The organism is Colwellia maritima (assembly GCF_022669015.1).
Lineage (GTDB): Bacteria > Pseudomonadota > Gammaproteobacteria > Enterobacterales > Alteromonadaceae > Colwellia > Colwellia maritima.
This window is the reverse complement of the sequence record NZ_JAKKSL010000006.1, coordinates 1-230,686: the sequence shown is the minus strand read 5'-3', so window position 1 is coordinate 230,686 and position 230,686 is coordinate 1. Positions and strand designations below refer to the sequence as shown.

Below are 230,686 nucleotides of genomic sequence, written 5' to 3'. Positions count from 1 at the left end.
TTTATCGCAGGAAAATGGAGTAGTCCACAATTAACGAATATCATTCGTATATTTGCTAAAGCTCAACAACAAACAGATGCTTTAGAAGCGAATAAGTCTTGGATAAATAGGGTTAAAAACACCCTGAGTCATTGGCAAAATCGAAATACGCAATCAGGCTCTAAACGTAATATTTTAGCGCATTATGATTTGGGAAATGAATTATACACGCGTTTTTTAGACCCCAAGATGATGTACTCATCTGCCATTTACCCAAATGAAAATAGTTCACTAGAACAAGCCCAAACACATAAACTTCATACTATTTGTGAGCGTTTATCACTGCAAAGTTCAGATCATTTATTAGAAATAGGCACAGGTTGGGGTGGTTTAGCCATTTATGCCGCGCAACATTATGGCTGTAAAGTCACAACCACAACCATATCTGACGCCCAAGATGAATACGCCCAAAATCGCATTAACGAGCTAGGCTTAAATAAACAAATTACCTTACTCAAAAAAGACTACCGCGATTTAACCGGTAGTTTTGATAAAGTGGTATCAATAGAAATGATTGAAGCCGTTGGTTATCAATTTTTGCCTAGCTTCTTTAAACAATGTAACGATCGTTTAAAGTCTGGCGGAAAATTATTGATTCAATCCATTACCATTGCGGATCAACGATTTGAATATTACAAAAATAATGTCGACTTCATTCAAAAATACATTTTCCCTGGCGGCTTTTTACCTTCAGTTAATGTATTAAGTGAGCATATTACTAAACACAGCAATATGGTGGTTGAAAGCCTTGACGATATTGGCCTTGATTATGCCAAAACATTAAATGATTGGCGCAAAAACTTCTTATCGGCTTGGTCTGAACTAACTACATTAGGTTACGATGATACCTTTAAACGTTTATGGCTATATTATTTTTCATACTGCGAAGGGGCATTTTTAGAGCGTTCTACTAGCACAGTTCACCTTGTTGCTCGAAAATAAAACAGGTATTGATTCAAAAAAGGTTTTTCATTGTCAGGTTTGTTGAAAATGGTTACTGTGTTGTAGTTATTTTCAATAAACCTGATTTATGCTTTGCATAACAAAATGAGAGATCAATGTCTTACGTACTTTTAATACTGACTGCTTTATTCTGGGCCGGAAATTTTGTTTTAGGACGAGCCATGCATTTAGTGTTACCTCCCATTTTAATGGCGGAGCTTCGTTGGACATTAGCATTACTCTTATTGTTGCCTTTTTTAATTCCAAGGTTTATTAAAAACAAAACGGTAATATTAACTCATTGGAAAATATTAACGCTCTTGTCCCTGTTGAGTGTTGCCACTTTAATACTTTTATTTACATTGGCTTAACTAGTACTAACGCATCGAATGCGACTATATTACAATCCGTAATCCCCATATTTATACTAATTTTATCTGCTTTATGGTTGAAAGAACGTGTTTCTGCTCAACAATGGTTAGGTGTCGCAATTTCACTCACGGGCGTGTTAATGCTGATTACTCAGGGAAAATTAGATCATTTACTGTCTTTGGTTTTCAACATCGGTGATATCTACGTATTAGTTGGGGTACTTTGTTGGGCTACTTACTCGATAATATTGCGCTGGCGCCCACCCGAATTAGATGGTTTTACCTTTTTTGGCGTAACAGTATTACTTGGCGCGTTTATATTACTGCCTTTTGCCGGCGTTGAGTGGTATCTTGCTGATGATATCGTATGGCAGAGTAAAATCGCCTATACCATTGTGTATATGGCTATTTTCCCTTCTATTTTAGCCTATATTTTTTGGAACAAGGGTGTTGCAGATATAGGTGCAGTGAAAACAGGATTATTTATTCATTTTATGCCACTGTTTGGCGTTATATTATCGTCGATATTTCTTAATGAGCCGATTTATCAATTTCACATTATTGGTATTGTATTGATACTCTCAGGCGTTTATTTAGTGGTTAAGGCTAAGTTGGCTTGAATAAACACGATATATTCAATAATAATGTAGTCTGAAAGCTTTGAGCAGCTTGTGAAAGGTTTTTCAGCTTAAAACGATTCTAGAAATTTAAAAAATTGCGGAGCTTGAATAGTTTCAGTAGAATCAATTTATGCCTACAGTATTAAGAATTGGTCCCTTTCGTTTCTTCTTTTACAGTAATGAAAATGGTGAACCTGCGCACATCCACATACAGCGAGAAAATATGCTCGCTAAATTTTGGTTAAAACCGATAGCGTTAGCCACTCAACTCGGTTTTCCCCAAAAGAATTACGTAAACTTCAGTAATTAGTTGTTGAAAATAAAGAAGCATTTTTGGAGGCTTAGAATGAACACTTTAGCGATTGAATTACACCCACAAGCTCAGACTATCAAATGTACTGATTCTGATTTAATTGTTGAGCTACTTGACGGCCGTACAATTTCAGCACCATTAGTATGGTTTCCACGATTATCACAAGCAACCCCCGAGCAACTTGCTAATTGGGAATTGCTCGGTGATGGTGAAGGAGTTTACTGGCCAGAAATTGATGAAGACTTAAGTGTTGCAGGTTTGTTGGCGGGAACACACTAAGCTATCAATTACAACGTTGCTTAATAAAAAATTAGATACTACTCGCCCTCGCCAACTTTCAAATAACAGAGAGCACCTTTCTAATTTGGTAACGGTTTTGTTTTATAACTTTATTACAAGTCGTTTTGGGGTGTAATAAACTACCAAAATGGTGTTCAATAAGCTGTTATATTTGAAGGAGTACTCATGGAATCAATTTATGTTCCTGTACAGGTATACAATGGATTAGATAAAAAAAAGCAAGAACAATACCTACGCAAACTCTATTTAGCGAACAAAATAGAAAACTATCTTAACCGCGCCTAGAACAACATCATAAAGGTTCCCTAGTAATAATGTTTCAAGAGGTTGCTACTGATATTAATGAACCACTTGAAGATATTCGCAAAATAGGGACGGCAATTCAGGGTAGTTCCAACGGAGTAACTTTGTGTAAATAAAATCTAAGGGATCGCAATCAAAGGGGTCGTAGTCGCTGATTTAGGAATGATGGTAAACTGACCCGATAATCATTTTGATAGTAATAGCATTAAACTATTAGGGTTTTATATTTTAGTCAATTTTGTACAAACATTACTCGTACAGATAGGGTACATTAGTATCAAATAAACAATGGGTTTTGGTATGTCTGCTACAAAAGAGCAAGCTAAATATAAAATACATCAAGAGCTTGGTGGTATTGAAATGGTTGAAGCTAATTTTCATCGCCATAACTTTTCAAAACATAGCCATGAAACTTATACTATCAATATCATTGAATCAGGCTGTCAGCGCTTTCTTAGCGCAGGGCAAAACTTTGTTGCGCCTGAGCACAGTATTATTTTTGTTAATGCTGATGAAGTCCATACGGGTGAATCAGGCACTCAACATGGTTGGTCATACCGTGGTATTTCCCCCACTGAGCAGCAATTTCATCAATTAGCTAGTGATATTGGTTTTGCGCATGGTTTTGCGCCATTTTTTCCTGATGCGGTGGTAGCAGACAAGCAAATGGCGGGAGAGTTAAAAGTTTTATTTAATACACTTTCTTTTTCTAGCAATAGTTTATTACGTGAAACAATGCTTTACGGTGTTTTAACCCGTTTGATGCTTAAACACGGTAAAAGTAATCAGGTGATTAAACAGCAACAAAACTCGAACCAAAAGCCGGCGTGGGTTCGTCAATATATTCATGAACATTTAGCTGACAATATCTCGCTAGAGCACTTAGCTAACATCAGTGGTTTCACGCCTTTTTATCTTGTGCGTCAATTTCAAAAAAAGTACGGGTTACCACCCCATTCCTACCAAATTCAACATCGTTTACAACACAGTAAAACTTTATTAAAGCAAGGGCAAAAAGTAGTGCATGTTGCTACCCAAGTAGGTTTTTATGATCAGAGTCATTTTCATCGACACTTCAAAAAAGCCAATGGCATAACCCCAAGTAAATATGCCAATCAAGTATTATAGTCAATATCATACAAGTATCGTGTATATATTGATGTCAAACTGTTAGAAAAACCAACAACAGGCTCACTATGTCTTTTAATAGAAAACAAGCGGCGTTAAAAATGATCCAAAAAGGTGTATTGGCTATGTTGCCATTAAACCTAGCTGTTTTGCCATGGGGCATATTATGCGGCTCTTTATCGATTCAACGTGGCTTTACCGTTTTAGAAGCGTTGTTAATGCCTATATTAGTTTTTGCAGGCGCCGTACAGCCGGTAGTGATTGAATTAATAAATGATAACACGCCCTTAGCTACTATTTTATTTACAGCGTTGATCATCAGTTCGCGACATTTTTTGTATGGTTTAGCCCTTAGAGATAAGTTGAAAAATCTCCCTTTAAAATGGCGTGGCAGTTTAGGTTTTTTACTCACCGATGAACTATTTTCCTTGTCTGGAGGTAAAAAAGCCTACCAAGGCAAACTGCAACTCATTTATGCGATAAGTGCCGGGGGAGCTTTTATTTATGTTGGTTGTTATGGAATATTATTGGCATTGTTGCAGGTAGTTATTTACCAGATTTAACGAGTATAGGGCTAGATTTCGCCATAGCCGTAACATTTATCGCACTAGTTATTCCTTCAATTACTAATTTAGCGATGTTAGTCACCGTTGTCGTTGCGGTATCTTATCAGTGTTATTTAAACTATTAAACTGGGAATTAGGTTTAGTGATCGCGTCTCTTATCGCCATGTATTGTGGCTACCTTACTGCAAATAAACAATCTGCGAGAAAGAGAATAAATAACAAAAAGGAAAGCGTATGACTCTGTTAACCATAGTGTTACTAGCTTGTATCACTTTTGTCAGTCGGTATTTATTTTTACACCCCAAATTACCTATACGTATTGGGGCCAAAACTACGCATTTTTTAAGCTTTAGTGCTCCTGCTGTTTTAACCGCCATTTGGGTGCCTATTGTTTTTATACAAGAGAATAGTTTAAATATCAGTATCACTAATCCTTATTTGCTCGCAGCAACAGTGGCAATTATTACTGCCTATAAAAGTCATAGTGTCTATTTAACTTTAGGTATTAGCCTTGCTGTTTTTGTGTTGCTTAGAATGGTACAACTATAGCAATACTTATTTTTATCTTATGTGCTGTAATGGTATCGGAGTTGCGCGATCAGAATAGTGTCATTTTGATGTTTAGAAACAATTCTCTGCTCATCGTTTATACTAATAAACAGTAATAAATAGGGGCAGGTATACATTATTTAAAATGTACCTAACCCTAATTAATGTTATTCATGCACATAACAGGTGAGATTTAGCTTATTCAACCACTACAAGCTAGCTAACGCATAGCTCCATCTGCCATTAAAGGCGTGATAGGCTTCAACTTTAGCGAGTAATGATGAAATTGATGAGTCAACGGCATTTTCTTGCGCGGTTAGTACGTCTTGTCTGGCATCTAACAATTCTAAGTAAGGAATTTGTCCTTCCTCGTACATAGCTTCGGCTTGCAAAAAGGCATTGTTGGCATGAAAGTATCGGGATTTCGCGTAACCTTGCTGCGCGCTTTCTTTAATAAGTAGCTGTAAAGAAAGCTCGCTTTCGCTGATTGCGCTTAATACCACTTGCTTATAGTCACTGTAGGCTGCATCACTTAACAATTGCTGCGCATCACGTTGTGCTAGTAGCGCCGGGTAACTTAATAATGACCATTCGATTTGCGGCGCAATTTGCCATTGTTGTTGCGTGTTAGAAAAATCATTATTTCCTAAACTTAAAACTCCAAGAAAAACCACTTAAGCTGACATCGGGCAGTAATGCTTTGCTCGCTGCAACACTTAATGAATAGGCCTGGCTAAAGTCATATAAAGCACGGCTAATGTCAGGACGTAACGCAATGGCATTGCTTGGCTCGTTTAAGGTAACGTTTAGCGGCATGTTAATCAGATCTTGTTCGTTTTCCATCTTAATATCACTGGCTAGCCGACCCGTTAATAAGGCAAGAGTGGAAATATCACGATACAGCTGATATTCAATTTCAGGCAATATCGATTGTTGTTGGCTTAATTGTGCACGGGTACGATTAAGATCGAGTTCGCTAGCACCGCCTTCTTCAACACGGGCAGTTAACACTTCAATACTTTGCTGTAAGGCTTCAATTTGCTGAGTAATAATGCCTTGTTTCTGCATGTTGCCTTGATAACTTACAAAACCAGACACCACTGAAGAAATGACTTCAATTTTTAAATGTCGTAATTGTTCTGCTTGGCTCATTGCAGACGCATCAGCGGCATCAATTAATGCTGAGATACGACCAAACAAGTCAAGCTGCCAATTCATAGCAAGGTTTGCACTTGACTGACGCGTAATGGTTTTATCAATACTAGTGTTACTTGATGCTGCTTCCAAACCTCCTTGGGGGAAGTATTGGGATTTTTCGCCACCAAGGCGCGCAATAGCACTTTCTAATTGCAATTGGCTTGTTTTCAAATCATGGTTCATTGCCAGTGCGTCAGTCACAAGTTGATTAAGCCGGCTTGAGTTAAATTGTTGCCACCAGTTAACTTCGTCTTGACCTGCTAACTTTGGTGCTATTTCAGCTTCGTCAATAAAGCTTTGCAGTTTTTGTTGGTATTGGTTTTCGTTAATGCCGGCTGCACAACCCGATAAAACAGTGCCTAACAATGTAGCGCTAACCAATAACTTCATTTGTTGATAAAGCTCAGTTTTTTTAGGTGTTTTAGATGCAGTGCCCATGTTATTTTATCTCCAAAGCGTTTTTCTTGTCAGAGTTTCTTTTGTTAGAAGTAACCAACATATAAAAAACAGGTGTAAACAATAGCCCAAATACTGTGACGCCAATCATACCTGCAAATACAGCGTTACCCATGGCATGTCGCATTTCTGCACCAAGACCTGTTGCTAGCACTAAGGGAACAACACCCGCAGTAAAGGCAATTGACGTCATTAAAATAGGGCGTAAGCGCATACGACATGCTTCAAGTATTGCTTCTAAGTGCGATAATCCTGTCTGATGACGGTCTTTTGCGAATTCGACCATTAATATTGCATTTTTAGAAGCTAAGGCTACTAACACAATGAGCGCTATTTGCGTGAAAATATTATTGTCTGATCCCACAAACCATACACCTAATAATGCTGAGAATATGGTCATTGGTACGATTAAAATTATCGCTAATGGTAAACGTAAGCTTTCGTATTGTGCTGCAAGTACCATAAATACTAATAAAACTACTAACGGGAAGATATATACCATGGTATTGCCGCCAGTACCTGCTGATAAGTTACTTCTGTCCATTCATATTCAATACCTGCAGGTAGAGTGTTGGCGAGTACTTTTTCAATAGCAATTTGGGCTTGATCTGAACTGAAGCCGGGTGCAGGGCTACCGTTAAGCTCGGCACTTGGATAACCGTTGTAATGCATGACACGATCTGGCCCGATGGGCGGCGTTACGGTTAATACAGAACCCAATGGCACCATATTTCCCACACGGTTACGTACTTTAAGGTTAAGTATTTGCTCTGGTTCTAAACGATAGTCGGCATCAGCTTGCGCATTGACTTGATATGTACGTCCAAACATATTGAAATCATTCACATACATTGACCCTAAGTAAATTTGTAAGGCGTCAAATACTTCGTCTAACGGAATGCCTTGAATAAGTGCTTGCTCGCGGTCAATATCAATATCCATTTGTGGTACTTGAATACGGAAGCTTGAATACAGCCCCATTAATGCCGGATCTTTTTGTGCGCTTGCAATCACCGCTTGCAGACTATTAAATAATGCTTCAAAACCTTTGTTTGCACGGTCTTCAATTTGCAATTTAAAACCGCCAGTGGTTCCTAAACCTTGAATTGGTGGTGGCGGAAATACCGCGACAAATGCTTCATCAATGGCAGCAAAGCGTTGGTTTAATTGTGCAGCGATTGCCATTGCCGATTGGCTTGGGTCAGTACGCTTGTCAAAACTTTCAAGTGGTGTAAAAACTATACCGCTATTGGGGCTGTTAGTGAAACCATTGACAGATAAGCCAGGGAAAGCAACTGTATGAGCAACACCAGGTACTTCTAACGCTATTTTTTGCATTTGAGAAAGTACTTCTTGGGTACGGTCAAGGCCGGCTGCGTCTGGCAATTGGGCAATACCAACAAGGTATTGTTTATCTTGCTGTGGAATAAAACCACCTGGTACCGTATCAAATAACTTAAAGGTGCCGCCAAGTAAGGCAAGGTAAGCCACCATGACAACAACTGTCATACGAATTAATTTTTGTACTAATTTCTCATAGCCTTTAGCGCCCCGATTAAATACACGGTTGAATGGTTCAAATAACCAACGACTGAATAATGTATTCAATAAGCGAGTAAAGGCATCGGGTTTTGCGTTATGAGGCTTCAATAATATTGCCGCTAAAGCGGGCGATAGAGTAAGTGAATTAAACGCTGAAATAATGGTTGAAATGGTGATAGTTAGTGCAAACTGTTTATAAAATTGGCCAGATAACCCTGAAATGAATGCCGTTGGAATAAATACTGCGCATAATACCAAAGCAATCGCAATAATTGGTCCTGTTACTTCATTCATGGCAACGCGAGTTGCTTCAAGTGGCGATAAGCCTTTTTCTATATTACGTTCTACATTTTCTACTACAACAATGGCGTCATCCACCACGATACCAATGGCGAGTACTAAACCAAATAGTGATAGTGTGTTAATAGATACCCCTAACCATTGCATTACTGCAAAGGTACCGATAAGTGAAATTGGTACGGCAATCAAAGGAATAATAGACGCGCGCCATGTTTGTAAAAAGACAATTACCACAATAACAACGAGTGCAATGGCTTCTAATAACGTCGTTATTACCGCATCAATTGAACCACGAACAAATACGGTTGGGTCGTATACAATGTCGTATTCAACACCACTAGGGAAGTCTTTTGACAAACGTGCCATGGTTTCACGTACTTGGTTTGATAATTCAATAGCATTAGAACCAGGGCGTTGGAAAATTGGCATAGCAAGGGTCAAGTTGGTTATCAAGTTCAGCGCGTAATGAATAAGAATCTTGACCCAAATCTACTCGTGCTACATCTGATAAGCGAGTTAGCTGACCTTGTTCACCCACTTTAATAATAACCTTTTCAAATTCTTCAATGCTACTCAAACGACCTTTAACGTTGAGCAATATTTGAAATTGATTATCGTTGGAAATAGGCTGTGCCCCAAGACTACCAAGAGCCACTTGTTGGTTTTGAGCACGAAGCGCTGACACAACATCGCCCGCTGTTAATTTACGTGCGGCTAATGCGTCTGGGTTTAACCAAACACGCATTGAATATTTACCACCACCAAACAAACGCACATCACCCACGCCAGGTAAACGTGCAATCTCATCTTTAATGTTTAAATCAGCATAGTTAGACAAATAAACAGTATCATGAGTTTTCTTAGGCGAATATAAATGAACCACCATAGTTAAATCAGGTGATGACTTTTCTGCTACCACTCCAAGTCGCTGCACTTCTTCAGGTAATCGTGGTAAAGCACTGTTTACACGGTTTTGTACTTGCACTTGCGCGCGATCTAAATCAGTACCAAGCGCAAAAGTTACCGTTAAGGTCATGCGACCGTCGCTAGTACCTTGAGAAAACATATACAACATGTTTTCAGTACCATTGATTTCTTGTTCAAGTGGAGTGGCTACCGTTTGAGCAATAACTGTTGGATTAGCACCAGGGTAGTTAGCCGTTACCACGACGGTTGGTGGTACAACTTCAGGGTACTCACTGACGGGAAGTTGGAATAGTGAAATTCCGCCACCAATCAAAATAATGAGTGACAATACCGCCGCAAAAATAGGGCGTTGTATAAAAAAATGTGAAAAATTCATGAGCAGTTCTTAGTATTTAGCAATCAAGTTAACGTCGTCAGTGACAGACTCCGGTGTTGATTCAGGAGTAGACTTAGGTTCAGACAAGGTAAATGCGATATTAGTCGAATCAATAGTGATGTTTGTTGGGTTAATTGGCATACCAGGTCCAACACGTGCCGGACCATTAACAGCGATTATGTCGCCTTGAGTTAAACCAAACAGTAATGGCACGTAGCTTTCCATAACGTTCACCCACTTCTACTAATTTATATTCTAAAATATTGTTTTCACCTACTGTCAGTACAAAACGATTCTTCAAATCTGTACCAATAGCACGTTCAGGTACAAGAATTTGATTTGAAATAGCCGTAGCTGCCAATTTTATACGGGCAAAAGAACCTGCACGAAGTTGATTTTTTATTTGATTATTATCTTCAAAAACAGCACGTACTCGTAGCGTACCTGTTGAGGCATTAATTTGATTATCTATAAAATTAATATAGCCGGTATGAGGAAAGTTTTTTTGTCCTACATTTTGCATAACCACTTGTTGTTTACTTTCGGCGGTAACATTTGCGAAAGAGCTATTCCAAGTACGTTCGTCGATGTCAAAGTAAGCATACATTTCATGATTAGAAACGATAGATGTTAAAATACTTTGCCCTGCAAGTACGTTATTTCCACGGGTGATATTTGCTCGTGATATTACACCGTTAATAGGTGAGCGTATTGACGTAAATTCTAAGTCAAGTTGAGCAGACGTTAATTGTGCTTGCAATGCAGCAAGTTGTGCCTCTCGTTGAAGTAAGGTAGATGTGCGCGACTCGGCCTGTTCTGTTGAAATAGCTTTTCGTTCAGTTAAGCGTATGGCACGTTTTGCTTCGCTTTGTGCTTGACTCAATAACGCTTTAGCACTGAGTACTTGTGCTTCTAAGCTTGCAACAATTGCAACAAAAGGGCGGTTATCAAGTTGGAACAATAGATCGCCTTGTTTTACTTCATCACCTTCTTTAAACGATATGCGTTCAATAACACCCGAAACACGGGGCATTAAAGCCACTTCTTCAGGTGACTCTAAACGACTGGTATAAACATGCCAATTCTGAACAGGTTTAAATAACACTTCAGCTACATCAATAGGCTGCAAGGGTTGTTGCTGTTGTGCTGCATTGTTAGCAGGCTCTTGTGTGCAGGCTGTAATTACCAACGTCATAGTAAAGATGGTAATAGCAATGATTTTTTTAGTCATGGGGGAACTCCTTAGGATAATGCTGCGCATGATACGCAATAATTTGTTGACGAAAAATAGTGGTTTTTTAAATTCATTAGTGCGAAAATGGCAACAATAAATTTAAAAAAGAGCAAAGTATGGATACAACCAGTCGATTGTTAATGTTACTAGATGTTGTTGAACAAGGATCATTTGCAAAAGCAGCAGAAAATAGAAATGTTGATCGTTCAGTTATATCAAAACAAATTAATAGATTAGAAGATGAATTAGGTGTTCGTTTATTAAACCGAACCACACGGTCTTTCTCACTTACCGCTGCGGGTGCAGAGATGATAAAAAAAGGTGGTGAACTTCGTCTATTATTGAATGATACAGTAAGGCTTGCTGAAAACTTTCATCAAGAGCCGCGAGGTGTATTAAAAATATCTTCATCAAGTATTATTGCTAAACAATGTTTACAGCCTGTGATTAATGACTTTCAAAAACGCTTTGAACAAGTGGAAGTTGAACTCAATGTAAATGATCGAATGGTAGATATTGTGGCAGATGGTTATGATTTAGCTTTCCGTGTTGGTGACCCCAAAGACTCGACTTTAATTGCGCGAAAACTGGCTAGAAATCGTTTATGTATTTTAGCTTCACCTGATTTTATTGCTACTTATGGTATGCCACAAACTATTGATGAACTGGCAGCTTTGCCTGCGGCAAGTTATGCAAGTAATGCGATAAGAGCGACAAGTATTAAATATGTTAATAATCAAGGTGAGCCTGTAGAGAGGGTTATAAAGAGTGTTTTTCGAGCAAATGATGGTGAAATATTGCTTTTAAAAGCGCTTTCAGGTACTGCATTTGTTGTGGCCCCCGCGTTTCTTCTACATGATGAGGTAATAGAAGGACAATTACTGCCAATTATGACAGACATTAAATTATTAGAATTTAGTGCGTTATATGCAATATATCCGCATCGTGACCTGCCTGTTCGAACTCGGCTGTTTCTTGATGCTGTGCGTGAATATATTGGTACAGATGTTCCTGTTTGGGAACGTAAAATACCAAATTTTGATAAAATGTATCAAGGGTAAGTCATTTAGAATAGTTCAAACTTACCCTCAGACTTATTAACCCGAGTTGAGGCTTATTACTAAAACGTGTATTGTGCTCGCAGTAAAACCGCGTCACCATTTTCTGTTATACCATTGATTGTAGAATCGTTATCTACTTGCTTAGTTTTAACATAGTTGGCCATAAATTTAAGGTTTTTATTTACAGTATAATTTACGCCAACTGTGTATGTTTGAACCTTGTTGTTTTCCTCAAGCAAGTCAAATTGACTATATCGGTCGGTGATTTCCCAACCAGGTGTGATGATATCGTCAATTTCACCTTTTTTATATTCTCGGTTTTCTCCTGAAAATTGGTAACTTAATTGCAAGTAGCCGCCTTGGTACTGATATTGTTCGGAATTAATATCAGTTACTTTGTTTTCTTGCCATTCAGCCGTTGTAGTAAAGCCATGTTGCTGCCATAAAAATTCAACACCTTTTAAAGAAACATCTTCAGCGAATAATTTTGTACCCTCTATTAAAGAGTCAGAAAAGTTGACTTCAAGCGGTTCATTTATACGATATTCACTACCATTAAGATCGCGTTCGCTAAAAGCGAAACCAAGGTGAACTAAATTATTGTTTTGTTGCCAAGGAACCCAAGTTAGCCTCCCTGTAACTGCAGAGCTACTTTGGGTTTCATCAGGTTGAAAATAACCTAGTTGCCATGTTATTGATGATAAATCACCTGATAAATTGGCTCCAATAGAGCGTCCAGGGGCAAGTGCTTCGCTTGTTATACTGCGTTCCATCATCATATTGTTACGTGAACTGGTTAATTTTTCTAAACCAAAAGGTTCTTTTTGTTGCCCTATGGTTAGATCAGCCCATTGCCGGCCTTTATATCGTAAGTAGGCATCCTTGATTTCCGCTGAGTCATCGGCAAAGCCTAATTGTAATTTTGTTTTCCAATTCTCATCAATGTTAGTTTTAAAGCTCAGTCGAGCACGACGAATACCTGTTTTGTCAGGATCATCGTCATTTTCTAAAAAAGTATCATCAAATTGATTGTGATCGATCATCACATAACCGCTGATATCAACATCATTGTTTTTTGCTAATAATACGGGGCTGATTACAATGCAAGATATAGCAACAGTGGCTAGTTTTGTTAAATGATTAGTGTAGTTCATTAGATTACCTCTAGCTCGGTTGAACCATTAGTTGAAGTATCTAGTTGACCTGATTTATGTGGAATATATCTTATCGTTAATTGCGCAGTATCACGCAGAAAGTCAATATGTTCAATTTCAACCATTTCAACTTGTAACCCAGTTCTTATTCTTAAGTCCTTAATCAGTTTACTTCTATTTTCAGGCGTTATATTTTCAATGCGCTCATAGCAAACACTTTGGCTAAGATAACGTTTGCCCATGATGCTTGAATCAATGACAAACGCGAGTGCACAAATTACTCCGTTAAGCGTCATTAAATTTACTAAGCTCATTTGCCCAACGGAGGTTAATAAGGCGATGGCCGTGACTAAAAATAGGTATGTCATTTCTTTAATAGAAATAGACTCAGTTCGGTACCTAAGCATGGTGAAAACGGCGAATAAGCCAAAAGCAAATTCCATCGACATATCAACACCATGAAGTAGGTAAGTAATGATAAATACGCCGACACCAAAGAGAATGAAAGAACCGGCGACCGTTGAATTTTTACTCACGCGATAGTAGCAGGCATAACACAATAAGATTAATGAAAATAGGTTTACGATAAAACGGGAAACGAAAAGAAGATCTAATTCAGTCATATTAATTACTCTTTAAAAAGGAAACGTGCTCGATACGGTTAAAATGTTTTATACGAGATAAAATGGGTTTAAATCGATTAGATTTTATGGAGGATTTATATAACAAGGCACAGCCGATGCAGTACTTACTAAACGTTGTGGGAAAAATATTATTGGCGCTCATTAATTGATAAAAAGGGGAGCGTTTAGATATTTTTTGTTGTTTTAGTTCGGCAATAAAAAAACCAGGTAGTTTTACTTTATTGTTGCCTCGACGGTTTTCGTACCACAGGTCAAAATCTAAGGTGAGTCGTTCTGCCTGAGCTTCATTAGCCAGAGCAATACGTTGATAGCCACCTTGTTGATTAATATCTAAATTACTCAAATCTAAGTCATCTATATCCACTTGTATCTGTTCATTAATAAAATTTACACAGCGGGCGTATTCAGTCTCCTCACCGGTTAGTTTCATTCGATTTTTTATCGTACGTTTTTTGTTATTTTTCAGTTTCACTTCTAAAAATTCAGTGTCGGTGTCAATATAACGACGTCGTCTGACTTTGTAGCGGTTTAATTTGCCATTATGATGATCTTGATAAAGACTCATATCAGGTGTGTCAAAATACTGATTATGGTAACTAGAAATACGATTATTATTGATTTCAAGTACACTGTAATACTGTTTTAACTGCAGGAGTAAATCAGGTAAAAATGTGATTGGTAATACAAATTTACTATCGACTCTATTCATTAAATTAGCATTTTTAAGATCGCTTAAACCATAACTGGTAAATAACCTTAACGCGTCATTTATCGACTGACAGTTAACATCTGTAGGTATTTCAATTTTATTTTTACATTCTGAATCAGTGGGTTGACTAAAAAAATTCGCATTAAGATCACGATAGCTCGATTGTATGTTTTGCATTATTTTCATCGCTTATTTGTCAGTTAGTTGCATTTAATTAGATATGGTTAAATTAAATGCAAGTGAAGGTTTGTTGGCAGAATTGAGGTGTTGTCTTTTCTGCCAACCGGTTAGAAATAATTACCCTCCAGGAGGGGTACCTGGACCTCCAGGAGTACCAGGGCCACCAGTACCATTGGTGTTACCACAAAAGCCACTACCATCACCCGCACTAGGTAGTTCACCCAGTAGTTGTTTGGTCATGTTGTCTACGCGGTAGTTGATAAATTCCGTTAGCCCAAAAAACTGCCCGACGGTAGATGAAAGATTTTGTTCGAACAGAGCTGTGCCATAAAAAGCACTGGGGTCGTTGGCAACATGTGTTTGAATTAAATCAGCAATATTGGCAACACGAGTACTAAAAACATCACTCGATAAAGGACCCTCAATAAGTTGCCATAAATAATCATGATACTTTGTTAGATTGGCTTGGTCAGCAAACACGTTGGCAATCAATGGTCTGGTTGAAAGCGCGCTTGTAGTAGGTTCATCTATATAAAGCTCCCTGATATCTACGCCTTCACATCCCATAGCAAACGTGCCAAAAGATTCATTAAAATCCCATGGTAATAAACTGAATGTTCCATCTTGTTCATAAATATAGTAGTTGTGGGCAAGTGAGCCGTGATAGCTATCTAAGTTGGATAAGGCTACGCTCACTGACATATATCTAAGCAGTCCATCAACATCAATGACATCCGTTGAGCCATCTGATAATTTTTCAACAAAATTAATAAATGCGCCATTATCTGTGGTGTCTTCGTTGCTTTGTAAATTTATATCGCTGTAGCTACCAATATTGGCATTTATCCATTGTAAATCACTACCCACACCATCAGGTTTATAAAGATCACCGTTTGCATTACTAAAATTATTTTCGATAAATTCGCCATCAACCGCTTCAACCATCAGATATAAACCGAATAATTCACCGTTAACATAGACATTGACATAAGCATGTTCCGGTGTTGCCACGCCCATTTCTGCCAGTAAATCATAGGCGATGGCTTCGCGCATATAAGAAGGGTCGTTATAGGAATTTTGTAAGGTAAATTTTTTCAGGCCAAAGAATTTTTGACCATCAACATATTCATTAATGTCAATTTTAAAGCTGTATCTGTCGCTGTTTGATTGTGCAACACTGCTTAGACTTGAATTACCTTTAGTGCGGATGGCGACGGAGTCAAGTGTAACGCCATTAAAGGTGATACTTGTTTCGTGGTATTCTTCATCTAACGGATTGGCTAAAATGTCTTGCCAATTTGCAGTAGAGATATTGAACGATAGATCATGTACTACCTCAGCATTAAATGCGCTCGCTAATTCATTGGTGCTATCTTTAGACGGCGTTAGCATATCCTTATCCCAACTACGTTGGTTTGTTTGATCATTGCTATCATTAGTGCTTGAGGTATAACTTAGTCCATGACTTAAGCCATAACTAAATCCCGCCGGCACATCGCTGTTATCCCAATCAATGTAATCAACAGTTTCATCGTTAAGTAATAAACTTAATTCGTCGTTTTTACCAAGTTTAAAGGGTACATAATAAGTACCAGGGTCAACATCTGTGGCATAAATAACAATAGTTTCATTAGGCGCTAATACTATATCGGGCAAACTTGCGGGTTCGATATCATCGCTTTCATCAATTATTTGATAATCTGCTAATGAGATATTGTTGGTGCCGCTGTTATATAGTTCAAACCAATCCATGCCATCATCGAGTGCATTCGCCATGACTTCATTTATCACTAACGGGCCGTGCAGTATTGTTTGGTTACTCGCTACAGGTGACGGCGTAAGCGTTTGTGTACCATCACTACCATCAGGAAAACGGCCATAACTTGTTCCGATAAGCGCTTGCCCTTTACTCCAAATTGAGTTGGTCAATTAGATCATCTCCTAGATATAAACTGAGCTGATCATTGGATCCTAGTTTTAGGTTAACCTTGTCTATGTTGTCTACTTCATCTGTTGTCGCATAAACGCGATAAAATTCGCCGGCAGAAAGGTTTACATTGGGTAAGGTGAACAGTTCGTTATTTTCATCTGCAACAGTGTAATCACCTAAATAAACGGAGGAATTTCCAGAGACATAAAACTCAATCCAGTCATATCCATTATTGCCGTCTTTTGCCATGATTTCATTGATACGTAACGAGGCATTTTCATTTACGATGGCGTCACGAACGACCGTTTCTTCAGTACTTGCTTCTTGGTTAGCTTCGCCTGGAGTGGGTGATAACGTTTGAGCGTTATTTGTGCTCTCTGTACCCATTTCATAATTTAATACACCATAACTTGTTCCTTGAAGTGCATCACCGTCTTGCCAATCAAGACTGTCTACTTGAACACCGTCATTAAAGAGCGTTACTGCATCATCACTGCCCAACTTAAACGTAACGTAATAGCCATCGGTTGGGGCTGTATCAGTTTCATCAATGGCTTGAATAACAATAAACTCACCTTCTACTAGCGTTACATCTGGCAATGCTTGTGCACTATGGTTCTCATTATCATCCACTAGGCTATAACTTGATAAGTTCACTGTGCCTGATACGGCATAAAGTTCAATCCAGTCGTTACCGCCATCGGCTGCATTAGCAACAATTTCATTAATAATTATGACGGGTGTGGTAGATGTGTCAGGTGATGCAGGTGTTGTGGTTTCGGAAGAATCAGTTTCATCACTAGAACTAGAGCCTCCACAACCGAACAGCAGGGTGCTGCTGAGTAATAAAGAATGCGATAAAAGGGTAAAGTATTTCATTTGTATCTTCTTTTAAATTCATACGAGACAGGTATTTTATGAAGGGATAGTGCAAACAATGTGCAACAAATAAGGAACATGATACGTATTTAAAATTTATCTTGTTATCAGGAGGATGAATGTCGACCTTGTAATTGAAAAAAGCGTTATCTCAAGTTAAAGATAACGCTCATATCAACATACGTTGGATTTAAACAAATAGGATGTGATTTTTACGCAGTCGTATTGATAATTGAGTCACCTTCCTCAACATTAAATTTTTCAAATACTTGAGCTAGGATTGATTGCTTATCTTCATCGCTTAGCTCATTATTGGTCTTGGCGGCAAACTTTTCTTCCATCAGTTCAGTGAGGTAATCAACCATTGAGGTTATTTCTTCAGTGCTTTGTTTAGGTGGCGGTGGTGGTCTATTACCTTCGCCAGATACATTAGCTAAATCACCAATACTTTTAGCATCAAAACCTAACTCTGTTAATGATGTTTCTAATGCGGCACTTGGTTGAATACCGGCTTCTGCAAAGGCTTCTACAATACTAGTTGCAGCTTCTTGAGTTAAATTATCAGCATCAAATTGAGATAAGGTGTCCGTAATGAATGATTGTTGTTCTTCAGTTAAACTTTGCTCAGTTCTTGGCCGGCGGTGGGGGCGGCATTGACATACCTGAATTGATTGAACTAACCATGATTAATTTTCCTTACGTTTTTGTGGTTGCGGTGGCTTATGATTGGTAAATTCATCGTTACTGATGACGCCATTGTTATTGGTGTCAATAGCATCAAATATCGTTTGATGATCACCATGAGGAAGTTCATGAGATGAAAATTCATCAAAATGAATATCCCCATCTTGATTTAGATCTAATGACTCAAAAGTAGGTCTTGGTGGTGGATCATTTCTGTCTGGTGGGTTGTTTTTAGCTTGAACTAAGCTAGATACTGAAATTAATAGTATGCTAGCTAAAAACAACTTGATGTATTTATTTATAAAAAACTTGCTCATAAAAACTCCTGTTACTTAATATATTTATTTCAAAACAAGGTTAACAAGAGAAGTTGCAAACAATGTGCAATAAATGAGGAAGTATAACTTTTATTTCAATGTGATTTTTTACAAAACTAAACGATAACCGCCATAAACCGATTGTATCCAGTCTTTACCATCACTAATATCAGCGAGTTTTTTACGCAATTTTTTTATATGGCTATCAATGGTTCTATTATTAACAATACGCTGATCTGAATACATATTCTGCATCAATTGTTCTCGGGTAAATATACGCTCAGGCTTGTTTGCTAATGGTTTTAATAACTGAAATTCCACGGAAGTTAGAGCCACTTCATTTTGATGAAAATTGACAGTAAAACGATGTTCATCAAGCTGTAGCGTATCAATATTACATTCAATAGTTTGGGTTCTTCTTAAAACAGCTTTAACTCGGGCAACCACTTCTCTTGGGCTAAATGGTTTGCAAATATAATCATCAGCGCCTAATTCTAAACCTAATAATCGGTCTATTTCATCTACTCTTGCGGTCACCATTAAAATAGGTACATTGGAAAATTGGCGGATCTCTTTGCATAGATCAATGCCATTTTTACCTGGTAGCATAATGTCGAGTAAAATAACGTTAGGCTGATGTTGCTTTACCCAATCAATTACTTCATCACCATGATGAATTAATTGAGGCAAATAATCGCTCATTTTGAAATAATCAGCGAGTAGGTTAGCCACTTAATTTCATCTTCTACTATCAATATTGAATGTGCCATATCTGTTCTCTACTCTAGGGGTAATGTAATAATTATAGCCAAGCCACCAAGTGTTGAGTGTTCAGCGGTAATCTCCCCTTGGTGTGCCGGCAAGACAATATGGCGACAGATAGATAACCCTAACCCTGAACCACCTGTTTTTCTATTTCGTGAATCTTCAACGCGGTATAAATGTTCAAATAAATGCGCTAAATGTTCATTATTTACACCTGAGCCATTATCTTCAAACTTGATTTCTACCATCGGTCTAATATTTATATTTTCTAAGCGCACGGATATATTAAGTAGTGATGCCGATGAGTACTTAACACAATTATGTATTATGTTTTCAAACAGTTGACACAAACGGGTTTTATCAGCATAAATTGCTATGTCTTGTTCGCTGTTATCAAACTGCAATGTAATGCCTGCATCGGCTAAGTAACTACGGTATTTTTCCAATTCGCTTTGTATTAAACCGATTAATTCTTCGTGTTGCTTGCGGTAACGCATGCCCCCTATGTCGGCACTTGTGAGCAAATTTAAATCATCAATAAGTCGTTGTAGATGTTTAACTTCGTCATTGGCAGAGGATACATTATTTTTGGTTAACGGTCTGACTTCATCCAACATGGCTTCTAACTCCCCACGTAGAATAGCAACAGGGGTGCGTAATTCATGTGATATATTGGCTAACCAACGTTTTCTTGCTGTGTCATTTGCTGCTAATGTTGTTGCCAGTTCATTATAATCTCGACTTAATTCACCTAATTCATCTTGTCTTTTTAAATCGACGGTTTGTAAATAATCCCCTTGGGTCAATTTGTGCATACCTCGAGTAATGAGTTTGATGGGTTCAACCACATGACGTGCCAATGGTAGGGTTAATAGGGCCACAAGGATCATTGCTATTAAGGCAATAATCCATAAATATTGATGTTGCTGTTGTATAAAATCAAGCTCATATCCCTGTGTGAGATGATTACGTTTAGATACCGCCAAAAAGCCAACAACCCTATTATCTACAATGATGGCTGTTTTACTGTAGGTTAAATTTTCGAGGTATTTTCCAACGACAATAGTTTCATCGGCATCTAGTAATGCATGATGAGCCTGCCCCTCTCCATTTGGTGGTGGCATTCTTCTGTCAAAGTCCTGCCGTTCAGAGGCAACGCTTTGGGAGGAACTCATTGGTTTTGGTTCCGGACCACGAAAAGGCCTATGTTCAGGAGGAGGTCCTTGTTGTTTTGATGGAAATTCACTACTGAATAACTGCGCCGAAATAATACGGCGAAATTTTTCGTGCTTACCAAGCAAGCCTTGCCAACTATCTTCTTTTTTATATTGTGCAGCCAGTTTAATTACCACGGGTTTTAATGCTTCTATTTCTTTGGTATTAACATAGTCAACCATGCCTTTACCAATACTCCATTGCATCAAAAACACCAATATGGTGACTAATAACAAACTAAAGCCAAACAATATCAAAAATAACTTATTTTGAATTTTCATTAAAAACAAAGACCTAAACTATATAAAAACGGCATTTAACCTTAAGTATAAATACAGCCCAACACGAATAATTATTTATCATCTTAACTAAACAATGTGCAAACTATGTGCACAAATAAAGATATTATTGATGACTCAAAAAAAAGTTACTATGTTAATCATAAGCCATTCTATCTATCTTTAATTGTACGAGCTACTCCATTACTGATAAGTGCCTAAACTCCGTGTGAAAAACTGCCATAATTTTGCTCTAAACCTAGAATAGATCAAATTCTAAATGATAACTACTTGCATTCGTGTTCATGATTAATATACAATCTCGCTCGTTCTAAATTCACAATTAATGAAGTGCGAGATTGACATGAAAAAGACGGTCGTAAATATAGCGGTTTCAGTTGCTCTGTTATCTATTTGCCAAGCAGTAAATGCAGACGTTACAGATATTGAAACAATTGAAGTAAGAGGAAGCTATTTTAATAGCTATAAAGTGGATAACGCTTCAGGAGCCACTCGTACTAATACATCATTGTTAGAAACAGCACAAGCGGTCACTGTGATCCCTGAAATGATTATTGATGAACAGCTAGCAACAACGTTAGGTGAAGTGCTTGCCAATGATGCGAGTTTATCGCCGGGTTCTCAGCAACGTAACCGTGAAGTATTTAATTCTCGCGGCTTTGAATTAAGTTCATCAACAGGTTATTTACGTGACGGTCATCAGCATTGGTCTCACTATCAACAGCCTATTGAAACATTATCACACGTTGAAGTCATTAAAGGGCCTTCTAGTATTTTGTATGGTCAGTCTGCACCTGGTGGTTTAATAAATATGGTGACTAAAAAACCATCAACAAGCCGATTATTCGATTTAAGTGCAGATACCGACCAAAATGGCTCTACTCGTTTTATGGTAGATGCAGGTGGTGAACTTGTTGATGATTTGAGCTTTCGTAGTGTGTTAGTGAAGCAAGATGTTAACTACGATCGCGAATATCAAAATGGTGAAGAACGTGAGCGCGATCGTTTTCTTGGCTATATTGCCTTTGACTATAACGTCAGTGATAATTTAACGGTAAATGTATATTACGATCAAACGGATGATAAAGCGGGTTTAGATACTGGCGGTTGGTTAGATAGCAAGGGTGAATTAATCGGAGATGAAAAAACGATTTACGATTTATCATGGGCTTTTACAGATATTACCGTAAATAATGTAGGTACTAAAATATCTTACTTCTTTAACCCTCAGTGGACATTGAAGGTCGGCTATAATGAGCAAACTTTTGAACGTCAACGTTTTGAGTCTTCACCACAAAAACCTGATGATTATTTGGTGAGTGATAGCTACACATCAAAACCATATGATCGATTTGATGATTGGCAATTTAAAACAGCATATATAGATTTAACAGGCGAATTTTCAACTGCGTCGGTTGATCATCAAGTATTATTTGGGGTGAACTACCTTGATTATTATTATGGTCAACTTAAGACCAATGCCGACTCGGTTAACTTTGTTTTAGGACAAACAGAGCCAAGCAAACCGATAAGCTATAAAAGCGATACCAGTTTAAGTACTACAGAGTATGATTATTATGGGTTTTATTTTCAAGATTTAGTGACAATATCAGAACAATGGCAAGCCGTGTTTGGTGGTCGTTTTGATAAACAAAATAAGGATAATGCCGACAGTGATTCGTTTGTACCTAAATTTGGTGTGTTATATCATCCGTTAGATTCTGCGACAATATACCTTAATTATGCTGAAGGCTTTGAACCCGCTTCAAGTGAAAAACTTGATAATGATACTGATAAAAACCATGGTATGACGTTAGATGCAGTTACCTCAGAACAAATTGAATTAGGGGCTAAATGGCAAATATCTGATCGTTTGTTGGTTGAAACATCCTTCTTTGATATTGAAAAAACAGGTGCGCTCATTGTTGAGAACGTTAGTGATAATCCTGATTATGAGTCAATAACAACACAGGCAGGGGTGCAACGTCATAAAGGTTTTGAATTGTCAGCACAAGGTGCCGTAACATCTCGTTTCTTTGTGATGGCGTCAACTATGTTTCTTGAAGCTGAGTACGAAAAAGATGCAAACTACCAGGGTAAAACACCCATTGATGCCCCTAAGTGGTCGGCATCTATTTGGTCACGTTATGAAGTAACTGAGGACCTTGCATTAAACGCGGGTATTTTTTATCAAGGAAAACGTTTTGCAAACAGTGATAATACTATTACTAAAGATGCGTATTCACGCGTGGACTTTGGCGCAACTTATAAGACAGAAATTGCGGGAGTCAAAGTGAATTATCGATTCAATATAGAGAATCTTCTAGATACTGATTATCTTGGTGGTGGTGGCGTGAACAACGTGACTGTTGGTGGCGACAGAATGGCACGATTAGAAGTGAAAACCTCTTTTTAACTTCAATTCAATCTGATTAATTAGGTTAGCAATGAACCAAGACACTATGTCTTGGTTTTTTACCTTCTAACAAAACAACAAAACAACAAAATAACAAAATAAGAAAATATGATGAATATAAGAAAACTATTTTTTTGGTTACATTTAATTTTAGGCTGCAGCGCGGCAATATTTGTTTTTTTAATGTCTGTAACGGGTGTTGCATTGACGTATGAGCGTCAAATGATTAAATCTGCAGAGCAGGCTGATTACCCAAAAGCTTCCACAAGTCATGAACAAAGGTTACCGCTCACTGACTTTGTTGAACTTGCCAAAGACTATCCTACAAAAAAAGCACCGCAAATAGTGCTGCTTAATGAAAAGTCAGCCCCTATTATTGTTAAAGATGGACGAAAAACGGTTGCCTATTTAAATCCATTTACGGGGACAGAAATAGCTAAACTAGGGGATGAAACTAAAAATTTCTTTAGTAAATTACGAGCTTTTCATCGATGGCTCACCTTAGATGGAAAGTTCAGTGATATGGGCCGGTGGGTTAATGGCATTGCCAATTTATTTTTTGTTGTGCTCATTCTTTCTGGGCTGTATTTATGGTTGCCTAAGCGATTTAAATACCGAGCCTTCAAGCAAAAATTAACCTTGAGTAATGACCATTCAACAACGCAAGCAAGAAATTATCAGTGGCACAATGTGTTCGGTATTTATATGGCGCCGATTTTATTTGTCATCGCTTTTACTGCTATATTCTTTTCTTTTAAATGGCCAGGTGAAATACTTAAAGAAAACCTTTCAATTCAGTCGATTGCATTACCTACCCCCATTGAAACTGATGAACATATACTGTCGATAGATAAACAAATTAGTCAAATAGAAACGTATTTTCCTCAATGGCAATCTATCAGTTTTGAGGTAAGCCAACAATCAATGACTCTTCAGTTATTTTCAGTAGATAAGGGTAATGGTGGTGAGCCTCAAAAACGTATATCAGTGGCTTTAGATACATTGACAGGGGATATCATTCAGCAACAAAATTTTGAACAGCTATCGCCATACCGTAAAGCGCGAAGTTACATTCGTTTTTTACATACCGGTGAAGCGTTTGGTTTATTAGGTCAAACGTTAGCAGGCTTGGCTTCTTTGCGGCATGTTTACTTGTTTATACGGGTGTTATGCTTTCATGGAATAGATGGAAAAATAGCCGAAACAAGTAATACCAATATCAGCAATTACTTCCTTATATATTAAGCCGAGCTCGAGCTGAGGTTAGTTAATGAAATAAAGGCCTTGTATTTGGCAATTTTTTCTACGTAGTAAATAAAAAAGCCCTATAACAAAGTAATGTTATAGGGCTTTTATTTTATTCGGTTACTGGTTGGGATTTTGTCTTTAAACTGATAGCTCTATACGGGGTTGTGCTTCTTTTTCACTATCAATCTTAGGTGCGCAAAGCAGTAGTCTTGAAGAGGCAATATTACCGTGTTTGATAATATAATCTTTTAATGCTTCTCCACGTTGTTCACCAATCTCTTTCAGTTGATTTATTTTCTGAGTATCCGTAATTTTACTACCGGCCGTTAAATTAATATCAGCAGGAATGCTAATAGGACAAATATTGACACGAGTGTCTTCTTTGTCTTGCATGAGAGCAATAAAGGCCTTTAAATAATCTTGCTGAGCTTCATTCGGCTCGATTTGTTTTGTTTGATAGACTAAGTCATCAAAACGGAGTTTTAAGGCAAATTCACCTACTGTCATCGCTGCAGAGACAATATTGGCGTAAGGTACGAATGTGGTCATTAGGTAGTCTTTTGTCGCCATCCAAATCGCTTTTTGGGTAATTAAGTTAACTATGCTACTTAAACCAAAATTTGGATCTGATGTTGAGCCTGATAACGGTACGTCAAGTTCTACATCACCTTTACCATCTTTGAGCATGCCTAATGCCATATTAAATGGTAATGCTCCTTGGTCAATTAACGCACCTGCTTCGTTACTGTCGGCGATTGCAGTTTCTAAGCTTTGTAAAAGGATAACCACATTACCTTCAAGTTGTTCACCTGTTAATGTTACATCAATATCGGTATTAAGTTGTCCGCTTTTTAATTCCATTTGCACCGCTCGTTTCATATAACGAGAAATAGGGGGTAATGAAAGTTCTTTTAAAAAGCCTTTTAATTGATGTTTAGGTTGCTCGGAAAAGGGTTGGGTAAAGCCTTTAAAGTCAAAATGTGTATACTTATCACTGCGACCGGCAAACTCAAAAGGGGTTTCTTTGGTCTCGCTTGTTTAGTGCATTACTTATGGCGCCTAAAAATAAGGTATCAATAAATAATTTTTGGGGTTTAACGGGCTCTACACTGTTATCAAGTAAAGTAATTTCATTATCATTTATCAGTGAAAACTCATTAAGCGAAATAGTAAAGTCAGATTTTTCAGTGTCAACGTTTGCAGCAGTATCTATTTCTGTTGTTTGTGAAATCTCGTTATTTTCAGCTGATGTTACATCTTCTGTTTCTTCTGCGGGTGTTCTTGGTAAAGCGACTAAGTTTGCGAGTGTACCGTCTTTCGCAATAATTACATTACTTTGCAGGGTATCTAAGAAAATTTTATTGATAGCTAGTTCTTTTTCACTGACCAATATATCATTTATATTAAATTGTTTTAGAGTAACCAAAGTTTGGATGCTCAGACGATTCATCTTTCGAAGCAACTATCTCATCAAACACTAGGCTCGAGATTTCTACGTAGGGTTTATCGGCAAATTTTAAGCTAATATCGTTTAACGCAAATTGCTTAAAAGCAGCGAGTTTTTGGTTAGGGGTCTCATAATAACTAGTCGCATTATGCAGAGCCAATTGGCTAGTACCACTTAACCCAATAATTTCACCTTCTTTAAGGGTAAGTGTTAAATCATTTATATCATTTTCTAACTTTTCAAGATTAATAAACTGTTTTTGATAACCAACAATGAGATCATTATTGGTGAGCTTAGTCTCGGTGATATTTAGTTGTAGTTGCTTTGGCGCAATAACTATTTTCTGTTTACTTTTAAGAGTTAATAAGCCGCTGAGTTCAGATATGTCCTTCACATAACCTTGTATTTTATTAAGAGGATAATTGGATAGTGATACCTGACTATTTACTTCGCCTTGTCCCTGGTTAAAGTTTACGTCAGCTGTTATTGCCAATTCAGCTTGATCTATTACGCTATTGAGGGTCAGCTGTGCGGTTTGCGAGTTGAGATCAGCAAGTACTTTGCTAATGATAAGTGCTTCAATATCAATATTGTGTTGTTTTTCTTCATTATTAACGTCAATATTTATTTTGTTTAACGCTAATTTAGGTAAAACTAATTGATAGGGTAAAGGTGCCGTTTCAGTCTGCGGCTCTTCTGGTTGAATGTCTTTGCTTTCACTGCCTTCTTTATTTAAATCAATACCGGCAATAATTAGCTGTGTTGGTGTTTTTGTTATTTTAAGATAAGCATCGTTTAATTCAAATTTACTCACTTCTATTTTGTCGAACAGCAGGCGGTATAAGGCTAGACGTACGGTAAGTTTATTGACGGAAAAGACTTTTTCTTGTTGACCCTGTTGGTCTTTATACAAGGTTAAGTCACTAATCGTGAGTTGACTGAGAAAAGGGTTGTAATAAATTCCTGTATCGTCCGAAAGTGTTAAGCCTTGCTCAAGCACTAATGGTTTAATAAAGTGTTTGCTCACTGGGGATGAAACAGCCCAGATAATGAGAAAAATACTAATAAAAACAATAATTAAAATTTTTATTAGTTTACGACCAAAAGAAGGTGGTTTTGTATCAATAGATGTAGTGCTCATAGTGTTTTCTAATACGTCCCTGCGTAGATAGGGTTTATAAATAAGGGATGTGAATAATAACAGATAATCCTTTATTTGCGTTATTTTTAGCAAAAATTTCACCTTGATGGGCGGTAATTGCTTGTTTGGCTATGGCTAACCCTAAACCTGTACCGCCTGTATTGCGATCCCTTGCAAGATTAACGCGATAAAACGGAGTAAATAGTTGTGTTAAGGCTTCTTCAGGAACGCCTTCACCGCAGTCGCTAATCACCAACGTAACATGTTGCTTATCTGTCGTTAATGTTACTTCTATCACACTAGACTCTGGACTATATTTAACTGCATTGCTAAGTACGTTACTAATCGCGCTAGTAAGTAAAGTTTGATCGGCTTCTATAATGACATTTTCGGGTGTATTCACTTCTATGCTAATTGATTTCTTGTCGGCGACAAATTGTTCATCATTAACGATGTTTTTAATGAGAGCACTCATGTTAACTTGTTCAGACTCGGTTGTGTGTAACGTGTTTTCTAAACGAGACAACGATAATACATTTTCAATCATATGATCTAATCTGTCTATTTCGCGCTGACAGCGTTGCAAATATTGTTCACGTCCCTCTGTGCTTGTTGAGTCTTGTTGTGCTAACCCTAATGCCATTTGTAAGCGTGTTAACGGAGAGCGTAATTCATGGGAAACATCACCTAATAAACGCCGTTGTGCTGTTTGATTTTGTTGGAGTTGTTCGGCCATAACATTAAAACTTGTGGCGAGTTGTCCTAGTTCTCCATTTAATTGACTTACTCCTTCTACCCGTGTGTCAAAATCACCTTGGCCTAATTTTGTTGCCGCTTTTTTAATAAGACGAACTGGCTTACTAAATGAATGTGCTAGTAGTAAGCAAAGGAGAAAACTGATCAAGGTTGGCGTCAAAATACGAAGCCAGTAGGGAAGTGATTGAACTAGTTGTCCAAAATTTTGTTTGTGTAATTTACGTGAAATAAAGAGTGGTATCGCGTATTATCGATTTTTACTTGAACAGGACCAATGAGCTGTGTGTGTGAAAAAAGAGTGGTTTTTGGCTTAGCAAACTTTTTATTGCTGAGATAATTAATTAAAACTTGTTGCAGCATTGGTGGCATTGGAAACAAGCTGACAATGGGCAAATTATTATCGACACTTTTCAGCCAGATATTAAAAGGCATGCGGGACAGCTTCATTTTCTTTGATGTCAATAACTCGCCAATATTTTTGATTTTAGCATGCTTAATACGTCGTACTGTTTTCTGCAATTCTTTGGAGTTCATCGTATTTTGGTTCTTGAATTACCACTTCGCTCAGCGCGTCGTTTGATAACTGTTGTGATATAAAGCGAGTAGTAATAATTGATGTGATCGCAATAAGCCAAAACCATACAAACAACTTCACGGTAAATGAAGAGAGTAATGTTTTTATTTTTGAAGAAGAATTGATAGAAGACAAATCAGTCACTCTCGCCAGTTAAAAATAAATAACCGGCACCGCGAACAGTTTTGATCTTTTCAATGTCACAAAAAGGTAAAAATTTCCGGCGAATGTTACCAATATGTACGTCTATACTTCGATCAAAGGGACTCAGTTTACGACCTAATACTTGTTCTGAAATGGTTTCTTTAGAAATTATTTCGCCGTGCTGCTCTAAAAGTAAGGTTAAAATTTGGTATTCAGTACCTGTTAGTTCTATAGGGTGACCATGGCAAAAAACTGCTCTAATAGCATGGTTAAGTTCAATATTATTAACCAATAATAGTGATTTCTCTTTTAGAGCATTTTGTTGTAAAGCTTGTTGGTTAACTAATTCAATACGGCGTAATATCGCCTTAATACGTGCTAATAGTTCTTGATGATGGAAGGGTTTTGCAAGGTAATCATCGGCACCTAATTCTAACCCGCGCACTTTATCGTTGTTATCACCTTTAGCGGTTAACATTAATACGGGGGTTTTGTGTTTAGGACCTAGCGCTTTCAAAACTTCAAAGCCATCAAGCTTGGGCATCATCACGTCGAGTAAAATAAGATCAAAGTTATTATTGTATGCTTGTTCTAATCCTGATTGACCATCAAAACAACAGTGTACAGTAAAGTTCTGTTGTGCCAAATAATCGACTAACAGCTCTGCTAATTCATGATCGTCATCAATAAGTAGTATTTGTTTTTTGTTCAAGTGACGTGTTTGCCTTATGGTAATTTTAACCAGTGTATGGATACATTTTACCTTATTTACTCTCAGTTGATTATCGCATATGTCAATCTTTACTCAATCTTTACATTGGCTTTGCGTTTCTTTGCATTGAGATCTCTATACTAAGTCCTGTGAAATGAATTGAATTAACCAAAATCCTTAGGAGTTAACTATGAATATTATTAAACCAGTAAAAACTATTGTTTCAATCTCTGCTGTGTGTGTGTGCTGCTTTGGCATTTACAAGTATGTCTGGTGCTTACGCATCATCAAATGATTTTGCCCGTGACGGACAAGGATATCATCAAAAAGGTAAACATATGATGAAACGAATGACTAAAGCGCTTTCGTTAACAGAGTCGCAACAAACGCAGATCAAAGCGATAAACACTCAAGCTAAAGAACAACATGATGTATTGCGAGAGTCTATGAAAAAATTTAAAGAAGCAGAAAAATCGTTACTTCAAGCAGAAATATTTGATGAGCAAGCTTATGTTGCTTTACATACATCCTATCAAGATACTTTTGCTCAGATGGCTTTAACACGTGCGAAAACGAAACATGCTATCTTTAATGTATTAACCGCAGAGCAGCAAGCAAAATGGATCAGTAAAATGGATAAACGTAAAAAAGATGGTAAAAGAGGTAAAAGAGATTAACTCTCTAAGCTAAAAGCAAATACCTTGGTCATTTGGCTTTCTACCGGCCGGTCATCAACTTTAGCGGGTAGGAAGCGCCATTTTTTTATAGCGGAACGAATTGAACTTTTAAAGTAGTTAATGTTGTTTTGATGATCAAACTGGATATTTTTAATCTTTCCATGAATATCTATGGTGAAGTCTACTTTCACTTCAATTTCAATACCCTTACGCTTAGCTAAACTTGGATAAACAGGATCCACAGATTGTAATTGTTCTGCATTTTTCCATGTTGTTTCTATAGGAGGCATTTTCTTTTCTTTGAGAAGATTAGCCTCAGTAAAAATGTCTCTATTACTTTTAATTATTTGAGTATTTTTAATATTGTTATTGTTTAGTTCTTTATTTTTAAAGGGCTTAGTACTTAGTTGATTCGTGTTGGAAACAGGTGCCGCAGCCAAGTTTATAATTTCTTGTTGGTAGGGGTTTTTAGTATTAGTACGTTCAAATGCCTTTTCAACCATTAAGGTATTATTGGTAATGGTGTCTTCAGCAATTTTATTTGTTTTATCTGAATGGTTAATCGCTAAGCCGTTTAATTTCTCTGTTAATTTTGTTTCATCACTGCCTGTTTTCGATGTACTTTTAGTCTGTGTTGCGGCTTTTGTTGATGCAAGTAATTGGTTATCTACAGGTTGCTTTTTATTTTCTGTCGGTGATGATGCTTGAATTTTATGCTCGTTATTTTGAGAATCTTGTTCTATGGGCGTTAGCAACTTATGAGCGATTGACGAAATAGGAATACTTTTGTTAATACTCTTAAGATCCAATGAATCGTTTTCTTGTTTATTTTCTGGATAAACCTCAGGGAAAATTGATTTTTTTAAATAACTTTCAGCGTTGTCAGGTTCCGTTTGACTAAATTGTTTCCATGGATTTTCGTTATACCAAATATCGAGCAATGGCATTGTGAGTAATTGTTTACTTGAAAGCAGTAACACTGAAAAAATAATAGTGGCACTAGCAAACCATTTACTGATGTTATTCTTCGGAGCACAGTGGTGATCAACTAAACGAATAACGCGTTGCTTCAAATCTCCACCTGATGCAGCCATAGCCATATCGGGTATTGTATGGTTATGCGATTTTGTACACAAAGATGCTGTGTCAGCTAATGTATGTGCATAGGCAATTGCGTTGCCACAATGTTGTACGGCAATATCGTCACTACAATATTCGCGTTCATTACGCATTTGTTTAGAAGCCCACAATACCCCTGGGTGAAAAAACAATAATATTTCAACAAGGGTTTGTAAAAAGTTTACTAAGTAATCGTGTCGGCGAATATGAGCAAGCTCGTGTAAAATCAACATTTCAAGTTGCGCACTATTAAGCCCTGTAATCATGTTGGCAGGTAATAAAACCACGGGTTTAAGCCAACCAATAGCCATGGGAACGTCCACTTTCAATGAAATTAAAAGACGTGGTGCTATTGTTAAATTAATTTGTTTAACTAACTCATTAAAACGTGCTTGAAGTTGATCGGCGGGTGCAACTGTCCCTTGTTGTGGTAACCTATTAACCGTTGTAATTTCTATTAAAAGTTTACCCGCTAACAAGGTTATAGTGGCTAGCCATAAAACAGAAATATAAGGCAGAAGTAAGGGGAGTGTTTCCGTTAATTCTCTGTAGGTAAAGAGTGCATCGGGTTGCTCCAGTTCTTGTATAAACTCATTAAGTGCTAAAGAACTTGCCAACGTATTTACTGAGGTAACCTCGGTTTGATAAATGATTATAAACGTAATTATAGGCAATAATAAGTTAACCAACATGGCTAATGCTGATAAAGCATAACGTAATTGAGGTTTATTATTATTGAAAATAAGTAATGCAGATTTTAATACGACGGCCACAAGTAAGCCTTGCCACAAAAAGTGCAATAAAGTGAGGGCTAAACTGGTTAAAATGGGGCTGTTGAAAAAATTATCTAACATTTTATTTTGTAATTATTACCTTTTTTAGGTTTCTTTTTCTAAAGAATTAAGGAGTTGACGAATATCATCAATTTCTTGAGCAGAGGTGGAATCATCAATTGCTCGCATTACTAATTTTGAGGTTGAACCACCAAATGCTTTACTAATGAGATCTTTAATTAATGAAGATTGAGTGTGTGTTTCACTATTCGCGGCAGCATAAACATGAGCACGGTTAGTTTCGTCACGAATGACTAACGATTTTTCATGCATTATTTGTAGTATTTTTAATACGGTAGTGTAGCCTGTTTTGTGTGTTGCGCTAACGACTTCGTGTATTTGTTTAACGGTAGGCGGACCCATCTGCCAGAGAATATTGAGTAAGGATAACTCAGCTTCTGTTGGCTTAACTACAGATTTATCAAGTGCCATGTTTTTTCCTGAATAATAAATTTATAAAGTTGAATCATAAGTTACGAACGTGATCGTAACAATTGTCTACTCATCGTATCCTTTGTTGAATTAATGAGCAACAATTAATTTAGGTGTTACTTTGGTCAATTAAGCTTGCATAATATTCGCCTAATCTTGTGACTGTTTCGGGACCTGCGTCAGGTGCAAAATCAATCATATTAGGTACAAAAGTACATACCACCGTTGACCCTAGTTTAAAGCGACCCATCTCATCGCCTTTTTCAAAGTGAATGGCATCAATGCCTGTTGCGGGGTATTGCCACCTGAAAATATCTTTGCCGGCCGGTGGGGTAATGGTACCGACCCATGTTGTTTCAATACTTGCCACAATAGTCGCGCCAACAAGTACCATACCTAAAGCACCGTGTGGTGTATCAAAGATAGTGACTACTCGTTCATTACGAGCAAAAAGATCGGGTACATTACTAGCTGTTAATGGGTTAACTGAGAATAATTCACCGGGAATGTAAATCATTTCTCGTAAGGTAGCAGCCATAGGCATATGAATTCTATGGTAGTCTTTTGGTGCGAGATAAATGCAAGAAAATTTACCTTGTTGAAAAGGCGCTGCAGTTCTGACATCTCCCCCAAGTAAGGAGGTCAAACTGTAATTAAAGCCTTTTGCTTGAATTAACTTTCCTTCTATAATCTCACCTTGCTGAGAAATGGCACCGTCAACCGGATAGCACAAATGGTTCTCATTAGTACAAATTGTACGGGCACCTTCATCTAACTCACGTGTAAAAAAGTCATTAAATGTTGCAAAATCGCTAGCATTTTTGAACTTTGCTTCATCCATGTTGATCTTGTATTGTTTAATAAATACATTAATTAATTTTGTGGTTAGCCATCCCATTTTGGCTGCGGCTAGTTTGCCTACTAAACGAGAAATTGCATGTTTAGGCATAATATATTGAAAAGTAATTTTGATTTTGTCACTAAAACTACTTGTTGAAGATTTTTTCTGTGAGGACACGTTTTTTCCTTTATTTATTCTATTTATTTGGTTGTGGTCTGTTTCTTTGCTGATTTTTTTGCAGCAGTTAATTCATTTATCACTAATCATTAAATCGTGACGTTAGTTTGTTGTCACCTAAACTTGCTAAAATTCGTTGGAAGCTAGCTAAACGTTTAGGATGAATATCTTGCTCGGACGCTGAAATTAATGCACAGCCAGGATCGTTTTGGTGTTTACAATCTCTAAATTTACATAAACCTTGAAATTGTTCAAATTCTCTAAAGCCATTAAATACTTGTTCTGGGGTTAGATGCCATAAACCGAATTCTCTAATACCTGGTGAATCAATTAAATCCCCACCTTCTTCAAAATGGTATAAACGTGCGACGGTAGTTGTGTGTTGACCTAAACCTGAGTTCTGTGAAACTTCTTGAGTGATGACGCCTAATTCGGGCATAAGGGCATTGACTAGTGTCGATTTGCCTACTCCTGATTGGCCAACAAAAATACTCACATGCTGACTTAATTGTCTTTTTATGTCACTAATGCCTTCATTAGATTGGCTACTGCCATAAAGCACTTGATAACCGATAGTTCGATAGATTTCTAACTGTTGTTCTATATTGGTTTGCTCGTCTTGACTTAGCGCGTTAAGTAAGTCAATTTTATTTAATACGATCACTGGGGTGATGCCTGTTTGCTCTGCTGCAACGAGATAACGGTCAATAATATCGCTATTGAAAGCGGGTAACACTGATGAAACAATTAAAATTTGGCTAATATTTGCCGCAATGGGTTTTACACCGTCGTAAACATCAGGACGACTTAAGACTGATTCACGATCATGTACGGCTTCAATAATGCCACGAATACTGTGTTCAGTTTCTTTACCTAAACGCCACAGTACCTTGTCTCCGCAAACTAAAGAACTTATTGAACGGCGTAGATTACAGCGATATATGGTGCCATCGTTATTTTCGACATCAGCATGTTGGCCAAATCGACTAATCACAGTACCTTGTTCAGTTGCACCAAGCTCGTCATCTTGCCACTGTATTTTTTCAATACCGGAGCCTGCTTTTGGGTGTAATTTTTTGTCGTGATTGGCTTTAATGCGCCGTTCTTTGGCCTTTAGTCAGTTTTTTCTTAGACACAAGCGTTGATCATTTTGTTTAATCCTAGTCAGTTGTCGGCTATTATACTGATATTTACCATCTATTGCTTGTGCAATTTTAAGGGATATTTATGACATGTAACAAAACCAATTTAATTTGGCTTGATTTAGAGATGACAGGCTTGGAGCCTGAGACGGACGTTGTCTTAGAAATTGCCACTATTGTGACAGATAGTCAATTAAATATTTTAGCGGAAGGACCTGTATTTGCTATTGCTCAATCAGATGATGTTTTAGATAATATGAGCGAATGGTGTATTGAACATCATGGTAACTCAGGTTTAACGAAACGTTGTCGTGATAGTCAGGTAAATATAGAAGAAGCTACCGCTAAAACCATCGAGTTTGTGCAGCAATACGTCCCAAAAGGTGTATCACCTATGTGTGGTAATAGTATTGGACAAGACAGACGTTTTATTAATAAATATATGCCGGACTTTGAAGATTATTTTCACTATCGTAATTTAGACGTGAGTACAGTAAAAGAATTAGCTCGCCGATGGAAACCTGAAGTATTAGATAAAGTCGTAAAAACAGGCGCGCATTTAGCGTTAGACGATATACGCGAATCTATCGCTGAGTTACAGGTATATCAAGAGCACTTTTTTAAGATATAAGCATTAAAAATTGAAGTGCTAGCAATGTCATTTAGCAAGTATTATCAGTATAAAAGGCTAAAGTGTAACACAATTTGATTGCGCATAGCCTTTAAGCTTCTGCCGGCCAAGCATAATTTTATAACGTGTGTCTATTTTTGTTATCTGGCTATTATTTCCCTTACGCTTTGGTATAAACTAAGTGTATTAAGTAATTAAGAATAAAAACAATAGCTATGAGCAATATTGACGAGTTTGCTAACCTGAACAATGATGATACGGCGCCTATTCAACCCCAAAAAATAGCAAAATTAAAACCCTTATATAGACAATTTACTTCTTTATTATTGGCTTTATTGTTAACTATTATGGTGATTGTGGGATTAACGTATGCTCTGTTTTATCAGCATAACGTTCAAAAAAGCACATTAGAAGCCAATCAACTAATCCCTATAGCGCAAGAATTACAGCACATTAAAGCGCTACATAAAGCTGATGAACTCATGAGCGATTTATTATTTGCTGCCAATGCAGAGAATTTTGTTGAACTCCATAAAGAGTTGATTGCAATTAATGCGCAGTTATTGGAACAAAATAGCACTAATACTGCGCTGTTTCAGCAATGGCTGAATGAATATAAACTCACCGAGGATATTGTCTCTCGCCTTCAAGATAGTTTTACGCGCAATCAACAGTTAAAACAAAGCAGTATTATTCAATTGCAATTAATGCTTTTATCTATTCAACCCGTTATCGATAATCAACTTGCTAATCAAAGTACTCTTTTTACACAACTCCAAACTGAAAAAGTAAGCAATAAAGTTAGTTACACTAGTGCAACGGCTTATGCCAAGTCAGTTCAGCATTTAAATAGTTTACAACAATTAAAGTCTTTGTTATCGGATGTATTATTAAGCTTTGAACAATTAGATATGCGTACTTCTATGGCAAGTTTTGAGCATTTGCGCGTAAAAGTAGCGCAACTTCTTTTATTACATAAGCAAGTTAAGGGAATTGAAATCACTCAAGGAATGGTTGATGTCAATCAGCAATTTGATACGTTTGAAAAAATAGTCATAACAGAGCAAAGCGCCTTAACAAAATGGCAAGGTTATATTCGCTTAGCTCAAGGTTATCAAGATGATTTGACAGCTCAGCAACAAAAAATCAGACAACTTATGACAAGCCCTTATGTATATCCACAAGCGAATGGAAAAAACATGATCCATGTTTTTCTTGGTAAGTTTAATGTTCAGGTGTCGGATCATAATATCGTTACTACTTTAACTGCAACGATTGGTTTTTTCTTGTATATCTGTGTCTTTTTATTATGGCAAATACGTCGAAAAATTAAGGTTTCTACTCAACGTAGTATTGATATTATTAAAGACGTTATTGACAAGCCGACCGCAAATACATTCGCTAATTGTGCTGAAACATATGAAATAATACAGCTTGTGAAAAGTAGTGCCACCTCCTCGCATAGTGAACTTGAATTTCAATCATTGTCAACTCAACTAAAATCTACCGAGCAGCGTTTATCAGAGCAAGTTGAAAAAACAGAATATGCAATTCAACTTAATGAAAAATATCAACTAGACAGTAAAACGAAAGATCAAAAAAAGCTTGATACTGAATTGCAGCATTATGCGTCGATAGAAGGAGCAATTTTAAATATAATTCAAAGGCATCAATTGACCTGTATTAAACCAGAGTTAATCACTAACAATCATGGCTTGAATATAACAACGCAATTAAGTTTATTATGTCAACGGTTAGCACAATTTCGTTTGGCGTTAACGGTTCAGTCAGCGAAGTCACGATTAGAATTGGGTGATATTAATTTACTCACGGAACTTCATGCTATTTTGTTTAATAAACAACAGGAACAATTGATTAACAATAATCAGCTAGTTGTTAGTTTTGATGAGCAGTTATTAAATGAGGTGAAAATTGATTTTCGTTTATTTCAGCAGTTAATCTCTTTGTTTATTGATATTTCGCTTGCTGACCGCAATGAAGCTCAATTACTTTTACAGGTGCAATTACTTGATAAAAGTGTGGGACGACAATTAGTATGCTTTTCAGCTAAAGTAAAAGTTAAATCACTCAAGGTATTGCCAGATCTTGTTACGCAGCTTGTTCGATCACAATCAACGTTAATCACGGCGTCTTCATCGGTTGAAGTATTTTCAATCTTGTTAGCCAAGCAGTATGGCGGAAATGTTGTTGCTCAACTTGTTGATGAGGGTTATCAACTTAATTTTGAATTGCCCTTAGCTATAGCATCATCAATAGCAATTTTTGATAATGTTACCTTAAATAACGCAAAAGTAATTTTGTTATCAAATAATGGGGTATTGGCTGAATTAATTGAAAAAACAGTATTGTCAGCTAAAGGTAAATTCGAACGCTTAGCCGTAATCGAAAGTATTGAGCATTACCTTAGTGCCAAATATCTAAACCTTCATAAGCTTGATGTATTAGTGATTTCGAGTGACATGGCATTCAGCCATCTTGATTATATCAAGGATAAACTCACTCAATTGCCGCATTCGATGCAACCTAAGTTAATGGTACTTCAATCACATAATCTTAAGTATGAACACTTTGGTTTTTATGCTCAAGCAGAGCACATTTTATGTAAAGATACGTTTATAGAAAATATTATTCAGCTTTTAGCCAATGATGAACAAGATAACCAATTATTTGGTTGTGAGCCCTTTGTTGATAATCAATATCAGCCAACGCAATTGCCTTTATTACTGGGGGTAAAATCGCCGCAACATTATCAAAATTTACAACGATTATTGCAATGGCTAGGCTTTTATGTGCAGATAGTTTCTCATGAATCCCGGCAAGAAACATTCTGGAAAACAGGACAATATAGCTTATTGATAACCGAATTTGTTGAAACAGCTTTTCTGGAAATGAAGAATACACCCAAAATTGACATTGGTGTTTTTGATCTATCTAACAGTATGCCCGTTGTTAATAAAAGTCATGGTGTCTATTTCGAACATTGGCATAAGGGAAGACTCGCTAAAGAAAGTACCTTGCTTGAACTTGTTGAAGTGTTATCACCTTGGCTCAAGCTTAAGCAAGGTGTTTGGTCGAAACCACAAAATCTTGGGAGTACAATAAAACTCCAGTCCCATGATGATGAACATGACATTGAATCAGAACTATTAGCGTCATTAGATGATAGGGTTATTACACAAGTTGCAGATATTTTAACGGGTGATGAACAGACCAAAATTTTCAATTTTTCAAACTATTTACATAATCAAGGTTCGGTTGAGTTGGCATTATTTATGCTTGGATGATTACACGCAAGATAATCATCAACAACTTAATTTACTCATTGAAGCGCTCAAAGAAAAAAACATAAATGCAGCTAAATTATCTGTGGCGGCCTTAACATTGAATGCACAAATTCTAACAGCTCCACAATTGCTATTACTGTGTACTCAATGGACAAACCTATTAAGTTGTCACGAAATACCCAAAGAATGTAGAAACAATAAATGCATTAGTTAAAGAAACACGCCTTGCGTTGGATGATATTGATACCTTCGCCGAAGCTATTTAGGATAGGATTGGCGGAAAAATAACTAGGCATCTCTGGGCAGTCCTTTTTCAACAGAGCGAATCAATCGAGCATTGAGTCTGTTATTGGCATTATTGTTTGTGCTATTTATTGAATTTGTGTTGTTACTAGGGCTTTTTAATTGTTGTTGTTTAATCGCCCAGTGAATATGTTCAGCAACTAATGTGGAAGCATTGGCTAACTGTTTTTCTAATGCTTCAATAATCTGTATATCCCAAGGTGCATTACCTAAAGCAACGGCAATATTTCTCTGCCAACTTTGAAACCCTATTCTACGTATAGGGGAGCCTTCAAAAGCACTTAAAAAATAAGATTCTTCCCAAGAAAAGAGCGTTAACAGTGTTATTTCATCTAGTTGATGTCGAGCTTGAAAATCATTTTCTAAACTGAGTTTAGCGTATTTATTCCATGGGCAAATTAACTGGCAATCATCACAGCCGTAAATTCTATTACCCATTAATGGTCTTAGTTCAAGGGGGATTGGATCAGGTGATTCAATGGTAAAATAAGAAATACAGCGTCTTGCATCAACAACATAAGGTTCAACAATAGCCTGTGTTGGGCATATTTTAATACAAGCGACACAGTGACCACAGTCATTTACCTTTGTTTCAGTTAAATCGTTATTGTCAGGCTGTTCCACGGTGACAGGTAAAGGAATATCAATCAAAAGCTCACCGATAAAAAACCATGAACCTGCCTCTTTGTTAAGTAATAAACTATGTTTACCTACCCAACCTAAGCCTGCTTTTTCAGCTAAAGGACGTTCTAATATAGGTGCAGAATCAACAAAAGGGCGAAAATTAAAGTGTTCACAATATTCGGTAATCAGTTTGCCTAATTGTTGAAGTCGTTTACGCATTAATTTGTGGTAATCTCGGCCTAATGCGTAACGGCTTATATAAGCATGATCTTTCGCTTTTAAAATGCGTGCACATTTTGCTTTTGTTGGTAAATAGTCTAATCGAACACTGATCGCTCTGACCGTCCCAGGCTCTAATTCTGCTTGGACGTGCGCGCATTAAACCATGACGAGCCATGTAGTCCATATTGCCATGATAATTATTTGCAAGCCATTTCTCTAATGCTTGCTCATGTTTTGATAGATCAATATCCGTAATACCCAGTTGAGAAAAGCCTAATTCTTTTCCCCAACACTTGATTTTTTCAACCAATTCAGGATAGTTAATAGTGGGAGTATTAAGTGTTGTATTTGTCATTTTTAAGTGAGATAACCGATGCAATTACAGTAAGTGAAGTATACTTAATTAATCAAAAGATAACTAACAAGGTGTAAATTTTTGATGAGTTTATCACAACCGGCTAACACAAAACATCACAGGTACAGCGCTTATAGTGCGCTACAAGTTTTGGACAATGAAGGCGTAGTGGCGAAAAGTCAAATGCTGCCAATGTATGAATTAATGACAAGAGCCGGTAGTGCCGCGTATAAAATTTTGAGTCAACGTTGGCCCCAGGCAAAAAGCATTCTTGTTATATCAGGCAAGGGCAATAATGGGGGGGATGGTTTTATCTTAGCGCGCTTAGCTCATTTAGCCAATATTAACGTGAGCGTGCTGATAACGTGCGAGCCTGAATTAATTAAGGGCGATGCACTAATTGCTTACCAAGCAATGCTTGAGGTTGGTGTAACACAAGTAGTCACTAATAATTTACTGGATTATATTGGTGATTTTTCAGGAGATGTTATTGTCGATGCACTATTTGGTATTGGCTTTTATGGCACATTAAATGACTCTATGCAGCAGCTAGTTACGTGCATCAATACGCACAAAGCTAGTGTGCTAAGTATCGATACTCCTTCAGGGTTATGCGCAACAACGGGTTTTGTCAGTCAAAACAATGCAGTTATTGCCGATGTAACCGTTACCTTCATTGTTTATAAGCAGGGGCTACTTTCAGGGCAAGCGGCTAATTTTGTCGGTGACTTACGCTTAGCCGAGATTGGTTTGGGTGATGTTTTTACTGAAATGGTTAAAAGCGATGTGAGTTATCAAACAACTAACCCTTTACTTAATGACGTTAGTCCATTAAAAAATCGTCTAAATACCAGTCACAAAGGTAATATTGGTCAAGTGCTGTGTGTTGGTGGTGGTGAGGGAATGCCTGGAGCGATACGTTTAGCAAGTGAAGCTACGTTAAGATGTGGTGCTGCACTTGTTTCTGTTTGCTGCCATAAAAGTAATCGCTCCATGGTTTTCAACGGCCGGCCAGAATTAATGTTAGCGCCAAGTACCGTGGACCAATTGGTTAATACAACAATGATGAAAAAAGCTAATGTTTTATTGATTGGACCGGGGCTAGGACAAACAACTTGGTCAAAAGCGTTATTTGATTTGATCATCAACTATACCCTAACCAATAAACAGAAACGGTTAGTCATTGATGCTGATGGATTAGCGTTGCTCGCACGCACAGAATATTACTGTGAGCGCCGGATTTTAACTCCACATCCAAAGGAAGCTGCTAATTTGTTAGGGTGTGACGTAGCAAGTATCGAAGCTAATCGTTTTACAGCAGTAAAAGCAATTGCTAAAAAATATGGTGGAATATGTATTTTGAAAGGGTCAGGAACTTTGATCTCAGACGGGAATAAAACTGTTATAAACAGTACAGGTAATCTTGGTATGGCGTCTGGAGGCATGGGGGACGTACTTTCAGGTGTTGTGGCCGCATTCGCTTTACAAGCGAGTGATTATTTTACTGCTACTTGCTCAAGTGTCTATATTCATGGTGCTGCAGGTGATATTATCGCTAATAAGCGTGGTCAACGTGGCATGTTAGCGAGTGATTTATTTATGCCATTGCAAACATTAGCGAATGAAAATCATCATTCAATATAAATTTTGAGAATCAATGAAACAGTTAGAATATTTTTTAGCAGACGAAGCCGCGACCGTGGCTGTAGGTGAGAATTTAGCGAAAGTATTGCAAGGTCAGTATGAGCAGAAATTAACGCAGCAATCATTAGTGGTTTTTTTAAACGGCGACCTAGGTGCAGGAAAAACAACATTAACCCGTGGTTTTGTTCGGGGCATGGGACATCAAGGCAATGTGAAAAGTCCGACATATACATTGGTTGAACCCTATGAATTGCCACCTTGGCAAGTATACCACTTTGACCTTTATCGTTTGGGTGATCCAGAAGAATTAGAATACATGGGGATCCGTGATTACTTTGCTGATAATTGCTGTTGTTTTATCGAATGGCCAGAAAAAGGGACTGGGGTCTTGGCTAATGCCGATATAATCATTAATATAGAGTATCAAAACGAACAAAGGTTGATTGATTTACAAGCATGTTCGAGTCGGGGCGAAGGTGTTTTACTGCAATTAGCGCAGCTAACTTCCTAGCGCTAGCTTACGATAAGTGCTAATTGATTAGCCATGTTGACATTGTTTAGAGAATATTATCATTTAAGGTTCATTATGCGTTTGCTTACTTACATTATTTCTACTTTGCTTTGGCCTTTACTAGCCGCGGCATTGTTGACAGTAAGTTATGCTTCAGCAAGTACAAATAGTATTAATGGTATTCGTGTTTGGCCCGCGCCTGAAAATACACGCATTGTTTTTGATCTTAAATCAAAACCAGATTATAAATATTTCACGTTAAGTAAGCCCGATCGACTAGTGATTGATTTTAAAGATACCAACAATACCGCTGATCTAGCTTTATTAGCTAACAATGACCCACGTATTAAACTTATTCGAACCAGTACCACAAAATCAAAATCAGACACACGTTTAGTATTAGAATTGGCTAAAGCTTACCCCATTACTGTCTTCCCTCTTGCACCTGCAGGGCAATATAGTGATCGTTTAGTAATTGATTTATATGATAAAGAAAAAAAAGATGACAATATATTAAAAACACTTCCGAACGAAAAACGCGATATTATTATTGCAATTGTTCTTGGGGCATGGCGGTGAAGATCCTGGTTCTATCGGTGCTAAAGGCTCTTACGAAAAACGAGTGACCTTGTTAATTGCAAAAAAACTTGCCGCATTGATTGATCAACGTTCTGGTTTTAAAGCGGTGATGATTCGAACGGGCGATTATTACGTTACCCATAGTCGTAAAACAGAATTGGCGAGAAAAAATAAAGCCGACTTACTTATTTCTATTCATGCTGATGCGTTTGTTTCTCCTAAACCCTACGGCGCATCAGTGTTAGTTCAGTCGTCTAGACGTGCAAACTCTGAATTTACTCGTTGGATTGAAAATAGACAAGATGAATCAGAATTATTGGGTGGTGCAGGTGAAACCATTAAAAAGACTAAAGATAAAAATCTAGCCTTTACCCTAGCTGACATGAAAAAAGAATACACAATGGCAAGTAGTTATGAATTTGCCTTACATGTAATTAAAGAATTAAAACAGGTGACTAAGCTTCATAAAAAAAATCCTGAAGGCTTAAGTTTAGCAGTATTGAAATCTTCTGATATTCCATCAGTACTTATTGAAACCGGGTTTATTTCTAATCCATCAGAAGAGAAAAAACTGAACAATCATCATCACCGGCAAAAACTTGCCAAGGCTATTTTTAATGCAGTCGACAGTTTCTTTCTAGAAAACACGCCTAAAGGGACATTATTGGCAGCGACTGAAATGAAAAAACATAAAGTACGTAGTGGCGAATCTTTATCAGTGCTTGCGCAACGTTATAAAACATCAATAGATACAATTAAATCAATCAATAACTTAAAATCGAATGTATTACGCATTGGTCAAACCTTAAAAATTCCTCGCGAAGGGTAACGCCTTTTTTAATAAGCAAAAAGCAATAATAAATAAGAAAAACTATGTCAATAGCGATACTTCCGACCCGTTTAGCAAACCAAATAGCTGCAGGTGAAGTGGTAGAAAGACCCGCTTCGGTTATTAAGGAGCTTGTTGAAAATAGCTTAGATGCCGGTGCAACTACCATCAATATTGAGGTTGATAAGGGAGGGGTTAAACGAATTCGTATTAATGACAATGGTGTGGGGATTGCTAAAGACGAACTCACACTTGCGTTAAGCCGTCATGCCACGAGTAAGATAAAAGAGTTAAAAGACTTAGAAGCTATAAACAGTTTAGGTTTTCGAGGTGAGGCATTAGCCAGTATTAGCTCTGTAGCAAGGCTTACATTGACGTCTAAACCGAAAAGCCAAGCTACTGCATGGCAAGCAAGTGCAGAAGGTCGTGATATGGCCGTGACCATACAACCGGCTGCACATCCTGATGGCACCACAATTGAAGTCTTAGATTTATTTTTTAATACCCCAAAGAAGACGTAAATTTTTACGCACTGAGAAAACAGAGTTTACTCATATTGATGAAGTGATACGACGTATTGCGGGCCTGTTTTCATGTTACTTTTTCACTTACGCATAACGGTAAAATAATCCGCCAGTATCGTGCTGCCACGACTAAAGCACAAACGGCTAAGCGAGTCGCTATGGTTTGTGGTCAAAAGTTTGTTGATAATGCAATAGAAATCGATTGCCGGCATGACGACATGGTCTTTACAGGTTGGTTAACGAAACCGAGTTTTGCTCGTAATCAAAATGATCTTTGTTATAGCTATGTTAACGGCAGAATGATGCGTGATAAACTCATTAATCATGCTATACGACAAGCGTATGCCGATTTATTACCGCCGGATACCTATCCTGCTTTTGTGTTGTTTTTATCACTTGATCATCGTGAAGTGGATGTCAATGTTCATCCGGCCAAACATGAAGTGCGTTTCCATCAAAGTCGTTATGTGCATGATTTTATTTACGCCGTTTGCCATAAAGCGCTAATGGAAAACAACCAAGCAAGCAATGCCCTTGTTGATACGATTCAGCATGAGCCAGAATTGGCTAATATTCACTATACACGTCCTGACTATGTAACGCCGTTAGCTCATGTAAGTCAGAAACAAATGGATCAGGTCATTCCTAATCAGATATGTGAAACAAGTGGTAACGTAAACCCTGCCGCAAATCATTATACGCATAGACCCTTATCATCCAAAGATGCCGTGGCAAATTATCAGCAATTAATGACACCCGTTTCGTCAACCACAGGCGAGAAATCAACAGTGTCAGACGCATTAGAGGTCTTGCAAGAAAAGCCTATTTCAACGCAATTTTTTATTATGGTTGAGCAAGAAAAGTATGGTGTTTTTAAACATCAACAATGTTTACGTTTGTTATCATTGACGGCTCTGGCATACCAAATACATAAAAGGAAAGTAACGCTGAGTGGCAACAAAGTGACGGTAAATTAGAACAAGGATTAATTAGCCGGTTTTATTACTGCCAGTAATGATCACAATTTCAGCGGAACAAATGATAATCGTTGAAAATTTTCAAAGCCTATTAACGCTGGCCGGTATTATTATAAATGTCAACGAAAGCAATCGCGCTAACAAAAGAATTCAAATACGCCAATTTCCTGCACTTCTACGGGAACAAGATGTTAGCGCGAGTTTTATCAGTCTTATTGATGAATTATCTATGACAAAGCTCAGTCCTATAAAAGGAACGAGTGAAAATGATGAAAATGAAGCTAGTTTAATGATTTCTGCTATTGCGAAGGTGATGTCTGCACAAAATTATAGTGAAGAACAAGCAAATAACTTGTGGCTAACAGCCGAAAAATTGTTTGGGTCACAATTATTAGCCTTGCTACTCTTGAATTCTGTCCCCTTAGACCTTACATCTGATATTAAGCAATTAACCGCTAAAATTGAGCCCCAATACCCAGAGGGTTAATGAAGCGATAAACCAAGTAGCAACGTGAGATTTCAATCCAGTGTCCGTCAATAGTTTAGCTAAGTCTCCTCCTGTTATTTGTTTAATGGGGCCAACCGCATCGGGTAAAACTGCATTGGCGATGGCGATATATGATGCTTTACCGTGTGACATTATTAGTGTTGATTCAGCTTTGATCTATCGTGATATGGATATAGGCACCGCTAAACCAACTGCAGATGAATTATTAAAATACCCGCACCGGTTAATTAATCTTCGTGATGCATCGCAAAGTTACTCTGCGGCAGATTTTTGCCAAGATGCGCTCGTTGAAATTGCAAAGATTCGCGCCAATAACCGCATTCCTTTGTTAGTGGGTGGAACTATGATGTATTTTAAGAGTCTCATTGAAGGAATATCACCATTACCTGCTGCGAATAACATTATTCGTAAGCAAATAGAAAAAGAAGCGGTAGTTAAGGGGTGGGAAGCTTTACATGAAGAGCTAACTGATATTGACCCCGTGTCAGCACAGCGAATTCATCCTAATGATCCGCAACGATTAACACGAGCGTTAGAGGTTTTTCGTTTAACTGGTAACACTTTGACACAATTAACTCAAACTAAAGGTGATAAGCTTGAGGGTAATATATTACAATTTGCCATAACACCTAAAGAGCGAAGCACCTTACACGAACGCATTGCTTTGCGTTATCAACAAATGATTGCGCAAGGGTTTGAACAAGAAGTAGTTACCTTAAAAAAACGTACTGACTTACATGAAGATTTACCGTCAATTCGCTGTGTAGGATATCGTCAAATGTGGCAATACCTAAGCGGTGAATGTGACCATGAAGAAATGCTTTTTAGGGGTGTGTGTGCTACCAGACAATTAGCAAAACGACAATTAACTTGGCTCAGAAACTGGCCTAATTTAAATTGGCTAACTACAGACGATGAAGATAATTTATCAAAAGTATTAGCAGCGGTTGGCAAATGCTAAATGATTTTAGCGAATATATAACCTGAACTCGGTTTAAGATATTTTTAATTCGTAAATATAAGAGCTATCATTAAGCAATATTAAAATATTGGTGTATAATTTAGAGGTTATATGCTGAGGATTAGCAAAAATTTTCATTAATCATACAAGTTGATTAATTACTTTTATTAATAATAAAAAGGAGCCATACAATGGCAAAAGGTCAATCTTTACAAGACCCATTTTTGAATGCTTTACGTCGAGACCGCATTCCAGTTGCAATATATTTAGTAAACGGTATTAAACTTCAAGGGCAAGTTGAATCTTTTGACCAGTTTGTGATCTTATTAAAGAACACAGTTAGCCAAATGGTTTATAAACATGCTATTTCAACGGTAGTGCCGGCACGTGCAGTTAATACCGCGCCTATCGCCAATGAAGCAGAATCTGAAGAGTAATATGTTACTTTTTCATTGTAATTAATTTACGCTTTATATTTTCTATTATAGTAGGTTCGTTATTACTTCCCTTACATGGTGCATCTTATTAGCAAAAACAATTTCCTGTCTAGACAGACTTTTTTTCTAAGGTTTAATACCGTTGTTTGATCGTTATCAAGCAGGTGAACAAGCAGTGCTTGTTCACCTGGATTTTCCAGATGAAAGTACACGAGAAGATTTAACCGAATTTAAAATCTTTGGTTTCTTCTGGCCGGCGTTAATGAATTAACGGTTGTTTCTGGCAAGCGAAATACCCCACATCCAAAATTTTTTGTTGGCTCAGGCAAAGCCGACGAAATCGCGGAAGCTGTGCGTTTGTTTAACGCTGATGTTGTGCTATTTAATCATAGCCTCACGCCCTCACAAGAAAAAAACATTGAAGCTTTATGTCAATGTCGAGTAGTGGATAGAACGACACTGATTCTTGATATTTTTGCTCAACGTGCGCGAACGCATGAAGGTAAATTACAGGTCGAATTAGCACAGCTACGACATATGAGTAGTCGACTCATTCGGGGTCGGACTCATTTAGAGCGACAAAAAGGTGGTGTAGGCTTACGCGGGCCGGGTGAAACACAATTAGAAACAGATAGACGTTTACTTCGCGAACGCATGATGAATATTCGTAAGCGGCTAGAGAAGGTTGAGCGGCAGCGACATCAAGGCAGACGAGCTAGAACAAGAGCCGAGTTACCAACCTTATCATTAGTTGGTTATACCAACGCAGGTAAATCGACGTTATTTAACTTATTAACTCAATCAGATGTTTATGCTGCTGACCAACTTTTTGCAACACTCGACCCAACATTAAGGCGAATTGAACTTGAGGGGGTTGGCGGGGTAATTTTGGCTGATACAGTCGGTTTTATTCGTCACTTACCTCATGATTTGGTCGCTGCGTTTAAAGCGACGTTAACTGAAACACGTGAAGCAGAATTATTGCTTCATGTAGTTGATATTTCTGATGACAGACGTACTGAAAATATAGAGCAAGTAGAATATGTACTCTCGGAAATTGAAGCGGATGATGTACCTCAGTTAGTGATTTGTAATAAAATAGATAATTTAGACGATGTTGAGCCTAGAATTGACAGAGACGACCAAGGACAGCCAATTAGAGTTTGGTTATCAGCACAAGGTAATATTGGTATAGATTTGTTTTTTACCGCCTTAGCTGAACGACTAGGCAATCAAGTGTTTCAATCTACTTTAGTTATACCGCCAATTGCAGGAAAACTTAAAGGGGTTTTATATCAATTAAACAGCATTCAAGATGAATCTTATGATGACGATGGGTACTGCCATCTTAAGGTAAAATTACCTAAACGAGAATGGAATCGATTGTTAAAACAAGAAGGAACCGAAATAGAACAGTATATTGTAAATTAATGTGTGAATACCTATATAGAGTATGATAAAAGTGATACTTTTATCATACATTTGCGTATATTTAATAAAATAATCAATAAATAGCTAATTAATTACTAACCTAGCGGAGAACAGCATGGCTTGGAATGAACCGGGGAATAACGATAAAGACCCCTGGAAAAATAAAGGCGGAAAGAACCAAGGGCCACCAGACTTAGATGAATTGCTTAATGATTTAGGCAAAAAAGTCAGTGGTATCTTTGGTGGAAAGGGCGGCGGTAAAGGCGGTTCGGCTCCATCAGGCAAAAGTATGTCAACCATTGGTATAAGTTTAGTGCTTATTATCGCTATTGTTGTCTATGCTTTTAGTGGCTTCTATACCATTAAAGAAGCAGAAAAAGGTATCGTTTTACGCTTTGGGCAATATGCGGGAACTGTTGATCCCGGTATTAATTGGAAGTGGACATTTGTAGACCGCATTATTCCAATTGATATGCAAAGCACACGAGAAATGCAATCATCTGGTTTTATGTTAACTCAAGATGAAAATGTCGTTCAGGTTGAAATGCAGATTCAATATCGAGTTATTGATGCGCGTGACTATGTATTTAGTGTGACTAACGCCGACGATAGTTTAAACCAATCACTTGATAGTGCATTACGTTATGTTGTTGGCCATGCCAAAATGGATGCTATCTTGACAAGTGGGCGTGAATTGATTCGTCAATCAGTTTGGGAAGAACTTGAGAAAATTATTAAGCCTTATAACTTAGGTTTAATCATTGTTGACGTTAACTTTAAAGATGCTCGTCCACCAAATGAAGTGAAAGATGCATTTGATGACGCTATTTCAGCACAAGAAGATGAAGTACGTTTTTTACGTGAAGCTGAAGCTTATGCTCGTGGTATTGAACCTCGCGCTCGTGGTCGTGTAAAACGTATGGAGCAAGAAGCCATTGCCTATAAAGGGCAAATAGTTTTAGATGCACAGGGTGAAGTAGCACGTTTTGAAAAAATTCTACCTGAATATCAAGCAGCACCCGAAGTAACACGCCAACGTTTGTATATTGCGACAATGGAAAAAGTATACAGTAATACAAGCAAGGTTATGGTTGATGTTGATGGAGGTAATAATATGATCTATTTACCACTTGATAAAATTATGCAACAGCAATCAACAACTCAGCGTATATCACCTCAGTCATACTCGCAGCCGCAACAGCAATCAAGCATTAACTCTTCACCATCAACATCTGGTCGAAGCGATCGATTTGACAATGGGAGCAACTAAATAATGAAGAATTTTTCCATTGCTATTTTAGTATTACTATTTACCCTAGTTGTCTCTTCTGTTTTTGTTATTTATGAAGGACAGCGTGGTATTGTTTTCCAGTTTTCTAAAATTAAACGTGATTCTGAAACCGATAAAATGATGGTTTTTGATCCAGGTCTACATTTTAAAGTACCGTTTATTGAAACTGTACGTAAATTAGATGCTCGCATTCAAACACTTGATGAAGCACCAGATCGCTTTGTAACATCAGAGAAAAAAGATTTAATGGTCGACTCTTTTGTTAAGTGGCGCATTGTTGACTTTTCAACGTACTATTTACGTACTTCTGGCTCTGTTGAGAATGCACGTGCTTTGTTAAAACAAAAAGTAAATAATGGACTTCGTACCGAGTTTGGTAATCGAACCATTAAAGAAATTGTTTCGGGCGATCGTGATGATATTATGAAACAAGCCTTAGCTAGTGCTGAAAGTAGTCGTGACGAATTAGGGATTGAAGTAGTTGATGTACGTATTAAAGCGATTAACTTGCCTACCGAAGTGAGTAATTCAATTTATGAACGTATGCGTGCTGAACGTACTGCTGTTGCAAAAGAGCATAGATCGCAAGGTCAAGAGCAATCAGAAATTATTCGTGCAACGATAGATGCTAAAGTAACGATAATGCTTGCTGAAGCACAAAAGAATGCTTTTACTATTCGTGGTGAAGGTGATGCAGAAGCGTCTAAGATATATTCTGATGCCTATAGTAAAGATGCAGAATTTTATCGCTTTTATCGTAGTTTAGAAGCCTATGAAAAAAGCTTTAATAGTAAAAATGACATTATGGTTGTCAAACCTGATAGTGATTTTTTCAACTATTTAAAAGATGGTACTAAAGCTAAGTAAGCGCCTCATGTTACTTAATGTTTTGTATTAACTTAAAAGCCAAAGATTTATCTTTGCTTTTTTATAAAGAAAATAACGGGATAAATGATGACAGATACCCTAGTATTAGCCTTTGGCTTAGTACTCATCCTTGAAGGGTTGGCACCAAATTTCCTTGTTTCCGAATAAATGGAAAAATTACCTGCTTAAGTTAGCAGAACAATCAATCAGTGACATTCGTAATATTGGTATATTTATTTTAACACTGGGGGCTATTGTTGTGTGGTTATCACAATAGCTTAAAAAATTAATTAAAAAAGACTAACTATAACCTCCTAACTTAAAAGGCTATTTTATATTATCAGGAAAAAACTGCTCTTTTCCCTTGGACTGTAAATTGATCTTTGTTAGAATCCTCGCCTAATTTTCTTACGAAATAGCAAAAATGGGCAAAAACGTAGTTGTTCTAGGTACCCAATGGGGTGACGAAGGTAAAGGTAAGATCGTTGACTTACTAACCGATAAAGCAAAATATGTTGTTCGCTATCAAGGCGGGCATAATGCAGGCCACACATTAGTGATTGACGGTGAAAAAACCGTACTTCATTTAATTCCTTCTGGCGTATTACGAGATAATGTTAAATGCCTCATTGGCAATGGTGTTGTTTTATGTCCTAAAGCATTGATGGCAGAAATTGAAATGCTTGAAGCTAAGGGAGTACCAGTACGTGAACGCTTACTTATTAGTGATGCATGTCCGCTAATTCTTCCTTACCATACAGCGTTAGATGCTGCACGTGAAATTGCACGTGGCGCTAATCCTATTGGTACTACTGGTCGTGGTATTGGGCCGCTTACGAAGATAAAGTAGCTCGCCGTGGCTTACGAGTAGGTGACCTTTTCTGTGCAGAGACTTTTGCAGTTAAATTAAAAGAAATTATGGAATACCATAATTTTGCATTAGTTAATTATTATAAAGCTGAGCCAGTAAATTACGAACAAGTGCTTGCTGATGCGTTAGCTGTTGCAGATATCATCAAAAATATGACAGCTGATGTATCAGAACTACTTGACCAAGCACGTAAAAATGGTGAATCAATTATGTTTGAAGGTGCACAAGGGACGTTACTAGATATCGACCATGGCACTTATCCTTACGTAACTTCGTCAAATACTACTGCTTGGTGGTGTAGCGACGGGCTGTGGTGTTGGACCACGTCACTTAGATTATATTCTTGGTATTACGAAAGCATATACTACACGTGTTGGCTCAGGCCCTTTCCCAACAGAGCTTAATGATGAAGTTGGACATCATTTAGGTACGGTTGGTCATGAATTTGGTGCAACAACAGGTCGTGAACGTCGTTGTGGTTGGTTTGATGCAGTTGCAATGCATCGTGCCATCCAAGTAAATAGCCTAACAGGTTTTTGCTTAACTAAGCTTGATGTACTTGATGGTTTAACAACGCTAAAAATTTGTACTGGTTATAAAACGGCAACGGGTGAGATTATCACCGTACCACCTACTGCAGCTGAAGGTTATGAAAAAATAACGCCTGTTTATGAAGAACTTCCAGGTTGGAGCGAAAATACAGTAGGCGCTACGTCAGTTGATGAACTACCTGCTAACGCACTCGCCTACATAAAGCGTATAGAAGACGTTACTGGTGTACCGGTTGATATTATTTCAACTGGCCCTGATCGTAATGAAACGATTATTAAGGTAAATCCTTTCGCTTAGTCGTTAAATTTACTGTTTCACGTTTTATATTTGAAACCAACCTTCGGGTTGGTTTTTTGTTTTAATCTAGCTTACTAGTTATTCACGATAGCGTACTTAAACTTTATTATTAAATTGGATTTGTCATTCTTTGGTAAAGTAAACTTTTATATATAAATGGCATTTATACCAATCTCACAAACTATGCGATCATTACTACTCGCTAAAATCGCCAACTACATTGTTATTTATTTAATAATTAGAACAACACGTTATTGAAATAAATGCCTTGTATTTGGCAATTTTTTCTACGTATAAAATAGATCACTTAATTAATGAAACTGGTATTATTGCGACTAAACCAGAAATAAATATAGTTATTCTATGTTTTTTTGATGGTATTATTGCTGTTTAATGAACCTACTATAACTAGTGAAATCTATGATTATTTGAATTTACCTCATTGATTTAATATTTTTTAATGGTTATTAGTTTGAAAACAAATTTTGTTCTCATTTAGATAATAAAGGAAACTGTCATTTTATTTACCCGTGTCTCAATATTATTTGTGTTAGCTGTATTTGCTTTTAAAGCTTATTCTGTTGATATAGTTAAGTTGCAACTTCAACAATATTCTAAAAATAAAGCTGCTCATAATAGTGATGTAATTCGACGCGCTCTTGAAATTACAGAACCAGAATATGGTGCGTTTGATTTACAACTTGTTGAAATAACAATGAGCGGTGGTCGGATGATTCTTTCGGGTTTAACGGGTAAGTTAGTCAATACGTTAATCCTACCAGGTAATGCTAGATGGGATAAACAACATATCGCCATTCGAATTCCGATCAGATTGGGGTTATTAGGTTATAGACTATTATTAATAAATAAAGTTGATCTGCCAAAATTTGAAAAAATTAATACTCTGCAAGAATTAAAAGAACTTACGGCAGGATTAACGAACTACTGGGAAACGACAAAAATATTAAAACATGGTGGATATAAAGTCATGGAAACAGGGCATTTTGATGGCTTGTTTTTAATGCTTGATAAGCATCGTTTTGATTATTTGCCTCGTAGTATTTATGAAATTTATGCGGAATTAGAAGAAAGAAAAGACACATTGGAAAATGTTGTTGTTGAACCTACAATTGCATTAAATATCCCGATGCTTTCTTACGTTTATGTTTCTCCTTCAGAGCCGCGGATAGCGAAACGAATTAAATCAGGTTTACAAAAATTGCTAGCTAACGGCGAGTTAAAAGAATTGCTGTACAAGCATTATGGCGATGACATTATTAGGGCAAATTTACAAGGCAGAAAGATTTTTCAAATAGAAAACAATTACTATAATCATGATGATAATGAATATAATAATTACCTCTTATATTCAAAATAGCATCAATATTGATTATCTCGATGAGACACTTTGTTGCCTTTTATTTTTCTAATTTATCTATAGGTAAATTGATGATAAATTGGCATCCACCCAGTGTTGAATCATTCAGGGTGCAGCTTCCCTTGTGCCACTCACAAATTCTTTTCACAATAGCTAGTCCTAAGCCATAACCACCTTTCTGTTGATTTTCACTACGGTTTCTATGTGTTTCTAATCTAAAAAAGGGTTCAAATATATTCTCGCGATTTTGTAATGGTATTCCTGGACCGTCATCTTCAACAATTATTTGTATGTATGTCGGTGTCATTTTTAAGCTAATTTCTATCATAGAATTGGCATAGCGTAAGGCATTGGTTGATAAATTTTGAACCGCACGTTCAATAAGGTGCTCGTTACATTGATATAAGTACGGTTCAGGTTGCTGCCATGTTATGTTAACGCCAGTGGTACGATTTAGTTTTTGTATTTGATGCGTGATAAGTGTAGGTAAATCGACTGACGATTTTTTGATATCTTGGTTAACATTTTCTAAGCGTGCATAACTCAACATTTCATCAATAAGGGCTTCAATTTCACTAACATCTTGCTTCATTTCTTTACGTTGTTGCTCATTGACGCCTTCGAGCATTGCTAGCGAAAAACGTAAACGTGATAATGGTGTTCGTAGTTCGTGTGATACCGCATTAACCAGGTGTTTTTGATCAGACAATAATCGAATAATTCGATGAGCCATGTCTTTAAACGTTATAACAATTTGCTTTATTGGTGAGTGTTGGTTGGTGTAAACCGCGACGTCTAATTTACCATTAGCAATATCATTTGCCATCGTGGTAAGTTGCTTTAGGTCTCGCCAAAGCGGTCTAGTCCATAACGCAATAACGCCGGCTAATAATAGATACGATAGACTTAAAAAAAGCCATTTTAAATATTGAAACTGAGTGTCTAATTGTACGTTTCGGCTCACGGGACCTAATTGATATATATTGAAGCTGTCGGTGAACTTAACATAAAAGATAGCATTGTCTTGCTCATCATAATTGAGTACAACCTCACCGATTAACTTTTCTTTTTGTTCATTAAGCCAAGAAAAGTCGCTCATTAAGCGGATTTTTATGGGGATGTCTAGACCTTTACTCAGCCGATGTATTATGTTTTGTTTTGATTGGGCCTCATTCAGCAAAGGTAAAACTTTCGTTACTTGTTCAAGGTAGTACCATTGTTGCTTTTCTGAGTTTGTTATTTCTATCATCTCTGATGCAACAAACTGCTGCCAAAGCTGTTCAGAAAGCCAATTAATGGAGAGCAAACCTAGGATAATTACTAAGTATAAGTTGATAAAAAGGCGATTCAAAATAAGTTCACAAAGATTGAAGCTTGATTGCTATTTAGAATAATGAACATAGTGCTAGTCCCAAGCGGTACTACTAAATAAATAGCCTTTTCCCCACACCGTGATAATGCGATAAGGGTTATTTGCACAGTCACCTAATTTTTTTCTTAATCGAGAAACCCTAACATCAACACTTCTATCTAAACCATCATATTCACGGTTGATCATTTGCTTATGAATATATTCTCGACTTTGTGGTTCACCCGCGTGGCTTGCTAATAGCCATAACAGCTCAAACTCATGGTCCGGTTAATTCAATCTGCTCTGAAGCTAAAGTGACTTGTCGTGAAGCTTTGTGAATTGTTAATTGACCAAAAGTTAACTGTTCAACAGATACCTTATCATTATGTTTTTTACGACGTAATAACATATTGATTCTAGCTAATAGTACATGGGGCTCGATAGGCTTAATCAGGTAGTCGTCAGCACCTATTTCAAGACCGTGCACATGGTCAAAGTCGCTGTCTTTTGCTGTTAGAAAGATAATAGGGTTAGTGTAACTGTTGCGAATTTTACGGCAAACGGTAAAGCCGTCTTCGTTAGGAAGCATTACATCTAAAATAATTAAATCGGGGGAGTTTTTTTGCAAGAAACTGGCAACCATATTGCCTTGATGCAACATAGATACGCGAAAATCATTTTGCTCTAAAAATTTAGCAATAAGGTTCGCTAAGCGCAAATCATCTTCAACCAGTAATATATGATTCATTAAAAGAAGCTCCAATCTGCACGTAGTCGTCGTCGATATTTTGTTGGTAATGCAGTATTAATTTTTATTTGTTGTGTGGCAAATATTTGTTGATCATTTTTTAATGTGAACATCATGTCTTGCTCTAATGATATCGCCATTTTGGTCTTGATATTTTGTACGTTTTCCCGGTAATGTAAGCGTATATCATTTTGAAATAAACAAGCTGCTATTGTCTCGTCGGTATGCCATTGTACCGATACTGTCATTTGACAACTATCGCCAGGGCTTTTTACCATACATACAGAGGGTTTTATGATTAATTTAGTGGATGATGCCGCTGATAATAAAGGCGAGAAGCTACTCAAAATAAAAAGAATAAAGGTATGCTTACAAACACTAGAAGTCATAAGTTACCCCCGCAAAAACAGTATTCACATGATCTTCTTTAACTAAAGGGCTGTTGGTTGTGCCTGCGGCTAAAAAAACACGTTTAACTTGCACTCTTACACGCCAATGCTCTGAAAGATCATGTTTTAAAGCAAAGCGTAAATACGGGTTAACACTTTGTTTTCCTTGATAACTTGCTTTTACTTTGGGATCTCTTTCTTTCGAAATTCCATAATAATAATCAACCAATTTTTCGCTATTCCAATTAGCACCTAAACTAAACGACATTATCGTGTCAAGGCAATGCTTCTACAGTCACCCTTCTAGTGAACGCTAATTGCCCATTAAAACCATTATAAACATTGTTTATATCGTGAAGAATATTTAGTTTTGCATCGGTAGCTTTATTAATAAACCAATTGAGTTGAATGCCGGATCAATTGCCCAATCCCTATCTGAAACCTCATTAACATTAACGACAGGTTCTCGAATAATTTCATTTGGTGCATTAGTATTTTGATCATCAGTATCTGGCGTAGAAATAACGGTATTGCTTGTTGATGAATCTACCAATATGTTTTCTGGGTGCCGGCGCGAGAAGTAAGATTTTTCATAGTTTAATTTACCAATAGCACTGATAATAAAATGATCATTCTCAAAAAAAGAATAGCCTAACGTGTTATTTTCAAAGAAAATATTTTCACCGTAGTAACTTATTGTTGGGATAACGACTAATGGAATATTATTACCACCATGCAAGGGATTGGATACCATCCCCGCACCTAAGGATACAGAAAAATTCCACTTACCTATTTCTGCGCAATGTTCAGATTCTTTTTGACAATCAGTGGCATATGCCTGACTGCACAGTAACAAGAGGAATAAAAAATATTTCAAGTCATTTACGTCCTATTCGATTTAGAAAAATTGAGCTATATAAAATACATGTTTGCGATGGCTTAAGTATAATTTACCATTGCTTTACACTAATATCAGCTTCAATTACATCAAATTACATTTGATTGCATTTAACAACAGTATAAACAGAATTTAAGCGTATTGTTTACTATCAGTAATTTTACTTTATTTGATTTAGTTTTTATAAAATGGAGAAAGAAATGTTGGACAAAATATTATTACTACTAGGTTCTCTGTTATTACTCGTTGGTTGCGGTAGTGATTCAAAAACAGACGAGACTGCAGTATCTATTGAAGAGCTCAAAGAAGTCCCTTCACTCAATGCAATGTCGATGGCGCTTACTCCTTTAAAAGCTGTTAATGCGAGTGATTTTGAGCAGCACTTAAAAAATGGTGTTTATTTGAATAGCGCTCAACAAAGTGACATTTTTCAATCGGTTGATGCTAATACCTCAACACTTGAATCAAATTCAGCTGTCAGTGATTCTACAGGTAAGCAAAGTGGTTATTCAACAACTATCACGCAAGAAGCCGGTGTTGACGAAGGCGACAGAATAAAATATGACGGCGAGTATATGTATATCGCCAATTATCAATATTATCAGCGACAAACTATTGCCGAAGAGGCACCTTCGCCTCAAACCTCAATTCGTATTTTACAACGCGACACTCAAGGTGAACTGAGCGAATTATCGACAACAGTCGTTAGCAATGAAGCCTCTTCAATAAAAAGTTTATATTTGAATAAAGATAAACTGGCTGTGTTGTCAAATATCAATAATTATTCTATCTACAGTACAATGGCAGCCACATCCATTGTATCGGATATGTTTTTTCCGATGGAACAAAAATTCAACCTGTCATTAGTGGATGTCAGTAATAAAACCACTCCGTCAATTTCTACCTCTTATACAATGGAAGGGGCTATTATTGATAGCCGACGTGTTGATGATGTTTTGTATATAGTGAGTAGCTTTTCCCCTTATATTGAAGGCTTACCTTATGCTCAGTCGGAAGCTGATAAGTTAGATAATTATAAAAAAGTCTTTTTATCCAATATCAGTCATTTTTTACCTCAATTTACTGATGCCCAAGGAAATAGCAAAAGTTTAGTTGATCCTGCTAATTGTTTTCTACCCGCGGAAACAACCGAAAAAGATGGTTTTAACGGTATCGTTACTTTAACTACGATTGATTTAACTAAACCAGACAGTCTTTCTTCTATTTGTATTAATACACAAGTTTCAGGTCTTTACGCTACGCCAACGTCAGTGTATCTGTATGGTACTGACTATCAATATGAAAATGACAAATCAATTGAAACGTCTATTATTCATAAGTTTTCGATTGCAGGACAGAATATTGATTATGTCGCATCGGGCGTACTTGATGGTCGCTTCAATTGGCAATTATCAAATTTAAGGTTCAGTGAAAAAGGTGATGACTTACGTGTGGTAACTACCCAAGGCGATCGATGGAATGGATATGACCATCACCTGAACGTTTTAAGTGCGATAGGCAATGAACTGAAACTGGTTGCACAACTACCTAATGCGACATACCCTGAAAAAATAGGAAAATTAAACAAAGAAGGTATAGTTCAAGAAGATATTAAGTCAGTACGCTTCTTCGATGACAAAGCTTATATTGTTACCTTCTTAAATACAGATCCCCTTTATGTTATTGACCTAACGGATAAAGAGCAGTTAAAAATTAGTGGTGCCCTTGAGATTCCTGGGTATTCTTCTTATTTACATCCATTATCAGACAGTCTTCTGGTAGGTATAGGTCAAAATGTTGATCCCAATCGTATGGTGTTTACAGAAGATGCAATTAACGAAAGTGATGAAAGCACACCTATTATTGAAGGGGCTAAAATTAGTTTATTTGATGTCAGTAATATAAATGCGCCACGAGAAATTCAATCGGTAGTTTATGAAAATGGCTATACACCCGTTGAATTTGATTATCATGCGCTGACTTATTTAAAAACAGCCGAGAATACCTATCGTTTTGGCTTACCTGTTGAACGATGGCTAACGGATACCGTGGTTGATCTGAAAACAGGCGATAAAACTGATGTGTGGAGTCTAGATAATTCATTACAACTGATTGAAGTGACAGGAAGCACTGCTGATTCAAGCTTAGTAGAAATTGGCAGTGTTAAACCTGTTTATTCTACTAGCTCATCAGCTGAAGTCTATATTTCTGGGCGGGATGATCGTGCAATTTTTCATGGTAATGATATCTATTATTTGCATGGCAACAATATTTGGAAAAGCTTCTGGCATACACCGGATTTAACCACTGGTCCATTCTAACCATCGGTCACAATAAATAGTCAATTTGATAGCTTGAAGCCTAATAACGCAGTGTATTAGGCTTTTTCATTTTACTATCGCTTAGTGACTAATAGAGGTTACAAATCACTTCCATCAAATATACAATGAGCAATATAGATAAAATGACGACTGGAAAGGTATGGAAAAAACCAAAATTCTGATTATTGAAGATGATGCAGAAATATCGCGTTTAACGGCAATGTACCTAGAAGTAGAGGGATTTGATACAAAGGTCATCAATGACGGTTCAACAGCAATATCGGCTATACAGAGTTACGCACCTGATTTAATTATATTAGACTTAATGCTGCCGGGATTGTCTGGTATTGAAATTTGTAAGCAAGCCAGAAATTTTTATTTTGGTGCTATTATAGTGTTAACTGCATGCAATGACGATGTTAGTGAAATTAGCTTACTTAAGTTGGGCGCAGATGACTTTTTGACAAAGCCATTAAAGCCACATGTACTTGTTGCAAGAATAGGTGCATTGATGCGAAGAGTACAATCTCAACAAGTTAAGTCGGTTAAAACCAAACATAGTAGGCTAAATATCAACTTGGATAATCAACAAGTAACCTTTGATGGAATTGAATTAAACTTAACCGGCAGAATATGAGATGCTAGTTATATTAGAGAAAAATATAGGTAAAACCGTTTCTAGGGATGATTGTTGTCAAGCTTTACGAGGAATAGTTTATGATTTTAGCAACCGATCAATTGATATGAGAATTAGTGGGCTTAGAAAAAAAATTAACGATGCTAAAGCACCTTACAAAATGATCACCACAGTAAGAAACAAAGGGTATATGTTATTAAATGGGTAGATTACCTTCACTTTCACTTTTTAGCCGCTTATATCTCACCATTGCAATAGCAATGATTTTTAGTGGCACTATTTCCATTTTTGTTATAAATCAGATTCATGTACAAGGTGCTATTGATGATTATGTGGCGTTTACTGATAATATTTATGCGGGATTATTAAAAGAAGAAAAAATTGTGCCAAATACACCTTTGAAAGATTTAAATGAAACGGTGCATAAAGTGGAAGGGCATTTAATTAGTTGGAAAATGTTACTTAGAAAAGAGCCTCCTTGTGAAGTGTGTGAGTATGTCGCTCATTCGGGCGAGGTGGACGTTTTTAGGAATACTGCCAATCAGTGGTTTGCTGTTTATAAACTGCCGGATATTAATGCTTGGCTTGTGATTTTTGAAACGAATATATTTAATTTTGCAGAATTAGAAAAGCATGAAGACAAAGGTTTTTTTAGCGAATTATCATTTCATGATATTGAAGATGTTACTCAATTAATGATTATTTTTATTACCATTGCCATCGCTATCTATTGGCCGGTCTCCATAATAAAGCGTCAAATTGAGAATTTAATTCGAATTCAACACCAATTTGGCTCGGGTGATTTAAGTGTCAGAGCTAATGACCCGTTTACAAAACCAATAGATGAACTAGCGTCTAGTTTTAACTCTATGGCTAGCGCAATTAGCGATATGGTAAATGAAAATCAAGTGTTTGCCCAAGCAGTACCCCACGAAGTCCGCACGCCGTTAAGTAGAATTCAACTCGCAGTAGGCTTATTAAGTCAAAACAATAACAATGAAAAACAAATGGCATTACTTGGCAATATTGAGACATACATCGATGATATTAATGAATTAATAAGCCAGGTTGTTGATTTTTCAAAATTAAACTCAATCAAAGACGATGATGGCGTTTCTTTATATCAAGAAATAAAATTAGATGCCTTTATTGAGTCCAGAATACAGGTAACTAAATGTGAAGAAAATCGTGAGGTAATTCGCCAAATTAATGCCCTATTAAACCTTACTACTAATCCCGCATATTTGAGATTATTAGTTGATAATTTATTAAAAAATGCAGCTATTCATAGTAAAAGTAAAATTATTATTTCCTTAAACTCATTTGAGGACTACACTGAATTGTCTGTTGAAGATGATGGTGATGGTATTCCAAAAGAATATTTTGACATGATATTTATCCCCTTTTCTCGAATAGACGTCAGTCGAAGTCGTAAAACGGGTGGGTTAGGTCTTGGGCTTGCTATAGCTAAAGCAGCCTGTAATCGAATGAATGGCCAATTAACTGTTGAAAATAACCTCACATCAGGTGCAAAATTTACCTGTAGGTTTTTTAATAATATTTAAGGGATTAAATGATATTTATCTATCCCCCTTAATGCTGCTTACAAAAGCTTACAAATAGGCTATTTCCCTTACAACACCTTACTTAGCGTGCACTAGCGTACTGATATAATAACAACATCTGTTTGTAATAGCCGATGAAATGAATCATGGCTATTATTAGATGTTCCCCCCTTAAATTACCTGTTTTTAAAATGGAGTTATAATGACAACTAAGATAGATAGACAAAAGGCAAGGAGTAAGACCATTAAATACAAGTCTTTAGCTGCCTTAATACTGACAACACTGATCAGTGGTTGTGGTGACGAGGACGGTAGCGCGCCAAAAGAAGGTAGCGTGAACTTTATCCTTGCTTCTGTTGATGGCGGATCGTGTACCTTACACGACCCTTATAACAATATGAGCCAATTTCTTTGGTCCAGTAAGTACAACTGAAGGTGTTGGTGTTTTTGAAGACATCGAACCAACGGTGGTTTGACTGTTGTTCAATGTTCTGGCGGAACTTACGTTGATGAAGCAACCGGAGAAACAATGACACCGGGTACACTGAGATCGTATGTTAATATTAGCTCATCAGAATTTACCGCCACAGTGACCCCACTGACTGAAATTGCCGCACGTTTAGTGGATTATTACGATTTAACCCCAGACGATTATGCTCAGATTTCAGAAAACGTAGCTTATTCTTTTGGTTTAAAAGACGTAGATATATCGACTGTTGTACCATTAGATTTGAATGTAGATTATATGGATGGAACAGAGCGCGGTAATTACGGCTTAGTTTTAGCCGCATTGTCACAACTTCAAAATGATTATGAAGCAGGTACTACTGCCGATGAAGTCATAGAAGAATTATATTATGATATGGCAAATAATGGCTTATTTACTACAGACAGAGTGCGTGATTACTACTTTGAAGCCCTTGAAAATATGTTTTACAATCCGAGAATTGATCCTTACTTAGGATCAGACGAAGATTTGGATATCTTCTTTAATGGCGTTGTTTTAGCACCATTTGCATCGCAAGTAGAATACGTTGATGCTGATCATCCTGACAGTAATAACTTTGAAGCGTTAACGGTTATTGAAGCATTTGAAAAGTCAACTTTTGATATTGTTGGTACCAACTTATCAATGAAAATGGACGTTACTTTAGGCGGTGAGCCTTGTGGGATTTATAATTTACAAGCATTCGCAGACACTAATGAAGATTCAAAGAAAAGCATCATGTATGCTAGCTGTCCTGCCCAACCCGTGGGTGAAGCAGATCTTGTTATATCAGATAATGGTAGAATTGAAGATACCACAACCATGACTGTTGTAGCTCCTGGCTCATGGGACTTCTCGTCTGTTTCATCAGTAAATAAAAGTGCTAAATCGGTGGTAGCCACAGCTGAAAAAGCTATCGGCACAAGCTATGTTTATGGGTATGTACAAGCACAAGCGCCCGCTATCGATTCAAGTGTAAGTTCTGCACATACCTACTACAGTGATGATCTTGAAGTATTTAATGTAGCCGGTGTTACGGTTAACTTGGTAGACGAAAATAGCGCTGTCATAGCGACGGTAGTAACGAACTCAGAAGGTTATTACGAATTTAGTGATGTGCCTGAAGCAACTAAAGTCAGTGTTATTGTTAAAGCAGAAATAAAGAAAACGCGTACTACAGCTGATGTTGGTCCAGAATATGAATTCTCGATTCGTGACAATACAAGCTCTACAACACCGAGAAAGTTATATCAATTGGTTTCTCCTCAATTTACCACACTCGCAGAACCAGGTTCAGATAATAGCCACGATTTCCTTGCCAAAGTTGGTTTTAATAATGATGGTGATTTAATTAGTGATGATCAAAGAGAATCAGCACCTTTTGCTATTCTTCGTACCATGAAGTCGGCAGCTGACGCTTTAGAAAAAATCAATGCTAATATCAGCATGCCTGTGTTGAATGTTTATTGGTCAGGTAAAAACATAGGTGCATCGGGTGATAAAGCTATAGGCCAAATAGGCACGTCTCATTATAGCGCATCAGGTTTAATGCCAGGCTTATACATTTTGGGTAAAGCTGATTCTGATACGGATGAATTTGACCAAGGTGTAATAGGTCATGAATTAGGTCACTATTTACAAGACAAATTGTCCTATTCTGACAGCCCAGGTGGTGATCATGGTGATAACGCCTTTAAAGATGCCAGTTTAGCTTACGGTGAAGGCTATGGTACTGCTATTGGTGGATTATTATCAGGCAGTCAGTATTACTGTGATGTAAGTGGTAGTCAGCAAACCGATGGTTTTTGGCTTTGGGATTTAAAAAATAAAAACTTAGATAGCACTGTAATCGGGTTTTATTCTGAGTCATCAATTGTGACGTTAATGTACGGAATTGGAACTTTGCCAGGTAAAGGTATTTCTGAATTTTTTGATGCAGTAACTAAAATTAAAACGGGTATGCACTCTGCAACAATTTACCCATTTTTAAATTATTATCTTGAGGCTAACCCAGATGTTAGCAATGATGTTACCGAGTTAATGGCTGAACATAACATTAAAACAAGTAACCCATTTGGTATAATGCCTGCAGGTACGGCAGCAGATCCTGCTATTTCAGCCGAAGCTAATAAAGGGAAGGCTGATGTAGGTGCAGATGATCTAGAAAAACTCTATATTAACTTAACTTTAGCAGAGGTAAGTGAACCCGCTAGTGGTGAGTCTGCAGCGATACTTACACCAAATTCACCTACATTTTGTATCAATCGAAACTTACCAGGTGCAAATGCTCAAAATGGTTTAGGGATGGAACGTCGATTTACGTTTACTTCAAACTACACAGGTAGAATGTTAGTTGGTGCAGAAAATAAATTAGGCCATCCTATGAGTGAACAAACCACCTATTTTTCGTTACGTGATGAAGATGGCGAAAATGCAATATTCTGGAATTACAATGGCCCAGATACTGATAAGTACTATGCCGCCGCAGATGTAGTAGGCGGAAAGAAATATTCTTTAAAATTACAGTCAAGTAACCCTGAAACTATTTTAAACGGAAGTCAATGTGGTTTCAAAGTTGAACTAGCAAGACCTGCTATTTAACTTATGATTTTAACGTTACAACAGAAAAAAAGCGTGGGGGATAGGCACAGTAGTGTTTATCCACTCTCGCTCGTTTTTAGTGTTCTATTGTTTTTGATATTGCTTTCTGGCTGTGAAAACGCTGATGATAAAACATCGCTACCTCAGCATAAATCAGTGCCAATAGCAGTTGCGGCAGATTTAACTACAAAGGCAAAATCGATTGCTCTTGATAATAAACAGGGAACGTCAGTGTTTGCACCAACGGTGGATAATAAAAGGACAGATATATGGCTTGGTGGCGCGCCACCTATTAATAAACGCGCGTCAGGTATTAACACCTATTACCATATTAAACCTGAAGGAAACCCGAATCAAATTGTAATGACTTTACGTTTTGAGGGGATAAAATTTGATGATGCAAGAGTAGAATTTAGAACACTTGATGGCGCTAAATTTAAGGAAAAGGATCAACAAACGCAATGGCGGCTGAAGGCAAATACTGCCTCTGAAGTCACCTTTACTATCGTTGTTCCAGACGGCATCAGTTATTTATCACTTGATACTTTTCAAAATAATCAGGGTGCTTCTAGAGCATTTATTTTAAAAGTGCCAGAAAAAATGAAGAGATAGATCAGTTTATCTGTGTAAACTAAGATAAATGTACAAGTATTCAGAGGGGGAATTGATTTTCAATTTCCCCTTTTTTATTTAACTAATTTGGTAAAATATCGGTTTTAAAGATCCGTAGTTGTTTGGATTAATTTATTTCTCAGCCACTTATTGGCAGGTTCAAAGTCTAAATTACGGTGCCAATATAGGTGCACATCAAGCTCAGGTAAATCAACGGGTAATGGATAAATATTCAAGTTAAGTAATTCCGTATACATTTTTGCCGTTGTTTCTGTGGTAGTAAGCAACATATTGTTTCCAGTAATGACACTGCATGCTGAAAAAGTATGTTGGCATCTCAAACCAATTTTACGATGTAATCCAAGGCGTGCTAATTCAAAGTCTTCAATACTGGTACCTACAGATCGTGATGATACGAGTACGTGGTCTTGAGCAAGATAGAGCTCTAAATCGAGCGCTGAATTAATATCAGGATGATCTTTACGTGCAACAACCACTAATTTACTTTTTTCTAATTGCGTATGTAAAATATTGTCACTTACAGGTAATAGCGCATCGATGGCCAGATCAATATCACCGCTAGCGAGCTTGTTTTCTAATTCATTACGGTTAACTCGACGACTGCTTTGAATATTAACTAAAGGCGCAGCTCTATTGATCATCTGCATAAGCGGGGGTAAATAAGACGCTTCTAACGCTGCGTGCAAAGATATTGTAAAGTGCTTGCGGGAGGTCAAGGGTTCAAATTGCTTTGATTGGACTAAACAAACTTGTAATTGGCGTAATGCTTCACGTACCTCAGTAATAACGTTATTCGCTACAGCGCTTGGGCGCATTTCATTTCCTTGGCGAACAAACAGTGGGTCATCAAAATAATCACGAAGTTTACTTAATGAATGGCTAACCGGTTGTGATAAGTTCAGTGCTGATGCTGCCTTAGTTATATTCCCTTCACAATAAATGGCCTCGAACACCACAAATAAATTTAAATCTATTTTCATTTTACCCTCTTATTTATTCTTATAAAGAATAGTTAGTTATTAAAACTATTCTTTTGCTTAATTTATAGCTTGATCCTAGGATAGTCAAATAGCCTATGTTTTGATCAGAGTATGTCACCATCTTTAGCTACGCTATTTGATTAAATAAATACGCTTTTAGTTTTAGGTAAATTTTTAAGCCGTTATTGCTTGTATCAGAAGTCATTGTATTGAGCATTACAACATTATCTGCTCAAGACCCTGTTACAGAAGTAGTAGACGAAGAAAAAGTACTTAAACGCATAATGGCTAAGACTTCAAATAGGCTCACAGGAATTACCACTAGCGGTCACGGTGGTAAGTGGGTACTCAATTGAACAAACGATAGCATTCTATAGCTTATTCATAAGAAAAACTCTTTTAAAATCCTTTTGTAAGGCTTTTTATCTATAAAGCTGCTTGACTAAAGTGTGCTAAATCCAATTTATACTATTCGTATAGTGAATAATTGGTTATTACAACTATTCATTTGTTTAATTAATTTAAAAGGAATAGGATTATTCAGTACGCTAGTAAATTAGTTTTTTCAACAGGTAATCAACAGAGTGAGCGATAAATATATGATGTTAACAACAAGTGTCAATACTATGAAACAACTGTGCTTTATTGTGATGGTATAACTAAATGGCTGCCATCTATCTTATTCGTCACGGACAAGCCTCTTTTGGAAAAGCTGATTATGATCAATTGTCAGATAAAGGTAGAGCGCAATCGCATTTGTTAGGTAAACATTGGCAATCTATGCCAACGCCAAACAAATTATACGCCGGTGATTTGTTACGTCATGGACAAACGTTAGAGCATTTTTTACAAGGCTACCAAACCCAAGATAGCGCTGTAACGCTTCATTCCGGTTTCAATGAGTTTAATCACGTTGAACTGTTAACTTGTTACGATCCCAGATGGAAAAGTTTTGCTGACATGGCAGCCTCTATTGGTGATAAAACTGATGCAAATAAAATATTTCAGAAAGAGTTTTCACTTGCCCTTGAACAATGGGTATGCGGTAAGTATGACGATGATTACAAAGAGAGTTGGACTCAATTTAAAAAGCGCTGTGTCAGCGCCTTACATGATGTTATTGCTCAAGAAATAAATACAAGAAGCGCCTTGAATAGAAATCGAGTTTCCAAAGAGACCTGTATTTTTACATCAGGTGGCGTGATCGCAGTAATCATCCAATATCTATTAGGGTTATCAGATGAGAAAACATTAGTTATAAACCAACAAACACGTAATACCAGTGTTACTAAGATACTTTTTTCAGAAAACAAATTATCTATTGATTACCTAAATAATTATAGCCATCTAACACTTGCAGGTGAAGATTGGGTAACCTACAGGTAATCAAAAAAACTAATATAAAGCGGGAGTTTTTAAATGAACAGTACATTATTTGATTTAACGGGAAAAATTGCTTTGGTTACTGGCGCTAGTCGAGGTATTGGTGAAAGTATTGCAAAATTATTGGCACAACAAGGTGCCCACGTTATTGTTTCCGGCCGTAAAGTCGACGACTGTCAAACCGTAGTCGACAGTATTATTGAAGCGGGTGGAAGTGCTCAAGCAATTGCTTGCCATATTGGTGAAATGGAACAAATAGAGTCTATTTTTGAGCAAATTTCATCACAGCACGGCAGATTAGACATTTTAGTGAACAACGCAGCGGCAAATCCCTATTTTGGCCACATACTTGATACCGATTTAAATGCTTTTCAAAAAACAGTGGATGTAAATATTCGCGGGTATTTTTTTATGTCAACCACTGGCGCTAAATTAATGAAAGAAAATGATGGCGGAGCAATAGTGAATGTTGCCTCTATAAATGGTGTTATCCCTGGCGATTATCAAGGTATTTACTCAATAACTAAAGCAGCCGTAATTTCAATGACCAAAGCATTTGCTAAAGAATGTGCGCAGTTCAATATTCGTGTTAATGCGTTACTACCCGGTGGAACTGATACCAAATTTGCCTCGACCTTGGTGAACAATCCCAAGATTCTTGAACAATTGATGCATCACGTACCAATGAAACGTGTTGCGCAACCCGATGAAATGGCAGGTACCGTATTGTACCTAGTATCAAACGCATCTAGCTACACCACAGGTACCGCAATTAATGTAGATGGTGGTTACTTGATAGGTTAACCCTATCAGGCAAAATCATAAAAATTGAATTAAGCCAAGCATTCACTCAATGGCATAGCAGATAACATTTAGGAAATAAAATGAGTAATAGTAAGTTAAACAAATTATTTGAATCGTTTGTCACGACAGGCTTAACGTTAAAAAACCGCACAGTCATGGCGCCTATGACTCGAACTTTTTCACCCGAGTATATCCCAACACAAGACGTAGCTGATTATTACCGTAGAAGAGCGGAAGGAGATGTGGGGTTAATTATTACTGAAGGTACATTCATCTCGCATAAAGCAGCTAATGGTTATGAACGCGTGCCGGCCATTTATGGTGACAAAGCCCTAGCAGGTTGGAAAAATGTTGTTGAAGAAGTACATAAAGTGGCGGAAAAATTGCTCCGCAACTTTGGCATGTAGGCTCAGTAAGAAAAGAAGGCATAGGCCCTGATCAATCTATACCTGACCTATAGCCCATCAGGACTGTATAAACCAGGCGCACCTAATGGTGTTGCCATGAGTCAAGCTGATATTGATGAGGTGGTTGCATCGTTTGCACAAGCAGCACTTGATGCCAAAAATATAGGGTTTGATGCCATTGAAGTACATGGCGCTCATGGTTATTTAGTTGATCAATTTTTCTGGGAAGGCACCAATCAACGCACAGATGGTTACGGTGGTTCTCTGGAAAATCGTACTCGTTTTGGTGTAGAAATTGTTAAAGCCATTCGCGCTGCTGTAGGTGAAAATTTCCCAATTATTTTTAGATTCTCTCAGTGGAAACAACAAGATTACAACGCAAAGCTTTGTCAAAATCCAGAAGAACTAGCACACTTCTTAGGCTTACTCAGTGATGCAGGCGTCGATATATTTCATGCGAGTACTCGCCGTTTTTGGTTGCCGGAATTTGATGGGTCAGATCTTAACTTAGTCAGTTTGGACTAAAAAGTTAACAAATAAACCTACTATAACGGTGGGTAGCGTTGGTTTAGATAGTGACTTTACTGGTGAAGGTAGTATGGATTTAAGTGGTACATCAAACCCAACAGGTATCGATGGTTTATTAGAACGATTAAATAATGAAGAATTTGACTTGGTAGCTATTGGTCGTGCGTTATTGGTTGACCCTAACTGGGTCAACAAAATCAAAGAGCAAAAAGAAGATGAAATAGCGCCCTTTAATAAAGAAGCTTTAACAAGCTTAAGTTAACGCGAAATAAGTTACGTCCTACATCGAATGTAATGCTCTATGTAGGTTGGACTTCAGTCCAACAAAGGGTCTAAACACAGTTAATTGTAAGTCCAGTAAGGACATTTAAGGATAATCACATGAATTTTGAGTATACCGAAAAAGTACAAAATCTAATCGAACGTGTAACCGATTTTATGAACCGCTATGTTTTTCCTGTTGAAGAACAAATGCATCAACAAGTAGCGCAAGATCCATGGTCAACACCACCATTAATGGAAGAGCTTAAAGCGAAAGCCAAGGCTGAAGGTTTATGGAACCTTTTTTTACCTGTCAGTTATGGAAAATACAGTGCAGGGTTAACTAACTTAGAGTACGCACCTCTAGCTGAAGTTATGGGGCAGGTTATGTGGGCTCCAGAAGTGTTTAATTGCGCTGCACCTGATACTGGTAATATGGAAGTATTAGCAAAATACGGTAATGAAATGCAGAAGAAAAAGTGGTTAGAACCGTTACTTGAAGGAAAAATTCGCTCTGCTTTTGCCATGACAGAACCAGAAGTTGCCTCAAGTGACGCTACCAATATTGAACTGAGCATTGAGCGTGACGGTAATGAGTATGTTATCAATGGCAGAAAATTCTATATTAGTGGTGCATGTCGTAAGCAATGTGAAATTATGATTGTTATGGGTAAAACAGCTCCAACTAATGAAAATCGTTATATTCAGCAATCTCAAGTGCTAGTACCAATGAATACACCTGGCGTCACTATGGTTCGCCCAATGAAAGTATTTGGCTATGACGATGCCCCAGAAGGACATGCTGAAATCACATTTGAGAATGTTCGTGTACCTATAGCAAATATTATCATGGGTGAAGGAAAAGGTTTCGAAATAGCGCAAGGCCGTTTAGGCCCTGGGCGTATACATCACTGTATGCGCTCTATTGGCGTTGCTCAACGTGCACTCGATTTGATGTGTAAACGTGTCAATGAGCGCATAGTTTTTGGTCGTCCAATGATCAAACAACAATCCATTCGTGAAGATATCGCAAAATCAGCCTGCCAAATTGAACAAGCACGCTTGATGACCTTGAAAGCGGCACAAAAAATGGACACCGAAGGGAATAAGGCAGCTAAAGATCTTATTGCGATGATTAAGATCGTGGCACCGAGTATGTCTCTTGATGTGATTGACCGAGCTATCCAGTGTTATGGAGCCGCAGGGGTTAGCCAAGATACCTTTTTAGCCCATGCTTATGCAGGACAAAGAACATTACGTTTAGCTGATGGCCCAGATCAAGTGCATATGATGCAATTGGGTAGAGATTTAGTAAAAAAAATTACAGCGTGACTACATTTTTCTAATTAATTGTATTTACGAAAAAATAATAAGTTCGATATCTTAAATGAGTCGTATCTTTTAGTGAGAGAAATGACAAATGTCGCAAATATTACCTATTGATAATAACAAGTTAACAACTTATCTAGAAGCAAACATAGCAGGGTTTGTTGGACCGATAACATTAGAAAAATTTTCAGGGGGGCAGTCAAACCCAACCTTTAAAGTCACAGCTGAATCGGGTGTGTATGTTTTACGCAGTCAACCTGCGGGTAAGTTACTAAAATCGGCACATGCGGTAGACCGAGAATATAGAGTGCTTGACGCACTTAAAGACTCAAATGTACCCGTCGCAAAGGTTTTTCATTTGTGTACCGATTTAGCCGTTACCGGTGCAATGTTCTACTTAATGGAGTTTTGTGATGGCAAGGTTTATTGGAGCCCTTCATTAACAGAGGTTGCGACAAATGATTTAAGAAGCCAAATGTATGACGCTATGAATAAAGTGCTTGTTGCGCTTCATAGCGTAGATATCAAGGCTTGTGGGTTGGATGATTATGCTAAACCAGGTAATTATTTTGAGCGACAACTTGCCCGTTGGACAGAGCAATATCGTATAACAGAGCTACAAAAAATACCCGCCATGGATGAACTTAGCGACTGGTTAGCGATTCACTTACCAGATGATGATGGACGTGTTTGTTTGGTGCATGGTGATTTTCGTTTAGACAATATGATGTTTGCCAAAGATAACGCCGAAATTATTGCCGTGCTCGATTGGGAACTTTCCACGTTAGGTCATCCATTTGCAGATTTAGCTTATCAGTGTATGCAATTGAGAATGCCTCAAGGCATGGGAGGTATTGATGGCTTACAAGGTATAGACCGTGCGAGTTTAGGCATACCCACAGAAGAAGAATACATTGCTAGTTATTGCCAACGTATGGATATAACTAAAATAGACAACTGGACCTTCTACCTTGCGTTTAGTTTTTTTAGATTAGCCGCTATTGCGCAGGGTGTTGCAAAACGTGCCTCACAAGGGAATGCTTCTAATAAAAATGCTAATAAAGTCGGCGCTTTTGTTGAGCCTTTAGCTCAAATGGCAATGAACATCATTAAAGAAGAAAGTTAAATTCATCACATTTATTTACTCTAGTTGAACAAAGAAAGGAAATATTTATGGACCCATTATTAGATTTTACCGGCAAAGTTGCTGTTATTACCGGTGCGGCACAAGGTTTTGGCAAGTTACTCGCAGAAGAATTAGCTATGCGTGGTGCTAAATTGGTCATTAGTGATATTAACGGCGGTGTTCAACAAGTGGCAGATGACATAGCCTCAAAAGGAACGGATGTGATAGCGTTGACCTGTGATGTTTCCAAAAATGGCGACTGTAAAGCAATGGTAGATAAGGCCATTGAAACATTTGGTCGTGTTGATATCGGTGTTAACAATGCAGGCGTTGCCCATGAATTTATGCCCTTACATGAAATTGATGAAAGCGTTATGGATAGCCAATTTGCTATTAATGTAAAAGGGGTTCAATTTGGTATGCGTCATCAAATCAAACAAATGTTGACGCAAGGCGAAGGCATTATTCTTAATGTGAGTTCAATGGCAGGTTTAGGTGGTGCAGCACGTGGCAGCGCGTACGCAATGGCAAAACACGCGGTTATTGGTTTAACAAAAACAGGAGCCGTGGAATATGCGCGTAGTAATATTCGTATCAATGCCATTTGTCCATTTTTTACCTTAACGCCCATGGTGACTGACTTTGCCGATGAAACTATGCAAGGGAAAATGAGTAAAGGTGCGCCAATGGGACGTTTAGGTGAGCCTAAAGAAATTGTCGCCATGATGCTAATGATGTTGTCTCCCGCTAATACCTATATGACTGGACAATGCATCGCCATAGATGGTGGTGTTTCGGCAGCATAGAAAAAATACCTAGTTTCGGATATTGACCGATCAGAATACATATATGCAAATACCTTACTCGAATGAAAAGAAGTTAATGATATGCCGGAACATTAATGAATGAACGTGATCTTGAATTCAATTTATATGAATTATTTGACAGTGAATCTTTGCTAACAAGAACTCGTTATCAAGACCATGACCGTCATACTTTTAATGGGGTCATTAATACTGCGAAAGCCATAGCCGAAAAACATTTTTTGCCCATTCGCCAGAAGCTTGATACCCATCAACCAACCTTTGATGGGAAAAAAGTGCAGTTAATTCCTGAGCTAAAAGTGGCAATTGCGGCAGTGAATGAATCCGGTATTGGCTCAGCAACGGCAGATTATGAACTGGGTGGGATGCAACTTCCTCCTATCATTGCTAGCGCCGCAGGGGCCTATTTATCCGTAGGCGGAGGTGTTGGTATTGGCTACAACATGTTGACCACGGCTAACGCAAATCTGCTCGAAGTGCATGCCAGTGATGCCCTTATTGAAAAGTGGGTCAAGCCCATGAGGGAAGGTCGCTTTATGGGGACTATGGCAATGACTGAACCAGGGAGTGGCTCTGGTCTTGGTGATTTATCGACTAAGGCGACTAAAACGGAAGAAGGAAATTATCGTATCACCGGTAGTAAAATTTTCATTTCGGGCGGAGATCATGACCTAAGTGAAAATATTGTTCACCTCGTGCTTGCTAGGGTACAAGGCGCACCTAAAGGGGTTAAAGGTATTTCATTATTTGTTGTGCCAAAATATTTAGTTAATGATGACGGATCAATAGGTGAAGACAACGAAGTTGCGTTAGCAGGTTTATTCCATAAAATGGGGGGCAGAGCACAAACATCCACAGCGTTAAGTTTTGGTGAAAAAAATGGCTCCGTTGGCTATTTAGTTGGTGAAGAAAACCGGGGGCTGCAATACATGTTTCACATGATGAACGAAGCCCGCATTATGGTGGGAACAAGCGGAGCAGTATTAGCTGTTGCCGGTTATCAATACAGTGTTGATTATGCGAAAAATAGGCCGCAAGGGCGTTTACCATCCTGTAAAGATCCGCTATCTCCTATGGTTAATATTATTGAACATGCGGATGTAAAACGTATGTTGTTAGCCCAAAAATCTTATGCGGAAGGCGCATTGTCATTAGTGCTTTATGGCACACAATTAAGTGATGATTCACGTACTGCTAAAACACAAGAACAGCGTCAATATGCGCATACACTACTAGATTTCTTAACCCCTATTATTAAAACTTGGCCATCAGAATACGGCCCTAAAGCCAATTCGTTAGCCATTCAAGTGCTTGGTGGTCATGGCTATATCAATGAGCACCCCGTTGAAATGTTTTATCGTGATAATCGTTTAAACCCAATTCACGAAGGGACAACGGGAATGCAATCATTAGACTTACTTACACGTAAAGTTCCGATGAATAATAGACAAGGGTACTTGGCCACTCTAGATGAAATTTATAAAACCATCGAACAGTCAAAACCATACGCGAATTTAGATGAGTTTTCTGTGCAATTAGCTACAGCGGTGGATACTTTAAAAGAAACGACTCAGTCAGTGTTAACCGCAATGTCAACGAAGCATATTGATTTAGCCTTAGCTAATTCCGTTAAGTATCTAGCGTTATTTGGCCACGTTATTATTGCTTGGTTATGGTTAAAGCAAGGCATTGTAGCGACAAAAGCTTTAGCAGAACAACCTCATCAAGAAGATAAAAACTTTTACCAAGGTAAATGTCAGGCACTGCAATATTTCTATCGATTTGAATTACCCAAAATATCCTTATGGGCAGCACTTTTGAATAGTACAGATTCAAGCACCTACGACATGCAGGTTGAATGGTTTTAATTGAATCACTAACACGAGTAAAACAATATAAAACACAGGGGGAAACATGATATGCCAATAATAATTAAAAAAGACACAATAAAAGATTATATAAATTATCAAGCACAGCCAACACCATGGCACTTAGTCACTCAAGCACAAATTAATCAATTTGCAGACTGCACACTTGATCATCAATTTATTCATGTAGATGAAGAAAAGGCTAAACAAACACTGTTTGGCTCTACTATCGCTCACGGTTTTTTGTCCTTGTCTTTACTCTCACATTTTGCTGAAAATTTTAGTGTCATTATTGACGGTTTTTATATGGGGTTGAATGCTTGGTTTTGACAAAGTTCGTTTCTTACAACCCGTAAAGGTGAATAGCCGTATTAGAGCACATGCTAAAACGTTGTCGATAGAAGAAAAAAAGCCGGGACAATTTCGATTGTGTACAGAAGTAACGGTTGAAATTGAAGATTGCGATACGCCGACATTAGTTGCTGAGTGGGTTTCAGTACAAATGGTTAAATAAATATAGCATTGTTAAGTTTCGAGGAAAAATTATGAGTATCAGTTTTGAAGGTAAAGTCGCCATAATAACGGGCGCCGGTAATGGTTTAGGTCGCTCTCATGCACTGGCTCTAGCAGCACGCGGTGCTAAAGTTGTAGTTAATGATTTAGGTGGTGCAAGGGATGGAAGTGGTGCGTCATCGAAAGCATCGCAAGACGTGGTACGTTTAATTGAAGAAAATGGTGGAGAAGCGATCAGCCATGGCGCCAACGTTGCTAATTTTGACGAAGTGCAAGATATGGTTCAACAAGCAATGGATAAATGGGGACGTGTTGATATATTGATTAATAATGCCGGCATTTTACGCGATAAATCCTTTACTAAAATGACATTAGATGATTTTAAATTGGTCATGGATGTTCATGTTATGGGGTCGGTTAATTGTACTAAAGCTGTTTGGGATATTATGCGTGAACAAAATTATGGTCGTATTGTAATGACCACCTCTTCTAGCGGTATGTACGGTAATTTTGGTCAATCAAATTATGGTGCAGCAAAAATGGCAGTATTAGGATTAATGAATACCTTGGTTATTGAAGGTGCTAAAAATAACATTCGCATAAATGCTTTAGCACCAACTGCAGGTACACGTATGACGGAAGATTTAATGCCAGAAGAAATTGTAAAAGCATTTGCACCTGAAGCGGTAACCGCAGGCATGTTAACACTTTGTGACGATGATGCACCCAATCGCTTTATTTTATGTGCGGGTGCCGGTGGTTACTCAAGTGCGAGTATTTTTGAAACCGAAGGCTGCTTTATCCCTCAAAATGCTCAAAGTCCCGAAACAGTTCGAGAACATTGGAACGAACTCACTGCGAAAGATAATCAAGCCGCGTTAGAGTCAGGAGCAAAGCAAGGTGAGAAATTTGTGATGAAAGCTATGGCCTATATGCAGTCACAGCAAAAACAATAATGTTAAAAAAATAGCATCAGTATTATAAATAAAACAATTAACTTTCATACATAAGGAATCATCATGAGAGAAGCCGTAATAGTATCAGCCGCCCGCACCCCCATAGGTAAAGCTTACCGTGGTGCTTTCAACGATTTGTCTGCGCCGACATTAGCTGCTGTAGCCGTTAAAGCGGCAGTGGCAAGAGCAGGTATTGACGTTAATGAAATTGAAGACTGTATTTTTGGTGCCGCTTTAACCCAAGGTAACCAAGGTATGAATTTTGGGCGTCAGGTAGCGATGGCGGCTGAATTACCAGTAACAGTGCCGGGAATGACGATTGATCGTCAATGCTCTTCTGGTTTAATGTCCATTGTGTTCGCTGCCAACCATATTGTGTGTGATGGTGCAAACGTTGTGGTGGCAGGTGGCTGTGACTCTATTAGTTTAGTACAAAATGAACATATGAATATGCATCGTGCTGTTGACCCTAGTGTTAAAGCATATCGCCCGGCAATCTATATGCCGATGCTTGATACCGCTGAAGTGGTTGCTGAACGTTATAGCATTTCAAGAGAAAAACAGGACGATTATGCACTGAAATCACAACAACGTACCGCAGCGGGGCAAGAGGCGGGAAAATTTGATGATGAAATTGTCCCCGTAACTTGTACCAAACTAGTACTGGACAAAACAACGGGTACCACCAAAAAAGAAGAGGTCACGTTAACAAAAGATGAAGGTAATCGTCCTTCAACTAGTTTATCAGGGTTAGCGGATTAAAAGCGGTTAAAGAGAATGGTTCAATTACCGGCGGTAATGCGTCACAACTGTCTGATGGTGCGGCAGCCGTTGTAGTTATGGAGCGAAAATTAGCAGAGCAACGAGGGTTAAAACCACTGGGTGTGTACCGTGGAATGGTAGTGGTCGGTTGTGAACCCGATGAAATGGGTATAGGACCTATTTTTGCTATACCCAAACTACTAGAACGTAACAATTTGACCATAGATGATATTGGTTTGTGGGAAATAAATGAGGCGTTTGCGGTACAGGTTTTATATTGCGCAGAAAAACTAGGTATTCCTGAAGATCGTTTGAATGTTGATGGCGGTGCAATTTCAATTGGTCACCCTTATGGTATGAGTGGTACTCGTATGGTGATGCATGCACTGATTGAAGGTAAACGCCGTGGTGTTAAATATGTTGTTGTTAGTATGTGTATAGGTGGTGGTCAAGGGGCTGTTGGTTTGTTTGAAGTGCTTTAAAAAAATAGTAAAAAATAAGCACTATGCCTGTAAATTGAGGAGAGTTTCATGGAAAAAATTTGGCTTGAAAAAAGTTACCCACCGGGTGTTGAATATGACATTGACCCTGATAAGTATAATTCTATAGTAGACTTATTCACGAAATACACCCAGATTTATCAAAATAACACTGCGTTTGTTAATATGGGAGCAACCTTATCGTATGGTGAATTGGCGCAGCAAGCTAGCGATTTTGCTGCCTATTTGCAACAAGATTTAGGTTTGGTAAAAGGTGATAAATTTGCCATTATGATCCCTAACCTGTTGCAATACCCTATCGCGCTTTTTGGAGCGTTAATGGCAGGTTTAACCGTGGTGAATGTTAACCCACTATATACTGCTCGTGAACTTCAACATCAATTAAAAGACTCTGGCACAAAAGCTATCCTTATTTTGGAAAACTTTGCTAGTGTACTTGAGAAGGTTATCAAGAAAACTGATGTCGAACATATTATTATCACAGGTGTTGGCGACCGCTTAGGCAAAATTAAAGGGACATTAGTCAATGGTGTTCTTAAATATGTTAAAAAACAAATACCGACTTACTCATTACCCTCAACAGTTAAATTTAATGTTGCATTGGCAAAAGGGGCTAACGCTACTTTTTCATCTGTTAACGTAACAGGGCAAGATCTGGCTTTTTTACAATACACAGGTGGCACAACAGGCCCTTCAAAAGGTGCTATGTTAACTCATCGTAATATGGTAGCTAACATAGAGCAATCTAATGCAGTGACCAAAAATGTTTATGAAATTGGTAAAGAAATCATGGTAACGGCATTACCGCTTTATCATGTGTATGCGTTAACGTCTAACTGCTTATGCTTTATCCCATTCGGGGGTACTAACCTATTAATTACTAATCCTCGAGATATGGTGGGTTTTGTTAAAGAATTAGCTAAATATCCTTTTACCGCGATAACGGGGGTAAATACACTTTTTAATGCTTTACTTCATACACCAGGATTCGATCAACTTGATTTTAGTCCACTAAAGCTTGGCTTTGGAGGCGGAATGGCAGTTCAAAGACCTGTAGCTGAGCTTTGGGAAAAAGTAACAGGAACACGTTTATTAGAAGGGTATGGTTTAACTGAATGTGCACCGTTAGTCACTATGAGTCCTTATAATCAAGAATGTTACAATGGTTCTATTGGTATTCCCGCATCATCTACTGATATTCGCCTAATAGGGGATAATGGGGAAGAAGTTGCACTGGGAGAGCCTGGAGAAATGTGGGTTAAAGGTCCTCAAGTCATGAAAGGTTACTACAACCGACCAGAAGCGACTAATGATGTGTTAAAAGATGGGTGGTTGGCTACTGGTGATATTGCCACCATGGATGAAAATGGTTTCTTTAGAATTGTTGATCGTAAAAAAGACATGATCAATGTCTCTGGATTCAATGTGTTTCCAAATGAAATTGAAGAAGTGATTGTAATGCATGAGGGAGTGCTTGAAGCAGCAGCCGTTGGTGTTTCACATGAGGTGACCGGGGAAGCTGTAAAAGTTTATATAGTGCGTAAAAACCCAAACTTGGTTGAACAAGACATTTTTGATCATTGTAACGAGATGCTAACAAATTATAAACGGCCTAAAATTGTTGAATTTTTAGATGAATTGCCGAAAACCAATGTCGGTAAAGTGTTACGTAAAGAATTACGATCAAAAAATAGCTAGACAGCCTAATATATACCCACAGCACTTCAAGAAGAAATCAGTATCTTGATATGCTGTGGGTATATATGTCATGAATAACTTAATGGGCTTGGTATTACTCAAATATAAACATTTTTAGCAACATTAAATATTATCCATTCGCTCACTTAGGCATTCGTATGATCCCATTTCAAATTCTCGGCAAACCCATGGCCTATTTTCATAGATAGAACACATTAATGTATTGCGATCTAAGGCCGAACACCGACCATCGTCTAAACGTAACATAGACTCGTTGCCATATTCATCGACATCAATATGGTGTTCGGGCACCCCGGTATCTGAGATTATTCTCGCTTCTAAACGACAACAACAGGCTTGACAATTTGAACAGCTAACTTCAAGAATAGGTATATTCATACACAAAAACGGTTAAGATAATTACTAGTAGCATACGCTAGCTTAAGCTATTTTTCGAGAGAATCCTCTAGCCATTAAATCCTTGCCAGTGTTTGATTATGATGTTGAATTAAGGTTAGGGTTATACTTTTTGATAAACTTCCCGGCAGCTTCACTTGTTAGTGGCTTACTTAAAAAATACCCTTGCACTTCATTGCAATCATGTTGTGTGAGTATGTCATATTGTTGAGCCGTTTCTACTCCTTCGGCAATAACAATTAAGTTCAAAGAATGAGCTATGCCAATAATCGCTTGTACAATGGCTAAGTCGTCCAAATCATTTGGTAGGCCATCAATAAAAGATTTATCAATTTTTAGTTTGTTCAATGGGAAACGTTTTAAATAAGACAAAGACGAATACCCTGTGCCAAAATCATCTATCGATAATTGTACGTCTAAACTTTTAATCTGATGCAGAGTATCAATGGTTTCTTCAATATTCATCATCATCATACTTTCTGTAATTTCAAACTCTATGTTGGACGCAAGTACGCCAGATTCAGCTATTGCATCTTTAATAGTAGTCAGTAAATCTTTTTGGAAAAATTGTCGCGCAGAAAGGTTAATAGCCATGGTCAAATTATTAAATCCTTCTGCGTTCCGGGCTAGTTGCTGACAAGCTTCGTTAATAATCCAGTGACCAATTGGTACAATTAAACCCGTTACTTCAGCAACGGGAATAAAAATATCAGGGGCAATTAACCCCTTGGTTGGGTGTTGCCACCGTAATAATGCTTCGGTACCAATAATTTGATTGGTTTTAATATCAAATTGAGGTTGATAGTTCAGTATAAATTGATGATTTGCGAGTGCATCGCGCAGGTCTCTTTCCAAAATCACCCGTTCATGTGCGTCAATTTGCATTTGTTCTGTATAAAAATGATAACTAGCGCGACCACTATCTTTTGCACTGTACATGGCATTGTCTGCACAGCTGAGCAAACTTGACGCATCTTCGGCATTGTCTGGATAAATACCGATCCCAATACTTGCGCTGATAGTGACTTCACAGCTAAGTAAAGCAAAGGGCGAAAGTAATGAATCAAGAATTTTATTAGCGACAGCTGAAACCTCATCAGTCGATTCAATACAGGGGAGTAACACGGTAAATTCATCCCCTCCAAAACGAGAAATAATATTTTTAGGACCAATAATATTTTTGAACCTCAAGGCAACTTGTTGTAATAGTTCATCCCCTACAGGGTGACCTGAGGTGTCATTAATGAGTTTGAAATGGTCTAAATCAATAAACATAACTGCGAGTCGGTAGGTTGAATGTTTTGCGGTAATAATGGCGTCTTTTAGTTGTTTATGAAAAGAGGCTCTATTAGGTAATTGGGTAATTAAGTCATTGTGGGCTAGCTGAAATATGTGTTCTTCAGCTTTTTTCTTCTCAGTGATATCACTAAAAATGCTCATGTACTGTTGTATATTGCCTGTAGTATCTTTGACTGCTTTTATAATTTGCCAAGATACAAAAAGTTCACCGTTTTTGCGTTTGTTGGTTATTTCTCCTTGCCAAAATCCTTTTTTATTGATGCAAGTCCAAACGTCGCTAAAAAAATTATCTGTATGAATACCTGATTTTAATATTGAAGGGTTTTTCCCTTTCAGTTCATCTAAAGAAAATCCGGTCAATTTCGTAAATTCAGGGTTAATACGAACAATATTTGCCTGAGCATCACAGATCATAATCGCTTCAAGGCTTTCATTAAATACACTTGCGGCTAGCTCAATTTCTTCAGTACTTTCTCGTCTGTGAATCTCTATTGCCACTCTGTTTGCGAATAAACTCAAAATGGATTTTAATGCCGAGTCTATCGAAATAGGTTTAGTATCCATTACTGCCATTATACCGATAATGTCACCCGTGGCCGTTTTTAAAGGTGCACCAAAAAAACTTTCGATATTCATTGAAGCGAGTAATTTATCATTTGGATAATGCTTGGCTGCATGCTCAGAAATTATTTCAATAGAATGTTCTAAAACATTGGCACAAGGGCTCCCTTTAAGTGCATAAGTGAAGTTGTCACCTTGTTTTCCATTTGCCCAAAAAGCCAATGTTTTAATGGATTGTTTTTGACTGTCAGCAAACACGCCAATAAAAGTATACTGTGTCTTATAAGTCATCGCTAGAGCTTGCGTACTTCGGCTAAAAAAGTCTTTACTAGCTGCGTGGTCAATATTCGTTAGCAGTGTTTTTAAAGAGTCGGTTAGCTGTTTTTGTTGTCGCATTTCTTTTTCAAGACGTTCATTAGAAAGATACAATGCATGAGTACGCGCGGTAACCGTGGTTTCTAAATTTTTTCTGCTTTGTCGTACAAGCCTATAAGCTTGGCGCCTTTCTTCTTGGTCGGCGATTAGGAATAAGGTTGTCGAAATAAGTGCCCCCAAATAAACTTGTAAAACAAGCAGTGAATCACTGTCATCAATTAAAATAAATGGGCCAAAGCCGTTAATTGTCCCAATGGTTGAGGCAATGGAAGTAATCATTAAAACCAAGGTCGCACCATGATGATGAAAACGTAAAATTGACCACACAAGGAGAGGTAATAAAGTAAACATCATCAGCTCGGTGATAATAGTTAAATGACTCAAACGACTGAAGGTAATGCTAACAACGCATAAAGTACCTAGCAATAATAGTATTGCTTCAAGTTTTTGTTTATGTGCAATAGGTGCTTTTGGTAAACGATACCAGGTTAATAAAAATGGTGTGATGAGTAAACCACCGATAAAATCGCCGACCAACCAAGTTTTCCACAACAATATAAAGTTATCTTGTGGAATACCCCCTGCGACTAATAAACTCGTGATGCCTACCAAGGCACTGATCATGGCCGAAGCGAATAGTGCGATGATAAAGACTACTGTATGAGAGGTTTTGAAAAAAGGTCTTGAACTGGCAAAATGTAAAATAAAATAACAGGCTAAAACAGTTGACAGGGTATTACCTATTGCGATACTTAAGCTTAAAAGGACGGAAGGTGATTCAATAAAACCCGCTAAAAAAGAACCAATTAAAATCCCTGGCCAAAGACGAACACCACCGTAAAGAAGCGCGGCTAATGCAATACCGGTAGGAGGCCAAACGGGGCTAATATTGCTCGGTTCAAAGGAAAGTAGTAAACCGATTTTTGTAGAAATGATATAGACAAATGCAAGTAATAATATGTGTAAAATATTTTTTGAAAAAACCCATTTCATTTTAGATAAATACCACGATAAAAATATCTATTTATTATAATACCAGTGTACAAACAAAGTGGCTGAGAAATCAACTCATTTAATGTTATATAAAGTCTTGTTTAGTCGTAAAAAAATGGCCAAAATGAGATTGGACATTCTTTACATTGACCCGAATGAATACCTTAAGAGCAAATTTATATCTTTTTATAAAATACTTGAATCATCAAGTTTACTCAGGTTATCAAAAGTGGGGTTTCTTTTTTGTGCTTTAGCCGTAAACGTTTCCATCATGTCCGATTGTGGTTGAAACATACCGCTTTGCCAAACGGCCATGTAATCTAAACTATCGGCCACAGAGTGATCTCTTGCATAGGTTATCATTTCTTTGCAGCCCAAAACCGCTAAGGGAGAACGAGAGGCAATCTCCGTGGCAATGTTCATCACGGCTGTTATCATGCTTTCTTGATCCGGATATACTTGATTGACTAATCCAACAGATTTAGCTTCAATCGGGCATTTTTCGACCTGTATAGGCTAATTCTCTAACTATTCCCGTTGAAATTAGTTTAGGTAATCGTTGTAAAGTACCTAAATCGGCAGTCATGCCTAGCTTGGTTTCTTCAATACTAAAAAAGGCGTCTTCTGTGCAATAACGGCAATCAGCAGCACTTATCATATCTAACGCACCTCCAATACAACCACCTTGCACTGCCATTAATACCGGCATACGAGCCTTTTCAAGTGCATTAAAGCACGCCTGCAGCTTTAAAACCGTATGGCGGAGTTGTTCATGCTTTCGTCCAAGTTCACCATTTTCATTGTTTGAATTTTGAGTAAAAACAGCTAAGTCCATTCCTGCACAGAAGTGTTTTCCGGTAGATGAAATAACAATTACCCGTGCGGCTGATTGAATGCTTATTTCATCAATGATTTTTTGAAATTCATGCCAAAAATCAATATTCATAGTGTTGAAAGCATCAGGCCGATTTAATGAGATATGCGCTATGTTATTATCAAATGTTATCGTCATTGTTTTGTGGGTAATAATGTTAGGCATTGTCATATTTCCTATACTGTTATGGTCATGGCTGAATCTATTTTTATTGCAATATCTAGTGCGTTTAAACACCCCTTTCTCTCTTTTAACTTAGTATTGTGATGCGCCGCCATGTTCAGGGTTAATAGCTGCTTAGCCGTTGTCATTGCTGTAGTCATTAATTGCTCTGGTTCTACTACAGTATCAAGAAAACCTGCCATAACTGCAGTTTCGGGGCTAAATAGTTCAGCATTGATAACAGACCGAGTTAAATAATTAATGGGCACTCTATTGCGTGCTAATTCAATACCTGCTTGGTGCATGGTCATACCAATAGTGACCTCATTTAGTCCTATTTTAAAAGGACCTGTGCTACCTATACGTACATCACAACTGAGTAATAAAAAGGCACCCTTAGCAATAGCATGACCCGAACATGCGCCAATGATGGGAAATGGGAATGACAACATGCGGCGGGCTAACGTTGAACCGGCCGTAACGAGTGAAACGGCGGAATTTGAACTTTCTTTCATTGTTTTTAGGTCATAGCCACCTGAAAATATCCCGGCTTGTCCTGTTAAAATAACAACGGCCTCTGCTGATTCTGCTTGATCTAAGGCATTATTTATTTCAGTGATTACTTGTTGAGAAATAGCATTTACTTTACCGTTTTTTAAGGTGATGACAGCAATTTTGTCATTGATCTCTAAATCAATTAATTCCATGGTGATTCCTAAGGTTGTGATATTGTTTTATATACAGCGTGCTTATACTCTAGTTTGATAGTTCTCCTTAATTCAAGGCAAATTTCGCGTCAATAGTGAGCTATTGCAAATAAATTTAACAACAAAATCAGGAAAAATAGCTGCCGGAGATAAATTGATTTAGGCGAGCTGAGGTTAATTTATTTATTAGCTTTCAATCGACCCCAATAAAATCAGCGATAGTTTCATTTATCTCAGGCGTTTTTTCATGCATAAGCCAGTGACTGGCTTTTGGAAAACGTCTTACTTCACAATCAGGCACATATCGCTCTATATCATTGAGATTTTCAGTAACAAATGCTTGATCCTGCTCTCCCCACAATATCAGCGTTGGAACATGAATATGAATCGTTGGCACCTTCATGTCTGTAGTGCTTTTCACAGGGCTAGCCTCGTCGGTTGAGCGTTCTTGTGTGCGCTTTATGATAGAGGTGGGAGCTAATTGCGGTATTGCTCGATAATACTGTAGCATGCCGTTTATAGCGCCGGGTCTTTGCCATGCTTCTCGATATGCCAATTTTAGTTTTTCAGTAAACACAGTAGGACTTGTACTTACCATGATTTTTTCACTGAGATATTGATAATTATCTTTCGATAATAATGTTTCAGCTTGAGGACTGATTAAGTCATGTATATAGGCGCTTTTCTTTCGTTGTTCCGGATTATTAATCATTTCTCGTGTAAAGGTACTTGGATGTGCGGCATTCAATATTACCAACTTAGCTATGTACTGCGGATAAAATGCAGCTAATGGCCATGCAATAGCACCTCCCCAATCATGTGCAACTAATGTCACTTTTTTACTTGGGCTTACGATGTTAATAAACTTAGCGAAAAATTCAATTAAGTTTGTTATCTTAAAAAATGTGGTATCTAAGGGTTTGTCACTTAGATTATACCCAGGTAAATCGGGTGCAATAACACAATGATGTTTTGAAAAATAATCTAATTGTCCTTGCCAAGCTTGCCAATATTCAGGAAAACCATGGAGAAATACTAGCGTAGAAGGCATTTCTTTTTTCGGGTTTGTAGGCATCGACATAACGTAATGAATGTTAACATCGTCAATAAGTACGTGTTTATGTTCAAGTGTCATAATCTGTTTTCACCTATACAATTTAATCAAAAAAAGAGACAGCATTAGTCATGTGTTCGCGGTTTGTTCTTGTATTGTTTATCGGTGCTTTTTCATCGGCATAACCAAAGGACATGCCAAATAAAATCCCACGATTATCAGGTAAATTCAGTGACCGTTTAACAGGGTCTGGAAACTGCCCTAAAGCACCTTGCATACAACTTGAAATACCGTGTTCATTCATAATTAATGACAAGGTTTGAGCATAAATACCTAAATCAACCGCACCCATAATATCGAGATATTTATCCATAGTGAAAAAAGCGACGTGAGGAGCATCAAAAAATTGCCAGTTACGTAACATGGCTAATTGTCTACCACGTTTATCTTCGCGGGTAACACCTATTGAACTATAAAGTGCATTGGCTGAGCCAAATTGACGTTCTCTATGAATACCTTCATATTTAGGTAACCAATTAAAATCAGGATTTGGTGGCACACCACTCATTACGGCTTTCAGCAAATCACTTTTTAAGGACTCTTTTTTCTCTCCTGATACCACGTAGGTTTGCCAAGGTTGTACATTGCAGTTAGACGGTGCGCGCTGCGCTTGAGCAAAAATTGTTTCTAAGAGCGCTTGTGATACCGGGGTATCGAGATAAGCACGTGTTGAGTAGCGTTTTTCTAGCAAAGCGATCACTGACATAAAGGTTCCTTTACTCAATAAATAAAGTGATAACCGTTAGGTTTTGCCTAACGTAAAATTATTGTTGCGTTATTTAACCTCAGCTCGGCTAAATAAATCTTTCTATAATGGCTATTTTTACTAACTTCCTCGTTAAACTCTCGTGCAAGCGGCCGGCTATGGACACGTAAATTTGTCTTGCTTATTTTTGCGGACTAAAGTAGCAAAACTATCACATTATAGTTATCTTATGAAAATTAAATATTAACTTTCAATGAGTTAAATACTTCTTATGCCGAGTTGAGGTTAATTATGCTAAAACTAAAGTATTTATAAAGCCAATGAATAATAATAATGATTATCTATTCAAAATACATATAGTGAACAAGATTTAAATAAGGTGGTATGTTGCTTTTATCGAAAGAGAGATTGTTAAAAGGGCATAACCCAGTTAGAGTATTTCAAGCCAATAATACTCAGAAAAATGAGTAATTGTTTACGACTATTAAATCACATGGAGGTTTGAAAAGTAATGAATCTTTTTCTTGTACTTGCGGGAGTTTTGAGTGCTCTTGCTGCAATTTTACATGTAGGTTGTATATATTTTGGTGCGTCTTGGTATCGTTTTTTTGGTCTTTGGCGAGAAAATGGCGGTGTTGTCAGAACAAGGTAGTTGGCAGCCAACCCTAATCACTTCTGGTATTGTGATTGTTCTCTCTGTTTGGTCATTATATGCGTTCTCTGCAGCAGGACTTATCGTTAATCTTCCGTTAACTCGTCTGGCGCTTATTCTCATTACCTTCTTATATTTAGCGAGAGGTATAGCAGGTTTGTTTCTTATCACTTCACCTATGGGGCGGTCTCCAGAATTTTGGGTGTGGAGTTCTGTTATTTGCATGTTATTTGGTATTGTTCATTTGATTGGTTTACAACAACAATGGGCAAGCTTGTAAGGGGAGTGAAATCCACTCGTATTTTTCGGTTTAGTGTATTAGGATTAATGTTATTACTTCGTTATAGAACAAAATTGAGTTGTAGAATGGAGTTACCACGCAATATAAATTATGTTTATTATGTATAAACGTTAAGGGTATCAAATGTATAAAACTATTCTTTGTGCTATTGAGAACAGTGATGAGGCAGAAAGTGTGCTTAGAAAAGCTTGTGAACTTTCACAATTATGTAATGCTAAATTATTGATTACGCATATCATTCCTTACAAGCTACTGCCGAATGATTACCAAAAGGAATTAAAGGAAAATGCCTTACCTTCTATTGAATCAAAAGCGATAGCTTTAGGAATACCGAAAAAATGTAATTATAAAGTTTGGTAAACCCTATGAGCAAATATGTTCACTTGCAAAAAAGAAGAACGCGGATTTAATTATGCTTGGTACGCATTCTAAAAAAGGGCTTCAAGCGTTGATAGGCTCTACAGCTACGGGGGTAGCCAATTATGCAAAGTGTGATGTATCACTAATTAAAGTTTGATGTTGCAAGTGAGTATATTAGAATTTGTAATGAATAACTCTAATGGTTGGTTAAATATGAATAAATGTATTAGTTTTATTTTTCTTGTTTCTTTGATAGCGGCTTGTAGTAACAAAGATTTATATCAAGCAGGCCAAGAATATCAAAAAAGTGAATGTATCAATCAAGCGCAAACATCAGAACAGCATAACGAGTGTTTGAATATGAAGAAGCAATCGTATGAAGAATATGAAAAAGAACGCAAAGCGACGGTTAAAAAATAATGGATATTCAAATTGATAACCTTGAACGTGTTGAAGTAAAACAATTCCTGCAAGAACACCATGAAGATATGCTGAAACATTCCCCGCAAGGGAGTGTACATGCACTTGATTTAACCTCATTAAAAGATCCATCTGTTGTTTTTTGGACAGTGTGGATTAATACAGAATTAGTCAAGTTGTGGGGCGTTAAAAAAGTTGAGTGACAAACATGCAGAACTTAAATCAATGCGCACGTCTCAAAAATTTTTGAGAAAAGGCGTAGCAGCTAAATTATTAACCCATATGCTCGATGAAGCGAAAAAACAAGCTTTTGAACAAGTAAGCCTTGAAACAGGTACTGTGAAAGCGTTTATTCCGGCCCAAGAATTATACAAACGTTTTGGTTTTGTGGAATGTCTTCCTTTTTCTGATTATCAAGAAGATCCCTTTAGCATGTTTTTTACAAAGCATATTACATCGAGTTGAGGTTATTTAATAATTATAACAACTGGTTATTAATTATTAAATAACCTTATATTTGGCAATTTTTTCTACGTATAGAATAGATCACTTAATTAATGAAACGGGTATTACATAATATATTACGCTCTTTATTGAATCCTTGAATAAACTCGACTAGTGTTTATTTACATAAATGAAATAAGGATGAATAACATGTCGTATGTTGATGGTTTTGTGTCTGCGGTTCCAACAATTAATAAAGATCAATATATAGCGCATGCAATGTTATGCGCTATTGTTTTTAAGGAACATGGTGCCCTAAAAATTACTGAAACTTGGGGGGATGATGTGCCTGATGGTGAAGTAACGTCATTTCCAAAAGCGGTGCAGTGCAATAAAGATGAAACTGTTGTTTTTTCGTCTGTTGTGTGGCCTTCTAAAGAAGTACGTGATGCAGGATGGCAAGCAATTATGGAAGATCCTCGAATGCAGCCCGATCAAAACCCAATGCCCTTTGATGGTAAACGTTTGATATACGGCGGTTTCGAGGTCATTTTAGAGCAATAGCTTGCTTTATCACCTAACTAACCTGTTACTTTTCTGACTAATGCCCTACCAACCATGCGTACCTTTGTTGGTAATGGCATACGTTTTAAATTTGTTTGTACAGCGCCTTCAGTAAAAGCTGTTGCTTTAGAGTAATCAATGTTGATATCTAAAATAACGACTTTATTTTCTTGTGCGAGCCTTCTTGCGTTAGTTAGTCCTGATTTAATTTCCTGATTATTCTCAATACGTATATATTCCGCGCCGGTTGCCATTGCTAAACCTTTTAGTTTAGTTTGTGGTAACACAGTACAAGTTTTACGGTTATAGGGTATTTGTTGGGCCTGAGCTATTTGCGATAACTCACCATCATTAAACACGCCAACGACTAAGCCTAAATGTTGACTAACTGCTGTTGCTAGTTCGGTTGCTGTCATCATAAAGGCGCCATCACCTACAATAACATGAACCTCTTGTTCTGGTTTTGCCATTTTTACGGCAATAGCAGCGGGAGTTGCATAGCCCATACAATTAAAATCAGTTGGCGAGATAAATCCATAGGCTTGATGAATGGGCATGAGCTCGGCGGTTAAGAAGGTATGATTGCCATCATCAACCACTATGTGGGCATCATCGTTAAGTTGTGCTCTGAGCTCATCAAAGTATTTAACAGGATTAACTTTATCTTTTGAATCATGTTGATACCAAGTTTCACGGTATGCTTTTTTATCTTGGGCAATGTGTTTTGAAATGTTGGTTGTATCTTTAGCGGGTCCTAAAGCTATTAATGCGTTTAGTAATTGTTGGCAAATTTGTTTTGAGTCGCCTTCAACCGCAACCGACGTTTTAAAATTAGTGTTAAATACTTTTGGATTAATATCAATGTGTATTAAATTTTCGGGTAATTGCCCACCAAAGCTGCCCGTGGCAATTTCACCAAAGCGTGTACCTATAGCTAAAACACAATCAGCATTATTGAATGCATTTTGTGCTGCAGGGACTGCAGACGGACCAAAGCAAAATCCTGTATGTAAAGGATGATTCGCAGGAAAGGCACTAATTCCCTGTAAGGTAGTGGATACCGCACTACCAATGTGTTCACTAATCGCAATAAGTTCATCACTCGCATGCATTGCACCCCAACCAAGAAAAATAACGGGATTATCAGCATTCATTAGCCTGTTTGCTACATTTTCTATTTGTGTAATAACTTTTTCGGATAAAGGGGGAAGTACTGGTTTAGTGTAAGTGGGTAAGTCATTTATGTTAGCTTTATCAAGCTGTAAATTAACAGGTAGCTCAATAAAAACTGGGCCAGGTTCTCCTGAAATTGCGATATTATAAGCGTTATAGATAGTGTCAATCACTTCGTCATGATGATTGATTTTAAAGGCCGCTTTGGTAAAACCAACCACTAATTTTAATTGATCTATTTCATGAAGTTGATAACCAAATTTTGAATCATTACGAATCCCCCCGGTAATGACAAGCATAGGTATGCCATCAAGATAGGCTTCTGCAATACCGCTAGCAGCGTGAGTAACTCCTGCCGCAGGTACTATTACTAGTGTGCCTATTGAGTTAGTTACTCTACTGATAGCGTCTGCCATAAAACCACCATGACCTTCGTGCATCACTAAGTTTGGCGTGATTTGATCAGAATTATTTAATTCATCATACAGTTCAGTATTGTGAACACCAGGAATACCAAAGGTGTATTTTACGCCAATTTGCTCTAATGCGTAACGCGTTAACCATGCAGCTGTTTTTTTCATTATTTAGCTTCCTTTTCTGAATTTATTGATTTATTCACCCAAAAATTAATTTTGTCGCTGTTGTTACTTTCTAATGCAGACGCACACTAAACCATTACTTTACTGTGCGATTAATGTGCTTTGCGGCTTGTTGGGCTGTTAATATACACCCCGCTAAAAAAGTACCTTCAAGTGACTTTTCACCATTAGAGCCCCCACCACCAAACCCTGATGCTTCGCCAATTGCATACAAACCATTGATTGGTTGGGACTCATTGCTAATTACTTGCGCATCAAGGTTCGTTTGAATGCCTCCTAAACTTTTACGGCTAATGAGTGCTACTTTAATCGCAATGAGTGGGCCATGTTTTTTATCTTGTATAGGATGAGGTTTACAGGTTCTTAACCTGTCTGCCCCCCACTTTCGTGCATGTTCTATTCGTCTAATTTGATCATCATTCCATTGTGAAGGGGGCCTTGATAGCACTGCATCATAGTCATCTAAAGTTTGTTGTACTGTTTCTACGTTAATATGCTCTGTTGAAGCTAACGCATTCATTTTTTTGGTTAACGCGGTTACTGAGTTTGCAACAATAAAGTGGTCACTTTCTGCTTGCATTTGTTTAACTAGCCGATGATTACCTAGCAAGGTTTCTTTAAGCATAGTAAAGAATTTTTTATCTCTGATCATTGGATTATGATCCGCGCCTGAGATAGCAAATTCTTTACTGGCGATTTTCCAATTGAGTACTTGCCAAGCATAACCGTGTGTTTGTTCACTCATTCGACGGCATAATTCATTAGTATCAAAACCTGTGATCATAGGCTCTGGTCCTATACGTTTACCTTGACTGTCTAGCCAAAGTGCTGACTTGCAAGGAATTAAACTTAACCCTTGCTGTTCAAATGTGCCTTTGGGGTTAGGGATGCCGGCAGCATAATTCCACATTTTATCTAAATGAGTAACGTTACCGCCTATATTGGTTACTGCGTCATGCATAGCTCCATCACAGCTAGGGTGAGTACCATTAAGCAAATTTTTAGGGGCGGGAGCAAAGTGTTTAGGCCAATTTTCAGATACTTTTGCTAAGTTACCTGTGTATCCGCCAGTAGATATAATAGTATTGTTCGCAAAGTACTGATTGTTGTTTGTATCTTCACAACCGATAATCGTATTATTTTCGCTAATTAATTTTTCGACTTTACAATTAAACTGAAAATGGATGTTTTTATCTTTATAAGGGGTAATTGCTTTGAGCATTTTATTTACCAAGTCGAGTGACGTTCCCCAAATAACGTGATAGCGCGGCACTGAATTTCCACCGGAGTATAAGCCGCGTTCTACCCAGTTCACGGCAGGTAAAAATTTCACCCCCAATTTTTTTATGTAGAGGTATACATCTTGATAGCTTTGATCAACATACAGTTTTGCCCATTGTTTAGGAAAGACATCTTTGGCTGAAAAATTAGCGAAGCTATACCAGTCTTTTAACGCAATGTCGGCGTTATCAGTAATACCATTACGTTTCTGTTCAGGTGTACCGATAAGGGCCATACCCCCAAATGCAGTACGCGCCAAACCACCCACTTTATCTTCATCTTGGGCGTCAATAATAAGCACTTGTTTATTTTTTTTTGCTAATTCTAGTGCAGCAGTTAAGCCCGATATTCCCGCACCAATGATGATGACATCATACGTTATAGGTATGCTTTTATTTTTGGTTTCATTAGTTTTTTGGGGCTTAGGTAAAAACATATTACTTGCATCAATATAGAGGGCATAGCATTATCATAGTGCCTCATATTTTTAATGCTATAGTAAAAATCACCTAATGAACCATTTACTTTTAATTAATAATCAAAGAAATCGCCGCTGTGAAACAAGATAAATTAAATCAGTTTATTGCCAGACTTTATTTAGCAACAAGTAAGATTGAGTTAGCTGAATACAGAGATTGGGCTTTGTCTCAATTGCAAAATTTGATTGATTTTGATGGCGCCATTTGGAGTAATGGTCATCAACAAACAGCACGTTTTCATAACCATACTTTAGTTAATGTACCAGAATCATTGACACAGTCTTTATTGGAATACTTATCGATTAACCCCTTTACGACTAAAATTTTTGAGAATTTAGGACAGCCAATAGATATGCGAGATTTAATTGCAGATGAAGATTTTTATCGTTCTGAAATTTATCTTAAGTGTTTTAAGCCTCATGGTATTGAGCGAATTTTGTCTTCAATTCACTTGGATGAGCGCACAGGTTTGTTTACCTTATTGACCCTGTATCGTTTTGAGCGTGATGCTCCTTTTTCAGCGCAAGATAAATTGTTGCAAAAGCAGGCGTTGTTTCATTTGCTTACTGCCGCTAAACATGCGCTTTTTTTACAGCTTCAACAAAATAATGACAGCCAAACAAAAGCCTATGGCGCAACGGAACATAAAAATAGCCATAAAGCAATTTGTGACAACCAAGGTTATTTTCATCAAATTCAAACAAGTTTTATTGATTTATTAGAGCGTTATTATACCAATATAAGAGGGTCGTCAACCAGTTTGCTTAAGCTGCCATTTACGTTGGATCTTACGAAACAAGCTTATGAAATTGATGGTTTACAAGTAAAATTAAAACCGTTTAAAGACTTAATTATTGTTGAAATTTGGCCACAAGGCCCTTTAGATAGTTTGACTCAAAGGGAAAGAGAAATAGTGCAGACACTTGCTAATGGTTTAACATTTAAAGAGGTGGCAAGAGCTTTAGATTTATCGCCATCAACGGTTTCCAATCATCTTTATCGAATTTATCAAAAACTGAATATTGGGAGTAAGAGCGAATTATTTAAGTTATTAGGTTAAGTAACCTGATGAGCTCGGTTTAAGTAGTTTGATATTGGTCTGGTATAGCGTTAATTTTTGAAAATATTGATTATTTTTAGGAGGGGAGGTTGTATTACTATATATCCACCAAGACGGTTATCAGCAGATATATAGCACATTTTAACTATTTTTGAGTTGTTCTGTTGGTACGTAAATGTAATGAGTATCGCTACGTTATTTTAACGATAAAAAGCTTCAACTGTGCCTTTTACTGACATTAACAGTGGTTGTCCTCGGCGATCTAAAGCTTTGCTTGACGCGATCTTTACCCAGCCTTCACTAATGCAGTATTCTTCAACATCGAAACGTTCTTTACCATTAAGTCGAATACCAATTTCGTGTTCAAAAATTTCTGCTACATGATGCGGACTACGAGGATTACCCGAAAGGCGATCCGGTAACGCGGGAAGTGATTTAGTGTCGTTCATGTTTGTAACCTATTATAAATAAAAACTGGGCTATTGTAGGTAATCTAACGCCGGTGCTCAATAGTTTCCGTCATAAATGTTTGTCATGTTTATTCTATTTATATTTTGCAATAAGTGCCTCTAAGGATAGAGGACGGTCAAAATAATACCCTTGAATTTTATCGCAATGTAAATGGGCAAGGCGCTCATATTGTTCTTTAGTCTCAACACCTTCAGCAACAACAGTCATTTGAGAAAGTTTACCTATAGCTATAATTGTTTTTACCAAGGATTCGCTTTGATTATTGGTGAGTAGCTTATCAATAAAGGTTTTATCAATTTTTATTTCATTAATGGGTAAATTATTCAAATAGGACAAAGATGAATAACCAGTACCAAAATCATCCAGTGATAATTTAAAACCTGAGTCTTTCAGTTGTTGTAAAATAGGCTGCGCTTTTTTCACATTTACAATCAGTACATTTTCGGTTATTTCTAGGGTTATTAACTGGTTTTTGATACCTACGTCTTGAGCTGTATTCAGTATGTCATCAACAAACAGCGGCTCCATCAATTGTTTGGGTGAAATATTAATGGATAGCCTAAGGTTTGAGTTAGTCAAACGATTAAACTGTAAAATATCTTGCATTGACTGTTTATTTACAAAGCGACCAATGTCATTAATCATGCCTATATCTTCTGCTACATGAATAAATTCGTTTGGTGATATAGGGCCCAACAGAGTGTTATTCCATCGAACCAATGCTTCAACACCAATGAGCGTACCAGTTTTTACGCTGATCTGAGGTTGATACACCACGGTTAATTCATTGTTGGTGAGTGCTGAACGTAATTGTGCATCGAGGATATAGTCTCGTTTAACTTGTTTGTTGATACTGTCGTTAAAAAAGAGAAAATGCCCCTTTTGTTGTAACTTTGATTTATAAAGTACTATATCTGCTTTACTGATTAGATCTTCGGCTTTATCCCCATCATTTGGATACATAGCAACACCAATACTACAACTTGAAGCGATTATTTTTCCGTCGATCGTGAAATCACGATTAAAAATTTCACGAATACATTCAACTCTGCGCTCTGCATCGGATAAACTGTCAAGCTCAGGAAAACAAAAGATAAATTCATCGCCACCAAAACGAGCAACACTTTCACCGGACCTTTAGCAGATGTGTAAATTTCACACCCAACATTTTAAGCAAGCTGTCACCGATAGAATGTCCGTAGAGGTCATTGATTTTCTTAAAATCATCAAGGTCTACAAACACTACAGCAAGGCTCTTGTTGTTTTGTTGTGACAATATCATGCCTTGATTAATACGATCATCTAATAACGCTCTATTAGGTAATTGGGTTAATGAATCGTGCAACGCTTGATGTTGTAATTGTTCTTTTATTGTATTTAGTTCAGAGAAGTCTCTGTTGATTCTGTTTTCATATGTGGAAAATAGACCCGCTAAATAGTTAGACAACATAATGGAAAGTGTGACAAAAAATAGCGTAACAAGTAAGCTTATCCACAATATTTTGAAAAACTCGCTTTCGTTTTGTAGATTTATGTTTGCTTCCCTTTCAGCAAGATAGCCTTCTATTTCATTGACATAGTAGCCTGTTCCAATAGCCCATTGCCAAGCAGGTAGCCCTTTTACGAAACTAATTTTTTCAGCAGGTTGTCCCGTACTTGGCATTATATTGCCGGTATAATTAAGAAAGCCTTCACCGTGTTTAGCAACTTTTATCACTTCTTCTGTGACTGATGTTTTTTTAAGGGTATCCATTTCAATACTGTGGGAAATGACCAATTCTTTATTGTAATCAGATAGAATATTTCTTTGATAATCAACAACAAAAATATAACCATTACGACCATACCGAATGTGGTTAATGCGCTCTAGTAATCGTGCTTTTATGTCATTTTCTACGTCAATTACGTACTCACCTGTGCCAATAAACCAATCATAAGGGGCGAAATATTTACCAAAACCAATTTTTTCAAACTCTTGTCCCTTATTTTGAGGTTTTACAAACCACCAGTGATAAAAGCCTTCACCTGTTTGTTTGACTATTTTACCCATTTCTCTAACAATATAGTTACCACGCGTATCTTGAAAATCCCACTTAGAACTACCTTCCATTGCCGGTAATACAGGATGCATTACACTAGTGCCCTGTGTTTTGTATATAAAAAAATAGCCTCTGCCTTGATTAAAACGAATACTTCTTAAGGCATCAGTGATGAGTTTAGTTACTTCCGCTTCAGGTAGGTGTTTGTTTTGTAGGTATATTGTCTTGGCAATATTGTGTGCCTGATAAACATGTTCTTGAATATTTTGTTTTAGAATGGCTTTAGTGCTGTTAACTTCGTAGTTAATTTGTTGATAAAGTTGATTGATTTGTGCTTTTATTGTTTCTTTTTCTTTCTCAATAAAATTTTGCTGTAAGGTTTCAATATCATGAGCAAGTTTGAGCTTATTGTCATTAATCACCACAAAATTTACCCAAATAGCGAAAGCCACTACAATGATCGGAGGGATAACTTTAATCAATCGGAGCAGTTTAATATTCTGGGTTTGACGCATTAACCAACATTCCTAAATGTATGACTAGCTAAATGGATGATTAATCATGTTTAATGGGTTATATAAACATTAGTATTATCAATGGATTTCATCAATTAAGTCCATCAATTAAGTCCATCAATAATACCTGTCATCATTATAGCAATCAAACGAATACTGCCGTGTTTTTGATTTAGAATAATGTATATATTAATGGCAAGTTTAGTTTATTGTCAGCAGCGTCAGGATAAATTATCGCTTTGGTGATTTTACCGTGTTGGTATTTAACCAAGGGATAGTTGATGTAACCATTGAACTTAGTTGTTTTTATTTGAGAGAATAAGGGGAATTCTTTAGGTAAATTGGCGATCAACCCCGTGGATTTTTGCGCTTTAATCTTGTTTGTTTGATGTGCTGCTGTTTGTTGATGGGACGAAAAGCTGTGCGTAAAACTTTTTTCTCGACTTGCAGCAAGGATGCAAATTCTATGTTCAGCGGCACGAGACAATAGACCATACTCTACCTCATACGGTTCTTGAATATCGAACGGCACCAGTAATAAATGGATATTCTTTAACGCGGCAAGTTTCACCATCTCAGGTATGTTTGCGTCGTCAGCTGTTAACATTACCACGTCAATACTACCTTGTTCTAAAGGAATGTTGACTCGCGTTAAATCGTTACCTAAGGGGCTCCATTGATATCGTTGACAAAAATGTAATTGAGGTTGTTTTGCCAACAATCCCTGCTTACTAATTAAAACAGCTTGATGCTCGCCGTCAATCACCAAGTCGGTGCAAACGTACTGAAAAGGTCTTAACACGGCACTAACTTGTGTAATAACCTGTTGACTTAGATTTTCCACCTCGTCTAGTTGCATGCTTTCATGTGTAATTTTTTTGTCTGCAATAAAAAATAACTCAGGTAATTGAATAATATCACTGAGATTATTATCAATGTAATGACATACATCTTCTATCGCTTGTTCGTTAGATTTATAGGTTGAAAAAATAGCTAAATTAACCGTTTCTGGAACAAACTCAGACTGTATCTTTTTTTCATTATAAGAAGACTTAATCGCTGTAGCTAGGGCTTGGTATAACGTTGGACGGCGCTGTTTTATTAGGGCGGTGCCGTCAGGACGAAATTTGTGGCTTAGTCCTATTTTATTATCGGGAGTATCCAAATTAATATCAGCAAAAGTATAGCCTGCTTTATTGTTTGTTAGCTTTGCTAACACCTTGCCATCGGGGGATAAAATTTGGCTTTGCCCCGCTTTATTTGCACACGCGATAAAGACATTATTTTCGCATGCCCTAGCATGATCGTGTAAACCACATTGATCTAACGAGCATGTATTGATTGAATTGCATAATAATTGTGCCCCCTGTAAAGCCAAAGAACGAGCTACGTCAAAGGTCATGCTATCGTAACCTGTTAAAAATCCAAGTTTCCCTAAAGGTGTTGAAATTACCTCCGTTTTTTTATCTGCGGGCGTAAAAAACTTGTTTTCATACCCCGTTAAAATCCGCTTGTCTTCTTGATGAATGAGTTGACCCAAAGGTGAGAATAAACAGGAGGTGACACTAATATTCGGCTTGTCTGTATTGTCTAGCGTTTCACCTGAAAAGAAGTCTTTATGTTCGCGTTGTAAAGTAACATTGATGACAATGTAACAATGCTGCTTTTTGGCTTCCTCTGCAATGCGTTGTAGGAAGGGGCCATTTATTGATAAGGCTTCATTCCAAGCTTGTTCATTATCTATGTAACAGTCAGATGTATCACAAGTTAAGTTATCATCTGTACTCGGTAACTTGTTATTAAAAAGTGTATTACAATATTCAGGAAGAACAATTAGTGAAGGGTTGCACGCTGAGGCTTCATTGATCATACGAATACAGCTTGCGAGATTTTCTTGTACATTGGCGGTGGTGGCAAACTGAGAAACGGCTACACGCATTTTAATTCTCGCTGACTGGGAAATAACATAATAGACTTGATATTATTACATTAAAAAGTGACAAGTAAGGTTATTTTTGTGTATTTTAACCCACATAAGTATTTCTGTTTTACCAGTGGCTAACCTGCAACATTGTTAAAACGATAATTGAGTTAAATAATTTATGATAAATATTACAAATTTTGCGCATCCCAAATTAGTGGTAAAACGTTGGCAAGTGCTTGAAAACGAGAGTTGGTGTATTTTAGGGCGAAATGGTTCTGGCAAACAATACCTAGACCAGTTACTAACAGGTGAACTGTCGCCAGAGTCGGTAGATGAGTTTAGCATTCCGGCTGTAGACAAAGTCGGTATGGTATCGTTTGAAAGCCAACAAGACATTTATGAGCACGAACTTAAAATTGATGCAACAAATGACACTAATGCCAACGATATTGGTACTCAAGCTAAAGAATTTCTGCCCAAAGACAAATTAAATGATCCACTCATTAATGAATTTGGTTTGAGTCACCGTCTCGAAAGTGGTTACAAACAATTAAGTACGGGTGAAGGACGAAAGCTGTTAATTCTACAAGCAATCTTTAACGGTGTTGAGTTACTTGTTTGCGACAATCCTTTTGATAGTCTTGATGAAGCGTCGTGTGTTGCACTGTCACAAGCGCTTGAACGTTTATCCAAAACAGGTATCAATGTATTGCTAATGTTAAGCAATCGTCAAGATATTCCCGCATGGTGCAGTAATATTGCTTTTATTGAACGGGGGCAGCTTAACGTTATAGGTAAGCTTGAAAGTGATGAAACTAAACGCCGGCTTGATGCCTTATTAACACCCGCACCAGATGAGGTAAGTTGGCCTACCAACATACAACAGTTATGTGATTATCAGCACCCTTATTTAGTTAAATTGAATAAAGGTAAAGTACATTATAACGGTGTAAACGTTTTTGAAGACCTAGATGTTGCGATTAAGCCATTGCAGCACACCTTGATCACTGGTGCTAATGGTAGCGGTAAGTCAACCCTGATGCAGCTAATAACTGGTGATTGCACCCAATGTTATAGCAATGATATTCATGTCTTTGGGCTTTAAAAGAGGCTCAGGTGAAAGTATTTGGGATCTGAAAAAGCACATGGGTATTGTGAGCGCGGAATTACATCGGCAATACCGCGTAAATGGTGATTTACTTACTGTGGTGCTTTCAGGGTTTTATGACTCTATTGGTCTTTACCAACAACCTGAACATTATCATATAGAAATTGCCCAACAATGGTTAGCCAAAATTGGTTTGTTGCCATACCAACATAATTCATTTCGTAGCTTAAGTTACGGCGAGCAGCGCTTAGCATTAATTGCTAGAGCGTTAATTAAATCGCCTTACTTATTGATTTTAGATGAGCCGACACAAGGCTTAGATGAGCTTAATCGACACCGATTACTTAACTTTCTTGAGCATTTAGCAGAACAAAAACACAGTACTATGTTATTGGTCAGTCATCGTAAAGATGAGTTTCTTCCCATATTTGAACAGCACATAAAGTTGTAATAAATATAAAGAGAGTACAAATGAAAGCGCATTGATTAAAAACTCATGCGCTCTGACAATACGATAGATTCAGGGGATATTTTTGCTTTATATACAAGTACTTCAACCCCCGAATCTATCGCTTGTTGCAGTAAGTCTGCATATTTTTTATCAAGGTGCTTAGCTACGTTAAAATTGTGAATACCTGTATGTAATACGGTGAAAAGTAATACGGCTCTATGACCCATTTTTACTATGCTCATTAATTCACGCAAATGCTTTTGCCCCCTGACGGTAACCGTATCAGGAAAATAGCCTTGGTTGCCTTCAAGTAAAGTAACACTTTTTACTTCAATGTAAGTTAAAGACTGGCGTTGCTCATTTATATCACTATCACTATCGCTATGACTATCACTATTGAAGCGTAATAAAAAATCAATACGGCTATTTTCTTCGCCATATTTCACTTCTCGTTGTAATTCATCAAAGCCTTGTAGCTCGGTTATGGTACCGTTTAAAAGCGCTTCTTCAGTGAGTTGATTCGCACGCAGTGTATTAACGCAGATTAAATGATTTTGTTTTGTTTGGGTTAGCTCCCAACTAAAAGGATATTTGCGTTTAGGGTTACTGGACGTACTATACCAAACCGTATCTTCAGGTTCGGCACAGCCGGTCATAGCACCTGTATTGGCGACGTGTAGCGTTGTTTCCTCGTTATTATCTAAGGTCACGTCAGCAAGAAAACGCTTATAGCGTTTAATTAATACAGCAGGTTTTAGTGAGAGTTTCATCGGTAAGCTATGCCCTTTACAAAAAAGCATAGCTTACGTCAAAAAGTACCTTATACCAATATCACTCACTATGTGATCATTTCTACTTGCCAAAATTATTAACCACCTCGTTATTTATTTAATAATTTAAACAAATGGTTATTAAAATAAATGCCTTGTGTTCGGCAATTTTTTCTAGGTATAAAATAGATCACCTAATTAATGAAACTAGTATTCATATCGCTATTTTATAAAGCTATTCAACCAATTATGTGCGTGTTCAGGATTACTAAAAAAATTAAATTTAATTGCACAGCTTTGATAAATACGTTGAAGTTGCATTTGTAAAATGTCCACATACGGACTATTGCTAATAACCGTTGCAATAGCAATCATGCCATTTTCTGCACGATATTGCGTTGTTTCAATTAATTTTTGTTCCGCTTCAGGTGTAAAAACACTATGCCCCTGAAAAGACACTAATGATGCCCAACGGCTGCCTATCATGTTTTTCGTTATAAGCTTAATATCTTGATAATATTGTTCCGTGGTTACTTCATTAAAAGGACCTTTCGCGTCAATTAATAAAATATTATTTTGTTGTTCAATGGTATAACTTCCTTGTGCTGAATGTTGCATTAGTTGTAACTCCTTAAACAAATTTTATCGGGTACTATTGATAGCAATTTTCAATCGGTTTGCCAAGTAAGCATACTTTGGCTATTTTGCAAGTTTTTATAATCTTTACTTTTCATGGTGTTATTTTTATTGAGTGATATAGTTTGTATCGCTTATGCCTTATTCGTACTGAAATTCTGAAATACATGCGCTAATAAGTTTGTTTTTTTATCACGTTAACGTTTAGGTTTGTTAGGTAAATATTGTTATCATAAAACTTAAGCTTACTAATCCTACTGTTATGTCTACCTCACTATCATTGCCAATAGAAGCAATTAAAACGCAATTTTGTCAAGCATTGTCCAAGCATCACACGGTTATTTTATCTGCGCCGCCGGGTGCCGGTAAATCAACGTGTCTACCGCTATGGTTACTCCGGCATGAAGCATTCGCAGGACAGAAAATATACCTACTGCAACCTCGACGTTTAGCGGTAAAAAATATTGCGTCATATTTAGCTTTTCAGTTAAATGAGCAGGTAGGTGAAACAGTAGGTTATCGGATACGCAATGACACTAAAATATCTAAATCAACCCGTTTGGAGGTAATAACCGAAGGTATTTTAACGCAAATTATTCAACAAGACGCTGAGCTTAGTGATTGCGCATTAGTGGTTTTTGATGAATTTCATGAGCGCAGTTTACAGGGCGATTTAGCCTTTGCTTTAAGCCGTGATATTCAACAAGGTTTGCGTGACGATTTACATATTTTACTGATGTCAGCGACTTTAGCGATAGATAATATTGCTAAAGCAATCCCTGATGCTGAACTACTGGTGAGTGAGGGGAGAAGTTACCCCGTTGATATTGTTTATGACGCGCCCCAAAACAATCATCGGCGAGATCATGCGCTTAATGTCATTAAAAAACACGCTAAGGCACATGAAGGCTCTATTTTAGTGTTTTTACCTGGCGTTGCTGATATTCGCTTTATTGCGAATGCATTAGCAGAGGTATTTAAGCATTTTCCAGTGGATGATTTATTACTTTGCCCTTTGTTTGGTGACTTAACACTAAAACAGCAACAACAAGCCATTGAACCTTGCCAACCCGGTTTTAGAAAGCTTGTGTTGGCCACAAATATTGCTGAAACCTCGTTAACCATTGAAGGCGTTAATTTAGTGATTGATTGCGGCTTAGAAAAAGTTGCCATTTATGATGGGGCTAGCCTAATGAATAAGCTTGTGCAAAAGAATATAGCGAAAGCGTCAGCCATACAAAGAGCAGGGAGAGCGGGGCGTTTAATGGCAGGGGTCTGTATTCGCTTATATGCGCAAGATGATTTTGAACGTCGTCCTGAGCACAGTGTAAATGACATTATGCAAGCAGACTTGTTGCCCACCATCATTGAGGCGGCGCGATGGGGCGTTAATCAATTAGCTGAGTTACCGCTATTAGAACTACCAACACCAATAAAAGAACAACAAGCATGGCAAGAATTAAAACGCTTAAGCATTGTTAACAAACAAAATCAGTTAACAGCGCATGGAGAACAAGTAGCACAGTTTCCGTGTCACCCCCGATTTGCTCATATGATTCTATCGTCAAATAAGCTTTCATCAACACGAAAGCAGCAGGAACACTTGTCGTTTTTAGCCTGTGTGTTAGCTGCGTTGCTTGAAGAACGGGATGTTTTTTCTGGCGAGCAAAGTCGGTTTGATTGCAATATTGCTCATCGTGTAAGTAAGTTAATCTCAGCTTTTAATCAACCTTATGGCACGTTAGTTAATATTGTAAAGCAAGTTAATAGTTTAGCTAAACGTGTGGGGCTCCAGAATTCAAACCTGTTAGCAACACAACATTTACCCCTTGATTGTATCGGTTTATTACTGGCTTACGCTTATCCTGAGCGTATAGCCAAAGCGCGTGGTGCTACCGGCGATTTTATTTGCGCTAATGGTAAAGGGGTTACGCTAAACGAACAAGATGCACTTGCAGGTGAACAATTCTTAGTCATTGCTGATTTAATGCAAACTCAACAAGTGCCTAGGGTACGCTTAGCAGCAAGCATTGAATTGTCTCAACTAGAACACTGGTTTAAGCCGCAAATTGTTGAACAAGAAATGGCAGTATTTGATGAACGTAGTGGTAAAATTATCGCACGAAACCAAACAAAGTTTGACGCTTTGGTATTACAAGAAAGCGTCAGCAGAAATATGTTATCAGCCGAGACTATAATAACAATGTGGTGTGAGTTAATTACTCGCAAAGGATTGACGTTATTGAACTGGCAAGCGAAAGATCTCGCGTTAAAAGCACGTTGGAATTGGTTAACACGTTATTTTCCTGAATATGAATTACCCCAAATCGATGATGAAACCTTGTTAGTAAACTTAGAAAGTCGGTTTAGCCCTTTCGTGGGGGAAATAAAATCTATGGATAAATTGACTAAGTTAGACATTTCAACAATGTTATTGTCACAACTTGATTATCAACAGCAACAAATATTAAAGCAAGCAGCGCCCGAAGATTTATACAGGGCCAACAGGGCGACATTGTCCCATCACTTATTCAACTGAAAAATCTCCGAAAGTATCGATGCCAATGCAAGAACTTTATGGTGAAACAGAAACGCCTAAAGTTGGCGGCTTTAAAGGGCAGCAAGGTATTCCGTTGTTGTTAGAATTACTGTCTCCAAGACAAAGACCAATTCAGGTAACGCAAGACTTGGTGCAATTTTGGCAAGGCAGTTATAAAGCAGTACAAAAAGACATGAAAAGCCGTTATCCTAAACATTATTGGCCAGATGATCCTGCTAATGCTCAGCCAACAAATAAAACCAAACGACACTTGAAAAACTAAGGGGTGGATTGAATTTGATAGAGTATCAACAAAACATACGCTATGCCTTGTATTAAAGGCTGATATACTGGTATTAACAATAAACTACAAGCTCAATTGAAAAAAATAATGTCAACTGAAAATACTCATGTCAACTAAAAAAGCCAAAGACAAATCACCAACGCATGATGTTAAATCATCAAAAAAATGGTTGCGAAGCATTGTTGTCACCACAGGCAAACTCATTTTAACGGGTGTTTTTGTTCTAGCAATTTTTACTATTTATCTTAATGCAAAAGTACAAGAAACCTTTGAAGGACAACGTTGGCAAGTTCCCGCACAGATTTATGGTCAAATTGAACGTTTAACAATAGGTGCGCCACTTAACCTGAATCTGTTAGGTAAATCCTTGAAGTTAAACGGCTACAAGAGAGTAAGAACTGTCGCACAACCAGGGCAATATGCACAATCAGCCCATAGAATTATTCTATACCGTCGTCCCTTTGCCTTTCCTCAAACTGAGAATGTGGTTTCTACGGGGGCAATAAAACTTACTATTGATGTGTCTAATGGAAAAATTTCACAGCTTTTCAGTGATGATGTACCGGTTACCTCGCTGCCATTAGAGCCGATTTTATTAGCACGTTTAGTCCCAAACAATAAAGAAGATCGCGTATTAGTTGCGTTAGAAAACACGCCGACGCAATTATTAGATACGCTTTTATTAATTGAAGATCGTAATTTTTATCACCATCAAGGCATATCACCGTTAGGCATATTGCGAGCGTTGTATAGTAACTTAGTGGCGGGTCGTACGGTGCAAGGTGGAAGTACCCTAACCCAACAACTTGTAAAAAACATGTTCTTAACGCGAGAACGTACGTTAACCCGCAAGATAAAAGAAGCGATGATGGCTATCATTATTGAAGTGCGCTACAGCAAAGATCAGCTGCTTGAAGCGTATATCAATGAAGTGTATTTAGGACAGCATTATGCAAATGGCATTTATGGGTTTGGTTTGGCGGCTAAATTTTATTTTGGTAAAACACTGGCTGAATTAACAAATGAAGAAATTGCATTGTTAGTTGCGCAAGTGAAAGGCCCGAGTTATTACGACCCTTGGCGTCATCCCGTCAGAGCGAAAGAACGCCGAGATTTAGTGCTGAGATTAATGTTTGAAAAAAACTTTCTGTCAGTAGCCGAGTTTAAAAGATCAATAAACGCGCCTTTATCAATTAGAGCTAACAGGCGCTTTAAAGAACAACAGTACCCGGCTTATTTACAGTTAGTAAAACAAGAGTTAGACCAATTGTTACCTCCACATCAGCAAAAGGCGAATACGGGTATTCACCGGTTTTTCTCATCTAAAACAGCAAATGCTTGAACAAACCGTGGCTAGTCAGTTAGATCAATTAGAGTCAAAATATCAACAGAAAAATTTGCAAGCGGCAATGCTTGTTACTGATATTCATAGCGCAGAAATTCGAGCCATTGTTGGCGATAGGCAAAGTGGCTATCTTTGGTTCAACCGGGCAATGACCGCTAAGCGTCCCGTTGGATCATTAATCAAACCGGCAATTTATTTAGCGGCATTAGAGCGCTACGAGCAATTTAATTTTGCCACCTTACTTGCGGATGAACCGATTACCTTAACCAATGGCGTTGAGATGACTAACGACAATGGCGTTAAAAAAGCAACGTCATGGAAACCCCAAAATTATGATGGAAAATTTCGACATCAGGTGCCACTAATAGACGGTTTAGTCAATTCACTCAATATTCCCACAGTAAACTTAGGCATGGCCTTGGGGCTTGAAAATGTCGCTAAGGCTATGCATTTACTTGGTTTTGACGAAGATATTGTAATGCGTCCATCGATGTTGCTTGGGGCAATAAATATGTCGCCCTTACAAATTAATCAAATGTTTTTGCCATTAGCAACGCAAGGTTATTCGGAACAAGCGCACACCATAAATACTGTTACCTCAAGTAAAGGGGAAACTTTATGGCAGTTTCAAGCCACAAATGAGCAGGTAATTTCAACAAATGCAGCATATTTAATGGACTATGCTTTAACGCAAGTAACAAAAACAGGCACGGCAAAATCACTCACGTGGCGTTTAAAAAATCATCAATTAGCGGGTAAAACAGGTACCAGTAATGATTTACGTGATAGTCAGGTTTATTGGCTATGATAATAATAATCTGGTTACCACATGGTTAGGTAAAGACGATAATAAGCCCACAGGTTTAACGGGGAGTAGCGGCGCTTTAGTTTTATTTGCTGATTTTATGAATAAAGTTGGCGTAGTTAATAAAATGACTAATCAACCAGAAGCAATAGCCATGACCTTATTTGAAACAGCAACGGGACATGCAGTGACAGATGAATGCGATGATACTATCAATTATCCCGCAGTCTCCGCAGGTATTGTCTTACAAAAAGGCTGTTTACAAGATAAGGTAGAAGAACGCTCTTGGTTTGAACGGCTGTTTAGCGAATAGACTCAAAAGTTGATATACCACAAATTATACGTTAATAAATCCACTGGTTTTATATACAGCTTATGCATTGGTGTGTTATTGTTCAACTTAGTAACACAATAAATTTTATTGTAGCTCTCTTTTAATATGACTAAGGAATAATAATGGCAGTTGAAAGTCGATTCGTCGTCATTAGACACGGGGTGGAGGCACAAACATTTATGGATAAGAAATCAGCAGATGAATATGACAAAATGTTGGACATGGCTGATAACTTGGCTGATGTATTTGCCCAGTCACCTATAGAGCTGAGTGAAAGCGCTAGCGAAGAGCTCAGTATTTATTTGGCTCAACATCGTGAAGATGTTTTAGTTGCTTTACTTGCAAAAAAACCAACTAGTAAAGCCCCGACTAAAAAAGCAGTGAAATCAGTCAAAAAAACGCCAGAAAAAACCACTGACAAAGCTGCAGAAAAGGTTGCAGAAAAGGTTGCGGAAAAAGGAACTGAAAAAGGAACTGAAAAAGACCTTGAGCCAAAATCGGCTAAATTAAGCAAAGCGAGTTAACTTTGTTTGCCAAGAAATAGCAACATGATTGAATATCATTTGGTACGTAGCGGTCGTAAAACACTTTCGTTACAAGTAAAAAGTGGGCAGGTGTATGTTCGCGCCCCTTACCATGTAGATGAACAGTATATTGAGTCATTTATTAAGAAAAAAAATGCGTGGCTGAAAGCAAAAATATCAGAGCAAAAGCAAACGGTTGATTTGTGTTGTGATTTTACTCAAGGCTCTGAACTTTTTTTATTTGGTCAGCTCGTAACACTTAATATTGTGGCTGCACAGAACCAAGAGAAATCAGGGGTTGAGTTAACTCAAAAAGTAGATGGTAAGCAAGCGCTAACTATTCGGTTGTCTGCACATATTCAAGCCAAGTTATCTCGACCATCGCAACGGACAGTCGCGGTAAAAAATCTACTTGAGTGTTTTTTAGCAGAACAAGCCAATATCATCATTCCGCCTAAAGTCCGCTATTATTCAAAACTCACTCAACTCAACCCCACATCTATTAAAATAAAAAAATATACAGCTCGATGGGGAAGTTGTAATAATAAAGGTGAGCTGAGCTTTAATTATTTATTAATGATGCTGCCATTAGATGTTATTGATTACGTTATTGTGCATGAGCTTTGTCATTTGCAACATTTAAACCATTCTAAAGATTTTTGGCAGCTTGTTAGTAAGTACTTTCCTCATCATCGTGAGGCCAAACTGTGGATAAAAAGACATCAATCGGCTTTACATTGGCGAGTGCCATAGTTTATACGTAGTATTCGTATGTTAACTCAAACTTGAATTGTTACCTGGGGTTGATAGGTATTGATGAAACACGACAATCGCAAAAGCCACCACATTCCAACAATTATTAGAATTAAAGGCGGTAAGGTGATCAAAAAGATTACGGGTAATGAAATAAAAAAACTTTTTAAAAAATGACCCTGTAACAAGTCTGTATAACTACCATAAATAAGATTAATAAACTAACGGAGAATTGCGATGACGAGCGCCAAAAACTTGGTCAGTTTCGTTATAAATTTCTGTAGGTTCCAACACCATCATATCGGTATTGTTATCTATTAGGTAGTGAGCTTTGAAGCCAATAGGCTCTTTACTCGCTTCGATACGAAAGCCACTGATACTAAATTTTGCGCGTTAGTTAGTAAGTGCAATAAAAGGTGATATATAATCAAAACCGACATAACCTGAGTGGGCAAAGGGGGATTGGGCTGCACTGGGCAAACTCTAATTATTAATGATCACTTAGTGCGCATTGCTGACTCTATGCCTTGCTTCACTAACGGCAGCTCTATGACTTAAAGCGGTCATTAACATCAAGAGGTTATTGATTTTATTAGCCTTCTCAGTGTTATGAGGAGGTTGGACAACCCCTTGTGTTTATACTATATAGGTTTTTATGCTAATTTTAGAAAGTTATATGACAATATTTTGCGACTTCAAAGTCGTTTAAATTTATTCTTATTATGTGACGTAGAAATACATCATTTGTGCGCATATATTTTCTGATCTTGTTTAATGGCGGACAGGTTTATTTCGCACTTGTAATCGCCTTTTATTTTCTATAAATAAGTGGTAACTCATAAATAATACTTATTCCATTGTAATGGTTTGTAATGTTCTTTTGGGTGTAATAATTATATTATCATCTTGTAGTCAATATGACTTGATGGTATGTTGTTGGTATGAGCTTAATTGTTTTTTCCTATATTTTAACTCGGCACGAAATAACTACCACTAGTTTATAAGTTCATATTTTTACAAAAAAAGGAGAAACTCATTGATTTTAATGTGTCATTAAAATCCTGTGGTAGTTTCAAACAAACTAAAGGAATTAGTATGAAAAAAAATCTTAAAAATTCACTTTGTACAATGTTAGTAGCAGGAGCATTTTGCTTGCCCTTAGCTTCAGCCTCAAGTACGACGATCGGATTAACTGGTGAATCTATATATGATGAAGTTACCTTAAATTGGTCAGGCCCTACAGGTATTTCAGCCTATATTATTTTCGAAAATAGTGTACATATTGAAACAGTAGGTTCTGCATCTAGCAGTGTTACATTAAATGATAGACCCGCCGGAACTAAAACCTATAGAGTAGAAGGTTGTATATCTCAAGGGTGTGCTGTTCTTACGAGTAACAATCAAGCCTTTTCCAATAACATTAATTTGAATGTAGGTAATAGTATTTCTTATCAAGTGAGGCGTCATAATTCAGCCGATGCTTTAACTAATGCAAATGTTGATACAATATTACTTGATGGTACTTCGATCCTTAATGTGTCTGACGGTTCTGATGATGTTGCTTGTAATGTATCTCTTAATCGACAGGGTAATGTTACAACATTTATTACGGGGGATGGTGATATAGATTCTGAAACCGAGTTTAATGCGTTAGACCCTGGGATTAACTTAGTCAATGAAATTAATGATTGCGGTGGGGGGATAAATCCTAACATCCTTGGTTGTGGCACTGTGGGTGGCAGTAATAAAATTGCGGTAGTACCAGTTGATGCAAATATAGTCGATAGTTTGGGCGCATGAAATAGGTCATAACACAGGATTGCTGCATCGTAATGATAGTAGAGCTATTATGAATGAAAGCAGTAATGTTAATCGTAGACGTGTTAATAACACCGAATGCACTAGTTATCTGGCGGAGTAAAAAATGAAAAACATATATCAACTTATATTATTATCAATATTAACTGTTACATTCCCTTTAGCTGCAAAAGAGCAATCAGATGTAACCGAATTTGTACAACAAATGTTTGTACAAGGTATTCCATATGAAGAAGCATCTACATATGATTCTTCAAATGTAATCACGCTAAAAGATATGCTCAGAAATCCAGAATATTTACAACATTGGGGGAAAATTGCAGTCATGATATCTATTATAGGTGATGAATCTGTAGTGGAAGATATTATCTACTTCATCGAAAATGATCCAACTGGTGACTTTGGAAAACCTCACCTTTTAGCTAAGAAAAATGCTCTTTTTGGTCTGGGTTATCTTATTAATAGGACTCAAAATAAAACAGCAGAAAAATACTTAACAAAAGGTTTGGAACCCGCCGAATGGGATAAACGGGGAGTATTAACTTTAGGGAGGTTTAGTGATAGTGACACCCGAAATCAATATCTGAGTAAAGCTTCCTTATTAGGTTTAGCTATCTCTGGCTCAGAGGATACATTAAAAGCAATTTTGAAGTTAGAAGCTACAGATAAAAAAAGTTCAAAATTTCGTGGAAATATTGACCATATGTTAGGTGATTTAATTGCAACTAATTCAGAAATCAAATCAAGAGGCTTAAAAAAATATTATGAACGTCGTAAACATTAATTAACATTATGAAAAAGCCAAGCTATATTCCTTGAAGACTTAACTAATAATTGAGGAGTATTTTAAAAATAACAACTTGAAATAGTGGATATGTGAATTAGTATATCTGTCATTGGCTTTTCAAAACTTTTGACTATCTTAAAACTCGTTCGCTTGCGGACGACATTTTTATGTGAGGCTGTTAAAGGGTTTGCTCAGCTTCATTTTGTTAAACAAATTTTAGCCGCTTAAAACGGTGTTATATACAAGGATAAAAATAATGAAGGCGCTTATATTTATATTGGTAATATTTGTTATTGGCTGTAACAATGATTCCGAGATCGCTGAGTATAATCTAATTATTTCTACAGTAGACATTAATGGGGATGCTTATCCTCTTTCAGAAATTGTGTGGTGGTATGAATCAAATCCAGATATTAGATATAATCTTGAATGTGATGCTGAAGTATGTTCTACATGGGAGTTTCCTCTAGAAGTTGAAGGCTCGATCTTTATGCGTGGTTCTAACACTGTTTTATTTGAAAATGATCCGGCTTGTTGGGAGGTCTTTGATGGGGAAAGTAACTTGGTTGTTGATGCAAATATTGAACAAAAATTAGATTTAAATATAATTTTTAACGGTAGTGTTTGTACTTAGTCAACTAAAAAACAAGAATGAAATTGTTTAATGTGGATTCTATTTTTTTACAAATGACATAAAATATGAAAGTTGATAATTAATGTTTTTGGTAATAATTCAATGATTGTTAAGCCTTTAGTTTATTGCTAGTTAAGGATAGTTTGGCATTGATCTTGGTTGCGGGTGATTTTCATAAGTTAATCCAAATTAATATTTGGATTAACTTAACCTGATATCATTCTATTGTTTAGTCGCAATTCTCCATACGCGTACGTATAAATAAGTTATGTCACTTTTACCTAATGTACCAATTCACGTTTTGGCTTTATGTAACCACCTTATGTAACGGTTGGTTATATTATTTTATGAGTCACAGGGGGATACCACTTTTGATTTATTTTTCATTGTTAATTAAATATCACTTATTTCAAAATTAGGTACCTTTCTTATCCCTGTTTGCCCCTAATTAAAGTCATTCTAATGTTCATTCACCTATAAGTCTGTTAATACTGGGTTTAAAAATCCGAACTGCATGCAAAAAAATCAGATGAAATATAGTTGTAAATGGATAGTCACTATGACCGCTTTCTGTCCCAAAGCCGTCCGTATAGAACTAAAACCTTAGGTCTCCAAAGTGGCAAAAGTGACAGTTAAACCAAATCCCTCAAACGACTTAGTTTTTTAGCACTAATAAATATTGGTGCTAATGTTCCCTTGCTGCGCAAAGAAGACATAAAATGATAATATTTTGCTATATATTTTGCTATATATTTTCTAATGAATTCGTTCTGTGATATTAATAATAGTTATTTATAAAACATTGATAAATGGTGAGCAATGAAAATAGTATTTGATACTAAAGAGTATTTAGAAAAAGCTTGGGATATAGTTGAACAAATTAATATTGATGGCAGCATTGCGACTCAATTAAAAGGGGCAATGCTTTATTCTACGCTCAATATTTGTGATGCTATGCAATTGCTAATTCAAAAAAGTAATTTTGTATCCGCTAATATACTGTTTCGCTCTATGCTTGAGTACTTATTTCGTGCCTATTGGTTAAATAGAATTGCTAGTGATGAAGAAGTTCTTGAAACTATTAAAGAAGATAATTGGCCTAAAACAAAAAGTCTTCACCAATTAATATCAGGTAAAAATCAGTTAATTGATCTTTTAGCCCGCGAGAAAATTAAAATACAGGATATATTAAATAGTTACACACATGGAGGAGCGCAAAATCCGTTGGCACAGTTGGGAAGTGGACGACATATAGAGCCAAACATTCCAGAGTCTGAAATAACGTATTTACTTACAATGGTTCAGCTTAACATCTATATTATTTTATTTGAAATGGCGCATTTATCTGGTTCAAATGAGCTTGAAATTGAAATTGAAATTGAAATCATGAAAATTGTGGATGAAGTCATGGATGTGAACATCATTGAACGAAGCTAGTCAAAGGAAGTAGACGTTTACTACTTAATAGATACAAAAACTAATCCGAATTCAGATTTAGTCCGTTAGTGCTAATGTCTCGAATGTGGCAAAAAGTGACGTTCAGGGACTAAACTTCACGTACAGGTATGAGTTTATTGTTGTTTGCCAGATTAAGCTCTGATATTGAAAATGCCAAATTAAGTTACTACCTAATAATATACATCGCTTAACATTCTTTTCTGCTTGATATTATGTGAGTTAATTAATTATCAAAGTAAGTGCTTTATAATATTTTCAGCGTGTTCTATACATAATCAGGGTATACATGCATAGCCTATAACTTTTTATTATGATCTATGTTGGGCAATAAATGTTGACACTACCGCGTAAATCAGGCATTTTAATCGGCATGAAAATTACATCAAGCCAAATTACCATTATCATTACCACCACCACCCGAATGGGATGATGGTTGCCGGCTAACGTGTAAAAAAAATAATTTTATCGAAGCTCGTAACCTGAAAAGGTTACGAGCTTTTTGCTTTCAATAAAGGGAAAAAAATGCGTGTACTTAAATTTGGTGGCTCATCATTAGCGTCGGCTGAGCGTTTTCGTCAAGTTGCTGACATTATTAAAGATAAAAGCCAAGCTACAAAAGTTGCCGTTGTTGTGTCTGCACCACAGGGTGTAACTAATCATCTGGTTGCCATGGCTGAAAACATTAGTGATGAAGCAAAACTTATTACCGATTTGGGACATTTTAAACGCGCAATTACCACCATTATTGAAGACTTAGCTACCAGTTTACCTGAATTTAATGCGCATCATTGTGAACAAGCGCTTATTAATTATGAACACCAACTTCAGCGTTATATGCAAGGGGCAACAATGTTAACTTATTGCCCAGACCATATTCGTGCTCGTATTATCAGTACCGGTGAGCGCTTAAGTGTCGCAATTCTTGACTCTGTTTTGCAGGCATTGGGTTTACAAGTTTCACTACTCGCACCAGAAAAATTCTTATTCACTAGTGACTCTTCATTAAATGCTGTAGCTGACTTAGTACTTTCTAAAGAAAGATTTTCAGTTGAATATGAAAAGCTCAATCAAATTGCATTAATGCCTGGCTTTATTGGTATGAGCATAGGTAAAGATAATGAGGAAGGTACTATTACGACCTTGGGCCGAAATGGCTCTGATTATTCAGCAGCGGTACTTGCCGTTTGCATGCAGGCTGAATGCTGTGAAATATGGACAGACGTTGATGGTGTTTATAATGCTGATCCTCGCATGATCAAAGAAGCAAAATTACTTGATTATTTATCTTACCAAGAAGCAATGGAGTTATCGTATTTTGGTGCCAGTGTATTACACCCTAAAACAATCGGTCCTATTGCGCAGTACCACATTCCTTGCCTCATTAAAAACACCAGTAATCCTAACGCGCCAGGTACTTTAATTTCTAATGAAAATGATCAACAAAAACGTGTTAAAGCTATCTCGAATCTTGATAATTTAACTATGGTGAATGTGTCTGGCCCTGGTATGAAAGGCATGGTAGGTATGGCAAGTCGTGTTTTTGCTACCATGAGCCGAGAAAATATTTCCTTAGTATTAATTAGCCAATCTTCAAGTGAATACTGTATTAGTTTTTGTATTCATTCTGCTGATATGCAACAAGCAGAACGAAGCTTGAAGGAAGAATTTGAATTAGAACTTCTTAATGGTTTACTTGAGCCTATTGGGCTTAAAAGTGAATTATCTATTGTGTCATTGGTGGGTGATGGTATGAACCATCAACGTGGCGTAGCAGCAAAATTCTTTAGTTCATTAGCTCAAGCGCGAGTGAATGTGGTTGCTATCGCGCAAGACTCCTCTGAACGCAGTATTTCCGTGGTTATTGAACAACGAAAATGTACAGCAGCGATGAAAGTTAGTCATCAAAACTTCTTTTCTCACAAACCGGAATTGATGTGTTTTTAGTCGGTTGTGGTGTGGTGGGTAGTGAGTTAATTGCACAAATTTCTCGTCAACAAGCCAGTTTGAAAAAGCAAAATATTGCGTTGAAAGTGTATGGTATTGCTAATTCAAAAGGTATGGTGTTTGATAAAGAGGGTATTGATTTAGATAATTGGCAAGATGTATTAGCACAAGGGATAGAAAGCAAAAAAGCAGTAGAAGTGAATGCGCAAAATATTAAAGCGTTCGTTAACGATAACCACTTAATTAATCCAGTGCTTGTTGATTCTACATCAAATGAAGCGCTTGCGATGAGCTATGTTGATTACCTTGCTGAAGGTTTCCATGTTGTAACACCAAATAAAAAGGCCAACACAGATTCATGGGAATATTATCAAGCATTACGTAGTACGGCACAATCAACAAATCGTCGATTTTTATATGAAACAACCGTTGGTGCAGGTTTACCAGTAATTGATACTTTGCAAAGCTTGATAAAAGCGGGTGACCGGCTAGAACGTTTCGAAGGTATATTGTCAGGTTCGTTATCTTATATTTTTGGCAAGCTTGATGAGGGCATGTCATTATCTGCGGCCACTGCCATTGCGAAAGAAAATGGTTTTACCGAACCTGATCCTCGTGATGACTTAAGTGGTATGGATGTAGCGCGAAAATTGTTAATTATGGCACGTGAATCGGGCATGCAATTAGAGCTTTCTGATATTAAAATTGAATCAGTTTTACCAAGTGATTTTGATGATAGCGGTGATGTTGATACCTTTATGAAAAACTTGTCAAAGCTTGACAGTAGTGTAAGCGCCCGTTGTGAAGCGGCAAAAGCTGAAGGAAAAGTATTGCGCTATATTGGTAATATTGTTGATGGTAAGTGTCAAGTGTCTATTGACGCGGTTGATGCAAGTCACCCACTCTATAGTGTAAAAGATGGTGAGAATGCTCTGGCAATTCATAGTCGTTATTATCAACCATTACCCTTTGTTTTACGTGGTTATGGTGCAGGTGCTGCGGTAACCGCTGCGGGTGTATTTGGCGATATTTTAAGAACACTATCATGGGAGCAGCAGCACTAATGGCTAGTTCAAGTAAGGTGTCTGTTTTTGCGCCCGCGTCAATTGGTAATGTGAGTGTTGGTTTTGATGTATTAGGTTTAGCGGTAAAACCGATTGATGGCACCTTGTTAGGTGATGTTGTTAGTGTTGAACTGGCAGAAACAACTGAGTCAGACGTTCAAGCTGAAAATACGTTAAAGGTTATTGGTAGGTTTGCGGATAAGTTGCCAACAGCAAAAGAAGATAATATTGTGTGGTCATGCTTGTTGTTATTTAATCAGGCGTTGGCTGAGCAAGGGCAACCTATTGTTGCTGTGCACATGACCCTTGATAAAAAGATGCCTGTTGGTAGTGGCTTGGGCTCTAGTGCTTGTTCCGTGGTTGCAGCGCTTGCAGGGTTGAATGCCTTTTACAGTAAAAATCAACAATTTAGTTTTGATGAAAAAACGCTGTTAAAAATGACAGGTCAAATGGAAGCTCAAATTAGTGGTAGCCTGCATTATGATAACGTTGCGCCTTGTTATTTAGGCGGATTACAATTGATGGTGCCTGATCCAGAAGTGATCAGTCGTTTATTGCCCGGCTTTAATGATTGTTATTATGTAATGGCTTATCCTGGCATAGAAGTATCAACTAAGGCCGCTCGTGAAGTATTACCAACAAGTTATAGCCGCGCAGATGTGATAAGCTATGGTCAAAATTTAGCGACCTTTGTTGATGCGTGTCATAGGCAAGACAAAGTACAAGCCTTTTCGGTATTAACCGACGTAGTTGCAGAGCCTTATAGAGTTAATTTATTACCTAAATATCAGCAAGCGCATGATTATTTAATGGCTGAGGGTGCCCATGCTGTTGGGATTTCTGGTTCAGGACCAACGCTGTTTTGTATTTGCGATAATGCTGAGCAGGCTCACAATTACGCTTTATGGCTGAAAGAAAATTATTTACAAACAGACCTAGGCTTTGTTCATGTTTGCCAAGTAGATGATGCGGGTGCAATAGAAATTTAACCCGATTGGTCACATGTAAGTAGAACAATATATTTAAGATTAGTAGGAATAAACAGTGAAATTTTATAACTTAAAAGAAAATGACGAGCGGGTAAGTTTTGCTCAAGCCGTTAAGCAAGGTTTAGGTAAAAATCAGGGGTTATTCTTTCCTGAAACAATGCCTAAGTTTGATAATATTAATGAGCTATTAGCATTGCCGTTAGTTGAGCGAAGTGTGAAGATATTGCTTCCTTTTGTAGAAGAAGACCTGACCGAGCAAGAGTTAACAGCGATAGTTACAGATGCTTTCAATTTCCCCGCTGTATTACAACCTATCAGTAATGAACGTGCTATTTTAGAGTTATTTCATGGTCCTACGTTAGCATTTAAAGATTTTGGCGCACGTTTTATGGCTAAGTGTTTGCAAGCTTTTGTTGCGAAAGATGCCAAAGCGACAGGGCAAACCAAACCGTTAACTATTTTAACGGCAACCTCTGGTGATACGGGTGCTGCGGTTGCACATGCCTTTCATGGTATTGATAATATCCGTGTAGTAATTATGTACCCCAAAGGTAAAATTTCATTACTACAAGAGAAAATGTTTACCACTTTAGGTGGTAATATTGAAACCTTGATGGTTGACGGTGACTTTGATGATTGCCAAGCCTTGGTTAAAAAGTCATTTGATGACAGCGAATTAGCCACTACTATTGGTTTGAATTCAGCTAACTCAATTAATATCAGCCGTTTATTGGCGCAAATTTGTTATTACTTTGAAGCCATGGCTCAACTTTCTCGTGCAAAAACGGATTTAAGTAATATTGTTTTCTCAATTCCAAGTGGTAACTTTGGTAACTTAACAGCCGGTTTATTTGCTAAAGCAATGGGCTTACCTATTAAGCGTTTTATTGCTGCTACTAATTTAAATGATACTGTGCCGCGTTATTTGGAAACCGGTGAATGGACACCGCATACAACGGTTGCCACTATTTCAAACGCGATGGATGTTAGTAACCCTAATAACTGGCCACGTGTAGAACACATGCTGAAATCAGGAATTGTTGAAGAGGGTTGTGTTAGTTCTGTTTCTATCGATGAAGAACAAACACAATCAACCCTGATTGGTTTAGGTAAATTAGGCTATATTAGCGAACCGCATGCGGCAGTTGCTTATAAAGCGTTACAGTATAGTGCTACTGAAGAAGAGTTTGGGGTGTTCTTAGGAACGGCTCATCCGGCTAAGTTTAAAGACGTAGTAGAAAGTATTTTAGGTCAGCCTATTGGGTTGCCTAAAGAATTAGCTGATTGTCTTGGGTGAGCCTATTTTGTCTCATGATATGACAAGTGAGTTTGCTGATTTGCGTTGCTACTTACTAAAATAAGTCTTTCACAATGATCAAACCACACTGGCAACAGATAATTAAGCAAGAGCAACAGCAAGATTACTTTTGCCAGTTACAAGCTGAAATTGTTAAGCAAAGAGCTCAAGGTATTTCGGTTTTCCCCGAAGAAAAACATGTATTTAGCGCGTTTGAATTTACCGAATTAGAAGCCGTTAATGTGGTGATATTAGGTCAAGATCCTTATCATGGTATGGATCATGATAAAATTCAGGCTCACGGACTCGCTTTTTCTGTACAAGCAGGGGTAAAAATTCCTCCCTCCTTGGTAAATATATACAAAGAGTTAGCGAACGATATTGAGGGTTTTGTTACACCTAATCACGGTAATTTAACCGCATGGGCTGAACAAGGCGTGCTCTTGTTAAATACTGTATTAACCGTGCAACAAGGGCTAGCTCACTCTCATGCTAAATTGGGTCGGAAACGTTTACCGATAAAATTATTGAACAAATTAACCAAGATAATCAAGGCTGCGTTTTTATGTTATGGGGTGCTCACGCGCAAAAGAAAGGCCGTAATATTGATAACGAAAAGCACCTTGTGTTGAATGGTCCACATCCTTCCCCTTTGTCTGCTTATCGTGGTTTTTTTGGCTGTCAGCATTTTTCAAAAGCCAATGCTTGGCTAGCAAAAAAAGGCAAAGCAGTGATTAATTGGTCAGTTTGATTGATGCTTTATTCGTTTACTATGGCATTTAGCTGTGTTTCGAGTTCTGTTTTGTAGCCAAGCCAAGCAGATTTTTTAGATAAGCCAACATATAAGGGCGTGGGCTCAATATGAGCATAAGGCTGTTTCGTCATCTGGTTATCGCTATCTATCGCCTTAAAATCATTTTCATTAAAGCTTGGGGGGAAATAAACACATCAATTCTCCCTTTTGATAATTGTTTAACGGCTACAGTTAAATTAATAAAATCAAACTTAATTAATTCCGTACTCTCATCAAATTTGGGGAAATGCTTATCACCTCTAAGTAATCCAATGCGTAAGCCTAATAAGTCATCCCAAGTATTGATTACTTTTGTTCTTGTATTATCAGCATAAAAACGAAAACCACTGGTTTGTGTTTCAAAACTAGGCTTTAAAAAAACTGTATATACAGCCCTATCAGTAGAAAAAAACAAATCATCAATAATATCCGCATCCCCATTTTCAATTGCTTTAACACAACGAGCCCAGGGGCATTCATATAATTCTACTTTGGTATTTAATCTTTTGGCTAATTTTATAACAATATTATCATTAAGTTTGTTATGTCTTATTAACATTGCTTGGTTGGGTTGGACAGCAAAAATGAGTGATTGAGGTCTCGTGGTTGTTTGTGCACAGACCGAGCCGGAGATGCAGGTTATTAGTATCATTACTAGGGTAACTAAAACGAGTAAAAACTTCATATATTTCTCATTTTTTGATTAGTTAGTATTAGCTAACGTTAGTTAAAACGTATGATCATTTCTACAGCTTCGCAGTGGCAATCATTGCCGCATATAGTGCAAATATAGCCGTGTTTGCTATCGTCATTCCACTTGTCTGGGTGATAATTAATTAACTCACCACCACAATGCGTAAAATAAGCAACCGCACTATTATTAGGACTTTGTTTCCATAAATGCGAGATCCCGGCTACTGCGCCTTGTTTTTTTACTGCTTGAATAGAAAGTTGCAATAATTGCTTCCCCACACCCAAGCCACGGTATTTTTCATCTACTGTATTGCATTTAAAATAACAGCATTTATTTTTAGGTACCTGCCATAACTTTGGAGTACACCACTGATCGGTTTGCCATTGATCTGCTGAAAAGGTAATACGAAAACCAATCAGTCGTTGCTCTGTATCTGTTTGTTCTGTTGCTGTGCCTGAACGGTGATTAAGTAGCGCAACAAAACTACAATTATTAGCAATATCTTTAATTTTAGTACCGTTAATGATTTTTGTACAGGTACTCCGCGCAGCCCAATCAGCTAAGCTTTTTTCATTGAGATAACCAACCCCATGTACTTTATTAGCTAACTCAATAACTTGCTTAAAGTACTTTGGACTGAGTTGTTGGTAGCTAATTTCTGGCATGTGATGTTCCTGCGTCGTTTGTTCTGGTTTCATCTTTACAATAAATTCAAATCACGACTCAAACGAGTAATATAACCACTAGGAGAGGTGACGGTTATGGTTAATATGACGGTTTGGGGTTCACTGTCAGCTTCTTGAATAATAGTAAAGTTCATTTTGCTAAAACCGGCTTGGGTGGTATTGGCTACGGTGTAATCGGTTTCTCCTTGAATTGTGCCTGAACTTAAAGAAATATTAACCGTGGTATCTTTAGGCATGGTTTGATTCGGTGAGCCAGTATCGGCAAAGGAAAAAATAAACGCTTGGCTTCCACCATTGGGGACGTCAGGTAAGAATGTATTATAACCTGTTAACGAATTAACATAGGTAGTTCCACCCGTACCATTAGTGAGTGTATATTCAGCAGCAGAGCTAGCCATTACTAGCTTAAGTGCTTTTCTCACATGAATACTTCGCTTGCCTTCGTCGGCACAGTTGCCTCCTTGACACTGTGGACCGTTAAACTTACTGTCAGCTGTGCTAAAACTTCCATCATTGTTAAAATCTAGGAAGGTTTCACCAGTATCAAATCGGCTATTCTCGTTATCGTCTCGCCATGCTTCAGACATATCGATAAAGCCACTTGATTGAGTCAAGTAATTATCAAAACCTGAATCTATATTGGGGTTGTTACTTGAGCCAATATCAAGAATGGGGCTACCGTCGGCATCATCAAAAACATTATTGCCGTTGGTGTCAAAGAAGGTTTCGTGACCTAAGGCGGCTAAAATAGTAATACGATGGTCTTCAACTCTTGGTTCGCTACTGGTCCAAGTAACTGAACAACTGCCATTTGTAGTCACACAACTTGGCTCAATATTACCCCCTTCTGTTGTAAAGTTAACGGTTGTGCCATCAGGGGCGTGGTTATTAAAGTTATCTGACAGCCACACGGTAATGGTCGAGTTTTCACCACTAATATTGCCTGCTTCAGGGTTTAATATGTCAGCAGCAATTGTCATGGACCGCTGCTCGGGTAGTCCGGTGTTGATAGATAATAGATCAGATTGGCTTTGTACAATGATTTCGTCGCCACTGTTATCCATACTTGCTGAAGCGGTAACACGTACGGCAGTAGGCACTGTACCTGCTGAAACTTGCGTAGTGACAAGGCCTTGACTGTTAGTAAAACCAGACGCTCTGCTTAACTTTATATCACCAACAGCGGTACTTAAGGCAAATTTTACTTCCTGTTGTGCTAATACGTTACCTAGTTGGCTTTTTACTTTAAAGGTCAGTGTTGACGTTTCTTGTTGGTTTTGGCCGCCTGTGCCTTTAAGCACTATTGCGCTTGGCTCTGCAGAAATGAATTCGATTGAACCTAGCTGTTCGCCATTAATGGTAATTGTTTCGCTAGCAGTGTGTGTTATTTCATTCACTGTAACACTTGCAAATATTATATCATCGGTGCCATTTCTGCCGGCACAGTCAATATCTTCAAAAGTAGAATGAGCGGTACCATTAATACTAAGAACTGACTCATCAATACGAGCGTTGCCATTTTGAACACAATTTGAGGTAAAAGTGACTGGAACAGGAGTTACTAGCAAATCACCATTTTTATCAATTAAATTAACACTTAGTCCTAATGTTCCTCCGGCACTGATCGTGTTGTTTTCTATCGATAAAGCAACCTTTCCTTCAACAAAATTACTGCTATCATCAAAATAACCTATTTGAATATCACTGTCGATAATGGCGTCGGCAGGTAAAATTTGATAATTAAAAGTGCTGTTTATATTTATGTCTTCGTCAATAGTATAACTGCCGGTGATAACACCCGCGCCTATAATATCATCACTATCTTCATCACTGCCACTTAGGGTAACACTGGCAATGCCTTGGCTATTGGTTAATGCAGTTTCCATGTTAAGTGTGCCAATATCAGCAGTAAAAGAAATGATTTTATTGGCAATACCTTGACCTTCACTATCTGTTAACGTTGCAAAAATTTGTACTTCTTGATCTGTTTTAAAAAGGTTAGTCGACTCATTATTTCGTGACATTATTGTGGATAAGTTTGGGAGGGTATTAGCAACAGTTGATTCGACAAATTCATAATCTTCGGTCAGCGTAGTCAGTTCATCTATAGTGGCAAGCGCACTACCGGCACCAATCACAGCGTCATCGTTTGTTAGGTAAACAATGGCTAAACCATCGGTGTTGGTTAGTTTTGAGGTAACTGTTAATGAACCAACGGATGCCGAAAAATTAACCGCTCTGTTGGGAACAACTGCATTATCTTCATCAGTGACTTTAGCTTGTAAGGTTATTGTATCGCTTGTGCTAAAACTATGTTTAGCAACACCGTCGCTATCTAAAATGGATAGTTCGACCTTTGTAACAGTTTGAGGTGAGTTATCAGACTCGTCTTCATTATGACCATTACAGCCGGCAAGCATAAAAACAAAAAATGAAACCACTACAAGATAAAGCTTATTCATGCTTTAATTTCCTAGGTACAGTAAGATAAATTTCTTTAGTTAGAATAAAGCGATAGCTAATAAAAGTCTACGAAACACGTAAATAAACTAACGTAATAATGGAAGAGTAATATGTACGATCCACTGATAGATGATTCACCAGGTTGTGGCGTTGCACACACACATAGTTATTGGGCTGATATTTCGGGTGCAAAAAGTGATAACAAACCAGAAGATGATGGGCAACTTGTACAAGATATTACCGTAGATGTAGCTATTATCGGTGCGGGTTATACCGGACTTTCATGTGCGCTACATCTAGCGCGAGAACAAGGACTTAAGGCTCATGTATTTGAAGCTAATCAAACGGCTTGGGGCTGTAGCGGGAGAAATGCTTTGGGTTCGTATTAAAATCATCAGGAAGAATGCCTTATAGTACGATGCAACAAAAATGGGGCGAGGAAGTTATGCGTGGTATTTACCATGAGATGTGTGCCGGTGTTGACACAGTAAATAGCTTGATTAGTGAAGGAATTGATTGTGATCAGCAAGCTGCCGGATATATTAAAGTGGCGCATAAACCTAGTATGTTCACCTTATTAAGGTCTCAAGCTAAATTACAGCAGCAGATGTTTGGTTATGATGTACAAGTGCTCTCCAAAGAGGCGTTACATGAAAATTACATGGCAGATGAAAATGCTTATGGTGCTATCCGTTATCAAGATGGGTTTGGTATTAATCCTTTGAAATTGGCATGGGGTTATCAAAAACTAGCACGTCAAGCCGGTGCAAAAGTACATACATCAACGCCTGTTAGTCTTGTGTCGACGCAGGTAGATAAAAGTATTTTGCTCACAACACCAAAAGGTACAGTGAAAGCAAAAAAAGTGGTGATAGCAACCAATGGCTATACACCTAAAGGTTTTCATCCCTTAATTACGAATAGAACCTTGCCTGTGCTGTCACAAATTATAGTGACTGACCCCTTATCAGCCGAGCAATTAGCGGCATGTAACTTTTTAACTTCCAATGTGGTGATGGATACAAGAGCGCTTAAATATTATTATAGAAAATTACCTGATAATCGAATTCTCTTTGGTGGTAGAGGTGCCATTACTGGAAAAAATGCGGATGACCCATACTATGCGCAGCGTTTGTTGGCCGTTTTAAAAACAAGTTTTCCGGCCCTTGGTAATTTGAATATAGCTTATGCGTGGTCTGGTTGGATTTGTATGGCACTTGATGATTTACCTCATATTTACCAAGGTAAAAAAGGTGGTGCTGAAGAGAATGTATTTTACGCTATGGGGTATTGTGGTAGTGGCGTGTCTTTTTCTGTACAAGCAGGCAAACGTTTAGCCGAGAAAGTGGCAGGAAAAACACTGCCAAATTTGCCTTTGTACACTAAACCCTTGCCTAAATTCCCGTTTGCGCCACTGCGACGTGTTGGCCAATGGGGATATTTTCATTACGGCAAGTTTAAGGATAATTATCTTTAATATGGCGCTGTAACTTGAGAGATATTACTTACCGTTTAGTATCTAGCCTATTGCAAGTGAATTTAACGTCGAAGTTAGTGAAAATAGCTGCTAGAAGAACATTGATTAAGCCGAGCTGAGGTTATTTACATGTTATCGAGGCGATTTAATCTTTCACCACGCTTAAAAGCGGCTATATTGTCACTTAGCATGTGAATTAAGCGTTGTTGTGACTCACTACTTGCCCAAGCAATATGTGCGGTAATTTTTAAATTATCAAGGGTGTTTTGTTGTAATGCGACTAATAAAGGGTGATCTTCAGGCGGTGGCTCTTGCTCTAATACATCAAGTACGGCGTAAGCGATCTGTTTATCTTTTAAGGCGGCTAATAAATCAACACTGTTCACTAACATACCACGGGCGGTATTGATTAACATGGCATTGGGCTTCATCTTAGCTAACACCGCAGCATTAATTAAATTTGTAGTCTCGGCAGTTTGAGGGCAATGCAAACTCAAAATATCGGCTTGTGCAATTGCCTGTTCAAAACTTACCCTACCTTCGCGTATGTCTAGACTCTGTGGGCGTTCGCTGATCATCACATTCATATCAAATGCTGCGGCAAGCTTAGCAACAGATTTCCCTAAGAAGCCATTACCAACAATTGCTAACGTTTTGCCTGCAAGCTCTGTAATAGCCTTGCCATGATAGCAAAAGGTATCACTTTTTTGCCATAATTCTTGCGCAGTATTGGCATTGTGATGACAAGTTTGTTGATAGTATTCAAGTATTTGTGAAAATACATACTGAGCAATAGCATTACCGATAACCACTCACATTGGTTACAGCAATATTGTATTTTGAGGCAGCCTCAATATCGATATTATTGTAACCCGTTGCTGCGATAGCAATGAGCTTTAACTGAGGAAGTTTAGCTAACATTTCAGCGGTGATCACGACTTTATTAGTAATAATAACATCAGCTTGTTGGCAGCGTTCAAGTACTTGTTCAGGAGAGGTGATTGGGTAAGAAGTTAGCATTGTAACTTGTTGCTCAATGGCTGAAAAAGAGATATTTTCGCTAAATGTTTGGCTATCTAAAAAAACTGCTTTCATTATTGTTATCCTGGTCTGCCATCTTTACGGGGACTCATTAGCATGGGGGCATAAGTAACGGCAAAAATACCAAACGCTAATAACCAGAAGGTAGCACTAATATCGATAAATATCATTGTTTTTTCGGGTAAAATCCACGGACCCAGAGCACGAATAAGTGCTGCTAACGTAATGCAGATATAAGCTAAGGTCATGGCTTTTGGCGGTGACAATGGGCGACCTGTGTGACCAAGAGAAACCCTAGAAATCATCGCTAAAATTAGCCCTCCCATACCGCCAACAGTTAACAAATGCCAGATGTGGTTACTGGGGATTTCGGCAATTAAATAACTCAATCCCAAAACAATTAAGCCATAGGCAATAAACTTAATTGAAACATGAATAGACCATAACAAAGGTACTCCAAGGGTTATCCAAGGTCGCCATCTTAACCGCATGGTTTGAAAAATACCTGCAACAATTAACAGTATGCCAAAGAATGTTGCAGAAAAACCAACTACTGGCTGTAACAATAAATACATCATAGCAATACCTAAACAGCCGTTTGTGACTTTGTCTAACCAAGGGAGTGGTGTTGCTTTTGGTGTTTGTGTACCGTTTGCAGTAAACATAGGCACAACACGACCGGCCATGACCGACATTAAAAAAGTGACTAGCATTACTCCTGCGTAGGCCGCATAAGTAATAGTAAAGGTATCAGGCTTATATATGGCAAGATGCATTTCACTATTGGCAATGGTAAATAACAACAATAAAGGCACAAAAAATAAGTTACGGTATTGTTTTATTGCAATAATAGGTTTACCTAATACAAATGCTACCGCAGGTAAAAAACTTAAATCGATAATAGTTGTTAATTCTGCGCCTAACAAATCAGGAAAAAGCACAACAATTCGCCCTGCTAACCAAAGTAAAAATAGCATCAGTAATACAGTACCCTGGGCGCCTCTTGTACCTGTCCAGTTTTGTACTGCGGTAAGTAAGAAACCAACAATAATGGCACAACCAAAGCCAAAAACCATTTCATGTATATGCCACCAATAGCCACCACCTAAAGGTAATAAATTAATGGTTCCTTTATACATTAGTAACCAAAGTACGATGGCTACTACGCTAAAAATAGCGCCACTCAGAAAAAAAGGACGAAAGCCTAAACGCAACAATGGCGTAATTTTTTGCTCTTTTTGCAAGTCAGTAATTTGCATCATAGATTTACCTTGTATAAAGCTTGAGTAATTTGGTCGGGTATTATTGATATATTGTAATGAAATACTTTTCAATTTGCTTGTATTAGATCAATAAAAACCGACAGACTGATTAATTTATTTGCTAGGCAAAATCTATAGGCACTGAGTGGTATGAGTTAGAATAAGCTTAATAGCATACAATTTGCGTTGAATAGCAATGCTAGGCATTTCTTTATCAAGTGATTGTTGTTAATGTAATGTTAACTCGATGGCGTTTTCGATCATCTAGATAACACATTGTAACGATTTATACTTTAGATAGAGATTAATTATGAATAAAAAATTATTACCTACCTTTTTACTATCAAGTATTTTAATGGCTTGTAGTGGTGGCAATACTGCTGTTGAGAATAGCATGCAAGAGACTGAAAAATCAGAAAATATAATGCAAATGAATAACGATGAGGTTGAGCAATCTAAAGCCTTATTACTGGCTAAGTGGGAAGGCCCTTATCAAGGCGTACCTGCATTTGATAAAGTGTCTTTAGTTGGCTTAAGTGCTGCCATAGAAGAAGGCATGAAAATTAATCTGGCAGAAGTTGAAGCGATTGCCAATAATCCTGAATTACCTACCTTTGAAAACACAATTGTTGCCATGGAAAAAACAGGGTATGCCTTAGATAGAGTGTTTACTTATTGGGGGATTTGGAGTTCAAACCAATCTTCGCCAGAATTTCGTAAAATTCAAGCAGAAATGGCACCAAAACTTTCGGCTTTTTCTCTAAAATTAATCAAAATGAAGCATTGTTTTCTCGTGTACAAGCGGTTTATAACAGCGATGAAGTTAAAAACTTAACACCTGAACAGCAACGTTTAGTGTATTTAACTTATAATAGTTTTGCACGTAACGGCGCGACCTTGAAGGGTGAGGCAAAAAAACGTTATGCTGATATTAATCAGCGTTTAGCTCAACTACATACTCAGTTTGGTAACAATGTATTAGCTGATGAAGAAAGCTATGTTTTGTATTTAACCAAAGACCGGCTAGGTGGGTTATCTGATTCTATTATTAGCTCTGCTGCGTCCGCTGCAGAATCACGGGAGCATCAAGGTGAATATGCCATTACTAATACCCGTTCATCAATGGATCCTTTTTTAACTTACTCAACCGAGCGTGAACTGCGTAAGCAAGTATGGAATAGCTATTATAACCGTGGTAATAACGGAGATGAATTTGATAACAACGCCATTATTGCTGAAATTCTACAATTGCGTCATGAACGTGTGGGCTTGTTAGGTTATAAAAACTACGCGTCTTGGCGATTAGAGGACCGTATGGCTAAATCACCAGAAAATGCCATTAACTTAATGGAAAGTGTATGGCCGGCAGCAATCGCACGTGTTGATGAAGAAGTAGCAGACATGTTAGCCATTGGTAAAGCACAAGACGGTATTGATAAAATTGAACCTTGGGATTACCGTTTTTACGCTGAAAAAGTTCGTCAAGATAAATACAATTTAGATTCAAATGAAGTAAAAGAATACCTGCAGTTAAATAAATTACGAGAAGCTATGTTTTATGTCGCAGGTCGTTTATTTAATTTTGAATTTACTGAAGTTAAAGATGGCTCTGTTCCTGTTTTTAATGATGATGTTCGTGTGTGGGAAGTGACAGACAAAACCTCACATGAACATATTGGTTTATGGTATCTAGACCCGTTTGCACGCAAAGGTAAACGTTCTGGCGCATGGGCAACTACTTACCGTAGCTATACAACGTTTGACGGCAAGAAGAATGTTTTGTCATCAAATAACTCTAATTTCAGCAAAGGTGTTGATGGCCAACCTACTTTAATTTCTTGGTCTGATGCAGAAACGTATTTCCACGAGTTTGGGCACGCGTTGCATTTTTATCGGCAAAAGTAGCGTATCCAACGCTTAATGGCGGTGTCAGAGATTACACAGAATTTCAGTCGCAACTATTAGAACATTGGTTATCGACAGATGATGTTATCAATAACTACTTAGTGCACTATAAAACAGGTAAGCCAATGCCTGCTGAATTAATTGCAAAAATTAAGCAAGCGGCCACCTTTAATCAAGGTTTTAAAACCACTGAATATTTAGCGTCAGCGTTAGTCGACATGAAGTTTCACACTGTAGACCCAACGGGTATTGATGTGCAAAAATTTGAACGCGATACCTTGGCTGCGTTAAAAATGCCTGAAGCTCTTGTGATGCGTCATCGCTCTACGCATTTTGGTCATGTATTTAGTGGTGAAGGTTATTCAGCTAGCTATTATGGTTATATGTGGGCAGAAGTATTAACGGCGGATGCGGCTGAAGCCTTTTCACAATCACCAGGTGGATTTTACGATATAGATATTGCTGCAAAATTAGTTAAGCACTTATTTAGTGTGCGTAATGCCGTTGATCCTGCTGAGGCATATCGTGCCTTTAGAGGTAGAGATGCAGATGTAAAAGCATTAATGCGTGATCGGGGTTTTCCAGTTACTAAATAACCTGAAAACTGGATAAGCAATTATACCTAATATTGTTATTTAACCGCCTTGTTATACGGGCTGAATTCTAACATTAGGAGCAAAGTAAATAATTTTTTTAGTGAAATCATATAGTTTTATTTTTAAGTTATATGAATCAATAAATTATAAAATTCATTATCCTGAATTCAGGTTGAATAATAATCAGCATTAAGTATTGATTTATAAAACTCGCTTCGGCGAGTTTTTTGTTATTTCAAGGAAAATTCGCGTCAATGGGTAGGTTGAAATATCGTTATTTTTGATTTCATCAAAGTTTGTTAGACTAAGTCTAAACCGAAAACTTAACTGTATTTATATGAAAAATTTATTGGCGTTATCTCTCATCGTATTACTCAGTGCATGTTCAACGAGCCATAAGAATTCTTCTTGGTTATTAATTGATAATTTTGAACAACAAACCTTAAAAAACTGGCAAAAAGCAGATACACAAAACAATACCAAACCTTATATTTCTGAACCGCAAATAACAGAGATTCGTCTTGAGAATAATACGGCAAACAACAATCATTACTTGATTAAAAAACCTGCCGAAGAGGGGGTTATAGGAAACCGTAAAGCGCTGAGTATTAAAAGATTACCTGAGCCTGTGGCGGTGGGAGAAATTTACACTTTTTACACTCGTATTCTCGTAGAAAATTTCCCTAACAATCATGCCTTTGGTATTAGTAACTTAACAGCAGAAGACATTAAAATTGCAGGCTATAATGCGTTTGAACCGACTTTAAGAGTGACTGATAAATTTGAGTCCAATGGCTTTAAAAATGATGGTACTTTGATGGTAAAAATTGACAGCAATAACAAATATCAACAGTACAGTAAAATTCACAACTTTATGGATAAACAGCCGGCTAAACCAATGCAAACTAATGTTTGGTATCAAATTTGGTATGTAGTTAATAACAACCTAATTAATAAAGGTGGGCAATCTTATGATGTATTTCTGCAGGGGGGCGAGTTTGCAGAACAAACATTAGTATACAAAAATGCCGCGTTTAGAATGAAAAGAGAAAAACCGTTGATCACCTTTTTTGCCAATTGTAATACGGGTCCACACAATCAACCTTATGGTAATGGCGGCTTAGCGTATGACGATATTTATATGAGCAAAGGTTTTAATTTAACTAATCCAACAAAATAATAGCGAATATAGTAGATGGTTTACGCTTGTTAGTCTTTAATCTGGCAATGTTTTACCGTGCTGCCAAAACGTTTTCCATCTTGAAAATGTATTGTTGGGCAAATAACTGTGATTATTTCGTTTTATTCGTTTATATATTTGCCATTGTTTCGGAATCAAATGAATCACAATGTTTAAATAATTTGGTATATGAAAATAAGTAATATCGTGATGCGTCGATAACTGTTTTAATATCGTTAATAATAAATTAACTTCGGTATCATTAGCATCAGGTAAGTTAATAGATAAACAGCTTGTTGGTTTTATATTTGCGGAAAGATGCTCCAATTGATTAACGGTATTCTGATAACTTTGAATATCATTCTGATATATATCACAAACATACCAATCGTTGTCAGTAGTGTTTTGCTGTAACCATTGCACACTATCGCTATGGGTTATTTGTGTTTGATTATTTTGTGGGTTAAAAAACTGTTTAAAACAATCGATCACAACAGTACTATGTTCAATGCTATGTATGGTTATCTCTTTAGAAACTTGCTGAATAAATCGTTGGATATTACCACCACCTAATCCCAACTCAACCATGTTATCTGGCTTAAAAAATAGCAAAGGCAACATCATCGCGGTTTGATGGGGTAAGGTTAACTTCCATGGTTTGCGTTTAAGCATTACACTTTGAATAATCTGCGCGTCTTTGTTGTAACTAACAGCGTTGCCAAAAGTCAGCCAACGGTAATGATCGTTTTCATAAACTGAAATGGATTCATCACCTTGACTTAAATAGGTTAATTTACCTTGTGTAACGTGCTTTGCTAATTGCATAATTCTCCAATAGATTAAATAAAATTGAGACGTCGGTTAACTAGATATCGAACTAGGTATCAAATAGACAGTAGGGACAACCCATGAATACCTTAAGAGCACCTAATTCTACTGAAGAATTTTCACAATATTACCACTTACGATGGAAAATATTAAGACAACCCTGGCAGCAACCAGAAGGCAGCGAGCAAGACCAACAAGAGCAAAGTGCGCTTCATCGAATGATAGTTGATGAAGATAACAAGGTATTAGCGGTTGGCCGTTTAGAAAAAGTTACAGAACAACAAGGTCAAATTCGCTACATGGCAGTTGATGATAACATGCAAGGGCAAGGATTAGGTCAACAAATTATTCGGGCGCTCGAACAACAAGCGAGTATGTTAGGGATCACCGAGATTGTTTTAAATGCACGTGAGCAAGCTTTAGGTTTTTACGAAAAATTGGGTTATAAAATGCGGGGCTATTCTCATACACTGTTTGGTGATGTAAAACATTACAGTATGACGAAAAAAATACCAGTACATGCCCAAGATCAACTGTCGAAATCACAAGCATTACAAGCTATTTGGCATGACACCATTCCTTTAAGTAAAGCGATGAACTTACAAATAAGTTATTTTGATAGCCTGAAATTAATTACCCGTTGTGATACTGATTTTAACCAAAACTTACACCACACCATGTTTGCAGGTAGTATTTATACCTTGGCAACATTAACGGGTTGGGGGTGGGTATATTTAACGTTACATGAACAACAAGATAAAGGCGTAGCACTTGATGGAGATATTGTACTAGCCGATGCTAACATTCGTTATCACTCACCTATTAAAAGTCTTGCCTATGGGCAGGTTGTACAAGCAGATGTTTCAGGAAATTTTGATAATTTATTACAAGGTAAAAATGCAAGAATCAAGTTAACCGCACACGTATATTGCGGTGAAAATATTGCGGCGACCTTCAACGGAAGTTATTTTATTTTACCAAGAGAGTGATATTTGATTTTCGCCTTCACCATAAAAACGTGAGTTTAACTCACTGCAAAGAGTTAAGACTATGAGTAAAACACATCATTACGTTGAAAAGCCGCTTTCTGTCGGTATTATTGGTTGTGGTTGGTTAGGTAAGGCGCTAGCGGTCAGTTTACAAGCGAAAAAAATGTCTGTGCTTGCCACAAGTGGTAGAGCAGAAAATGTCGTTACATTAAATCAACAGGCTATAATTGCTCAGCAATTAACTTTGCCGGACGGATAATACCATGCTTGCTCAACACGATATTTTTGCACAGCAGAGTTTGGTGATTGCTATTACACCGCAAGTTAGACAAGGCAGAACCGATTATGCAGAGAAAATAACGCAACTTGTTTCTGCTGCACAGGAACGCGGAGTAGTTGAACGTATTATTTTGTTGTCGAGTACCGCTGTTTATGATGGTTTATCTGGTATTGTAGATGAAAATAATGAACTTAATCTTTCTACAGATAAAGTGAAAATATTACATGCTGCAGAACAAGCTGTAATGAATTTTTCCAAGGAGGGGATTGTTATTCGATTAGCGGGTTTAGTTGGTCCTAATCGTCATCCTGGGAAATTCATACAAGCAAAGAAAACCCTGAGCGACTCGTCTGCACCGGTTAATTTAATTCATCAGCAAGATGCTATTGGCTTAATTGAGTCACTGTTATGTGTTGAGTGGTCAAAAATTTCACTTGTTTCAGGTAATAACGCACAAACCGTTTTTAATGGTGTAAGTGATACCCATGTGAGTAAGGGACAATATTACCAAGCTGCGGCTAAGGCACTCAAGTTAGACGCCCCCGTTATTAAAAAAGCCGGCAAACGAGAGCACAAGGGTGGTTAGCGGAGAAAAATCGAAGCGATTATTAAGTTATAAGTTTGTTTACCCTGACTTACTCACTTGGTTATAATGGGCTAATTACCTTTTATTGGTTTATCGATTGAATTTTTTTCCAAGAACATTTCTTAAACGCCATCAATTAAAATTATTTTTTTTAAGTATTTGGTTGCACATTTCAGTGCTCGATTTATTTTATGTTACTTATCGTGGTCCCGTGTTTATGTGGCATGAAAATGGCCAATGGCTTACTGTGTTTGTTCATTTCTCTATTGCTTTGTCAACGGCCAGTCTTTATTGGATAATAAATAAACGGGCAATAGCTAAGCGTAAAAATAAAATTAATTCAGGGCTCAAAACCGCTTTTGTTAGTACACCTTGTGATTTATCTGATGATAAAGATCATAACAATATGAACATGACTAAGTAATTATGCGAATAGTACTAGCCCCTATGGAAGGCGTGCTTGATCATTTAATGCGAGACTTACTGTCAAGAGTGGGCGGATATGATCTATGTGTTACTGAGTTTGTACGTGTGGTTGACCTACTTATTTCAGACCGCGCTTTTTTTCGTGCTTGTCCAGAATTAACCAATGCTAACGCTTACGGTTGTACTACTGAAGCCGGAACGCCAGTACGTGTGCAATTATTAGGTCAAAACCCAACATGTATGGCAGACAATGCCGCAAAAGCGATAGAGTTTGGTTCGCATGGTATTGATATCAATTTTGGGTGTCCTTCTAAAATGGTTAATAATAATCGTGGCGGGGCAATATTATTGAAAGATCCAGAAGATCTTTATCAAATTGTCAACGCAATCAAGCAAACTGTGCCTGCAGAGGCCATTGTTAGTGCTAAAATTCGTTTAGGTTATGAAGATAAAAGCCTAGCGATTGAAAATGCACAAGCAATTGAAGCCGCCGGCGCTAATGAGCTTACGGTACATGCGCGGACTAAAATGGAAGGTTACAGGCCTCCGTGCTCACTGGGAATGGATTGCTAAAATAAAAGAAAATATAACGATTCCAGTGATTGCCAATGGCGATATTTTTACATTAACTGACGCTAAAAACTGTCGAGAAATTTCTACTTGTACCGACATTATGGTGGGGCGTGGTGCCTTAATGTTGCCAAACTTAGCGCAGGTGATTAAGCAACAGATGCCAGTTATGCCGTGGCATGAAGTGCAAGGCTTATTACTTGATTATACGCGTTGTGAAACCTACGGCGATAAAAGCAAATATTATCCAAACCGCATTAAGCAATGGCTTAAATATTTAAAGCTTCAATATAGCGAAGCCGATCAATTATTCCAAGAAATTCGTACGTTGAAAACAGCAGAAGCGATCATTGAAAAACTCTAAACTATTGAGGTGGTTAACTACATTGTCAGCGCGATGCTTTATTGCTTTATCGCTGACCCAAGTTCAAATATATTTCATAAGTAAAAATGCCTTCAAAAAAGTAAGTAACCTGAACTTCTTTGTATTAGCGGTACTGGGGAAAAGGTAAAAATTTGATTCTTGCACTTTGGGTTCCCGCACTGTAATGCAATATCAATAAATCAGTATTTTCCTCTGTTTATGGTACTAATATTGGAATTAGTTAGGCGTAAATTCTATTCGTAAAGTAGCTTATATGGTATAAATAAAGTTCTTGTTAGTTTTTCTTAGAAAATTTATCTGAAAAAAAGGAATATAATGGGCGATAAATCAAATATTGAACGAGTTTTCTCTGAGACTCAGCAATTAGTCTCTATTACTGATTTAGATGGAATCATAACTTACGCCAATAATGAGTTTTGCGAAATTTCAGGTTACTCCCTTGAGGAACTTGTAGGGGAAAATCATAACATAGTTAGACATCCGTCAATGCCCAAAGCGGCTTTTGCTGATTTATGGAGTAAACTTAAACGAGGAGACTCTTGGCGAGGAATGGTTAAAAATCGTTGTAAAAATGGTGATTATTATTGGGTGGATGCCTATATAACACCCGTATTTACAAATGATAAAGTTACTGGCTATCAGTCGGTTAGAATCTTGCCGAGTAACGAGCAGAAACGAAATGCTCAACAGTTATATAATACTCTCAATAATGGGGGGTCTATTGCGGGCTTAGATAATAACGTTAACATAAGAAGATTACTTGCCTTAGCTATTATCACTATGACCTCTATAGGGGGGTGGTTGTATACCAATTCAATCGTTCCATCTATTGTACTCCTATGTTGTATTGGTTTGCTTTCGCTAGTCTTTTTACCCGAGTTGTTTACTTTTCCCAATGCCGTAACTAAAACTAAAAAGTTATTTGATAGTCCGTCACGTATAATTTTTTCAGGGAAAGGACCATTAAATATATTGCTTTATCCTCTAGAATTATATAAAGCTCGAATAAGAACAATACTCGGTAGAAGCAGCGACTCAGGAAAAAAATTAGTAAATATCGCCTCTGAATTAGCACAGGCTTCATCCGAAATACAAACGGGTATAAAAGAAGAAAATTTGCATTTAACACAACTTGCAACGGCAATAACTGAAATGAGTGCAACGATTAGTGAAGTTAGCATCAATACAAATCAAACACATGATAAAGTTTTAACAGTACAAAATGAGTGTCAGGAAAATATCAGCATTGTTGAGATAAGCCAGAATAAAATTAATAATTTAGCCGGTGATGTTGATAAAGCCGCGACGAATGCCCTTGAATTGGTTAACGATGTTAATAAAATTTCAACAATTATGGTTGAAATACAAGGAATTGCCGACCAAACAAACTTGCTAGCATTAAATGCTGCAATTGAAGCAGCAAGGGCAGGAGAGCAAGGGCGAGGTTTTGCTGTAGTGGCTGATGAAGTGAGGAATTTAGCGAGTAGAACTCAGGGGGCAACTGTTCAGATCCAAACCTCCGTTGTTGAACTACAAAACACCTTGAAAAATTGGAGTCAGGTGATGCTTACGAGCAAAGCGAATGCCGAAGAATGCTCTGAAGATAGCTCTAAAATTAAGCAAGCGATGGAAGATATTATCAGTAATGTGAATGATGTTAGTGATATGACTTCTCAAATTGCTACCGCTGCTGAGGAACAAAGTGTTGTTGCTAATGAAATTACTCATAGTGTGCATACGATAGACGATATTTCTAAAACAAATGTTTTGCTTGCAGAACAGGTCAATAGCTATGGTATTGCGGTAAACAAAAGTGCAGAAGATATAGAAAAGTTAAGCTCAACCTTTAAATAATAAGTATAGATTTCCCCTGTAACCTATTTAACTTCAATTAGGGGTGGTTTGTTTGTAACTTTTTGAAAAATAGTGTTTAATTTGCTTTGTTCACTTTGGAAAAATATACTAAACGAATTGAGATTATAATTGAGGTTATTTAGTTACAAGCGTTTTTGAAGGCAACTTGAGGCTAATAATTGCCTGTCGGTAATAGAACTTAGTTTCAGGTTAAGCTTTTTTGATTATTGTGTTTTTTTCGTCTGCTATTTCAATTCTATTACGGCCGTTTGTTTTGGCTTTATACATAGCCATATCCGCATCTTTTATCAATTGCTCAAAATTGTCATGTTTATCGCTAACCGTACTTATACCGATACTTACGGTAATACAAATCTCTTTCTCGTCAAATTTAATACAGTGGGTAGCTAAAGAATGTTGAATACGTTTTGCTGTTTCCATCGCTCCATTTATACTGCTATCTGGTAAGATAATAATAAATTCCTCACCACCATAACGTGCAAAAAAATCAATGCTACGTATAGCTTTTTTACATATTTCAGTTAAATGTTGCAGTACTTTATCACCAAAAATATGACCATATTTATCATTGATATCTTTGAATAAATCACAATCGATTAACATGATGGTTAACTGACTTTTGCTTCTTTGGATACGAGAAAATTCAGCATTTCCACGTTCAAAAAGTGCTCGTCGATTGGCAATTTGAGTTAACGAGTCTGTATTAGAGAGTTCTTCTAATTTACAGGTTCGTTCATCAACAATTTTTTTCATAGACTCTAAAGAGACTGTGCTGATGCTTAATTTTTTGTTCATCTCGTTATAGGCACTTGCAATACTGTCAAATTCCTCTGTTGGATTAGAAAATTGTATTGCTTGAAAGTTGCCACTGTGGTTTTTTTTAAATGCATTTTTGACTTCGTTCAAGGAAGTTTTAAATACGGTGGTTAATTTAAAAGCGCCATAAACTAAGGCTAGTATAATGAATACTAGGGTTAATAAAACGAAGATGATTTGATTTTTTATAACATTTTTAATATCTTTTTTGGCGATGTCTGAAAGTTGTATTGAGTCAGTGCGAATAGCTTCAAGTTGTGTAATTAAGCGAGTTCTTAAATGTTTTTTTATTGCTTGATTCGCATTTTTTAATTTGTTTTTGTTAATAGTATCAAATAGACGTTGTACGCTTTTATTTTGATTTACAATACTATTCTGCAGTGTTTGTTGCTGCGGTGTTAAATTGGGGGCAACTTGTAGGAGGTTATTTAACTTAGTCTCTAAGGCAAACCAATCGCTCGTGCTGTAGTTGCTAGCGTAGATATCTTCACTGAGAACAAGTTGCTTTAAAATATTAGTATAGTCTTCTACTTTATGCGCATATTGTTCACGTTTTAATGTGACATCTACAATATGAGTTGACCATAAAATACTGGCGACAAGCACGACAAACAATAGGCAATTACCTAATGTGAAAAAAATAATCTGTTGTTGTAAGCTTAACTTCATAATAAAATATCTTAAATGAGAATGCTGTAATTAGTGCACTATATTTACATTTACCGCTTTAGGGTCTACCTGTTTTAATGCTCGAGTATCAACCAAATCCTTTGCATTAGAGGCTAACTTATAGTCACTTATTTGTGTTTCCAATGCCCAAGTGGCTTGCGATTGAATATTTAAAATTAAAGATTGGTTTAAGCCGAGTTTAAAAATATAATCAGGCCAAATCCAATCCATAAAATCGGGATCTAAATCTAGTTTATCTATCACTATTTTTTTAGATTTTTTGGGTGTGACGCAATATAATTTATGGCTGTTTGTAGTCCTTGAATCACACAAGTTGCTTTGTCTACCAATAGTTTGTCAGGGGCTTTGGAAATCAAATTAAAACTTAAGGTACTTAAGTTTTTTGTATCATGGGTTGTTATTTGGTTTCCAAGCAACTTTGATGCTTGAAAAGGATATGGCTCCCAAGGAACAATAGCATCCAATTTATCGTCACGAAAACCTTGGAGTAATAATTCTGGTTTATAATAATGAAGATCAACATCTTCCACTGTTAAGCCTTCAATTGCTAACAAGGTACTTAATAAATATTCACTGGCAGATCTTTTGATAACGCCAACTTTTTTCCCTTTTAGGTCCAAAGACAGATTCAATCTTATCGGAAGTTCGTGTTATTAATTTTATATCATTATCTGATTGGCTAAACATTGTGTGGGTAACAAAATTATGCTCTGCTAAACTTTGAAAAGCGATTGCAGAATCAGAACTTGTACCAAAATCAACTTCACCATTAATCACTTTATTAAATGCTTCAATTCCACCATCTACTTCGATATATTCAACGCTAACACAGGTATCATCAAAGGCATTAAGGGCTTTAGCTATATAAAAAGGGCTAGAAAGCGGTGTTTTCGATACGGCAATCGTGACAGCATAGTCTTTAGATGACCAAAGGTTTGGTAAATTTAAATAAAGTACTCCGATGCTAACAATAATTAAGATAGAAAAAATAAAAAAAGGTTTTTGGCTCACTTAAACTACTCATTACGCTAATCCTAACTGTTGACTTGAGTATAGGAGCGATTATCGTATTTGTCATAGTGCGATTGAATATAAAGGGCAATAAAAAGGGTGCAATAGTGCACCCAGTGTTATCTTGGGAAAATTGTATACTATTCGTTACAAGCTCGGTAACAAGTGTTCAGGCATAAATTGATTAAATTCACCATCACTGATTATGCAAGATGCTTCAACAATATCAGGAGCGAAGTATCTGTCTTTATCATAAAAACTGACGGTTTTGCGTAGTATCGTTTTGGCTTGTTCAATAATTGGCGAGCCTTTAAGTGGTGCTCTAAAATCTAAACCTTGTACTGCTGCTAAGTATTCTACGGCTAATACACCGTTAGTATTCTCGTTCATATCGGTTAACCGACGCCCAAGAAACAGGCCATGGAAACATGATCTTCTTGATTAGCAGATGTTGGTAAACTGTCCACAGAGGTTGGTGTGCTAAGGTTTTATTTTCAGAGGCAAGCGCTGCAGAGGTAACTTGAGCGATCATAAAGCCAGAGTTTACACCACCGTTATCTACTAAAAATGGTGGAAGTTTACTTAAGCCGGCATCAATAAGTAATGCCATTCGTCGTTCAGACAGTGAGCCAATTTCAGCAATCGCTAAAGCAAGGTTGTCAGCCGCCATAGCAACAGGTTCAGCATGGAAATTTCCTGCTGAAATAAAATCACCTTCGTTAGCAAATATTAATGGGTTATCAGTAACGCCGTTGGCTTCTGCTAATAATACGACTGCGGCTTGGCGAATTTGTGTTAAACAAGCGCCCATTACTTGCGGTTGGCAACGTAGTGAGTAAGGGTCTTGCACTTTTTCACAGTTGGCATGTGATTTAGACACTTCAGAGGACTCTGTTAATACATGACGGTAAGCACTGGCAGCATCAATTTGACCTTGTTGACCACGCACAAAATGCACTCGGTGATCAAAGGGGGCACGAGAGCCCATGGCTGCTTCTACGGTAATAGAACCAATAACCGTGCCCGCAGCATATAAATCTTCGGCATAAAATAAGCCTTCTAAAGTGAAAGCCGTAGAAGCTTGCGTACCGTTAAGCAATGCTAAGCCTTCTTTTGCTGCTAACGTTATTGGTTCAAGTCCTGCTATTTTTAACCCTTCCATTGCAGGAATAACTTGGTCTTGATATGACATTTCGCCTTCACCTAACAATGGTAACACCATGTGTGAAAGTGGGGCTAAATCACCCGAAGCGCCAACAGAGCCTTTTTTGGGGACACAAGGGTATACTTGGGCATTAAGTAAGGTGATCAACGCTTGAATAACTTGCAAACGTATACCAGAAAAGCCACGAGATAATGAATTGATTTTCAATACCATCATTAAGCGTACCGTTGCATCTTCCATGTATTCGCCAAAACCGACCGAATGTGACAATACTATTGAGCGTTGCAAAAGCTCTAATTCATCATTTTTAATACGTGTGCTAGCAAGTAAACCAAAACCAGTATTGATGCCGTAAACTACACGTCCATCTTTTATTACTTGTTGCACTGCTTCAGCACTTTTGTTGATGTCCTCAAATGCACTGTCGTCTAAGCTGTATTTTATGCCGTCATAACGGTTAACGTCCCGCAATTGTGCTAGGGTTAATTGCCCCGGTATAATGTTTAATTCTGTTATTTGATTCATTATATTTTCTCTAATTGGTATAAACTGATGTTAATAAATAGGGAGGCTATTTAGTGATCATCGGTAAATCTAAATTTTGTTCTTTGGCACAATTTATTGCTATATCGTAGCCGGCATCAGCATGGCGCATTACACCAGTTGCTTCGGATCATTCCATAATACTCGGCCCAAACGTGTGGCAGCTTCGTCAGTACCATCGGCTACTATTACCACGCCAGAATGCTGACTAAACCCCATACCAACGCCCCCGCCATGATGTAAGCTAACCCAAGTAGCGCCTCCAGATGTAGAAAGCAATGCGTTCAGTAATGGCCAATCTGAAACAGCATCAGAGCCATCTAGCATACTTTCAGTTTCACGATTAGGTGAGGCAACTGAGCCTGAGTCTAAATGATCGCGACCGATAACTACGGGTGCTGAAAGTTCGCCTGTTTTAACCATTTCGTTGAATGCTAAGGCTAAGCGAGCACGGTCTTTCAAACCAACCCAACAAATACGCGCCGGTAAGCCTTGAAAGGCAATACGCTTTCGTGCCATATCTAACCAATTATGTAGGTGTGGATTATCTGGTATAAGCTCTTTAACTTTGGCGTCGGTTTTATAAATATCTTCGGGATCACCAGATAGGGCAACCCAACGAAATGGTCCAATACCTTCGCAGAATAAAGGGCGAACATAAGCAGGGACAAACCCTGGAAAATCAAATGCGTTGCTTACACCTTCTTCTAAAGCCATTTGACGTATGTTATTGCCATAGTCTGTCGTTGCAGCGCCTGCGGTTTGTAAATCGAGCATGGCTTGAACTTGTACAGCCATTGATTTTTTAGCTGCTTTTACCACAACAGCTTCGTCTTTTAGGCGCATTTCAGCAGCGTATTCCATACTCCAACCTTGTGGTAAATAACCATTCAAGGGGTCATGTGCAGAGGTTTGATCGGTAACAACATCAGGTGTAATGCCGCGTTTAACTAATTCAGGAAAGACATCTGCCGCATTACCTAACAGCCCAACGGAAATTGCTTCACCATTTTTATTGGCTGTGTTGATGATGGTTAATGCTTCATCTAAGGTTTTTGCTTTTTTATCAACGTAGCGAGTGTTAATACGAAAATCTATTCGTGTTTCATCACATTCAACCACTAAAGCTGAGAAACCCGCCATGGTAGCTGCAAGTGGTTGTGCACCACCCATACCACCTAAACCACCGGTAAGCACCCATTTACCCTTAGCATTGCCACCAAAATGTTGCTTAGCCATGGCAACAAAGGTTTCGTACGTGCCTTGCACAATACCTTGTGAACCAATGTAAATCCAAGAGCCGGCCGTCATTTGGCCGTACATCATGAGGCCTTTTTTATCCAACTCATTAAAGTGCTCCCAGTTAGCCCAATGAGGTACTAGGTTTGAGTTAGCAATTAATACTCGCGGCGCATTTTCGTGTGTATTAAACACACCAACGGGTTTACCTGACTGCACCATTAAGGTTTCATCATTCTCAAGACGATTAAGAACATCAATTATTTTGTCGTAACAAGCCCAATTACGTGCTGCTCGACCAATACCACCATAAACAACTAATGACTGAGGATGTTCGGCAACCTCAGGGTCTAAGTTATTCATAAGCATACGTTTTGCCGCTTCTGTTAACCAACTTTTTGTTGTGATTTTTGTACCACGATCGGCGCGAATAACTCTCGATGTATCCAAGCGAGGATCTATGGTTACAGGGGGCTGTGTAGTATTTGTTGTCATGGTGTTTCCTCTTTTTCGAACGATAACCCAAACGACTTAGAATAATTAAGTATTGTGTTCTGGATTATGAGCTGTGCATGGTGTTGTAATGTTGTTATACGAGTATCATTTATTAATTTTAAGATGCGTACCTAAGCGATATTTATTTCCAGGTGATGTTAAAATGGCTAAACTCACCACGCCCTTGCTAGACCAAGTGCGGCGTTTAACTTGTAAACAAGGACTACTGCTGTTGATATCAAGCAATTTGCAAATGTTTTCAGCCGCTAAAATTGCTTCAATTTCATGTGTTGCTTCAGTTAATGGTGCGACAGCAGATAAATATTCATGAGGCGTTATTTTAGTAAAGTCTTGCAGTAAATATTCAGGAACCAAGGCCGCATTAACATACCGCTGCTCCAATTGAATCGGTTGATCATTTTCAAAATGTAATACTTGTGAGTAAAAAGCATTTTTATGATTTTTTAAATTCAATAAAATAGCAACTTCTTCAGTAACAGTGATTGCATCAAGGCTAATTTGCTGCGCATGATGCTTATGTCCACGGTCACTAATTTCGTCACTAATATTACGAATTTCTAACAATGACGATTGCGATTTAAATGTGGATACAAAAGTACCTGAGCCTTGTGCGCGAACGAGAATACCTTGTTCGGTTAATTCTTGCAGTGCTCGACGAGCAGTCATACGACTTACATCAAACTGCTGTGTTAGTTCATTTTCGGAAGGTACTTTATAATGTTGAGGCCATTGACCCGACTCTATGTTCTGGCAAATATATTTTTTTATAACGCTATATTTAGCTGATTTTTTTGTGTTTTTTAACGTAGTCTCGGTCATGGTATCGCCAATATATTGTAAATAGAGCTCGAATTGTATATACGTTCTCATAGTTTTATTCTTAATGCAATAGTTGTATATACAACTATTGATAAATTCTTATTTCTCAGCTACAGTTATCGCTAATTAGTATTATAATATTCTTGGTAACTGCGATGACACGTATTAAATCTTCAGAGCATCACTCAACGCATCACTCAACGCATTGCCCACATCAATGGCAAACACTCTGGCTTAATGTCAATGTCGCAACTATGGGTAATAACAGTGAAAACTATGGCGAAATTTTGGATGCTGCATTAGCTATTTGTGATGGAAAAATTGTTTGGCTAGGCAAAGAAGTTGACTTGCCTAGCTATAATGAAAATGAAGTCGATATAATGGATGGACAGGGAAAATGGTTAACCCCAGGATTGATTGATTGTCATACTCATCTTGTATTCGGTGGCAATCGTGCTAATGAATTTGAAATGCGCTTACAAGGGAAAAGTTATCAAGAAATTGCCCACGGGTGGTGGAATTGTTTCTACGGTAAAAGCTACCAGACTAGCGAGTGAAGCAGAATTATTAGCTAGTGCCTTAACTAGGTTAACGGCGCTTCATCAGCAGGGGGTAACTACGGTTGAAATTAAATCAGGTTATGGATTAGATCTTGTTAATGAAGTAAAAATGCTGAAAGTAGCAGGACAACTTGCTGATGAACTACCAATTACGATAAAACGAACTTTTCTTGGCGCACATGCTTTACCAACCGAATATAAAGACGATGCTAATGGTTATATAGATTTAGTGTGTAAGGAAATGATACCCGTTATTGTTGAAGAAAATTTAGCTGATTCGGTTGATGTATTTTGTGAAAATGTCGGCTTTAATATTGCTCAAACTGAACAGGTATTTATTGCGGCTAAAAAACATGGCTTAGCGATAAAAGTACATGCAGAGCAGTTATCCGCTTTAGGAGGAACCGAGCTAGCGGCTAAATATCAAGCCTTATCGAGCGATCATGTTGAATTTTTAACCGAAGCGGGTGTTAAAGCAATGAGCGATGCCAATATGACTGCCGTATTGCTGCCCGGCGCTTTTTACTTTTTACGCGAAACGCAATTACCTCCGATAGAACAACTACGTAAAGCAGGCGTAGCAATGGCAATAGCAACAGATGTTAATCCGGGAACTTCACCCATCTGTTCAATTCAACTTATGCTAAATATGGCGTGCACCTTGTTTAGATTAACCCCTAGTGAGGCGTTAGGCGGCGTTACGTGTAATGCTGCTAAAGCATTAGGTTTGTCTAAAATAAAAGGTCAACTTGCGGTAGGGTACGATGCTGATATGGCGTTATGGAACATTAGTCAGCCGGCAGAACTTTGCTATCAATTTGGGGTTAATCCGTTAAATGCTTTAATACGAAACGGTAAACAGGTTCTCTAATTTTTGTTATTTTTTGAAGGTAAGTGTGTCGGAGATAAATGCGCAATATGGCATTTAGCTGTGGTGGGGAAGTTAGTAAAAATACCATCTACCCCTAACGCTTTCATGGTTTTAATATCTTCTAGTTCGTCTACAGTATAAACAAATACTTTTAGTCCGCGATGATGCGCATCTTCAACAAAATTCATACTGATAAAATTTACATCCAAATGAACTGAATAGGCGTTGAGTTGTTCGGCAAATCTTGCATAGTCTAAAGGATAACATGAGGTAAGTGCACCAATGGCAAACTCGCCTCTTTGTTGTTTTATGTTATAAAGCAAACGATGATTAAATGAGGAAAGTAAAATGTCATTAACCGTTAATACTGACGTATTGATAGCCTGATCAAGATAAGAAAATAATAAATCGAGATTGTTAATGCCTTTTAACTCGATATTGAGCATACATTTACCTGCCACGAGCGCTAATACTTCATCAAGTGTTGGAATCGTTTCACCTAAACCTGCATCTAGGCTACGCAAATAGTCAACGTTATGTTGGCTTATTTGGCCTATCCCTGAAGTGGTATGATGTAACCGGCGATCATGAATAACAAACAAGGTATTGTCGGCTTCATAAATATCTATCTCAATACCATCGACTTCGGTATTAATTGCTGACTGAATTGCGCGTAAAGTATTTTCTGGTTCAACACCACTGGCACCACGATGGGCAAAAATTAACATAATGTTCTACTATGCCTGATACATTAATCGTTGTTTTAAGTATAATGCTAAACAAACTAAATGCACTCATATTATTTTTATGACCAACAACTCAATTAGCACCAAACGTTTAAATAAATACATCAGTGAATCTGGTTTTTGCTCTCGCCGTGGCGCAGATAAATTAATTGAAGCGAATCGCGTAACGATTAATGATCAAGTGCCAGAATTAGGCACTAAGGTGCAAGCAGGCGATGTAGTCAAAGTAGACGGTAAAACAATCGCATCTATGCCAACCAATAAATCTGATCGTATTTATATCGCTTATAACAAACCGATAGGTATTACCTGTACTACTGAAAGCCATGTACGCGGTAATATTATTGATGCCATTGGTCATAAAGAACGCATATTTCCGATTGGGCGTTTAGATAAACCATCTGAGGGGTTAATTTTTCTCACCAGTGATGGTGATATTGTGAATAAAATTTTGCGTGCAGAAAATGCACATGACAAAGAATATATTGTTACGGTAGACAAACCCATTAGTGAACGTTTTATTGAGCGAATGTCTCGCGGAGTTCCTATTTTAGGCACAATAACTAAGCCATGTATTGTTCGCGTAAAAAGCCGTTTTGTTTTTACCATTATTTTAACACAAGGACTGAATCGTCAAATTCGACGTATGTGTGAATACTTAGATTATGAGGTTAAAAAGCTTAAACGATCACGAATCATGAGTGTTGAGTTAGGTAATTTAAAGCCGGGGCAGTGGCGATATTTAACTCAAGCAGAAATGGATGAAATCAATACATCTGTGGCAGGGTCAAGTAAAACCGCGAATGAAAGTAAGAGCGAAAACAAGAATGAAAACAAGAGCGAAAAAGTTGTGCGAGTTAAAAAGACATACAATGACTTAAAGAAATAACTCGTTGTATAAATATGTTTTAGCTCCAACTGGAACTGATGCTTTGCCTTTAGAGATTAAATATACCGTGACAGATGTTACAGCACAAAAGCGGATATAGCTACTTTATCACTATGATGGTTGAATAGGCGTTTTAGTCATTAACATCAATGTATTAAGATTAGATGATATGCTAGGTTGGACGACAGGATGGGAGCTGACTTTGTGCTAAAAACGTTTCTAATTCCAACTGAATTCTGTATCTTGAGGTGGTTTGGGTATATTCGTAATAAATATTACTTACGGCTTTATCGAGTCTTGAATAATGCTAATATAGCGGCGTTTACTCGAGTCTATCTTCGCATACCCTTTTTAAAATCCCATGTTACCCATAAATTATTTAAGGAAAAAAATGAAACACTTTACACTTCCCCTAATTACTTGCTTAGCGTTAAGCGCATGTTCAACTTTCGACCCTTACACAGGTGAAGAAAAAGCCACTAATACCGCTAAAGGTGCGGGTATTGGTCTTTGGAGTTGCAGCCGTAGTTGCCTACATAGCTAACAAAAATGAAGACGATATAGGTAAGCGAAATCGTAACATTTTAAAAGCAGCAACAGGTGGTGCCGCTATTGGTGGTGGTATTGGATACTACATGGACACCCAAGAAGCTGAATTAAGAAAAAAATTACGTGGCTCTGGAGTAAGTGTTGAGCGCGACGGTAATAACATTAATTTAATTATGCCCGGTAATATTACTTTTTCTTCTAGCAAAGCGAATATTGAACAAAACTTTTATTCAGTTTTAGATTCAGTTGTTGTAGTGTTAAAGGAGTTTGATAAAACCCTAATCGTTGTTGCTTGGCCATACAGACAGTTCAGGATCTGATGCACTAAACCAAGCATTATCAGTACAGCGTGGGCAATCTGTAGCTAACTACCTAAGTTCTGCTTTGGTATTCTTAATGATAGAATTGAAGCCATTGGTTTCGGTGAAACTCAACCTGTTGCAAATAACAATACTTCAGCCGGTAAAGAACTTAACCGCAGAGTAGAAATAACATTATTGCCGATTACTGAAAAATAACATTTATTTAAGCCGCTTATACATTCTTAATACGTATTTTAAAAGGCCTGATGATTTACTATCATCAGGCCTTTTGTCTTTATGAAATACACTAATAAAACCTGAGTCTTCCGCGTTTTCATCATTAATTCAATTGGTATAATATGTGACCATCATATGAGAGAAAAAAGTGTTCTCTGCTAAATACGGGGCCATGAATATAACGCACGTGACAGTCATATTGAATTATATAATCAGAGCCATAACCATCAGAAAATTAAAAGGGTCGGTGACGTTGGTTTTCTCCCTTTAATTTTCGTGTTCCTTCACTCAGAGAGACATTTCTTATTTTTAATGTTTTTTTGTAACAAAGGGGTAATTCATTGCCCCTTTGTTGTAAAAAACTAACCTTATATAAGATAAATATTAGCTAGTTATACCCGTTAACCTTGGGGTTAATTCCGCTAATACTTGTGGGTCATCAATGGTTGACGGGATATCAATATGTTGACCATCGATCATTTGGCGTAATGTTTTACGTAATATTTTTCCTGAACGTGTTTTAGGTAAGCGTTCAACAATAATTAACCCTTTTAAAGAAGCAATCGCGCCAATTTCTGCACGGACTTTCCCTTTTAAGTCAGCAATTAAACTTTCATCACTTTCCGTAATGCCATTTTTAATTACGACTAAACCAAAAGGCACTTGACCTTTTAACGTATCGTTAATACCAATAACTGCACATTCAGCAACGGCGCTATGACCAGATAATACTTCTTCCATTTCACCCGTGGATAAGCGATGCCCTGCTACATTAATAACATCATCAGTTCGACCCATAATGAATAAGTAACCAAGATCATCAATATAACCGCCATCACCTGTAACATAATAGCCAGGATGAGTTGATAAATAGCTAGATTTAAAGCGCTCTTCATCTTGATAAATGGTTGCCAAACAACCGGGAGGCATTGGCAATTTAATGGCAACAGTGCCTTGATGATTTGCTTTGGTAAGGCTTTACCGTAAGCATCTAAAATTTCGACATTAAAACCTGGCACAGGGAAGCCGGCAGAGCCTGCTTTTGTCGGCAGTAATTCAGCACAATCGTCATCTGTAAATGGTGTACTAGCAATTGCCCGGCCTGTTTCTGTTTGCCACCAATGATCAATAACAGGCAGTTGTGACTTTTCGCTTAACCAATGGTAAGTCGCCGGATCTAGACGTTCTCCGGCAAGGTATAAACGTTTCAAATGAGATAAATCATAATCCTTCATTAATAAGCCGTCAGGATCTTCTTTGGCGATTGCGCGAAATGCTGTAGGGGCACTAAACAGTGCGTTGACTTTGTATTCTTCACATGCGCGCCAAAATGCACCTGCATCAGGAGTTTTGATGGGTTTACCTTCATATAAAATAGTACTACAACCGACCATTAATGGAGCATATACAATATAAGAATGACCAACGACCCAACCAACATCTGATGCTGCCCAGAAAGTGTCACCAGTTTTCATTCCATAGATGTTTTTCATACTATAAAGCATGGCAACAGCATGACCGCCATTGTCTCTTACTACGCCTTTGGGCTTACCTGTTGTGCCAGAGGTGTACAAAATATAAAGGGGATCAGTACTTTTAAGTTTTACTGGAGCAATGCCTTTGGCAGTATCCATTAATATTTGCCAGTTATAGTCTCTATCGCTATCCATTGGTGCACTTAACTGCTCTCTTTGATAGATAATACAACTACTTGGTTTGTGTGTTGCTAGCTCTATGGCATTATCAAGCAAAGGTTTATAAGGAATTACTTTTTCAATTTCGATACCGCAACTTGCGCTAACCACTACTTTAGGTTCAGCATCATTGATTCGGATAGCCGGCTCTTTTGCAGCAAAGCCACCAAATACCACCGAGTGAATGGCGCCAATCCGCGCACATGCTAACATTGCTATCGCGGCTTGTGGGATCATGGGCATATAAATAAGGACACGATCGCCTTTTTCTACGTGTTGCTTTTGCAGTACATCAGCAAATTTTGCAACTAATTCCGTTAACTCAAGATAAGTGAATGTTTGTTTAGTATTTGTGACAGGAGAATCATAAATGAGTGCAACTTGCTCACCGCGACCTTGTTCAATATGATAATCAAGGGCAAGATAGCTAGTATTCAGTTCGCCATCAGCAAACCAATCTGTCCGACCATTATCATTTGTCGACAATGTCGTTTGGGGGTCTTTAAACCACGAAACAAGCTTAGATTGCTTGTTCCAGTAGGTTTTTGTTGAGTTGACTGCCTCTTGTTGTTGGTCTGTAAAGCTCATGAGATGCCCTTAATAAGTTGTAATTTATACTAACACTATAAAAGTGTCGACAAAATAAACCAATTAGACCTTTGGCTAAGTTTAACACTATTTTACATTTAATAAATTAGCAGGTGAAAATTGGTCCGTTAGTACACGCGTGCTTTCTGGCCAATCTTGCTCGTCTTTTGTATTGACCATTTTTTGATACAGTAATCTAATATCGACATTATATAAGGATAAATCTTTATCAAGTTTGTCGACAATATCTTTAATAATGGGCGCATCACTAAAGCCATTTTTTTTGGCTAGAATTATGCGATTTGAATTTTTTTATTGGCAACTTGATAAAAATGACCGAATACAGACTTATAAGTAGCCGACTCATGAGCATATAGTTTACTTAACGAAAAAGTGTTTGCACTCAGAACGCCGTTATCGGTTAATAAGGTTTTTGCTTCGGTTAAAAATTCTTTAGTCATTAAATGCTCTGGAATATAATCTCCATTAAAGGCGTCAAGAATAATCCAGTCATAGGTGTGCTTTTTCATTAAAGCGCGTTTGATAAAAATGCGACCATCTTGGGTATAGGTTTTTATTTTTTTATTTTCAACAAACTCAAAATACTCTCTCGCTACTTTAATCACGGCAGGATCAATCTCAACATTATCTATTTCACTTTCTGGGTAAAGCGCCGCTAAGGTATTTGACATAGTGCCGCCACCAAGGCCAATAATTAAAATACGCTTTGGCTCAGGATTAACTAATAAGCTTGCCATGAGTAACTTAGTATAGTTGAACACTAATTGTAGTGGCTGACTTTTTAAGTAGCAGCTTTGTTGGGTTTTATTACTTTTAACATTAAACTTTAAGCAACGTAAATCATCGTTATCTTCGACTAAAATATTACGATAAAGTGAGCGTTCTTGGTGGATAACCTTAGCATTCGCTAACGACATAGTCAGCAATATACATGATAAAATGATAGCAATGATTTTAAACATGACTGGGCTCCAGACGCTCTAATTGCAGTGACTTGTGAATAACAATAGCGCATATTCCTAAACAGGCAAGTACACCACTAAAACTGAAAACAATCACATTAATATCAAACCATAAAATTAAATAGAAAGAGGTGACAATGGTGCCTAACGCGCTGCCTAAGGTGGATATAAAGTATAGTTTTCCGGCGATTTGTCCACTCTCATGCGAGCTTTTAACTAATAAGCGAACAGAATAAGGGGATAACATGCCTAAAATTACCGTGGGAATAAAAAATAGCACCATTGACGCAACTAAAGAGCCATAACGAGAATCTTCAATAGCGAGAAACACAGTTTCCATTAGCCACTGACCAAACAAGGCTATGGGTAAAATAGTAATGGCGGCAAATAAGAAAATGAGCCCGTAAATGGCTAATGATGCAGAGCGCGTAGATAATTTACCCCCCAGTAAATAACCCAAGGATAGGCTAAGCATAAATACGGTAATGATACTCCCCCAAATATGTACGGAACTTCCAAAAAAGGGGGCGAGAATTCTACCACCTAATAACTCGATCCCCATAATACAAAAACCACTTGTAAAAGCGAGCAAGTATATAAACATATTGGGGTAGTTTTTTTGGGGGGTGTTATGTGTAGTATTCAGAAGTTTAGTCCTTATTATTGTGTAATTTATTATTGTGTACCGATCTGCAGAATAAGCTATTTAACCTTCATTTGGTAGTGTACGGCGACAAAGTCACCAATAGGGTCTTTATGATCGTATTTTTTAACAAACTGCATGCCCATTTTTTTCATGACAGCAATTGAACCAAGATTATCTTCTACTGCTAAAGCCGAAACATATTGGCTACCTGCTTGCGTAGCAATACCATCTTTTATCGCCATTGCTGCTTCCGTTGCATAACCTTTTCCCCAAGCTTTTTTGAAGAAGCGCCAACCTAGCTCTAAATCGTTAAAATCAGGTTCGTCGGTAAAAAAAGCCATTGGCCGAATTAATATCCGGCCAAGATATTCTGTTGTTTCTTTGTCAGAAACTTGCCAAATGCCAAAGCCTTTTACCGGATCTCTATAAGCTTGCATACGTGGTAAAAAAATCTCATGAATACTTTCCATACTCTTTGGGTGTTCCACCATTAAGAAAATGCATAACTTCAGGGTCTTGGTCTATAGACCATAACGCATGTGCATCTTCTTCGCCCATTAGGCGATAACTTAGTCGTTTTGAATTTTGAATCATCATAAGTAAACTCAGGTATTTTGATTTTTATTGTAATGCATTAAGATTCTACGAATCAATGGCAAGCGGGCTAACTACTTCATCATAGGAGATTTTGGGGTGTGATACACGAAAAAGTAATATAAAGTTAGATAAAGTAAAAGAGAGGATAATCTCCTCTCTTTTATTGTTCTTAATAGCAGTTTTTTTGTGGGTTTTAGACCGTTAGTCTACTTGAGTAACGGTTTTAAAAAGCGGGCAGTATGTGAACTTTCATGTTGTGCCACTTGTTCAGGTGTGCCGGCGACCAGTATTTCTCCACCGCCTGAACCACCTTCTGGGCCTAAATCAATTATCCAATCGGCCGTTTTAATCACATCCAGATTATGTTCAATGACTACTAGTGTATTGCCTTGGTCACGTAAACGATGAATAACATGGAGTAATTGCTTAATATCATGAAAGTGTAACCCTGTGGTAGGTTCATCTAAAATATATAACGTTTGGCCTGTATCACGTTTTGACAGTTCTTTAGATAGTTTCACACGTTGTGCTTCACCACCCGAAAGGGTAGTCGCTGATTGACCTAATTTGATATAACCTAAACCAACATCAAGTAACGTTTGCAGTTTGCGTTTTACCGCAGGAATGGCATTGAAGAATTCAAAGGCATCTTCTATTGTCATGTCTAATGTTTCATGAATATTTTTGCCTTTGTATAATACTTCTAACGTTTCGCGGTTGTAGCGTTTACTTTTACACACATCGCAAGGCACATACACATCAGGTAAAAAGTGCATTTCTACTTTGATTAAGCCATCACCTTGGCAGGCTTCACAACGACCGCCTTTTACATTAAAACTAAAACGTCCAGGTTTATAACCCCGTGAACGCGCTTCTTGCGTTGCCGCAAAAATATCGCGAATGGCGGTGAATATACCGGTATAAGTGGCAGGGTTAGAGCGTGGTGTTCGGCCAATTGGGCTCTGATCAATATCAATAACTTTATCAAGATGCTCTAAACCTGAAATAGATTTATAAGGAGAAGGTTCATCAAGGGTGGCGCCATTTAGCTCGATGTGGGCGAGCTTATACAAGGTATCATTTATGAGCGTTGATTTCCCTGAGCCTGAAACGCCGGTTATACAAGTCATTAAGCCGTTAGGAATAACTAAATCTACATTTTTTAGGTTATTACCGGCGGCACCAAGAAGCTCAACCACATTGTTTTTATCAAACGGATGACGTTTTTTGGGTATTTCGATAGACTCTACGCCAGATAGGTACTTACCCGTGAGTGAGTCTTTACATGCTAGAATGTCATCTACGGTACCTTGAGCAATAATTTCACCGCCATGTACCCCAAGACCAGGTCCTATATCAATAACAAAATCTGCTGCGCGAATAGCATCTTCATCGTGTTCAACCACAATCACCGTATTACCTAAATCACGTAAATGAACTAGTGTACTTAATAAGCGTTCATTGTCGCGTTGATGTAAACCAATAGAGGGCTCATCTAACACATACATTACACCAACTAAACCAAGGCACCAATTTGACTTGCTAAGCGAATACGGCGGGCTTCACCCCAGAGAGTGTATTAGCTCCGCGAGATAAGTTAAGGTAATTCAATCCAACATTGACTAAAAAGCCTAAACGTTCGTTGATTTCTTTTAAAATCTTTTCGGCTACTTGGGCTTTTTGTCCTGTCAATTTTAAACCTTGAAAGAATTCAAGGGCATCAGCAATGGCAAGTTCAGCTACCGTTGTTAGCGGGGTATCATCGATGAAAACATTACGTGCTTCTAAACGTAAACGGCTACCATTACAGTCAGGACAATGTTGACTATTTAAGTACTTGGCAAGCTCGTCTCGTACAGCATTTGATTCCGTTTCTTTGTAACGGCGCTGCATATTATTAATGATGCCTTCGAACGGATGCTTACGGAGTACAACATCCCCTCGATCGTTCATGTACTTAAACTCGATTTCTTTTTCCCCGCTGCCATAAAGTACGACTTTACGTGCTTCTTCACTTAAATCTTTAAATGGCATATCCACAGCAAATTTATAATGTTCAGCAAGGGCTTGTAACATTTGAAAATAATAAAAATTACGTTTGTCCCGGCCGCGAATAGCGCCGCCGGCAAGGCTAAGCTCGTCGTTAGCAATAATACGGTTACTATCAAAAAATTGTTCTATGCCTAAGCCATCACAGGTTTGACAAGCACCGGCAGGGTTGTTAAATGAAAAAAGTCGAGGCTCTAATTCTTGCATACTATAACCACAATGCGGGCAAGCAAAGTTAGCAGAAAAAATTAACTCTTCTCTGTTAGGTTCATCCATAAAAGCAATTTTTGCGGTGCCGGCGGTTAATCCTAGCGTAGTTTCGAATGATTCAGATAAACGTAATTGAATATCAGGGCGTACTTTTAAACGATCAACGACAACCTCTATGGTATGTTTTTTATGCAATTCTAACGGTGGTGGATCAGATAAATCACATACTTCACCGTCAATACGAGCGCGAATAAAGCCTTGTGCGGCTAAGTTGTCGAGCAATTTCACGTGTTCGCCTTTACGATCTTGCAGTACTGGCGCTAACAACATGACTTTAGTGCCTTCTTGAAGGGCTAGTACGTTATCAACCATTTGAGAGATTGTTTGGGCGGCTAACGGTTGATGATGGGTAGGGCAACGAGGTTCGCCTACACGTGCATATAACAACCGTAAATAATCGTAAATTTCGGTAATAGTACCTACGGTTGAACGTGGATTATGAGACGTCGATTTTTGTTCAATAGAGATAGGCGGTGACAACCCTTCAATGTGATCTACATCAGGCTTTTCCATTAATGATAAGAATTGGCGTGCGTAAGCAGATAACGATTCAACATAGCGTCGTTGCCCTTCTGCATATAAGGTATCAAAAGCCAGTGATGACTTTCCTGAGCCTGAAAGGCCAGTGATCACCACTAGTTTATCGCGAGGGATCGTTAAACTAATATTTTTTAAGTTATGGGTACGTGCCCCTCTGACGTCAATATTTTTCATTTTTTGTCTATTAATCCATTGGCAAAACCACAGCCGCGTATTATGCCATAAAGAAAAAATGATGTTCAGTTATTAAACTCTTTTATTTATAATATAATCAATTAACTTTTTATTTTTACTCAAATATTAATGAGTAAATTATTGTTTCTAAAGGCGTCAACTTGCTTACAAAAAATATAATTAACTTATTGTTGGCGGCTATACTTTTTGCTGCTGCTCTTTTATTTATTGATGCAGAGCCTCAAGTGCAGCAAGGTATGGCTATATTTGTGACAGTTGCCTGGTTATGGATATCTCAAGCACTACCTATTAGTACTACCGCTTTGTTAATTCCAGTCATGGCTTTAGTTAGTGGCTTATTACCTGCGTCAGAGGCTTTTGAGAACTTTGCTAGTCCTGTTATCTTTCTGTTTATGGGAGGTTTTGCACTGGCTGCGAGTTTACAAAAGTATGGCTTAGATCAGCTGTTTGCCTTGAAAATGTTATCGCTAGCAGGCGGGCGCCCCTTAATTGCTATTTTATTATTATTTTTAGCAACGGCCATACTTTCTATGTGGATCAGTAACACGGCTACCATTGCGTTAATGTTGCCAATTGCCTTGGGGTTGTTATCAAGGCAGAGCGTGACTGAAAATCCAAAATTATATATTTTTGTTTTATTAGGTTTAGCGTATTCAGGAAATTTAGGCGGTATGGTAACGCTTATTGGAAGCCCGCCTAATGCCATAGCGGCTTCGGCAGTAGGGTTAAGTTTTTCTGATTGGTTACGTTGGGGTATCCCCATGTTTGCTATATTATTTCCATTAATGATTATTCTTTTATACTTTACCATTAGACCTACCTTTTCTCGTTCCATTACTTTTACACTCAATACTATTGATTACCACTGGCAACGAAATGCCGTGATTATTATTTTTGCTTTTACTGCTTTAGGCCGGATATTCAGCTCGCCTTTATCTGAGGCCTTCGGTATTAGCTCTGGGTTTGATTCAATGCTTTGGCTGTTTTAGCCATTGTCATGTTAACAGGATCAAAATGTTTACCCTTTGATGATTTTGTTGAAAAAACTAATTGAGGAATTCTACTTTTATTTGGTGGCGGCTTAACCTTAAGTGCCGTACTTAAAGCCTCTGGTGCCAGTATGTGGTTGGCTAACCTTATTAGTAGTAATTTGCCTGTTAACCATACGTGGTTGTTATTATTAATTATTTGTTTATTTGTGATATTTTTAACTGAGCTTGTCAGTAATACTGCTAGTGCCGCATTACTGGTACCGTTATTTATGTCCGTAGCGGTTGATTTAAATTTACCCCCCGTTGTGATCGTGGTGGTTATCGCCTTATGTGCGTCTTGTGCTTTTATGTTGCCAGTTGCTACGCCGCCTAATGCAATTGTGTTCTCTTCCGGTTACATTCCACAAAAAGAGATGATGCGTCTTTGGTTTAGTGTTGAATATTGTCTTTTCGATTGTGATTGCGAGTGTCGCCACAATATTAATATAGGTTGTTTGTTTTGTGATGTTTTTGTTGCTGATAATTGCGTGCTAAACTACCGCCGTTTTCATTGTCATTATTATTTTCTATTAGGTAAACATTTTCATGAGCGTTTCAGGTTTAAACCGTATTGAGAAAAAAGCGGCATTTTCACTGGCCAGTGTTTTTGGTGTGCGAATGTTAGGGCTATTTATGATTTTGCCTGTGTTTGCTATTTATGGCGAGCAATTAGCGGGTTATAGCCCTTTATGGTTAGGTCTTGCCATTGGTGCGTATGGTTTAACACAAGCCTTATTACAAATACCTATGGGAATATTATCTGATAAGTATGGACGAAAACCTGTGATATTAGCAGGGTTAGTCGTTTTTCTTATTGGTAGTGTGGTTGCTGCCCTCTCCACCAGTATTTATGGTGTTGTTATTGGTCGAGCTATTCAAGGTATGGGCGCTATTGCCAGTGCTATTTTAGCATTAGCAGCAGATTTAAGCCGCGAAGAGCAAAGGCCAAAAGTGATGGCAACCATCGGAATGTTTATTGGTTTATCTTTCACCTTGGCTATGATTTTAGGACCGATTGTTGCCGATGCCTTTGGTTTAAGTGGACTCTTTTGGTTTACTGCTTTATTAACCATTATTGCAATGATTTTGATTCAATTTATAGTCCCTTATTCCGTAAGTAAAGCGCCTCGTGGTGATAACGTGGCTTTGCCAAAACAAGTAGTTAAACTTATTCGTCATCCGCAATTAGCGCGCTTGAATGCGGGAGTATTTGTTTTACACATGGCATTAACTGCCTGTTTTGTTACCTTGCCAAAACAATTTGTTGCCAGTGGTTTAGCGTTAGAGAATCATTGGCAATTATATTTACCTACCTTGCTCGGCTCTTTCTTTTTAATGGTGCCGTTTATGATTATTGCCATGAAAAAACAGCAAGAAAAGCCGATGTTTAGTGGTGCTGTGGCATTATTGAGTTTAGCTCTGTTTTTCTTATGGTTATTGCCAACAGGCTTGGGCAGTTTGATATTTTCAGTGGTGTTGTTTTTTACAGCATTTAATTATTTAGAAGCAACAATGCCCTCTATTTTATCACGCATTGCGCCTCTTTGGGTAAAAGGCAGTGTGATGGGGATTTATTCAACGAGTCAATTCTTAGGTGCGTTTCTTGGTGGTATTATTGGTGGCTTTGTTGCCAGTCGCTTGGGCGAGCACAGTATCTTTTTAGTGATGGCATTTATAAGCTTAATATGGTTGATGCTAAGTTTTGGCATGCAAAAGTTAAAAAAATCGAAAAGTTTTAGTTTTAGCACTAATATCCATATAGCAGAACGAGTTGAAGAAGTGTCTGAACTGCTGATTAATATGCCTGGTATTATAGAAGCAACTCTGGTTCAAGAAGATACAAGTAATAACGAGTTAGAAAATAACCCTGTTGTTGCTTATCTAAAAGTTGATGAAAAAAATGTTGATTTACCGGCGATTAAAGCCTTATTAAGCTAAGCACAGTCATACTAGTTTGGTCAATTATTGCTATTTTCTAGACGCGTTAAATTCAATCTTTAAACTTAAAAAAGCAATACTTAAATTTGATTGGAAACACCGAAATCAGACATTCGATTCACATGATTATTTGTGTTCTAAATATTTAATAGTTTTATGGCGCATTGGGGCACTTAATGAAATAGTATGAATGTATTATCTATAAATGTTTTTGGCGTTCCATTTAAATTAAATAATAGATTAGAGTAATCATCTTTTAGTATTTATTTAATCTAAATATTATCTCTTATAAATTTATTCTCCGGCTGAAAAATTGTCATCATTGTATAAAGCAGTTTTAAGGCTTATTATTTGGTCAGCACCCTATTGCAATCAAACTCTAATCATTGTCTACTATAAGTTATCCTTTGTATTTAATATTAATAAAAATAATTACATGCTTAAAAATCTTATTTTTCTAATAATTATAATTTTTTCTTGGTATTCTATCTCCACAACACATGCTTTATCTGAAAAGACTGAAAAGACTGAAAAGACTGAAACGATAGAACACCTTACAATATATGTTCCTGGAGCTGAAAATGGGGGCTATGATTATACAGCGAATGCCCTTAATGATGTATTGCTTCAAAGTGGTTTAGTTAAGAAAATTGACATTGTACATTTAGTGGGTGTTGGTGGTGTTTTAGCCTTAACGCATTTTATTCACAATGTCTTTACTGAAGAATATGCAATATTATTAGGTGGTCGTTCAATGATGGGAGCGGCTTTATATAACAACTCTTCTGTTTCAATACTTCAAACAACCCCTTTAGCGTGCTTAATAGGTAAACCTCTTGCGATCGCCGTGGAAAAAAATTCACCGATTGAAAATATTAATGATTTGCTTGAAGGAATAAGCACCGATACTTTAATGATCAAATGGATTGGTGGATCAGCAGGAGCGGTTGATAATGTTTTTCTCAAAGATTTATTTGTTGAAATGGGTTTAGACGTTGAAGAGTTAAATTACCATCCGGTTCCAGGAGGAGGTCAAGCTGTTGCAAAGCAACTAATTTCTGGTAACTACACTGCGGCTATCAGTACATTAGATGAATTTAGTCAAGCGATTAGTGATAAAGAAATTAGAATTATTGCCCTTACTTCAAAGGAGGTGATTGAAGGTTTAGATATTCCAACATTAACGAGTGTAGGCATTAATATTGCTATGAATGATTGGCATGGCGTTTTCATTTCAACTAAAACCTCTGAAAGCAAAAAACACATATTAAGCGAATTATTTGAAAACCTAAGTAAAAATTCAATGTGGCAAAAAATCATCAAAGACAGTCATTGGCAGAATAAGTATATTGATGATGATAAATTCTTAGATTTCCTGAACAGTGAGCAAGCACTGTTAAGTAGCAAGTTTACCGCTAAAAAAACTGACTCAGTGGCTAAAAATAGCTTTGATAAACAAACCAAAAATTTGCTTCGTAATCCTTATCGTTGGGCAAGTTATATCGCCATTGTTTGTGTGATTTTATTAATCATGATTCTTATTATTAAAGCTAAAAATAAGAATCGTGAAGAAAAACTTCAACATAATCTTAAAAAAATTGAAGAAGAAAACCGTCAGAATAAAGAAAAATTAGCGGAAAAAGTGAATGGTTTGTCAAAACACATAGAGCATGAATTTGCTAAATGGGGACTAACCCCCACAGAGAAGGAAATTGCTTTAATGTTGTTAAAAGGTCTAACGTTTAAAGAGATTGCTGAAGTGAGATCTAAGAGTGAACGGACGGTAAGGCAACAAGCAGGAGCGATATATGCTAAATCCTCGTTATCTAATCGAAGCGATCTTGCTGCTTACTTTTTAGAAGACTTGATGGCGCCTTAGTCAGTGAGTTTGAAATATTGCTGAGTAGAGTGTTTTTATTAGAAAGGTAGAAAAGGCTATATATTAATTAAATACATAACCTTTCCTACCATTAAATCTAAGCTAGTTGTTTTTATACTGCCTTTCTTTTTTGTACATGTTTAATCACTGTAGAGAGTATTGATACAGAGATAATAGCTAAAAAAGTAAGCGTTATTGGTCTAGTGAAGAAGATACTGAAGTCACCAGCCGATATTGAAATAGAACGTCGAAACTCTTGTTCAATTAATGGTCCTAATACAACACCAAGTAAAACCGGTGCAATAGGAAAATTAAATCGTCTCAACGTAAATGCTAATAAACCTAGCACAAAAACAATCAGCGTATCACTAATACTACCTTTTAAGCTGTAAGCACCTAAAATTGAGAAAACAATAACTGACGAATATAACAATCCTGAGGGAACTTTGAGTAATTTTGACCATAAACCAACCAAAGGAACATTAATGACTACTAATAAAATATTAGCGATATATAAGCTGGCAATTAATCCCCAGACTAAATCACCACTGTTTTGAAAAAGTAACGGTCCTGGTTGTAACCCATACATTTGAAAAGCAACTAACATCACTGCTGTCGTTGCTGAGCCAGGTATACCTAACGCTAGCAACGGCACCATACTCCCACCTGCGGCTGCATTGTTTGCAGCTTCAGGCGCAGCAACACCTTCAACAGCACCGTGGCCGAAGTTTTTTGGGTGTTTAGATACCTTCTTTTCAATACCATAAGCCATAAATGCTGCAATTGTACCTCCTGAGCCCGGTAATATTCCGGCAAAAAAGCCAATAATTGTTCCGCGAAGCCAGGCAAATCCAGATCGAATCCACTCAGCTGAACTCATACCTAACTTAGTTTGTGTTGTATCAAACTGACTATTATCTTTTTTATCCTGACCCGATAATACCCAAAGACTCTCGCCAACAGCAAATAAACCGATACCCGCCAAAACGATATTTATGCCACTATATAGCTCTGGTAAACCAAAGGTTAGTCGAGCTGTTCCCGTTTGCATATCGATACCAATCATGGCAATAGTGATACCTAAAAAAGTAGAAAATAATGATTTTGTTAAAGAAGTACCACCAATAGTTGCAACCAACACAAGGGCAAGTAACATCAATGTAAAATATTCAGGCGGGCCAAATAACAACGATAATTCAACTAAAGCAGGAGCAATTAACATTAGCATCGCGGTGGCGAAAGTACCTCCAATAAAGGATCCGATAATAGCCGTTAATAAAGCCGTACCTGCTCGGCCTTTTTTCGCTAAAGGATGACCGTCAAAAGTAGTAACGACCGACGAAGAACAACCCGGAGTATTGACTAAAATAGCGGTAATGGCGCCGCCGTACATAGCACCATAATATATACCACCAAACATAATGAATGCAGAGATAGGCTCCATGCCAAAAGTAATTGGTAATAACAACGAAATGGCGACAGCTGGGCCTAAGCCGGGTAACACGCCAACAGCAGTGCCAAGTAATACCCCAATCATGCCGTACATTAAATTTTCAGGTGTGCCTGCAATACCAAAACCATTGGTAATATTGGTAAAAATATCAGTAAAAGAGTCCATAATATAAGCCTTGGTTAAGGAACGATAACGTTCAAGAAGTGTTCAAAAACAATGGTAATTAAAGCCGTTAATATAACGGCAACAATAATGTCTCGTTTAATCGAGGTCGAACCAAGGTTTCTTGAAATAATAGGAATGAAAATAGGCGTAACATAAATAAACCCTAAGTATGCTAAGCCCACTAAATACAAAGCAATGGTTATACTTGCAAGGTAAAATTTATGTAAATTATCTGTAGAAATATTCTCTATACTCACCACAGTGTGTGATTGTCGATTTTTAAAATAATTAACCAATAAAAATAGGCTGCAAATAAGCAAACCACCACCTGCAATTGAGGGGAAAAAGAAAGGGCCAATTGAAGCGTATCCATCTCCTCCTGACCCCAGACCACCTTGCTCTACAATATACTGAGTTTGTTTTCTGTCTTTAATAATAAACTGGGTAAAATCATCGCCTGTTAAAAAACTGTCTTGCCAGTTGTTTCGCTTGATAATGTCTTCCCAAGTAGCCGAATTTCTCGCTTTGCTTATTAAATTGATAAGATATTGTCGTTGTTCTTTAGTAATATTGGGAGCGGCAACAATTGCTCGCCAATTTTGAAAATCTACATCAATACCAATTTCAGCAAAGGTTGTAATATCAGGGTGTACAATTCTAGTGGTTGAAGATATCCCTAATAAACGAACACGATTAGCTTCAACAACACCACCCCATTCAGAATACCCAGAAACACCTGCAATAACTTGACCTCCCATTAAAGCGGCCGTTGCTTCACCACCACCTGTAAAAGCAACATAGTTAATATCTTGTGGATTTATTCCCATTTTATTTGCTAATAAATTTATAAATAAATGGTCGGCACCACCAGCCGAACCGCCTCCCCAGATTATTTTTTGGGGATCCTTTTTAAAAGCATCCATTAGATCTTCTAAAGTTTTAAATGGTGAATCGAAAGGGACCCCTATAGCTTGAAACTCACCTGTCAACCTCGCTATTGGCGTAGTTGATTGCAAATTAAACTCACTATTATGCATAATTGACGCGCCGGTCATACCAAAGCCTGTAACCATAAGTTTGTATGGATTGGCATCGAAAGTAGACACAAGTTCTGCTAAAGCAATTATTCCGCCGGCCCCTCCCTTATTAACAACTTCTATTGATCTTGGTGATAGCTTTTCTTGAGTAATTGATCTTTGTAAGAAACGACCGAGTTGATCCCAACCACCTCCAGGGTTTGAAGGTACGGTTATAACTAAAGGATATTCAGGTTGCCATGCGTTCATAGTTTGTTCTGCTGAATCGGCATAACATATGGTTGGTATCAAAGCTATCCGGCTTAGCAGTATCTTTAGAAGACTCTTCTTCATTATTTGAATGCTCAAAACGTTACCTCTTTTTTTTTGTAAGTTATATGCATTTATTGGATATGTGGTCTTGTATTCCGTAAACGAATGAATGCTTTTTTATGTGTTTTACGCATTATAAAATAAGTTTTTTTGAATAACTAACATCAGGCAAGAGACTTGATTTAGACTAAAAAAGAAAATTAACTATACATAGTCAAATGACTTAAATGGTTGTTTTATGTGTATAACCTATTGTAATTCATCGTGTAAATATATTTGCGTCTTTTGACGTATAGTGAAAGCTATGAATTTGTTTATGGTTGAGTCAATGATATTAAATATTAATATCAGAGGATAAAAAGATAGACTAACTAATAAAATTACAACTTAGAATAATAAATAAAGTTTGGGGAGTAAATATTATGTCAAACAGTAAACAGCAAGTTATCAAAAAAGTATTTAAGAAAACCGCTATTGCAATAGCGTGTGCAAGTGCTACTTCATTGGCTATCGCGGCTGATACACAAAGTGAAGCACAAAGTAAAGTACAAAGTGTTGAAAGAATAACGATTACAGGCTCTAATATCAGGCGAAATCGTGATATCGAAACACCTTCTCCAATTGAAACTGTTGGTCATGAAGCTATAGAGTCTGCTTGGTATCGGTCAAATGCAAGACCTAGTTAAAATGGTTCCTGCAATGGCAGGCTCTGACTTAGCCGGTGGTCGAGAGGCGCAAGGAACATCTCAATTTAGCTTACGTGGCTTAGGGGTTCTTTGGTACCTTAACGTTAATTAATGGACGCCGGGCAGGTCTTTCACCTATTTCAACTTCGCAAGGTTTCTTTTTTACTGATATTAACCAGTATCCAACCAATATGATTGAAAGTGTTGAAGTGCTTAAAGATGGTGCGTCAGCTACTTATGGCTCTGATGCTGTTGGTGGTGTGGTCAATATAATCACACGCAAAAACTTTGAAGGGCTAGAGATTGGAGGTGAATACCGGGATAATGAAGTCAACCCTGCGCAAAGTTTAAATTTTGCTATTGGTAAAAGTTTAGATAAAGGCCATTTCTCAATGTTTGTTAACTATTACGAACAAGACGGCGGAGCCCGTGGTGAATATGATTGGTTAGTTAAGCGTTCTAAAGGTGATTCTTTTATCGCATCTGAGAATCAGTACGACTCATCAACAGGTGCTTGGTAGGTATGCTTTAGCAACACAAAATCCAGATGATCCTACTCACTATGTACGATCATCTGATGATGTAGCTGACCCATATTGTGGACAACCATCGGCAGATACAGGCATTACACAAACTTTTGTTGATGGTAATAACTGTCGATATATATTTTTAAATCAACGTGCATTGATAGGTGACGAAAGCCGTTTACAAGCTTTTGCTCAGTTTGATTATGAAATATCGGATGATACAACCGTTTTTGGCGAAATGAGTTATTCAAGTAATGAGGTAACCGACATTATTGGTGGTGCCCCCTTAGATGTCCGCACTGATGATGGTGGTTTTTATGTACCAAGTGACCACCCATTTAACTACTTTGTAAATGATGGCAGTGATGGTATTGTCTGGGATGAAGCAGCTGTTGCTGAAGACCCTTCAGCAGCAGTTGACGTTATTTTCAGAGGTCGCCCATTAACAAATAATGATGGTCAATATGGGGACGATATCGAGAAAAACTTTGAAAATAGCCGTATCGTAATGGGCTTCGATACATTTTTAACTGAGGATTGGAGCTTATATGGTTCATACACGTATGCCCACTCATTAATGACGGATGTATTACCACGTAATTTCAATGGTATTAAATTTAGGGAAGCTATTGGTAGTGGACGTTGGAATCCATTCTCAATTGGATGGGCTGACCCTACAGCTACTTCGGTAAAAGATGGTGTGACAACCGGTAATGACGTCTATGGCCCATATACCGAAAGTGATTTAGGACAATTTGCAAGCTACCGTACTTTTATTCGTGAATCAAATCAACAAGCGATCGAATTAACATTAAGTGGTGCGTTGTTTGAGTTTAATGATTTAGAAGTTGTTGGTGCATTTGGTGTGCAATATCGTTCTATGGAATATAGCGAAATTGCTGATAGTGCGCAGGTTTTCCAACAAGGTGGTTATGAAGACTTTGTATTTTCAATTAACGGTGCTACACAAGATACAATTGCAGTATATGGTGAAGTTATTGTGCCGGTTACAGAGGATTTAGAAGTTCAGGTAGCTCTCCGTTATGAAGATTATGGTGAAGGGGAAGGCGGTGATACGACTGATCCAAAAGTTGGTGTTCGATGGCAAGCAACGGATATGGTTCAATTACGTGGCTCTTGGGGAACTTCTTTCCAAGCACCATCAGTTAGAAATGTTCTTGGTGCGGGCGGTGGAGGTTCACTAGCCGATTCTATTACCTCAGCGGTTTTTGCAGCAGGCCCAGGTTCTTCATGTGATCCATCTGTTAATGATACCTTTAATGTAACCACAACAACCTTAGGTGGAAACTTAAAACCTCAAACCGCGACTAACTTTAACTTAGGCATTGTATTAACTGATGATGAATCCTTTACCGTTTCTGCAGATTACTGGAACTATGATTACAAGGATTTAATTGGTCCAGGTCAATCAGCAGCATCTATTCTAGTTGATGAATGTAGTGGTGGAAAATATACACCTGATGATCGCGTAACTCGTGATGTAACTGGGCAAGCTGTTTCTGTTGTCAACACCTTCGCTAACCTTGGGGGGGTCACTGCTGATGGTATTGACTTAACGGCTAATTATGGTTTTGATGAAGTATTTGGTGGCAAGTTAGTTGTAAATACTAGTCTTACCTATATCAATTCTTATGACATTGATAGTGGTGATGGCAGCCCTACATTTGATGGTGCTAATAATCGTAATTCATCATTTGGGCAATTAGGTTCAGTTCCTGATACTCGTGTGAATCTAGGTTTTGATTGGCAAAATGATCAACACAGCGTTAGCTTTTACGTTCGCCATATAGGCGGTTACGAAGATCGAACACCAAATAATGATTATGATGCTATCGACTCTTTTACCGTATTCGATACCGGCTATTCGTTTGATGCTAGTGGTTTGATTGGTGAAGGTACAACAAACCTTTCTGTCGGGATAAATAACATTACCGATGAAGAACCACCGATAGATCCTAACAGTGCTGACGGCCGTCGGGCATTTGATAGCGTAGTACATGATCCAAGAGGTAGAACTATATATGCAAAATTTAAGCATAGTTTTTAGTTAACTTATTTAAGTCACATCCTTAATTCGCTTTTAAAATAGTTCACTGTTTTAAAAGCGTTTTCTCTATGTTTTCAGAACAACTTCTATTTAGTGAGCAGGCAGAATAATGTGTAAAAGTATATCGAAAAAAAATGATGATGAGTTAAATTCTGACTTTGAAAATATTCAATCTACAAAGAATAATAAAAACTGTAATTCCAAAAAAAGCATGCTAGATAATTTCAATGAAGACACATTAGACGAGCAAACTAGATGCTTTGTTCTTGGCTATAACTAGAAATTTATTCTTGAGGAGTAAGCCGTGTGAATAATATGTCAGCAAATAATGATAAAGAGTTCATTAATCGTTTTGCTCAGTCTAAAAAGAGAAATGATTTTGATTAACCCGTGGTGCATTTAAGAAACAACAACTTTTAAATTGTTAATGCCGTTATTTTTGATAATATTCGTGTTGAATACCTATCGAATGATTTAGCATAATTACGTCGGATCATGAACTGGTCACACAGCTGAGAAAATAAGATTTCTATTCGCTTTCTCGCTTTGCTTAACGGCTTAGGAAAAGGTTTGAAATTGGTATTGTTATTACGCATTGGCGTTTCAATTTTTATATTTGATGATTCAAATAGATCTTGTTGATATTGTTGGCTAAGGTAACCTTTATCGCCAATAAGAATACAGTTGTTAAGTTGATGCTTTACATCGTTAAGATAGTTAATGTCGTGAACCGAAGTTTTTGATATATCAAAGGTTTTAATAACGCCTTGTACAGTGTAAACAGCATGAATTTTATAACCAAAATAATGTAATTTTTGTGCAGCACAACAATCAAAGCTCGGTGATGTTTCTGTATTCTCTTGACATATTTTAGTGCGAGATGAGCGACTGTATTTACAGACTTCTAAAGGCATACTGTCAATCACATGATAGTCTTCTATTGGTACAACGATGGATGCAATTTTTTGTCTAAAGAACTCTATTTTAAAGGCTAATTTTCGTCGCCTTCTATTATAAACAGTGCGGTCAATTTGACGTCTAGTTAATTGTGATTGTAAGCTGAGGAAATGTGTAGTAGCCCAGATCTGACCTAGAGCTACTCAGTATTTGGGGAGGCTTGTAAATTTAGATTTGATCTGAAATATTTCAACCTAATTTTATTTATCACCAAATAGACTTTCCGGCTGAGTCGTCAGTCGCCCTCTTATCTTGAAACATAAGCTACAGTTTAGCCGCTGAATTTTTTTACAAACGCTCAGATATAGTGATGTTATTTCATACCCTATGGCGCATAGGGGGCGAAAGCGCCATAGCTTTAACTCCCTAGCTTAATCACACTTGTTATCGTTCACTTAAGCTTGCTCTAACATCGGCAATGGTGATAAATAGTTTACTTTCATCGTCTGCAAAGGGGTAAAACCATATTTTTTATAAAAATGCTTTGAACCATCCTTTGCCTCGACAAGAATTATTAAGGCCACTCTCATTATTTATGACACCTCCATATTTTTGTCAATTGAGTCAAACTATCTAATACGTTGTCTCTAAATTGGCCCGTCTTGTCGCAAAAAAACGCTTTATTCATTCATTTGCGATACATTTATTCAATTTTAATATTATGATGATGATATGTCTTTGGTGTTATGGATGAATCTAAAATCGAAACTTCACTTGAAATAGAATCGCAAACATTCTCTAAGCAGAGCCATCAATTTTGGACGTTACAAATTGCTTGGTGGCTAGGTTATGCACTTGTGGTTTTTCTTGCCATAATTCGGCCGCAATTCGACGATCCAAATTTTAATCTTTCCGGACAAATAATAAACCTTATTGTAGAAACAATGAGTGGTTTCTTCTTATCTTATTTACAGTGGCGACTTATTCAACGCATTGTTCATTTACCTTTGAATAAAACGCTTTTCTTCAGTTTTTTTTCAGCCGCGATACTTGGTTTACTATATAACACGATCAAAATGAGCTCGTTTAAGGTCATTGTGCATCATCAACAGTGGAATGAATCATGGAATATGTTGGAGTTTGGCGGTTGGTTGTTATTTTCACTTACTACTATGTTTGTGTGGACCGGGATTTTTTTCATCATGTTGTATAACACTAAACTTCAAAAAGAACATGAAATGTTGCTAAGAGCGCAAACCTCAGCGAAAGATGCTCAATTGCAAATGCTCAGATATCAATTAAACCCACACTTTATGTTTAATACCATGAACGCTATTTCAACGCTGATTTATAAAAATGAGAATGATAAAGCCAATGAAATGCTAGATAAACTATGTGAGTTTTTTCGTTACTCGTTAGACAATAATGCTAAAAGTAAAACAAGTTTTAAGAAAGAGCTTGAGTTACTTGAGCTTTATCTTTCCATTGAAAAAGTAAGATTTGCAAATAGGCTAAATGTGCAGATGAACATTAATGATGAAGTTCTCAATTGTCAGGTGCCGAGTATGTTGCTGCAACCTTTGGTGGAAAACTCGATTAAATATGCCATAGAACCCAGAAAAGAGGCCGGCAATATTACTATCACCGCGCATAAAAAATTAAATCGACTCATTTTGTATGTTATTGACAATGGTGACGGGCAAAGTAATACCGTTAGCACTGGTTTTGGTATTGGCATGAGCAATACTAAAGCGCGATTAGATGCTATGTTTAATGGAGATTATGAAATTAGTATTAGCGATAACGAACAACAAGGAACCACTGTGACCATCTCTGTACCTTTTGAGAATTTATAATGAGTGAACAAATTTTAACTGCCATTATTGTTGATGATGAGCCTCTTGCGCTTGAAGGTTTACGATTGCGTCTTGAAAAAATACCTGAAATTAATGTGATTGCAGAGGCCAGTGACGGTGATCAAGCCATCGCGTTATGCCACGAGTTGTGTCCTGATGTTTTGTTTCTTGATCTACGTTTGCCCGGATTAAATGGTATTGAAGTTGTACAAGCGCTGCAGTCAGATATTCTGCCTATGATCGTTTTTGTTAGTGCTTACGGAGAGTATGCGCTTGATGCGTTTGAATTAAATGCCATTGATTACGTATTGAAACCCGCTAATTTAGGGCGTTTAAAAAAAACGGTTGAACGACTTTTAGAAAAACATACCCCTGAAAACCCAATGAATGAGAAAGAAAAATGTAAACTGCTGCAAGCATTGGGAGAATCGTCAGGTATTGCCATTTCAGAATTAGAAAATTGGCTTGAAACTGATTCTCCATTACCTGTGTCTTATTGCCAAGAACTGGTTATTAAAAACAGCGATAATGAAAAGGTATTTTTACCTGTTAACAATATCCGCCGGATTGATGCTGCCGGTGATTACATGTGTGTTCATACCGACAAAGAAACCCACATCGTACGTATAACCATGAAAAAGCTAGCTACCCAGTTAGATGAACGTGTGTTTATTCGTATTCACAAATCGACCTTAGTTAATATCAACTGTATTAACAGTATTCGCGCCCTTCGTAATAGTGAAAGTATTTTAACGTTAGGTGATGATATTCAGTTAAAAGTGAGCCGTAATTTTAGTTCAGCCATTCAAAAGTTAATTGAATCAAAACAGTTATAGTAACAATTAATTTATTACTAAATTGTGACTTAAAACATTGATAATTCGGGTTAGCGCGTTTTTGTCTCGCTTTGTCGTGTTATCTGGGTAAAAAACACCCATGCCGCGTTAATGACACCTGATGCCGCATTTGCGTTGTAACGCTTTCATCCTTGTCACAAGATGACACTAGGGGATAGCTTATACAGTTTGCAAACAGCTAACGTATATCTATTTAACTATCGTTCGAATCATTGATTGTTATAACAATTACAAAGTAACAATGAATCGAAATACCGATATTAGTTAGAGACTTGGAAATCAAATTATGATGAAAGTTGCAAAAAATATTACACAGTTTTGTGTGTTAGTTTCAGCGGTGTCATTGCTAGGGTGTGGGGGAGGTGCTGAAACAAACACTGACCCAAGTAAAATAGATCCACAACTACCGGTTAGTGATTGGAAAATGGTTTGGAGTGATGAATTTGAAGAAAGCACAATAAACACTCAGAACTGGACACATGAAGTTAACTGTGACGGTGGTGGTAATCAAGAGAAGCAATGTTATACCGACAGTACTGAAAACTCTTATGTACAAGACGGGATGTTAAATATTGTTGCTTTACCTGCCGAAGAAGGCGCTGCATTACCTTATACATCAGCCCGAATGGTAACTCGATATAAAGCTGATTTTAAATACGGTCGTATAGAAATGCGAGCGAAAGTTCCCTCTGGACAAGGCAGTTGGCCAAAGATTTTGGATGATGCCAACAGATGAAGAATATGGAGAATGGCCACGTTCTGGTGAAATAGATATTTTTGAATCGGTAAACTTAGGTGCTGCTAGAGAAGATGGTACATCAGAAAACAATATTTACGGTACGCTTCATTACGGCAAAAGCCGGCCTGACAATGCACACTCTGGTAAAGCTTATCACCAAGCAAGTGGCGCTAACCCTGCTGATGATTTTCACACTTACGCTATAGAGTGGCAAGAGGGTGAAATACGTTGGTATATGGATAACTATTTATATGCAACACAACGTCAATCAGAAGTACGTTACAACAGTAAAGAACAAGCTGTTGGTTTAGCACATCAAGGTTGGTTCACTGAATATTATGACCAATTTACCGGTGAACTCACGACGCATTGGGATAACGCCCCATATGACAAAGAATTTTACTTAATTCTAAACTTTGCTGTTGGCGGAGATTGGCCGGAAAACACTAATGAGTTAGGCGTTGATGCTGCTGCTTTTAATGCGGACAACAAATTTGAAGTTGACTACGTGCGTGTTTATCAATGTCAGCAAAATCTAGAGACAGGTAAAGGTTGTGAAACGGTAAGAGCCGGTTACGACAGTTTAGAAGATGCGCTTGTCGAGGGGCAGGCACCAGTGCCGGCTCCACCTAGTGATGGTATAGCTAAAAACTTATCAATATTTGACGGAGCGTTAAATGCTAGTTGGACTGCATGGGATTGTTGTGGTGGCACTTCACCTGCAATAATTGACGATGCGGATAAAGGTGATGTTGTTGCATTTAATATTAATGACAATAATGGCACTGTGTTAGGTTTTAGTACCAGAAGTGGTCACTTTCCTGATGACTTTACTGGTGCATCAACACCATTTGATGCATCGCCTTTAGTAGACCTTAACGGTACATTATCATTTGAAATGAAAGTTGTCACAGCTCCACCTGCTGCAAGTGCATGGATACTTAAAGTAGAAGGCGGCGAAGGGGGAACGAATAGTGGTGATGTAAATTTATCTTCGAGCTTAGAAGGTGTTGAACCCGTTGGCGGTGAATGGCAAACCTATACATTTCCACTATCCGTTCTACAAGAAGCAGGCTTAGACTTAAGTGCTATTGATGTTGTGATGATATTTCCTGCTTGGGGTACCGGTGAAGGTGCACAATATTTAATAGCGAATATAACGATTGCGGGTGACGTTGGTGGTTCTCCTGAATTAGTCGTCTTTACTGATGATGAAAACTCAAGTTGGCCAATGTGGGATTGTTGTGGTGGCTCTACTCCAACAGTTGAATTAGATGATGATGCACATGGCAATGTCGCTGAATTTTCAATTGGTGATAATCCAACCGTTATGGGCTTTATCTCTCGAGAAGCGAACACGGAAACCCCTGCGCCATTTGATGCATCTGCAATACTGTCTAATGGTGTTATTCAGTTTGACATGAAAGTAACGGCAATGCCTGGCGATGCGGCGTGGGTATTTAAAGTTGAAGCCGATGATGCAGCAAGCTTTGCGGAACTTCCTTTAACTGACAGTGTAGAAGGTACGACACCTGCAGTTGACCAATGGCAAACATACACCTTTAATTTATCTGATTTAGCCAATGCCGGTTTAGATGTAAGTGCAATTGATGTCTTGATGATTTTCCCTGCTTGGGGGGTGGCGATGGCGCAATTTATCGTGTAGACAACGTGAAAATTTATGATCCAACCGCCTCATCAGTAGATAATGATGTGCTATTGGCCGATGCACCGGCTACAGGTTGGTCAATGTGGGACTGTTGTCTTTGGTTCAACACCAACCCTTGAAAATGATGATACTGATCATGGCATGACTGCTGAATATATTATTGGTGCACAGCCGACAGTAGTGGGACTTTTTGCTGAAGATGGTGTATTTGTTGATGCTTCAGCCATTTTAGTTAACGGTGTAGTGAAATTTGACCTTAAAGTTATTACCCCTCCAAACGATGCCTCAGCTGCATGGTTATTTAAAATAGAAGCAAATGACGCAAGTACTTTTGCAGAGCTTGCCTTAAATAAAAGTATAGAAGGTGTAGACCCTGTTGTTGGTGAATGGCAAACATACACATTTCCACTACAAACGCTATTTGATGCAGGGTTAGATATCAGCGGCATAGATGTATTAATGTTTTTCCCTGCTTGGGGAACGGGTGAAGGTGTTGTCTATCGTATTGATAATGTTGCGATAACAGCTCAATAATCTCGTCGATTAAAATGTTGTGCGGTACAAAATATAAAGAATACGTACCGCAGTTTTTAACACTAATTTTAAGAAAGTAGGGTAATCATGAAACAATCAAAATTTGCTAAAAAACGCTTAGCCGTTTATATATCAGCAGCATTAACTGCCGGTTTGAATACCAATGTAATGGCAGAAGAAGCTGCTTTAACAGAAACAAAAGACAAAGAAGTCGAAGTCATTGAAGTTACTGGTATTATGAGTAGCTTAACGCGTTCAATGTTGGTAAAGAGGAATACTTCTGGTGTTGTCGATGTTATATCAGCAGAGGATATGGGGAAATTTCCCGACACCAATTTAGCTGAGTCATTACAACGCATTACTGGCGTTACGGTAAGTCGTAATAATGGTGAAGGTAGCGAAATTACCGTGCGTGGTTTTGGTCCTGATTTTAACTTGATCACGTTAAATGGGCGTCAAATGCCAGGAACAGGTAACTCTCGTTCATACAGTTTAGAGAATTTATCTTCTGATGGGGTGAGTGAGCTTATCGTTAACAAAACAGCGCGTGCAGAAAACCCAAGTGGTGGTTTAGGTGCGACTGTTAATATTGTTACCATGAAACCTTTTAGTAGTCCCGGCGAGAAAATGGTGATCTCTGCAAAAGGCATCTATGACTCATCAAATGTAGAAGGGGATGATATCACCCCTGAGTTCTCAGGTTTATACAGCAATACTTTTGCTGATGATACCTTTGGTGTTGCATTCTCGTTCTCTCATCAACAACGTGATTTTCAACAACAAGCAGCAAACATTCAAGGCCGGCAGTACCGACCAGATGCGCAACTTCCTAGCTTAGATGCTGATAAAGTGATTGATAATCGTGATGCCAATGCCGCAGCAGGCGCATTCTTTCCACGTGATATGAATTACGGTATTGCTAATGTAGAACGTGAAAGAACTAACGCGAATATTGCATTTCAATATGCACCAATTGAAAGTGTCATTTTGACACTGGATTACACTATGGGTGAATCTATTACCGGCACTAATGCAATTGGTTGGGGACAATGGCACGATTATGGTGGCAGTATTAAATCCTATGAATTAGATGAAAACGGCACGGTTATATTCGCTGATATGTCTGGTAACGATGGCTCCTATACTGCAAATCGTGATACAACCGAAACGAACGAAAGCTCACTAGGTTTTAATATCGAATGGCAAGCGACGGATGATTTAATCTTATCAGTCGATTACCACAATTCAGAAAACAAAATAGACAATGGTAAAGATAAGGGGATGAATGGTACTGGTTCATTGGTGTTTGGTTCAGATCAGTTAGTGACTAAACATTATGATTTTAGAACGGGTGATATTCCACAAGGTACAATCTTTTGGAATAATGGTTCAACGACACTGGCACCAAGTGAAATGGACTCACATTTTAGTCAATTTATACACAGTCCAGGTAAAGCTGAAGTTGATCAATTACAAATTGATGGTTCATGGGAAAATCCTAATGACTCAGCATTAATGTCGGTTAAATTCGGACTTGCTCGCACTGAACAAACAATGAGCGGCTCAAATGCGTGGAGTGGCCTCATTGGTGGTTTCTTGTTTAATCCAAATTATTCAGCAGCGTTTCCAGATGGTATGTTTGAGTACAATACTACTGATGGTTTTTTAGATGAATTTTCAAATGGTGACAACCCCATAGGTCTTGGATATTACTATAGTTTTGATTTCGATGAAGCCGTTGCACGTTCTGCTGCCTTCCTAAACAGTGATCTATTAGGCGATGATTACTTTAGTACAGACCCTTACCGTGAAGGAGCTGTTAAAGGGCAAGGCTCAGTAGAAGAAAATACCAACAGTATTTATGTTTCATCTTTATTTGAATTTGAACTAGCTGAATTTCCTGTACAAATGAGCGTTGGCTTGCGTTATGAAGAAACCGCAGTGGAAAGTAATGTTTTACAAGATGTTCCAACGGATGTTTGGTGGCTAAAAAATACTGAGTGGCACACCCAATATACTTCAGGTGAAAATACCTTTTACACGGAAGAGGGGGATTATGACGTACTTCTGCCGATGCTTGATATTAGAGTTGACTTGACTGATGATATTGTTGCTCGTGCATCTTGGGGGAAAACGATTTCTAGAGCACCATTAGGCAATTTAGCCGGTGGTTTATCCTTAAGTTCTAGCCCCGGTTTGGAAGGACGTACTGGTGGACAAGGTGATACTGACCTAGATCCTTATGAATCTACCAACCTTGATCTTTCTTTAGAATATTACTACGCAGAAGGTAGTTATGCTTCAGTAGGTTACTTTAGAAAAGATGTTAAAAACTTCATCAGTACGCGTCGTATTTCAAGTCAATATGAAGGTATACGCGACATCGCTGCAGGACCTCGTTATGCACAAGCACTTGCTGACCTTAATGCCGCAGGACTTTCTACAACCGGTGAGGATATTCGCTTACAAATGATAGCCAATGGCGCAACCGTAAATGCGCAAGGTTACCTCACTCCTAATGCTGATGATCCGCTAATGACTTGGAATATCACTCAGCCATTTAACACCTCTGATAACAAAACAGTTGATGGTATTGAAGTTGCAGTGCAGCACTTTTTTGGAGACAGTGGTTTTGGTTTTGGTGCTAATGCAACCTTTGTTGATGGTGATGTTGAGTTTGATGTTGATGATATCACTAAAGTTGACAGTGTTGCAGACTTAGAGCCGCAAACGCCGTTAACAGGGTTAGGTGATTCGGCTAACTTTCAAGTGTTCTATGAAAAAGATGATTTATCTGTGAAAGTAACTTACGCATGGCGTGATGAGTACCTTATTGGTGTAGGCCAAGATCAAGGCTCTGCTGATGCGCCTCCACAATTTGCGAAAGAGTTTGGTCAAGTTGATATGAGTGTTAACTATGATATAGACGAAAACTTCACGGTATTTTTCGAAGGCCTCAACTTAAATAACGAAACAGAACAAGGTTATGGACGTTATGAAGAGCAATTCCTATTTGCTCGTCAATATGGTTCAAGATATACCTTGGGTGTTCGCTATAGCTTTAAGTAAGCTAATTGAAACATAACGCGGGATTAATTCCCGCGTTAACCGGCTTTCAATCCACTTTTCAAATTTAAGAAAGAGAGGTCTCCTTATGGCAGGCACTTCGTTTATTGTAGATCAGCAAAATAGCCAAACTAACGATTCAAATGAGGCAAATAGCACTAATCAGTTTGCCCTTGTGTCACTAACCACCTTGTTTTTTATGTGGGGGTTCATTACCTGTTTAAATGACATATTAATTCCGCATTTAAAAGCGATTTTCGACTTGAGTTACACTCAGTCGATGTTGGTACAATTTTGCTTTTTTGGCGCGTATTTTCTCGTGTCATTACCGGCGGGACGTTTAGTTAAAAAAGTAGGTTATCAAAAAGGTATCGTTTTCGGCTTAGTCATTGCCGCTATTGGATGTCTTATGTTTTATCCCTCTGCTGAATACCACAGTTACAACTTGTTTTTATCAGCACTCTTTGTGTTAGCAAGCGGTATTACGGTGTTACAAGTTTCTGCTAATCCGTATGTTACTTTATTGGGGCCTGCTGCATCGGCATCATCACGGTTAACCATGACACAAGCCTTTAACTCCTTAGGTACAACGGTTGCGCCGTATTTAGGTGCGCTGTTTATCCTTAATGAAGCGGCAAGCTCGATGACAACAGCCGCATCAGCCGACTCAGTTAAAATGCCGTACTTATTTTTAACGGCTATTTTATTATTGTTAGCGGCCATATTTTCGTATTTGAAACTCCCTAAAGTAGACAGTGCAGTCGTATTCGAGGATGAAAAGGTGACGGGCTCTGCATGGCAATATCGTCATTTGGTGTTAGGTGCGCTTGGCATCTTTGTATACGTTGGTGCTGAAGTGTCAATAGGTAGCTTTTTGGTTAATTTCTTGGGCGAAACTGACATTGCCGGTTTGGCCGAAACTGAAGCAGCAAAGTACCTCACCTATTATTGGGGAGGGGCAATGGGCGGACGTTTTATCGGTGCGGCGGTAATGCAAAAGTTAGATGCCGGTAAAGTACTTGGTTTTAATGCCTTGTTGGCGGTATTACTGATTGCCCTAGCTATTCTTAGCTCTGGCGCTTTAGCTATGTGGGCACTTTTGTTGGTAGGGTTATGTAACTCTATCATGTTTCCTACAATTTTTAGTTTAGCGTTGAATGGCTTAGGCAAACACACGAGTCAAGGCGCAGGTATTCTGTGTTTAGCCATTGTTGGTGGTGCCATTTTACCATTATTACAAGGCGTATTGGCGGATAACTTAGGCATTCAATTAGCCTTCGTTTTACCTTTACTTTGTTACATTTACATTGCGTTTTATGGCGTAAGTGGTAGCAAATCAACACACAAAACACAGTAAGTGAGACATAAAGATGTATTGTAAATTTACCCCTAAAGCATTATTTATCCTGCTTTCCCCAATGTTTATATTTGGCTGTAGCCAGGCGGGCAATTCGGTTGATAAAGAAACAACACATGAAGTAGAAGTGAATAAAACCATTTGGCCTAAACTTGAAGTTGAAGTGAAGCAAGATGCAGCAATTGAGTCAAAAATTGTTGAGATATTGTCTACGATGACATTAGCGCAGAAAGTTGCGCAAATGATCCAACCAGAGATCAGAGATATAACTCCAGAAGATATGCGTAAATATGGCTTTGGCTCTTATTTAAATGGTGGAGGTGCTTTTCCTGATAACAACAAACATGCAACGCCACAGGACTGGATAAATTTAGCAGAACAAATGTATCAAGCGTCTATAGATGATTCACTCGATGGTAGCACTATTCCTACAATGTGGGGCACAGATGCTGTGCATGGCCACAATAATGTTATCGGCGCTACCTTGTTTCCGCACAATATTGGTTTAGGCGCGGCGAATAATCCAGAACTATTAGAAAAAATAGCACAGGTTACCGCTACAGAGGTAATGGTTACAGGTATCGATTGGGTCTTTGCGCCAACGGTAGCAACCGTTAGGGATGATCGGCGGGGCAGAGCCTACGAAGGCTATTCTGAAGATCCTGACATTGTAAAAAACTATGCATCAGCCATTGTTCATGGTTTGCAAGGTACTGTGGGTAAGGACTTTTTAGGTAATGATCGTGTTATTAGTACGGTGAAACACTTCATTGGTGATGGCGGTACTGAAGGTGGCGTTGATCAAGGAAATAATATAGCGAATGAGCAAACTTTGTTTGATATCCATGCCCAAGGTTATCTGGGTGGTTTAACTGCAGGAGCGCAATCAGTAATGGCCTCATTCAATAGTTGGCAAGGGGAAAAAATTCACGGTAATCACTATTTGTTAACCACAGTTTTGAAAGAAAAAATGGGTTTTGACGGTTTTGTAGTTGGAGATTGGAATGGTCACGGACAAGTAAAAGGTTGTAGTAATGAAAGCTGTCCGCAATCAGTGAATGCCGGTTTAGATATATTTATGGTGCCAACCGATGCGTGGAAACCACTTTATGAAAATACCATTGCCCAAGTCAACAGAGGTGAAATTTCACAAGCACGTATTGATGATGCTGTAAGCCGTATATTACGGGTAAAACTTAGAGCAGGACTTTTTGAAAAACCTAGTCCGGCCTAAACGCCAATTTTCGGGTAAAACAGAGCTCATAGGTAGCGAAGCTCATCGTGATATAGCAAGACAAGCGGTGCGTGAATCCTTAGTGTTATTAAAAAATAATCAAGGATTATTGCCCCTTTCTCCCAAAATGAATATTCTCGTTGCGGGCGATGCGGCAAATAATATTGGTAAGCAATCTGGTGGGTGGACTATTACGTGGCAAGGTACGAATAATCAAAATAGTGATTTTCCGGGAGGAAGTTCAATTTATGATGGTCTTGCACAGCAAGTCAAGGCTGTCAGGAAAAATAACATTAAATGAAGAAGGTATATTTACCGAAAAGCCGGATGTTGCCGTGGTGGTTTTTGGTGAAGAGCCGTATGCTGAAGGGCAAGGTGACATAGAAAATTTAGCCTATCAAGCGGAAAATAAATCAGATTTAGCCTTATTAAAACGTTTAAAGTCACAAGGTATCCCCGTGGTGTCACTCTTTATTAGTGGTCGTCCACTGTGGGTAAATGCAGAACTGAATGCCAGTGATGCGTTTGTGGCAGCGTGGTTGCCTGGCTCTGAAGGTAAAGCTGTTGCTGATGTGTTGTTAACGGATATTCATGAACAAGTACAGCATAACTTTATCGGAAAATTATCTTTCTCGTGGCCTAATTCGCCGACACAAATAGTTAATCGCTTTGATGAAGATTATCAACCGTTATTACCCTATGGTTTTGGCTTGCATTATGGTGAAGCAAGTACTTTACCGAGTGATTTACCTGAAGAATATCAATTAGTAAACAGCAGCAAAAAGAATATGAAAATTTTTGCGGGCAAAGCAATAAAACCATGGCAGTTGTTGTTAACATCGGGCGAACAAGTGAGCAAAATTGAGTCAAACAGTGCTTTCTTGCCGGGTATTTCATACCGAACGGTTGATAAAAACGTACAAGAAGATGCTTTTCGAATTCAGTTAACCGGTGACCGTGAAGGTGGAGTTAAGTTCTCAACGCTTGATGGGCAAATTGCTGACCTTGCGATGACACCTATCATTTCGTCAGCACTGGCGTTCACAGTTAAAAGAGAGAGTGATATAGCTACCGCGGTTATGTTGTCTATGTTTTGTGGTAAAACTACAGCAGAGCAGCAACATTGTCAGGCAAGCATAGATATTACTAAACAACTTTTAGAATTGCCCAAAGATGAATGGCATGAATTGTCCGTGGGGCTAAGTTGTTTTGATAAGGTCGGTATCCAGTTTGATAAGCTTACAACGGTGTTCTCTCTCACAAGCTCTAGTGAGATGACACTGTCAATTAGTGATATTTATTTTTCAACTAATGCTGCTAATACAGCAACAATACAGTGTAATTAAATAACCTGAGCTCGGCTTAATAAATGCTTCTCTAGCAGCTATTTTTCCTTACTTCTGCGTTAAATTTACTTGCAATAGACCGCCTATTGACGCGAAATTTGCCTTGAATTAAGAAAAACTATCAAGCTAGAGATATATTATAAAAAATTTTATCGATATTTCAATTTGTTAGCTATCTCTTAAACCGAGTTCAGGTTAAATATTGTATTTGGAAGGTGGTTAATCTGACGCTAGCCTAATGAATAGCCTACTAATAAGTCGTGGGTTATTCATATCTCAACGGATGATTATATTAAACCCCGCTCAGGTGAACTTACCTTTTACAGTGCAATCAAATTTCCCATGAACTTGTATTGTTAAAGCTTTGGTTTAAGCAGGTAATAATACTAGGTAAAAACTCTTTATTATTATCGGCACGATAGATGACAAAAATTGGATAAGCAAATTCAGGTGAGCCTGTTACTCTTTCTAATTGTCCTGAGTTGATATGGTGTTCTATCACACGCGTTCTAAAGTAACCATTCCCACCTTTTTTTAGTATGTACTTTAATGCTAACGGTCCTAGGTTAAAACTCAGTGTTGCTTGACGCGACAAAGGGAACACAGCCTCTAATTGGCTTTTAAATTCACTGCCCCAATCAATAAGTAAGTAAGGTGATGCGGATGTGGTTGAGCGAACATGGACGAGTTTTTCTTCAACAACCTGTTCCACTACCAAGCCAGAAAAATAATTTGGCTGATGCACGACAACCGCATCGAGCTTATTGGCTTTCAATTGCTTAACTAACCCCTCGGTATGATCAATTTCCACATGAATATTTATATTAGGTAGTGCTTGGGTAATTTGCTCTAACCATTCAACCATGATCGGATTCCACAACGTGATGTCAGCACCAATGTGTATCGATTCAGTTAAATTCATCGGAAATTTCAATTGGGCTTGTGCTTTTTGCCATGTTTGAACAAGTGTTAGCGCGTAGGTTGAAAACACTTCGCCTTCACGTGTCAGTTGAGCACCAGATCGGTTGCGAACGAATAATTTGCAATTGAGTTGGTTTTCTAAGTTTTTTACTCTTGTCGTTACGGCTGTTTGAGTGATGTTTAATTTGCGAGCCGCTTCCATAAAAGTGCCTGTGCTCATTATTTCTAAAAATGTTTTCGCTAGGACGATATCCATCGATACAAACCTTTATATCAAAATAAATGAAGTTAAATGCAGTTATTATTCATTATACATAAAATCAGGGTTTGATTATCCTAATATCAGGTTTTTAATTCAGGGATTTATTTATGTATAAATTAGGTGTTACTGCAATGGTTTTAACATTTTGTATACTACTGTCAGCTATTTACATTCTGTTTGTTTCAGATTTACATATGACGCTTTACTGGACCATGTTTTGGCATTTCACGCTTATGTTAACGGGGTTAGCGTTCAAAATTTCGTATGTATTAGTGTTAACGGCTGAACACAGAGCTAAAGATTTATGTCTTGAAGTATAAGAGAGGTTATTTTGTTCTTATGTTTAACAGCGTTTTCTCAGATAACCTGTGAGAGGTAATCACTTAATTGCTTATTGCCAAGTTTGATATCTATCTCATCTTCTTGATATTTTCCAATTAATGCCATTCCCATAGGAGATTGCGGTGTGATAACAGTAATCGTTTGGTCTGATATCGTACAACGCATCCCTCCTGCTGTGGGACCAATAAAAAACCAATGTTGATTTGGTATGTCATTTGAAAGCTGAACTAACGCTGTTAATGCAACAGGTTTATTTTCATCAAAATCTAGCAGGGTTAGGCCTTGGTATTGATGAATACTGGTTTGTAATTCTTTAACACGCCTTGATTGCCCTTCCGCTAAGTAGCTAGCTTCAATGGCTAGTGTGTCATATTGTGTTTCTGCAATGCTTTGATCGTCCACTGCTGCTGCATGCGCTTCGTTTGCAGCATTAATTGCTTGTGCAAGTGCTTGCTCAAGTTGGTTAATGATTATCGTAATTAGGGTACGTTTTTTAATAAGTGGCTGTTTCATTGATGTTTTATATGGTTGCTTTACCAATACCCGATGAATGTGTTTTAAGAGATGTAGATTAAATAAAATTATAAGCTATTCTACAGGCATTAAGTATTTGTTGGTAATTTTTTCATTTAATCTGACAGGTGTCAAAATTAACTTGTGTTTTAAAAAAAACAGAGGTAAATTAACCTATACTAAGGTATCTGGTTAGACCAATAGGAATTAAGATGACAACACTAAACACCACTAAAACCTCAACTGAAGATAAGCCATTTAAGCATTTATTAACGCCTTTAGATTTAGGTTTTACCCAATTAGCTAACCGTACTTTAATGGGATCAATGCACACAGGACTTGAAGAAGAAAAGGGCGGTTTTGCTAAATTAGCTGCTTTTTATGAAGAGCGAGCAAAAGGTGGTGTTGGCCTTATTGTTACCGGTGGTGTTAGCCCTAACAAACGTGGCAGAATAGCTCCTTTTGGTAGTGAACTAAGTCATTTTTGGCATGTGAATAAGCACAAAGAGGTGACGGCTGCGGTTCATAAATACCCGACTAAAATATGTTTACAGCTACTACATACAGGTCGTTATGCTTTTCACCCCTTTAGTGTTGCTCCAAGTAAAATCAAATCACCGATTACTCCTTTTACGCCTAAAGCTATGTCAGAAAGGCAAATTTTAGGTACGATAAAAGATTATGCTCATGCTTCCTCCTTAGCCGCTAAAGCAGGTTACGATGGCGTTGAAATTATGGGTAGTGAAGGGTATTTAATTAATCAATTTGCTTGTCTTCGTACCAATCAACGTACTGATAATTGGGGGGGAAGTATCGAAAATCGCATGCGCATAGCGATAGAAACTATTAAGGCGGTACGCGCTAAAGTAGGGGAAAATTTCATTATTATCTTCCGATTATCCATGTTGGATTTAGTTGAAGGTGGTAACACTTGGGATGAAGTGGTCACGATGGCAAAAGCGGTAGAAAAAGCCGGTGCTACGTTAATCAATACGGGTATTGGTGGCACGAAGCACGCGTACCTACCATTGTGACTTCTGTACCAAGAGCTGCATTTACATGGATCACTGAGCGAATGAAAAAAGAGGTATCAATTCCGTTAATTACCACTAACCGTATCAATACTCCTGAGGTTGCAGAAGAAATACTAGCGTCAGGACAAGCTGATATGGTGTCAATGGCTAGACCATTTTTAGCCGATGCCGACTTTGTTAATAAAGCTGCTGCGAATAAATCAGACGAAATTAATACTTGTATTGGCTGTAATCAAGCGTGTTTAGATCATGTGTTTCAACAAAAAAGAGCGTCTTGTTTAGTTAACCCCAGAGCATGTTATGAAACAGAGCTTAATTTTGGCCCTGCTAAGCAAACTAAAAAAATAGCGGTTATTGGTCTTGGACCGGCAGGCTTAGCCTTTAGTGTTTATGCGAGTGAGCGGGGTCATGAAGTCGCCTTGTTTGATAAAATCAATGAAATTGGTGGTCAGTTTAATGTAGCAAAACAAATTCCAGGTAAAGAAGAGTTTTATGAAACATTACGTTACTTCAATAAACAACTAGCGTTACATCATGTTTCAGTACATTTAAATAGTGAGCAGAATGCTGAAAGCTTATTAGCAGCAGGCTTTGATGAAGTAGTGTTAGCAACAGGCATTAAGCCACGAAAACTGAACATTGAAGGTTTTGACCATCCCAAAGTGTTGAGTTATTTGCAGGTATTACGTGAAAAAGTGCCGGTAGGTAAAAAGGTTGCAATTATTGGCGCAGGCGGTATAGGTTTTGATGTTGCTTCTTACTTAGCTGAATCGGGTGAATCATTGACCACAAACCTCAATGCTTGGTTAAAAAATTGGGGGGTAGACAAAGCATACCAAGGGTCTGGTGCATTACTTGAACCGAGCTTAGATGCCCAAGAAATACCTGAGCGAGAAATTACCTTATTACAACGAAAAACAACTAAGGTTGGTAAAGGTTTGGGGAAAACATCAGGTTGGGTGCATCGAGCCAATTTAGTTAAACATGGCGTAAAAATGGTGCCTGGGGTTACTTACAAAGCTATTACCGATGAAGGTTTGTTGATAGAGGTTAATGGTAAAGAACAATTGTTGGAAGTAGATAATATTATTATTTGTGCCGGGCAAGAGCCTAACCGCGATCTTCAACAGTCGCTTGAACGAGGTGGTGTGAAGGTGCATTTAATTGGTGGTGCCAATGTTGCTGCTGAACTTGATGCTAAACGTGCTATTAGACAAGCAGCAGAACTAGCCATGGTGATATGATCGGAGATCAATTCAGGCAGCTTGAATAACAGGTGAAAATATTTTGCCTTGGTGAATGGTTATAAACTGACGTATACTGCTGAAAATGCATATTATATAGCGAAACCAATTGAGGTAATTTCTTTTGGTTTTCGCTCTTTTACCTCTGACTTTTGAAATGAAAAATCTTGTAATTAGTAGTTCAGACATTGAAATATTTTCTGAACCTAAACAGTACAAACAACAATTATTATCTTTAATTGCTAATGCTCAACGACGTATATATATAACATCATTGTATGTGCAGGACGATGATGCGGGCAGAGAAATACTGCATGCATTGTATAAAGCGAAAGAAACCACACCAACATTAGACATCAATATTTTTGTTGATTATCATCGTGGTCAACGTGGTTTAATTGGTGAAAAAGAAAGCTTAGGTAACAGAGCTTTATATCTTGAATTGGCAGAGCAGTATGATCAAAAAGTTGCAATATATGGTATTGCCGTTAAGCGTAAAGAGCTGTTTGGTGTATTACATTTAAAAGGCATGGTTTTTGACGATGAACTTTTTTATACCGGAGCAAGTATTAATGATGTGTATATGCATCAAGGCAATCGTTACCGTTTAGACCGATATTATCAAATTGATAGTGCCGCGCTAAGCAATCGGTTTTGTCAGTATTTACGAAACACTTTTGTTGATTCAAACTTAGCACCATTACTAAACGAGCATGACTTACCAACGCCTATTCAGCAAAAACAAAATATTTTAGCGTTAAAAGCCTTGTTGAAAAAATCAACGTATCCTATGTGTTCTGTCCGTAGTGAGAAACATTCAGGCGTTATTGATAACCCAATAACCATTACCCCCTTAATTGGTTTCGGACGAAGAAGAAACCGGCTAAATAAAGTAGTGCGCCAGACCATTAAAAATTCACAAAAAAATTAATTATTTTTACCCCATATTTTAACTTGCCCCCTGTATTAGCAAAAGATGTTATTAACGCATTAAAGCGTGGTGTTAATATTACTTTAGTTGTTGGTGATAAAACGGCTAATGATTTTTATATTGCTGACGAATCTGCTTTTAGTACAATTGGCATTGTGCCTTATATTTATGAAATGCTCTTAAAGCGATTTGTAAAACGTTATCAAAATTTTATTGATAAGGGGTTGTTAAATATATATTTATGGAAACATGATGATAATAGCTTTCATTTAAAAGGTATTATCAGTGATGAACGCTATCATTTACTCACAGGCAGTAACTTAAACCCACGAGCATGGGCATTAGATTTAGAAAATGGTTTATTGCTTGATGACCCTTCTCACGGATTAATGGCTAAAGTTAATCCTGAGGTTGATGCTATAATGGAAAATACACATAAAATAAGTCATTTTAGTGAAATTGATACGTTAAATGATTATCCGATGAAACCGAAAAAGTTATTAAATAAAATACGTTTTTCACAAATAGACCGAATTTTGAAGCGATTTTTATAATACCAGTTGGGTTTATCAGTGTTTATTATTAGCAAACACTAGTCGTTTTAATGATAGAAACGGTAATTAAAACGAGCGCTTGGCTTCAAGTCTGATTTCAAAATTATCAATGTCTGGGTTGTTGCTTTGTGGGAAAGCAAAATCGATATGAACAACATGATTGTTTCCACCCGCATGTGGTGAATACAACCTAACTCCCATCCCTAGAGCATATAACCACCCGGGTTCAATATTGTTATCTATTGTTGGCAACTCGTTTATTGGTTCATCAATATAGCCAAATGTTCGTGCCATATCAAAAAATGCAGTTCCGGCAATATCAAATAATTTAAAAATATTTAAATGAGGATAATAACGGAGTTCAGCAGTGAATTTAGTGCTACGTTTACCATGTTGGTATTGTAGAGGGAAACCGCGTAAACCAGTATCGCCACCAACTGTCACTGGTTTATCGAGGTATTGATTTTTACTGATGACAATTGTGTTATTTAAGTAAAAACCCCAATCGGCACTAATATTATAAAAATATTCAGTATTCATCTTGAGTAATACGTGATGATCTTGCTGATCATAAATATCACTATCTAACGCAATATTTAGTAATATTAAACCGTTTTTATGAACTTCAAAACCTTTGTTTATTTCAGCCTGAAATAATGCCCAAGCACTATTGTCTTTTTTCCCATCACTAACCCCTAAGCGAGAGCTAAACTGCCGGCCGTGGTTAAAGTCTTCAATTTGCGTGATTAAATGAATATTTGTAAGTTTTCTAAAATCTTTTTCTATGTATTCAAAGCCAACCCAAGGATAAATAAAATGACGATCTTGTGGTAGTACTCCAGAATATGTCGTGCCTAATACCTTATCGAGATGAGAAAAAACTTCTGTATATAAGTTAATCGTTGAAAAGTCATGGTAATCTTGCGTTATACCCATACTATAACGTAGAAGTGATGTTGTATTATTAAAATCTAACCAAGCATATTCTGCATTTTTATAACTAATATCATGAGAATAAATCGATAATTTATGGTTGTTTTGATAAATAGTATCGTGGCGAGTTTCTTCATTGAAACCTATTGAATAAGCATTGTGAGTGTAAAAGCTAGCAAAATGCTTTTTCAAAAATAAAGACTGTTGAGTACCATCATCGTTATCAGCAAAACGTAGTTTTAAATCGATATTTTTTTCATTAAATAATGGGATAGTTGTTTTAACTTTATACCCTTTACGTTGCGAGTTTTTATAGGTCTCAATTTCAGCATCGATGCCTAATCCGAGTAAGTTGCGCTCTTTCATTCCCAGACTATAGGAGGTTTCTCCGCCTTGGCGACCAAAATTAATGGTTGGCATTAAAGACCAGTTATCCCAAGTATTAACAGTGATATTTTCAACCATTACGTCGCCGGTTACTTGCGCATCACGTAAATACCGTCTACTACGTAAGTGTCTTTCTAACTCAGCCATATCGGCAAAGGTTTTCGAACATTTATTGAGGAAAAATGCTGCTTCATTTTCTAGGGTAATTTGCTTAGTTTCTATATGAATAGCATTGGCCCAACGATGTAAGAACGTTATTCCTTTTTCATTTTCGTCAAAAATGGTTAATGGATTAAAAATAACATTGGGTTGTTTTTGTGTACAATGAGTTGTTTTGGGAGTAATTTTATTGCTTTTAATCTCTTGTGCGTATGCCTTGGCGCTTGTAACGCCCATAAAAAAAAGGACTATAGCAGCGATTGTTAGGCTGCTAATTAGCATACAAATATTGCGAATAGGAATGTTGAAATCCTTATGTAAACGCTGCCTGCTTAAGCAGCGAAAAGATTACAAAGCTGTTTTAGTATAGCTTAACTATAGCCGTAATTAGCGTGCTATTTATTTTTTTGTTGGCCTTTTGCTGTTTTTACTAACGATCTCACGTCGCTTAATAACGCTTTAGCATTATAAATAATACCGTCTTTAATTGTGTAGTTTACACCACCAACGCGTGTGGGAATATTATCATCACTTAAACGAAAATGGCCTGTACCGTACAGAACCTTAAAATTACGTAAAGGGTTTTCGTTTACGATCACTAAATCGGCTTTTTTGCCAACACGAATTGAGCCTATTTCATCTGCCATGCCTAGTGCTTCGGCACCATTTATTGTAGCGGCCTGTATTACCTCTAACGCATTAAAACCGACTTCACGTAATAATTCTAATTCACGAATATAACTAAAACCGTAAATTTTAAAAATATAACCAGAATCTGAGCCGGTTGTAACACGACCGCCATTATTTTTATAATCGTTAACAAAACTCATCCATTGTTGATAATTGTGCTTCCAGGCAATTTCATCATCAGTGGTCCAGTCAAACCAATAAGAGCCATGAGCATTACGACTAGGTTGGAAAAAATCCCATAACGTGGGTAATGTGTATTCTTTATGCCAGTCAGCATTCATATCGCGCATTAAATCACGACTGGCTTCATAAATGGTAAAGGTTGGGTCTAGGGTAAAATCAAGTGCGAGTAATTCATCGCGCACTTGTAGCCATTTTTCACTGCCTTCTTTAGCTGCTTGATTCCATAAACGGCCCGCTTCACCAAATCTGTCTTGTTCATTATTATAGTTATAATCAGGTGAATAATTTTGAATATGTTGATGTTCAAACAAGGCCTCAGGTAGCCCATACCAATGCTCCATAGAGGTTAAGCCTAAGCGGGCTGAATCAATGACATTCATATTGGTTACATCAAGTTGTGCATGATGCATCATACTTCCTAATCCTAGTTTTTTAGCTTCTGTTAGGGCTGCTTCCATAATAATTGGTGGCGCCCCAAAAAATTTAATGCCTTTTGCGCCTTGCTTAGCAATTGACTTAACCCATTTTTTTGCTTGTTCAGGGGTCGTAATACCTTCATCTAAACCAAGACCAAAGCCAAAATAAGGAATAATTCGTGGTGCTGCGATGCTGTTTTTGTTACTACGATTCACATGGTTCATAACCCATGGTATACCATTAAAACTACCGGGTTCTCGCACTGTAGTAATTCCGTGAGCAAGCCACAATTTAAAAACATATTCAGCAGGAATATTATCAGCACTGCCGCCAATATGACCATGCATATCAATAAAACCAGGCAATACGTATTGCCCTTCAATATTTAATTCTTTATCACCTTTTCTCACAACAGGACGTCGCTTTGAAGTAATAGGTACGCCTGGGTTGCCCACGTTCACTATTTGCGTGATACGATCATTTTCAATAACAATATCCATTGGACCACGAGCGGGAGCGCCTTCACCTGTCACTACAATACCGCCACGCAAGATTAAACGTTTGTATGGTCCATCGCCTTGAGTACGATCTGGTGCAGCTTGATCACCCTTAGCAAATGCTATGTTTGAGGTGGTAATAAGACTAATGAATACACTAAAAATTATATAAAAAAATTTCATGTTGGCTTCTTTGATTTTATTTGCTTTTACCTAGCTAATTTAGGCAGATTTTTATGTACGTTAACGTTACTATAGCGGTTATATATCGATAAAAATAGAGATTTGTCCTCCATGTTTACAGAAAAACTAATGCCACGCTTTAGTGATACCGATGCCTTAGGTCATATTAACAATACTAAAATTCCTGTTTGGTTTGAAGGAGGCAGAGAGCCTGTATTTAAGTTGTTTTCTCCCAACCTCGATCTAAAAAACTGGCAGCTAATTATTGCAAAAATTGAAGTGTCTTATCATGGGCAATTGTTTTATGGTCAAGAAGTTGAAATGCGTACTTATATTAGCCGTATTGGTGGCGCTTCATTCGATGTATATCAAGAGATTTGGCAACACGGTGAGAAATGTGTTTCGGGCACGGCATCACTGGTTTATTTTGACTATCAAGCTCAAGTGTCTAAGAAAATATCAGCGGACATAAGAGATGAGTTATCTAAACATTTATATCAAGGATAGTCCCTTGAATTTAATCCTATCTAGCTATAGAATTACTCTCTTAACTTAATTTTAAAAACGCTAGAATAAAGTGATTGATAAATATTCAATCCGTTTTAGCTGTGCGCAACTCATAATAGGCAATAGGATTTTTCATGGCCGGTGTAAATAAAGTAATTATTGTAGGTAACTTAGGTAAAGATCCTGAAGTGCGTTTTATGCCAAATGGCGGTGCAGTAGCAAATATAACTGTTGCAACGTCAGATACATGGAAAGATAAACAAACAGGTGAACAAAAAGAAAAAACCGAATGGCACCGTGTAGTGATGTTTGGTAAGTTAGCGGAAATTGCCGGCGAATACTTGAAAAAAGGCTCAAAAGTATACCTTGAAGGCTCATTACAAACCCGTAAATGGACTAACCCGCAAGGGCAAGATCAATATACCACCGAAATAGTATTGCAAGGCTTTAATGGTGTAATGCAAATGTTAGACAGCAAAGGGGCAGGTCAACAAGGTGGATTTGCACCGCAAAATCAGCAAACACAACAGCAAGGGCATGCACAAAATACTGGTTTCCAACAACAAGCGCCTCAACAACAAGCTCCGCAACAAGGTGGCTATGCACCACAAGGGCAGCAGCAAGCACCACAACAAGCTTATAATAAGCCAAAGACAGCAAGGCGGTTATACACCAACACCGCAACAACAAGCCCCTCAGCAGCAAGGTGGTTATGCTCAACAAGGTCAGCAACAAGGAGGCTTCGCACCACAACAGCCTCAACAAGCACCTAAAGTAAACCCACAAGAACCATCAATTGATTTTGATGATGATATTCCGTTCTAAATGATATAAAAGTACTTTTGTTAAGTTAATTAGATAAGAAAATAATAGTTTTTCTTTATTAATTAATATCATAAGTTAAATGTAGAGCCTCTATTTAATGTTAAGTTAATAGAGGCTTTTTTGTGGTTGTAGAAAAGTGTTAATATAAAATAATACCAAACCCAAGATAATTGCCGGCAGAATTCATATTCATAATATTAAGGAAGATATAAATGGAATCAAAAGCGTTATGTTTGCCTGAGGAATTTGTTTCTAAAAGCAATGAGATAGTTAAGCCCCCATATGAGCACGGATATTATTCAATCAGCTCTATTTATAGGGAGCACTCAAAATTAGAGCGAGAAAATCAAAATGAAGCCTTGGCAAATGCATTAGACTTAGCTGCCGCTATCTGTTCTATGATGCTTAAGCCAGACAGTGCCAATGAACCATTTCAGCCATTTATGCGATTGGAAGGTAAGCGCTCCGCAGTTGATGATGACTTTAACACTGAACAATTATCTTTCATTGAAAATGTATTAGCAGGTATTGAAGATCATTTAGTTAAAGCTCGGTTTGCAGATTTATTGTGGTTGTGTGTTAACCCCAAGAAAGTATCCTATATTCGTACAGCAATTGAACATTACCTAACTCTTCCTATCCACCCAGATACTTGGCATTCAGATATCGGGAACTGTTGGAAAAGGTGTATTCGGCTAGCCAGGCAGGTCAGAGATAGAGATTCGATAGAGAATATTGAAAATGCATTACAGTCAGCTCTTCAAAATGAATATCCAGATAGTTCATTCATGCACCTATGGATTGCTGAAATAATTGACACTAATGGATTATGTAGAGACCAAATTGAACCGTTGGCAGAGCTACTATTTGCTAAGGTTAAAGACTTTTATACAAATCAAGGTTATAGAGAAGCTAGAGAGTATTTAGCTCTGTCTGAACGTATTTTCAAATCGTTAGGTAAAGAGGAAAGTTGGTTAGATTGTTTATCGATAGCTGCGGACTGTTTTGAGTTAGAAGGTGATTCTAGGGGCCGAAGTAATGTTCCTAGCCAAATGGTTGCAAATTCATTTTATGAAAATGCACTACAAGCATATCGAAGAATACCTGTTGCGAGAAGAGATGAGCTAGGAGTAACTGAAAAGCTAAAGTCGATAAGAGATAAAATCACAGAAGCAGGTTCAGGTTCATTAGGTGAAATGGGCCTTATAAAAAGCCCAGGTATTGATATATCAGAGCTAGTTATTGGCGCTAGGAAACACGTTGGGAATAAGGAAACTCTAGAGCTTGCCCTGTTGTGTTTTACAGGCTTTTCTGTTCAAGGATATCAAGATTTACGCCAAAGGACTGTTAAGAACATTCAACAATTTCCGCTCAGTAATTTATTCGCCGGAACCCATATGGTGGTGATGGAAGAGTAATTGCTAAAACACCTGCTATCAATTTCGATCTTGATTCACATGAGAGCGATAAGTCCATTTTTAATAAAGTTGTTCAAACTTTTCATCAAGACATGCAATTGACTGTAGAGGGACAAATAATCCCCGCTCTAAATCAAATATTGTCTGAGTTCAGAGTAACTAAGGAATATTTAAGATTAATTTGTTATCACTCATCAATTGTACCAGAAGGAAGAGAGTACCTAATGGCCAGTGCACTTTGGAGTGGTTTCGAACATGATTTTGGGAATGGTATTCATTTATTGGCTCCGCAAGTAGAGCATATAGTAAGGATGATTTTAAAGGGCGAAGGAGTTCATACCTCAAATATCGACAGAGATGGTATTGAAAATGAAAACGGGTTAACTACATTACTTAATAACGAACGAGCTGAAGAAATTTTAGGTGAGGATTTACTGTTCGAGCTAAAAGCAGTATTCACCGAGTCAGTGGGGCCTAATCTACGTAATGAAGTTGCTCATGGTTTACTTAGTGATAGAAGTTCAAGTAGCGTAGCAAGTGTATATAGTTGGTGGATGATTTTGCGGTTAGTTGTGCGATCTCTTTATGAGACTGAGAAAGATAATAAAGACTAAAGAACTATATGGTAAAAGCGTTAAATTAAGCTCGCAATTTTTATAAACTCTATTTAAAGTTAACGTAAAATCATACAAAAACATTTCCAGATATCCGATTGGATTATTTAATCTTAATTAAAACAATGGGTTGATGTAAATTTACATAAATATTTTTGCTCTTTAGTGAGGGAAACTGTTCTAGTTTTCCAAAAAATAAATTGTAAAGTTTAAATTAAATAAAACCTTGTTAATTCAGGGGTTTTTGTTTTTTGTGATTTGTATTTATTTCATGAATTTAGATTAGTATGATTTTTTAAAAATAAATTGAACTTATTTTGAAAAGAATGCTCTTACTTAATAGTTATGTTATTCCCTTAATGTTTCATGTTTGTATGCATCTATTTTATAGATGCATTTTTTTTTGCCATTTTTTAATAAAATCAACATAAATTTGCCAATTGATTAACCGAAAGCGGAGTTTTGGTGCATAATTTAAATAACAATATGAACTGTTAATAAAAAGAAGTTATGAGTTTGATGAGAGCTGTTTTTATATTGGCCATTCTCTTTATGCCTGATGCAATTGCACAGGAGAAGAGTGATACTCCTATAGAGTTAATCGTTGTTTATCCAAAACCTGAAGATGATTGGTTGTTTGGTTTTCATGATGCGATCAGCGATTCAGTTTATGGTACGGCGCAGTGGTTTGATAGCTTTTTTGCAAGTGATGAAATCGACGGAACCAAAACGGAATCATCCCTTCGAGTCCGCGTTGGGGAGCCAAGGGCGAGAGATTTAGATGTGTTTACACAAAAATTTCGGTTGCGTTTAAAGCTACCAAATTTAGAGCAAAAAATAGATTTTATTTTTTCTGATGAGTTGGATGACAATCAGGGCAACAATGATTATAAGGGGCAAAACTTAACCTCTAAAGGCGGCGACACATTTACTGCAGCAATTCGATTAATTAATAGTAACAAAGCTAATAGGTTTATCGATAGCAGAATTGGTATTTCTAGCGGCGACCTGTTTGCTAAGGTTAGGTTGAAGTACCTAACAGAATTTGCCGAAAATCATCTGTTTGAATTTCAACCATCCATTTATTATTACTTAAAAGATGGTTTAGGTAAGGGGATATTTTCTGAATATAATTATAATTATTCAAAGAATAAGCAATTTAGAACGAATATTAGTGTGAGGTTTTCGCAAGCATTTGAAGGGTATAAATGGAAACATGAAAGTTACTTTTTACGTCAAATTGATAGACGACAAGCTTCTGCTATAGGTTTTGTAATTCAGGGTGAAAATAATGCTAAGCGAGGCTTTGTGGCTGATAACTATAAGTTGAGCTATCTCTATCGCGCTAATGCTTACCGTAAGTGGCTATTTTTTGAAGTTGAACCTTTTTTAGAATGGCCGGAAGAAGATAGTTACTCAACCACACCAGGGATTGCTTTACGAGTAGAAGGCTATTTCAATCAAAATTAATAAAAGGTAGATAATGGGTTGGTTGAATGTGTATAGTTTTTTTAATATGAGGTTGCCGTTTTTATTTATAAAAACGGCATAACTTTCATGTTTATCAATTATTCATTTGAGGTAGCTTGATGCAACGGTTTGACGTTAAGAGATAAACTTCCACCAGAGAAAAAAGATGCTGAAGACGGTTAGTAGCACTAAACAAGATAAAGTATAGATTTTAAACCAACCCTGTGGTTTTAATTTATCATCCACATCAGCTCCCATGATAACTTTATAATTTAACCAAGCATAAATAGGCGCGCTCACAAAAGATACGGTAGTGACAAAATCAAGCAGTGCTTTAATATCAGCAGAAAAGTCGCTGATAATCCACCAACTTCCAACGGCTAAAATGGCAAGCGAGATGATATAAACCTTATTTGCTCGTTTGTTTTTTTCAGCAGGGGGCAAGGTTGATATCATGACAAATGCTCTTTTCCATACTTGTGGAAAACCATCAGCAACAGCAAATGTTGTAGAAAACAAGGCAATAAATGTCACAATAGCCATTAATAACCAACTCCAATCACCTAAAGCATTGCTATAAATGCCTACTAGTTGCCCAACAAAAGCTGCTGCACCTTTAGCAAAACCTTCTCCTTGTCCAAACATTAGCAATGAACCCAACCACACAAAAATAATGGCCAGAACAAAACTTGTGAGATAGCCAATGTTAAAATCAATACTGGCATTTTTAGCGGTTTCTTTACTGGGTTTGTTCCCGCGAGAAATAGTCCACAATGAATGCCATACTGATATTTCAATTGCCGTTGGCATCCAACCGATTAAGGCGACAATAAAGGCGATGCTAGCCGCTGAAGTGAGCGATATTTCAGGTGCCTGTGCGGAAGGTGAAAACCCTAATTTTCCAACGGCAGCAAACCATGCAATAAGGCTACATACGACAAGTACCAACATCATCCATTTAAGCAAAATATTTAACAGCTTATAATGACCAATAATCAATACAGCACAAACAATGACAAGCACTAAAGCTGCCCACTGTGAGAGTGAAATAACATCACCAAATAAGTTCATTGCTAATGCCGCGGTTACAATCGTCACGCCTGATTGAACAAAAAACATAGTAAGAAACGTAAGGATCAGAAATAGATAAAATGCCCAATTACCTACTTTTTTATAACCATCTAGCAAACTTTTACCGGTTAACCCAAAGATATTGGGGACCAAACAAGAAAAAAGGATACTTAATAACATGAGCAAGAATGATAAAGCCTAACAAGGCGAAACCAAAATCAGCGCCTGCTCTTGTTGCTTGTACAATGTGAGAAACACCTATGCTTGTTGCAGCCCACACAATACCAGGCCCTAAAAGGGCAAAATATTTAGTTAATTTCATTTTAATATCTTTAATTTGTTAGTGAATTTGATTTTAAGTAGTATGTTTGAAAAACACTTTTTGTTGGCATGGTTATCGCTATTCTTCAATTTAAGGCAAACTAGCTAAATGATGCGATTTTTTGTTGAAAACAGCAATAACAAATTTACTGGCATTATCAAGGGATGTTTATCTTTCATGTTTATAAAGATAAAAAAGCCCTGCAGCATTACTACAGCAGGGTTTTATGATTTATCTAAAATCACCTACGATTATCGGCTACTTTTCGAAGTAAAACTTATGACGTTTATTGTCATAGTTACCGATTTCATTCATGGTTTTAGCATCGTATAAGCGACCGTTAACCATGGTATAAACGATTTTATCACTTTGCCTGATATCTTTAGTAACATCTCCTTCAATGACAATGATGTCTGCAAGTTTACCGACTTTAAGAGAACCTAATTGACTGTCTAAGCCTAACGTTTCTGCAGGCGAGATAGTGGCGGTTTTAATGGCTTCTAATGGTGACATACCCCCTTGAGCCATCATCCACATTTCCCAATGCATACCTAAACCTTCACGTTGTCCGTGACCTCCAGAATTGACATGAATACCTAAATCTTGCATTTCTTTAGCTACCTTAGCTACATTTTTATGGTTGTAATGATTTTCAGGTGCCGTAGTGCGACGCATTGAGCGAGGATCTAGTATGTCACTAGGTACATATTTACTTAACAGCGGATGTTTCCAAACTTCTGTTTTGTCATACCAGTAATGTTCACCCCAAATGCCACCGTAGGCAACAATAAGTGTTGGTGTGTATGCCATTGTTGATTGTGACCAAAGTTGTTTTACATCGTCATACACTTTCTCTGTTGGAATTGAATGTTCTAAGGTTGTGTGGCCATCAATAACCATTGATAAGTTATGTTGTAATAGTGAACCACCCTCGGGCACTACCATCATGTCTAATTCACGTGCTGCTTGGATAAGTTGTTGACGTTGATCACGACGAGGTTGGTTATAACTTTTGACACTAAATGCGCCTGCTGATTTTAAACGCTCTACGTGAAATTTAGCATCATCAAGGTTATCAACATGCGAGGTATAACCTGCAACGGTTGCACCGTACAAAATAGTACCTGTTGAAAACAACCGCGCAGCAGTGATTTTACCGACTTTTTGCATTTCACTTGCCGCAAAAAACTCTGTGGTATCGTTTGATGGATCATGAATTGTTGTCACACCCAATGCTAAACCGGCGTAATTTTTCCAGTTTTGTTGTGGAATAATTTCGCTGCTGCCTTGTGGACCGTGAGCATGAGCATCGATTAAACCAGGCATAATAGTTTTACCGATAGTGTCAATTACTTTAGCACCACTTGGTACCTTAACCTGATCTTTTTTTCCAATGGTTTTAATGGTATTACCTTCAACGATAACAATACCGTTTTCAATAACTTGTTCGCCTTCCATTGTGACCACGGTACCACCAACAAAAGCAACAATACCTGATGGCTTGTCTGCTTTTTGCTTGTAGCTTAAGTTAGTTACAGTAGGTTCAACTTTTTCCTCTTCAACTTGGCTCACAATGTCAAACGCACCAGTTATAGGGGCTTGATATAAGTTAGGACCTAAACTCCAATGAAGTTCGTTTGAATCTATGTTCCAGTTAATGCCTTCACCTGCACGTGTAGAAAGTTGTTTAACCGGTAAATTTTTAGCTTTAGGACCAATATCAATCACGTCACCACGTTCTATCATGGGGGTAACAAACACTTTAAAGCGCTCTGCAAAGGCTAACTTTTTCCCATCAGGTGATACTTTATACTCAGTGGAAAATTCGCCTTGGAATAGTTTTTTCTCATGCTGTCCGTCTAGATCAATACGCGTTAAACTAGGTTTTTCACCGTCTCGAATAACGTAAATACGATCATTTTTACTGCCAAAGTGAGGTTGTAAGCCTGACTCAGTAATGAATGTGGCATCGCCACCTTTGGCCGATACATGATAGATGCCTGGGTTTAAGCCCCAGTTAGGATCGGTAATGTACCCTCCCGTTATTTTTCGGAAAACAACTGTTTTACCGTCAGGAGAAAAACTAGGCTCAATATATTTACCTGGCTCTTTGATTAAGCTTTTACCTTTGCCACCACGTGCTGATACCACGCGTAGTTGACCTTGATTTTTGTCATTCCATGTGGCGTAAACAATTTTTTTACCATCACGAGAATAACTTGGATTAAGTTCAAAGTGATCCTTTTGACTTGTTAAGCGTTTGGGCTTTCCGTCAGGTAAACTACGAGTGTATATATAGCCCATAGATTCAAACACGACATTTTTTCCATTAGGCGATACTTCAATATCACGTAACATTTTTATATCAAAATTATCTTGGTTAACCTCTTGCTGATAACGTAACGCGGTTTGAATTTTCTTTTCTGTTTTCACATGAAATTCAATAGGCTCAGATTTTTTACTGACAACATCTACTTTATTGATTTTACCACCGCCCCAGAAAACCATCTCTGCACTGTCAGGTGTCCAGGCGAGTGTAGGGTAAACACCATGAATAGCCCATGTTTCTTGCATGTCGCGTTCTAACTTTCCGTAAATTTCGGTTTGTTCACCACTTTTAAGATCATATACGTAAAGTTTTGACTGGAAATCATCACGGCTAATAAACGCTAAATATTTGCCATCGGGTGAAGGTGTTGGACGAATAGCGCCACCTGTACCCGAAATAACGACATTTATTTCACCGGTTTCTAAATCAAGGCGTTTAATTTTGTAAAAGCCTTTGGTTGAATCTTTACTATAATGAAAGGTTTTTCCTGGCGATGAGTCTTGTGAGAAATAAACATATTTTCCGTCGTGTGAAAAAGCGGGTTCACCTAAATCTTTTTGTTGATCGGGGCGTTTAGTGAGCATTACGCCGCTGCCACCCGTTTTATGGTACATCCATACTTCACCGGCACCTAACGAACGACTACCGGTAAAATGCTTACGACCGACAATATAATTACTGTCTGGTGACCAAGCGGGGCTATTAAGTAAACGGAATTTTTCTGAGCTTATTGCTTTGGCATCACTGCCGTCAGCATTCATCATCCACAGGTTATCGCCACCGTTTTCATCGGATGTAAAGGCAATATATTTACCGTCGGGACTAAAGGTTGGCTGCATTTGCCATGCAATATCTGTCATGAAAGGCTTAGCTTCGCCGCCAGTTATTGGCATACTATAAATATCACCTAATAGATCAAATATTATGGTTTTTCCATCGGGACTGATATCGACGTTCATCCATGTTCCTGCACGAACATCGATGTTAACGGTTTTGAACTCTCCTTGCGGGGCATTCACTGACCAACTCGGTTTTTCATCATTTTTATCTGACGCTTCTTTTTCAAATGCGTTACTTTGAGATACAGGAAGTAACATCATTATTGATAACGCAAGAGAAGTCAGTTTTATTTTTGTAATTAACATCTGATCACTATTCCTTTTATATGAACCATGGATTTTTACCCATTAATTTCTACCTGTTAAGTACATCATAAATTTATCATAAAGGTAATGGTTTAAAGTTGAGTAACCTATCTTATACGATGAAATTCACTCAGGATATGGATTAGAAGAAAATTGATTGAGGCGATAACTTTCCTTGAACATATCTAGGTACAAGTGTTCGGTTCATTTTAACTTTTTCGAGTACGCCGCCAAATGTCATCGTAGATACAATCATTTTAATATTAAATCTGGGAATTAAAAAAAAACAACACAAGAGGCGATAGGTATTTTGTCAATTGTGTTTGTATTGTTCAATACAATAAAAACCACTGTTTTAAGTGGCTTTATTCATCAATAATATGCCCGTGACTTCCATATAGTGTCTCGTTTAAAGGGTGCTTAATACCTAGGAAAACAGTATCTTGAATAGCAACGGGTATAATCTATGCTCAGTTTAAAGTGCGGTATTTAACTATGTCTTCGATACTCAAAACAACCATGTCATGTTTTATAGCAAACTGACATATTTCAGGTAACCTAGCCATTGTTCCATCTTCATTGGTTAGTTCGCATAAAATACCTCTCGAATTTAACCCGACAAGTTTGATCAAATCTATGGTTCCTTCGGTATGTCCTCTTCTAACAAGAACACCGCCTGAATCAGCCGGCAAAGGGAACACGTGACCTGGCGTGTTAAGATCATCGGGTGTACTATCCTGGTTGGCTGCCGTTTGAATGGTGTGAACCCTATCAGCTGCTGAAACACCTGTTGTAACACCATGTTTTGCTTCAATTGTGACAGTATACGCTGTTTTATTACGACTGGAATTATCTGATACCATTTGCGGTAGGTTAAGACGTTTTACATCATCCTGCTCTAAAACTAAACAAACAATACCGCTACATTCTCGGATCATCATTGCCATTTGTTGTTGCGTAATATGTTGGGTTGAAAAAATAAGATCGCCTTCATTTTCACGATCTTCATCGTCTACTAACAACAAACCTTTACCGGATTGAAGTGCATGTACTGCGGATTCGACCCTTTGATGGGCTGTTCCAAATTGACTAAGTAGTGACTGACTCATGGTAAATTTCCTCTTTAGTTACCAGAATCAGGGCGCAAAGAGATACAGAAAATTTTCTGTAAACAAAACGATTCGTTTAGTCCTCAGTTATTTTACGGGTAGCCGCATAAACTGATCGCTAAATAAATGGATTGTTTTAAACTCTCTCATCCGGACTATAACCGTCGGCTCTGGAATTACACCAGATCTGCTGACCTCTTAAGGTTAAATAAAACGAATAAGAGCGCTCGCGGGCTACCTTAAAATAAATCGGAATTGATCTATGTGATAAGTTACCGCCGGTGGGGAATTTCGCCCCGCCCTGAGATTAAAACATTATGTATGCGGTTAATATTACCGCGTGGAGGATTTTACGGGAGAATTATTAAGTAGGCAATAATTCTCTAAAATTCCCGTGTTTTAGAGTACTTGAACGATATCAATTCAAGGCAAGGTTTTGTAATAACGGTTGTTCCCTTATAAAAAGTGTAATGTGTTTTGGTAAATGGCTTTAGAATAGTTAGAAAAACACGAGAGTTTATTCATCGAACGGATATGTTATGACCACTTTAAAAGAAAGTAAAATTACCCTTTTTGATAAAAGTATTTATATTAAAATGTGGATTCCTGAAAACTTAAACTCTACCGTTCCTATTATTCTAATTCATGACTCATTGGGGTCGGTAGATTTATGGAAGGACTTTCCGCTTAAATTATCACAGGTAACGGCAAGACAAGTTATTGCTTATGATCGATTAGGGTTTGGAAAATCAGATCCTTGCGTTGAAAAGCCCACTGAAAATTTCATAATAGAAGAAGCTGAAGTGTTTTTTCCAGTTCTGAAAAAGCAATTATTAATTCAAAATTATGTATTGTTAGGGCACAGTGTTGGAGGTGGGATGGCTATTAATATAGCGGCAAAAGATCACGAGTGTTTGGGCGTTATATCTATTTCGGCGCAGGCTTTTATTGAAAAAATTACGCTTTCGGGAATAACAAAAGCTAAAGAATTTTTCATGAGTGATAACCAAATAAAACGCTTAGAAAAATGGCATGGTAGCAAAGCAAAAAGGGTATTAAATGCTTGGGTTGATATTTGGTTATCACCTGAATTTTCTCAATGGAGTTTGAGATATTGTATTCAAGATGTTAACTGCCCAACGCTGATTATACATGGCGACAAAGATGAATATGGAACCACGGCTTTTCCACACTTTATTGCAGAACATGTCGGAGGGTATTCAGATATGTTAATCCTTAATGATTGTGGGCATGTGCCCCATAAAGAGAACACGAATGAGGTGCTAAAGGCTATTTCACGTTTTTTATTGTTAGAAAATGTGTGAGTTTAAATAGAATGAACGACATCACGACACGAACACAGTAAACTCTGTTCAAGGCAATGTCATTTTTTGATGCCGTCGTGCTAGGTATTAAAGTAAAGGTATTAAAGTAAAGCGTAAAGCATTACATGGTATTGGCTTTCCCTAGCTAAAATTAAGAGGATAAATCGTGAAACGGATAGTACTTTATACCATGGAAAAGTGTCCACATTGTCAAACAGCAAAACGTTATTTGGATGAAAAAAATATCCCTTACCGTTTATGTAATGTTAAAACAGCGAAAGGTCAAAAAGAATTCTCAGCCTTAGGAATGCGTGGCGTTCCTGTATTGAAAATAGGCGATAAGCTGCTAAATGGCTTTTCGGTCAGTAATTTTAATAAGTTATTCAAAAGTTAACTTTGTTTTCTTAATTACTTATTTAAGATACCCACAACTTCATGTTAGGCTATATTACTTATACGCGATGTGTATACGCGATGTGCGCCAAGTTTGTTTATTTGTGGAACGTAGAAACATATTTTAGGAATGAATCACTTTGCGATTAGTCTTTTTAAGTATTTTATTTATATTTTTCAGCGGTTATTGTTTTGTTGCTAATGCAGCGAACATTACCGACAGCACTGTCTTGGAAAATATGGAAGAAGAATTAAATAAGCAACCCCTAAAAACTTACCAATTTTTAATGACTCAAGCTGAACAGCTTGATGATATGTCAGCCGACTACAAATCATGGTGGTTGTTGCGTAAAGCACAAGCTGAAAATTTATTATATTTTTTTAATAGATTTGAGCAAACGGTTCAGCAAACACTCGCTGCAGTAAGTCAGCAATCACCTCCCAAGGTACTCATTAATTTAGATATTTTTCGTGGTATGATTCTTCAGCGCAAAGGACGATATCGATTATCAGAATCAATATTAAAAAAAGCCAAGCAAGCAGCACTTAAGAATAAGTTCACTTATTTAGCCGTTTTGGCAAAACAAGAACTAGCTTTTACAAAAAGTTTAACCCAGGTATACCAAACCTCGTTAACTGAATTACAGCAAGCTTATCTCGAAGCATTTGCCTTACATGATAACTTTTTATTGGCAAAGATTAATGAGGTGTATGGCGCAATTTATGGTTACATGGATGATTATGGTAAATCTATTGAGTATTATCAAAAAGCACTAGCAAGTTATCAACAGTTAGGTTACCCAAATCATCAAGCTGAAGCAATTTTCGGCTTAGCTTCTACCTACCGCTATTGGAAAAAATATGGGTTAGCAATTGAGTATTATCAGCGTTATAAAGAGATAATTAATTTTAGTCCTAATAACACGGATGCTAAATTTTATGCCGCGTATGGCATTGCTATGAGTGAAGCTGAGCAGGGTAATTGCCGGCAGGCGTTACCGTCTATTGAGTACGCGATTAAATTAGAAGGGCTAATTGATTACAAAGCAGAATTGTATAAGCGAAAATCTCAATGCTTACTTGCCTTTGGCAAGCTTGATGAGGCGGAGAATCGTTAAATAATGCGATTGAAATTTTTAACGGAATTCCTGAGCTAAATGGTACTCATTGGCAAATTGAGATATATAAAATTAGTGCAGAACTAGCAGAAGCTCAAGGGAATAGCCAGGAAGCTTATCGACTGTTAAAGCAGTTTAATAAAAAAGAGGTTGAGCTCTTAAAAAAGAATATGTCGGATCGTTTATTATATCTTAGGGGATCGTTAGAGGCAGAGCGGCAAGATGTAGAAATATCGTTGTTACAGCAGCGTTCAAAAGTCCGAAGAACTTGAATTTGAACAACAAAAACAAGCCGGTATCATTCAAGATTATATAATGGCTTTTATTTTTTTACTGGTGTTTTTTCTGCTCTTCTTTGCTTACTTTCAGTGGCACCATAATAAAAAGCTAACGCGATTATCCATACGCGACACCTTATCAAACTCTTTTAATAGACGATATGTTTTCAACTATTTACACAAGTCGGTCGATGCGAATTATTCTGAAAAAAACACAGTCTCTATTATGGTGATAGATATTGATGACTTTAAGCAAGTTAATGATAAGTATGGTCATCCTTTTGGGGATGGCGTTATTCGAACAATAGCTGAAATTGGTAATGAAATTTTAAGAACAGAAGATATTATCGGGCGTGTAGGCGGTGAAGAATTCCTCTGTGTTTTACCTCGAATAGATGCCGTTCAAAGTTTACATATTGCCCGCCGATTTGTGAATAAAGTAAATGAGCATAAATTTACTACTGAAGCTAATCACTCCAAAATTCAACAAGTAAAAGTGACTGTTAGTATCGGTTTATCGACAACATCTAAAACGACTCGAACAAGCTCTCAGTTATATGTACAGGCAGACAAAGCGTTATATCACGCGAAATCGAGTGGTAAAAATAGAGCTATTCAATATCAAGATTCAATGCAATATGCGAATTCAGGCAATACCAGTAAGAAAAGTATTACGTTTGAAGACTAAGTATTACCTCAAGTATTCTTAACGCTACATATACTTAGCACCCAAGTACACCTCTCTTTGCACCAAATAAAAACTCAATAATTTATTATTGTGCTTTTTTGGTGCGCCCTCTAATTCCAAAAAAATGGAAAACTAGTTAACCTACTGATATTTAAGATGTATTCATTGTGGCACATGAATTGAATTACATAGTTCAATATAACCCAAAAAAATATTAAATAGAGGTCTTACAATGAAAATAGTTAACGCAATTATTAAACCATTTAAATTAGATGATGTCCGTGAAGCCATTTCTGAAATTGGTGTCGAAGGGATAACCGTATGTGAAGTTAAAGGTTTTGGTCGCCAAAAAGGGCATACGGAATTATACCGTGGTGCAGAATATCAGGTTGATTTCTTGCCAAAAGTTAAACTTGAAATAGCCGTTAATGACGACATTGTAGAACGTTTAGTTGATGCAATTAGTAAGGCCGCTTACACAGGTAAAATTGGTGATGGCAAAATTTTTGTTTATAACCTTGAACAAGTCATTCGTATTCGTACCGGCGAACAGGGTTCTGAGGCTATTTAGTCTCTTTTGCTCTCAATCGTGAATAATTCAGATATAACAATTATAGGATAAATTATGGAACAGAATATTTTTCAACTTCAATACGCCTTAGATACTTTTTACTTTTTAATCTGTGGTGCACTAGTCATGTGGATGGCTGCCGGTTTTTCAATGCTAGAGGCCGGCTTAGTTCGCGCTAAAAATACCACAGAAATTTTAACAAAGAACGTCGCGCTTTACGCTATTGCGTGCATTATGTATTTAGTTGTTGGTTACGACATAATGTATGGTGGCGGGATATTCTTAAACGGAATAGGGTTAGATGGTGCAGCAGATGCTGAAGCCTTAGTTGGTACGGTGTTAGCAGAATCAGCAGAAGCAGGCTTTGATGGTGGATCTGTTTATTCAAACGCTGCTGACTTTTTCTTCCAGGTTGTGTTTGTTGCAACAGCAATGTCAATTGTATCTGGTGCAGTAGCTGAGCGTATGAAACTATGGGCTTTCTTAGCTTTTACTGTTGTGTTAACAGGCTTTATCTATCCAATGGAAGGTAAGTTTTGGACTTGGAATGGCGACGCTGTATTTGGTTTATATACATTGGGTGACCTAGGTTTTTCTGATTTCTTTGGTTCAGGCATTGTTCATATGGCCGGTGCTTCTGCTGCATTAGCCGGTGTATTATTACTGGGTGCTCGTAAAGGTAAATACACTAAAGATGGTAAAATAAATGCTATCCCAGGTGCTAACTTACCTATGGCAACATTAGGTACGTTTATTTTATGGATGGGTTGGTTTGGCTTTAACGGTGGCTCAGTATTGAAGCTTGCTGATATTAACAGCGCAAATTCAGTTGCGATGGTATTCTTAAATACTAATGCTGCCGCTGCCGCCGGCGCAATAAGTGCACTAATTTTAGCTAAAATATTATTCAAAAAAGCTGATTTAACTATGGTATTAAACGGTGCGTTAGGCGGTCTTGTTGCTATTACTGCAGAACCGTCAACACCATCACCGTTACAGGCAACAATATTTGGAGCAATCGCGGGTATTATTGTTGTACTTTCAATCATTGGTTTAGACAAATTGAAAATTGATGATCCAGTGGGCGCTATTTCAGTTCACGGTGTTGTTGGTTTATTTGGTCTACTTATTGTGCCATTAACAAACACAGGTGCTACGCTTAGTGGTCAATTAATTGGTGCGGCAACAATTTTTGTTTGGGTATTCGTGACTAGCTTCATTGTTTGGTTTGCACTTAAAGCCATCATTGGTATTCGTGTTAGTGATGAAGAAGAGTATGAAGGCGGTGATATCTCTGACTGTGGTATGGAAGCTTATCCAGAGTTTACTCGAGGTTAGTAGTACGCTAAGCGACTTTTACTCAAGTCAGCGTGAGTTAAGCTAACAGTATATACTCCGTAAAAATGACAATTAAAAAAAGCAGCGTTTTCGCTGCTTTTTTATTGATTTAATTAATTGAAATTTTTACAATTATTAAAATTACTCATTTAACCAACACGTTTTTTTATCACCCAAGGTAGTAAGCAGAGTAGATAAAACCAAGTGAACGAACCACCACTACTATCATTATTTATAGGAGCTGTTGGTTCTGTAGGTGATGATAGTAATGTGTTTTTAACTGGGTTTAAATCATCAGCAGTAGCTTCTGAGCTATCAATAATAGTCATGTTTTCAATGACCACAAAGTTCTCAATGCCCGGAGAGGCTAAATCAGCACATTGCTGTCCCTCGTTAACTACCATAGGTATACCTTGTAAAGACCCTGCATTGCATAATTTAAGTTGCGCTATTTTTTCGATAACAGTCATACCATCGCCAATAACCTGACCAAAAACGGTAAAACCGCTGTTTTGTACATCTAAATTACTGGCATTATTGGCTAAATTGAAAAACCATTGATCCGTGGCGCTATTAGCACTGTCGCTAAGTTTAGCCATGGCTATGGTACCTTTAACATTCGAGTAGATAGGTTCGTTTATTACAGGACTATTCGTTTCAAGGCGAGTTAAAGGCCACGCACCTTCAAAGGTAAATCCACCACCTTGAACAACAAACCCTTCAGAAACACGGTGTACTACAGAATTTGTATAGTGCTCTTCATCAATATATTGTAGAAAGTTAGCCACTGTTTTAGGTGTGGTTTTATCAAATAAGTTCACCTGAATAACACCTTGCGACGTTTTAAATTCTACAATAGTTGCTTGTGCAGCGAATGTTAAACTCATGGATAACATTGCAGTATAAAATAATTTTTTTATCATGTTTACTTACGACCTATTTAATAAATATGGATGCATCATAATGGTAGTTTCAAGGTAATTCAACTGTCAGACTATATCGTTTGCAATGTCTAAACAGTTACATTAAAGAAGTTTTAGTGCTATAACTGAGCGAACATATTTTCTTCTTTAATTATTTATTGTCCAAGGTTTGCTATGCGGCGCAAGTTGTTGCTATCTATTTTTTTATTTTCAATTGCACTCAATGTTCAAGCCCTATCGATTGACGACCAAGTAGCTGAAATTCAAAAACTAGAAGATAAATCAATTGTTGTGAATCGTTTGAGTAAGCTATTATCAAACAACTTGCTGAGTCATAGTCAACGCTTAAATATTTTGTTGGTGCAAGGTCGCAGTTACTTAATGCTAAGTGATTTACAAAAAGCCTTAATTACCATTCAAGAGGCAAAGGTATTAGCGACTCAAGAAAATTTTCCTTTACAGCAAGCTCAAGTTAATAAGTTACTGGGAATTGTTTTTTATTATCAAGGTCAATATGAGCAAGCATTGTCAGCCTACCAAAGCGCTTTGGATTTTTTTAAATACCACACACACACCGTTCTCACCTGAAATTGCCATTAAACAAGCTAACTTATTGAACAATATTGCGTTAGTACAAACAGCGAAAGGTGATTCCTTTTCCGCTCTCAATGCATATCAAGAAGCCGACTCCTTGTATCAACGATTTGGCGATGAAGTGGACAAAATTGATGTTCGATATAATCTTGCGGTACTTTATATAAGCCTACGACGTTATGATATTGCTATTAGCATGCTTAAAGATGTTATAACAAGGCGACAGGCTATTAAGGATGAACAAGGTGTCGCTAAAGCGTCGGGTGATATAGGTGTTGCTTATAAGTATTCGGGGCAATATAAGAAGGCCGAGCAATATGCCTTTGATGCGTTGAATTATTTTAATGAGCACGGTATTCAATTTGACAGTGTTGGGCAGTTGCATAATATAGCGGAAATCAGTTATGAATTATCTGCGATGGAAAAAGCATTTACTTATGCAAGCCAAGGTGCTGAGTTAAGCAAAAAAATTGGACATCAGATGGCTTATGCAGGCTGTTTACAAACAACGGCTAAGGTTTTTTATTATCGGGGGAATATTAAACAGTCACGTGAGTATGTTGAACTTTCAAATTCTATAGCAAATGAAATGGGTTTCCAACGGTTACTCACTGAAAACTTAGGGTTAATGTCACTTATTTTTGCAGCTGAAAAAAAGCCAGTTGACGCATTAAAATCCCAGTTGAAGTATCAAAAATTTCGTTTGAAATTATCAAATGACACACTCAATGAACAGTTAGCACAGTTTGAGTCTGATCAACTAACCCGACAAGTAAAAAACTTACAGCAAAGCAAAAAGTTGCAGCAATTAGAATCAACACAAGATGCGCAGTTTCGACAGTTTATTGTACTGGGCGTTGCTTTTTTATTGGTGGTACTGTTCTTGATTTATCGTCGTTATCTTGAGCGCCATTTAACAAAAGAACTAGAAAATCGTGTGAAACAGCGTACCGAAGCATTAGAATTTTTAACTAAAGAATTGCAAGATGCTAACATGATCAAAAGCCAATTTTTAGCAAATATGAGTCATGAAATCAGAACGCCATTGACGGCCGTGCTAGGGCAAGCAGAGGCCATAATTCATGGTGATTTTGATGATGATAGTATCGTCAAAGAGGTAGCTATTATTCATAGTAACAGCTTGCACTTATTACAATTAATTAATGATATTTTAGATTTAAGTAAAATTGAAGCAAATAAGTTTGAACTAGATAATAGGCAGCAAAATTTACACGATATAGTGAATAAACTCAGTGATATGTTTGTGGAACAGGCCCAACGGAAACATCTATCTTTCACTATAACTCATCAGTTACCAAGACCATTCATTATTGACGTAGATGGTTTACGATTAAAGCAAATTCTAATTAATCTTTGTTCAAATGCGATTAAATTTACCAGTGAAGGGTGGGTGTCTTTAGATATTGCTATTATCAATAAAACATTGCTGTTCACGATTACGGATACAGGTATTGGCATGAGTGAAGAGCAAATGAGTAAAGTGTTCAATATCTTTACTCAAGGTGATAATAGCATTAGCCGACGTTTTTCTGGTTCGGGATTAGGCTTATTCTTATCAGAGCAACTAGCCAAGGTTATGTCGGGTAGTATTAGTGTAAGTAGTCAGTTAAATCATGGTAGTACTTTTGTTCTTAAATTACCTTTTGGTGAAATATATCCGGCGTTAACGCATTGCCAAGAAGATGAGGAAGCATTACTTCACACGTCAAATGAAACTCAATATGTAGGTACAATTCTTTTAGCTGATGATCACGATGATAACCGACGGTTAATTGCCCGATTGCTTATTCGTTTAGGGTTAGATGTGATTGAAGCATGTAATGGGATGGAAGCTGTGGAGTTGTGTATAAAACACCGACCAAGCTTAATTTTATTAGATATTCAAATGCCTAAAATGGATGGAATAGAAGCGTTGGTGAAATTGAAAGAGCTCGGTTGTAATCAACCTATTTATGCTTTAACAGCTAATGCTATGTCCCATGAAATAGCACAATATTTAGCGCTGGTTTTGCCGGGCATCTTAAAAAGCCAATAGAACGAGATGTTTTTGTTGCAACAATCGCAAAACATTACGCTGTTGTTAATACAACCTCTATGACGCATGGCACCGAACATAACGAGTATAATATTGATATATCTGATCTCACAGAATCGTTTGTGCAAAATTTAATACAGGACAAAGACGATATTTTACAATGCTGTAATAACCATGACACAGAGTGTTTGTCTAGGGTAGCACACAAAATTTCTGGTGCTGCTCAAATGTTTGGTTTTGTAGAATTATCACAAAGTGCGGCTGAATTAGAGCGAGCTATTAAAAAACAGCATGTTAATATCGTAAATGATCTAACCGATTGTTTACTCGATGAAATAAACGCCATACTGCACCAAAACAAAAAAAATAATTAGAGAATACTCGCGGGTTATCGCGGTGAAAATCGTTGCAAGAACCTCACTAAAATTTTGCTCTTATGGTCTAACATATTGTTTGTTTAATGCTCACCAATAAAACACTGAGTAGGGATGACATTTAATCAAATTAGTAGAGTGCTTTGCCACTCGCATCTACAAGTGGTTTGGGTATATACTCTTACTATTAAAGCTACAATACTACTGGGATTTCAAATGGCTAGAGAACAATTCGGGGTTTGTGCAGAACCAAACTTACATGGCAATTATTTACTATTTAATGTGTTAGATGATAAAAATGCCTTTATTAGAGCCGCTTTGTCTCGTTTACCTGCGTTATTTGATGATTATTCTGACCAATTTTCGGAGGCAAATTTAACCAGTGTGATTGCCATAGGAGCCAATTATTGGGATGAATTTTATCCTTTGGCACGCCCTTATTAAAGCCATTTCCTTCAATGAATGATGAAGATAGAGTTGCACCAAGTGACAATGTTGATATTTATATAGAAATACGTAGTGATCGTGCTGATGTTAATCATATCGTGTGCTCTAAGGTGTGTCAGTTACTGGCTGATAGTGTTGAGCTTATAGAACAAATACAAGCATTTCGTTTTCTTGATGGTCGTGATTTAACCGGTTTTGTTGATGGCACAGAAAATCCACAAGGTATGCATCGTAGAGAAGTTGCACTTGTGCATGCCAGTGATGATGCTATTTTCTTTGCCGGAGGAAGTTATTTACATACCCAACGTTATCGCCATAATTTAACCTTGTGGCGTTCATTAAAAGAGCAAGAGCAAGAAGATGTTTTTGGTCGTACTAAAATTGATAATATTGAATATGATGATGAGCAAAAGCCATTATCGGCGCATACTAAACGTACTAATTTAAAAGATGGAAATGGAAAGTCTATTGAAATTTTACGTCAAAGCATGCCATACGGCGATATGAAGCAGCAAGGGTTATTTTTTATCTCATATTGTCAATCGCCGGTGCCTTTCGAATTGATGTTGAAAAGTATGATACATGGTGATGGGCATGGCAATGTTGACTCGTTACTTAAATATACCCAAGCTGAAACAGGTTCGGCATTCTTTGCCCCTAGCTTAACTTTTTTAACCGAGTTGCTAGAGGACGAAAGCTAACCCTGATCTCATGAGTATAACGTGTTTTTTCTGCTATAGAACCTCATCAGCGAGAAAAGGCTCTACCACGTAACGCCCTTGATTTATTGCTAATTCAGATTCAGGGGCCAGTTTACCTAGTTTATAAAGACCTGGACCTGTGGGTTCACCTAGCAGATAATTTACACCTTGATACTCTATCGTCATTTCTCCAGTGGTAGCGGGTGTCGCTATACCAATAAAAGCATGTTGATCAATAAAAATCATTACCATGGGTATTCTTGGCATTAATGCACGTAAAATCGTCGCGGTTAATGTGACTTTACTATCGCAATCTCCTTGGTTTTCCCATAATAACTTTGCGGGTGAATTAAAACCAGTCCCAGAGGACGTAACCCTAGACTCTAATGTTGCGTAAGGGATGTTTTGTACAAAACTAAGTACGTAATCCGTTACCTTACGAATGTTTTTAATGGACACTTGTTCTAAAATTACTGGCTTAACTCCTTTAAAGTCGGCAACAGACTCATTAGCAATCCGAGTATGATCTATTTTAATACCTGCGACCTGGTCAGGTGTATTAAAAACTTGATAATAATTTTTTTAAAATATTGTGCAGTAGCCTCGCGTTCTATTTCTTTTACTCTTTCGTAGGCTTTTGAAACATGTTCATCTTTTAATCCTTTGACTTGTAGGACCGTTTTCCCATTTTGCTGTAAGAATAAAGCTTGTGCTTCTTGCAAAGGTGTCTGGCTTAGTTGTTGTTTTACGGCACGTATAATTGTTTTTTGTGCAAAGTCACTTTGATAACCACGAAGCATTCTAAAGCGTTGAAATAAAGCATATTTATTTAATAAAAAACTCATTGATTGGTTTTGATTATCATGATCAAGCCATTGATAATTGAAACGGTATTGGTCGTCTTCTTTTTGTTTAGAAAAACTAAGCTGTTTAGCGTCTACCAATCCTGTTACGCATAACGAGAGACAAAGTAATATTTTAATGACTTTCACTAGTATTCCTCACAAACGTTCCCTACTTAATTCTTTAACATTAACATCATTAACGCAAGGTTTAACAAAATATCAAATAGAACTTGGCAATTTCCGCGCATTAAACTTTACTTTAAACATGATTAATGCAAGAATCAAACAACTGTTTGAATTGGTCGTTTGATTTTAATTGGCGCCTTTTAACTAGCGTTATCGTTAGTATTAACCGAAAGATTAATAAAATTTGAAAATAATAAGGAGTTATTGTGGCTGAATATAAAGTTCCATTAAAAGATATGAGCTTTTTGCTGTATGAAGTATTTCAAGCGGACAAAATGTGGCAAAACCTACCAAAACTAGCACAACAAGTTGATAAAGAAACAGCACAAGCTATTCTGCAAGAATGTGCAAAAATAGCTGAACAAGAATTAGATCCAATTGCTCGACAAGGCGATGAAATAGGAGTTAGCTATAAAGATGGCGTAGTAACCACCGCTCCTGGTTACAAAAAAGCATTTCAAACTTATGTTGATGGTGGATGGACAGCGCTTGGCGGTGATGTAAATTATGGTGGCATGGGCATGCCTAAGATGCTTACTGGTTTACATGAAGAAATGTTATGTAGTGCTGATATCTCATTTGCACTTTACCCCGTGCTCACTGCGGGCGCTGCATTATCTTTGGCCAAACATGGTGATGAAGCATTAAAACAACGTTACCTTACACGTATGTATTCTGGTGAATGGTCGGCATCTATGTGTTTAACTGAAGCACATTCAGGTTCAGATTTAGGCATTATTCGCACTAAAGCAATACCACAAGAAGATGGCACCTATAATGTTTCAGGTACTAAAATTTTCATTACAGGCGGTGAGCACGACTTAACCGAAAATATTGTCCATTTGGTGTTAGCAAAATTACCTGACGCCCCTGCAGGTCCTCGCGGAATATCATTATTCTTAGTGCCTAAATTTCAGGTTAATGATGATGAAACGTTAGGAGAATTTAATAACGTAAGCTGTGGCTCAATAGAACATAAAATGGGTATTCATGCTTCTGCCACCTGTGTTATGAATTTTGATGACTCAAAAGGTTACCTAATTGGTGAACTAAACAAAGGCTTAGCCTGCATGTTCACCATGATGAATTTTGAACGCATTGGTGTGGGTATTCAAGGCTTAGGTGCCGCAGTCCGCTCATACCAAAATGCACTAGAATATGCTAAAGATCGCCTCCAAGGCCGAGCACTTGACAGTAAGCAAAATGGTGTGAAGAATCCTAGTCAAGAGGCTGACTCTATAATGGTACATGGCGATGTTCGCCGTATGTTATTAAATATGAAGGCGTTAAATGAAGGTTCACGTGCACTTTCTAGCTATATTTCAATGCAGTTAGATTATGCCACCTATGGTGAAGGTGATGAGCAAGTAAAAGGCGAGACATTAGCCGCATTAATGACGCCTGTAGCGAAAGCATTTTTTACTGATTTAGGTTTTGAAAATACGGTAGCGGGGCAACAAGTATTTGGTGGTCATGGTTTTATTCGCGAATGGGGACAAGAGCAGTTAGTACGAGATGCTCGTATTACACAAATATACGAAGGCACTAACGGCATTCAAGCAATGGACTTGTTGGTTCGAAAAATAGCAACATCCAACGGTGCAATGTTAAAAGTCTTTACCGACGAAGTAAACACTTACATTAATGAAAACAAAGATAATGATGTGATGGCAGAATTTATTGCACCCCTTGGTGATGCCGTTAATGATTTAACTCATTTAACGACAGATTTATTGGCCAAATCTCAAACTAACATTAATGAGCTTGGTGCTTCTGCTAACGATTATTTACATGTGTTTGGATACACGGCAATGGCTTATATATGGGCACGAATGGCACAAGTATCGTTATCGAAAAAAGATAACAATGGCGAGAGTGGTGATGATTTTTATCAAAGTAAATTGCATACAGCTCGTTATTTTTATACGCGTATACTTCCTCGTCGACTTTCATTAATTGCCTCAGCTAAATCTGGTTGTGACTGTCTATTTGATATTGATGATGAGCTATTCTAGTTAATTCAATTAACGAGTAACAGACCCTAGTAAACCCCGTCGACAAACGGGGTTTTTTTATACTATTTTTATACTAACGGGAATATAAATAATATCTTCTTTTTTAACTTTTAATCGTTGAGTGTTATAAAGCTTTCTTGTATTCACATTAATTTTAAGGCATGTTTAACATTTATGATAATGATAATCAGTCATTAAGGCATTTCAATAATGAGTAATCATTTGAATTGAAATGACGTGGCAACATAGAGAAAAAATCAAAGTATGGCGTTTATTGATGTAGTATTCTGACGATGCACTAGCAGAGAGTTAAATGTTTAAAAAATTAGAACAAAACTTACAATATAGACGAAGCGTCATGCGTGCCTTGTTAGTCTTGGTAATAATTGGTGGTATTACATTTTCCACAATCAATTTGTATCGCGGACTTTGGTCGTTAGCGATATTAGAAATGATTTTTGTTTTTTTTGCCTTCTTTTTATGGCGTAAAATATTACACGTCTCGCACTTTCAACGCCGGGTTAATATATTTTTGTGTCCATTTTTTGCCACTATGGTATACGCCATGTATGTACCTAATTCTTCGGCATCAATTTTTGTTTGGGTATTAACGATACCACTGATTTCTTACCTTTTAATGGGCCGAAAACAAGGACTTTGGACTTCACTCTTTTTTCTATTTTGCGGTGTCTCTGTTTATCATTTTCGTTTTATAAATGGGGACTTATCAATAAGTATTGCTGATTCGTTGAACATCATTCTTAGCGCTAGTCTTATGATTTCACTAGCCCATGTATATGAAACAAATAGAGAAAAGAATGAAGAACGATTACTGGAACTGGCAGGAACAGATGGATTAACGGGTTTAGCTAACCGTATGAAGTTAGCGGATACTTTTACACTGTATGTGGAGTACGCAAAACGGTATAAAACGCCGCTAGCGGTGGTACTTTTTGATTTAGATTATTTTAAAAAAATTAATGACCAATACGGTCATCATGTTGGTGATGCAACACTAAGGTATATTGCTGATTTTATTAGAAATAGGATCAGAAAAACTGACTTGTTAGTTAGGTTTGGTGGCGAGGAGTTTGTTTTACTTATTGCTTTGGCTCTAAAGAAGAAGACTGTTTTCAGCAAGTGGATTCAATAAGGCAGCAACTAACAGCGATGCCTTTTGTGCATAATGAAACGACCTTAGCTATTACTGTTAGTGCAGGCATTTCGACTTATGAAAAAGATGGGACAAAACTCGAAGATCTCCTATTAAAAGCTGACCGGCGTTTGTATTTAGCCAAAGGTAGCGGTCGAGACTGCGTGGTTGATGCTAATAACGAGCTCGAAAAATCACGTAAAATTTAAGGGTGAATCACTAAACTCCACTTTTAACACTTAAATTACTACTTTCTTCAAAATAAAAATTTTTAATGATCATTTTTTAGCTATCTTATCGACTACTGATCCACAAAACTCCACAAATTCATCTACTTCCTGCATTTCTTTATCTAGCCCTTAATTTTACTGGTTTTTTGACCAGTGTCTGTAGCGTTTTTTTCCCCATTATTCACTTGACATAAGTTTGCTTTAGTCACTAAACTGTATCATTGTGGTAAAAAGTGGGTAATTGTGGATCTTAGAAGATCACTCTTACGAAATAGCCCGTAAAAATTTCAGTCGATAAGGTAAGTTTAAAACGATGTTCCGAGGCGCAAGTGCGATAAAGCTTGATAGTAAAAACAGAATCACGATACCCACACGGTATCGTGATGAACTGTTTGCTGATTGCCAAGGAAAAATGGTGTGTACCGTTGATATTCAGCACGCCTGTTTATTGCTTTACCCATTACCCGAATGGGAAGAAATTGAATTAAAATTGTGCAACTTGTCAAGCATGAACCGGAAGAACGGTTATTGCAACAAGTATTGCTTGGTAATGCTACCGATTGCGAAATGGACAAAAATGGTCGCTTGTTACTGAATGGGCCATTAATAAAGCATGCTTGTTTAGAAAAATCGATCATGCTTGTAGGACAACTGAAAAAATTTGAAATTTGGAGCGAGTCTGCATGGGAAACTCAAATGCAGCAAGGAATCACTAAAATTCAATCAGGCGAAATTGAATTAACTGATCGTTTGTTAGATTTATCATTATAAAAATAATTACGTTAAAAAGGTTGTTAACATAAAATCATGGAATTAGATAAAGCGCATATTTCTGTTTTATTAACCGAAGCGGTTGATGGTTTACATATCGACCCTGATGGTTGCTATATCGACTGTACTTTTGGTCGAGGTGGTCACTCGTCACTTATTCTTTCGAAATTATCATCTAAAGGTAGATTAATTGCTATAGATCGTGATCCTAGTGCTATTGCGGCGGCTGAAAAATTTAAAGATGATGCACGTTTTATCATTGAGCATCAGGGCTTTGCTAACTTAGCCGGCATAGCTCAACAACATAAGCTAATGGGCAAGGTTGACGGTATTTTATTAGATTTAGGGGTTTCATCTCCTCAACTTGATGAAGCAGAGCGTGGCTTTAGTTTTATGAAGGACGGCCCATTGGATATGCGTATGGATACTACGCGAGGACAAACGGCAGCTCAGTGGCTAGCTGTGGCCGATGTAGAAGATATTACCTGGGTGTTAAGAACCTTCGGTGAAGAAAAGCATGCTTGGCGTATTGCCAACGCTATTGTTGATGCACGCGAAGAGTCACCCTTTACTCGCACTAGTCAATTAGCAAAATTGATAAAAACAACGGCACCACAACGAGAAATAAAAAAACATCCTGCAACCCGTAGCTTTCAAGCAATTCGTATGTATATCAATAGTGAATTAGAACAGATAGAAAAAGTCCTCGCAGCGAGCTTGTCTGTTTTAGCTGAAAAGGGGCGTTTAGTGGTGATAAGTTTTCATTCACTAGAAGACAGATTAGTAAAACAGTTTATGAAAAAGCACTCCCAAGGTAAGAAAGTACCTAGAGGCTTTCCGGTTAGTGAAGAAGAATTAAATAAAGGTAAAAAATTGGCGCTAGTTGGTCGTAAATTAAAACCTAGCAAAAGTGAAGTTGAAGAAAACGTTCGTTCTCGTAGCTCAGTGTTACGTATTGCCGAGCGCTTACCACATAGCGTGGATTAATTTTGGTCAACCAAAGGGTAGCGCCACGAAAAACACCATCAAATCAAGTGTTGGTGTTGGAAATTTGGCAAGATATTGTTGAACATTTTGTAAGTTATATTTTACTTTTTTTGGTAATAGCCTCTGCGTTTTCAGTGATTTATTACACACATGTCAACAGACAAAAAACCAGTGAGTTAGAGCAACTTTATACGCAAAGAGACGAATTAGATATTGAATGGCGAAATTTGTTATTAGAACAAAATAGTTTAGCAGAACATAGCGCGATAGAAAGTCGAGCAAAAAAAATGCTAAACATGAAACGACCCGATGCTGATTCAGAAATAATTATTACATTAAAGTAAATTAAATCGTTTATAACAAAAGAAAAATTGTTAACCCTAAACAACCATTAAGCACTGAGTTAAATGAAAAAAATAGCAAGCAATCGTAGTAGTCAACCCACCACCACCGCATGGCGTTATTACGTTGTGATAGGTGTTGTTGTCTTGATTTATGGCGGATTACTTGCGCGCAGCGCTTATATTCAAATAATAGAACCCGACATGTTGAAAAAACAGGGGGATTTACGGTCTATGCGTGTTGCCGCTAACACGGTACAACGAGGATCTATTGTTGATAGAAATGGTGATGAATTAGCCATTAGTGTGCCTGTAGAAACTGTATGGGCAGATCCTAAAATTGTCATGGATAATAATGCGCTTGCTATGACCAAACATTGGCAAGCACTTGCTGATGTATTAGGTAAAGATGTTAAAAAACTTACTGCGCGGGTTATGCGTAGTTCCAGTAAACGTTTTGTTTACCTTGAACGGAAAATATCGCCTGCAATGGCAAAGTATATTCGTGAGTTGAAAATTCCTGGTATTCATTTGCGTAAAGAATCAAAACGATTTTATCCGACGGGTGAAATTAGTGCTCATATTGTGGGTTTTACCAATGTAGATGATAAAGGTATTGAAGGTGTAGAGCGCGTATACGATGAGATTTTGACAGGTAAAGGCGGTAATAAACGTTTTAGAAAAGATGCTCAAGGTAGAAAGGTCGAAATTCTATCCGTGGAAAAATCTCAAGCAGCACAAACTGTTACTTTAACAATTGACCAACGTATTCAAGCTATTGCCTATAAAGAATTAAAAGGCGCAGTGCAAGCGTTTAAAGCAACATCAGGCTCTGTCGTTGTTGCTGATATTCATACCGGTGAAATATTAGCACTAACCAACAGCCCATCGTATAACCCAAATAACCGTAGTAATACCGCTGTGCATCGTTTTAGAAATCGTGCCATCACTGACATTTACGAGCCGGGTTCAACCATGAAGCCACTGACCGTATTAACGGCGTTAGAATTTGGCTCAGCTAACCAAAGTACGATCATTGATACTAGCCCTGGTTGGATGCGTTTAGGTGGTCGGCGCGTTAATGATCCAATTAATCGCGGCAAATTATCAGTGGAAGACATTCTGGTCACTTCTTCAAATATGGGTACAACAAAGCTAGCACTTTCAGTGCCTAAAGCTTTTTTGTTAGACCGATTTTTTGATGCCGGTTTTGCTGACAGTACAGGAACAGACTTAGTCGGTGAAAGCTCAGGCATGATGCATGACAGACAACGTGGTCAGAATTTGAATTAGCAACACTCTCATGGGGATATGGCTTGGCTATTACGCCTATGCAGCTAGCGCGTTTTTATGCAACGTTAGCTAACGGCGGTATAAAACATGAATTATCTATAGTTAAACGTGATACTCCAGATCTTTGGTGAGCGGGTATTTTCTAAGAAAAATGCAGAAATTGTTACTCAGATGCTAGAAGCTGTAGTTGATGAACATGTGCAAAAAGCAAAAGTAGACGGTTACCGCGTAGGTGGTAAAACGGGTACTTCTTTTAAAGCTGTTGCTTTGGTGGGTATGGTAATGATTACGTGGGCCTTTTTGCAGGCGTAGCTCCGATGACTAATCCACAGGTGGTTGTTGTGGTTGTTATTAATGATCCCGGTGGTGATTTATATCATGGTGGTGAAGTTGCTGCACCCGTATTCTCTCGTGTTATGAAAGGGGCACTCCAAGTATTAAATATTACGCCAGATGCAAGTGAAACATTAGCCGTTCATCATATTTCCACCTTGGAAAGTGAGTCGCATATCGTGCAAAAGGGAGCTAATGATGCTTAATTCAGCTATTCAAAAGCCTTTTACGCAATTTATTATCCCGATATTAAATGATTATGGTATTACGTGCCCGGAAAAAATAGATTTATCAGGCTGTCACGGTAATTTAACTAATGATAGCCGAGTAATAAAGAGTGATTCAGAAGCCGGAGATATCTTTTGTGCCATTATCGGTTATGCGCAAGATGGCCGAAAATATATCAGTAAAGCTATCGACAATGGCGCAAGATTAGTGCTTTCTGAATGTGAAAGTGAGGCTGAACACGGCAAGATTCATTATGTTGAGCAGGATAAAAATCACGTTGCGGTGATTAGCTTTTATCAATTAAATAAACATTTGTTTTCACTTGCGAGTGCTTATTATCAAGCACCTGAAAAAAGCATGACCATGATTGGTATCACCGGCACTAATGGTAAAACAAGTACCAGTCAATTACTTGGGCAAATGTTAACCCGTTGTCAAAAGCCTTGTGCCATTATCGGCACGAACGGCGCAGGTATGGTGGATGACTTGCACCCTTTAGAAAATACTACGCCTAGCGCGACAGATTTGGTGCAATTATTTAACTGTTTTAGCCAACATTCAATGCTTAGTACAAACAATTACGAAGTAAAAATCACACATGTTGCAATGGAAGTATCGTCACATGCGCTTGAACAAGGTCGAGTCAAAGGCAGTATTTTTGATATTGCTGTATTTACTAATTTAAGTCGTGACCACCTAGATTATCATCATTCTATGGCAAATTATGCAGCGGCTAAACGACAGTTGTTTACGCATGATAACAACCAAGTAGCGGTATTAAATGGTGATGATAAACAAGCTCAACAGTGGTTGGAAGGTTGGCCTAAAGGCGAAAGTCGCGCCTTTCAGAATGTTTGGCTATATGGCCGTAGTGACTTCGTGAAACAACATGACCAATTCGTAAGTTGTAGTGAGGTCAAACATCATAATCAAGGTGTTGATTTTACCTTAACTACTCAGCTTGGTGACATTGAAATTCATAGTCCATTATTGGGTGATTTCAATATTGATAACTTATTAGCAGTTATAGCTGTGCTATTAATAGAAGGGATTGAGTTAACAATTATTGCCGAAAACATAATGGCAATTAAACCCGTTGCGGGTCGTATGGAGGCGTTTATACCACCTTCTAGTGTGATGCAAGCGCCGACAGCCGTTGTTGATTATGCCCATACACCCGATGCGTTAGAAAAAGCACTCATCGCCTGTCGTCAACATTGTCACGGAAATTTATTTGTTGTGTTTGGTTGTGGCGGTGACAGAGATAAGGGTAAACGTCCACTAATGGCACAAGCAGCCCAAAAGTATGCAGATTACCTGGTGATCACTAATGATAATCCTCGTACAGAAATGCCGATGGCCATTATTGAAGATATGCTTGCCGGACTTAATGAAGAAGTAAAAGTCAATGTCACCCTTGATAGAAAAAAAGCCGTATTAGAGACCTTAGCTAAAGCTAAAGGGAATGATGTTGTGCTGTTAGCAGGTAAAGGGCACGAAGATTATATCATTTTAGGGCGCGATAAAATTGACTATAACGAACGTCAAGTAGTGCAAGGCTTCTATACCAATGCACAAAAATCTACAGTAGTAGGTGAACAATTATGATCAATATAAGCTTATCTATATTGGCGTCAGCCATGGAAGGTAAACTGATTTGTCATGAATCATTACATACTTGTGAAGTCAATAATTTGGTAACAGATTCACGTGCATTAATGCAAGAAAAAGAGCTGCAAGAAAAAGAGCTGCAGCAAGAGAGATCCAAAGGTGCTTTTATTGCACTCAAAGGCCCGAATTTTGATGGCCATCGCTTCGTTAAGCAGGTTGTTGAAAAAGGTTGCCAGGTAGTCATAGTAGAGCAAAAAATTGCAGAAATAGACAGTCAGAAAGTTGCACAAATCATTGTTGATGATACGCGTATCGCACTCGGTAAAATTGCTCATTATGTAAAACAACAAGTCGCACCAAAGACAGTGGGAATTACGGGTAGTAGCGGTAAAACTACAGTCAAAGAAATGTTAGCAGCCATATTATCGCGTTTAGGTAATGTGTTGGCCACAGAAGGAAATTTTAATAACGATATTGGTGTTCCTCTTACTTTATTGCGTTTAGAGCCGCATCATGATTTTGCGGTAATCGAAATGGGTGCTAATCATATTGGCGAAATTGCATACACCGCTGAATTAGTACGACCTGATGTGGCTATTATCAACAATATCGCCGCTGCCCATTTAGAAGGTTTTGGCGATCTATGTGGTGTTGCACGCGCTAAAGGTGAGATATTTTCAGGTTTGTCGAAAGACGGTGTTGCTTTGTATAACAAAGATACTAAATACACTAATAAGTGGCAATGGCGGTTAATAGATAAGCAGGTGCGTACTTTTTCTTGTGCCAATGCACGCTTCACCGATGGACCTATTGATGCTGATTGTTATAGTGAAAATATCGTTTTAGATAAAAATGGTTGTGCACAATTTGATATGCAAAGCTCACTTGGTCGATGTGTAGTAACACTCACGGTACCTGGCTCTCATAACGTTTGTAATGCTGTTGCTGCTGCCGCTGCCGCTATTGAATGTGGCGCAACCTTAAACGATATTCAGCTAGGTTTAGCACAGATGTCACCTGTGAAAGGTCGTTTGAATATTCATCATTTAAAGGCGACTACTGTGAGTACTGAAATCAAACTCATCGATGATACCTATAATGCTAATGTTGAATCTATTAAAGCGGCTATAGTTTTGCTTGCCGGTTATTCTGGGAGACGTATTTTAGTACTCGGTGATATGGCTGAATTAGGCAGTGACGCACGAAGTTATCATCAAGAAGTCGGGGAGTATGCCAAAGAACAAGGCATAAATGTTTTACTTACTTTAGGCGTGCTAAGTCAAAATACAAGTGATGCATTCGCTTTGAAAAATGAAGCAATCAGTGAACATTTTAATAATAAAAACATGCTTGAAAAGTGCTTATTTAGCTTATTAACAAATGAAAGCAATCAAGAACAATCAACTCAAATTTTAATTAAAGGATCTCGCAGCGCTCATATGGAATATGTGGTTGAAGATATCATTAACTGGCATGAAAAACAGCAGCAAGACGCGACAAACGCTAGCTTAATTTCATCAACTACTAACAAACAGGATATTGCTTAATGTTACATTGGTTAGCTGAATATTTAACTCAATATTATAGCGCGTTTCATGTTTTTTCATATTTAACATTTCGTGCCATTGTTAGTACGTTAACGGCGTTATTTATTTCACTTTATTTTGGCCCTAAATTGATTCGGTATTTGCAAAAAATGCAAATAGGTCAAACAGTGCGCGATGATGGTCCTGAAAGTCACTTATCAAAGTCTGGTACGCCAACAATGGGGGGAATACTTATTTTAGCATCCATTGTTGTTAGTGTTTTGTTATGGGCAAACTTAGAAAACACTTACGTTTGGGTTGTTTTGTTTGTTGTGACAAGCTTCGGAATAATTGGTTTTATAGATGATTATCGTAAAGTGATTAGAAAAGATTCTAATGGCTTAATTGCTAAGTGGAAGTATTTTTGGCAAACCTTGGCAGGCTTGGCAACAGCATTATTTCTATATCAAATATCACACCCAGAGCAAACATTTCTACTGATTCCGTTTGTTAAGGATGTTATGCCACAGTTGGGAATATTCTATATTGTTTTAACTTACTTTGTGATTGTTGGTACCAAGAAATGCAGTTAACCTAACCGATGGTTTAGATGGTCTTGCTATCGTACCAACCATAATGGTTGCAGGCGCTTTCGCTTTATTTGCTTACGTTACGGGTAATGTAAATTTTGCCGGTTATTTAAATATCCCCTATATCGCCATGACCTCAGAGCTTGTGGTTGTTTGCACTGCTATTGTCGGTGCAGGTTTGGGTTTTTTATGGTTCAACACGTATCCCGCGCAAGTTTTTATGGGAGATGTCGGTTCGTTAGCGCTTGGTGCCGCACTCGGTGTTATTGCTGTATTAGTTAGGCAAGAACTCGTGTTATTTATTATGGGCGGTGTCTTTGTGATGGAAACGGTGTCCGTTATTTTACAAGTGGGTTCATATAAAATGCGAGGTCAAAGAATTTTTCGCATGGCACCTATACACCATCATTACGAATTAAAAGGTCGGCCAGAACCGCGGGTAATTGTACGTTTCTGGATTATCTCATTCATTTTAGTGTTGATTGGGTTAGCCACACTGAAATTGAGGTAGATACTCAGGTATTCGTTAAGTATTTATAAAAAGAATAAGCATAGAGAAATAAATGACATTGTTAGCTGATTTAAAACATAAACAAATAGTAGTGCTAGGTGCTTGGTATCACAGGTATGTCCTGTGTGCGGTTCCTTAGTGCTCAAGGTTTGTGTTTTGCTGTTAATGATTCGCGGGCCAATCCTTTCCCATCTACTTATAATGTAGAACAATTTGAGACTGAATTTCCTACGGCGAGTTTACACCTAGGAAAGTGGAATACTGAATTAATTGCCAAGGCAGAGGTTATTTTAATAAGCCCAGGCATTGATTGCGCTAATCAGAACATAACACAACATATTAGTGATGATTGTCGAGTTATGGGTGATATTGAATTGTTCTGCCAACTCAATAAAACACTCAAAAAACCTATTGATATTTTAGCCATAACAGGCTCGAACGGTAAGTCTACGGTAGTATCATTACTCGCTTTTTTAGCGGAAAGTTTGGGCGTTAATGCTAAACTTGGCGGCAATATTGGTCAACCAGTATTAGATGTTTTTATCAACGAAAATTTAGCTTTCCCGTCTATTGAAACTAAAAATTTACCTGATTTGTTGATATTAGAACTATCGAGTTTCCAACTTGAAACGTTAAAAAGTATGCAAGCCATTGCAACGAGTGTATTAAACGTGAGCGATGATCATCTTGATCGTCACCTTAGTATGGCAAATTACCAAAAGATTAAGCAAAGCATATATAGTCAAGGTAAGTTGGCAGTGACTAACCGTGATGATATGGCAACTCAAACACCTAATCAGTCACAAACTACTTTATCTTTTGGCAGTGATGCACCTAATGATAGTCAGTTTGGTATTCGCAAATACAAGAACAAAGCCTATTTAGCATTTGGTAAACAAAATTTAATTGCCTTAGAGCAACTTCCTTTGGCCGGGATGCATAATGCCTTGAATTATTTAACTGTATTGGCGTTAGGCTATAGTGTTTGGTTGGTCAATCGACACAATGGTTAAACATTTAGCCGGTTTTACTGGCTTAGCGCATCGTTGCCAACGTGTGCCAAGTAAAGATGGCATAACTTGGATTAACGATTCTAAAGCTACGAATGTTGGCGCCACTCTCTCCGCTATCAATGGCTTAGCGCAAACAGCTTCTACGCAAGTCGAAGCTCAGCCGAGTTTGATTCTCATCGCGGGAGGCGATGGTAAAGGAGCTGATTTAACACCACTTAAACAACCTTTGCAGCGCCATGTTCGTCATGTAATTACCCTTGGAAAAGACGGTGATAAAATTGCAGTATTAATGAGTGATGAGAATAAGATAACGAAAGTATTTAGCATGAACGAGGCAGTTCAAATAGCGAAAGCAAGAGCCAATAAAGGTGATACTGTGTTACTTTCACCCGCTTGTGCAAGTTTAGATATGTTTAAAAACTTTGTTGATCGGGGTGACCAGTTTATGGCAGCGGTTACCGACCTAACGGGAGGAAGTGAATGAAGCCCGTTAGTTCATTAGAAAATAAATCAGAACATGATTTTAATTTATCTACTATATCATCCGTTATTAATAACGTAGGGACTAGTGTAGCTAAGGTGTTTGATAGCGAACCGACACCACAAAGTGGCATGGTTTTCGACCGAAGTTTTATTATTTTAGCTCTAGTGATGTATATGATCGGGTTAGTTATGGTCGCTAGTTCTTCTATGCCAGTGGCTGAACGTTTATTTAATAATCCTTTTCACTTTGTTATTCGCCATACAATTTATATTGTTTTAAGTTTGGGCATTGCAGGTGTTGCGTTACAAATTCCAATGGCGTGGTGGCAAAAAAATAGTAGTTACCTATTAATTTTTGGTATTTTTTTGTTAGTGGTTGTCTTGCTGATTGGTCGCTCAGTTAATGGTTCAACCCGTTGGATTGTATTAGGCCCTATCACTGTACAAGCAGCAGAGCCGGCTAAATTATTCTTTTTTTGTTATTTAGCAGCTTATTTGGTGCGCCGACGTGATCAAGTAATGGAAGATTGGAAAGGCTTTGCCAAACCTTTAGTTGTGTTTGCTGTACTTGCCGGTTTGTTATTAAGACAACCAGATTTAGGCACCATTATTGTTATGTTTGTAACTACCTTTGGTTTGTTATTTTTAGCAGGGGCAAAGCTTTGGCAGTTTGTTAGTTTGGCCTCAGTAGGCATATTGCTACTATCATTGTTGGCTATTTTTGAACCTTATCGTTGGCGTCGAATTACCGGCTTTTTAGACCCATGGGAAGACCCATTTGGCAGTGGCTATCAGTTAACGCAGTCATTAATGGCCTATGGTCGAGGTGAAATATTTGGTCAAGGTTTAGGCAATAGCATACAAAAATTAGAATATTTACCCGAAGCTCATACTGATTTTGTCATGGCTGTTTTAGCGGAAGAATTTGGCTTTATTGGCATAGCATCAATCTTAGCCTTGAGTATGGTTTTAGTTTTTAAAGCATTGATGCTCGGAAAAAAAGCCCTAGCGAAAGAGAAGTTTTTTGAAGCTTTTTTTGCTTATGCTATTGGTATTTGGGTTTGTTTCCAAGCCGCAGTAAATGTAGGCGCTAGTGCGGGAATTGTTCCCACTAAAGGGTTAACCATGCCACTGATTAGTTATGGGGGAAGTTCTATGATTATCATGACCCTAGCTGTAGTCATTTTAGTTCGAATAGACCATGAACTCCGTATGCAAAGTATTCAAGCAACATCGTCAAAGAGAAAAAGTCGAAAAGCAGGAGAAATGAATGAATAGTGCTCCTACTTTGTTAGTGATGGCAGGTGGAACCGGAGGACATATCTTTCCAGGGCTTGCTGTTGCCGAAAAATTGAAAAATGAAGGTCGGACTATTCATTGGTTAGGTACAGCAGACCGTATGGAAGCAGAAATAGTGCCTGCCAATGGCTTTGAAATTTCCTTTATCACCATTAGTGGGCTACGAAACAAGAATATAATGGCATGGATAAAATTGCCTTTTAAGTTAATTAATTCTTTAGTGGAAGCCATGCGGGTTATCAAGAAGGTAAAACCTGATGTTGTGTTAGGTATGGGCGGATATGCAAGCGCACCTGGAGGATTAGCAGCATGGATACTGAACAAGCCATTAATTGTGCACGAACAAAATGCTGCTCTTTGGGTTAACGAATAGAATACTTGCTCGAATCGCAACAAAAGTTTGTTGTGCTTTCCCACATGCTTTTAAAGAAAATATAAAAGCGCAAGTGGTTGGTAATCCTTTAAGAGCCAGTATTGGGAAAGAGCATAGTGAAAAGAAAATAGTGCCAGAGACTATAGAAGAAGAAACAGAGAAAACTAGCCACAATATTTTAGTTATTGGTGGCAGTTTAGGTGCTCAGATATTAAATATAACGGTACCACAAAGTTTTGCGGCCTTAGTCAAAAAGGGGAATGCAAATAACGATTTGCAGCCCTTTAGAATTTGGCATCAGACGGGTAAGGGCAATGAATCGAGTGTGATTGAGGCTTATAATCAACAGGAATTAGCAGACGGGCAGGTCAGAGTTACCGCGTTTATTGATGACATTGCTGATGCTTACCAATGGGCAGATATCGTGATTTGCCGAGCAGGTGCGTTAACCGTTTCAGAATTAGCAATGGCAGCAAAGCCGGCAATATTTGTTCCTTTGCCTCATGCGGTTGACGATCATCAAACTAAAAATGCGCAGTATATTGTTTCTCGTGGTGGCGCAGTGTTGATGAAGCAAAAAGATTTAACGAGTGAATTATTAGCAGAGCAATTAAATACGTTGTTTAGTGAGCCAAGCATATTACCAAGTATGGCTCAATCGGCATTTGCCGCCGCTGATGCCGAAGCAACCCATAAAGTTGCTGCAATTTGTCAGCAACTTGTCGCAGCGTAGCAGAGAAAATGAGTAATTATATGATCCCAAAAGCTATGAGTAAAAATAAAATGAATGTACCCGAAATGCGCCGAGTTAAACGTATCCACTTTGTTGGGATCGGTGGCGCGGGTATGGGCGGCATTGCTGAGGTTTTACTTAATGAAGGCTATCAAATATCAGGCTCTGACATTGGCGAAAACCAGGTTGTAAAACGTTTAAAGTCTTTGGGAGCCACAATTACTATTGGGCATACCAGTAAAAATATTGAAAGTGCGAGTGTTATTGTTGTTTCTACTGCTATAGATCCAACCAACCCAGAGTTAATCGCGGCTAAAAATCAACGTATTCCAATTGTACGCCGCGCTGAAATGTTAGCAGAATTAATGCGCTTTCGTCATGGTATTGCCATTGCAGGCACACACGGGAAAACTACGACCACGAGTTTGATCGCGAGTATTTTTGCTCAAGCTCAATTAGACCCTACCTTTGTTATAGGTGGTTTACTGAATAGTGCCGGGACTAATGCCCGTTTAGGTAGTAGTCGCTATTTAGTTGCCGAAGCTGACGAAAGCGATGCGTCGTTTTTACATTTACAGCCAATGGTATCAGTGATTACGAATATTGATGCGGATCATATGGAAACTTATCAAGGTGATTTTGAAAAATTAAAAGATACCTATATAGAATTTTTACATAACTTACCATTTTACGGTTTAGCGGTAGTGTGTATTGATAATCCGGTTGTACGTGAATTATTACCGCGCATCAGTCGTCAAGTCATTACTTACGGTTTTTCTGAAGATGCCGATATTCGTGCTGCAAATTATCAACAAGACGGTGGCGTGAGTTATTTTACGGTAGAAATTGATGGCCAACCACCACTGGATATGAGTGTTAATTTGCCTGGGCAGCATAATGTGCTTAATGCACTTGGCTTTGGCGTTGCCGTGGCAAAAGATGAAGGGATTGATGATGAGTCTATTTGTTTAGCACTTACCGAATTTGCAGGCATAGGGCGTCGTTTTGAACAACTTGCTGACTTGACAACACCGGTCGGAAATATGGTGTTAGTTGACGACTATGGTCATCATCCGAGTGAAGTAAAAGCAACCATACTCGCCATGCGAACAGGTTGGCCTGATAAACGTTTAGTGATGGTTTTCCAACCTCACCGTTACTCTCGTACACGCGACCTATATGAAGATTTTGTTGAAGTGTTATCTGAAGTTGATTGTTTGTTTTTATTAGATGTCTATGCCGCAGGAGAAGCGCCTGTTGCAACAGCAGATAGTAAAAGCTTGGCACGTTCAATACGCCAACGAGGCCAAATCGAACCAGTGTATGTCAGTGATGTTGATATCTTGGCAGAGTTACTCGTGGCACAGCTGCAAGATAACGACATGGTGATAACTCAAGGTCTTGGCAGTATAGGTACAGTGGCAAGAGACCTCTCAAATAACCCTTTATTAGTGCAAGAAGGGGCAAAGTAAATGACTGTGGCAGCAATGAAAACAGAGTTAATTGCCGTACTTTATGGTGGTAACTCTGCAGAACGAGATGTTTCGTTAAAATCAGGTAAAGCGATTGCACAAGGGTTAGAGCAAGCGGGTTTCAATGTTGTGTTAATAGACACTAAGTACACACCATTAACTGAGTTAGTAGCCCAAAATATTAAACGTGTGTTTATCGCTTTGCATGGTAGAGGTGGAGAAGATGGCAGCTTACAAGGCGCGCTAGAGTACATGGGGATCGCCTATACGGGGTCAAATGTTTTAGGCTCTGCTTTATCAATGGATAAAGTGCGAAGCAAACAATTATTTAAAGCGTGTAACATACCAACAGCACCATTTTCTGTGGTTTGTAGAGCTGATTTAGCTAGTCTTGATGTTGACAAATTACTTCAAGAGCTTGGTGGGAAAGTCATGGTTAAACCGGCGCACGAAGGTTCAAGCATTGGCATGGCAATGGCAGATACATCAGACAAGTTACATGACGCCTTAATTGAGGCTTTTGTTTTTGATGGAGATGTTTTAATCGAGGCATGGATAGACGGTCCAGAATATACAGTGGCTATTCTGGGTGATGAGGCGTTACCCGCTATTCATATGGAAACACCACGGGAATTTTATGATTACGAGGCTAAATATCAAGCAACGAGTACGCAATATCATTGTCCTTGTGGATTACCGAAAGGTGAAGAAGACATAATTAAAGCTCTTTCATTACAAGCATTTAAAGCTACGGGTGCGAGCGGTTGGGGACGTGTTGATTTGATGAAAGATAGTGTAGGTCATTGGCAAATTCTCGAAGTAAACACTGTGCCTGGCATGACACAAACATCATTAGTGCCTAAAGCTGCGAAGGTACACGGTTTATCGTTTAGTGAATTGGTAGAACGTATTGTTTCGCTGTAGTTACGTTTTTTTGTAATACATTGTTGTTAAAAAGAATTTAATCTTAAGGTTAATAAATGAGTAATAAGCAATTAAGCACTGAAAATCAAAGAGCATTGTCTTTTGGACTTGGCTTAGCGTTTTTTGTGTGCGTACTTATTAGCCTAGTTAGTTTGGGGTGGTGGCTTACACAAATATTTATCGAGCAAGAACACTCGCCAGTGAACTCAATAGTGATCACAGGTGAAATGCCTTATACCCAACGAGAAGAGGTAATTGCTGCATTGAGTGATGTTGATTTGGGCAACTTTTTTCAAGTGAATGTCAATGATATTCAAGCTCAAGTATCTGCATTGCCATGGGTGTATTCAGTAGCCGTTAGAAAACAATGGCCTAATGAAGTTAAAATTTACGTTGTTGACCAAACACCCATAGCCTTATGGAATGGTGATTTTATATTGAACCAATTTGGTAACGCATTTCAGGCACAAAGAACGGCATTAAAACAAGCGTTACCAGAGTTTTTCGGACCGGAGGGAAGTGAACTATTAGCATTGGAAAATTTTCATAATTTAAATGATTTACTCGAATACCGTAATTTACGTATTGATGAATTAATACTCAGTGAACGTTTTTCATGGCAATTGACTTTAAATAATGGTATTCGGCTCAATTTAGGTCGTGAAGAAAGAGTAAAACGCGTACAAAGGTTTATGGATGTATATCCTTTAATCAAAACCTACCTTGCAGAGCAAGAAAATGCAAAAAATAATGAAAAAAAGCAGATAAAACAAGCAGTGGATTATATAGATTTACGGTATGATACGGGGTTAGCTGTTGGTCGGAAAGACGTCACTAAATTGTCCTCTAATAAGCCCGTAAAACAACAAAAATCACACCGCACGGATATATTTCCAAGTAATGAGTTACAAACAAAAGAGTTGATCCTGAATGTCTAAAATTACAGAAAGAAATTTAGTTGTAGGACTAGATATCGGCACATCTAAAATATCAGTGGCCGTTGGCGAAATTACCCCTGACAATCAGTTAAGTATTGTTGGCGTTGGCAATCAGCCAAAGACGAGGTATGGATAAGGGTGGAGTTAATGACTTAAATTTAGTCATTCAGTCAATTCAACGAGCAATTAATGAAGCCGAGTTAATGGCAGATTGTCAAATTAGCTCAATTTATTTAGGGATATCAGGAAAACATATTAGTTGTCAAAATGAGAATGGCATGGTGCCTGTTAATGACAAAGAAGTGACTCAAGAAGATGTTGACAATGTTATTCATACGGCTCGCAGTGTTCCTCTTTCGGCCGAGCGCCGTATGCTGCATGTATTGCC

General features: G+C 37.7%; 185 protein-coding genes, 37 pseudogenes and 1 riboswitch (1 of these 223 cut by a window edge). Of the genes and pseudogenes, 143 read left to right on the top strand and 79 right to left on the bottom strand.

All coding sequences use genetic code 11. The features are described 5' to 3' along the window. The 7 genes and pseudogenes from L3081_RS23670 to L3081_RS23635 all read left to right on the top strand — a co-directional run. On the top strand, nt 1-981 hold the 3' portion of the coding sequence (locus L3081_RS23670) for an SAM-dependent methyltransferase (RefSeq protein ID WP_242288766.1). The gene continues 246 nt to the left of window position 1, outside the view; the window shows 981 of its 1,227 coding nt (coding positions 247-1,227); the start codon falls outside the window, past its left edge; it ends in the stop codon at nt 979-981. Between the two features lie 116 nt (nt 982-1,097). After that, nucleotides 1,098-1,972: pseudogene (locus L3081_RS23660) on the top strand (DMT family transporter). Nucleotides 1,973-2,102: 130 nt separating this feature from the next. Then, nucleotides 2,103-2,282: a DUF4160 domain-containing protein gene (locus L3081_RS23655; protein WP_242288761.1), complete on the top strand. Its 180-nt coding sequence runs from the start codon at nt 2,103-2,105 to the stop codon at nt 2,280-2,282. Between the two features lie 36 nt (nt 2,283-2,318). After that, on the top strand, nt 2,319-2,564 hold the full coding sequence (locus L3081_RS23650) for a DUF2442 domain-containing protein (RefSeq protein ID WP_242288759.1): 246 nt from the start codon (nt 2,319-2,321) through the stop codon (nt 2,562-2,564). Between the two features lie 624 nt (nt 2,565-3,188). Next, entirely contained in the window at nt 3,189-4,016 is an 828-nt protein-coding gene (locus L3081_RS23645) for a helix-turn-helix transcriptional regulator (protein WP_242288757.1), read from the top strand. Nucleotides 4,017-4,084: 68 nt separating this feature from the next. Next, nucleotides 4,085-4,820, top strand: a pseudogene (locus L3081_RS23640) (AzlC family ABC transporter permease). Beyond that, nucleotides 4,817-5,131, top strand: coding sequence for an AzlD domain-containing protein (locus L3081_RS23635; RefSeq protein ID WP_242288755.1), 315 nt, complete (start codon nt 4,817-4,819; stop codon nt 5,129-5,131). The pseudogene L3081_RS23640 and the gene L3081_RS23635 overlap by 4 nt, the downstream one beginning before the upstream one ends. A gap of 209 nt (nt 5,132-5,340) precedes the next feature. Here L3081_RS23635 and L3081_RS23630 read toward each other — a convergent pair. The 3 pseudogenes from L3081_RS23630 to L3081_RS23620 form a co-directional block, all read right to left on the bottom strand. Further along, nucleotides 5,341-6,718: pseudogene (locus L3081_RS23630) on the bottom strand (TolC family protein). A 49-nt stretch (nt 6,719-6,767) separates the two neighbouring features. Further along, nucleotides 6,768-9,929, bottom strand: a pseudogene (locus L3081_RS23625) (efflux RND transporter permease subunit). A gap of 9 nt (nt 9,930-9,938) precedes the next feature. Beyond that, nucleotides 9,939-11,124: pseudogene (locus tag L3081_RS23620) on the bottom strand (efflux RND transporter periplasmic adaptor subunit). A 155-nt stretch (nt 11,125-11,279) separates the two neighbouring features. Here L3081_RS23620 and L3081_RS23615 point away from each other — a divergent pair. After that, on the top strand, nt 11,280-12,224 hold the full coding sequence (locus tag L3081_RS23615) for a LysR family transcriptional regulator (RefSeq protein ID WP_242288753.1): 945 nt from the start codon (nt 11,280-11,282) through the stop codon (nt 12,222-12,224). A 59-nt stretch (nt 12,225-12,283) separates the two neighbouring features. On the opposite strand, the gene L3081_RS23610 is transcribed toward L3081_RS23615, so the two are convergent. The 6 genes from L3081_RS23610 to L3081_RS23585 all read right to left on the bottom strand — a co-directional run bounded on the left by L3081_RS23610 (nt 12,284) and on the right by L3081_RS23585 (nt 18,085). Continuing rightward, entirely contained in the window at nt 12,284-13,378 is a 1,095-nt protein-coding gene (locus tag L3081_RS23610) for an OprO/OprP family phosphate-selective porin (protein WP_242288751.1), read from the bottom strand. After that, complete coding sequence (locus L3081_RS23605) at nt 13,378-14,001, bottom strand: DUF4956 domain-containing protein (RefSeq protein ID WP_242288749.1); 624 nt, start codon at nt 13,999-14,001, stop codon at nt 13,378-13,380. The genes L3081_RS23610 and L3081_RS23605 overlap by 1 nt, the downstream gene beginning before the upstream one ends. Before the next feature lies 1 nt (nt 14,002). After that, nucleotides 14,003-14,908: a polyphosphate polymerase domain-containing protein gene (locus tag L3081_RS23600; protein WP_242288747.1), complete on the bottom strand. Its 906-nt coding sequence runs from the start codon at nt 14,906-14,908 to the stop codon at nt 14,003-14,005. Between the two features lie 120 nt (nt 14,909-15,028). Next, nucleotides 15,029-16,840: a CotH kinase family protein gene (locus L3081_RS23595; RefSeq protein WP_242288745.1), complete on the bottom strand. Its 1,812-nt coding sequence runs from the start codon at nt 16,838-16,840 to the stop codon at nt 15,029-15,031. Further along, the gene (locus L3081_RS23590) at nt 16,818-17,720 is read right to left on the bottom strand and encodes a lamin tail domain-containing protein (RefSeq protein WP_242288743.1); all 903 of its coding nucleotides are present in this window, start codon (nt 17,718-17,720) and stop codon (nt 16,818-16,820) included. The genes L3081_RS23595 and L3081_RS23590 overlap by 23 nt, the downstream gene beginning before the upstream one ends. Nucleotides 17,721-17,932: 212 nt before the next feature. Next, nucleotides 17,933-18,085 carry a hypothetical protein gene (locus L3081_RS23585; protein WP_242288741.1) on the bottom strand — a complete coding sequence of 51 codons (153 nt, stop codon included), beginning with the start codon at nt 18,083-18,085 and terminating at the stop codon, nt 17,933-17,935. A gap of 16 nt (nt 18,086-18,101) precedes the next feature. On the opposite strand from L3081_RS23585, the gene L3081_RS27525 reads away from it, so the two are divergent. Next, complete coding sequence (locus tag L3081_RS27525) at nt 18,102-18,224, top strand: hypothetical protein (protein ID WP_274620734.1); 123 nt, start codon at nt 18,102-18,104, stop codon at nt 18,222-18,224. 182 nt (nt 18,225-18,406) lie between these two features. Here L3081_RS27525 and L3081_RS23580 read toward each other — a convergent pair whose 3' ends face one another. The 3 genes and pseudogenes from L3081_RS23580 to L3081_RS23570 all read right to left on the bottom strand — a co-directional run bounded on the left by L3081_RS23580 (nt 18,407) and on the right by L3081_RS23570 (nt 20,982). After that, nucleotides 18,407-18,721, bottom strand: a complete 315-nt coding sequence (locus L3081_RS23580) for an EF-hand domain-containing protein (RefSeq protein ID WP_242288739.1) — start codon at nt 18,719-18,721, stop codon at nt 18,407-18,409. Between the two features lie 108 nt (nt 18,722-18,829). Beyond that, a pseudogene (locus L3081_RS23575) lies at nt 18,830-19,491 on the bottom strand (response regulator). A gap of 9 nt (nt 19,492-19,500) precedes the next feature. After that, nucleotides 19,501-20,982, bottom strand: coding sequence for an ATP-binding protein (locus L3081_RS23570; RefSeq protein ID WP_242288738.1), 1,482 nt, complete (start codon nt 20,980-20,982; stop codon nt 19,501-19,503). Between the two features lie 361 nt (nt 20,983-21,343). Here L3081_RS23570 and L3081_RS23565 point away from each other — a divergent pair, with 361 nt between their 5' ends. Beyond that, complete coding sequence (locus tag L3081_RS23565; RefSeq protein WP_242288736.1) at nt 21,344-23,416, top strand: TonB-dependent receptor; 2,073 nt, start codon at nt 21,344-21,346, stop codon at nt 23,414-23,416. 111 nt (nt 23,417-23,527) lie between these two features. Continuing rightward, entirely contained in the window at nt 23,528-24,661 is a 1,134-nt protein-coding gene (locus L3081_RS23560) for a PepSY-associated TM helix domain-containing protein (RefSeq protein ID WP_242288734.1), read from the top strand. A 141-nt stretch (nt 24,662-24,802) separates the two neighbouring features. Here L3081_RS23560 and L3081_RS23555 read toward each other — a convergent pair. The 6 genes and pseudogenes from L3081_RS23555 to L3081_RS23530 all read right to left on the bottom strand — a co-directional run. Then, nucleotides 24,803-25,633 (bottom strand): annotated as a pseudogene (locus L3081_RS23555) (DUF748 domain-containing protein); the annotation flags it as partial. 40 nt (nt 25,634-25,673) lie between these two features. Next, nucleotides 25,674-26,054 (bottom strand): hypothetical protein, encoded by a 381-nt coding sequence (locus L3081_RS23550; RefSeq protein WP_242288733.1) that lies wholly within the window; start codon nt 26,052-26,054, stop codon nt 25,674-25,676. A 13-nt stretch (nt 26,055-26,067) separates the two neighbouring features. Next, on the bottom strand, nt 26,068-27,252 hold the full coding sequence (locus L3081_RS23545) for an AsmA family protein (RefSeq protein ID WP_242288731.1): 1,185 nt from the start codon (nt 27,250-27,252) through the stop codon (nt 26,068-26,070). A gap of 34 nt (nt 27,253-27,286) precedes the next feature. Continuing rightward, on the bottom strand, nt 27,287-28,156 hold the full coding sequence (locus tag L3081_RS23540) for a HAMP domain-containing sensor histidine kinase (RefSeq protein ID WP_242288729.1): 870 nt from the start codon (nt 28,154-28,156) through the stop codon (nt 27,287-27,289). A gap of 41 nt (nt 28,157-28,197) precedes the next feature. Further along, on the bottom strand, nt 28,198-28,542 hold the full coding sequence (locus L3081_RS23535) for a hypothetical protein (protein ID WP_242288727.1): 345 nt from the start codon (nt 28,540-28,542) through the stop codon (nt 28,198-28,200). Between the two features lie 176 nt (nt 28,543-28,718). Continuing rightward, nucleotides 28,719-29,438 carry a response regulator transcription factor gene (locus tag L3081_RS23530; protein WP_242288725.1) on the bottom strand — a complete coding sequence of 240 codons (720 nt, stop codon included), beginning with the start codon at nt 29,436-29,438 and terminating at the stop codon, nt 28,719-28,721. A gap of 266 nt (nt 29,439-29,704) precedes the next feature. Here L3081_RS23530 and L3081_RS23525 point away from each other — a divergent pair, with 266 nt between their 5' ends. Continuing rightward, complete coding sequence (locus L3081_RS23525) at nt 29,705-30,115, top strand: Spy/CpxP family protein refolding chaperone (RefSeq protein ID WP_242288723.1); 411 nt, start codon at nt 29,705-29,707, stop codon at nt 30,113-30,115. On the opposite strand, the gene L3081_RS23520 is transcribed toward L3081_RS23525, so the two are convergent. From L3081_RS23520 to rsgA, 4 genes and pseudogenes are all read right to left on the bottom strand, one after another. After that, the gene (locus L3081_RS23520) at nt 30,112-32,088 is read right to left on the bottom strand and encodes a M56 family metallopeptidase (RefSeq protein WP_242288721.1); all 1,977 of its coding nucleotides are present in this window, start codon (nt 32,086-32,088) and stop codon (nt 30,112-30,114) included. The genes L3081_RS23525 and L3081_RS23520 overlap by 4 nt on opposite strands. A 24-nt stretch (nt 32,089-32,112) precedes the next feature. Next, nucleotides 32,113-32,499, bottom strand: coding sequence for a BlaI/MecI/CopY family transcriptional regulator (locus L3081_RS23515; RefSeq protein ID WP_242288719.1), 387 nt, complete (start codon nt 32,497-32,499; stop codon nt 32,113-32,115). Between the two features lie 109 nt (nt 32,500-32,608). Continuing rightward, nucleotides 32,609-33,448 (bottom strand): archaetidylserine decarboxylase, encoded by an 840-nt coding sequence (asd, locus tag L3081_RS23510; protein ID WP_242288888.1) that lies wholly within the window; start codon nt 33,446-33,448, stop codon nt 32,609-32,611. Between the two features lie 151 nt (nt 33,449-33,599). Further along, a pseudogene (gene rsgA / locus L3081_RS23505) lies at nt 33,600-34,653 on the bottom strand (small ribosomal subunit biogenesis GTPase RsgA). Nucleotides 34,654-34,744: 91 nt separating this feature from the next. Here rsgA and orn point away from each other — a divergent pair. The 3 genes from orn (at nt 34,745) to L3081_RS23490 (ending at nt 38,809) form a co-directional block, all read left to right on the top strand. Then, the gene (orn, locus tag L3081_RS23500) at nt 34,745-35,290 is read left to right on the top strand and encodes an oligoribonuclease (RefSeq protein ID WP_242288717.1); all 546 of its coding nucleotides are present in this window, start codon (nt 34,745-34,747) and stop codon (nt 35,288-35,290) included. 215 nt (nt 35,291-35,505) lie between these two features. Then, nucleotides 35,506-38,595: a hypothetical protein gene (locus L3081_RS23495; RefSeq protein ID WP_242288715.1), complete on the top strand. Its 3,090-nt coding sequence runs from the start codon at nt 35,506-35,508 to the stop codon at nt 38,593-38,595. After that, a complete protein-coding gene (locus L3081_RS23490) occupies nt 38,588-38,809 on the top strand; it encodes a hypothetical protein (protein WP_242288713.1) in 222 nt (73 codons plus the stop codon). The genes L3081_RS23495 and L3081_RS23490 overlap by 8 nt, the downstream gene beginning before the upstream one ends. Nucleotides 38,810-38,883: 74 nt before the next feature. Here the strand turns inward: L3081_RS23490 and queG are convergent. Continuing rightward, a pseudogene (queG, locus tag L3081_RS23485) lies at nt 38,884-40,099 on the bottom strand (tRNA epoxyqueuosine(34) reductase QueG). Between the two features lie 84 nt (nt 40,100-40,183). On the opposite strand from queG, the gene L3081_RS23480 reads away from it, so the two are divergent. The 14 genes and pseudogenes from L3081_RS23480 to L3081_RS23425 all read left to right on the top strand — a co-directional run bounded on the left by L3081_RS23480 (nt 40,184) and on the right by L3081_RS23425 (nt 53,756). Beyond that, nucleotides 40,184-41,743, top strand: coding sequence for an NAD(P)H-hydrate dehydratase (locus tag L3081_RS23480; protein ID WP_242288712.1), 1,560 nt, complete (start codon nt 40,184-40,186; stop codon nt 41,741-41,743). A 13-nt stretch (nt 41,744-41,756) separates the two neighbouring features. Continuing rightward, nucleotides 41,757-42,254: a tRNA (adenosine(37)-N6)-threonylcarbamoyltransferase complex ATPase subunit type 1 TsaE gene (gene tsaE / locus L3081_RS23475; protein WP_242288711.1), complete on the top strand. Its 498-nt coding sequence runs from the start codon at nt 41,757-41,759 to the stop codon at nt 42,252-42,254. Between the two features lie 75 nt (nt 42,255-42,329). Continuing rightward, nucleotides 42,330-42,833 (top strand): AMIN domain-containing protein, encoded by a 504-nt coding sequence (locus L3081_RS28755; protein ID WP_338027484.1) that lies wholly within the window; start codon nt 42,330-42,332, stop codon nt 42,831-42,833. Beyond that, the gene (locus L3081_RS28750; RefSeq protein ID WP_338027483.1) at nt 42,817-43,662 is read left to right on the top strand and encodes an N-acetylmuramoyl-L-alanine amidase; all 846 of its coding nucleotides are present in this window, start codon (nt 42,817-42,819) and stop codon (nt 43,660-43,662) included. The genes L3081_RS28755 and L3081_RS28750 overlap by 17 nt, the downstream gene beginning before the upstream one ends. Nucleotides 43,663-43,706: 44 nt before the next feature. Next, nucleotides 43,707-45,163 (top strand): annotated as a pseudogene (gene mutL / locus L3081_RS23465) (DNA mismatch repair endonuclease MutL). Between the two features lie 28 nt (nt 45,164-45,191). After that, the gene (locus tag L3081_RS23460; protein WP_274620740.1) at nt 45,192-45,650 is read left to right on the top strand and encodes a hypothetical protein; all 459 of its coding nucleotides are present in this window, start codon (nt 45,192-45,194) and stop codon (nt 45,648-45,650) included. A gap of 85 nt (nt 45,651-45,735) precedes the next feature. Next, nucleotides 45,736-46,632 (top strand): tRNA (adenosine(37)-N6)-dimethylallyltransferase MiaA, encoded by an 897-nt coding sequence (gene miaA / locus L3081_RS23455; protein ID WP_242288884.1) that lies wholly within the window; start codon nt 45,736-45,738, stop codon nt 46,630-46,632. Nucleotides 46,633-46,823: 191 nt separating this feature from the next. Next, a complete protein-coding gene (gene hfq, locus L3081_RS23450) occupies nt 46,824-47,069 on the top strand; it encodes an RNA chaperone Hfq (RefSeq protein WP_242288709.1) in 246 nt (81 codons plus the stop codon). A 142-nt stretch (nt 47,070-47,211) separates the two neighbouring features. Further along, nucleotides 47,212-48,500: pseudogene (gene hflX / locus L3081_RS23445) on the top strand (ribosome rescue GTPase HflX). A 115-nt stretch (nt 48,501-48,615) separates the two neighbouring features. Then, a complete protein-coding gene (gene hflK / locus L3081_RS23440) occupies nt 48,616-49,770 on the top strand; it encodes an FtsH protease activity modulator HflK (protein WP_242288708.1) in 1,155 nt (384 codons plus the stop codon). 3 nt (nt 49,771-49,773) lie between these two features. Next, complete coding sequence (hflC, locus tag L3081_RS23435) at nt 49,774-50,658, top strand: protease modulator HflC (RefSeq protein ID WP_242288707.1); 885 nt, start codon at nt 49,774-49,776, stop codon at nt 50,656-50,658. A gap of 130 nt (nt 50,659-50,788) precedes the next feature. Further along, a complete protein-coding gene (locus L3081_RS29270) occupies nt 50,789-50,935 on the top strand; it encodes a DUF2065 family protein (RefSeq protein ID WP_420839782.1) in 147 nt (48 codons plus the stop codon). 147 nt (nt 50,936-51,082) lie between these two features. Then, nucleotides 51,083-52,378: pseudogene (locus tag L3081_RS23430) on the top strand (adenylosuccinate synthase). 547 nt (nt 52,379-52,925) lie between these two features. Next, nucleotides 52,926-53,756, top strand: coding sequence for a hypothetical protein (locus tag L3081_RS23425; RefSeq protein ID WP_242288706.1), 831 nt, complete (start codon nt 52,926-52,928; stop codon nt 53,754-53,756). A 40-nt stretch (nt 53,757-53,796) separates the two neighbouring features. Here the strand turns inward: L3081_RS23425 and L3081_RS23420 are convergent, their stop codons facing one another. The 5 genes and pseudogenes from L3081_RS23420 to L3081_RS28740 all read right to left on the bottom strand — a co-directional run bounded on the left by L3081_RS23420 (nt 53,797) and on the right by L3081_RS28740 (nt 57,121). Next, a complete protein-coding gene (locus tag L3081_RS23420) occupies nt 53,797-55,107 on the bottom strand; it encodes an ATP-binding protein (RefSeq protein ID WP_242288705.1) in 1,311 nt (436 codons plus the stop codon). Between the two features lie 54 nt (nt 55,108-55,161). Beyond that, nucleotides 55,162-55,855, bottom strand: a pseudogene (locus L3081_RS23415) (response regulator). Further along, entirely contained in the window at nt 55,855-56,244 is a 390-nt protein-coding gene (locus tag L3081_RS23410) for a DUF3019 domain-containing protein (protein ID WP_242288704.1), read from the bottom strand. The pseudogene L3081_RS23415 and the gene L3081_RS23410 overlap by 1 nt, the downstream one beginning before the upstream one ends. Then, nucleotides 56,234-56,512 carry a MipA/OmpV family protein gene (locus tag L3081_RS28745; protein ID WP_242288703.1) on the bottom strand — a complete coding sequence of 93 codons (279 nt, stop codon included), beginning with the start codon at nt 56,510-56,512 and terminating at the stop codon, nt 56,234-56,236. Before L3081_RS28745 ends, L3081_RS23410 begins: the two co-directional genes overlap by 11 nt. 96 nt (nt 56,513-56,608) lie before the next feature. Continuing rightward, nucleotides 56,609-57,121 carry a MipA/OmpV family protein gene (locus L3081_RS28740; protein WP_242288702.1) on the bottom strand — a complete coding sequence of 171 codons (513 nt, stop codon included), beginning with the start codon at nt 57,119-57,121 and terminating at the stop codon, nt 56,609-56,611. A gap of 221 nt (nt 57,122-57,342) precedes the next feature. Between L3081_RS28740 and L3081_RS23395 the strand changes: the two genes are divergently transcribed. The 7 genes from L3081_RS23395 to L3081_RS23365 all read left to right on the top strand — a co-directional run bounded on the left by L3081_RS23395 (nt 57,343) and on the right by L3081_RS23365 (nt 65,365). Beyond that, complete coding sequence (locus L3081_RS23395) at nt 57,343-59,463, top strand: beta-propeller domain-containing protein (RefSeq protein ID WP_242288700.1); 2,121 nt, start codon at nt 57,343-57,345, stop codon at nt 59,461-59,463. A gap of 160 nt (nt 59,464-59,623) precedes the next feature. Then, the gene (locus tag L3081_RS23390) at nt 59,624-60,100 is read left to right on the top strand and encodes a response regulator transcription factor (protein ID WP_242288698.1); all 477 of its coding nucleotides are present in this window, start codon (nt 59,624-59,626) and stop codon (nt 60,098-60,100) included. Between the two features lies 1 nt (nt 60,101). After that, nucleotides 60,102-60,308 carry a winged helix-turn-helix domain-containing protein gene (locus L3081_RS23385; RefSeq protein ID WP_242288696.1) on the top strand — a complete coding sequence of 69 codons (207 nt, stop codon included), beginning with the start codon at nt 60,102-60,104 and terminating at the stop codon, nt 60,306-60,308. Further along, complete coding sequence (locus L3081_RS23380; protein WP_242288694.1) at nt 60,301-61,665, top strand: sensor histidine kinase; 1,365 nt, start codon at nt 60,301-60,303, stop codon at nt 61,663-61,665. The genes L3081_RS23385 and L3081_RS23380 overlap by 8 nt, the downstream gene beginning before the upstream one ends. A 202-nt stretch (nt 61,666-61,867) precedes the next feature. Next, complete coding sequence (locus tag L3081_RS23375) at nt 61,868-62,098, top strand: hypothetical protein (RefSeq protein ID WP_242288692.1); 231 nt, start codon at nt 61,868-61,870, stop codon at nt 62,096-62,098. Between the two features lie 39 nt (nt 62,099-62,137). Next, the gene (locus L3081_RS23370; RefSeq protein WP_242288691.1) at nt 62,138-64,753 is read left to right on the top strand and encodes an SdrD B-like domain-containing protein; all 2,616 of its coding nucleotides are present in this window, start codon (nt 62,138-62,140) and stop codon (nt 64,751-64,753) included. 3 nt (nt 64,754-64,756) lie between these two features. Continuing rightward, a complete protein-coding gene (locus L3081_RS23365; RefSeq protein WP_242288689.1) occupies nt 64,757-65,365 on the top strand; it encodes a hypothetical protein in 609 nt (202 codons plus the stop codon). A gap of 104 nt (nt 65,366-65,469) precedes the next feature. Here the strand turns inward: L3081_RS23365 and L3081_RS23360 are convergent, their stop codons facing one another. Then, nucleotides 65,470-66,366: a LysR family transcriptional regulator gene (locus tag L3081_RS23360; RefSeq protein ID WP_242288688.1), complete on the bottom strand. Its 897-nt coding sequence runs from the start codon at nt 66,364-66,366 to the stop codon at nt 65,470-65,472. Nucleotides 66,367-66,551: 185 nt separating this feature from the next. Here L3081_RS23360 and L3081_RS23355 point away from each other — a divergent pair, with 185 nt between their 5' ends. The 14 genes and pseudogenes from L3081_RS23355 to L3081_RS23290 all read left to right on the top strand — a co-directional run bounded on the left by L3081_RS23355 (nt 66,552) and on the right by L3081_RS23290 (nt 79,325). Continuing rightward, nucleotides 66,552-66,722 (top strand): hypothetical protein, encoded by a 171-nt coding sequence (locus L3081_RS23355; RefSeq protein ID WP_242288686.1) that lies wholly within the window; start codon nt 66,552-66,554, stop codon nt 66,720-66,722. 307 nt (nt 66,723-67,029) lie between these two features. Continuing rightward, nucleotides 67,030-67,752, top strand: a complete 723-nt coding sequence (locus L3081_RS23350; protein ID WP_242288684.1) for a histidine phosphatase family protein — start codon at nt 67,030-67,032, stop codon at nt 67,750-67,752. Between the two features lie 33 nt (nt 67,753-67,785). After that, nucleotides 67,786-68,553: an SDR family oxidoreductase gene (locus tag L3081_RS23345; RefSeq protein ID WP_242288682.1), complete on the top strand. Its 768-nt coding sequence runs from the start codon at nt 67,786-67,788 to the stop codon at nt 68,551-68,553. An 80-nt stretch (nt 68,554-68,633) separates the two neighbouring features. Further along, nucleotides 68,634-69,485, top strand: a pseudogene (locus L3081_RS23340) (oxidoreductase). Between the two features lie 28 nt (nt 69,486-69,513). Continuing rightward, nucleotides 69,514-69,750: a beta/alpha barrel domain-containing protein gene (locus L3081_RS23335; protein WP_242288680.1), complete on the top strand. Its 237-nt coding sequence runs from the start codon at nt 69,514-69,516 to the stop codon at nt 69,748-69,750. 119 nt (nt 69,751-69,869) lie between these two features. Beyond that, nucleotides 69,870-71,081 carry an acyl-CoA dehydrogenase family protein gene (locus L3081_RS23330; RefSeq protein ID WP_242288678.1) on the top strand — a complete coding sequence of 404 codons (1,212 nt, stop codon included), beginning with the start codon at nt 69,870-69,872 and terminating at the stop codon, nt 71,079-71,081. Nucleotides 71,082-71,169: 88 nt separating this feature from the next. After that, the gene (locus L3081_RS23325) at nt 71,170-72,204 is read left to right on the top strand and encodes a phosphotransferase family protein (protein WP_242288676.1); all 1,035 of its coding nucleotides are present in this window, start codon (nt 71,170-71,172) and stop codon (nt 72,202-72,204) included. A 47-nt stretch (nt 72,205-72,251) separates the two neighbouring features. Then, nucleotides 72,252-73,010: an SDR family NAD(P)-dependent oxidoreductase gene (locus tag L3081_RS23320; protein ID WP_242288674.1), complete on the top strand. Its 759-nt coding sequence runs from the start codon at nt 72,252-72,254 to the stop codon at nt 73,008-73,010. Between the two features lie 95 nt (nt 73,011-73,105). After that, nucleotides 73,106-74,896 carry an acyl-CoA dehydrogenase gene (locus tag L3081_RS23315; protein WP_242288672.1) on the top strand — a complete coding sequence of 597 codons (1,791 nt, stop codon included), beginning with the start codon at nt 73,106-73,108 and terminating at the stop codon, nt 74,894-74,896. 51 nt (nt 74,897-74,947) lie between these two features. Continuing rightward, complete coding sequence (locus tag L3081_RS23310; RefSeq protein ID WP_242288671.1) at nt 74,948-75,226, top strand: MaoC/PaaZ C-terminal domain-containing protein; 279 nt, start codon at nt 74,948-74,950, stop codon at nt 75,224-75,226. Beyond that, a complete protein-coding gene (locus L3081_RS23305) occupies nt 75,213-75,410 on the top strand; it encodes a hotdog family protein (RefSeq protein ID WP_242288669.1) in 198 nt (65 codons plus the stop codon). The genes L3081_RS23310 and L3081_RS23305 overlap by 14 nt, the downstream gene beginning before the upstream one ends. A 31-nt stretch (nt 75,411-75,441) precedes the next feature. Next, the gene (locus L3081_RS23300) at nt 75,442-76,365 is read left to right on the top strand and encodes an SDR family NAD(P)-dependent oxidoreductase (protein WP_242288667.1); all 924 of its coding nucleotides are present in this window, start codon (nt 75,442-75,444) and stop codon (nt 76,363-76,365) included. A 63-nt stretch (nt 76,366-76,428) separates the two neighbouring features. Then, nucleotides 76,429-77,609, top strand: a pseudogene (locus L3081_RS23295) (acetyl-CoA C-acyltransferase). A 48-nt stretch (nt 77,610-77,657) separates the two neighbouring features. After that, nucleotides 77,658-79,325, top strand: a complete 1,668-nt coding sequence (locus tag L3081_RS23290) for an AMP-binding protein (RefSeq protein ID WP_242288665.1) — start codon at nt 77,658-77,660, stop codon at nt 79,323-79,325. Nucleotides 79,326-79,448: 123 nt separating this feature from the next. Here the strand turns inward: L3081_RS23290 and L3081_RS23285 are convergent, their stop codons facing one another. From L3081_RS23285 to L3081_RS23260, 6 genes and pseudogenes are all read right to left on the bottom strand, one after another. Next, nucleotides 79,449-79,724, bottom strand: a complete 276-nt coding sequence (locus L3081_RS23285; RefSeq protein ID WP_242288663.1) for a YkgJ family cysteine cluster protein — start codon at nt 79,722-79,724, stop codon at nt 79,449-79,451. A 96-nt stretch (nt 79,725-79,820) separates the two neighbouring features. Beyond that, a complete protein-coding gene (locus tag L3081_RS23280) occupies nt 79,821-82,970 on the bottom strand; it encodes an EAL domain-containing protein (protein ID WP_242288661.1) in 3,150 nt (1,049 codons plus the stop codon). Between the two features lie 186 nt (nt 82,971-83,156). After that, nucleotides 83,157-84,015: pseudogene (locus L3081_RS23275) on the bottom strand (crotonase/enoyl-CoA hydratase family protein). A 5-nt stretch (nt 84,016-84,020) separates the two neighbouring features. Further along, the gene (locus L3081_RS23270) at nt 84,021-84,713 is read right to left on the bottom strand and encodes a crotonase/enoyl-CoA hydratase family protein (protein WP_242288659.1); all 693 of its coding nucleotides are present in this window, start codon (nt 84,711-84,713) and stop codon (nt 84,021-84,023) included. Nucleotides 84,714-84,906: 193 nt separating this feature from the next. Then, nucleotides 84,907-85,848: an alpha/beta fold hydrolase gene (locus L3081_RS23265; RefSeq protein ID WP_242288657.1), complete on the bottom strand. Its 942-nt coding sequence runs from the start codon at nt 85,846-85,848 to the stop codon at nt 84,907-84,909. A 22-nt stretch (nt 85,849-85,870) separates the two neighbouring features. Beyond that, entirely contained in the window at nt 85,871-86,533 is a 663-nt protein-coding gene (locus L3081_RS23260) for a nitroreductase family protein (RefSeq protein WP_242288655.1), read from the bottom strand. Nucleotides 86,534-87,044: 511 nt separating this feature from the next. On the opposite strand from L3081_RS23260, the pseudogene L3081_RS23255 reads away from it, so the two are divergent. From L3081_RS23255 to L3081_RS23235, 7 genes and pseudogenes are all read left to right on the top strand, one after another. Next, nucleotides 87,045-87,465, top strand: a pseudogene (locus L3081_RS23255) (hypothetical protein). Between the two features lie 144 nt (nt 87,466-87,609). Next, entirely contained in the window at nt 87,610-87,846 is a 237-nt protein-coding gene (locus L3081_RS23250; protein ID WP_242288653.1) for a universal stress protein, read from the top strand. Further along, nucleotides 87,830-88,003: a universal stress protein gene (locus L3081_RS29265; protein WP_420839786.1), complete on the top strand. Its 174-nt coding sequence runs from the start codon at nt 87,830-87,832 to the stop codon at nt 88,001-88,003. The genes L3081_RS23250 and L3081_RS29265 overlap by 17 nt, the downstream gene beginning before the upstream one ends. 29 nt (nt 88,004-88,032) lie before the next feature. Further along, nucleotides 88,033-88,266 carry a hypothetical protein gene (locus tag L3081_RS23245; RefSeq protein ID WP_242288651.1) on the top strand — a complete coding sequence of 78 codons (234 nt, stop codon included), beginning with the start codon at nt 88,033-88,035 and terminating at the stop codon, nt 88,264-88,266. Then, nucleotides 88,266-88,469: a hypothetical protein gene (locus L3081_RS28735; protein ID WP_338027479.1), complete on the top strand. Its 204-nt coding sequence runs from the start codon at nt 88,266-88,268 to the stop codon at nt 88,467-88,469. The genes L3081_RS23245 and L3081_RS28735 overlap by 1 nt, the downstream gene beginning before the upstream one ends. Continuing rightward, nucleotides 88,462-88,731 carry a GNAT family N-acetyltransferase gene (locus L3081_RS28730; RefSeq protein ID WP_338027478.1) on the top strand — a complete coding sequence of 90 codons (270 nt, stop codon included), beginning with the start codon at nt 88,462-88,464 and terminating at the stop codon, nt 88,729-88,731. Before L3081_RS28735 ends, L3081_RS28730 begins: the two co-directional genes overlap by 8 nt. A 189-nt stretch (nt 88,732-88,920) precedes the next feature. Continuing rightward, nucleotides 88,921-89,274, top strand: coding sequence for a DUF1428 domain-containing protein (locus L3081_RS23235; protein ID WP_242288649.1), 354 nt, complete (start codon nt 88,921-88,923; stop codon nt 89,272-89,274). A 17-nt stretch (nt 89,275-89,291) separates the two neighbouring features. On the opposite strand, the gene L3081_RS23230 is transcribed toward L3081_RS23235, so the two are convergent. Both L3081_RS23230 and L3081_RS23225 read right to left on the bottom strand, forming a co-directional pair. Further along, the gene (locus L3081_RS23230) at nt 89,292-91,028 is read right to left on the bottom strand and encodes a thiamine pyrophosphate-binding protein (RefSeq protein ID WP_242288648.1); all 1,737 of its coding nucleotides are present in this window, start codon (nt 91,026-91,028) and stop codon (nt 89,292-89,294) included. A 94-nt stretch (nt 91,029-91,122) separates the two neighbouring features. Beyond that, the gene (locus tag L3081_RS23225) at nt 91,123-92,763 is read right to left on the bottom strand and encodes an FAD-binding dehydrogenase (RefSeq protein WP_242288646.1); all 1,641 of its coding nucleotides are present in this window, start codon (nt 92,761-92,763) and stop codon (nt 91,123-91,125) included. A gap of 119 nt (nt 92,764-92,882) precedes the next feature. Between L3081_RS23225 and L3081_RS23220 the strand changes: the two genes are divergently transcribed. After that, nucleotides 92,883-93,866, top strand: coding sequence for a helix-turn-helix domain-containing protein (locus tag L3081_RS23220; RefSeq protein ID WP_242288644.1), 984 nt, complete (start codon nt 92,883-92,885; stop codon nt 93,864-93,866). Nucleotides 93,867-94,066: 200 nt separating this feature from the next. Here the strand turns inward: L3081_RS23220 and L3081_RS23215 are convergent, their stop codons facing one another. From L3081_RS23215 to L3081_RS23200, 4 genes are all read right to left on the bottom strand, one after another. After that, nucleotides 94,067-94,315, bottom strand: a complete 249-nt coding sequence (locus L3081_RS23215) for a DUF3297 family protein (protein ID WP_242288642.1) — start codon at nt 94,313-94,315, stop codon at nt 94,067-94,069. A 94-nt stretch (nt 94,316-94,409) separates the two neighbouring features. Further along, nucleotides 94,410-95,432, bottom strand: a complete 1,023-nt coding sequence (locus tag L3081_RS23210) for a putative bifunctional diguanylate cyclase/phosphodiesterase (protein WP_338027489.1) — start codon at nt 95,430-95,432, stop codon at nt 94,410-94,412. A 31-nt stretch (nt 95,433-95,463) separates the two neighbouring features. Beyond that, nucleotides 95,464-96,891: a cache domain-containing protein gene (locus L3081_RS23205; protein ID WP_274620733.1), complete on the bottom strand. Its 1,428-nt coding sequence runs from the start codon at nt 96,889-96,891 to the stop codon at nt 95,464-95,466. A 172-nt stretch (nt 96,892-97,063) separates the two neighbouring features. Beyond that, nucleotides 97,064-98,830 carry a nitrilase-related carbon-nitrogen hydrolase gene (locus tag L3081_RS23200; protein WP_242288641.1) on the bottom strand — a complete coding sequence of 589 codons (1,767 nt, stop codon included), beginning with the start codon at nt 98,828-98,830 and terminating at the stop codon, nt 97,064-97,066. Between the two features lie 163 nt (nt 98,831-98,993). On the opposite strand from L3081_RS23200, the gene L3081_RS23195 reads away from it, so the two are divergent. After that, on the top strand, nt 98,994-99,920 hold the full coding sequence (locus L3081_RS23195; protein ID WP_274620732.1) for an ATP-binding cassette domain-containing protein: 927 nt from the start codon (nt 98,994-98,996) through the stop codon (nt 99,918-99,920). After that, complete coding sequence (locus L3081_RS27515; protein ID WP_274620731.1) at nt 99,904-100,374, top strand: ATP-binding cassette domain-containing protein; 471 nt, start codon at nt 99,904-99,906, stop codon at nt 100,372-100,374. The genes L3081_RS23195 and L3081_RS27515 overlap by 17 nt, the downstream gene beginning before the upstream one ends. Before the next feature lie 35 nt (nt 100,375-100,409). On the opposite strand, the gene sfsA is transcribed toward L3081_RS27515, so the two are convergent. Next, entirely contained in the window at nt 100,410-101,144 is a 735-nt protein-coding gene (gene sfsA, locus L3081_RS23185; protein ID WP_242288639.1) for a DNA/RNA nuclease SfsA, read from the bottom strand. A 222-nt stretch (nt 101,145-101,366) separates the two neighbouring features. Continuing rightward, a complete protein-coding gene (locus L3081_RS23180; protein WP_242288637.1) occupies nt 101,367-101,762 on the bottom strand; it encodes a hypothetical protein in 396 nt (131 codons plus the stop codon). 280 nt (nt 101,763-102,042) lie between these two features. Here L3081_RS23180 and hrpB point away from each other — a divergent pair, with 280 nt between their 5' ends. From hrpB to L3081_RS23100, 17 genes and pseudogenes are all read left to right on the top strand, one after another. Then, nucleotides 102,043-104,319: an ATP-dependent helicase HrpB gene (hrpB, locus tag L3081_RS23175; protein ID WP_242288635.1), complete on the top strand. Its 2,277-nt coding sequence runs from the start codon at nt 102,043-102,045 to the stop codon at nt 104,317-104,319. Further along, nucleotides 104,270-104,602, top strand: coding sequence for an ATP-dependent helicase C-terminal domain-containing protein (locus L3081_RS23170; protein ID WP_338027488.1), 333 nt, complete (start codon nt 104,270-104,272; stop codon nt 104,600-104,602). Before hrpB ends, L3081_RS23170 begins: the two co-directional genes overlap by 50 nt. Nucleotides 104,603-104,729: 127 nt before the next feature. Next, nucleotides 104,730-105,965, top strand: a complete 1,236-nt coding sequence (locus tag L3081_RS23165) for a transglycosylase domain-containing protein (RefSeq protein WP_242288634.1) — start codon at nt 104,730-104,732, stop codon at nt 105,963-105,965. Beyond that, nucleotides 105,958-106,776: a penicillin-binding transpeptidase domain-containing protein gene (locus tag L3081_RS23160; RefSeq protein ID WP_242288633.1), complete on the top strand. Its 819-nt coding sequence runs from the start codon at nt 105,958-105,960 to the stop codon at nt 106,774-106,776. Before L3081_RS23165 ends, L3081_RS23160 begins: the two co-directional genes overlap by 8 nt. Beyond that, the gene (locus L3081_RS23155) at nt 106,742-107,086 is read left to right on the top strand and encodes a hypothetical protein (protein ID WP_242288631.1); all 345 of its coding nucleotides are present in this window, start codon (nt 106,742-106,744) and stop codon (nt 107,084-107,086) included. The genes L3081_RS23160 and L3081_RS23155 overlap by 35 nt, the downstream gene beginning before the upstream one ends. A gap of 143 nt (nt 107,087-107,229) precedes the next feature. Beyond that, complete coding sequence (locus L3081_RS23150) at nt 107,230-107,631, top strand: YebG family protein (protein WP_242288629.1); 402 nt, start codon at nt 107,230-107,232, stop codon at nt 107,629-107,631. 24 nt (nt 107,632-107,655) lie between these two features. After that, nucleotides 107,656-108,384 (top strand): M48 family metallopeptidase, encoded by a 729-nt coding sequence (locus L3081_RS23145; protein ID WP_242288627.1) that lies wholly within the window; start codon nt 107,656-107,658, stop codon nt 108,382-108,384. A 1,095-nt stretch (nt 108,385-109,479) separates the two neighbouring features. Further along, complete coding sequence (locus L3081_RS23140; RefSeq protein ID WP_242288626.1) at nt 109,480-110,184, top strand: early set domain-containing protein; 705 nt, start codon at nt 109,480-109,482, stop codon at nt 110,182-110,184. A 19-nt stretch (nt 110,185-110,203) separates the two neighbouring features. After that, complete coding sequence (locus L3081_RS29260; RefSeq protein WP_420839781.1) at nt 110,204-110,305, top strand: hypothetical protein; 102 nt, start codon at nt 110,204-110,206, stop codon at nt 110,303-110,305. Nucleotides 110,306-110,308: 3 nt separating this feature from the next. Next, nucleotides 110,309-110,986, top strand: coding sequence for a hypothetical protein (locus L3081_RS23135; protein WP_242288624.1), 678 nt, complete (start codon nt 110,309-110,311; stop codon nt 110,984-110,986). A 259-nt stretch (nt 110,987-111,245) separates the two neighbouring features. Next, the gene (locus L3081_RS23130) at nt 111,246-111,623 is read left to right on the top strand and encodes a hypothetical protein (RefSeq protein WP_242288622.1); all 378 of its coding nucleotides are present in this window, start codon (nt 111,246-111,248) and stop codon (nt 111,621-111,623) included. Nucleotides 111,624-112,442: 819 nt separating this feature from the next. Further along, nucleotides 112,443-113,060 carry a DUF6988 family protein gene (locus tag L3081_RS23125; RefSeq protein WP_242288620.1) on the top strand — a complete coding sequence of 206 codons (618 nt, stop codon included), beginning with the start codon at nt 112,443-112,445 and terminating at the stop codon, nt 113,058-113,060. A gap of 543 nt (nt 113,061-113,603) precedes the next feature. Beyond that, nucleotides 113,604-116,089, top strand: a pseudogene (gene thrA / locus L3081_RS23120) (bifunctional aspartate kinase/homoserine dehydrogenase I). Next, nucleotides 116,071-117,078, top strand: a complete 1,008-nt coding sequence (thrB, locus tag L3081_RS23115; RefSeq protein WP_242288619.1) for a homoserine kinase — start codon at nt 116,071-116,073, stop codon at nt 117,076-117,078. The pseudogene thrA and the gene thrB overlap by 19 nt, the downstream one beginning before the upstream one ends. A gap of 55 nt (nt 117,079-117,133) precedes the next feature. Beyond that, nucleotides 117,134-118,375 carry a threonine synthase gene (gene thrC / locus L3081_RS23110; protein ID WP_420839780.1) on the top strand — a complete coding sequence of 414 codons (1,242 nt, stop codon included), beginning with the start codon at nt 117,134-117,136 and terminating at the stop codon, nt 118,373-118,375. A 74-nt stretch (nt 118,376-118,449) separates the two neighbouring features. Beyond that, nucleotides 118,450-119,007: a uracil-DNA glycosylase gene (locus L3081_RS23105; protein ID WP_242288617.1), complete on the top strand. Its 558-nt coding sequence runs from the start codon at nt 118,450-118,452 to the stop codon at nt 119,005-119,007. Next, on the top strand, nt 118,941-119,126 hold the full coding sequence (locus L3081_RS23100) for a uracil-DNA glycosylase family protein (RefSeq protein WP_338027477.1): 186 nt from the start codon (nt 118,941-118,943) through the stop codon (nt 119,124-119,126). Before L3081_RS23105 ends, L3081_RS23100 begins: the two co-directional genes overlap by 67 nt. An 8-nt stretch (nt 119,127-119,134) precedes the next feature. Here the strand turns inward: L3081_RS23100 and L3081_RS27510 are convergent, their stop codons facing one another. From L3081_RS27510 to L3081_RS23085, 4 genes are all read right to left on the bottom strand, one after another. Further along, entirely contained in the window at nt 119,135-119,260 is a 126-nt protein-coding gene (locus tag L3081_RS27510) for a hypothetical protein (protein WP_274620730.1), read from the bottom strand. A gap of 14 nt (nt 119,261-119,274) precedes the next feature. Further along, complete coding sequence (locus L3081_RS23095; RefSeq protein ID WP_242288615.1) at nt 119,275-119,727, bottom strand: type 2 periplasmic-binding domain-containing protein; 453 nt, start codon at nt 119,725-119,727, stop codon at nt 119,275-119,277. Between the two features lie 164 nt (nt 119,728-119,891). After that, the gene (locus L3081_RS23090; RefSeq protein ID WP_242288614.1) at nt 119,892-120,527 is read right to left on the bottom strand and encodes a GNAT family N-acetyltransferase; all 636 of its coding nucleotides are present in this window, start codon (nt 120,525-120,527) and stop codon (nt 119,892-119,894) included. A 35-nt stretch (nt 120,528-120,562) separates the two neighbouring features. Then, nucleotides 120,563-123,010, bottom strand: coding sequence for an Ig-like domain-containing protein (locus L3081_RS23085; protein ID WP_242288613.1), 2,448 nt, complete (start codon nt 123,008-123,010; stop codon nt 120,563-120,565). 111 nt (nt 123,011-123,121) lie between these two features. Between L3081_RS23085 and L3081_RS27505 the strand changes: the two genes are divergently transcribed. Further along, nucleotides 123,122-123,400 (top strand): FAD-dependent oxidoreductase, encoded by a 279-nt coding sequence (locus L3081_RS27505; RefSeq protein WP_274620729.1) that lies wholly within the window; start codon nt 123,122-123,124, stop codon nt 123,398-123,400. A gap of 14 nt (nt 123,401-123,414) precedes the next feature. Beyond that, a complete protein-coding gene (locus L3081_RS23080; RefSeq protein WP_274620728.1) occupies nt 123,415-124,488 on the top strand; it encodes an NAD(P)/FAD-dependent oxidoreductase in 1,074 nt (357 codons plus the stop codon). A 125-nt stretch (nt 124,489-124,613) separates the two neighbouring features. Here the strand turns inward: L3081_RS23080 and L3081_RS23075 are convergent, their stop codons facing one another. The 3 genes from L3081_RS23075 to L3081_RS23065 are packed head-to-tail and all read right to left on the bottom strand — an operon-like array spanning nt 124,614 to nt 126,791. Next, a complete protein-coding gene (locus L3081_RS23075; protein ID WP_242288611.1) occupies nt 124,614-125,300 on the bottom strand; it encodes an NAD(P)-dependent oxidoreductase in 687 nt (228 codons plus the stop codon). Further along, nucleotides 125,287-125,583 carry a Rossmann-fold NAD(P)-binding domain-containing protein gene (locus L3081_RS23070; protein WP_242288609.1) on the bottom strand — a complete coding sequence of 99 codons (297 nt, stop codon included), beginning with the start codon at nt 125,581-125,583 and terminating at the stop codon, nt 125,287-125,289. The genes L3081_RS23075 and L3081_RS23070 overlap by 14 nt, the downstream gene beginning before the upstream one ends. A 5-nt stretch (nt 125,584-125,588) precedes the next feature. Beyond that, entirely contained in the window at nt 125,589-126,791 is a 1,203-nt protein-coding gene (locus L3081_RS23065) for an NnrS family protein (RefSeq protein ID WP_242288608.1), read from the bottom strand. A 310-nt stretch (nt 126,792-127,101) separates the two neighbouring features. Between L3081_RS23065 and L3081_RS23060 the strand changes: the two are divergent. Both L3081_RS23060 and L3081_RS23055 read left to right on the top strand, forming a co-directional pair. Then, nucleotides 127,102-129,292, top strand: a pseudogene (locus L3081_RS23060) (M3 family metallopeptidase). Between the two features lie 331 nt (nt 129,293-129,623). Beyond that, nucleotides 129,624-130,472 carry a hypothetical protein gene (locus tag L3081_RS23055; RefSeq protein WP_242288876.1) on the top strand — a complete coding sequence of 283 codons (849 nt, stop codon included), beginning with the start codon at nt 129,624-129,626 and terminating at the stop codon, nt 130,470-130,472. A 36-nt stretch (nt 130,473-130,508) separates the two neighbouring features. On the opposite strand, the gene L3081_RS23050 is transcribed toward L3081_RS23055, so the two are convergent. Continuing rightward, nucleotides 130,509-131,297, bottom strand: coding sequence for a class I SAM-dependent methyltransferase (locus tag L3081_RS23050; protein ID WP_242288607.1), 789 nt, complete (start codon nt 131,295-131,297; stop codon nt 130,509-130,511). An 83-nt stretch (nt 131,298-131,380) separates the two neighbouring features. On the opposite strand from L3081_RS23050, the gene L3081_RS23045 reads away from it, so the two are divergent. From L3081_RS23045 to L3081_RS23020, 6 genes and pseudogenes are all read left to right on the top strand, one after another. Beyond that, entirely contained in the window at nt 131,381-132,289 is a 909-nt protein-coding gene (locus L3081_RS23045; RefSeq protein ID WP_242288606.1) for a bifunctional GNAT family N-acetyltransferase/hotdog fold thioesterase, read from the top strand. Between the two features lie 61 nt (nt 132,290-132,350). Next, nucleotides 132,351-132,548: a Rossmann-fold NAD(P)-binding domain-containing protein gene (locus tag L3081_RS23040; protein ID WP_242288605.1), complete on the top strand. Its 198-nt coding sequence runs from the start codon at nt 132,351-132,353 to the stop codon at nt 132,546-132,548. A gap of 4 nt (nt 132,549-132,552) precedes the next feature. Continuing rightward, nucleotides 132,553-133,155 (top strand): Rossmann-fold NAD(P)-binding domain-containing protein, encoded by a 603-nt coding sequence (locus L3081_RS23035; RefSeq protein ID WP_242288604.1) that lies wholly within the window; start codon nt 132,553-132,555, stop codon nt 133,153-133,155. Between the two features lie 175 nt (nt 133,156-133,330). Further along, the gene (locus L3081_RS23030) at nt 133,331-133,579 is read left to right on the top strand and encodes a hypothetical protein (RefSeq protein ID WP_242288603.1); all 249 of its coding nucleotides are present in this window, start codon (nt 133,331-133,333) and stop codon (nt 133,577-133,579) included. Between the two features lie 2 nt (nt 133,580-133,581). Next, nucleotides 133,582-134,515, top strand: a pseudogene (locus L3081_RS23025) (tRNA-dihydrouridine synthase). A 336-nt stretch (nt 134,516-134,851) separates the two neighbouring features. Further along, nucleotides 134,852-136,390: a methyl-accepting chemotaxis protein gene (locus L3081_RS23020; RefSeq protein ID WP_242288602.1), complete on the top strand. Its 1,539-nt coding sequence runs from the start codon at nt 134,852-134,854 to the stop codon at nt 136,388-136,390. A gap of 210 nt (nt 136,391-136,600) precedes the next feature. Here L3081_RS23020 and L3081_RS23015 read toward each other — a convergent pair whose 3' ends face one another. The 7 genes and pseudogenes from L3081_RS23015 to hutC all read right to left on the bottom strand — a co-directional run bounded on the left by L3081_RS23015 (nt 136,601) and on the right by hutC (nt 143,210). Continuing rightward, entirely contained in the window at nt 136,601-137,896 is a 1,296-nt protein-coding gene (locus tag L3081_RS23015; RefSeq protein ID WP_242288601.1) for a GGDEF domain-containing protein, read from the bottom strand. 30 nt (nt 137,897-137,926) lie between these two features. Then, the gene (locus L3081_RS23010; RefSeq protein ID WP_242288600.1) at nt 137,927-138,160 is read right to left on the bottom strand and encodes a hypothetical protein; all 234 of its coding nucleotides are present in this window, start codon (nt 138,158-138,160) and stop codon (nt 137,927-137,929) included. Next, complete coding sequence (locus L3081_RS23005; RefSeq protein WP_242288599.1) at nt 138,160-138,537, bottom strand: ABC transporter substrate-binding protein; 378 nt, start codon at nt 138,535-138,537, stop codon at nt 138,160-138,162. The genes L3081_RS23010 and L3081_RS23005 overlap by 1 nt, the downstream gene beginning before the upstream one ends. Further along, nucleotides 138,488-138,928, bottom strand: coding sequence for a substrate-binding domain-containing protein (locus L3081_RS23000; RefSeq protein WP_242288598.1), 441 nt, complete (start codon nt 138,926-138,928; stop codon nt 138,488-138,490). Before L3081_RS23000 ends, L3081_RS23005 begins: the two co-directional genes overlap by 50 nt. A gap of 147 nt (nt 138,929-139,075) precedes the next feature. Continuing rightward, nucleotides 139,076-140,618: pseudogene (gene hutH / locus L3081_RS22995) on the bottom strand (histidine ammonia-lyase). Between the two features lie 46 nt (nt 140,619-140,664). Then, nucleotides 140,665-142,337: pseudogene (gene hutU / locus L3081_RS22990) on the bottom strand (urocanate hydratase). Nucleotides 142,338-142,475: 138 nt separating this feature from the next. Continuing rightward, nucleotides 142,476-143,210: a histidine utilization repressor gene (hutC, locus tag L3081_RS22985; RefSeq protein WP_242288597.1), complete on the bottom strand. Its 735-nt coding sequence runs from the start codon at nt 143,208-143,210 to the stop codon at nt 142,476-142,478. 254 nt (nt 143,211-143,464) lie between these two features. Between hutC and hutI the strand changes: the two are divergent. Continuing rightward, nucleotides 143,465-144,641 (top strand): annotated as a pseudogene (gene hutI / locus L3081_RS22980) (imidazolonepropionase). On the opposite strand, the gene L3081_RS22975 reads toward hutI, so the two are convergent. After that, on the bottom strand, nt 144,638-145,369 hold the full coding sequence (locus tag L3081_RS22975) for a glycerophosphodiester phosphodiesterase (protein WP_242288596.1): 732 nt from the start codon (nt 145,367-145,369) through the stop codon (nt 144,638-144,640). The pseudogene hutI and the gene L3081_RS22975 sit on opposite strands and share 4 nt — an antisense overlap. Before the next feature lie 79 nt (nt 145,370-145,448). On the opposite strand from L3081_RS22975, the gene rluF reads away from it, so the two are divergent. The 3 genes from rluF to L3081_RS22960 all read left to right on the top strand — a co-directional run bounded on the left by rluF (nt 145,449) and on the right by L3081_RS22960 (nt 147,145). Then, the gene (gene rluF, locus L3081_RS22970) at nt 145,449-146,276 is read left to right on the top strand and encodes a 23S rRNA pseudouridine(2604) synthase RluF (protein WP_242288595.1); all 828 of its coding nucleotides are present in this window, start codon (nt 145,449-145,451) and stop codon (nt 146,274-146,276) included. A 391-nt stretch (nt 146,277-146,667) separates the two neighbouring features. After that, nucleotides 146,668-146,820: a hypothetical protein gene (locus tag L3081_RS22965; RefSeq protein WP_242288594.1), complete on the top strand. Its 153-nt coding sequence runs from the start codon at nt 146,668-146,670 to the stop codon at nt 146,818-146,820. Next, nucleotides 146,780-147,145 carry a hypothetical protein gene (locus L3081_RS22960; protein WP_242288593.1) on the top strand — a complete coding sequence of 122 codons (366 nt, stop codon included), beginning with the start codon at nt 146,780-146,782 and terminating at the stop codon, nt 147,143-147,145. The genes L3081_RS22965 and L3081_RS22960 overlap by 41 nt, the downstream gene beginning before the upstream one ends. A 603-nt stretch (nt 147,146-147,748) precedes the next feature. On the opposite strand, the pseudogene L3081_RS22955 reads toward L3081_RS22960, so the two are convergent. The 6 genes and pseudogenes from L3081_RS22955 to uvrA form a co-directional block, all read right to left on the bottom strand. Beyond that, nucleotides 147,749-149,646: pseudogene (locus L3081_RS22955) on the bottom strand (AMP-binding protein). A gap of 87 nt (nt 149,647-149,733) precedes the next feature. Then, nucleotides 149,734-150,629 (bottom strand): annotated as a pseudogene (locus L3081_RS22950) (spermidine synthase). Beyond that, nucleotides 150,622-151,233, bottom strand: a complete 612-nt coding sequence (locus L3081_RS22945; protein ID WP_242288592.1) for a fused MFS/spermidine synthase — start codon at nt 151,231-151,233, stop codon at nt 150,622-150,624. The pseudogene L3081_RS22950 and the gene L3081_RS22945 overlap by 8 nt, the downstream one beginning before the upstream one ends. Before the next feature lie 98 nt (nt 151,234-151,331). Continuing rightward, nucleotides 151,332-151,745 (bottom strand): GNAT family N-acetyltransferase, encoded by a 414-nt coding sequence (locus tag L3081_RS22940; protein ID WP_242288591.1) that lies wholly within the window; start codon nt 151,743-151,745, stop codon nt 151,332-151,334. Beyond that, nucleotides 151,729-151,872: a GNAT family N-acetyltransferase gene (locus L3081_RS22935; RefSeq protein ID WP_242288590.1), complete on the bottom strand. Its 144-nt coding sequence runs from the start codon at nt 151,870-151,872 to the stop codon at nt 151,729-151,731. The genes L3081_RS22940 and L3081_RS22935 overlap by 17 nt, the downstream gene beginning before the upstream one ends. Before the next feature lie 206 nt (nt 151,873-152,078). Continuing rightward, nucleotides 152,079-154,905: pseudogene (gene uvrA, locus L3081_RS22930) on the bottom strand (excinuclease ABC subunit UvrA). 161 nt (nt 154,906-155,066) lie between these two features. Between uvrA and L3081_RS22925 the strand changes: the two are divergent. The 4 genes from L3081_RS22925 (at nt 155,067) to L3081_RS22910 (ending at nt 159,774) form a co-directional block, all read left to right on the top strand. Continuing rightward, nucleotides 155,067-155,915, top strand: a complete 849-nt coding sequence (locus L3081_RS22925; protein WP_242288589.1) for an SLC13 family permease — start codon at nt 155,067-155,069, stop codon at nt 155,913-155,915. A gap of 68 nt (nt 155,916-155,983) precedes the next feature. Beyond that, nucleotides 155,984-156,532 carry an SLC13 family permease gene (locus tag L3081_RS22920; RefSeq protein WP_242288874.1) on the top strand — a complete coding sequence of 183 codons (549 nt, stop codon included), beginning with the start codon at nt 155,984-155,986 and terminating at the stop codon, nt 156,530-156,532. Further along, entirely contained in the window at nt 156,504-157,895 is a 1,392-nt protein-coding gene (locus L3081_RS22915) for an MFS transporter (protein ID WP_242288588.1), read from the top strand. The genes L3081_RS22920 and L3081_RS22915 overlap by 29 nt, the downstream gene beginning before the upstream one ends. Nucleotides 157,896-158,331: 436 nt before the next feature. Continuing rightward, the gene (locus tag L3081_RS22910; RefSeq protein ID WP_242288587.1) at nt 158,332-159,774 is read left to right on the top strand and encodes a tripartite tricarboxylate transporter substrate-binding protein; all 1,443 of its coding nucleotides are present in this window, start codon (nt 158,332-158,334) and stop codon (nt 159,772-159,774) included. 112 nt (nt 159,775-159,886) lie between these two features. On the opposite strand, the gene L3081_RS22905 is transcribed toward L3081_RS22910, so the two are convergent. Then, nucleotides 159,887-161,392 (bottom strand): tripartite tricarboxylate transporter permease, encoded by a 1,506-nt coding sequence (locus L3081_RS22905; protein WP_242288586.1) that lies wholly within the window; start codon nt 161,390-161,392, stop codon nt 159,887-159,889. A gap of 14 nt (nt 161,393-161,406) precedes the next feature. Continuing rightward, nucleotides 161,407-162,777 carry a tripartite tricarboxylate transporter substrate-binding protein gene (locus L3081_RS22900; protein ID WP_242288585.1) on the bottom strand — a complete coding sequence of 457 codons (1,371 nt, stop codon included), beginning with the start codon at nt 162,775-162,777 and terminating at the stop codon, nt 161,407-161,409. 386 nt (nt 162,778-163,163) lie between these two features. Here L3081_RS22900 and L3081_RS22895 point away from each other — a divergent pair, with 386 nt between their 5' ends. Genes L3081_RS22895 through L3081_RS22885 form a run of 4 tightly spaced genes read left to right on the top strand, consistent with a single transcriptional unit; the run spans nt 163,164 to nt 166,022 of the window. Then, nucleotides 163,164-163,427, top strand: coding sequence for a hypothetical protein (locus L3081_RS22895; protein WP_242288584.1), 264 nt, complete (start codon nt 163,164-163,166; stop codon nt 163,425-163,427). Continuing rightward, on the top strand, nt 163,411-163,539 hold the full coding sequence (locus tag L3081_RS27500; RefSeq protein WP_274620726.1) for a hypothetical protein: 129 nt from the start codon (nt 163,411-163,413) through the stop codon (nt 163,537-163,539). The genes L3081_RS22895 and L3081_RS27500 overlap by 17 nt, the downstream gene beginning before the upstream one ends. Then, nucleotides 163,535-163,948, top strand: coding sequence for a TonB-dependent receptor plug domain-containing protein (locus L3081_RS27495; protein ID WP_338027487.1), 414 nt, complete (start codon nt 163,535-163,537; stop codon nt 163,946-163,948). The genes L3081_RS27500 and L3081_RS27495 overlap by 5 nt, the downstream gene beginning before the upstream one ends. Then, complete coding sequence (locus L3081_RS22885) at nt 163,938-166,022, top strand: TonB-dependent receptor domain-containing protein (protein WP_242288583.1); 2,085 nt, start codon at nt 163,938-163,940, stop codon at nt 166,020-166,022. Before L3081_RS27495 ends, L3081_RS22885 begins: the two co-directional genes overlap by 11 nt. 416 nt (nt 166,023-166,438) lie before the next feature. Here the strand turns inward: L3081_RS22885 and L3081_RS22880 are convergent, their stop codons facing one another. Both L3081_RS22880 and L3081_RS22875 read right to left on the bottom strand, forming a co-directional pair. Further along, nucleotides 166,439-167,053, bottom strand: coding sequence for an IS982 family transposase (locus L3081_RS22880; RefSeq protein ID WP_338027486.1), 615 nt, complete (start codon nt 167,051-167,053; stop codon nt 166,439-166,441). A gap of 310 nt (nt 167,054-167,363) precedes the next feature. Then, nucleotides 167,364-167,494 (bottom strand): annotated as a pseudogene (locus tag L3081_RS22875) (GNAT family N-acetyltransferase); the annotation flags it as partial. Nucleotides 167,495-167,665: 171 nt separating this feature from the next. Here L3081_RS22875 and L3081_RS22870 point away from each other — a divergent pair. The 6 genes and pseudogenes from L3081_RS22870 (at nt 167,666) to L3081_RS22845 (ending at nt 179,577) form a co-directional block, all read left to right on the top strand. After that, nucleotides 167,666-168,775 (top strand): sensor histidine kinase, encoded by a 1,110-nt coding sequence (locus L3081_RS22870; protein ID WP_242288582.1) that lies wholly within the window; start codon nt 167,666-167,668, stop codon nt 168,773-168,775. Continuing rightward, nucleotides 168,775-169,611 carry a LytR/AlgR family response regulator transcription factor gene (locus tag L3081_RS22865; protein ID WP_242288581.1) on the top strand — a complete coding sequence of 279 codons (837 nt, stop codon included), beginning with the start codon at nt 168,775-168,777 and terminating at the stop codon, nt 169,609-169,611. The genes L3081_RS22870 and L3081_RS22865 overlap by 1 nt, the downstream gene beginning before the upstream one ends. Before the next feature lie 307 nt (nt 169,612-169,918). Next, a pseudogene (locus tag L3081_RS22860) lies at nt 169,919-172,574 on the top strand (family 16 glycosylhydrolase). 87 nt (nt 172,575-172,661) lie between these two features. After that, entirely contained in the window at nt 172,662-175,643 is a 2,982-nt protein-coding gene (locus L3081_RS22855) for a TonB-dependent receptor (protein ID WP_242288580.1), read from the top strand. An 85-nt stretch (nt 175,644-175,728) separates the two neighbouring features. After that, on the top strand, nt 175,729-176,997 hold the full coding sequence (locus L3081_RS22850; RefSeq protein ID WP_420839779.1) for a sugar MFS transporter: 1,269 nt from the start codon (nt 175,729-175,731) through the stop codon (nt 176,995-176,997). Between the two features lie 13 nt (nt 176,998-177,010). Next, a pseudogene (locus L3081_RS22845) lies at nt 177,011-179,577 on the top strand (glycoside hydrolase family 3 protein). A gap of 331 nt (nt 179,578-179,908) precedes the next feature. Here L3081_RS22845 and L3081_RS22840 read toward each other — a convergent pair. Further along, entirely contained in the window at nt 179,909-180,754 is an 846-nt protein-coding gene (locus tag L3081_RS22840; RefSeq protein WP_242288579.1) for a LysR family transcriptional regulator, read from the bottom strand. 113 nt (nt 180,755-180,867) lie between these two features. Between L3081_RS22840 and L3081_RS22835 the strand changes: the two genes are divergently transcribed. Then, nucleotides 180,868-181,080: a hypothetical protein gene (locus L3081_RS22835; protein ID WP_242288578.1), complete on the top strand. Its 213-nt coding sequence runs from the start codon at nt 180,868-180,870 to the stop codon at nt 181,078-181,080. Between the two features lie 37 nt (nt 181,081-181,117). Here the strand turns inward: L3081_RS22835 and L3081_RS22830 are convergent, their stop codons facing one another. Continuing rightward, entirely contained in the window at nt 181,118-181,615 is a 498-nt protein-coding gene (locus L3081_RS22830; RefSeq protein ID WP_242288577.1) for a hypothetical protein, read from the bottom strand. 212 nt (nt 181,616-181,827) lie between these two features. Here L3081_RS22830 and L3081_RS27490 point away from each other — a divergent pair. The 3 genes and pseudogenes from L3081_RS27490 to L3081_RS22810 all read left to right on the top strand — a co-directional run bounded on the left by L3081_RS27490 (nt 181,828) and on the right by L3081_RS22810 (nt 185,378). Further along, nucleotides 181,828-183,893, top strand: a pseudogene (locus L3081_RS27490) (oxidoreductase). 157 nt (nt 183,894-184,050) lie between these two features. After that, nucleotides 184,051-184,824 carry a phospholipase D-like domain-containing protein gene (locus L3081_RS22815; RefSeq protein ID WP_242288576.1) on the top strand — a complete coding sequence of 258 codons (774 nt, stop codon included), beginning with the start codon at nt 184,051-184,053 and terminating at the stop codon, nt 184,822-184,824. A gap of 23 nt (nt 184,825-184,847) precedes the next feature. Next, nucleotides 184,848-185,378 carry a phospholipase D-like domain-containing protein gene (locus tag L3081_RS22810; protein WP_242288575.1) on the top strand — a complete coding sequence of 177 codons (531 nt, stop codon included), beginning with the start codon at nt 184,848-184,850 and terminating at the stop codon, nt 185,376-185,378. A 66-nt stretch (nt 185,379-185,444) separates the two neighbouring features. On the opposite strand, the gene L3081_RS22805 is transcribed toward L3081_RS22810, so the two are convergent. Both L3081_RS22805 and L3081_RS22800 read right to left on the bottom strand, forming a co-directional pair. Further along, nucleotides 185,445-187,094 carry a BamA/TamA family outer membrane protein gene (locus L3081_RS22805; protein ID WP_242288574.1) on the bottom strand — a complete coding sequence of 550 codons (1,650 nt, stop codon included), beginning with the start codon at nt 187,092-187,094 and terminating at the stop codon, nt 185,445-185,447. A 158-nt stretch (nt 187,095-187,252) separates the two neighbouring features. Beyond that, on the bottom strand, nt 187,253-188,827 hold the full coding sequence (locus tag L3081_RS22800) for an amidohydrolase family protein (protein ID WP_242288573.1): 1,575 nt from the start codon (nt 188,825-188,827) through the stop codon (nt 187,253-187,255). 111 nt (nt 188,828-188,938) lie between these two features. On the opposite strand from L3081_RS22800, the gene L3081_RS22795 reads away from it, so the two are divergent. The 5 genes and pseudogenes from L3081_RS22795 to L3081_RS22775 all read left to right on the top strand — a co-directional run bounded on the left by L3081_RS22795 (nt 188,939) and on the right by L3081_RS22775 (nt 193,661). Continuing rightward, nucleotides 188,939-189,334 carry an acyl-CoA thioesterase gene (locus tag L3081_RS22795; protein ID WP_242288572.1) on the top strand — a complete coding sequence of 132 codons (396 nt, stop codon included), beginning with the start codon at nt 188,939-188,941 and terminating at the stop codon, nt 189,332-189,334. A gap of 134 nt (nt 189,335-189,468) precedes the next feature. Then, nucleotides 189,469-190,159 (top strand): annotated as a pseudogene (gene ssb, locus L3081_RS22790) (single-stranded DNA-binding protein). Nucleotides 190,160-190,371: 212 nt separating this feature from the next. Further along, nucleotides 190,372-191,577: a DUF7380 domain-containing protein gene (locus tag L3081_RS22785; RefSeq protein ID WP_242288570.1), complete on the top strand. Its 1,206-nt coding sequence runs from the start codon at nt 190,372-190,374 to the stop codon at nt 191,575-191,577. Nucleotides 191,578-191,801: 224 nt separating this feature from the next. Then, nucleotides 191,802-192,191: a DUF4209 domain-containing protein gene (locus L3081_RS22780; protein WP_242288569.1), complete on the top strand. Its 390-nt coding sequence runs from the start codon at nt 191,802-191,804 to the stop codon at nt 192,189-192,191. 510 nt (nt 192,192-192,701) lie between these two features. After that, a complete protein-coding gene (locus tag L3081_RS22775; protein ID WP_242288568.1) occupies nt 192,702-193,661 on the top strand; it encodes a hypothetical protein in 960 nt (319 codons plus the stop codon). Between the two features lie 135 nt (nt 193,662-193,796). Here L3081_RS22775 and L3081_RS22770 read toward each other — a convergent pair. The 3 genes and pseudogenes from L3081_RS22770 to ribB all read right to left on the bottom strand — a co-directional run bounded on the left by L3081_RS22770 (nt 193,797) and on the right by ribB (nt 199,637). Next, nucleotides 193,797-195,054 (bottom strand): annotated as a pseudogene (locus tag L3081_RS22770) (NRAMP family divalent metal transporter). 258 nt (nt 195,055-195,312) lie between these two features. Then, nucleotides 195,313-198,522 (bottom strand): amidohydrolase family protein, encoded by a 3,210-nt coding sequence (locus L3081_RS22760; protein ID WP_420839785.1) that lies wholly within the window; start codon nt 198,520-198,522, stop codon nt 195,313-195,315. 476 nt (nt 198,523-198,998) lie between these two features. Then, nucleotides 198,999-199,637, bottom strand: coding sequence for a 3,4-dihydroxy-2-butanone-4-phosphate synthase (gene ribB / locus L3081_RS22755; RefSeq protein WP_242288564.1), 639 nt, complete (start codon nt 199,635-199,637; stop codon nt 198,999-199,001). 134 nt (nt 199,638-199,771) lie between these two features. Next, a riboswitch (FMN riboswitch) is annotated at nt 199,772-199,950 on the bottom strand. 226 nt (nt 199,951-200,176) lie between these two features. Here ribB and L3081_RS22750 point away from each other — a divergent pair. The 6 genes from L3081_RS22750 to L3081_RS22725 all read left to right on the top strand — a co-directional run bounded on the left by L3081_RS22750 (nt 200,177) and on the right by L3081_RS22725 (nt 205,348). Further along, nucleotides 200,177-200,962, top strand: a complete 786-nt coding sequence (locus L3081_RS22750) for an alpha/beta fold hydrolase (RefSeq protein WP_242288563.1) — start codon at nt 200,177-200,179, stop codon at nt 200,960-200,962. A gap of 166 nt (nt 200,963-201,128) precedes the next feature. Continuing rightward, complete coding sequence (locus L3081_RS22745; RefSeq protein WP_242288562.1) at nt 201,129-201,356, top strand: glutaredoxin family protein; 228 nt, start codon at nt 201,129-201,131, stop codon at nt 201,354-201,356. A 139-nt stretch (nt 201,357-201,495) separates the two neighbouring features. Beyond that, the gene (locus L3081_RS22740) at nt 201,496-202,473 is read left to right on the top strand and encodes a tetratricopeptide repeat protein (RefSeq protein ID WP_242288561.1); all 978 of its coding nucleotides are present in this window, start codon (nt 201,496-201,498) and stop codon (nt 202,471-202,473) included. A 315-nt stretch (nt 202,474-202,788) separates the two neighbouring features. Further along, nucleotides 202,789-203,439: a GGDEF domain-containing protein gene (locus L3081_RS22735; protein WP_242288560.1), complete on the top strand. Its 651-nt coding sequence runs from the start codon at nt 202,789-202,791 to the stop codon at nt 203,437-203,439. A gap of 232 nt (nt 203,440-203,671) precedes the next feature. Continuing rightward, nucleotides 203,672-204,010, top strand: a complete 339-nt coding sequence (gene glnK / locus L3081_RS22730; RefSeq protein ID WP_242288559.1) for a P-II family nitrogen regulator — start codon at nt 203,672-203,674, stop codon at nt 204,008-204,010. Nucleotides 204,011-204,064: 54 nt separating this feature from the next. Then, complete coding sequence (locus L3081_RS22725) at nt 204,065-205,348, top strand: ammonium transporter (RefSeq protein ID WP_242288558.1); 1,284 nt, start codon at nt 204,065-204,067, stop codon at nt 205,346-205,348. 149 nt (nt 205,349-205,497) lie between these two features. Here L3081_RS22725 and L3081_RS22720 read toward each other — a convergent pair whose 3' ends face one another. Next, a complete protein-coding gene (locus L3081_RS22720) occupies nt 205,498-206,235 on the bottom strand; it encodes a peptidylprolyl isomerase (RefSeq protein ID WP_242288557.1) in 738 nt (245 codons plus the stop codon). A gap of 210 nt (nt 206,236-206,445) precedes the next feature. On the opposite strand from L3081_RS22720, the gene L3081_RS22715 reads away from it, so the two are divergent. The 5 genes from L3081_RS22715 (at nt 206,446) to L3081_RS22700 (ending at nt 210,443) form a co-directional block, all read left to right on the top strand. Further along, a complete protein-coding gene (locus L3081_RS22715; protein WP_242288556.1) occupies nt 206,446-206,859 on the top strand; it encodes a tetratricopeptide repeat protein in 414 nt (137 codons plus the stop codon). Continuing rightward, on the top strand, nt 206,786-208,921 hold the full coding sequence (locus tag L3081_RS22710) for an ATP-binding response regulator (RefSeq protein ID WP_242288555.1): 2,136 nt from the start codon (nt 206,786-206,788) through the stop codon (nt 208,919-208,921). Before L3081_RS22715 ends, L3081_RS22710 begins: the two co-directional genes overlap by 74 nt. A gap of 59 nt (nt 208,922-208,980) precedes the next feature. Next, the gene (locus L3081_RS22705) at nt 208,981-209,295 is read left to right on the top strand and encodes an Hpt domain-containing protein (protein WP_242288554.1); all 315 of its coding nucleotides are present in this window, start codon (nt 208,981-208,983) and stop codon (nt 209,293-209,295) included. A 216-nt stretch (nt 209,296-209,511) separates the two neighbouring features. Next, the gene (locus L3081_RS28725; protein ID WP_338027476.1) at nt 209,512-209,739 is read left to right on the top strand and encodes a hypothetical protein; all 228 of its coding nucleotides are present in this window, start codon (nt 209,512-209,514) and stop codon (nt 209,737-209,739) included. A 14-nt stretch (nt 209,740-209,753) separates the two neighbouring features. Next, nucleotides 209,754-210,443: a Dyp-type peroxidase gene (locus tag L3081_RS22700; RefSeq protein ID WP_338027475.1), complete on the top strand. Its 690-nt coding sequence runs from the start codon at nt 209,754-209,756 to the stop codon at nt 210,441-210,443. Between the two features lie 33 nt (nt 210,444-210,476). On the opposite strand, the gene L3081_RS22695 is transcribed toward L3081_RS22700, so the two are convergent. Together L3081_RS22695 and L3081_RS22690 are read right to left on the bottom strand one after the other, a co-directional pair. After that, the gene (locus L3081_RS22695) at nt 210,477-210,902 is read right to left on the bottom strand and encodes a hypothetical protein (protein ID WP_242288553.1); all 426 of its coding nucleotides are present in this window, start codon (nt 210,900-210,902) and stop codon (nt 210,477-210,479) included. 68 nt (nt 210,903-210,970) lie between these two features. After that, nucleotides 210,971-211,435, bottom strand: coding sequence for a hypothetical protein (locus L3081_RS22690; protein ID WP_242288552.1), 465 nt, complete (start codon nt 211,433-211,435; stop codon nt 210,971-210,973). A 245-nt stretch (nt 211,436-211,680) separates the two neighbouring features. On the opposite strand from L3081_RS22690, the gene L3081_RS22685 reads away from it, so the two are divergent. The 18 genes and pseudogenes from L3081_RS22685 to L3081_RS22605 all read left to right on the top strand — a co-directional run. Beyond that, entirely contained in the window at nt 211,681-213,489 is a 1,809-nt protein-coding gene (locus tag L3081_RS22685) for an acyl-CoA dehydrogenase C-terminal domain-containing protein (RefSeq protein WP_338027474.1), read from the top strand. 313 nt (nt 213,490-213,802) lie between these two features. After that, a complete protein-coding gene (locus L3081_RS27485) occupies nt 213,803-214,642 on the top strand; it encodes a GGDEF domain-containing protein (protein ID WP_274620725.1) in 840 nt (279 codons plus the stop codon). Beyond that, nucleotides 214,630-214,851, top strand: coding sequence for a GGDEF domain-containing protein (locus L3081_RS27480; RefSeq protein WP_338027473.1), 222 nt, complete (start codon nt 214,630-214,632; stop codon nt 214,849-214,851). The genes L3081_RS27485 and L3081_RS27480 overlap by 13 nt, the downstream gene beginning before the upstream one ends. A 334-nt stretch (nt 214,852-215,185) precedes the next feature. Then, a pseudogene (gene mraZ / locus L3081_RS22675) lies at nt 215,186-215,643 on the top strand (division/cell wall cluster transcriptional repressor MraZ). Between the two features lie 36 nt (nt 215,644-215,679). After that, entirely contained in the window at nt 215,680-216,630 is a 951-nt protein-coding gene (gene rsmH, locus L3081_RS22670; protein WP_242288551.1) for a 16S rRNA (cytosine(1402)-N(4))-methyltransferase RsmH, read from the top strand. A gap of 2 nt (nt 216,631-216,632) precedes the next feature. Further along, nucleotides 216,633-216,974, top strand: coding sequence for a cell division protein FtsL (gene ftsL, locus L3081_RS22665; RefSeq protein WP_242288550.1), 342 nt, complete (start codon nt 216,633-216,635; stop codon nt 216,972-216,974). 63 nt (nt 216,975-217,037) lie between these two features. Next, nucleotides 217,038-218,803, top strand: a pseudogene (locus L3081_RS22660) (peptidoglycan D,D-transpeptidase FtsI family protein). Next, the gene (locus L3081_RS22655; RefSeq protein ID WP_242288549.1) at nt 218,793-220,433 is read left to right on the top strand and encodes a UDP-N-acetylmuramoyl-L-alanyl-D-glutamate--2,6-diaminopimelate ligase; all 1,641 of its coding nucleotides are present in this window, start codon (nt 218,793-218,795) and stop codon (nt 220,431-220,433) included. The pseudogene L3081_RS22660 and the gene L3081_RS22655 overlap by 11 nt, the downstream one beginning before the upstream one ends. After that, nucleotides 220,430-221,983, top strand: coding sequence for a UDP-N-acetylmuramoyl-tripeptide--D-alanyl-D-alanine ligase (locus L3081_RS22650; RefSeq protein WP_242288548.1), 1,554 nt, complete (start codon nt 220,430-220,432; stop codon nt 221,981-221,983). The genes L3081_RS22655 and L3081_RS22650 overlap by 4 nt, the downstream gene beginning before the upstream one ends. Further along, a pseudogene (gene mraY / locus L3081_RS22645) lies at nt 221,983-223,063 on the top strand (phospho-N-acetylmuramoyl-pentapeptide-transferase). The gene L3081_RS22650 and the pseudogene mraY overlap by 1 nt, the downstream one beginning before the upstream one ends. Nucleotides 223,064-223,188: 125 nt before the next feature. Continuing rightward, nucleotides 223,189-224,076 (top strand): Mur ligase family protein, encoded by an 888-nt coding sequence (locus L3081_RS22640; protein WP_242288547.1) that lies wholly within the window; start codon nt 223,189-223,191, stop codon nt 224,074-224,076. After that, the gene (locus tag L3081_RS22635; RefSeq protein WP_242288546.1) at nt 224,069-224,560 is read left to right on the top strand and encodes a glutamate ligase domain-containing protein; all 492 of its coding nucleotides are present in this window, start codon (nt 224,069-224,071) and stop codon (nt 224,558-224,560) included. Before L3081_RS22640 ends, L3081_RS22635 begins: the two co-directional genes overlap by 8 nt. Then, a complete protein-coding gene (gene ftsW, locus L3081_RS22630) occupies nt 224,557-225,837 on the top strand; it encodes a cell division protein FtsW (protein ID WP_242288545.1) in 1,281 nt (426 codons plus the stop codon). Before L3081_RS22635 ends, ftsW begins: the two co-directional genes overlap by 4 nt. Next, nucleotides 225,830-226,964, top strand: a pseudogene (gene murG, locus L3081_RS22625) (undecaprenyldiphospho-muramoylpentapeptide beta-N-acetylglucosaminyltransferase). The gene ftsW and the pseudogene murG overlap by 8 nt, the downstream one beginning before the upstream one ends. Nucleotides 226,965-226,984: 20 nt before the next feature. After that, entirely contained in the window at nt 226,985-228,436 is a 1,452-nt protein-coding gene (murC, locus tag L3081_RS22620) for a UDP-N-acetylmuramate--L-alanine ligase (RefSeq protein WP_242288864.1), read from the top strand. Then, complete coding sequence (locus L3081_RS22615; protein ID WP_242288544.1) at nt 228,437-229,360, top strand: D-alanine--D-alanine ligase; 924 nt, start codon at nt 228,437-228,439, stop codon at nt 229,358-229,360. Nucleotides 229,361-229,416: 56 nt separating this feature from the next. Beyond that, nucleotides 229,417-230,298 (top strand): cell division protein FtsQ/DivIB, encoded by an 882-nt coding sequence (locus L3081_RS22610; RefSeq protein ID WP_242288543.1) that lies wholly within the window; start codon nt 229,417-229,419, stop codon nt 230,296-230,298. Further along, nucleotides 230,291-230,686: pseudogene (locus tag L3081_RS22605) on the top strand (cell division protein FtsA); the annotation flags it as partial. The gene L3081_RS22610 and the pseudogene L3081_RS22605, both read left to right, overlap by 8 nt.

Bases quoted from the DNA above. Each gene is read 5' to 3' on its own strand.
- L3081_RS22830 (WP_242288577.1), bottom strand. From the start codon at position 181,615: ATGAAACAGCCACTTATTAAAAAACGTACCCTAATTACGATAATCATT.
- L3081_RS23135 (WP_242288624.1), top strand. From the start codon at position 110,309: ATGAAAAACATATATCAACTTATATTATTATCAATATTAACTGTTACA.
- orn (WP_242288717.1), top strand. From the start codon at position 34,745: ATGACATGTAACAAAACCAATTTAATTTGGCTTGATTTAGAGATGACA.
- hutC (WP_242288597.1), bottom strand. From the start codon at position 143,210: ATGACCGAGACTACGTTAAAAAACACAAAAAAATCAGCTAAATATAGC.
- L3081_RS22945 (WP_242288592.1), bottom strand. From the start codon at position 151,233: ATGTTTATATACTTGCTCGCTTTTACAAGTGGTTTTTGTATTATGGGG.
- L3081_RS27515 (WP_274620731.1), top strand. From the start codon at position 99,904: ATGTCTTTGGGCTTTAAAAGAGGCTCAGGTGAAAGTATTTGGGATCTG.
- L3081_RS23040 (WP_242288605.1), top strand. From the start codon at position 132,351: ATGAGTAAAACACATCATTACGTTGAAAAGCCGCTTTCTGTCGGTATT.
- L3081_RS22705 (WP_242288554.1), top strand. From the start codon at position 208,981: ATGACGCATGGCACCGAACATAACGAGTATAATATTGATATATCTGAT.
- ribB (WP_242288564.1), bottom strand. From the start codon at position 199,637: ATGAGTCAGTCACTACTTAGTCAATTTGGAACAGCCCATCAAAGGGTC.
- L3081_RS23035 (WP_242288604.1), top strand. From the start codon at position 132,553: ATGCTTGCTCAACACGATATTTTTGCACAGCAGAGTTTGGTGATTGCT.
- L3081_RS22635 (WP_242288546.1), top strand. From the start codon at position 224,069: ATGGTTAAACATTTAGCCGGTTTTACTGGCTTAGCGCATCGTTGCCAA.
- L3081_RS22785 (WP_242288570.1), top strand. From the start codon at position 190,372: ATGGAATCAAAAGCGTTATGTTTGCCTGAGGAATTTGTTTCTAAAAGC.
- L3081_RS23245 (WP_242288651.1), top strand. From the start codon at position 88,033: ATGAATAACTCTAATGGTTGGTTAAATATGAATAAATGTATTAGTTTT.
- L3081_RS22895 (WP_242288584.1), top strand. From the start codon at position 163,164: ATGTCAAACAGTAAACAGCAAGTTATCAAAAAAGTATTTAAGAAAACC.
- L3081_RS23080 (WP_274620728.1), top strand. From the start codon at position 123,415: ATGCCTTATAGTACGATGCAACAAAAATGGGGCGAGGAAGTTATGCGT.
- L3081_RS23635 (WP_242288755.1), top strand. From the start codon at position 4,817: ATGACTCTGTTAACCATAGTGTTACTAGCTTGTATCACTTTTGTCAGT.
- L3081_RS23610 (WP_242288751.1), bottom strand. From the start codon at position 13,378: ATGAACTACACTAATCATTTAACAAAACTAGCCACTGTTGCTATATCT.
- L3081_RS23315 (WP_242288672.1), top strand. From the start codon at position 73,106: ATGAATGAACGTGATCTTGAATTCAATTTATATGAATTATTTGACAGT.
- L3081_RS27505 (WP_274620729.1), top strand. From the start codon at position 123,122: ATGTACGATCCACTGATAGATGATTCACCAGGTTGTGGCGTTGCACAC.
- L3081_RS22915 (WP_242288588.1), top strand. From the start codon at position 156,504: ATGAGCGTTTCAGGTTTAAACCGTATTGAGAAAAAAGCGGCATTTTCA.
- L3081_RS22610 (WP_242288543.1), top strand. From the start codon at position 229,417: ATGAGTAATAAGCAATTAAGCACTGAAAATCAAAGAGCATTGTCTTTT.
- L3081_RS23085 (WP_242288613.1), bottom strand. From the start codon at position 123,010: ATGAATAAGCTTTATCTTGTAGTGGTTTCATTTTTTGTTTTTATGCTT.
- L3081_RS23345 (WP_242288682.1), top strand. From the start codon at position 67,786: ATGAACAGTACATTATTTGATTTAACGGGAAAAATTGCTTTGGTTACT.
- L3081_RS23545 (WP_242288731.1), bottom strand. From the start codon at position 27,252: ATGAGCACTACATCTATTGATACAAAACCACCTTCTTTTGGTCGTAAA.
- L3081_RS23585 (WP_242288741.1), bottom strand. From the start codon at position 18,085: ATGGTTGATTACCTCACTGAACTGATGGAAGAAAAGTTTGCCGCCAAG.
- L3081_RS23320 (WP_242288674.1), top strand. From the start codon at position 72,252: ATGGACCCATTATTAGATTTTACCGGCAAAGTTGCTGTTATTACCGGT.
- L3081_RS28745 (WP_242288703.1), bottom strand. From the start codon at position 56,512: ATGTCGTTTAGTTTAGGTGCTAATTGGAATAGCGAAAAATTGGTTGAT.
- L3081_RS23480 (WP_242288712.1), top strand. From the start codon at position 40,184: ATGAGTTTATCACAACCGGCTAACACAAAACATCACAGGTACAGCGCT.
- L3081_RS22700 (WP_338027475.1), top strand. From the start codon at position 209,754: ATGAATGATGAAGATAGAGTTGCACCAAGTGACAATGTTGATATTTAT.
- L3081_RS22800 (WP_242288573.1), bottom strand. From the start codon at position 188,827: ATGAAATTTTTTTATATAATTTTTAGTGTATTCATTAGTCTTATTACC.
- L3081_RS23615 (WP_242288753.1), top strand. From the start codon at position 11,280: ATGGATACAACCAGTCGATTGTTAATGTTACTAGATGTTGTTGAACAA.
- L3081_RS22775 (WP_242288568.1), top strand. From the start codon at position 192,702: ATGAGTTTGATGAGAGCTGTTTTTATATTGGCCATTCTCTTTATGCCT.
- thrB (WP_242288619.1), top strand. From the start codon at position 116,071: ATGGGAGCAGCAGCACTAATGGCTAGTTCAAGTAAGGTGTCTGTTTTT.
- L3081_RS22815 (WP_242288576.1), top strand. From the start codon at position 184,051: ATGAAAAATCTTGTAATTAGTAGTTCAGACATTGAAATATTTTCTGAA.
- L3081_RS23350 (WP_242288684.1), top strand. From the start codon at position 67,030: ATGGCTGCCATCTATCTTATTCGTCACGGACAAGCCTCTTTTGGAAAA.
- L3081_RS28725 (WP_338027476.1), top strand. From the start codon at position 209,512: ATGGCTAGAGAACAATTCGGGGTTTGTGCAGAACCAAACTTACATGGC.
- L3081_RS23150 (WP_242288629.1), top strand. From the start codon at position 107,230: ATGGCAGTTGAAAGTCGATTCGTCGTCATTAGACACGGGGTGGAGGCA.
- L3081_RS23205 (WP_274620733.1), bottom strand. From the start codon at position 96,891: ATGCGTCAAACCCAGAATATTAAACTGCTCCGATTGATTAAAGTTATC.
- hfq (WP_242288709.1), top strand. From the start codon at position 46,824: ATGGCAAAAGGTCAATCTTTACAAGACCCATTTTTGAATGCTTTACGT.
- L3081_RS22750 (WP_242288563.1), top strand. From the start codon at position 200,177: ATGACCACTTTAAAAGAAAGTAAAATTACCCTTTTTGATAAAAGTATT.
- L3081_RS23410 (WP_242288704.1), bottom strand. From the start codon at position 56,244: ATGACTTCTAGTGTTTGTAAGCATACCTTTATTCTTTTTATTTTGAGT.
- L3081_RS23325 (WP_242288676.1), top strand. From the start codon at position 71,170: ATGTCGCAAATATTACCTATTGATAATAACAAGTTAACAACTTATCTA.
- L3081_RS23290 (WP_242288665.1), top strand. From the start codon at position 77,658: ATGGAAAAAATTTGGCTTGAAAAAAGTTACCCACCGGGTGTTGAATAT.
- L3081_RS23270 (WP_242288659.1), bottom strand. From the start codon at position 84,713: ATGGAATTAATTGATTTAGAGATCAATGACAAAATTGCTGTCATCACC.
- L3081_RS22940 (WP_242288591.1), bottom strand. From the start codon at position 151,745: ATGGAAAGTATTCATGAGATTTTTTTACCACGTATGCAAGCTTATAGA.
- hrpB (WP_242288635.1), top strand. From the start codon at position 102,043: ATGTCTACCTCACTATCATTGCCAATAGAAGCAATTAAAACGCAATTT.
- sfsA (WP_242288639.1), bottom strand. From the start codon at position 101,144: ATGAAACTCTCACTAAAACCTGCTGTATTAATTAAACGCTATAAGCGT.
- L3081_RS23380 (WP_242288694.1), top strand. From the start codon at position 60,301: ATGGGTAGATTACCTTCACTTTCACTTTTTAGCCGCTTATATCTCACC.
- L3081_RS23125 (WP_242288620.1), top strand. From the start codon at position 112,443: ATGAAAATAGTATTTGATACTAAAGAGTATTTAGAAAAAGCTTGGGAT.
- L3081_RS23285 (WP_242288663.1), bottom strand. From the start codon at position 79,724: ATGAATATACCTATTCTTGAAGTTAGCTGTTCAAATTGTCAAGCCTGT.
- L3081_RS23095 (WP_242288615.1), bottom strand. From the start codon at position 119,727: ATGTTAATAAGACATAACAAACTTAATGATAATATTGTTATAAAATTA.
- L3081_RS23570 (WP_242288738.1), bottom strand. From the start codon at position 20,982: ATGAAAATTCAAAATAAGTTATTTTTGATATTGTTTGGCTTTAGTTTG.
- L3081_RS23390 (WP_242288698.1), top strand. From the start codon at position 59,624: ATGGAAAAAACCAAAATTCTGATTATTGAAGATGATGCAGAAATATCG.
- glnK (WP_242288559.1), top strand. From the start codon at position 203,672: ATGAAAATAGTTAACGCAATTATTAAACCATTTAAATTAGATGATGTC.
- L3081_RS23565 (WP_242288736.1), top strand. From the start codon at position 21,344: ATGAAAAAGACGGTCGTAAATATAGCGGTTTCAGTTGCTCTGTTATCT.
- L3081_RS23145 (WP_242288627.1), top strand. From the start codon at position 107,656: ATGATTGAATATCATTTGGTACGTAGCGGTCGTAAAACACTTTCGTTA.
- L3081_RS23070 (WP_242288609.1), bottom strand. From the start codon at position 125,583: ATGAAAGCAGTTTTTTTAGATAGCCAAACATTTAGCGAAAATATCTCT.
- L3081_RS27510 (WP_274620730.1), bottom strand. From the start codon at position 119,260: ATGACGAAACAGCCTTATGCTCATATTGAGCCCACGCCCTTATATGTT.
- L3081_RS23495 (WP_242288715.1), top strand. From the start codon at position 35,506: ATGAGCAATATTGACGAGTTTGCTAACCTGAACAATGATGATACGGCG.
- asd (WP_242288888.1), bottom strand. From the start codon at position 33,448: ATGCCTAAACATGCAATTTCTCGTTTAGTAGGCAAACTAGCCGCAGCC.
- L3081_RS22725 (WP_242288558.1), top strand. From the start codon at position 204,065: ATGGAACAGAATATTTTTCAACTTCAATACGCCTTAGATACTTTTTAC.
- rluF (WP_242288595.1), top strand. From the start codon at position 145,449: ATGACCAACAACTCAATTAGCACCAAACGTTTAAATAAATACATCAGT.
- L3081_RS23605 (WP_242288749.1), bottom strand. From the start codon at position 14,001: ATGACTGAATTAGATCTTCTTTTCGTTTCCCGTTTTATCGTAAACCTA.
- L3081_RS22795 (WP_242288572.1), top strand. From the start codon at position 188,939: ATGTTTACAGAAAAACTAATGCCACGCTTTAGTGATACCGATGCCTTA.
- L3081_RS23300 (WP_242288667.1), top strand. From the start codon at position 75,442: ATGAGTATCAGTTTTGAAGGTAAAGTCGCCATAATAACGGGCGCCGGT.
- L3081_RS23020 (WP_242288602.1), top strand. From the start codon at position 134,852: ATGGGCGATAAATCAAATATTGAACGAGTTTTCTCTGAGACTCAGCAA.
- L3081_RS22935 (WP_242288590.1), bottom strand. From the start codon at position 151,872: ATGATGATTCAAAATTCAAAACGACTAAGTTATCGCCTAATGGGCGAA.
- hflC (WP_242288707.1), top strand. From the start codon at position 49,774: ATGAAGAATTTTTCCATTGCTATTTTAGTATTACTATTTACCCTAGTT.
- ftsW (WP_242288545.1), top strand. From the start codon at position 224,557: ATGAAGCCCGTTAGTTCATTAGAAAATAAATCAGAACATGATTTTAAT.
- L3081_RS28735 (WP_338027479.1), top strand. From the start codon at position 88,266: ATGGATATTCAAATTGATAACCTTGAACGTGTTGAAGTAAAACAATTC.
- L3081_RS23215 (WP_242288642.1), bottom strand. From the start codon at position 94,315: ATGAACGACACTAAATCACTTCCCGCGTTACCGGATCGCCTTTCGGGT.
- L3081_RS23525 (WP_242288723.1), top strand. From the start codon at position 29,705: ATGTCTGGTGCTTACGCATCATCAAATGATTTTGCCCGTGACGGACAA.
- L3081_RS22715 (WP_242288556.1), top strand. From the start codon at position 206,446: ATGCGGCGCAAGTTGTTGCTATCTATTTTTTTATTTTCAATTGCACTC.
- L3081_RS23130 (WP_242288622.1), top strand. From the start codon at position 111,246: ATGAAGGCGCTTATATTTATATTGGTAATATTTGTTATTGGCTGTAAC.
- L3081_RS23520 (WP_242288721.1), bottom strand. From the start codon at position 32,088: ATGTTAGATAATTTTTTCAACAGCCCCATTTTAACCAGTTTAGCCCTC.
- L3081_RS23305 (WP_242288669.1), top strand. From the start codon at position 75,213: ATGCTTGGTTTTGACAAAGTTCGTTTCTTACAACCCGTAAAGGTGAAT.
- L3081_RS23265 (WP_242288657.1), bottom strand. From the start codon at position 85,848: ATGACACTTGAACATAAACACGTACTTATTGACGATGTTAACATTCAT.
- L3081_RS22710 (WP_242288555.1), top strand. From the start codon at position 206,786: ATGAGCAAGCATTGTCAGCCTACCAAAGCGCTTTGGATTTTTTTAAAT.
- L3081_RS23385 (WP_242288696.1), top strand. From the start codon at position 60,102: ATGCTAGTTATATTAGAGAAAAATATAGGTAAAACCGTTTCTAGGGAT.
- L3081_RS22840 (WP_242288579.1), bottom strand. From the start codon at position 180,754: ATGGATATCGTCCTAGCGAAAACATTTTTAGAAATAATGAGCACAGGC.
- L3081_RS23280 (WP_242288661.1), bottom strand. From the start codon at position 82,970: ATGAAATGGGTTTTTTCAAAAAATATTTTACACATATTATTACTTGCA.
- L3081_RS23655 (WP_242288761.1), top strand. From the start codon at position 2,103: ATGCCTACAGTATTAAGAATTGGTCCCTTTCGTTTCTTCTTTTACAGT.
- L3081_RS22720 (WP_242288557.1), bottom strand. From the start codon at position 206,235: ATGAGTTTAACATTCGCTGCACAAGCAACTATTGTAGAATTTAAAACG.
- tsaE (WP_242288711.1), top strand. From the start codon at position 41,757: ATGAAACAGTTAGAATATTTTTTAGCAGACGAAGCCGCGACCGTGGCT.
- L3081_RS23140 (WP_242288626.1), top strand. From the start codon at position 109,480: ATGAAAAAAAATCTTAAAAATTCACTTTGTACAATGTTAGTAGCAGGA.
- L3081_RS23105 (WP_242288617.1), top strand. From the start codon at position 118,450: ATGATCAAACCACACTGGCAACAGATAATTAAGCAAGAGCAACAGCAA.
- L3081_RS23195 (WP_274620732.1), top strand. From the start codon at position 98,994: ATGATAAATATTACAAATTTTGCGCATCCCAAATTAGTGGTAAAACGT.
- L3081_RS22965 (WP_242288594.1), top strand. From the start codon at position 146,668: ATGAAACACTTTACACTTCCCCTAATTACTTGCTTAGCGTTAAGCGCA.
- L3081_RS22655 (WP_242288549.1), top strand. From the start codon at position 218,793: ATGATGCTTAATTCAGCTATTCAAAAGCCTTTTACGCAATTTATTATC.
- L3081_RS23045 (WP_242288606.1), top strand. From the start codon at position 131,381: ATGAATACCTTAAGAGCACCTAATTCTACTGAAGAATTTTCACAATAT.
- L3081_RS23360 (WP_242288688.1), bottom strand. From the start codon at position 66,366: ATGAAAATAGATTTAAATTTATTTGTGGTGTTCGAGGCCATTTATTGT.
- L3081_RS23535 (WP_242288727.1), bottom strand. From the start codon at position 28,542: ATGAACTCCAAAGAATTGCAGAAAACAGTACGACGTATTAAGCATGCT.
- murC (WP_242288864.1), top strand. From the start codon at position 226,985: ATGATCCCAAAAGCTATGAGTAAAAATAAAATGAATGTACCCGAAATG.
- L3081_RS23180 (WP_242288637.1), bottom strand. From the start codon at position 101,762: ATGCAACATTCAGCACAAGGAAGTTATACCATTGAACAACAAAATAAT.
- L3081_RS22905 (WP_242288586.1), bottom strand. From the start codon at position 161,392: ATGGACTCTTTTACTGATATTTTTACCAATATTACCAATGGTTTTGGT.
- L3081_RS22855 (WP_242288580.1), top strand. From the start codon at position 172,662: ATGAAACAATCAAAATTTGCTAAAAAACGCTTAGCCGTTTATATATCA.
- L3081_RS23560 (WP_242288734.1), top strand. From the start codon at position 23,528: ATGAATATAAGAAAACTATTTTTTTGGTTACATTTAATTTTAGGCTGC.
- hflK (WP_242288708.1), top strand. From the start codon at position 48,616: ATGGCTTGGAATGAACCGGGGAATAACGATAAAGACCCCTGGAAAAAT.
- rsmH (WP_242288551.1), top strand. From the start codon at position 215,680: ATGGAATTAGATAAAGCGCATATTTCTGTTTTATTAACCGAAGCGGTT.
- L3081_RS22615 (WP_242288544.1), top strand. From the start codon at position 228,437: ATGACTGTGGCAGCAATGAAAACAGAGTTAATTGCCGTACTTTATGGT.
- L3081_RS23375 (WP_242288692.1), top strand. From the start codon at position 61,868: ATGACAACTAAGATAGATAGACAAAAGGCAAGGAGTAAGACCATTAAA.
- L3081_RS23650 (WP_242288759.1), top strand. From the start codon at position 2,319: ATGAACACTTTAGCGATTGAATTACACCCACAAGCTCAGACTATCAAA.
- L3081_RS23050 (WP_242288607.1), bottom strand. From the start codon at position 131,297: ATGCAATTAGCAAAGCACGTTACACAAGGTAAATTAACCTATTTAAGT.
- L3081_RS22835 (WP_242288578.1), top strand. From the start codon at position 180,868: ATGTATAAATTAGGTGTTACTGCAATGGTTTTAACATTTTGTATACTA.
- L3081_RS22805 (WP_242288574.1), bottom strand. From the start codon at position 187,094: ATGGGCGTTACAAGCGCCAAGGCATACGCACAAGAGATTAAAAGCAAT.
- L3081_RS23090 (WP_242288614.1), bottom strand. From the start codon at position 120,527: ATGCCAGAAATTAGCTACCAACAACTCAGTCCAAAGTACTTTAAGCAA.
- L3081_RS23250 (WP_242288653.1), top strand. From the start codon at position 87,610: ATGTATAAAACTATTCTTTGTGCTATTGAGAACAGTGATGAGGCAGAA.
- L3081_RS23645 (WP_242288757.1), top strand. From the start codon at position 3,189: ATGTCTGCTACAAAAGAGCAAGCTAAATATAAAATACATCAAGAGCTT.
- L3081_RS27485 (WP_274620725.1), top strand. From the start codon at position 213,803: ATGTTTAAAAAATTAGAACAAAACTTACAATATAGACGAAGCGTCATG.
- L3081_RS22910 (WP_242288587.1), top strand. From the start codon at position 158,332: ATGCTTAAAAATCTTATTTTTCTAATAATTATAATTTTTTCTTGGTAT.
- L3081_RS23160 (WP_242288633.1), top strand. From the start codon at position 105,958: ATGCTTGAACAAACCGTGGCTAGTCAGTTAGATCAATTAGAGTCAAAA.
- L3081_RS23515 (WP_242288719.1), bottom strand. From the start codon at position 32,499: ATGGCACTTGATAAATCTGTAGTTAAGCCAACAGAAGCTGAGTTATCC.
- L3081_RS22975 (WP_242288596.1), bottom strand. From the start codon at position 145,369: ATGTTAATTTTTGCCCATCGTGGTGCCAGTGGTGTTGAACCAGAAAAT.
- L3081_RS23310 (WP_242288671.1), top strand. From the start codon at position 74,948: ATGCCAATAATAATTAAAAAAGACACAATAAAAGATTATATAAATTAT.
- L3081_RS23330 (WP_242288678.1), top strand. From the start codon at position 69,870: ATGAATTTTGAGTATACCGAAAAAGTACAAAATCTAATCGAACGTGTA.
- L3081_RS22850 (WP_420839779.1), top strand. From the start codon at position 175,729: ATGGCAGGCACTTCGTTTATTGTAGATCAGCAAAATAGCCAAACTAAC.
- L3081_RS23155 (WP_242288631.1), top strand. From the start codon at position 106,742: ATGATTTACGTGATAGTCAGGTTTATTGGCTATGATAATAATAATCTG.
- L3081_RS23395 (WP_242288700.1), top strand. From the start codon at position 57,343: ATGTTGGACAAAATATTATTACTACTAGGTTCTCTGTTATTACTCGTT.
- L3081_RS27500 (WP_274620726.1), top strand. From the start codon at position 163,411: ATGCAAGACCTAGTTAAAATGGTTCCTGCAATGGCAGGCTCTGACTTA.
- L3081_RS22650 (WP_242288548.1), top strand. From the start codon at position 220,430: ATGATCAATATAAGCTTATCTATATTGGCGTCAGCCATGGAAGGTAAA.
- L3081_RS22865 (WP_242288581.1), top strand. From the start codon at position 168,775: ATGAGTGAACAAATTTTAACTGCCATTATTGTTGATGATGAGCCTCTT.
- L3081_RS23100 (WP_338027477.1), top strand. From the start codon at position 118,941: ATGTTATGGGGTGCTCACGCGCAAAAGAAAGGCCGTAATATTGATAAC.
- L3081_RS23365 (WP_242288689.1), top strand. From the start codon at position 64,757: ATGATTTTAACGTTACAACAGAAAAAAAGCGTGGGGGATAGGCACAGT.
- L3081_RS23235 (WP_242288649.1), top strand. From the start codon at position 88,921: ATGTCGTATGTTGATGGTTTTGTGTCTGCGGTTCCAACAATTAATAAA.
- L3081_RS23580 (WP_242288739.1), bottom strand. From the start codon at position 18,721: ATGAGCAAGTTTTTTATAAATAAATACATCAAGTTGTTTTTAGCTAGC.
- L3081_RS22870 (WP_242288582.1), top strand. From the start codon at position 167,666: ATGGATGAATCTAAAATCGAAACTTCACTTGAAATAGAATCGCAAACA.
- L3081_RS23225 (WP_242288646.1), bottom strand. From the start codon at position 92,763: ATGTTTTTACCTAAGCCCCAAAAAACTAATGAAACCAAAAATAAAAGC.
- L3081_RS28755 (WP_338027484.1), top strand. From the start codon at position 42,330: ATGCGTTTGCTTACTTACATTATTTCTACTTTGCTTTGGCCTTTACTA.
- L3081_RS23165 (WP_242288634.1), top strand. From the start codon at position 104,730: ATGTCAACTAAAAAAGCCAAAGACAAATCACCAACGCATGATGTTAAA.
- L3081_RS23590 (WP_242288743.1), bottom strand. From the start codon at position 17,720: ATGAAATACTTTACCCTTTTATCGCATTCTTTATTACTCAGCAGCACC.
- L3081_RS23065 (WP_242288608.1), bottom strand. From the start codon at position 126,791: ATGATGCAAATTACTGACTTGCAAAAAGAGCAAAAAATTACGCCATTG.
- L3081_RS23260 (WP_242288655.1), bottom strand. From the start codon at position 86,533: ATGTCAGTGATCGCTTTGCTAGAAAAACGCTACTCAACACGTGCTTAT.
- L3081_RS23200 (WP_242288641.1), bottom strand. From the start codon at position 98,830: ATGCGTGTAGCCGTTTCTCAGTTTGCCACCACCGCCAATGTACAAGAA.
- L3081_RS22780 (WP_242288569.1), top strand. From the start codon at position 191,802: ATGGCCAGTGCACTTTGGAGTGGTTTCGAACATGATTTTGGGAATGGT.
- L3081_RS23230 (WP_242288648.1), bottom strand. From the start codon at position 91,028: ATGAAAAAAACAGCTGCATGGTTAACGCGTTACGCATTAGAGCAAATT.
- L3081_RS22735 (WP_242288560.1), top strand. From the start codon at position 202,789: ATGGCTTTTATTTTTTTACTGGTGTTTTTTCTGCTCTTCTTTGCTTAC.
- L3081_RS23015 (WP_242288601.1), bottom strand. From the start codon at position 137,896: ATGAAGTTAAGCTTACAACAACAGATTATTTTTTTCACATTAGGTAAT.
- L3081_RS23600 (WP_242288747.1), bottom strand. From the start codon at position 14,908: ATGCAAAACATACAATCGAGCTATCGTGATCTTAATGCGAATTTTTTT.
- miaA (WP_242288884.1), top strand. From the start codon at position 45,736: ATGGGGCCAACCGCATCGGGTAAAACTGCATTGGCGATGGCGATATAT.